Origin of the sequence: Bradyrhizobium manausense, from assembly GCF_018130615.1 — a bacterium.
In the GTDB taxonomy this organism is placed as follows: Bacteria; Pseudomonadota; Alphaproteobacteria; order Rhizobiales; family Xanthobacteraceae; genus Bradyrhizobium; species Bradyrhizobium manausense_A.
The window spans coordinates 1-224,443 of record NZ_JAFCKB010000010.1; the positions used below are offsets into that span (position 1 = coordinate 1).

The 224,443-nt window shown below is 64.5% G+C and carries 216 protein-coding genes, 4 tRNA genes and 3 pseudogenes (1 of these 223 cut by a window edge); 104 read left to right on the forward strand and 119 right to left on the reverse strand.

Annotated features, from left to right (window positions below; translation table 11 throughout):
* The 6 genes and pseudogenes from JQ587_RS36705 to JQ587_RS19755 all read left to right on the forward strand — a co-directional run.
* Window positions 1-167 (forward strand): annotated as a pseudogene (locus tag JQ587_RS36705) (branched-chain amino acid ABC transporter permease); the annotation flags it as partial.
* 28 nt (window positions 168-195) lie between these two features.
* Entirely contained in the window at window positions 196-1,425 is a 1,230-nt protein-coding gene (locus JQ587_RS19735) for an ABC transporter substrate-binding protein (protein ID WP_212426332.1), read from the forward strand.
* A 119-nt stretch (window positions 1,426-1,544) separates the two neighbouring features.
* The gene (locus JQ587_RS19740; RefSeq protein ID WP_212426333.1) at window positions 1,545-2,771 is read left to right on the forward strand and encodes an ABC transporter substrate-binding protein; all 1,227 of its coding nucleotides are present in this window, start codon (window positions 1,545-1,547) and stop codon (window positions 2,769-2,771) included.
* Window positions 2,772-3,010: 239 nt separating this feature from the next.
* On the forward strand, window positions 3,011-4,240 hold the full coding sequence (locus tag JQ587_RS19745; RefSeq protein WP_212426334.1) for an ABC transporter substrate-binding protein: 1,230 nt from the start codon (window positions 3,011-3,013) through the stop codon (window positions 4,238-4,240).
* A gap of 202 nt (window positions 4,241-4,442) precedes the next feature.
* Window positions 4,443-5,726 carry a glycerate kinase type-2 family protein gene (locus JQ587_RS19750; RefSeq protein WP_212426335.1) on the forward strand — a complete coding sequence of 428 codons (1,284 nt, stop codon included), beginning with the start codon at window positions 4,443-4,445 and terminating at the stop codon, window positions 5,724-5,726.
* Between the two features lie 213 nt (window positions 5,727-5,939).
* Complete coding sequence (locus tag JQ587_RS19755; RefSeq protein WP_212426336.1) at window positions 5,940-8,036, forward strand: EAL domain-containing protein; 2,097 nt, start codon at window positions 5,940-5,942, stop codon at window positions 8,034-8,036.
* 28 nt (window positions 8,037-8,064) lie between these two features.
* Here the strand turns inward: JQ587_RS19755 and JQ587_RS19760 are convergent, their stop codons facing one another.
* Window positions 8,065-8,586, reverse strand: a complete 522-nt coding sequence (locus tag JQ587_RS19760; protein WP_212298430.1) for a MarR family winged helix-turn-helix transcriptional regulator — start codon at window positions 8,584-8,586, stop codon at window positions 8,065-8,067.
* A gap of 179 nt (window positions 8,587-8,765) precedes the next feature.
* On the opposite strand from JQ587_RS19760, the gene JQ587_RS19765 reads away from it, so the two are divergent.
* From JQ587_RS19765 to JQ587_RS19775, 3 genes are read left to right on the forward strand one after another with little or no spacing between them, the layout of a single operon-like run.
* Complete coding sequence (locus tag JQ587_RS19765; RefSeq protein ID WP_212298431.1) at window positions 8,766-9,806, forward strand: branched-chain amino acid ABC transporter permease; 1,041 nt, start codon at window positions 8,766-8,768, stop codon at window positions 9,804-9,806.
* 7 nt (window positions 9,807-9,813) lie between these two features.
* Window positions 9,814-11,583, forward strand: coding sequence for a branched-chain amino acid ABC transporter ATP-binding protein/permease (locus JQ587_RS19770; RefSeq protein ID WP_212298432.1), 1,770 nt, complete (start codon window positions 9,814-9,816; stop codon window positions 11,581-11,583).
* Window positions 11,580-12,311 carry an ABC transporter ATP-binding protein gene (locus tag JQ587_RS19775; RefSeq protein WP_212426337.1) on the forward strand — a complete coding sequence of 244 codons (732 nt, stop codon included), beginning with the start codon at window positions 11,580-11,582 and terminating at the stop codon, window positions 12,309-12,311. The genes JQ587_RS19770 and JQ587_RS19775 overlap by 4 nt, the downstream gene beginning before the upstream one ends.
* A 72-nt stretch (window positions 12,312-12,383) precedes the next feature.
* Here JQ587_RS19775 and JQ587_RS19780 read toward each other — a convergent pair whose 3' ends face one another.
* Window positions 12,384-12,932 carry a disulfide bond formation protein B gene (locus JQ587_RS19780; protein WP_212426338.1) on the reverse strand — a complete coding sequence of 183 codons (549 nt, stop codon included), beginning with the start codon at window positions 12,930-12,932 and terminating at the stop codon, window positions 12,384-12,386.
* Between the two features lie 218 nt (window positions 12,933-13,150).
* Here JQ587_RS19780 and JQ587_RS19785 point away from each other — a divergent pair.
* A tRNA-Leu gene (locus tag JQ587_RS19785) sits at window positions 13,151-13,235 on the forward strand.
* Window positions 13,236-13,341: 106 nt separating this feature from the next.
* On the opposite strand, the gene JQ587_RS19790 is transcribed toward JQ587_RS19785, so the two are convergent.
* Complete coding sequence (locus JQ587_RS19790; RefSeq protein WP_212298450.1) at window positions 13,342-14,358, reverse strand: Bug family tripartite tricarboxylate transporter substrate binding protein; 1,017 nt, start codon at window positions 14,356-14,358, stop codon at window positions 13,342-13,344.
* 915 nt (window positions 14,359-15,273) lie between these two features.
* Between JQ587_RS19790 and JQ587_RS37195 the strand changes: the two are divergent.
* A pseudogene (locus JQ587_RS37195) lies at window positions 15,274-15,372 on the forward strand (PEP-CTERM sorting domain-containing protein); the annotation flags it as partial.
* Between the two features lie 61 nt (window positions 15,373-15,433).
* On the opposite strand, the gene JQ587_RS19800 reads toward JQ587_RS37195, so the two are convergent.
* A complete protein-coding gene (locus tag JQ587_RS19800; RefSeq protein ID WP_212426340.1) occupies window positions 15,434-15,895 on the reverse strand; it encodes a DUF6314 family protein in 462 nt (153 codons plus the stop codon).
* An 86-nt stretch (window positions 15,896-15,981) separates the two neighbouring features.
* Between JQ587_RS19800 and JQ587_RS19805 the strand changes: the two genes are divergently transcribed.
* On the forward strand, window positions 15,982-16,215 hold the full coding sequence (locus JQ587_RS19805; protein ID WP_212298654.1) for a hypothetical protein: 234 nt from the start codon (window positions 15,982-15,984) through the stop codon (window positions 16,213-16,215).
* A 10-nt stretch (window positions 16,216-16,225) separates the two neighbouring features.
* On the opposite strand, the gene JQ587_RS19810 is transcribed toward JQ587_RS19805, so the two are convergent.
* A complete protein-coding gene (locus JQ587_RS19810; protein WP_212426341.1) occupies window positions 16,226-17,185 on the reverse strand; it encodes an AraC family transcriptional regulator in 960 nt (319 codons plus the stop codon).
* On the opposite strand from JQ587_RS19810, the gene JQ587_RS36710 reads away from it, so the two are divergent.
* The 3 genes from JQ587_RS36710 to JQ587_RS19825 all read left to right on the forward strand — a co-directional run bounded on the left by JQ587_RS36710 (window position 17,175) and on the right by JQ587_RS19825 (window position 20,967).
* Window positions 17,175-17,660 (forward strand): hypothetical protein, encoded by a 486-nt coding sequence (locus JQ587_RS36710; RefSeq protein WP_249154406.1) that lies wholly within the window; start codon window positions 17,175-17,177, stop codon window positions 17,658-17,660. The two genes, JQ587_RS19810 and JQ587_RS36710, sit on opposite strands and share 11 nt — an antisense overlap.
* 26 nt (window positions 17,661-17,686) lie before the next feature.
* The gene (locus JQ587_RS19820) at window positions 17,687-17,938 is read left to right on the forward strand and encodes a GCG_CRPN prefix-to-repeats domain-containing protein (protein WP_212298455.1); all 252 of its coding nucleotides are present in this window, start codon (window positions 17,687-17,689) and stop codon (window positions 17,936-17,938) included.
* A 266-nt stretch (window positions 17,939-18,204) separates the two neighbouring features.
* Window positions 18,205-20,967 carry a T6SS phospholipase effector Tle1-like catalytic domain-containing protein gene (locus tag JQ587_RS19825; RefSeq protein ID WP_212426342.1) on the forward strand — a complete coding sequence of 921 codons (2,763 nt, stop codon included), beginning with the start codon at window positions 18,205-18,207 and terminating at the stop codon, window positions 20,965-20,967.
* A 12-nt stretch (window positions 20,968-20,979) separates the two neighbouring features.
* Here the strand turns inward: JQ587_RS19825 and JQ587_RS19830 are convergent, their stop codons facing one another.
* Window positions 20,980-21,936: an alpha/beta hydrolase gene (locus JQ587_RS19830; RefSeq protein WP_212298457.1), complete on the reverse strand. Its 957-nt coding sequence runs from the start codon at window positions 21,934-21,936 to the stop codon at window positions 20,980-20,982.
* Between the two features lie 268 nt (window positions 21,937-22,204).
* On the opposite strand from JQ587_RS19830, the gene JQ587_RS19835 reads away from it, so the two are divergent.
* The gene (locus JQ587_RS19835; RefSeq protein ID WP_212426487.1) at window positions 22,205-22,876 is read left to right on the forward strand and encodes a response regulator; all 672 of its coding nucleotides are present in this window, start codon (window positions 22,205-22,207) and stop codon (window positions 22,874-22,876) included.
* Window positions 22,873-24,789: a sensor histidine kinase gene (locus tag JQ587_RS19840; RefSeq protein WP_212426343.1), complete on the forward strand. Its 1,917-nt coding sequence runs from the start codon at window positions 22,873-22,875 to the stop codon at window positions 24,787-24,789. Before JQ587_RS19835 ends, JQ587_RS19840 begins: the two co-directional genes overlap by 4 nt.
* Window positions 24,790-24,947: 158 nt before the next feature.
* Here JQ587_RS19840 and JQ587_RS19845 read toward each other — a convergent pair whose 3' ends face one another.
* Window positions 24,948-25,229, reverse strand: coding sequence for a hypothetical protein (locus JQ587_RS19845; protein ID WP_212298459.1), 282 nt, complete (start codon window positions 25,227-25,229; stop codon window positions 24,948-24,950).
* A gap of 234 nt (window positions 25,230-25,463) precedes the next feature.
* Here JQ587_RS19845 and JQ587_RS19850 point away from each other — a divergent pair, with 234 nt between their 5' ends.
* On the forward strand, window positions 25,464-25,688 hold the full coding sequence (locus tag JQ587_RS19850) for a cysteine rich repeat-containing protein (protein WP_212298460.1): 225 nt from the start codon (window positions 25,464-25,466) through the stop codon (window positions 25,686-25,688).
* A 94-nt stretch (window positions 25,689-25,782) separates the two neighbouring features.
* Here the strand turns inward: JQ587_RS19850 and pyrF are convergent, their stop codons facing one another.
* The 8 genes from pyrF to JQ587_RS19895 all read right to left on the reverse strand — a co-directional run bounded on the left by pyrF (window position 25,783) and on the right by JQ587_RS19895 (window position 34,087).
* Complete coding sequence (gene pyrF, locus JQ587_RS19855; protein ID WP_212426488.1) at window positions 25,783-26,688, reverse strand: orotidine-5'-phosphate decarboxylase; 906 nt, start codon at window positions 26,686-26,688, stop codon at window positions 25,783-25,785.
* 198 nt (window positions 26,689-26,886) lie between these two features.
* On the reverse strand, window positions 26,887-28,788 hold the full coding sequence (locus JQ587_RS19865) for a PQQ-binding-like beta-propeller repeat protein (RefSeq protein WP_212426344.1): 1,902 nt from the start codon (window positions 28,786-28,788) through the stop codon (window positions 26,887-26,889).
* Window positions 28,789-28,790: 2 nt separating this feature from the next.
* The gene (locus JQ587_RS19870; protein ID WP_212426345.1) at window positions 28,791-29,258 is read right to left on the reverse strand and encodes a hypothetical protein; all 468 of its coding nucleotides are present in this window, start codon (window positions 29,256-29,258) and stop codon (window positions 28,791-28,793) included.
* Window positions 29,255-31,009: an alpha-amylase family protein gene (locus JQ587_RS19875; RefSeq protein ID WP_212426346.1), complete on the reverse strand. Its 1,755-nt coding sequence runs from the start codon at window positions 31,007-31,009 to the stop codon at window positions 29,255-29,257. The genes JQ587_RS19870 and JQ587_RS19875 overlap by 4 nt, the downstream gene beginning before the upstream one ends.
* A 126-nt stretch (window positions 31,010-31,135) precedes the next feature.
* Window positions 31,136-31,816: a hypothetical protein gene (locus JQ587_RS19880; RefSeq protein ID WP_212426347.1), complete on the reverse strand. Its 681-nt coding sequence runs from the start codon at window positions 31,814-31,816 to the stop codon at window positions 31,136-31,138.
* An 87-nt stretch (window positions 31,817-31,903) separates the two neighbouring features.
* Window positions 31,904-32,614: a hypothetical protein gene (locus tag JQ587_RS19885; RefSeq protein WP_212298465.1), complete on the reverse strand. Its 711-nt coding sequence runs from the start codon at window positions 32,612-32,614 to the stop codon at window positions 31,904-31,906.
* Between the two features lie 134 nt (window positions 32,615-32,748).
* Window positions 32,749-32,997 (reverse strand): hypothetical protein, encoded by a 249-nt coding sequence (locus JQ587_RS19890; protein ID WP_212298466.1) that lies wholly within the window; start codon window positions 32,995-32,997, stop codon window positions 32,749-32,751.
* A 124-nt stretch (window positions 32,998-33,121) separates the two neighbouring features.
* Window positions 33,122-34,087 carry an NAD(P)H-dependent flavin oxidoreductase gene (locus JQ587_RS19895; protein ID WP_212426348.1) on the reverse strand — a complete coding sequence of 322 codons (966 nt, stop codon included), beginning with the start codon at window positions 34,085-34,087 and terminating at the stop codon, window positions 33,122-33,124.
* Window positions 34,088-34,212: 125 nt separating this feature from the next.
* Between JQ587_RS19895 and JQ587_RS19900 the strand changes: the two genes are divergently transcribed.
* Window positions 34,213-35,775: an AMP-binding protein gene (locus tag JQ587_RS19900; RefSeq protein ID WP_212298468.1), complete on the forward strand. Its 1,563-nt coding sequence runs from the start codon at window positions 34,213-34,215 to the stop codon at window positions 35,773-35,775.
* A 634-nt stretch (window positions 35,776-36,409) separates the two neighbouring features.
* On the opposite strand, the gene JQ587_RS19905 is transcribed toward JQ587_RS19900, so the two are convergent.
* The 7 genes from JQ587_RS19905 to JQ587_RS19935 form a co-directional block, all read right to left on the reverse strand.
* A complete protein-coding gene (locus JQ587_RS19905; RefSeq protein ID WP_212426349.1) occupies window positions 36,410-37,183 on the reverse strand; it encodes a thioesterase family protein in 774 nt (257 codons plus the stop codon).
* A gap of 11 nt (window positions 37,184-37,194) precedes the next feature.
* Complete coding sequence (locus tag JQ587_RS19910; protein ID WP_212426350.1) at window positions 37,195-38,163, reverse strand: NAD(P)H-dependent flavin oxidoreductase; 969 nt, start codon at window positions 38,161-38,163, stop codon at window positions 37,195-37,197.
* Between the two features lie 188 nt (window positions 38,164-38,351).
* On the reverse strand, window positions 38,352-39,752 hold the full coding sequence (locus JQ587_RS19915) for an aspartate ammonia-lyase (RefSeq protein ID WP_018321324.1): 1,401 nt from the start codon (window positions 39,750-39,752) through the stop codon (window positions 38,352-38,354).
* Between the two features lie 29 nt (window positions 39,753-39,781).
* A complete protein-coding gene (locus JQ587_RS19920) occupies window positions 39,782-40,306 on the reverse strand; it encodes a hypothetical protein (protein WP_212298471.1) in 525 nt (174 codons plus the stop codon).
* Between the two features lie 46 nt (window positions 40,307-40,352).
* A complete protein-coding gene (locus JQ587_RS19925; protein WP_212298472.1) occupies window positions 40,353-40,934 on the reverse strand; it encodes a YqaA family protein in 582 nt (193 codons plus the stop codon).
* 56 nt (window positions 40,935-40,990) lie between these two features.
* Window positions 40,991-41,395 (reverse strand): phosphoribosyl-ATP diphosphatase, encoded by a 405-nt coding sequence (gene hisE / locus JQ587_RS19930; protein WP_212298473.1) that lies wholly within the window; start codon window positions 41,393-41,395, stop codon window positions 40,991-40,993.
* Between the two features lie 104 nt (window positions 41,396-41,499).
* The gene (locus tag JQ587_RS19935; RefSeq protein ID WP_249149242.1) at window positions 41,500-41,877 is read right to left on the reverse strand and encodes a hypothetical protein; all 378 of its coding nucleotides are present in this window, start codon (window positions 41,875-41,877) and stop codon (window positions 41,500-41,502) included.
* Window positions 41,878-42,105: 228 nt separating this feature from the next.
* On the opposite strand from JQ587_RS19935, the gene JQ587_RS19940 reads away from it, so the two are divergent.
* The 5 genes from JQ587_RS19940 (at window position 42,106) to JQ587_RS19960 (ending at window position 49,298) form a co-directional block, all read left to right on the forward strand.
* On the forward strand, window positions 42,106-43,146 hold the full coding sequence (locus JQ587_RS19940; protein WP_212426351.1) for an ABC transporter substrate-binding protein: 1,041 nt from the start codon (window positions 42,106-42,108) through the stop codon (window positions 43,144-43,146).
* Between the two features lie 85 nt (window positions 43,147-43,231).
* Window positions 43,232-45,040: a glucan ABC transporter ATP-binding protein/ permease gene (locus tag JQ587_RS19945; protein ID WP_212298475.1), complete on the forward strand. Its 1,809-nt coding sequence runs from the start codon at window positions 43,232-43,234 to the stop codon at window positions 45,038-45,040.
* Window positions 45,041-45,229: 189 nt separating this feature from the next.
* A complete protein-coding gene (locus JQ587_RS19950; protein WP_212426352.1) occupies window positions 45,230-46,726 on the forward strand; it encodes a D-alanyl-D-alanine carboxypeptidase family protein in 1,497 nt (498 codons plus the stop codon).
* 195 nt (window positions 46,727-46,921) lie between these two features.
* Entirely contained in the window at window positions 46,922-48,607 is a 1,686-nt protein-coding gene (locus tag JQ587_RS19955; protein ID WP_212426353.1) for a long-chain fatty acid--CoA ligase, read from the forward strand.
* A gap of 205 nt (window positions 48,608-48,812) precedes the next feature.
* Entirely contained in the window at window positions 48,813-49,298 is a 486-nt protein-coding gene (locus JQ587_RS19960; RefSeq protein ID WP_212298478.1) for a peroxiredoxin, read from the forward strand.
* Between the two features lie 108 nt (window positions 49,299-49,406).
* On the opposite strand, the gene rnhA is transcribed toward JQ587_RS19960, so the two are convergent.
* Genes rnhA through ispH form a run of 3 tightly spaced genes read right to left on the reverse strand, consistent with a single transcriptional unit; the run spans window position 49,407 to window position 51,826 of the window.
* On the reverse strand, window positions 49,407-49,871 hold the full coding sequence (gene rnhA / locus JQ587_RS19965; protein WP_212298479.1) for a ribonuclease HI: 465 nt from the start codon (window positions 49,869-49,871) through the stop codon (window positions 49,407-49,409).
* On the reverse strand, window positions 49,868-50,851 hold the full coding sequence (locus JQ587_RS19970; protein ID WP_212426354.1) for a homoserine kinase: 984 nt from the start codon (window positions 50,849-50,851) through the stop codon (window positions 49,868-49,870). Before JQ587_RS19970 ends, rnhA begins: the two co-directional genes overlap by 4 nt.
* 6 nt (window positions 50,852-50,857) lie before the next feature.
* On the reverse strand, window positions 50,858-51,826 hold the full coding sequence (ispH, locus tag JQ587_RS19975) for a 4-hydroxy-3-methylbut-2-enyl diphosphate reductase (protein ID WP_212298481.1): 969 nt from the start codon (window positions 51,824-51,826) through the stop codon (window positions 50,858-50,860).
* Between the two features lie 266 nt (window positions 51,827-52,092).
* On the opposite strand from ispH, the gene JQ587_RS19980 reads away from it, so the two are divergent.
* Window positions 52,093-52,788 carry a DUF1013 domain-containing protein gene (locus JQ587_RS19980; RefSeq protein ID WP_212298482.1) on the forward strand — a complete coding sequence of 232 codons (696 nt, stop codon included), beginning with the start codon at window positions 52,093-52,095 and terminating at the stop codon, window positions 52,786-52,788.
* A 139-nt stretch (window positions 52,789-52,927) separates the two neighbouring features.
* A complete protein-coding gene (locus JQ587_RS19985; RefSeq protein ID WP_212298656.1) occupies window positions 52,928-53,113 on the forward strand; it encodes a hypothetical protein in 186 nt (61 codons plus the stop codon).
* Between the two features lie 119 nt (window positions 53,114-53,232).
* Here the strand turns inward: JQ587_RS19985 and JQ587_RS19990 are convergent, their stop codons facing one another.
* The 5 genes from JQ587_RS19990 to JQ587_RS20010 all read right to left on the reverse strand — a co-directional run bounded on the left by JQ587_RS19990 (window position 53,233) and on the right by JQ587_RS20010 (window position 59,069).
* Entirely contained in the window at window positions 53,233-53,979 is a 747-nt protein-coding gene (locus JQ587_RS19990; protein WP_212426355.1) for an OmpW/AlkL family protein, read from the reverse strand.
* A 180-nt stretch (window positions 53,980-54,159) separates the two neighbouring features.
* Window positions 54,160-54,429, reverse strand: coding sequence for a hypothetical protein (locus JQ587_RS19995; RefSeq protein WP_212426356.1), 270 nt, complete (start codon window positions 54,427-54,429; stop codon window positions 54,160-54,162).
* A gap of 179 nt (window positions 54,430-54,608) precedes the next feature.
* Entirely contained in the window at window positions 54,609-56,519 is a 1,911-nt protein-coding gene (locus tag JQ587_RS20000) for a propionyl-CoA synthetase (protein WP_212426357.1), read from the reverse strand.
* 303 nt (window positions 56,520-56,822) lie between these two features.
* Complete coding sequence (locus JQ587_RS20005) at window positions 56,823-58,193, reverse strand: tetratricopeptide repeat protein (RefSeq protein WP_212426358.1); 1,371 nt, start codon at window positions 58,191-58,193, stop codon at window positions 56,823-56,825.
* Window positions 58,194-58,304: 111 nt separating this feature from the next.
* The gene (locus JQ587_RS20010; protein WP_212426359.1) at window positions 58,305-59,069 is read right to left on the reverse strand and encodes a tetratricopeptide repeat protein; all 765 of its coding nucleotides are present in this window, start codon (window positions 59,067-59,069) and stop codon (window positions 58,305-58,307) included.
* 103 nt (window positions 59,070-59,172) lie between these two features.
* Between JQ587_RS20010 and JQ587_RS20015 the strand changes: the two genes are divergently transcribed.
* Together JQ587_RS20015 and JQ587_RS20020 are read left to right on the forward strand one after the other, a co-directional pair.
* On the forward strand, window positions 59,173-60,717 hold the full coding sequence (locus tag JQ587_RS20015) for a cation:proton antiporter (protein WP_212426360.1): 1,545 nt from the start codon (window positions 59,173-59,175) through the stop codon (window positions 60,715-60,717).
* Between the two features lie 117 nt (window positions 60,718-60,834).
* On the forward strand, window positions 60,835-61,605 hold the full coding sequence (locus JQ587_RS20020) for a hypothetical protein (protein WP_212426361.1): 771 nt from the start codon (window positions 60,835-60,837) through the stop codon (window positions 61,603-61,605).
* Between the two features lie 69 nt (window positions 61,606-61,674).
* On the opposite strand, the gene JQ587_RS20025 is transcribed toward JQ587_RS20020, so the two are convergent.
* The 5 genes from JQ587_RS20025 to JQ587_RS20045 all read right to left on the reverse strand — a co-directional run bounded on the left by JQ587_RS20025 (window position 61,675) and on the right by JQ587_RS20045 (window position 66,805).
* Complete coding sequence (locus JQ587_RS20025) at window positions 61,675-62,481, reverse strand: SDR family NAD(P)-dependent oxidoreductase (RefSeq protein WP_212426362.1); 807 nt, start codon at window positions 62,479-62,481, stop codon at window positions 61,675-61,677.
* A gap of 12 nt (window positions 62,482-62,493) precedes the next feature.
* Window positions 62,494-62,913: a DUF1850 domain-containing protein gene (locus JQ587_RS20030; protein ID WP_212426363.1), complete on the reverse strand. Its 420-nt coding sequence runs from the start codon at window positions 62,911-62,913 to the stop codon at window positions 62,494-62,496.
* Window positions 62,874-64,988, reverse strand: a complete 2,115-nt coding sequence (locus JQ587_RS20035) for a TRAP transporter permease (RefSeq protein ID WP_212426364.1) — start codon at window positions 64,986-64,988, stop codon at window positions 62,874-62,876. Before JQ587_RS20035 ends, JQ587_RS20030 begins: the two co-directional genes overlap by 40 nt.
* A gap of 163 nt (window positions 64,989-65,151) precedes the next feature.
* A complete protein-coding gene (locus JQ587_RS20040) occupies window positions 65,152-66,099 on the reverse strand; it encodes a TAXI family TRAP transporter solute-binding subunit (RefSeq protein ID WP_212426365.1) in 948 nt (315 codons plus the stop codon).
* Between the two features lie 226 nt (window positions 66,100-66,325).
* Window positions 66,326-66,805: a hypothetical protein gene (locus JQ587_RS20045; RefSeq protein ID WP_212298494.1), complete on the reverse strand. Its 480-nt coding sequence runs from the start codon at window positions 66,803-66,805 to the stop codon at window positions 66,326-66,328.
* A gap of 194 nt (window positions 66,806-66,999) precedes the next feature.
* On the opposite strand from JQ587_RS20045, the gene JQ587_RS20050 reads away from it, so the two are divergent.
* Entirely contained in the window at window positions 67,000-67,302 is a 303-nt protein-coding gene (locus JQ587_RS20050; RefSeq protein WP_212426489.1) for a hypothetical protein, read from the forward strand.
* 180 nt (window positions 67,303-67,482) lie between these two features.
* On the opposite strand, the gene JQ587_RS20055 is transcribed toward JQ587_RS20050, so the two are convergent.
* Together JQ587_RS20055 and JQ587_RS20060 are read right to left on the reverse strand one after the other, a co-directional pair.
* Entirely contained in the window at window positions 67,483-68,700 is a 1,218-nt protein-coding gene (locus JQ587_RS20055) for a hypothetical protein (protein ID WP_212426366.1), read from the reverse strand.
* Window positions 68,701-68,753: 53 nt separating this feature from the next.
* Window positions 68,754-69,383, reverse strand: coding sequence for an NUDIX hydrolase (locus JQ587_RS20060; RefSeq protein ID WP_433995302.1), 630 nt, complete (start codon window positions 69,381-69,383; stop codon window positions 68,754-68,756).
* A gap of 69 nt (window positions 69,384-69,452) precedes the next feature.
* Here JQ587_RS20060 and JQ587_RS20065 point away from each other — a divergent pair, with 69 nt between their 5' ends.
* The 6 genes from JQ587_RS20065 (at window position 69,453) to JQ587_RS20090 (ending at window position 74,903) form a co-directional block, all read left to right on the forward strand.
* Window positions 69,453-69,878, forward strand: a complete 426-nt coding sequence (locus JQ587_RS20065; RefSeq protein ID WP_212298497.1) for a PaaI family thioesterase — start codon at window positions 69,453-69,455, stop codon at window positions 69,876-69,878.
* 295 nt (window positions 69,879-70,173) lie between these two features.
* Window positions 70,174-71,196, forward strand: coding sequence for an aldo/keto reductase (locus JQ587_RS20070; protein ID WP_212426368.1), 1,023 nt, complete (start codon window positions 70,174-70,176; stop codon window positions 71,194-71,196).
* 12 nt (window positions 71,197-71,208) lie between these two features.
* Entirely contained in the window at window positions 71,209-72,522 is a 1,314-nt protein-coding gene (locus JQ587_RS20075) for a tetratricopeptide repeat protein (protein ID WP_212426369.1), read from the forward strand.
* Between the two features lie 34 nt (window positions 72,523-72,556).
* A complete protein-coding gene (locus tag JQ587_RS20080; RefSeq protein WP_212426370.1) occupies window positions 72,557-73,375 on the forward strand; it encodes a CoA transferase subunit A in 819 nt (272 codons plus the stop codon).
* Window positions 73,375-74,118, forward strand: coding sequence for a CoA transferase (locus JQ587_RS20085; RefSeq protein WP_212426371.1), 744 nt, complete (start codon window positions 73,375-73,377; stop codon window positions 74,116-74,118). The genes JQ587_RS20080 and JQ587_RS20085 overlap by 1 nt, the downstream gene beginning before the upstream one ends.
* A gap of 206 nt (window positions 74,119-74,324) precedes the next feature.
* Window positions 74,325-74,903: a hypothetical protein gene (locus tag JQ587_RS20090; protein WP_212298502.1), complete on the forward strand. Its 579-nt coding sequence runs from the start codon at window positions 74,325-74,327 to the stop codon at window positions 74,901-74,903.
* Window positions 74,904-74,909: 6 nt separating this feature from the next.
* On the opposite strand, the gene JQ587_RS20095 is transcribed toward JQ587_RS20090, so the two are convergent.
* The gene (locus tag JQ587_RS20095) at window positions 74,910-76,469 is read right to left on the reverse strand and encodes an oleate hydratase (protein WP_212426372.1); all 1,560 of its coding nucleotides are present in this window, start codon (window positions 76,467-76,469) and stop codon (window positions 74,910-74,912) included.
* Between the two features lie 136 nt (window positions 76,470-76,605).
* On the reverse strand, window positions 76,606-78,438 hold the full coding sequence (locus tag JQ587_RS20100; protein WP_212426373.1) for an AMP-dependent synthetase/ligase: 1,833 nt from the start codon (window positions 78,436-78,438) through the stop codon (window positions 76,606-76,608).
* Between the two features lie 111 nt (window positions 78,439-78,549).
* On the opposite strand from JQ587_RS20100, the gene JQ587_RS20105 reads away from it, so the two are divergent.
* The 3 genes from JQ587_RS20105 to JQ587_RS20115 all read left to right on the forward strand — a co-directional run bounded on the left by JQ587_RS20105 (window position 78,550) and on the right by JQ587_RS20115 (window position 79,990).
* A complete protein-coding gene (locus JQ587_RS20105; RefSeq protein ID WP_212298505.1) occupies window positions 78,550-78,897 on the forward strand; it encodes a DUF3088 domain-containing protein in 348 nt (115 codons plus the stop codon).
* Between the two features lie 88 nt (window positions 78,898-78,985).
* The gene (locus tag JQ587_RS20110; RefSeq protein ID WP_212426374.1) at window positions 78,986-79,561 is read left to right on the forward strand and encodes a cysteine hydrolase family protein; all 576 of its coding nucleotides are present in this window, start codon (window positions 78,986-78,988) and stop codon (window positions 79,559-79,561) included.
* Window positions 79,562-79,672: 111 nt separating this feature from the next.
* Window positions 79,673-79,990 carry a hypothetical protein gene (locus tag JQ587_RS20115; protein ID WP_212298507.1) on the forward strand — a complete coding sequence of 106 codons (318 nt, stop codon included), beginning with the start codon at window positions 79,673-79,675 and terminating at the stop codon, window positions 79,988-79,990.
* A gap of 34 nt (window positions 79,991-80,024) precedes the next feature.
* Here JQ587_RS20115 and JQ587_RS20120 read toward each other — a convergent pair whose 3' ends face one another.
* The 3 genes from JQ587_RS20120 to JQ587_RS20130 are packed head-to-tail and all read right to left on the reverse strand — an operon-like array spanning window position 80,025 to window position 82,714.
* Window positions 80,025-81,296, reverse strand: a complete 1,272-nt coding sequence (locus JQ587_RS20120) for a flavin monoamine oxidase family protein (protein WP_212426375.1) — start codon at window positions 81,294-81,296, stop codon at window positions 80,025-80,027.
* A gap of 4 nt (window positions 81,297-81,300) precedes the next feature.
* Window positions 81,301-82,017 carry a RibD family protein gene (locus JQ587_RS20125; RefSeq protein WP_212426376.1) on the reverse strand — a complete coding sequence of 239 codons (717 nt, stop codon included), beginning with the start codon at window positions 82,015-82,017 and terminating at the stop codon, window positions 81,301-81,303.
* Between the two features lie 22 nt (window positions 82,018-82,039).
* Entirely contained in the window at window positions 82,040-82,714 is a 675-nt protein-coding gene (locus tag JQ587_RS20130) for an FABP family protein (RefSeq protein WP_212426377.1), read from the reverse strand.
* A 203-nt stretch (window positions 82,715-82,917) separates the two neighbouring features.
* Between JQ587_RS20130 and JQ587_RS20135 the strand changes: the two genes are divergently transcribed.
* From JQ587_RS20135 to JQ587_RS20150, 4 genes are all read left to right on the forward strand, one after another.
* The gene (locus JQ587_RS20135; RefSeq protein ID WP_212426378.1) at window positions 82,918-84,978 is read left to right on the forward strand and encodes a hybrid sensor histidine kinase/response regulator; all 2,061 of its coding nucleotides are present in this window, start codon (window positions 82,918-82,920) and stop codon (window positions 84,976-84,978) included.
* A 341-nt stretch (window positions 84,979-85,319) separates the two neighbouring features.
* The gene (locus tag JQ587_RS20140; RefSeq protein ID WP_212426379.1) at window positions 85,320-86,549 is read left to right on the forward strand and encodes a pepsin-like aspartic protease; all 1,230 of its coding nucleotides are present in this window, start codon (window positions 85,320-85,322) and stop codon (window positions 86,547-86,549) included.
* A 368-nt stretch (window positions 86,550-86,917) separates the two neighbouring features.
* Window positions 86,918-88,063, forward strand: coding sequence for a helix-turn-helix transcriptional regulator (locus tag JQ587_RS20145; RefSeq protein ID WP_212426380.1), 1,146 nt, complete (start codon window positions 86,918-86,920; stop codon window positions 88,061-88,063).
* Between the two features lie 21 nt (window positions 88,064-88,084).
* Entirely contained in the window at window positions 88,085-89,227 is a 1,143-nt protein-coding gene (locus JQ587_RS20150) for a helix-turn-helix transcriptional regulator (protein WP_212426381.1), read from the forward strand.
* A gap of 23 nt (window positions 89,228-89,250) precedes the next feature.
* Here JQ587_RS20150 and JQ587_RS20155 read toward each other — a convergent pair whose 3' ends face one another.
* Genes JQ587_RS20155 through madL form a run of 3 tightly spaced genes read right to left on the reverse strand, consistent with a single transcriptional unit; the run spans window position 89,251 to window position 91,163 of the window.
* Window positions 89,251-89,967 (reverse strand): GntR family transcriptional regulator, encoded by a 717-nt coding sequence (locus tag JQ587_RS20155; protein WP_212426382.1) that lies wholly within the window; start codon window positions 89,965-89,967, stop codon window positions 89,251-89,253.
* Window positions 89,968-90,732, reverse strand: a complete 765-nt coding sequence (madM, locus tag JQ587_RS20160; RefSeq protein WP_212298516.1) for a malonate transporter subunit MadM — start codon at window positions 90,730-90,732, stop codon at window positions 89,968-89,970.
* Window positions 90,729-91,163: a malonate transporter subunit MadL gene (madL, locus tag JQ587_RS20165; protein WP_212298517.1), complete on the reverse strand. Its 435-nt coding sequence runs from the start codon at window positions 91,161-91,163 to the stop codon at window positions 90,729-90,731. The genes madM and madL overlap by 4 nt, the downstream gene beginning before the upstream one ends.
* A gap of 194 nt (window positions 91,164-91,357) precedes the next feature.
* On the opposite strand from madL, the gene mdcA reads away from it, so the two are divergent.
* From mdcA to JQ587_RS20205, 8 genes are read left to right on the forward strand one after another with little or no spacing between them, the layout of a single operon-like run.
* A complete protein-coding gene (mdcA, locus tag JQ587_RS20170; protein WP_212426383.1) occupies window positions 91,358-93,004 on the forward strand; it encodes a malonate decarboxylase subunit alpha in 1,647 nt (548 codons plus the stop codon).
* A gap of 7 nt (window positions 93,005-93,011) precedes the next feature.
* Window positions 93,012-93,329, forward strand: a complete 318-nt coding sequence (mdcC, locus tag JQ587_RS20175) for a malonate decarboxylase acyl carrier protein (protein WP_212426384.1) — start codon at window positions 93,012-93,014, stop codon at window positions 93,327-93,329.
* Entirely contained in the window at window positions 93,326-94,240 is a 915-nt protein-coding gene (locus JQ587_RS20180; protein WP_212426385.1) for a biotin-independent malonate decarboxylase subunit beta, read from the forward strand. Before mdcC ends, JQ587_RS20180 begins: the two co-directional genes overlap by 4 nt.
* Entirely contained in the window at window positions 94,227-94,967 is a 741-nt protein-coding gene (gene mdcE, locus JQ587_RS20185) for a biotin-independent malonate decarboxylase subunit gamma (protein ID WP_212426386.1), read from the forward strand. Before JQ587_RS20180 ends, mdcE begins: the two co-directional genes overlap by 14 nt.
* Window positions 94,960-95,607, forward strand: a complete 648-nt coding sequence (gene mdcG / locus JQ587_RS20190) for a malonate decarboxylase holo-[acyl-carrier-protein] synthase (protein WP_212426387.1) — start codon at window positions 94,960-94,962, stop codon at window positions 95,605-95,607. The genes mdcE and mdcG overlap by 8 nt, the downstream gene beginning before the upstream one ends.
* Window positions 95,604-96,458 (forward strand): triphosphoribosyl-dephospho-CoA synthase MdcB, encoded by an 855-nt coding sequence (mdcB, locus tag JQ587_RS20195; RefSeq protein WP_212426388.1) that lies wholly within the window; start codon window positions 95,604-95,606, stop codon window positions 96,456-96,458. Before mdcG ends, mdcB begins: the two co-directional genes overlap by 4 nt.
* A complete protein-coding gene (locus tag JQ587_RS20200) occupies window positions 96,452-97,372 on the forward strand; it encodes an acyltransferase domain-containing protein (RefSeq protein WP_212426389.1) in 921 nt (306 codons plus the stop codon). The genes mdcB and JQ587_RS20200 overlap by 7 nt, the downstream gene beginning before the upstream one ends.
* Before the next feature lie 59 nt (window positions 97,373-97,431).
* Window positions 97,432-97,905, forward strand: coding sequence for a hypothetical protein (locus JQ587_RS20205; RefSeq protein WP_212426390.1), 474 nt, complete (start codon window positions 97,432-97,434; stop codon window positions 97,903-97,905).
* Here the strand turns inward: JQ587_RS20205 and JQ587_RS20210 are convergent.
* Genes JQ587_RS20210 through JQ587_RS20220 form a run of 3 tightly spaced genes read right to left on the reverse strand, consistent with a single transcriptional unit; the run spans window position 97,902 to window position 100,661 of the window.
* Window positions 97,902-98,741 carry a bifunctional allantoicase/(S)-ureidoglycine aminohydrolase gene (locus JQ587_RS20210; RefSeq protein ID WP_212426391.1) on the reverse strand — a complete coding sequence of 280 codons (840 nt, stop codon included), beginning with the start codon at window positions 98,739-98,741 and terminating at the stop codon, window positions 97,902-97,904. The genes JQ587_RS20205 and JQ587_RS20210 overlap by 4 nt on opposite strands.
* Before the next feature lie 51 nt (window positions 98,742-98,792).
* Entirely contained in the window at window positions 98,793-99,302 is a 510-nt protein-coding gene (locus JQ587_RS20215; protein WP_212426392.1) for an ureidoglycolate lyase, read from the reverse strand.
* A 24-nt stretch (window positions 99,303-99,326) separates the two neighbouring features.
* Window positions 99,327-100,661, reverse strand: coding sequence for a C4-dicarboxylate transporter DctA (locus JQ587_RS20220; protein WP_212426393.1), 1,335 nt, complete (start codon window positions 100,659-100,661; stop codon window positions 99,327-99,329).
* Between the two features lie 209 nt (window positions 100,662-100,870).
* Between JQ587_RS20220 and JQ587_RS20225 the strand changes: the two genes are divergently transcribed.
* A complete protein-coding gene (locus tag JQ587_RS20225; RefSeq protein WP_212426394.1) occupies window positions 100,871-101,767 on the forward strand; it encodes a LysR substrate-binding domain-containing protein in 897 nt (298 codons plus the stop codon).
* Window positions 101,768-101,789: 22 nt separating this feature from the next.
* On the opposite strand, the gene JQ587_RS20230 is transcribed toward JQ587_RS20225, so the two are convergent.
* From JQ587_RS20230 to JQ587_RS20255, 6 genes are all read right to left on the reverse strand, one after another.
* On the reverse strand, window positions 101,790-103,376 hold the full coding sequence (locus tag JQ587_RS20230; RefSeq protein ID WP_212426395.1) for a hypothetical protein: 1,587 nt from the start codon (window positions 103,374-103,376) through the stop codon (window positions 101,790-101,792).
* Window positions 103,377-103,889: 513 nt separating this feature from the next.
* Window positions 103,890-105,077 carry an ABC transporter permease gene (locus tag JQ587_RS20235; RefSeq protein WP_212426396.1) on the reverse strand — a complete coding sequence of 396 codons (1,188 nt, stop codon included), beginning with the start codon at window positions 105,075-105,077 and terminating at the stop codon, window positions 103,890-103,892.
* 4 nt (window positions 105,078-105,081) lie between these two features.
* A complete protein-coding gene (locus JQ587_RS20240; RefSeq protein ID WP_212426397.1) occupies window positions 105,082-106,242 on the reverse strand; it encodes an ABC transporter permease in 1,161 nt (386 codons plus the stop codon).
* On the reverse strand, window positions 106,239-106,940 hold the full coding sequence (locus JQ587_RS20245) for an ABC transporter ATP-binding protein (RefSeq protein ID WP_212298533.1): 702 nt from the start codon (window positions 106,938-106,940) through the stop codon (window positions 106,239-106,241). Before JQ587_RS20245 ends, JQ587_RS20240 begins: the two co-directional genes overlap by 4 nt.
* Before the next feature lie 19 nt (window positions 106,941-106,959).
* A complete protein-coding gene (locus tag JQ587_RS20250) occupies window positions 106,960-108,027 on the reverse strand; it encodes an efflux RND transporter periplasmic adaptor subunit (RefSeq protein WP_212426398.1) in 1,068 nt (355 codons plus the stop codon).
* A 64-nt stretch (window positions 108,028-108,091) separates the two neighbouring features.
* Entirely contained in the window at window positions 108,092-109,228 is a 1,137-nt protein-coding gene (locus tag JQ587_RS20255) for a helix-turn-helix domain-containing protein (protein ID WP_212426399.1), read from the reverse strand.
* A gap of 420 nt (window positions 109,229-109,648) precedes the next feature.
* Here JQ587_RS20255 and JQ587_RS20260 point away from each other — a divergent pair, with 420 nt between their 5' ends.
* The 3 genes from JQ587_RS20260 to JQ587_RS20270 all read left to right on the forward strand — a co-directional run bounded on the left by JQ587_RS20260 (window position 109,649) and on the right by JQ587_RS20270 (window position 114,740).
* Window positions 109,649-110,095, forward strand: coding sequence for a hypothetical protein (locus JQ587_RS20260; RefSeq protein WP_212426400.1), 447 nt, complete (start codon window positions 109,649-109,651; stop codon window positions 110,093-110,095).
* 5 nt (window positions 110,096-110,100) lie between these two features.
* Complete coding sequence (locus JQ587_RS20265; protein ID WP_212426401.1) at window positions 110,101-111,192, forward strand: hypothetical protein; 1,092 nt, start codon at window positions 110,101-110,103, stop codon at window positions 111,190-111,192.
* Window positions 111,193-111,266: 74 nt separating this feature from the next.
* Window positions 111,267-114,740 carry a DUF4132 domain-containing protein gene (locus JQ587_RS20270; protein WP_212426402.1) on the forward strand — a complete coding sequence of 1,158 codons (3,474 nt, stop codon included), beginning with the start codon at window positions 111,267-111,269 and terminating at the stop codon, window positions 114,738-114,740.
* Window positions 114,741-115,392: 652 nt separating this feature from the next.
* Here JQ587_RS20270 and JQ587_RS20275 read toward each other — a convergent pair.
* The 3 genes from JQ587_RS20275 to JQ587_RS20290 form a co-directional block, all read right to left on the reverse strand.
* The gene (locus JQ587_RS20275; RefSeq protein ID WP_212426403.1) at window positions 115,393-116,307 is read right to left on the reverse strand and encodes an alpha/beta fold hydrolase; all 915 of its coding nucleotides are present in this window, start codon (window positions 116,305-116,307) and stop codon (window positions 115,393-115,395) included.
* Between the two features lie 341 nt (window positions 116,308-116,648).
* Window positions 116,649-117,485, reverse strand: a complete 837-nt coding sequence (locus JQ587_RS20285) for an alpha/beta fold hydrolase (protein ID WP_212426405.1) — start codon at window positions 117,483-117,485, stop codon at window positions 116,649-116,651.
* Between the two features lie 64 nt (window positions 117,486-117,549).
* Window positions 117,550-118,038: a methylated-DNA--[protein]-cysteine S-methyltransferase gene (locus JQ587_RS20290; RefSeq protein ID WP_249154416.1), complete on the reverse strand. Its 489-nt coding sequence runs from the start codon at window positions 118,036-118,038 to the stop codon at window positions 117,550-117,552.
* Between the two features lie 307 nt (window positions 118,039-118,345).
* On the opposite strand from JQ587_RS20290, the gene JQ587_RS37040 reads away from it, so the two are divergent.
* On the forward strand, window positions 118,346-119,893 hold the full coding sequence (locus JQ587_RS37040) for an AlkA N-terminal domain-containing protein (RefSeq protein ID WP_349629516.1): 1,548 nt from the start codon (window positions 118,346-118,348) through the stop codon (window positions 119,891-119,893).
* A gap of 180 nt (window positions 119,894-120,073) precedes the next feature.
* Here JQ587_RS37040 and JQ587_RS20300 read toward each other — a convergent pair.
* From JQ587_RS20300 to JQ587_RS20340, 9 genes are all read right to left on the reverse strand, one after another.
* Window positions 120,074-120,149, reverse strand: a tRNA-Phe gene (locus tag JQ587_RS20300).
* A 186-nt stretch (window positions 120,150-120,335) separates the two neighbouring features.
* On the reverse strand, window positions 120,336-120,518 hold the full coding sequence (gene yacG, locus JQ587_RS20305; RefSeq protein ID WP_212298550.1) for a DNA gyrase inhibitor YacG: 183 nt from the start codon (window positions 120,516-120,518) through the stop codon (window positions 120,336-120,338).
* Between the two features lie 136 nt (window positions 120,519-120,654).
* Entirely contained in the window at window positions 120,655-121,284 is a 630-nt protein-coding gene (locus JQ587_RS20310; protein ID WP_188098821.1) for a Maf-like protein, read from the reverse strand.
* Window positions 121,285-121,442: 158 nt separating this feature from the next.
* Window positions 121,443-121,910 (reverse strand): arsenate-mycothiol transferase ArsC, encoded by a 468-nt coding sequence (locus JQ587_RS20315; RefSeq protein WP_212298551.1) that lies wholly within the window; start codon window positions 121,908-121,910, stop codon window positions 121,443-121,445.
* Window positions 121,911-121,916: 6 nt separating this feature from the next.
* Window positions 121,917-122,414: a UPF0262 family protein gene (locus tag JQ587_RS20320; protein ID WP_212298552.1), complete on the reverse strand. Its 498-nt coding sequence runs from the start codon at window positions 122,412-122,414 to the stop codon at window positions 121,917-121,919.
* Window positions 122,411-123,706 carry a histidinol dehydrogenase gene (hisD, locus tag JQ587_RS20325; RefSeq protein WP_212426407.1) on the reverse strand — a complete coding sequence of 432 codons (1,296 nt, stop codon included), beginning with the start codon at window positions 123,704-123,706 and terminating at the stop codon, window positions 122,411-122,413. The genes JQ587_RS20320 and hisD overlap by 4 nt, the downstream gene beginning before the upstream one ends.
* Window positions 123,707-123,851: 145 nt before the next feature.
* Entirely contained in the window at window positions 123,852-124,301 is a 450-nt protein-coding gene (locus JQ587_RS20330) for a DUF2948 family protein (RefSeq protein WP_212298554.1), read from the reverse strand.
* Between the two features lie 89 nt (window positions 124,302-124,390).
* Window positions 124,391-125,050 (reverse strand): NAD-dependent epimerase/dehydratase family protein, encoded by a 660-nt coding sequence (locus tag JQ587_RS20335; RefSeq protein WP_212426408.1) that lies wholly within the window; start codon window positions 125,048-125,050, stop codon window positions 124,391-124,393.
* 26 nt (window positions 125,051-125,076) lie between these two features.
* Entirely contained in the window at window positions 125,077-126,015 is a 939-nt protein-coding gene (locus JQ587_RS20340; RefSeq protein WP_212298556.1) for an SDR family oxidoreductase, read from the reverse strand.
* 83 nt (window positions 126,016-126,098) lie between these two features.
* Between JQ587_RS20340 and JQ587_RS20345 the strand changes: the two genes are divergently transcribed.
* Entirely contained in the window at window positions 126,099-126,752 is a 654-nt protein-coding gene (locus JQ587_RS20345) for a TetR/AcrR family transcriptional regulator (RefSeq protein ID WP_212426409.1), read from the forward strand.
* A gap of 9 nt (window positions 126,753-126,761) precedes the next feature.
* Here JQ587_RS20345 and JQ587_RS20350 read toward each other — a convergent pair whose 3' ends face one another.
* From JQ587_RS20350 to JQ587_RS20370, 5 genes are all read right to left on the reverse strand, one after another.
* Entirely contained in the window at window positions 126,762-127,586 is an 825-nt protein-coding gene (locus tag JQ587_RS20350; RefSeq protein ID WP_212426410.1) for an alpha/beta fold hydrolase, read from the reverse strand.
* A 147-nt stretch (window positions 127,587-127,733) separates the two neighbouring features.
* Complete coding sequence (locus JQ587_RS20355; RefSeq protein WP_212426411.1) at window positions 127,734-128,243, reverse strand: hypothetical protein; 510 nt, start codon at window positions 128,241-128,243, stop codon at window positions 127,734-127,736.
* Between the two features lie 196 nt (window positions 128,244-128,439).
* Complete coding sequence (locus JQ587_RS20360) at window positions 128,440-128,748, reverse strand: EthD family reductase (RefSeq protein WP_063200138.1); 309 nt, start codon at window positions 128,746-128,748, stop codon at window positions 128,440-128,442.
* A 212-nt stretch (window positions 128,749-128,960) separates the two neighbouring features.
* A complete protein-coding gene (locus JQ587_RS20365; RefSeq protein WP_212426491.1) occupies window positions 128,961-130,667 on the reverse strand; it encodes an FAD-dependent oxidoreductase in 1,707 nt (568 codons plus the stop codon).
* A gap of 28 nt (window positions 130,668-130,695) precedes the next feature.
* The gene (locus JQ587_RS20370; protein ID WP_212298560.1) at window positions 130,696-130,881 is read right to left on the reverse strand and encodes a hypothetical protein; all 186 of its coding nucleotides are present in this window, start codon (window positions 130,879-130,881) and stop codon (window positions 130,696-130,698) included.
* A gap of 314 nt (window positions 130,882-131,195) precedes the next feature.
* On the opposite strand from JQ587_RS20370, the gene JQ587_RS20375 reads away from it, so the two are divergent.
* Window positions 131,196-131,270 (forward strand) — tRNA-Thr (locus tag JQ587_RS20375).
* Between the two features lie 975 nt (window positions 131,271-132,245).
* On the opposite strand, the gene JQ587_RS20380 is transcribed toward JQ587_RS20375, so the two are convergent.
* The gene (locus JQ587_RS20380; RefSeq protein WP_249154408.1) at window positions 132,246-132,950 is read right to left on the reverse strand and encodes a hypothetical protein; all 705 of its coding nucleotides are present in this window, start codon (window positions 132,948-132,950) and stop codon (window positions 132,246-132,248) included.
* Between the two features lie 868 nt (window positions 132,951-133,818).
* On the opposite strand from JQ587_RS20380, the gene JQ587_RS20385 reads away from it, so the two are divergent.
* Window positions 133,819-134,076, forward strand: a complete 258-nt coding sequence (locus JQ587_RS20385) for a DUF3551 domain-containing protein (RefSeq protein ID WP_212426412.1) — start codon at window positions 133,819-133,821, stop codon at window positions 134,074-134,076.
* Between the two features lie 83 nt (window positions 134,077-134,159).
* On the opposite strand, the gene JQ587_RS20390 is transcribed toward JQ587_RS20385, so the two are convergent.
* The 4 genes from JQ587_RS20390 to JQ587_RS20405 all read right to left on the reverse strand — a co-directional run bounded on the left by JQ587_RS20390 (window position 134,160) and on the right by JQ587_RS20405 (window position 136,534).
* On the reverse strand, window positions 134,160-134,810 hold the full coding sequence (locus JQ587_RS20390) for an HAD family hydrolase (RefSeq protein WP_212426413.1): 651 nt from the start codon (window positions 134,808-134,810) through the stop codon (window positions 134,160-134,162).
* The gene (locus JQ587_RS20395; RefSeq protein WP_212426414.1) at window positions 134,807-135,295 is read right to left on the reverse strand and encodes a Crp/Fnr family transcriptional regulator; all 489 of its coding nucleotides are present in this window, start codon (window positions 135,293-135,295) and stop codon (window positions 134,807-134,809) included. The genes JQ587_RS20390 and JQ587_RS20395 overlap by 4 nt, the downstream gene beginning before the upstream one ends.
* A gap of 94 nt (window positions 135,296-135,389) precedes the next feature.
* Window positions 135,390-135,995, reverse strand: coding sequence for a ferric reductase-like transmembrane domain-containing protein (locus JQ587_RS20400; protein WP_212426415.1), 606 nt, complete (start codon window positions 135,993-135,995; stop codon window positions 135,390-135,392).
* Window positions 135,996-136,030: 35 nt separating this feature from the next.
* Window positions 136,031-136,534, reverse strand: a complete 504-nt coding sequence (locus JQ587_RS20405; RefSeq protein WP_212426416.1) for a peptidase associated/transthyretin-like domain-containing protein — start codon at window positions 136,532-136,534, stop codon at window positions 136,031-136,033.
* 183 nt (window positions 136,535-136,717) lie between these two features.
* On the opposite strand from JQ587_RS20405, the gene JQ587_RS20410 reads away from it, so the two are divergent.
* A complete protein-coding gene (locus JQ587_RS20410) occupies window positions 136,718-137,725 on the forward strand; it encodes an LLM class flavin-dependent oxidoreductase (RefSeq protein ID WP_212426417.1) in 1,008 nt (335 codons plus the stop codon).
* Between the two features lie 52 nt (window positions 137,726-137,777).
* On the opposite strand, the gene JQ587_RS20415 is transcribed toward JQ587_RS20410, so the two are convergent.
* The 6 genes from JQ587_RS20415 to JQ587_RS20440 are packed head-to-tail and all read right to left on the reverse strand — an operon-like array spanning window position 137,778 to window position 142,391.
* On the reverse strand, window positions 137,778-138,653 hold the full coding sequence (locus tag JQ587_RS20415) for an amidohydrolase family protein (RefSeq protein WP_212426418.1): 876 nt from the start codon (window positions 138,651-138,653) through the stop codon (window positions 137,778-137,780).
* A gap of 12 nt (window positions 138,654-138,665) precedes the next feature.
* On the reverse strand, window positions 138,666-139,058 hold the full coding sequence (locus tag JQ587_RS20420) for a RidA family protein (protein WP_212426419.1): 393 nt from the start codon (window positions 139,056-139,058) through the stop codon (window positions 138,666-138,668).
* Window positions 139,059-139,082: 24 nt separating this feature from the next.
* Window positions 139,083-139,886, reverse strand: a complete 804-nt coding sequence (gene hpaH / locus JQ587_RS20425) for a 2-oxo-hept-4-ene-1,7-dioate hydratase (RefSeq protein WP_212426420.1) — start codon at window positions 139,884-139,886, stop codon at window positions 139,083-139,085.
* A 2-nt stretch (window positions 139,887-139,888) separates the two neighbouring features.
* Window positions 139,889-140,749, reverse strand: coding sequence for a fumarylacetoacetate hydrolase family protein (locus tag JQ587_RS20430; RefSeq protein WP_212426421.1), 861 nt, complete (start codon window positions 140,747-140,749; stop codon window positions 139,889-139,891).
* A gap of 55 nt (window positions 140,750-140,804) precedes the next feature.
* Window positions 140,805-141,422 carry a flavin reductase family protein gene (locus tag JQ587_RS20435; RefSeq protein ID WP_212298571.1) on the reverse strand — a complete coding sequence of 206 codons (618 nt, stop codon included), beginning with the start codon at window positions 141,420-141,422 and terminating at the stop codon, window positions 140,805-140,807.
* Window positions 141,423-141,425: 3 nt separating this feature from the next.
* Window positions 141,426-142,391 carry a Bug family tripartite tricarboxylate transporter substrate binding protein gene (locus JQ587_RS20440; protein WP_212426422.1) on the reverse strand — a complete coding sequence of 322 codons (966 nt, stop codon included), beginning with the start codon at window positions 142,389-142,391 and terminating at the stop codon, window positions 141,426-141,428.
* A 129-nt stretch (window positions 142,392-142,520) separates the two neighbouring features.
* Here JQ587_RS20440 and JQ587_RS20445 point away from each other — a divergent pair, with 129 nt between their 5' ends.
* From JQ587_RS20445 to JQ587_RS20455, 3 genes are all read left to right on the forward strand, one after another.
* The gene (locus tag JQ587_RS20445; RefSeq protein WP_212426423.1) at window positions 142,521-143,321 is read left to right on the forward strand and encodes an IclR family transcriptional regulator; all 801 of its coding nucleotides are present in this window, start codon (window positions 142,521-142,523) and stop codon (window positions 143,319-143,321) included.
* Window positions 143,322-143,559: 238 nt separating this feature from the next.
* Window positions 143,560-144,855: an O-acetylhomoserine aminocarboxypropyltransferase gene (locus JQ587_RS20450; RefSeq protein WP_212298574.1), complete on the forward strand. Its 1,296-nt coding sequence runs from the start codon at window positions 143,560-143,562 to the stop codon at window positions 144,853-144,855.
* A 4-nt stretch (window positions 144,856-144,859) separates the two neighbouring features.
* On the forward strand, window positions 144,860-145,642 hold the full coding sequence (locus JQ587_RS20455; RefSeq protein WP_212298575.1) for an alpha/beta fold hydrolase: 783 nt from the start codon (window positions 144,860-144,862) through the stop codon (window positions 145,640-145,642).
* A gap of 6 nt (window positions 145,643-145,648) precedes the next feature.
* Here the strand turns inward: JQ587_RS20455 and JQ587_RS20460 are convergent, their stop codons facing one another.
* The 11 genes from JQ587_RS20460 to phnG all read right to left on the reverse strand — a co-directional run bounded on the left by JQ587_RS20460 (window position 145,649) and on the right by phnG (window position 154,198).
* The gene (locus tag JQ587_RS20460; protein ID WP_212426424.1) at window positions 145,649-146,602 is read right to left on the reverse strand and encodes a sulfonate ABC transporter substrate-binding protein; all 954 of its coding nucleotides are present in this window, start codon (window positions 146,600-146,602) and stop codon (window positions 145,649-145,651) included.
* Window positions 146,603-146,614: 12 nt separating this feature from the next.
* On the reverse strand, window positions 146,615-146,836 hold the full coding sequence (locus JQ587_RS20465) for a hypothetical protein (protein WP_212426425.1): 222 nt from the start codon (window positions 146,834-146,836) through the stop codon (window positions 146,615-146,617).
* 373 nt (window positions 146,837-147,209) lie between these two features.
* On the reverse strand, window positions 147,210-147,821 hold the full coding sequence (locus tag JQ587_RS20470) for a pyridoxamine 5'-phosphate oxidase family protein (protein ID WP_212298578.1): 612 nt from the start codon (window positions 147,819-147,821) through the stop codon (window positions 147,210-147,212).
* A gap of 26 nt (window positions 147,822-147,847) precedes the next feature.
* Window positions 147,848-148,444 (reverse strand): phosphonate metabolism protein/1,5-bisphosphokinase (PRPP-forming) PhnN, encoded by a 597-nt coding sequence (phnN, locus tag JQ587_RS20475; RefSeq protein ID WP_212426426.1) that lies wholly within the window; start codon window positions 148,442-148,444, stop codon window positions 147,848-147,850.
* The gene (locus tag JQ587_RS20480) at window positions 148,441-149,598 is read right to left on the reverse strand and encodes an alpha-D-ribose 1-methylphosphonate 5-triphosphate diphosphatase (RefSeq protein WP_212426427.1); all 1,158 of its coding nucleotides are present in this window, start codon (window positions 149,596-149,598) and stop codon (window positions 148,441-148,443) included. The genes phnN and JQ587_RS20480 overlap by 4 nt, the downstream gene beginning before the upstream one ends.
* 12 nt (window positions 149,599-149,610) lie before the next feature.
* Window positions 149,611-150,309, reverse strand: a complete 699-nt coding sequence (phnL, locus tag JQ587_RS20485; RefSeq protein WP_212426493.1) for a phosphonate C-P lyase system protein PhnL — start codon at window positions 150,307-150,309, stop codon at window positions 149,611-149,613.
* Between the two features lie 8 nt (window positions 150,310-150,317).
* Window positions 150,318-151,115 (reverse strand): phosphonate C-P lyase system protein PhnK, encoded by a 798-nt coding sequence (gene phnK / locus JQ587_RS20490; protein WP_212298581.1) that lies wholly within the window; start codon window positions 151,113-151,115, stop codon window positions 150,318-150,320.
* On the reverse strand, window positions 151,108-152,004 hold the full coding sequence (locus JQ587_RS20495) for an alpha-D-ribose 1-methylphosphonate 5-phosphate C-P-lyase PhnJ (RefSeq protein WP_212426428.1): 897 nt from the start codon (window positions 152,002-152,004) through the stop codon (window positions 151,108-151,110). The genes phnK and JQ587_RS20495 overlap by 8 nt, the downstream gene beginning before the upstream one ends.
* Window positions 152,001-153,116: a carbon-phosphorus lyase complex subunit gene (locus tag JQ587_RS20500; protein ID WP_212426429.1), complete on the reverse strand. Its 1,116-nt coding sequence runs from the start codon at window positions 153,114-153,116 to the stop codon at window positions 152,001-152,003. Before JQ587_RS20500 ends, JQ587_RS20495 begins: the two co-directional genes overlap by 4 nt.
* Before the next feature lie 4 nt (window positions 153,117-153,120).
* Window positions 153,121-153,729 carry a phosphonate C-P lyase system protein PhnH gene (gene phnH, locus JQ587_RS20505; RefSeq protein WP_212426430.1) on the reverse strand — a complete coding sequence of 203 codons (609 nt, stop codon included), beginning with the start codon at window positions 153,727-153,729 and terminating at the stop codon, window positions 153,121-153,123.
* Between the two features lie 4 nt (window positions 153,730-153,733).
* The gene (phnG, locus tag JQ587_RS20510; RefSeq protein WP_212298585.1) at window positions 153,734-154,198 is read right to left on the reverse strand and encodes a phosphonate C-P lyase system protein PhnG; all 465 of its coding nucleotides are present in this window, start codon (window positions 154,196-154,198) and stop codon (window positions 153,734-153,736) included.
* Window positions 154,199-154,317: 119 nt separating this feature from the next.
* Here phnG and phnF point away from each other — a divergent pair, with 119 nt between their 5' ends.
* Window positions 154,318-155,046 carry a phosphonate metabolism transcriptional regulator PhnF gene (phnF, locus tag JQ587_RS20515; protein ID WP_212426431.1) on the forward strand — a complete coding sequence of 243 codons (729 nt, stop codon included), beginning with the start codon at window positions 154,318-154,320 and terminating at the stop codon, window positions 155,044-155,046.
* 39 nt (window positions 155,047-155,085) lie between these two features.
* On the opposite strand, the gene phnE (JQ587_RS20520) is transcribed toward phnF, so the two are convergent.
* The 4 genes from phnE (JQ587_RS20520) to phnC form a co-directional block, all read right to left on the reverse strand.
* Window positions 155,086-155,931, reverse strand: a complete 846-nt coding sequence (gene phnE / locus JQ587_RS20520; RefSeq protein WP_212426432.1) for a phosphonate ABC transporter, permease protein PhnE — start codon at window positions 155,929-155,931, stop codon at window positions 155,086-155,088.
* Window positions 155,928-156,812: a phosphonate ABC transporter, permease protein PhnE gene (gene phnE / locus JQ587_RS20525; RefSeq protein WP_212426433.1), complete on the reverse strand. Its 885-nt coding sequence runs from the start codon at window positions 156,810-156,812 to the stop codon at window positions 155,928-155,930. Before phnE (JQ587_RS20525) ends, phnE (JQ587_RS20520) begins: the two co-directional genes overlap by 4 nt.
* Before the next feature lie 104 nt (window positions 156,813-156,916).
* The gene (phnD, locus tag JQ587_RS20530) at window positions 156,917-157,846 is read right to left on the reverse strand and encodes a phosphonate ABC transporter substrate-binding protein (protein WP_212426434.1); all 930 of its coding nucleotides are present in this window, start codon (window positions 157,844-157,846) and stop codon (window positions 156,917-156,919) included.
* A 59-nt stretch (window positions 157,847-157,905) separates the two neighbouring features.
* On the reverse strand, window positions 157,906-158,715 hold the full coding sequence (gene phnC / locus JQ587_RS20535; RefSeq protein ID WP_212426435.1) for a phosphonate ABC transporter ATP-binding protein: 810 nt from the start codon (window positions 158,713-158,715) through the stop codon (window positions 157,906-157,908).
* Window positions 158,716-158,889: 174 nt separating this feature from the next.
* Here phnC and JQ587_RS20540 point away from each other — a divergent pair, with 174 nt between their 5' ends.
* From JQ587_RS20540 to JQ587_RS20550, 3 genes are read left to right on the forward strand one after another with little or no spacing between them, the layout of a single operon-like run.
* Window positions 158,890-159,546 (forward strand): LbetaH domain-containing protein, encoded by a 657-nt coding sequence (locus tag JQ587_RS20540; RefSeq protein ID WP_212298591.1) that lies wholly within the window; start codon window positions 158,890-158,892, stop codon window positions 159,544-159,546.
* Complete coding sequence (locus tag JQ587_RS20545; protein WP_212426436.1) at window positions 159,543-160,736, forward strand: alpha-D-ribose 1-methylphosphonate 5-triphosphate diphosphatase; 1,194 nt, start codon at window positions 159,543-159,545, stop codon at window positions 160,734-160,736. Before JQ587_RS20540 ends, JQ587_RS20545 begins: the two co-directional genes overlap by 4 nt.
* An 18-nt stretch (window positions 160,737-160,754) precedes the next feature.
* Window positions 160,755-161,453, forward strand: coding sequence for a DUF1045 domain-containing protein (locus JQ587_RS20550; protein ID WP_212426437.1), 699 nt, complete (start codon window positions 160,755-160,757; stop codon window positions 161,451-161,453).
* 78 nt (window positions 161,454-161,531) lie between these two features.
* Here the strand turns inward: JQ587_RS20550 and JQ587_RS20555 are convergent, their stop codons facing one another.
* The 5 genes from JQ587_RS20555 to JQ587_RS20575 form a co-directional block, all read right to left on the reverse strand.
* Window positions 161,532-162,470 (reverse strand): dihydrodipicolinate synthase family protein, encoded by a 939-nt coding sequence (locus JQ587_RS20555; RefSeq protein WP_212298594.1) that lies wholly within the window; start codon window positions 162,468-162,470, stop codon window positions 161,532-161,534.
* A 127-nt stretch (window positions 162,471-162,597) separates the two neighbouring features.
* A complete protein-coding gene (locus JQ587_RS20560) occupies window positions 162,598-164,679 on the reverse strand; it encodes a methyl-accepting chemotaxis protein (protein WP_212426438.1) in 2,082 nt (693 codons plus the stop codon).
* A 120-nt stretch (window positions 164,680-164,799) separates the two neighbouring features.
* Entirely contained in the window at window positions 164,800-165,570 is a 771-nt protein-coding gene (locus tag JQ587_RS20565) for an enoyl-CoA hydratase (protein WP_212426439.1), read from the reverse strand.
* Window positions 165,571-165,582: 12 nt separating this feature from the next.
* Complete coding sequence (locus tag JQ587_RS20570; RefSeq protein WP_212426440.1) at window positions 165,583-166,044, reverse strand: MarR family winged helix-turn-helix transcriptional regulator; 462 nt, start codon at window positions 166,042-166,044, stop codon at window positions 165,583-165,585.
* A gap of 44 nt (window positions 166,045-166,088) precedes the next feature.
* A complete protein-coding gene (locus tag JQ587_RS20575; RefSeq protein WP_349629517.1) occupies window positions 166,089-166,676 on the reverse strand; it encodes a TetR/AcrR family transcriptional regulator in 588 nt (195 codons plus the stop codon).
* A gap of 163 nt (window positions 166,677-166,839) precedes the next feature.
* Here JQ587_RS20575 and JQ587_RS20580 point away from each other — a divergent pair, with 163 nt between their 5' ends.
* From JQ587_RS20580 to JQ587_RS20590, 3 genes are read left to right on the forward strand one after another with little or no spacing between them, the layout of a single operon-like run.
* Entirely contained in the window at window positions 166,840-168,087 is a 1,248-nt protein-coding gene (locus JQ587_RS20580) for an HlyD family secretion protein (protein WP_212298599.1), read from the forward strand.
* Window positions 168,035-169,645 (forward strand): MDR family MFS transporter, encoded by a 1,611-nt coding sequence (locus tag JQ587_RS20585; RefSeq protein ID WP_212426442.1) that lies wholly within the window; start codon window positions 168,035-168,037, stop codon window positions 169,643-169,645. The genes JQ587_RS20580 and JQ587_RS20585 overlap by 53 nt, the downstream gene beginning before the upstream one ends.
* A 39-nt stretch (window positions 169,646-169,684) precedes the next feature.
* A complete protein-coding gene (locus JQ587_RS20590; RefSeq protein ID WP_249154409.1) occupies window positions 169,685-171,481 on the forward strand; it encodes an ATP-dependent Clp protease adaptor ClpS in 1,797 nt (598 codons plus the stop codon).
* A gap of 36 nt (window positions 171,482-171,517) precedes the next feature.
* Here the strand turns inward: JQ587_RS20590 and JQ587_RS20595 are convergent, their stop codons facing one another.
* Both JQ587_RS20595 and serA read right to left on the reverse strand, forming a co-directional pair.
* The gene (locus JQ587_RS20595) at window positions 171,518-173,188 is read right to left on the reverse strand and encodes a tannase/feruloyl esterase family alpha/beta hydrolase (protein ID WP_212426443.1); all 1,671 of its coding nucleotides are present in this window, start codon (window positions 173,186-173,188) and stop codon (window positions 171,518-171,520) included.
* A gap of 77 nt (window positions 173,189-173,265) precedes the next feature.
* On the reverse strand, window positions 173,266-174,510 hold the full coding sequence (gene serA / locus JQ587_RS20600; protein ID WP_212298603.1) for a phosphoglycerate dehydrogenase: 1,245 nt from the start codon (window positions 174,508-174,510) through the stop codon (window positions 173,266-173,268).
* A gap of 138 nt (window positions 174,511-174,648) precedes the next feature.
* Here serA and JQ587_RS20605 point away from each other — a divergent pair, with 138 nt between their 5' ends.
* The 3 genes from JQ587_RS20605 to JQ587_RS20615 all read left to right on the forward strand — a co-directional run bounded on the left by JQ587_RS20605 (window position 174,649) and on the right by JQ587_RS20615 (window position 177,692).
* On the forward strand, window positions 174,649-175,236 hold the full coding sequence (locus JQ587_RS20605; RefSeq protein WP_212426444.1) for a D-glycero-alpha-D-manno-heptose-1,7-bisphosphate 7-phosphatase: 588 nt from the start codon (window positions 174,649-174,651) through the stop codon (window positions 175,234-175,236).
* A gap of 95 nt (window positions 175,237-175,331) precedes the next feature.
* On the forward strand, window positions 175,332-176,483 hold the full coding sequence (locus JQ587_RS20610; protein ID WP_212426445.1) for an FAD-dependent oxidoreductase: 1,152 nt from the start codon (window positions 175,332-175,334) through the stop codon (window positions 176,481-176,483).
* Window positions 176,484-177,692 carry a class I SAM-dependent methyltransferase gene (locus JQ587_RS20615; protein WP_212426446.1) on the forward strand — a complete coding sequence of 403 codons (1,209 nt, stop codon included), beginning with the start codon at window positions 176,484-176,486 and terminating at the stop codon, window positions 177,690-177,692. It abuts the gene before it with no gap.
* A 6-nt stretch (window positions 177,693-177,698) separates the two neighbouring features.
* On the opposite strand, the gene JQ587_RS20620 is transcribed toward JQ587_RS20615, so the two are convergent.
* Entirely contained in the window at window positions 177,699-178,481 is a 783-nt protein-coding gene (locus JQ587_RS20620) for a TylF/MycF/NovP-related O-methyltransferase (protein ID WP_212426447.1), read from the reverse strand.
* Window positions 178,482-178,759: 278 nt separating this feature from the next.
* Here JQ587_RS20620 and JQ587_RS36720 point away from each other — a divergent pair, with 278 nt between their 5' ends.
* The 11 genes from JQ587_RS36720 to JQ587_RS20675 all read left to right on the forward strand — a co-directional run bounded on the left by JQ587_RS36720 (window position 178,760) and on the right by JQ587_RS20675 (window position 189,455).
* Window positions 178,760-179,443 (forward strand): SIS domain-containing protein, encoded by a 684-nt coding sequence (locus JQ587_RS36720; RefSeq protein ID WP_349629518.1) that lies wholly within the window; start codon window positions 178,760-178,762, stop codon window positions 179,441-179,443.
* 162 nt (window positions 179,444-179,605) lie between these two features.
* Window positions 179,606-180,376 (forward strand): transaldolase, encoded by a 771-nt coding sequence (locus tag JQ587_RS20630; protein WP_212426449.1) that lies wholly within the window; start codon window positions 179,606-179,608, stop codon window positions 180,374-180,376.
* Window positions 180,377-180,391: 15 nt separating this feature from the next.
* Window positions 180,392-181,384, forward strand: a complete 993-nt coding sequence (locus tag JQ587_RS20635; RefSeq protein ID WP_212426450.1) for an NAD-dependent epimerase/dehydratase family protein — start codon at window positions 180,392-180,394, stop codon at window positions 181,382-181,384.
* Complete coding sequence (locus JQ587_RS20640; RefSeq protein WP_212426451.1) at window positions 181,381-182,391, forward strand: NAD-dependent epimerase/dehydratase family protein; 1,011 nt, start codon at window positions 181,381-181,383, stop codon at window positions 182,389-182,391. The genes JQ587_RS20635 and JQ587_RS20640 overlap by 4 nt, the downstream gene beginning before the upstream one ends.
* Window positions 182,388-183,947 (forward strand): PfkB family carbohydrate kinase, encoded by a 1,560-nt coding sequence (locus tag JQ587_RS20645; RefSeq protein ID WP_212426452.1) that lies wholly within the window; start codon window positions 182,388-182,390, stop codon window positions 183,945-183,947. The genes JQ587_RS20640 and JQ587_RS20645 overlap by 4 nt, the downstream gene beginning before the upstream one ends.
* Window positions 183,948-183,954: 7 nt before the next feature.
* Entirely contained in the window at window positions 183,955-184,884 is a 930-nt protein-coding gene (locus JQ587_RS20650; protein WP_212426453.1) for a Gfo/Idh/MocA family protein, read from the forward strand.
* Entirely contained in the window at window positions 184,881-186,155 is a 1,275-nt protein-coding gene (locus JQ587_RS20655) for a nucleotide sugar dehydrogenase (RefSeq protein WP_212426454.1), read from the forward strand. Before JQ587_RS20650 ends, JQ587_RS20655 begins: the two co-directional genes overlap by 4 nt.
* Before the next feature lie 20 nt (window positions 186,156-186,175).
* Window positions 186,176-186,832 carry a class I SAM-dependent methyltransferase gene (locus JQ587_RS20660; protein WP_212426455.1) on the forward strand — a complete coding sequence of 219 codons (657 nt, stop codon included), beginning with the start codon at window positions 186,176-186,178 and terminating at the stop codon, window positions 186,830-186,832.
* Window positions 186,833-186,847: 15 nt separating this feature from the next.
* Window positions 186,848-187,663: a transketolase gene (locus JQ587_RS20665; protein WP_212426456.1), complete on the forward strand. Its 816-nt coding sequence runs from the start codon at window positions 186,848-186,850 to the stop codon at window positions 187,661-187,663.
* Window positions 187,660-188,571 (forward strand): transketolase family protein, encoded by a 912-nt coding sequence (locus JQ587_RS20670; protein ID WP_212426457.1) that lies wholly within the window; start codon window positions 187,660-187,662, stop codon window positions 188,569-188,571. Before JQ587_RS20665 ends, JQ587_RS20670 begins: the two co-directional genes overlap by 4 nt.
* Before the next feature lie 8 nt (window positions 188,572-188,579).
* On the forward strand, window positions 188,580-189,455 hold the full coding sequence (locus JQ587_RS20675) for an NAD-dependent epimerase/dehydratase family protein (RefSeq protein ID WP_212426458.1): 876 nt from the start codon (window positions 188,580-188,582) through the stop codon (window positions 189,453-189,455).
* Here JQ587_RS20675 and JQ587_RS20680 read toward each other — a convergent pair.
* The 5 genes from JQ587_RS20680 to JQ587_RS20700 all read right to left on the reverse strand — a co-directional run bounded on the left by JQ587_RS20680 (window position 189,452) and on the right by JQ587_RS20700 (window position 196,734).
* Entirely contained in the window at window positions 189,452-190,609 is a 1,158-nt protein-coding gene (locus tag JQ587_RS20680; RefSeq protein WP_212426459.1) for a radical SAM protein, read from the reverse strand. The two genes, JQ587_RS20675 and JQ587_RS20680, sit on opposite strands and share 4 nt — an antisense overlap.
* Window positions 190,610-190,757: 148 nt before the next feature.
* Window positions 190,758-191,993, reverse strand: a complete 1,236-nt coding sequence (locus tag JQ587_RS20685) for a rhodanese-like domain-containing protein (protein WP_212298605.1) — start codon at window positions 191,991-191,993, stop codon at window positions 190,758-190,760.
* A 74-nt stretch (window positions 191,994-192,067) separates the two neighbouring features.
* Window positions 192,068-193,243 (reverse strand): PepSY-associated TM helix domain-containing protein, encoded by a 1,176-nt coding sequence (locus JQ587_RS20690; protein WP_212426460.1) that lies wholly within the window; start codon window positions 193,241-193,243, stop codon window positions 192,068-192,070.
* A gap of 63 nt (window positions 193,244-193,306) precedes the next feature.
* Entirely contained in the window at window positions 193,307-195,640 is a 2,334-nt protein-coding gene (locus tag JQ587_RS20695; protein ID WP_212426461.1) for a TonB-dependent siderophore receptor, read from the reverse strand.
* Between the two features lie 209 nt (window positions 195,641-195,849).
* Window positions 195,850-196,734 (reverse strand): dihydrodipicolinate synthase family protein, encoded by an 885-nt coding sequence (locus JQ587_RS20700; RefSeq protein WP_212426462.1) that lies wholly within the window; start codon window positions 196,732-196,734, stop codon window positions 195,850-195,852.
* Between the two features lie 177 nt (window positions 196,735-196,911).
* On the opposite strand from JQ587_RS20700, the gene JQ587_RS20705 reads away from it, so the two are divergent.
* Together JQ587_RS20705 and JQ587_RS20710 are read left to right on the forward strand one after the other, a co-directional pair.
* On the forward strand, window positions 196,912-198,324 hold the full coding sequence (locus tag JQ587_RS20705; RefSeq protein ID WP_212426463.1) for an FAD-binding oxidoreductase: 1,413 nt from the start codon (window positions 196,912-196,914) through the stop codon (window positions 198,322-198,324).
* An 8-nt stretch (window positions 198,325-198,332) separates the two neighbouring features.
* Window positions 198,333-198,998 (forward strand): GntR family transcriptional regulator, encoded by a 666-nt coding sequence (locus JQ587_RS20710; RefSeq protein ID WP_212426464.1) that lies wholly within the window; start codon window positions 198,333-198,335, stop codon window positions 198,996-198,998.
* Window positions 198,999-199,004: 6 nt separating this feature from the next.
* Here JQ587_RS20710 and JQ587_RS20715 read toward each other — a convergent pair whose 3' ends face one another.
* Entirely contained in the window at window positions 199,005-199,169 is a 165-nt protein-coding gene (locus JQ587_RS20715) for a hypothetical protein (RefSeq protein ID WP_212298611.1), read from the reverse strand.
* A gap of 176 nt (window positions 199,170-199,345) precedes the next feature.
* Window positions 199,346-199,612 (reverse strand): hypothetical protein, encoded by a 267-nt coding sequence (locus JQ587_RS20720; protein WP_212426465.1) that lies wholly within the window; start codon window positions 199,610-199,612, stop codon window positions 199,346-199,348.
* Between the two features lie 183 nt (window positions 199,613-199,795).
* Here JQ587_RS20720 and JQ587_RS20725 point away from each other — a divergent pair, with 183 nt between their 5' ends.
* The 4 genes and pseudogenes from JQ587_RS20725 (at window position 199,796) to JQ587_RS20740 (ending at window position 204,034) form a co-directional block, all read left to right on the forward strand.
* On the forward strand, window positions 199,796-201,817 hold the full coding sequence (locus JQ587_RS20725) for a YgiQ family radical SAM protein (RefSeq protein ID WP_212426466.1): 2,022 nt from the start codon (window positions 199,796-199,798) through the stop codon (window positions 201,815-201,817).
* Between the two features lie 306 nt (window positions 201,818-202,123).
* A pseudogene (locus JQ587_RS20730) lies at window positions 202,124-203,147 on the forward strand (LLM class flavin-dependent oxidoreductase).
* A 24-nt stretch (window positions 203,148-203,171) separates the two neighbouring features.
* Window positions 203,172-203,618 carry a carboxymuconolactone decarboxylase family protein gene (locus JQ587_RS20735; protein ID WP_212426467.1) on the forward strand — a complete coding sequence of 149 codons (447 nt, stop codon included), beginning with the start codon at window positions 203,172-203,174 and terminating at the stop codon, window positions 203,616-203,618.
* A gap of 17 nt (window positions 203,619-203,635) precedes the next feature.
* Entirely contained in the window at window positions 203,636-204,034 is a 399-nt protein-coding gene (locus JQ587_RS20740; protein WP_212426468.1) for a VOC family protein, read from the forward strand.
* Between the two features lie 24 nt (window positions 204,035-204,058).
* Here JQ587_RS20740 and JQ587_RS20745 read toward each other — a convergent pair whose 3' ends face one another.
* Window positions 204,059-205,378 carry an aminotransferase class V-fold PLP-dependent enzyme gene (locus tag JQ587_RS20745; protein ID WP_212426469.1) on the reverse strand — a complete coding sequence of 440 codons (1,320 nt, stop codon included), beginning with the start codon at window positions 205,376-205,378 and terminating at the stop codon, window positions 204,059-204,061.
* 363 nt (window positions 205,379-205,741) lie between these two features.
* On the opposite strand from JQ587_RS20745, the gene JQ587_RS20750 reads away from it, so the two are divergent.
* A complete protein-coding gene (locus JQ587_RS20750; RefSeq protein WP_212426470.1) occupies window positions 205,742-206,839 on the forward strand; it encodes a glycoside hydrolase family 3 protein in 1,098 nt (365 codons plus the stop codon).
* Between the two features lie 20 nt (window positions 206,840-206,859).
* Here the strand turns inward: JQ587_RS20750 and JQ587_RS20755 are convergent, their stop codons facing one another.
* Both JQ587_RS20755 and JQ587_RS20760 read right to left on the reverse strand, forming a co-directional pair.
* On the reverse strand, window positions 206,860-207,453 hold the full coding sequence (locus JQ587_RS20755; protein ID WP_249154410.1) for a DUF2478 domain-containing protein: 594 nt from the start codon (window positions 207,451-207,453) through the stop codon (window positions 206,860-206,862).
* Between the two features lie 20 nt (window positions 207,454-207,473).
* Window positions 207,474-208,337, reverse strand: coding sequence for a copper chaperone PCu(A)C (locus JQ587_RS20760; RefSeq protein ID WP_212426471.1), 864 nt, complete (start codon window positions 208,335-208,337; stop codon window positions 207,474-207,476).
* 333 nt (window positions 208,338-208,670) lie between these two features.
* Here JQ587_RS20760 and JQ587_RS20765 point away from each other — a divergent pair, with 333 nt between their 5' ends.
* Window positions 208,671-208,910, forward strand: a complete 240-nt coding sequence (locus tag JQ587_RS20765) for a hypothetical protein (protein ID WP_212426472.1) — start codon at window positions 208,671-208,673, stop codon at window positions 208,908-208,910.
* Between the two features lie 133 nt (window positions 208,911-209,043).
* On the opposite strand, the gene JQ587_RS20770 is transcribed toward JQ587_RS20765, so the two are convergent.
* Window positions 209,044-209,508: a hypothetical protein gene (locus tag JQ587_RS20770; protein ID WP_212426473.1), complete on the reverse strand. Its 465-nt coding sequence runs from the start codon at window positions 209,506-209,508 to the stop codon at window positions 209,044-209,046.
* Window positions 209,509-209,794: 286 nt separating this feature from the next.
* Window positions 209,795-210,697, reverse strand: a complete 903-nt coding sequence (locus tag JQ587_RS20775; RefSeq protein WP_212426474.1) for a hypothetical protein — start codon at window positions 210,695-210,697, stop codon at window positions 209,795-209,797.
* A 173-nt stretch (window positions 210,698-210,870) separates the two neighbouring features.
* On the opposite strand from JQ587_RS20775, the gene JQ587_RS20780 reads away from it, so the two are divergent.
* Both JQ587_RS20780 and JQ587_RS20785 read left to right on the forward strand, forming a co-directional pair.
* Window positions 210,871-211,380 (forward strand): DUF2867 domain-containing protein, encoded by a 510-nt coding sequence (locus tag JQ587_RS20780; RefSeq protein ID WP_212426475.1) that lies wholly within the window; start codon window positions 210,871-210,873, stop codon window positions 211,378-211,380.
* A gap of 280 nt (window positions 211,381-211,660) precedes the next feature.
* Window positions 211,661-212,602 carry a sensor domain-containing diguanylate cyclase gene (locus JQ587_RS20785; RefSeq protein WP_212298627.1) on the forward strand — a complete coding sequence of 314 codons (942 nt, stop codon included), beginning with the start codon at window positions 211,661-211,663 and terminating at the stop codon, window positions 212,600-212,602.
* 93 nt (window positions 212,603-212,695) lie between these two features.
* Here JQ587_RS20785 and JQ587_RS20790 read toward each other — a convergent pair.
* A tRNA-Arg gene (locus tag JQ587_RS20790) sits at window positions 212,696-212,772 on the reverse strand.
* 263 nt (window positions 212,773-213,035) lie between these two features.
* Window positions 213,036-214,577, reverse strand: coding sequence for a sensor histidine kinase (locus JQ587_RS20795; protein ID WP_212298628.1), 1,542 nt, complete (start codon window positions 214,575-214,577; stop codon window positions 213,036-213,038).
* 361 nt (window positions 214,578-214,938) lie between these two features.
* On the opposite strand from JQ587_RS20795, the gene rpmH reads away from it, so the two are divergent.
* From rpmH to dapE, 11 genes are all read left to right on the forward strand, one after another.
* Window positions 214,939-215,073, forward strand: coding sequence for a 50S ribosomal protein L34 (gene rpmH, locus JQ587_RS20800; RefSeq protein ID WP_008542748.1), 135 nt, complete (start codon window positions 214,939-214,941; stop codon window positions 215,071-215,073).
* Between the two features lie 28 nt (window positions 215,074-215,101).
* Window positions 215,102-215,506, forward strand: coding sequence for a ribonuclease P protein component (gene rnpA / locus JQ587_RS20805; RefSeq protein WP_212426476.1), 405 nt, complete (start codon window positions 215,102-215,104; stop codon window positions 215,504-215,506).
* Window positions 215,507-215,522: 16 nt separating this feature from the next.
* On the forward strand, window positions 215,523-217,379 hold the full coding sequence (gene yidC, locus JQ587_RS20810; RefSeq protein WP_212426477.1) for a membrane protein insertase YidC: 1,857 nt from the start codon (window positions 215,523-215,525) through the stop codon (window positions 217,377-217,379).
* Between the two features lie 137 nt (window positions 217,380-217,516).
* Entirely contained in the window at window positions 217,517-218,170 is a 654-nt protein-coding gene (yihA, locus tag JQ587_RS20815) for a ribosome biogenesis GTP-binding protein YihA/YsxC (RefSeq protein WP_212426478.1), read from the forward strand.
* On the forward strand, window positions 218,170-218,529 hold the full coding sequence (locus JQ587_RS20820; protein ID WP_212298662.1) for a DUF423 domain-containing protein: 360 nt from the start codon (window positions 218,170-218,172) through the stop codon (window positions 218,527-218,529). Before yihA ends, JQ587_RS20820 begins: the two co-directional genes overlap by 1 nt.
* Before the next feature lie 93 nt (window positions 218,530-218,622).
* Complete coding sequence (argB, locus tag JQ587_RS20825; protein WP_212298632.1) at window positions 218,623-219,510, forward strand: acetylglutamate kinase; 888 nt, start codon at window positions 218,623-218,625, stop codon at window positions 219,508-219,510.
* 80 nt (window positions 219,511-219,590) lie between these two features.
* Window positions 219,591-220,577 carry a DUF1036 domain-containing protein gene (locus JQ587_RS20830; protein WP_212426496.1) on the forward strand — a complete coding sequence of 329 codons (987 nt, stop codon included), beginning with the start codon at window positions 219,591-219,593 and terminating at the stop codon, window positions 220,575-220,577.
* 168 nt (window positions 220,578-220,745) lie between these two features.
* Window positions 220,746-221,438 (forward strand): pyrimidine 5'-nucleotidase, encoded by a 693-nt coding sequence (locus JQ587_RS20835; RefSeq protein WP_212298633.1) that lies wholly within the window; start codon window positions 220,746-220,748, stop codon window positions 221,436-221,438.
* A 126-nt stretch (window positions 221,439-221,564) separates the two neighbouring features.
* Complete coding sequence (gene dapD / locus JQ587_RS20840) at window positions 221,565-222,410, forward strand: 2,3,4,5-tetrahydropyridine-2,6-dicarboxylate N-succinyltransferase (protein ID WP_212298634.1); 846 nt, start codon at window positions 221,565-221,567, stop codon at window positions 222,408-222,410.
* Window positions 222,411-222,667: 257 nt separating this feature from the next.
* The gene (locus JQ587_RS20845; RefSeq protein ID WP_212426479.1) at window positions 222,668-223,318 is read left to right on the forward strand and encodes a DUF805 domain-containing protein; all 651 of its coding nucleotides are present in this window, start codon (window positions 222,668-222,670) and stop codon (window positions 223,316-223,318) included.
* Window positions 223,315-224,443: the 5' portion of a succinyl-diaminopimelate desuccinylase gene (gene dapE / locus JQ587_RS20850; RefSeq protein WP_212303937.1), read on the forward strand. It continues 50 nt past the right edge of the window; 1,129 of the gene's 1,179 nt are visible here — the first part of the coding sequence; the start codon lies at window positions 223,315-223,317; its stop codon lies beyond the right edge, outside the window. The genes JQ587_RS20845 and dapE overlap by 4 nt, the downstream gene beginning before the upstream one ends.

Sequence of the window (224,443 nt, forward strand, 5' to 3'; positions counted from 1 at the left end):
CCGCCTTCATCATCTTCGTGCCGAACATCGCAGAAGGGATCTCCAAGGGCCTCTCCGGCGCCGTGTTCGGCGTGCTGCTGTTCCTCGTCATCTACCTCGTGCCCCACGGCGCAAGGCAAGCCGCAATCCTGGGCCAGCAACTCGCCGGACGGCTCAGAAGAAACTGAACCTGTTGAATTAAGGAAGGAGACCAAATTGCTTTTCGGAAGAACACTAAGAACCGCTGTCCTGATAACGGCGGTCGCAACTCTCACCTCCGGCGCAGCACTCGCCCAAAAGAAATACGACACCGGCGCGTCCGATACCGAGATCAAGATCGGCAACATCATGCCGTACAGCGGTCCGGCCTCGGCCTATGGCATCATCGGCAAGACCGAAGAAGCCTATATCAAGATGATCAACGACAAGGGCGGCGTCAACGGCCGCAAGATCGTCTACGTCACCTATGACGACGGCTATTCGCCGCCGAAAGCGGTCGAGCAGGTCCGCAAGCTGGTCGAGAGCGACGAGGTGCTCGCCGTATTCAACCCGCTCGGCACGCCCTCGAACAGCGCGATCCAGAAATATCTCAACGCCAAGAAGATCCCGCAGCTGTTCGTCGCCACCGGCGCCACCAAGTGGAACGATCCGAAGAACTTCCCCTGGACCATCGGCTGGCAGCCCTCCTACCAGAGCGAAGCGCAGATCTACGCGAAATGGCTGATGAAGGAAAAGCCGAACGCCAAGGTCGCGATCCTCTACCAGAACGACGATTTCGGCAAAGACTACCTCAAGGGCACCAAGGAGGGTCTCGGCGCCAAGGCCGCGTCCATGATCGTCATGGAAGAGAGCTATGAGGTCTCCGAGCCGTCGATCGACGGCCACATCGTCAAGATCAAAGCCGCCAATCCCGACGTGCTGCTGATCTACGCGACGCCGAAGTTCGCGGCCCAGACCATCAAGAAGACCGCCGAGCTGAGCTGGAAGCCACTCCAGATCCTCACCAATGTGTCGATCTCGGTCGGCAGCGTGATGAAGCCGGCCGGCTTCGAGGCCTCGCAGGAGGTGCTGTCGGCAGCCTATGCCAAGGACTCCACCGACCCGCAGTGGAACAACGACCCCGGCATGAAGAAATGGAACGAGTTCGTCGACAAGTACATGCCTGGCGCCGACAAGACCGACACCGGCATGGTCTACGGCTATGGTGCCGCCTCGACCCTCGTCAAGACGCTGGAAATGTGCGGTGACGACCTCACCCGCGCCAACCTGATGAAGCAGGCCGCGAGCCTGAAGGACTTTGCACCGGACACGCTGCTGCCCGGCGTCAAGATCAACACCAGCGCCACCGACTTCGCCCCGATCTCGCAGCTCCAGATGCAGCGCTTCAAGGGCGAGAAGTGGGAACTCTTCGGCGAGATCATCAGCGGCGACGTGGCTCCGGAATAGGGCGCTGTCGCAAGAGTCCAGACTGCAAAGGCCCCCGCGGGCGATCGCGGGGGCTTTTTGTTGACGCCGTGCATCAATCTTGTTCAATGCGACGCCGATCCAGGTGGGGCAGGAGAGCAATGACTGTCGTTCGATTTCAGGCTGCGATGCTTTCAGCCGCATTTGCGTTGTGCACTGCGATGAGCAATCCCGCCTTGGCGCAGCAGAGCTACGACAGCGGCGCCTCCGATACCGAGATCAAGATCGGCAACATCATGCCCTATAGCGGCCCGGCCTCCGCCTACGCCGTGATCGGCAAGGCCGAGGAAGCCTATTTCAACAAGGTCAATGCCGAGGGCGGCGTCAACGGCCGCAAGATCAAGTTCATCTCGTATGATGACGGCTATTCGCCGCCGAAGACGGTGGAGCAGGCGCGCAAGCTCGTCGAGAGCGACAACGTGCTCTTGATCTTCGGCTCGCTCGGCACCTCCACCAACGGCGCCATCCGCAAATACATGAACGAGAAGAAGGTGCCGCAATTGTTCGTGGCGAGCGGCGCCTCGAAGTGGAACGATCCCAAGCAATATCCCTGGACCATGGGCTGGCAGCCGAGCTACGCGAGCGAAGCCAAGATCTACGCCAAATACATCATGAAGGAGAAGCCCGACGCGAAGATCGGCGTGCTCTACCAGAACGATGATTTCGGCAAGGACTATCTAAGAGGGCTGAAGGACGGGCTCGGCGCCAAGGCCGGGATGGTCGCGCTGGAGGAGCCCTACGACACCTCGGAGCCGGCGATCGACGAACACATCGTGAAGCTGAAGGCCTCCGGCGCCGATGTCTTCGTCAGCATCACCACGCCGAAATTCGCGGCGCAAGCGATCAAGAAGGCGGCCGAGATCAACTGGCATCCGGTCTACATCATCTCGAACGTCTCGGCGTCGGTCGGCGGCGTGATCGAGCCGGCGGGCTTCGAGATTTCGCAAGGCATCCTGTCGGCCAGCTATACCAAGGACGGCTCCGACCCGCAGTGGAATGCCGACGACGGCATGAAGAAGTTCTACGATTTCGTCGCGCAGTATGATCCGAAGGCCAACAAGCTCGATGCCGGCGTGGTGTTCGGCTATGCGGCCGCTCAGACCATGGTGAAGGTGCTGCAGATGTGCGGTGACGACCTCACCCGCGACAACGTCATGAAGCAGGCCGCTTCCCTGAAGGATTTCGAGCCGGACACGCTGTTGCCCGGCATCAAGATCAACACCGCGCCCGACAATTTCGCGCCGATCGAGCAGCTCCAGATGATGCGTTTCAAGGGCAAGTCGTGGGAATTGTTCGGCGACATCATCTCGAGTGACCCCGGCCATTGACGGCAACTCAGAATAGCTCGACGTCCATCGGGCAACCCAAGACAGTTTCGCCTTCGCAGTTGCACAGGACGAATCCCGGCCGTGCCTGACTACTAAAGACGAAGCTCCTGTGACAACGTCACGGGGGCTTTCTGTTGAAGGCATCAGGCAAATCGTATTGAATTGCGGCTGCGCGGCCCAAGAACAATCACGACAAGAAAAGGAGCGCACACACACCAAGAAAATATAGGGAGATTGGAATGCCCGCTGTCACCGGCAAGCTTGCGGCCGCGTCACTGGCGCTCGCGCTCATTGCGGCCACGACCTCCATCGCGTCGGCCCAGAAGAAATACGATACCGGCGCGACCGATACCGAGATCAAGATCGGCAACATCATGCCCTACAGCGGACCGGCCTCCGCCTACGGCATCATCGGACGGACCGAAGCCGCCTATTTCAAGAAGATCAACGACGAAGGCGGCATCAACGGCCGCAAGATCAACTTCGTCTCCTACGATGACGCCTATTCGCCGCCGAAGGCCGTGGAGCAGGCGCGCAAGCTGGTCGAGAGCGACGAAGTGCTGTTCATCTTCAACTCGCTCGGCACGCCCTCGAATTCGGCGATCCACAAATACATGAACTCCAAGAAGGTGCCGCAGCTGTTCGTCGCGACCGGCGCCACCAAGTGGAACGATCCGCAGAACTTCCCGTGGACGATGGGATGGCAGCCGAATTACCAGAGCGAGACGCAGATCTATGCGAAGTGGCTGCTCAAGAACAAGCCTGACGCCAAGATCGCGGTGCTCTACCAGAACGACGATTACGGCAAGGACTATCTCAAGGGCCTGAAGGACGGCCTCGGTGCCAAGGCTGCCTCGATGATCGTCATGGAGGAGAGCTATGAGACCTCCGAGCCGACCATCGACAGCCACATCGTCAAGCTGCGGTCGACGAACGCCGATGTCTTCATGAACATCACCACGCCGAAATTCGCCGCGCAGGCGATCAAGAAGAACGCCGAGATCGGCTGGAAGCCGCTGCACTTCCTCAACAACGTGTCGGCCTCCGTCGGCAGCGTAATGAAGCCCGCCGGTTACGAGAACGGCCAGGACATCATCTCCGCCGACTATCTCAAGGACGTGTCCGATCCGGAGTGGAAAAACGATCCCGGCATGAAGGAATTTCAGGCTTTCATGGACAAATACTTTCCGGAAGGTGACAAGCTCGACAAGGGCACCATCGTCGGCTTCGCTGTGGCGCAGACGCTGGTCCAGGTGCTGAAGCAATGCGGCGATGATCTCACGCGCGAGAACATCATGAAGCAGGCCGCCAGCCTGAAGAACTTCCGAACCGAGGCGCTCCTGCCGGGTATCCAGATCAACACGGGGCCGAACGACTTTGCGCCGATCAGCCAGCTCCAACTCGAGAAGTTCAAGGGCGAGCGCTGGGAACTGTTCGGTGACGTGATCAGCGCCGACGCCGGCGGCTAACCCTCCACGCGTCCGACGAAAACAGCCCCCTGCGAGATGATCGCAGGGGGTTTTGCTTGCGCGCCGATTATGATCACGCGATTGCACAATCGAATGATGGTAAAGCCTGCTTACCCTTTGGCGCCCGATGCGCTAGGCAGGGGAATGGCGACGTGCTCGCCACAGCTCTAGTCTGCTCACGAGTTTGCCGAAGGCCACCGTCATGACCGACCGACGCCCCCTGCTCCGCGCGCTCTACGACGCCGCCGTTGCCGCGGCCCATCCCAATACGATCCTGGCGCCGCACTTGCGGCCCGCGCCCAAGGGCCGCGTGATCTGCCTCGCTGCCGGCAAGGGCGCCGCCGCGATGGCCGCAGCCGCGGAGAGGCACTATCTCGACACGCTCGAGCTCGCGCCGGAGCGCCTCCTCGGCATCGCCACCACGCGCCACGGCTATGGCGTTCCGACGCGCCGCATCCGCGTCGTTGAGGCCGGACATCCCGTTCCGGATGAGGCCGGCCTCAAGGGCGCGGCCGACACGCTCGCACTCGCCGGCGAGGCCGGCCCGGACGATCTGCTGCTGGTGCTGCTCACCGGGGGCGGCTCGGCGAACTGGATCGCGCCGGTGGACGGCATCAGCTTCGCGCAGAAGCAGGCGGTCAACAAGGCGCTGCTGCGCTCGGGCGCACCGATCGGCGAGATGAATATCGTCAGGAAGCATCTGTCACGCATCAAGGGCGGGCGGCTGGCGCGCGCCGGCAAGAATGCCGCCGAGATCGTGACGCTCGCGATCTCGGATGTGCCGCATGACGACCCTTCCGCGATCGCCTCGGGGCCGACCGTGCCGGATCCAACCACGCTGGCCGATGCGCGCGCGATCGTCGCAAAGTACAAGCTCGCCGTCGACGATACCGTGCGCCGCGCGCTCGACGATCCCGCCAATGAAAGCTGCAAGCCCGGCGACGCCGCGTTTACCCACGCCCATTTCGAATTGATCGCGCGTCCCAAGCAGTCGCTCGACGCCGCGGTGAAGCTCGCGAAGGAAGCCGGCTACGAGACCGTCGATCTCGGCGCCGATCTCGAAGGCGAGGCGCGCGAAGTCGCCGCCGGTCACGCGCAGCTCGCGCTCCAGGCCCGCGCGCAAGGCAAGCGCGTCGCGATCCTCTCCGGCGGCGAGCTCACGGTCACCGTCCGCGGCAATGGCCGCGGCGGCCCCAACCAGGAATACGCGCTGGCGCTCGCCTCCCTGTTGAAGGACACGCCTGACATCTCGGCGCTTGCCGGCGACACCGACGGCGCCGACGGCGGCGCCGGCCATCCCACCGATCCCGCCGGCGCGCTGATCGACGCAGCGACGTTTGCCAAGATGACGGCGCAGGGGCTGGCACCCCAGGCATATCTGGACAACAACGACGCGACGACGTTCTTCGAGGCGACGGGCGATCTGCTACAGCCTGGCCCGACGCTGACCAATGTGAACGACATCAGGGTGATCCTCGTCGACTGACGCCGCCTCCGCCCCAGGCCGGTCCGCCGGTGATTCCGGGATCGCCATGGTTAACGATCTCTGAGTTCTCGCCGGACACAGCCAATGGCGTCACCGGCGCTGCCGCCCTTAACCTCCCGTTCGCCGCAGTTTCAGGAACAAGCCCCCGATCCGGGCAAATCGTTGGGCTCGTTCACCATCGCCTGCTCTAATGCGCGCTTGGGGACAACGCGCATGGCTGAGAGTGACCAGGAGACGGCAGGCGTCGATGCGCTCGCGCTTGGCGAGCTGCTCACGTGCGCCACCAATAATCTGTGGCTCGGCATCATCCTGTTCAGCAGCGACCGCAAGGTCATCTTCTGCAATCCGCGTTACCGCGAAATGTACGCGCTCTCACCCGAACAGGTTCGCCCGGGCACGCCGATCAAGGATCTGATCGCACATCGGCTAAAGCTGGGCCTGAACATTCGTGGCGAAGCCGGCGCCTATATCCGCGCCCGCACCGAAGGTTCCATCGCCAGCGAAAAGACCGTCCAGCAATTCGCCGACGGAAAGATCATCGCCTACACCATCCACCCCCTGCCCGGCGGCGGCGGCATGGCGACCCACGAGGACATCACCGAGCGCGAAGAGCTCAGTGCGCGGCTCCAGGAGCGCAATCTCCAGTTCGACACCGCGGTCAACAACATGTCACACGGGCTTTGCTTCTTCGACGCGGGCCATCGGCTGCTGGTCTGCAACACGCACTACATCGACATGTACGGCCTGCCGCCCGAGCGCGTTCGTCCGGGCACGCCGCTCTCGGAGATCCTGGACCTGCGCTTCGAAGCCGGCAGCGTGCCGGCGATGACGCGAGAGGAATATGCCAGTTGGCGGACCGGTGTCGCCACGTCGGCCGAGGCCACCGACAGCATCGTCGAGATGCGGAACGGACGCACTTTCAAGATCAGGCACCGGCCGATGCCCGATCTCGGCTGGGTCGCAACTCACGAAGACATCACCGAGCAACGAAAGGCGGAGTTGCGGATCGCGCATATGGCGCATCACGATGCGCTGACGGATCTCGCCAATCGTGTCCTGCTCGGCCAGCGGCTCGAGCAGGCGCTCGAACAGGGCGGAATGTTCGCGGTCCATCACATCGATCTCGACAAGTTCAAGGCCGTCAATGACACCCTCGGCCATCAGGCCGGCGACAGCCTACTCCAGGACGTCAGTCGCCGCCTCAGGCGGCTCGCGCGCGATAGCGATACGATCGCACGCATGGGCGGCGATGAGTTCGTGATCCTCCAGATGCCGATCTCCGACCAGGGCGAAGCGGAGGCGCTGGCGCACGACGTCGTTGGCGCGTTGAGCGCGCCGTTCGGGCTCGACGGACACCAGGCCCTCGCAAGCGCGAGCATCGGCATCGCCATTGCCCCGCGCGACGGCGCGACGTCCGAGCAACTCCTGCATAATGCCGATCTCGCTTTGTATCGCGCAAAAAGCGATGGTCGCGGCATGCACCGCTTTTTCGAACCGGCCATGGACGAAGAGGCGCAAAACCGTCGTGCGCTGGAGTTCGACCTGCGCAACGGCCTTGCGGCCGGCGAGTTCGAGTTGCACTACCAGCCGATCGTGAAAACCGACGGGCGTGAGATCAGCGGGTTCGAGGCCTTGATCCGCTGGCGGCATCCGCGGCGCGGACTGGTGCCGCCGGGCAGCTTCATCCCGTTCGCGGAGGAGATCGGCTTGATCGTTCCGATCGGGGAGTGGGTGATCCGGCAGGCCTGCGCCACTGCGAGCCGGTGGCCAAACCATCTGCACATCGCCATCAACATCTCGGCCGTGCAATTCCGCCAGCCGGGTCTGACCGAGGTGATCGTGGGCGCGCTGGCAGCCACCGGCCTTGATCCGGGGCGGCTGGAGATCGAGATCACGGAAAGCGTGCTGATACAGGACCGGAATGGCGCGCTCGCGACGCTGCACCAGCTCCGCGCGCTGGGCATCAGGATCGCCATGGACGATTTCGGCACCGGCTATTCGTCACTGACCTATTTGCAGTGCTTCCCGTTCGACAAGATCAAGATCGATCGGTCTTTCGTCGGCGGCGTCGGTAACGATACCGGATCCCTCAGCATCGTGCGCGCGGTGGCGGCGCTGGCGCACGGGATGGGCATGACAACCACGGCCGAGGGCGTGGAGACTGACGAGCAGCGCGACCGGATCACGGCGGAAGGCTGCACGGAAATGCAGGGCTACTTGTTCAGCCCTCCCCTGCCCGCCGCGGAGATCGAGCGCCGCTTCCTCACTGCGGAAGTGCCCGCCATGCCCGACCGGTTCGCCGCGGCATAGCCGCGTCGTCGCCGGGACAGTGGCGACCTCAAAACTCGTTGGCGATCTTCGAGAGCATCTCGAGCAGGGCTTCGCGGTTGGCCTGACCCAGAAGCTCGTTCAGTCGCGACTCGTGCTTGGTGGCGACCAGCTTCTTGGCCCGCGTCAGCACGGCCTTGCCCTTGTCGGTCAGCACCAGGATGTGCGAGCGGCGGTCGTTGGTGGAGCGGATCCGGGCGCAGAGGTCGCGGCTCTCGAGATTGTCGAGCATGGCGACGAAGTTCGGCCTGAGGATGCCGAGGGTCGAGGCGATCTCGGTCTGATTCCGGCCCGGATTCTTCTCGACCAGCAGCAGCACCGAGAACTGCGCCGGCGTCAGCTGGAGCGAGGCCATGCAGCGCAGGAAGTTCTCGAACACCTTGAGCTGTGCCCGCTTCAGCACGTAGCCGAGCTGTTCGGAGAGCTCGCCGAGCTGGAGGGCTTCGGGCAGGCCTTCGGGAGCATCCTTGCGGCCCTTGGCCGCGTTGGACGCCTTTTCAGAAGACTTTTCAGCGGCTTTGGAAACGGTCATCGCCTCGTGCTCGTAATCCCGCTAAATTCGGGGCAGGCCGTCCTGCCTCCCCTTGATGTTATATTTGATAATTGTTATGAACCATATCAAATATCGTCAGCGTATTTCAATGGCTGTGAGGGACCATCCACCGCAATTGCGGAGACCGGTCCCTAATCTTTAAGGGGGAGCGTCGGGTCTTGAACACCACCATCATGCTGTTCCTGCTGCAGGACGGCATCACCAATGGCGCGATCTATGCGCTGCTCGGCCTGGCGCTGGTGCTGGTGTTCGCCGTCACCCGCGTCATCCTCATCCCCCAGGGCGAGTTCGTCACCTATGGCGCGCTGACCTACGCCTCGCTGGCCTCCGGCCAGATGCCGGGCACGGCCAAGCTCGCGCTGGCCATGGGCATCGTCGCCTGCGCCTTCGACCTGTTCGTGGCGCGCAAGGCGCTGCATGCGCGGCTGGTCCTGCGCTCATTCTTCGCCAATATCGTGCTGCCCGCGATCGTGCTGGCGGTGACCCTCTATTTCGCTGCCCAGAAGCCCCCGGTCGCGGTCTGCATCGCGCTGTCGCTGGTGATCGTGGCGATGATCGGCCTCTATCTTTACCGCATCGCGTTCCAGCCGCTGGCGCATACCTCGGTGCTGGTGCTGCTGATCGCCTCGGTCGGCGTGCATCTGGCGCTTCAGGGGCTGGGCCTCTTGTTCTTCGGCGCCGAGGGCCAGCGCGGACCGGCTGTGCTCTCCGGCGCGTTTACCGCGGGCTCGCTACGCTTCACCGGCCAGAGCCTCACGGTCTACGGCATCACCATCGCCTTCATCGTCGGGCTCTGGCTGTTCTTCGGCCTCACCCTTTACGGCAAGGCGCTGCGCGCCACCGCCGTCAACCGGCTGGGTGCGCGTCTCGCCGGCATCCGCACCACGCTGTCGGGCCAGATCGCCTTCCTGCTGGCCTCCGTCATCGGCGCGCTGTCGGGCATCATGATCGTGCCGATCACGACGCTCTACTATGACTCGGGCTTCCTGATCGGCCTGAAAGGCTTTGTCGCCGCGATCATCGGCGGCCTCGTCAGCTATCCCCTCACGGCCGGCGCCGCGCTGGTCGTCGGCATCGTCGAGGCGTTCTCGTCCTTCTATGCCTCCAACTACAAGGAGGTGATCGTTTTCATGCTCCTGATCCCCGTGCTGCTGCTGCGCTCGCTCGCCGCGCCCGCCGTCGAAGAAGAGAAGGACTGAGGCTAAGATGCAGAGCCGGCTTCCCATCCTCGTCTTCGCGCTCGTCATGGCGGCGATCCCGTTCGTACCTAGCATGCCGCCGTTCTGGATCGTGCTGCTCGACAATATCGGCCTCGCCGCACTGGTCGCGATGGGCCTCGTGCTGCTGACCGGTGTCGGCGGCCTCACCTCGTTTGGTCAAGCCGCCTTCGTCGGCTTCGGCGCCTACACCACGGCGGTGCTGACGACGAGCTACGGCCTGTCGCCGTGGCTGACCCTGCCGCTGTCGCTGGTGGTCAGCGGGCTGTTCGCGGTGCTGCTCGGCCTGATCACGGTCCGCCTCTCCGGCCATTACCTGCCACTCGGCACGCTCGCCTGGGGACTCGGCCTGTTCTACCTCTTCAGCAAGCTGGAATTCCTCGGGCGTAACGACGGCGTCTCGGCGATTCCGCCGCTGTCGATCGGCACGTTCAAGATGCTCTCGCCCGGCTCGATCTATTACGCGATCTGGGTCGCCGTCCTCGTCTCGGCCCTGCTCACCATGAACCTGCTGGACTCCCGCACCGGCCGCGCCATCCGCGCGCTCAGGCGCGGCCATGTCGCAGCCGAAGCCTTCGGCGTTCACACCCCGCGCGCAAAACTCCTGGTGTTCATCCATGCCGCCGTGCTCGCCGGACTCTCCGGCTGGCTCTACGCCCATCTCCAGCGCGCGGTGACGCCGACGCCGTTCGGCGCGCATGCCGGCATCGAATATCTCTTCATCGCGGTGGTCGGCGGCGCCGGCTATGTCTGGGGCGGCGTGCTCGGCGCGGCGATCGTCGTGATCCTGAAAGAGGTGCTGCAAAGCTATCTGCCGCTGATCCTTCCCGGCTCCGGCCAGGTCGAGACCATCGTGTTCGGCATCATGCTGGTGGCCCTGCTCCAGCTTGCCCCCGGCGGCGTCTGGCCCTGGCTGATGGCGTTCTTCCCCGAGCGCACCGGCGGCAGGAAGCCGGATACCTCCCTGAAGCTCGAGACCCGCCCCCGCTTGCCCGGGCAGGGGAGCGTCCTGCTCCAGGTCGAGAAGGCGCGCAAGCAATTCGGCGGCGTGGTCGCGGTCAACAACGTTTCTTTCGACGTCCAGGCCCGCGAGATCGTCGCGCTGATCGGACCGAACGGCGCCGGCAAGAGCACCACCTTCAACCTGATCACCGGCGTGTTGTCGGCAACCTCGGGCTCGATCTCGGTGCTCGGCAGGAAGGTCGACCGCGCGCCGCCGCAGGAGATCGTCAAGCTCGGCATTTCCCGCACCTTCCAGCACGTCAAGCTGGTGCCCGACATGACCGTGCTGGAGAATGTCGCCATCGGCGCGCATCTGCGCGGCCAATCCGGGCCGCTCGCCTCGATGTTGCGGCTCGATCGCGCCGATGAGGCGAAGCTGCTCGCGGAAGCCGCGCGCCAGATCGAGCGCGTCGGCCTCGCCGAGCAGATGCATCAGCTCGCGGGCAGCCTGTCGCTGGGCCAGCAGCGCATCGTCGAGATCGCGCGGGCGCTCTGCGTCGATCCGCTGCTGCTGCTGCTCGACGAGCCGGCCGCCGGCCTGCGCCACATGGAGAAGCAGCAGCTCGCGAAATTGCTGCGCGATTTGCGCGACGGCGGCATGAGCGTGCTGCTGGTCGAGCACGACATGGGCTTCGTGATGAACCTGGCCGACCGCATCGTGGTGCTCGATTTCGGCACCAAGATCGCGGAAGGCACGCCCGCGACGATCAAGACCAATCCCGAAGTGATCAAAGCCTATCTCGGAGTGGCGGCATGAGCGCGCTGTTGTCCGTCACCGACGCGCATGTCGCCTATGGCAAGGTCGAGGCCGTGCGCTCGGTTACGCTCGAAGTCGGCAAGAACCAGATCGTCACCATCGTCGGCGCCAACGGCGCCGGCAAGACCACGCTGCTGTCGGCCATCATGGGCATCCTGCCGCTGAAGGGCCGCGTCGCCTTTGCGGGCCAGGATCTCGCCCGGCTGGACATCGAGGACCGCGTCGCGATGGGGCTCGGCCTCGTGCCGGAGCACCGGGAATTGTTCGTGACCATGAATGTCGAGGACAATCTCGAGCTGGGCGCCTTCCGCATCGAGAAGAGCAGGGCGAAGGCCTCGATCGAGCGGATCTACACGCTGTTTCCGCGCCTCAAGGAGCGCCGCAAGCAGCTTGCCGGCACCTTGTCCGGCGGCGAGCAGCAGATGCTGGCGATGGGGCGCGCGCTGATGGGCGAGCCAAAACTGCTGATGCTGGACGAGCCGAGCCTCGGCCTTGCGCCGATCATCGTCGCCGACATCTTCCGCATCGTCACCGAGCTGCGCGCCAGCGGCGTCTCCGTGCTGCTGGTCGAGCAGAACGCGCAGGCCGCGCTGAAGATCGCCGACCAGGCCTATGTGATGGAGCTCGGCGAATTCGTGCTGAGCGGCAAGGCCAGCGACATTGCGGCAAATGAGCGGGTGGCGGCGAGCTATCTCGGCTTCCAGCACGAAGGCGCAAGCGCGCTGTAGCCTCTCAATTGAGCATGATCTTTTCGGAAAACCGGTTCACGCCTTGCGCTAACGCGGCCCTCCGGGACCGGATCATGCTCCTGCGCGCTTCGCCGTCCCGGCAAAGCCCCAGGCGGCGATCGCGGCCATCAGCAGCGAGATCAGCACGTTGTAGCCGGCGAGCGAGAGGCCGAGGAAGCGCCACTGCACCTCGTCGCAGCGCACCACCTTGACGGTATCGAGCCGCGACAGCAGATCGCCGGCGCTGCCGAGGTTGACGACCGGACCGGAGCAATCGGTCGGCCCCTTCCAAAATCCCCATTCGACGCCGGAATGGTAGGTGCCGAGGCCGGCATTGGCGAGCGTCGCCAGCGCGAGGATCGCCAGTCCCGCCAGCAGCAGCGGCCGCGGCGCGCCGCTCCGCGCCGCAAGCACCGTGACCACCCCGACCGGAATCGCGAGATAATAGGCGTAGCGCTGCTCGAGACAGAGCGGACAGGGCAGGATCTCCAGGACGAGCTGGAAGAACCAGGCGCCCGCGATCGTCGCCGCCGCGATCAGGGTGACGGCCAGCGCGGGGGTGAGCGCAGGGCTGCGCGCAGCCGGTCGAAACGCAGGTATTGCAGCACTTTGGGTCGTCACGGCGGCCTCTTTCGGATGGGGCGTCGCTTTATATTTTGGCGCGTTTTCTTCACGCGAACCGGTATCCATTTCGCTCGAAAACGCTATTAGCCTCTAACCCCGGCCCAAGCCCCTGTCGAGAACGGCGAGGATCACTTTGGCGCGGGTTGACCCCGTCTTTCCCATGGCTATAGTCCGCCGGCTTCGCGACGCCCTCCACCGGAGGTGGCCGACCGAGGGCCCCTGTGGCGGAACTGGTAGACGCGCTCGACTCAAAATCGAGTTCCGCAAGGAGTGCTGGTTCGATTCCGGCCAGGGGCACCAAATTTTGCTGTTAGATCCAAAATAGCGAACAATCCGGCATCGACACAAAGCGGACACGCCGACGGCCATCCTTCGCGTGCGCGATGTACACAACCATGCGCCGGCGCTAATGCGCGGCGATGCCCGCGCTCTCGATCACCCGCTTGTAGCGCGCGGTCTCCTCGACGATGAACGGGCCCATCTCGGCCGGCCCCTTGTCGGCGATCGACACTTGGCCGTTGGTGGCGAGGTCCGCGACGATGCCGGGGTCAGCGAGCACGGCGGCCAGCGCCTCAGAGAGCCTACCCACGATTCTCGGGTCCGTCCCGGCCGGGACCGAGACCCAGGTCGAGCCGACACTGACGGCGTCCGGGTAACCGGCCTCCAGCACCGTCGGCGCGTCGGGCAGCGCAGCCAGCCGCGCCGTGCCGGTGGTGCCGAGCACCTTGACCTTGCCGGTGTCGATCAGCGGCCTGAGCACGGCGAGGTAATCGAAGGAGACGTCCAGGATGCCCGACATCATGTCGGTCATCTGGCTCGAGCCCGACTTGTAGGGCACGTGGGTCAGCTTGATGCCGGCGGCCGCCTGGAACATCTCGCCGGCAAGGTGCTGGGCGGTGCCGGGGCCGGGGGAGCCGAAATTGACCTTGCCCGGGTTCGCCTTCGCGTAGGCGACGAACTCAGCCAGCGTGTTGTAGGGCGCTGTAGCGGTCGCGACGAGGATCTGGTTCGCCGAGCTCACGCCGCGGATATGGACGTAGCTCGTGAGCGGGTCGTAGTTGAGCTTCGTCAGCCCCAGGTTCGGCTGGATCGTCATCGGTCCGCCGGAGGCGTAGAGCACGGTGTAGCCGTCGGGCTGAGCCCGGGCAACGAACTCCGTCCCGATGGTCCCGCCGGCGCCGGGTCGGTTCTCCACCACCACGGGCTGCCCAAGCCGCGTCCGCAGCAGCTCCGCGATCTTGCGCGAGACGAGGTCGGTGACGCCGCCGGCTCCAAACGGCACCACCCAGGTGATCGCGCGGTTCGGCCAGGATTCCGCGGCCGTCTGGGCCCCCGCGGCGCCCGCCTGGAGCACCAGCGTCGTCGCGGCGACGAGACATAGGAACTGACGATAGCCGCGCTGGACGAAGAGTCCGAAGTCCATGGATGCAGTCCCTCCCTCGTTGCGGCATGGCGTTTATGGCCATGTTGACCGAAGGCTACAGACTTGAGTCTCTTCCAACCATTGGCGCAATCCGAGCATCTCTTTTGCAAAATATGAAAAGATCGATGCATCGCCTTCAGGCCATGGAGCTGCTTGTCAGCACCATCCGCGAGAGCTTCTCTGCCGCCGACCACAGCGCCGGGCTCGCTGCGGCGCACAACCTCTCCGTTTGTCTGAGGCCCTCTGGAAGAGGGCGATCTCCGCGCAGGCCCCACCAAATTACCTATTGCCGGGAAAGAGCCCGCACGCGTAAGTTGTCGCCGCGGGGAGCGTCCCTCGTCTTAAAACATAGAAAAATTTGGGGCATTGGAAATGAGCTACAAGGCATTGATGGCAGCGGCTGTCCTGGCGTTTGCCGGGCTGAACAGTGCTTCGGCGACTGTTATAAACGACACGAACCTCACGGCGGGATGGCATAACGGCACTGGTACGGTTGATGGCCATTTCACGGTCGATCAGGAAAATGGTGTCGAGCTGGGATTGCGTGCAGCAATTCGTTTCATCGGACCGATCACGCCCTCCGGCAACGTGTATGTTGCTCCCCAGAGCACAATCGGATCGACGCTCGCTCTCTGGAATTTCGAGTATTCGTACGATCCTGGAGCGAATGCCGGCACGACGACCACTATCAGCGTTACCGACCATCTCGGTCACACGCTGGCTTTTCCTCTCGATCTCATTCTCGACAATACACACGTTGGGACGGCGTCGCAGAACAGCGAAAACATCGGCTTCTTCACGACTCCCGGCGGTCCGTTTGATCCTACCATTCCAGCGATCTACTCGATCGATTTGCTGACGACGGACAGCAACGGCGCCAGGCTCGCCTCGGTGGATATCCAGGTGAACGTGGGCGCCGTTCCCGAACCGTCGACATGGGCGATGATGATCCTTGGTTTCTGCGGCCTCGGCTTCATGGGCTACCGCCGGCGCGCCGGCTATTCGGCCGCTTAGAACCTCAGGCTGCGAGAGTAGAGAAAGGCCGCCTTCGGGCGGCCTTTTTCCGATCGGGCCTTCACGACACCCGCGTGTAGGCCGTGACCATCGTGTAGTCCTTGCGCGGGCCTGACACGACGTGACGAATGACGAAGCCACCATCGCCGCAGAAGGTGTAAGTCGATTGATAATGATCGAGATTGCAGAGATGGCCGGCGCTTCCGCTCAAGGCGCCGCTATCGGATGCGGACAGTGAGATCGCGTGGAATAGCCGCGGTGGATCTTCCTTGAAGAAGACGTCGAATCCTCGCTCGCCTTTGCGGAAGATGTACTCGCGCACGGCCTCGAACTCGGCGCCGTTCAAGAGCTTCAAGCGTCCCTGCTCCTGATAAACCAGGCGCTCCGCGTCCAATGGCGTGAAGGTCGCAAGGCCCTGCATGGTTCCTTGACCCCGGATGACCCGGTCGAACGACCAGGCGCCGGTCAGTCGCATCGTCACCTGCGATACATCACGCCAACCATCGATCAAGGTTTCGTTCATGTCCTCTGGACCCAGGGCTCCGTTCGACTCCGCCACGCCAGTATCTATATCCTGGAGGCAACGCATTTGGATGTAGTGAGCAAATGATGGCCAGGAGACCCAGGACGGACACCGAGGCCGACGACTTCCCCCGCTATTTCGTCTGGGTCCGCGGCCTTGACGGGCCGGAGCCGCAGAAATGGGTCGACATGGAGTTTGGCGTCGGCGACTGGAAGCGGCCGCTGGTGCTGGCCTGGCGGGAGCTGCCGGCCGACGAGCGGCGTCTGTCGCTGTCGATGCTGGCGCGGCGATATCCGCCGCCGAAGGTGGAGACTTTATAGGCGCGCCCCCTCACTTGCCCCGTGCGGCGGTCGGGGTCAGGCCGAACCTGCGGCGAAAGCAGCGGTTGAAATAAGAGAGATCGTTGAAGCCGCAGGCGAAGGCGACATCGCTGATACGGCCTTCGCGATGGGCGAGCAGGTCGGCCGCCTTGCGCAGGCGCAACTCGGTCAGGCGGGTGGTGAAGCTGGCGCCGGCCTCGAACAAGAGCTCGTTGACGTAGCGCTCGGAGAGACCGGCGGCAACGGCGAGCTTCTGCGCGGAGAAATCCGGCTCGTGGAAACGCGCCTCGAGGACCGACAGCACGGCTTTGAGCCTTACCGCACGCAGGCCCCGGCGCCGCGCCGCTGCAGCGATGTCGCTGCGCGCCCCCAAACCGATCGCGGCGAGATCGAGCAGATGGGATGCGATCGCCATGCCGGCCTCGTCGGCCGCCACGGGATGGCGGAGCAGGAGATCGCTATAGTCCATCACCAGCGACAGCGCGCCCCCGGCCTCGAGCTCACAGCCGACGAGGTCGTCGACATCGGTGACCATGGCGCGCAGGGAATCGACCGGCAGATGCACGTTGGTGAAGCGCTTCTGGCTGGCGCCGTCGGCGGCGAAGAACGGCTCGTCGAGCTTGAGCAGCACCATCGATCCCGGCCGCATGGTGAATTCGCGACCGCGATGGCTCACCTGCGAGGCGCGATCGCCGGTGTTGCGCACGAGGCAAAAGCGATCGTCCCCGGTCTCGATCACCTGGCGCTTTTCCCGCCGCACCGTAACGAAGCTGCCGTCGCAACGGCCGAGCATGGTGGTGCCGATATGGATCGAGTTCATCGTGGCGCGAAACGGCACGTCGGAGGCCGGATCGAGCTCGCCGGTGTTGGAAAAATGCTCGAACAGCTCGGCAAAACGGATGAAGCGCTGCCGGTCCGACAGCTCCCTCGGCAGCATCTCGGTCGAGAGCGACTTCCTGATGACGGACATCGAGAACGACTTTTTCGAGAAATGGCTTTTCGAAGTTGAAAAGGCGGGGCACGACGAGATCAATCGGGCTACGCTGGTCAGTCCAAGCCGCGAGGCCGCGGGCGCCGGACAGTCCAAGACGGCCCGCAGCGCCTATCCTATTCAAGCAGAGGATGCGACATCCCGCCGCACACGATTCGCGTCCGGGCAACCGGGCGGCCCCAGCCTGACGCCCGCTCGAGGAGACAACGACATGCGAACCTCTCTACCCCGCAGCCTCGTGCTCGGCGGCGCCATCGCAACCAGCCTCTGCATCGGCTACGCGCTCGGCGCGCAACCGCACATGGACGAGGCGATCGCGATCCTGCAATCGGCCCGCGGCGAACTCGCGAAGGCCGAGCCCAACAAGGGCGGCCATCGTGAACGGGCGATGGGGCTGATCGACCAGGCGATCACCGAAGTGCGCGCCGGCATCGCTTTCGCAGCCACCCACTGAGACGACAGCACCAGGGAGCAAGACGCATGATACGAATGGCTTTTGCCGTGGCGCTCACGCTCGGCGCAGTCATCAGCTCTGCCCAGGCCATGCCGCTGGCGCCGTTCGGCGCGGCGGCCAACGGCGATGTGATCGCCGTCGCCGGCGGTTGCGGCGCGGGCTGGCACCGCGGTCCCTATGGCGGCTGCCTGAGAAACTACGCCAACCCTGCCGCCCATGCCTGCCCGCGCGGCTACCATATCGGCCCGGGCGGCGCCTGCCGCGGCAACGGCAGGTGAGAGCCGGGGGCACGACCGTTTCGCAATAGCGGCCGCTGCGCAAAGCAAACAGAAATGCCCGGGCTTGCCCCGGGCATTTTCTTTTGCCGACTGTGGCGCAGTTCATAGACGGCGGGAGCGAGACGTCGCAATCCTCATTGCTACCTCGGCGCGTTTGTCGGCAGAATACATCCATCACGTATTTCATGACGCACTCGTTGATTGAATTCGGAAGGTGCCGCCCCAACGGGGCTTGAAGCATCTCCACTGACATTTCGGAGGAGTCCATGACGCACCGGGACGGAGCGCTGCATGGCGGTCCTGCAAGGCCGGACCCTGCGCACGATGATCCAAATGCTGCGGCGACTGCACCCGACCCATGTCCACCGCGCAAGCTTGTGCTGTTCGCTGACGGCACCGGCAACGCCTTCACCACCCAGGAGTCCAGCGTCTGGCGTCTCTACGAGGCGCTCGACCATACCCAGCCCGATCAGATCGCCTATTACATCAAGGGCGTCGGCACCGCCGGCTGGGCGCCGCTCGCCGCACTCGACGGCGCCACCGGCATCGGCGTGCCGGCCAACGTCCGCAAGCTCTATCGTTTCCTGTGCTGGAACTGGCGCGAAGGCGACGAGATCTACATCTTCGGCTTCAGCCGCGGCGCCTTCACCGCGCGCACGCTGGCAGCCCTGATCGCAAGCCAGGGCCTCGTGCCCGCGATGATCGGAGACGAGCCGGTGTCGCATGAGGAGATGGTGCGCAACACCATGTCCGCGTGGCGAGAGTACCGCCGTGACACCGTGCCGTGGAAGAAAAGCCTGCCGACGATCTGGATCGCGCGCGTGATCCGGGACATCGTGCTCTACTTCTACCATTTGATCTGCGGACACCGCTCCTACGCCGATGTCCGCGCGGCGATGAACGGCCGCAAGGACGTCAACATCGAGTTCCTCGGACTGTTCGACACGGTCGAAGCCTTCGGCGTCCCGATCGAGGAGCTGCGTGTTGCGATCGACTGGGCGATCTGGCCGATCTCGTTCCGCAATCACCGGCCCTCGCACAAGGTGAAGCACATCTGTCACGCGCTCGCACTCGACGACGAGCGCACCACATTCCATCCGCTGCGGATCGACCAGAGCCATCTGGCGGCCGACCAAACGGTCAAGGAAGTCTGGTTCGCCGGCGTCCACTCCGACATTGGCGGCGGCTATCCGGAATGCACGTTGTCCTTCGTGCCGCTGGTCTGGATGACCGATCAGCTCGGCGGCCAGCTCCGTTTCCAGAACGGCGAGATCGAGCATTTCAGGGAGTATCAATCGGCGATCGGCCCGATGCACGATTCGCGCAGCGGCGCGGCGATCCTCTACCGCTACGGGCCGCGCCCGGTCCTCGCGGGTGAGGTCAATGGCGGCCTACCGGTCGTGCACTTCGCCGTCATCGAACGCATGCTGTTCGGCTGCGATGCCTACGCGCCGATCATGCTGCCGGCGGAAGCGCTGGTGCTGATGCCGGACGGCACCCACCTGAACCTGTCCGCAAATACCACGCACGAAGCGATGAAGGAAGCCTATCTGGCGATAGCCGATGACGCGCGACGCACGGCGGAGGCCGAGGCATTTGCGCTCATGGGCACGCCGAGCGCCGAGATGGCGAAGCTCACGCGCGATACGGTGTGGTTGCGGCGCGTCGCCTATTTCTCGCTGCTGTTCATGGTCGGCGTGATCGTAGCCTGGCCGTGGATCGCGTACAGCCTGGTCGGCGTCTCGAAGGACCACGGCCTGCGAGGCACGCCATTGCTCCACATCATCGCCACCATCGATTGGATCGTTGGCGGCGTCCTGGGTCCGCTCGCCAAGCTGGTTGGAAACATCCTGCCGTCCTATGCGGCCCCGTGGATCAACATCACGCTGTATTACCCGTTCATCACCTCGATCGTGCTGATCATCACCTATCTGGTGTGGCGCAGGAACACTGTGCTGCGTGACGCCATTCAGGAGCGCGCGCGACTCGCCTGGAGCCGGCCACGCCGAATGGCAAGCCGGAAACATGCCGACGAGCCAGGTCTGCTGCTCCGCTCCGCCCGGTGGATGCGGTTGAATGCGGAGCCGGCCCGCTGGCTCTTTTCCAGGCTCGTGCTGCCCTTCGTCTTCCTGTTCGTCATCTTCTACTCTGCGCTGCTGATTGGATCGACCAGCGTCTTCACGGCCCGCATTGCGACGGGCAGCATTTGCGCCGCGCCGACCGTCAAGAACCCGGCTTCCCCAGAGCTTGAAGTCGGAACACCGGTGCTCGACGAACCGATCGATGCCCGCGGCCTGTTCGAGACAAAGGCATTTTGCTGGTGGAGCGGCCTTGCGGTCGAGAAAGGCCGGAAATACCGGGTCTGGATCCAGATCGAGGATCCCTGGTTCGACAGCACCATCATGAGCGGGACAAACGGCTTCACGACCTATTCGCTGCCGCATTATCTCGCCTTGCCGACGCTCCGTCAGTTCGGTGCCGATTGGTTCCAGCCCGTCGTACGCATCGGCTCGAAGGGGATGAGCGACATCCCGCTGAAGGCCATCAACGTCATGCCGGCGGAGGAGCTGCCGCGCCGGTTACATCCAACGATTCCGGCGGAGGACGATCCACCGACGGACGAGGCGGGGAAGAGCCGCAGATATCCGGTTCGGCTCGAACAGACGCAGGAATTTGCCGCGCTTCCCAGCGACAATCCGTTCAAGGTCGAGATCGACAAGCTCGGGCATTTCAAGCCTATGCCGAAGGACCCGACGGCGCGCGCAATCTGGCAGAGCCAGAACCTGGAAGGACGGCTGGTCGCGGAATTCGTCGCGCCCGACGCCGGCGACCTGTTCTTCTATGTCAACGACGCCGTCCAGATTTATCCAACCCTGCTGCCGTCATGGCTGCGCCCGGCGTCGCTGGACCCGCTCCAGGGCCCGTACGAGCAGTTCTACAAGAACAATGGCGGCACTGCGCGCATCACCGTACAGCGGCTGCCTGGTTCGCGCATGCCGCCGGAAAGGCTGGCCGCGACGAAGCCATAACCGTCGCCATCGCTACACCAGAGTCTGCGCGCCAGTCAGCGGTGCCGTGCTGCGTGTCGGAATCAAGGTCCGATCGACGGCCCCTTTGAGCGTGATCGTCAGATCGCGGAGAAACTTGGCGTCGGAGAAATACCATGAATGCGACATGGGCACATCGATGCTGACGTCACCCGTAGGTGGGTAGGTTGCGTGAAAATGTTCGGAGCAATCGACATTGACCGCTTTCGGCGGCGCATCAGCAGGCAGGCCCACACGACCGACGCGCGGCGAAAGCCCGATCCGCTTGACGTTGGAAATTTGCAAGACCTCGTCATAGCCGCTGCAGAAATTGGTCAAACGGTAGCAGTGCCGGTAAGTGCTTTCGGTCTCCGGATTGCCGGCGGAGAATGACGCCGCGGACACATCACCTGCGATGAGCACGAGCTGACCGGCAGTCCAGGCGGTTGCCGTCGCCTGGCCGTCGTCGGCATGATCGAACGCCTCCCGAATGAGGAACGCACCGGTCGAATGACCGAGGACGTGGACGTTGATGTCGCACTTTTCCGCCTGCGCTCGTACGAACAATTTGATCCCGTGGCTGACCAGGCGAACCGACGCCAGCCGTGCCTCGTCGCGATCCCTGAGGTAACCAAGCGCGAGGTCGCCCGACGGCCAATCAAAGCTGATCACTTGGCAGGAAAATCCGTTTGCCGTGAGACCGGCCTGGATCAGCTTGTGACGGTCGTCGACATTCTCAACGGTGTTGGCATAGCCGTGAACAAAGAAAAGAATATCGCCACTCGGTCCGTCATCCGGATAATGCGGATCCGGCGGAAAGATGGCCATGATCTGCCGGAGCCATTGCATCTGCGGAATCTGATGCCGAGGCGCAGGGATCTCGTTATCGGGAATGGCGAGGTAGCGAACGGGACCCAGCTCATCCGTAAACGCGTCGCCGGATACTTTCCGCAAGCTGATCCAGTATTTCATCGTGATGCCTCAAATGGTTAAGGCTGAAATCGTCACGGCTCAAATAGCGGACGCTCAAATCGCGCGATCGAAAGGATCGCCGCATCCGATTTCGAAGCCTAGGCGCAACGCGGCAAGCCGTCAATCAAGAGGTGTATCGCAACCGCTTTACGCTCCTCGCGCGCCACTGCCGTTTCCCCCGCCCCCATGATTATGGGTGTCGCGCCCGCAGCACCGCGGCTAATCTTGCCTTGCGCGCCGCGGGGGACACGCGGCCGGGGCCATGATCATGACGGACCAGGGCAAGACCGGTGAAGCCATCACCATCCTCCTCGTCGAAGACGACGCACCGACCTGCTGGCGTCTCCAGGATGCGCTGGTGAAGGCTGCTTACGAGGTACGTACCGCCGGCACGCTCGGCGAAGCCCGCAGCGCGCTGGCGGCCAGCGCACCACGCGTGCTGCTGACCGACCTGCGGCTGCCCGACGGCCATGGCGTCGAGCTGATCCGCGAGACCAGACGGCGCTTTCCGGATACCGAGATCATGGTGATCTCGGCGCTGGGCGACGAGGAAAGCGTGATCTCCGCGATCACCGTCGGCGCCACCGGCTATCTGCTCAAGGACGCCTTCCCGACCGACATCGCCACCACGGTCCGCGATCTCGTCGCCGGGCACTCGCCGATCTCGGCCTCGATCGCACGCTTCATCGTGCGGCGAACACAGAACTCCACGGAGCCGCCGCCCGGGCCCGCGCTCAACACAGCAAGGCTCACGCCGCGCGAGATCGACATCCTCTGGGGTATCGCCAAGGGTTTCAGCTACGCCGAGATCGCGAGCCATCTTGGACTGTCCCGGCAAACCGTGCCCGGCCACATCAAGAACATCTATCGCAAGCTCGAAGTGCACACCCGGAGCGAAGCGGTGTTCGAGGCGGTGCAGCAGGGCCTGATCAAGCTGTGAGCGAGATCGCAGCGAAGGCACCTGCGCGACCGAAACGCCGGCTGATCGTGTCGCGCCTTGTGCCTTATCTGCTGCTTCAGGCGCTGATCGTGATCGCGACCATCCTCGGGCTACGGCTGCTCCAACCCAGCGATCCCGAAGATTTCGCGCTGAGCGGATTTTCGCTCAAGGAGGGCGGCACGACACGTCCGGTGACGTTGCCGCATTTCGCGTCGTCGCGCTATTCGCTTCCAGATCCTCCGCTCTACACCGGCGCTTTCACCTTCAGGAGCGGCGATGGCGGATGGTCCGTGTTCCTGCCGCGCTTCAGCAACGCGGTGGAGGTCGCCGTCAACGGCGTTGTCGTGCTCGACTCCCGCCGCGATGCCAATGCCAACCGGCCGGACCGCAACACGCCGCAGATCGCTGCCATTCCATCCTCGCTGCTGCATGACGGCAGCAACGAGATCACGGTGCGGCTGTTCGTGTGGGGGCCGCTGAAGGGATTTCTCGACACCGTCTATGTCGGGCCCGACGCTGCCTTGCGTCCCGCCTTTGAGACGCGCACGCTGCTGTTCGTCACCCTGCCCGTGGCATTCTCCGCCTGGCAGTCGATCCTCGCCGTCATCCTCGCGATCATGTGGCTGATGCGGCGGCGCGAGCCGGTCTACGGCGTGCTGGCCGCCGCGATGGTGCTGGGCGTGATCCAGGCTTTCGTGCCGCCGCCGGTGCCGCCCGCCACCGTGTCGCGCCTCGCCGGGGTGCTGCTCGCAACCGCGCCGATCGAGAGCGCGCTGATTGTCGTCTTCAGTGTGCTGTTCTTCGGCTGGCGCTGGCCGCGTTACGGCATACTGCTGTTCGCGCCGGGGCTGATCGTGTTCGCAGTCGGTCTGGTCGCAGGCCCGCCGCTGCCACGCATCCTGTTTCTGGTGCTCGGCATCCCCACGGTCGGCCTCAGCCTCGTCCTGATGGCCTGCATCACCGCGGCCACGGTGGTGCGGCGGCAGGATGCGGCGAGCTTCACGATCGGCTGCGCCGTGACGATCGTGCTGACCTGCTGGGTTCACGACATGCTGTCGGTGTTCGAGGTCATCACCAACGAACGCACCTTCGTGTCCCGCCTGTCCTATTCGGCGATGCTGGTCGCGATCGGCGCCGGGCTGACCTGGCGCTTCGCCCGCGCACTGAACCAGGTCGACAGCTTTGCCGGTCAGCTCGTCGCGCGGGTGCGCGAGGCCGAGGAGCGGCTGAAGGCGAACTTTGCCGGCGAGGAGGCCCGCGCGCGGGCGGCAGCGCTGGCCAACGAGCGAACGCGGCTGATGCGCGACCTCCATGACGGCCTCGGCGGCCAGCTAATCAGCATCGTCGCGCTCTCCGAGCGCGGGCAGGAGGGCGCGACCATCACCGAGGCGGCGCGCACGGCGCTGAAGGATCTTCGACTGGTCATCGATTCCATGGACGACATCGGCGGCGATCTCATGCTCGCGCTCGGCTCCTGGCGCGAGCGCGCGGCGATGCAATTGCGGCCCCATGACATCGCGCTCGACTGGCGCGTGGCGACGCCACAAGGCCTGCCGCTGCATCCTGAACTCAGGCCCTGGCACGTCATCCAGATCGTACGGATTCTCGACGAGGCCGTGACCAATGCGGTCAAGCATGCGGCCGCGCGCCATATCACCGTAACCATCGAGACGCACGATGACGGCCGTGGGCCATATGGCGTGATCAGCGTCGCGGATGACGGGCGCGGTTTTACGCTTTGTGATGACGGCGGCGCTGGGGGCGCAGGCCAGACCGCGCGCGGCCTGCGCAACATGAGAAGTCGCGCCACGCGCTGCGGCGCAACTCTCGATCTGAGCTCGGATGAATCGGGCACGCGGGTGCGACTGCAATTGCCGCAGGTCTTCCCCGACAGCGATGCGGCCGCGAGCTGAAAAGCCTCTCCCCGAACGCGGGGGCATTCGGAGAGAGGATCAGGCCGGAATGTCGGCTTGCGAAGGACGGGGATTCGTTCGCAGGCTCCTTTGCCCAATTGCCTCGACCCGCAAGTCTTTCCTCTCCCCGCAAGCGGGGCGAGGTGAGGACGCGAAGCTTAGCGCACGCCGACGCGATTGACCGGGCCGCCGCGATTCATCGGCGTGCCGGCGCGAACGCCGACGCCGGGCGCGCCGACGCCGGGCGTTGCCACGGCTGCAGCCGCGACCGGCGCTCCCACCACAGCCGCCGTCGGCCGTACCACGCAGCCCTTGGGCACGCCGACCGTCTTGCAATAGACCACCGCCTGCGCCGGGCTCGTGCCCAGCGACACCGTCGCCGCACCCGCCAGCATCATCACCGTCAGCCCGGCGCTCAGCGCTCCCGCTTTTTTCGACATCTTGCTCTCCTGCTTCCCGTTCGGCGCCCGATGCGATCACCGGGTCTCGCAGCCGACGTGCAGCCTCAATGGCAAAAGACAATGCGCCAAGACATGCCATGAAGATGGGGGTGCGGCAGGCGGGCAAGCGACCCGATGCCATGAACATGGCATGGACCGGCCAAGGATCTCCGCGAGATGGTCCGGCTCGCCCGAACCCGAGCGGAACCGACCGCCATTCCAACGAGGTGCTTTATGAAGATTTCAGTTCTTGCCGCGCTACTGCTCACCGCCGCTGCCCTGCCCGCCGCGGCACAATCCGGCCCGACGCCGCAGGAGCAGATGGCCTGCCGTAGCGACGCCGGCAAATTCTGCGCCGAACACATCGGCAAGCCGCCGCAGATGAATGCCTGCCTGCGCGAGAACAAGGCCAGGCTGTCCGACAGCTGCCGCAAGGTGGTGGAGTCGCACGGCGGGTAATCCCGCCATCACTCCCGCGCGCCAAGCGATCCCGGAAAACACGCCGGCCGCTTTCCTCGGCCGGCGGGCTCTCATGCACCCGACCGGATGACGGTCACGCGCTCGTTCGAGCAAGGTCGCTTCGTCGTGTGGACAGGAGCTTGAATATGGCGGTTCTTTCCAGCACCAGATTGCGATACGCGTCTATATCAAGATCGCGATCTACGATGGCCGAAAGACCGCGCGAAACCGGGAGGAGGAGATCGCCATCGAAGCGGCCGCGCATGGCGCCGATCGTCGCAGCATCCGCCCCCTGCGCGCCCAACCCCGGTGCAAGTATGATTGATCGTGGCATGAGTTGCCGCAACCGCCTGCCCTCATGAACCGCCGTTGCGCCAATAACCGCGCCAATCGCACTCAGGCGTTGCGCGCCCTGCTGCGGAGGCTCAATATTGGCAATCAAATCTGCAACATGCTCGGAGACCAGCCTGTTGCCTGCCACCTTGTCTTGAAGCCAACCAGCGCCCGGATTTGACGTTCTGCAGAGAACAAACAGACCCTTACCGTAGCTCCGCGCGCAATCGACAAAAGGCTCCAGCGTGTCCGGGCCCATGAATGGAGCGACTGTCAGGCAATCGACTTCAAAGTCGCCGCTGCCACCGGCTGAGGTCGGGGTGAGATAGGCCCGGGCGTAGGCCGTCGCAGTTGATCCGATGTCACCTCGCTTGGCATCGAGAATGACTGCCATCCCATTGGCCTTTGCCTGCCCAATACCGGCCGATAGTGCCGTCAGCCCCTTCAGTCCGCAGGCCTCAAAATATGCGGACTGAAATTTGACAAAGCCGACCTGGCCCTTGAGGAGCTCAAGCATGAAAGTGACGTAATCTCCAATCCACGAGCCGTCGCGCCTGTGATCGAAAAAGGCAGGAAGCTCAGGCAGGTGTGGATCGATGCCCGCGACCAGCTCGCCGAACTCGGCGGCATTCTTCTCGACGAGGTCGATCCAAGAGATCGTGGTCATCGCTAGCTCTCCGAGCGTCAGGGAGTTGCGGTCTAACCCGCGAAAGACCTTGCTTGCAACCGGGGCGAGCGGTTCTTCAACAAAATCAAACAATGCCGTCGGGTCGCGGCGCGCTTCGATAGGCTCGCCGCCAACGACCTCACTTTCCGTTCAATCTGAATCAATCAGAATGTGGCTGCACCTGAATGAGCCCGCGTCCTAGTTCGTCAGCCCATAAACGTCGAGCTGCCCGTCATAGGTCGGGCGATAGATGCGGCCCTTCCAGACGATCGGACGGTTGAACTTGGGATGTGTGAAGGCGTGCTCCGGACCCCAGTTCTCGCTGTCCCAGATCACCTGGAGCCGCTTCGAGCCGTCCGGATTGGTCGCAAAGTTCTGGGCATCATAGACCAGGAAGCGGCCGGGGCTCAGCATCATGTTGCTGTCCTTGTAAGGGACCATCGCAACGACGATGGCGTCAGAGCCGTTGTTGGCCGCGAGCGTGATGCTCCAGCCGGGCATGCCGCCCGATGGTCGCGGCGATTGCGGCGAGGCGATCTCGTTGGATCCGGCGAGATAGGTCGAGGTCCCGTCGGCAGCGATCGACCATGCCCGCAGGGCGCTATTCTCGCCGCCGACGATGTGCATCACGCCATGCGTGGTTGAGGAGAATAGCAGCGGCGTACCGTGCAGATGCCGCGTCGCGCCGCCAGGATACAGATTCAGTTGCGTTGGCGAAGCCGGCGCCGGCGGCACGGTGGGATCAAAGTACGTATAGAGGATCGGCGGCATCTTGAGCTTGGCATAATTGGCGGCGAAGTGTCCGGCCTGGAGATCGCCCGGCTGCGTGTCGCCGAGCGCTGCGGCGTTGCCCGTGTAGAGAATGCCGTCCTTGCCCGCCGCCAGCACGGCGTGGGCCGATGCGACGTAGACCGGACCACCCGATCCAAAATCCTGGTCGCTCCACGCCGATTCCTTCATCGCGGCCAAATGATGCGCCACGACCGGCGCGATCTGCGCATCCATGGCGTCGGGCCCGGACGTCACTGCCACATGCGCCATCTCGCGCGCATGAAGCGGCGTGAGCGCCATTCCCATTCGCTTGGCGTGGCCGATCACCGCCGTCAGCGAGACATTCGACGGCAGCGCGTGCGCGTCGTCATCATCGTCGTCGATCGCGGCGGCAAGTCCGGCGGCAGGTGCGGCGCCGACCCGATTGGCGTCGGTCCATGGCGTCCACCACGACAGCACCTCGAAATGCGCGTGGGGTCCGGTGTGCAGGGCGAGCCGCACGATGCTCTCGCCGAAATCGCCCTGCTGCGGCGAGAACGCGCCGTTGCCGGTGATGACGTAGATCGAGCCGTCGGGAGCAATGGCCGGGCCTGCGCCGCTCTGCCATAGCCCGCCGCCGGAGCGCGTGACGGTGGAGCACCATGCGGCCGCAAGATGCCAGGCATGGACATCGACCGCAATCAGCCAGCCCCGCGCCGCCGCCGAGGTCTCCCTGACCGTGCCGAAGGGAATCAGCACGTGGTTTCGTGTCAGCGTCAGCGCGCTGCGCTGCTTGCGTTGGATCGAGATGAATCTCTGCACGGGCAAGCCACCCGGCGGGGTGTAGACCGCGCCCTCGAGATTGAGCAGGTCGTGCACTTTCGAGCCGTCGCTGATCCGCAACGCTCCGAGAAAATGCTGCGCCTTGGCAACGCTGCCATCGTCGCTGATCCAGGCGCAGGCGTAGAGAATGCCGGCGGCCTCGTCGATCACAGGGGTCGAGAGGATCCCCCAATTGACGTTGGTCATGTGGCCGTCGATGGCCGGTGTCCCGACGATGGGACGACCGAGATTCGTCGCCCAAATCTTTTCGCCGGTCATCGCATCAAAGGCGTAGACCCAATTGCCCATCGTGGCCTGGAAGATCAGGTCGCGGGTCCTGCCGTCGGGCGTGTGCACGCCGGCAACCGCCAGCGGCTGCGCCTCGAGCCGGGGATCGTCGGGAATGGGAATGCTGAAGAGCTTGATGATGCCCTTGGTGCGGACGGCGGTCGCCGTCAGCACCGTCTCGGCATTGTTCGTGCCAGTCCTCGCGAGATCATAGCCGCGGGTGGTGACGGAGGCGACCATGGTTAGCCTCCCCAGGCAAGCAGGCTTCCGGCCGCGATCAGGCAGGCCGCCGCCGGCGGCCGCGCATCGCGCAAGCCTGCGCGCCACCAATTCAGCACGATAGCCCCGCTGGCAAAACCGAGCCCGGCCATGATCGCGCTCGCTAGCGCCGCAAGGGCGGGCGCATCGCTCGTGCGTGACACGACATTGTCGATCGCCAGCAGCGGCGGCAAGACGTAGAGCCAGCCCGGCGCCGTCAGGAGGCGTTGCGCGATGGGCAAGCCGACGAGAAGCGCCGCGCCGCTCGCCATCAGCAGCATCGCGCCAAGCCCGCCCGCGAACGGCAGACTGACGCCGAGTGCGGAGCCGAGCCCGTCGCAGAGCCCGAACATCAGCGCAAGCGGCAGCGCGTGTCGCCAGGGCACAAGGACCGACAGCGCGAAGGCGGCAACGAGACTGTCCGCGGACGTCCACAACAGGTGCAGCGTCATGGAAACCTCTCAAATGATTTGTGGGCGAGGTAGGTGATGTCGATCGAAAACGCCGCGCCGTGCTCGGGCAACTGCCGTCCCGCGACGCGGATATGATGTTCGCCGCTGGCGCCGGCCGTTCCGTCCGCGCTGACATGGCCGCCGTTGCACACGGCTTCGACCACGCTGTGCCCGTGCGCATCGGTAACGGTGACCTTGAGCGAACCATCCGCCGGCACGCCGTGGCGATCGAGGCCGACTTGAAGGGCGATCTTGCTCCCTTGCTCAATCCAGATCCGTGCCGTCTCGGTCTCGACATTGGTGGCAGGCCCCGTGTCGAGATCGACCGCGCCGAAGATCGTCTGCGTGGTATGGCGCGGATGCCGGATGGATGCGAGCTTCAGGCCTGCACGCGAGAAGCACAGATAGCTCTGGCCCTTGCTGAAGGCGTTGCTTGGAATCGTGAAGCGCGCGACACCGTTTCCGTCGGTCCAGATGTCGTCATGATGGCCGGTGTAGTCGTGCAGATGCACGTTGGCGCCGAAAGCAGTCTGGCAGCTGATCGTGCGCGCGTTGATGGTGTCGAAGTTCAACGCGGTCAGCAGGCCGGGCGCGCCGGTCCGGTTGAGCACCACGACCTTGTCGTCGAGGAAGCGCGTGCTGGTCGGCCCGTTGGCGAGATGCTCGTGGATCCAGACCAGATTGTCGATCCATGGTTTCAGCCCGTAGGCGCCGGGCCAGACGCTGGGCGGGAAGTAGTCCTTGCCGTAAACGAACGGGTAGCCTTCGATCGACAGCAGGAAGGCATAGGCGAGCAGCTTGTTGCTGATGACCTGCTGGCCCGGCGAGGTGTCGGTATCGGGATTGTCGACGAAGGTGCAGGTGAGATCGGGACGCCAGCTGGTATAGCCGGCGCCATCCAGCGCGCGCGCGTTGCCGCCGTCGCAGGCCGCCTGCAGCGCCCAATGCAGGGGGAAGTCGGCGACCAGTGAACGACCGTTGAGTGGCGGCTGCGTCGCCCAGCCGTTGAGGATCGCGCGATTGCCGTCGAAATACTCCGAATAAAAGAACTTCGACGCCATCACGCCGTGAGTCATGAACTCGCGCACGAACGGCGCCCAGGTGCCCTTGACGTCGTCGAAGCGGGCGCCGTCCGCACCCGTGGTGCGGAACACCCACTGGCCGAAGTCGAGTGCATCCTCGATCGTGACGCGCGGCGGCCGGCAGCGCTGGTAGGACAGCTCGCGGCCGAACGGAAGATCGTTGGGCGGGCTCGGCACGTCATCGTCGGGCAGATCGTCCGGCGGCACGCCGCGAAACCAGCCGGGCGACGTCGTGTGCCTGCCGTTCAGCGACTGCCCGTCCGCGCCGAGATAGCGAAACACGCCGGGCCCGCCATTCTCGCCGCTGCGCTGATGCAGCACGAGGTCGAGATAGACGTCGATATCGCAGGCGTGCGCGATGGCGACGAGGCGTGTCAGCGACGTCTTCGTGCCATAGCGCGTGGCGACCGAGCCTTGCTGGTTCTTGCTGCCGATGTCGCGGGGATCGAACACGCCATAGCCGTCACAGCCTGGTCCGGCACCGCCTTGCGCTTTCGACGTCGGCGGCAGCTGGATCGCGGTGAAGCCGACATTGCGCAATGCGCGGGCATGGATGGCGAGGAAATCGAGCAGCCAGGGGGCGCCGCGCCCGTCGACCGGCGCCGGCACGGTCACGCGTTCGCCGTGCGGGCCGAAGAAGCGTCCCCAAGCTAGCAGCGCAACTCCCATGACGCGGCCTCTGGCTGGCTGCGTCGATCATGCCTCGCACAGGGATCATCCGGAAGTTGAAAATTGAGGCAAGCGCTTCCACAGGACGAATCGCCACTCACGATCGCGTGCGCGGGACGTCAGGCGCTAATCGTCGTCGTCGGAGCCAAACAATCGGATTTGCGGGAAGCCGCCACGCGAACGGCCGGCATAGTCGCGCGCGTCGGAATCCTCGCGGACGCTGCGCGCGACATCATCCCAATCGGCCGGATCGCGCGCGCCGCGTGCATCGCGCTGATCATAGCGGCGGCGCTCGGCCCAGCGCTCGCGCCGCTCCGCCCGCCGCCGTTCGGATGCGGCGCGCTTCACGTCAGAGTTGCTGGCCTTGGCATAAGCATTGTCAGGAGAGGATGCCGGCTCCGTCGCGGCCTGCTGCTCGGCCGGTCTTGCGGCTTGCGCTGGCGATGGTTTTGGCGGCTCGACCGCGGCAGCTTGCGAAAGCGGCGGCGCCGGCGATTCAGCGTTGGCCTGGGAGCTTCCCGCGTCAGGCTTCGTATCGGGTTTGGCGTCGTTCTGCGCCTGAGCCGGCGCAGCGGCCATCGCGCCGAACGCCTGCGATCCCGTGAGATATTGCACGCGTTCCGATGGTGCGTTGGTGGCAGCCGGCGCCGCGGCTTCCGCGCGTTGCGCCATCTTGCTGGTATCGGGCCCTTGCTTGGGCGCGATTGGATTCATGATGTTGCCGGCAACGATTCCACCGCCGAGACCAATGGCGATAGCGGCGACAATCGTTCCGGCACCGACGAAATAAGCTGTCGAGGCGCGCATTTGGCCCACTCCCTGTTTGGAGCGAGCAACGCAGTGGGATTGCCGGATGTTCCTGATTCAGAACGGTTCCTGAGAAGGAACGTCGTATCAGATCTGCTGCGCGACCTTCTCGAGGCCGATGACGCGGGCGAGCTTGCGCACTTCTTCCTTCTGGTCGTCACGCAGCTGGAACAGCAGCGGCATCGCAGCCGACTTCAGCTGCTGGACCTCGTCGCAGTTCGGATCGATCTGCACGTTCGGCCCGTTGGGATTTGAGAGCTTGTTCGCCGAGATCTTGCGGACGACGTTGCGCAACGCAGTCTCGACCGAGGGCCAGTAATATTCCTGCGACGACGACAGCTTCAGACGATCCCTGATGCCGGCGATCTGCACGTCGGAGAGCAGCGAGTAGGTTTTCTGCGGCTGCGGCTTGGCGACGGGCCTCGGCTTCGGCGGCGGCTCAATGGCGGCGGTGGTCTCCGCAGGCGCGGGCGCCTCGTTGACGCTCGCTTTGGGCATCGGGAAATCGGTCGGCGTCGCTGCGGCAAAAGCCTGGCGCAGCGGTTCGGTCAGCACGGGAGCCTGGGACAGCTTGTCGGCGGGAACCTGCACCGGGTCGATCGCGGCGGATGCCAGCGCCAAGGTCGGAACCAGCCGGTCCGCCTTGGCGGCCCGGTTGGTCGAAAGCGGCTTCGGCGGGGCCGGCGTGACCATCTCCGCACTGACGCTCGGCACGCTGTCGCGGCCGAGAATGGCAGTGGTGGCGGCACCGAGGACGAGGAAGCAGGTCAGCACGGTGATGGTGATGGCTCTGGACAAACGTCTCTCCGGAAGGGCCGCTTCACGATGTTGTTAGAGATGCCCGGGAAAAGGGCGCGAATTAAGGCTTGAGTGTGCCTTTGCGGCGACAATCATCGGGTCCACGGCGACAAGGTCGAAAAAGCCAAGGAAAATCAAGCGGCTGCCGACAGATCGTAAGCGTCCTGGATGTCGGCGACGATCTCGGAAGCCTCCCAGACGGCGCGTGGCTCGACCGATTGCAGCGTCACGGTCCAATTGCCGCCCCGGCGGGTGCGGGGGACGCTGACGATGTCGAAGCGGACATTGCGGCAGAGCGGGTGACGGGCCAGCGCGTGCGCGACGCGGACGCGGATTTCGTCCAGCGTTGCGCCGGTCTTGCTGTTGAGAAAATCGAAATCCATCGCCTGTCCCCCTCGTTCTGATTGGCGGCCGTGAGGGGGATTCTTGGCGGGCGATGGTTAATCTGCCGTTAAATGGGCGCGTCCGGAGCCATGCGGGATTAACCGTGCCGGGCGGCGCGGAGCATTACCGGCCACCCGCTTCGCGGTACTCCGCAACCGTGCGGGCAACGAGGTCGTCGACCGCCATTACGTCGGTAACACCCGACGTCGAATGCCCGCCGCTCCAGATATCGCGCCAGCGCTTCGGCCGGCTCTCGCGCGCATTGACGTCGATGTCCGTGCCGATATCGATCGTACCGCGCGCCGGAAGGTCATCAGGGTCAAGCCCGGCCGCGACGATCGACGGCTTCAGCATGCTGGTCTGCAGGCCCGTGAATGCGGTGGTGAGCAGAATGTCATCGGCGCTGCTTTCGACCAGCATCTGCTTGTGACGCGCGTCCGCCATGCTCTCGCGCGTGGCGATGAACTTCGTGCCCATGTAGCCGAGATCGCAGCCGAGCACTTCGGCCGCATGCAGCGCGCGGCCGTCGCTGATGCCGCCGGCGAGCACGATGATGCCGTCGTAGAATGCACGCACCGCGCGGACGAAGGCGAACGGATTGAGCCAGCCGGTCTGCCCACCCGCGCCGGCGGTGAGCAATACCAGTCCGTCAGCCCCTGCTTCCGCCGCGCGCTCGGCGTGGCGGATCGAGGCGACATCCGCCAGCACCAGCGCGCCGGCATCGTGCAGCGGCTTCAACACCGGTGCAGGCGAGCCGACCGAGGTGATGACGATCTCCGGCTTGTGCTCGAGCAGCACGGCGAGATCCTGCGCCAGCCGCGCGTTGGAGCGATGCACGATCAGGTTTGGACAGAGCGGCGCGGCCTTGCGGCCAGCTTGATCCTCATGCCGCCGCAGCCGCATTGCGATCTCGGTAAACCATTGATCGAGCTGTTCCGTGTTGCGGCAGTTCACGGTCGGGAAGCTGCCGATCACGCCGCTCTGGCAAGCCGCAACCATGAGCTCGACACCGGACACCAGAAACATCGGCGCTGCAATCAGCGGCAGGCTGAGACGATCGCGAAAACGTTGCAGTCGATCGGATGTCACCAGAGCCTCCCTTATCACGCTCGCCTCCCTGCGCGGGCTTTGTCGTTCCATCCCGCATTCTCTGTGCTAGCGTCATCGGCAACATTGGCACGTGAGAAGCCGATGACAAAGCAACGAGGAAACATATGTCCGATCCGCTCCACGCATCGTCACCGACTTGTGCGCAGACGCTACGGGCGCTGGCGCGCTATCCCGACCGCATTGCGTTCGCATGGCCCGGCGGATCGCTGAGCTATCAGGGCACACTCGATCTGATCGGACGCATCCAGGACGTGTTCATGCGGCTCGGCCTGCAGCCCGGCGCGCGCGTCGCCTTCCTCACCGCCAACCGCGCCGACACCTGGTGCGCCGGCGTCGCCGCGCAATTGTCGCGATGCTGCATCACCTGGCTGCATCCGCTGGGATCGGAGACGGACCAGCTGTTCCAGCTCGAGGACTCCGAAGCTGAAGTGCTGGTGGTCGATGTGGCCGCCTTCCGCGACCGCGGTGGCGAGCTCGCCGCAAAGGCAACCCCGCTCAAGGCGGTCTTCACGACGGGACCGGCCGACTATGGCGTCGATCTGCTGGCGACGATCGATCGCGCGGGACATGCCAGCGCGCGATGCCTCGCGAGCCTCGATGATCTCTCCACGCTGAACTACACCGGCGGCACCACGGGCAAATCCAAGGGCGCGCTGCGCTATCATCGCGAAAACGCCGGAGCCGCCGGCGCGATCCTCGCCGACTTCGAGATCCCCGACGCCGCGCGCTATCTCACCGTTGCTCCGATCAGCCATGTCGCCGGCACAAAAGTGCTGCCGACGCTGATGCGCGGCGGCACCGTGCACATGTTGAAGGGCTTCGATCCCGAGGCCGTGCTGGCGACGATCGCGCGCGAGCGCATCAATTTCACGCTGTTCGTGCCGACCATGATCTATGTGCTGCTCGATCATCCCGCGCTTGATCAGACCGATCTCTCCTCGCTCGAGCTCGTGCTCTACGGCGCCTCCGCGATGTCGCCGAGCCGGTTGCTCGAGGGCATCGAACGCATTGGCCCGGTGTTCTCGCAGCTTTACGGCCAGACCGAATGCTATCCGGTCTCGGTGCTGCGCAAGAAGGACCACGATCCGAAGACGCCCGAGCTGTTCTTGTCCTGCGGATTTCCGATCGCGGCCTGCGAGGTCAGGATTCTCGACGACGACGACCGGGAGGTGAAGACGGGCGAGGCCGGCGAGATCTGCGTGCGCGCCCCGCACGTGATGGCGGAATACTGGAAGCGGCCCGACATCACCGCCGAGACGCTGAAGAACGGCTGGGTCCACACCGGCGACATCGCGCGCCAGGACGAACGCGGCTACATGTTCATCCTCGACCGCAAGAAGGACATGATCGTCACCGGCGGCTTCAACATCTTTCCACGCGAGGTCGAGGATGTGTTGTCGCAGCATGCGGACGTCGCGATGGTCGCGGTCGTCGGCATCCCCGACGAGAAATGGGGCGAGGCCGTCACGGCCATCGTCGTGCCGCGCGAAGGCACGAAGCCCGATCCGGACGAGCTGATCAATCTGGTGAGGTCGCGAAAGGGCTCCGCGCATGCGCCGAAGCAGGTCCAGTTCGTCAAGCAGCTGCCGATGACCGGTGTCGGCAAGGTCGACAAGAAGGTGCTGCGCGCAGGCTTCTGGAGCGGCCGGGACCGCATGGTCGGGTAATCTTCCTGATTGCAGCGACGGGTTCGGAATACACGCATCGCGCGAAATCCCGGGAACGAATGGCGTTTTTACCCGGGATTTTACGGTGTCATTGTGGCCCCGGCACCACAACGCGCGGCGGAGTGCGTGTCCGCGCGGCCTGCGCGATTGCGGGCGAATCAGGGAATCAACTAGACCGCTGGTGGGGCTGGGAAGCGGAGTGGGACATGAGAGTCGCTTCCCTGGAAAGTGCGGTCGCCGCGGTCACGTTGATCACGGCTATCATCGTGGTGCTGTGGGAGATCAAGATCTTCTACGGATTATGAACTGGCAGGATGGCAAGCATCCCTTCCGCGGCGGCGGAAGTCTGCCGTTCAATCGGCTCCAAAAACAATCGCGGCGCTTGCCGTGACGCTCACCGCTTCTCGATCACCTGACTTTACCACGCAACAGGTATCATCGCCCGGCTTGCCGCCTTCGCTAAAGCTTCGGCGTGCCGAGCAGCCCTGTGGGCCTCGGCGTAGCCTTGGCGGGGCCGGGACCTGGCGATCCGGTACTCCGAGACAGCTGTCATTGAATCGATAGGCCGCGGCGTACTGGATGCCCCGCTTTCGCGGAGCATCACAGCGAAAATGACGCACAGACTTCGCAATCCTCACCGTTTCTCGATCACAAGGCTCTGCACTGCGCGGCCGAAATAGCCCCGCCTGTCCGCGAGCCGCGACATCGCAAGCCCGGCACCGTCAGGGCCGATCCAGGATTCACCGTCGAGCAAAATCCAGTCACCGACCGGCTGACGCGCGAGGCTCACCGAGAGGTCGGCGTTGATGTAGGTCCAGGTGCGGAAGTCGAGCGTCGAGGCTGTGCCATTGGAGAAATCGGCGGCCACCACGGCACGCATCGCCTGGGAGACCGCTTCGCCTTCGACCAGCGGATGGTCGAGCCGAAACCAGATCGCACCGGCGCCGGCCTGGCCGAAGCGCCCCCGCGCAGCGCGCATCGAGACCATGCCGGCGAACGGACTGGTCGCACCGTGGCCATCCTCGACCAGCGAGTCCTCGGGCGAGGGCAGCGTGACCGGCAGATCCCCGACGTCATCGGGCAAGGGCTGCGCCTGCTGCTTGATCTTGAGCACAGTGGCGCCGACGACCTGAACGCCGTCGGCGAGCAGCTTGACCTCGCAGAGCTGGATCTTGCGGCCCTCGCGCAAAACCTCGCTTTCAATCGTGAGCGGCGCCACCGGCACCGGGCGCATCAGGTCGATGGTGACGCGCGCGATGTTCATCGGCACCGGCGTCGGAATGCGCTCCGACGCCCACGTCACCAGCGCAGATGGCGCCGAACCGTGCTGCATGCGCCGGTCCCAGGGACCGGCGGCATTGGGGCTGGTAACGACGCTGTTGCCGTCGACGCGATAGATGGCGCTCATCGCGAGCGCCATCACAACGGCGGATCGATCGCCTCGTCGTATTCCTTCTTGAAGCGCGCAATCAGTTCGGCAGCGGGCACGATGCCGTCGACGCTGCCGATACCCTGGCCGGAGCCCCAGATCTCCTTCCAGGCCTTCGGCTTGGCCCGCTCGCCGGAGGCATCGGTACCGAAGTTCATCTTCGACGGATCTGACGTCGGCAGGTTTTCCGGATCCATGCCGGCGGCGAGGATCGAGGGCTTCAGGTAGTTGCCGTGCACACCGGTGAAGAGATTGGAGTAGACGATGTCATCGGCCGTCGAGCCTGCGATCATCTCCTTGTACTTCTCGACCGCGTTGGCTTCCTTGGTCGCGATGAAGGCCGAACCGATATAGGCGAAGTCAGCGCCGAGGATGCGCGCGGCGCGGATCGCCCTGCCGTTGCCGATGGCGCCCGACAGCGCGATCGGACCGTCGAACCACTTTCGCGTTTCGGCAACGAAGGCGAGCGGCGAGATCGTGCCGGCATGGCCACCAGCGCCTGCCGCAACCAGGATCAGGCCGTCGGCGCCCTTCTCGATCGCCTTGTGCGCGAATTTCTGGTTGATCACGTCATGGAAGACGATGCCGCCCCAGCCGTGCACGGCCTGATTCAGCTCCTCGCGCGCGCCGAGCGAGGAGATGATCATCGGCACCTTGTACTTGGCGCAGAGCTGCATGTCGTGGTCGAGCCGGTTGTTCGACTTGTGCACGATCTGGTTGACCGCGAACGGCGCCGACGGCCTGTCGGGATGCGCGCGGTCGTAGGCCGCGAGCTCCTCGGTGATCCGTGCCAGCCATTCGTCGAGCAGCTCCGGCGGCCGCGCATTCAGCGCCGGGAACGAGCCGACCACACCCGCCTTGCACTGCGCGATCACGAGGTCGGGCACCGAGATGATGAAGAGCGGCGAGCCGATCACGGGGATCGACAGGCGTCCCTTGAACAGAGCAGGCATGGACATTGCGGGGCGGTCCTTTGTTGGCAGGCGCATTGAAGGTTGGGGGCCATACCAACAAGGCAATCTTTCCACTGTCAAGTATTGCGTTTTGACGTCGTGGCGGACGCAGCTACCGCAATTCCAACGCGCGGAATTCCTTGCTTGTCATTCCGGGGCGCGCGAAGCGTCGAGCCCGGAATGACAGCAACCGCCTACCCGATCAAATCCGGATTGATCAGCCGCTCGAACGAGAACATCTCGTCCCATTTTTCCTGTGTCAGCAGCTTACGCTCGACCACGACGATCTGGTGCAGCGACTTGCCGCTCTTGTAGCCCTCGCGCGCGATCTCGGCGCATTGCTTGTAGCCGAGCAGCGGCTTCAGCACGGTCACGATGCCGAGCGAGTTGAGCACCATGTTGCGGGTGTGCTCCTCATTGGCGGTGATGCCGACGACGCAATTCTCGCGCAGGCTGTTGACGGCGCGCTCCATGGTGCGGATCGAGAAGAACAGCGCGAACGAGATCACCGGCTCCATCACGTTGAGCTGGAGCTGGCCGGCGGACGCCGCGAGCGTCACCGTGGTGTCGAGGCCGATGACGAGGAAGCTGGTCTGGTTGACGACCTCGGGGATCACAGGATTGACCTTGCCCGGCATGATCGAGGAGCCCGGCTGCAATTGCGGCAGGTTGATCTCGTTGAAGCCGGCGCGCGGGCCCGAGGCGAGCAGGCGGATGTCGTTACAGATTTTGGTCAGTTTGCTCGCTGTGCGCTTGAGCACGCCGGAGAGCTGCACATAGGCGCCGGTGTCCGAGGTCGCCTCGACGAGGTCGCCGGCGAGAATGAAGTCGACGCCGGTCAGTGCGCTCAGGTGCCTGACGGCCAGCTTGGGATAGCCGACCGCCGCCGTGACGGAGGTGCCGATTGCGGTGGCGCCGAGATTGATCTCGCGCAGCAGCGCGCGCGCCTCCGAGATGCGGTCGACCTCCTCGCCGATCGTGGTGCCCCATCCGCGGAATTCGGCGCCGAGCGACATCGGCACCGCGTCCTGCAGATGCGTACGGCCCATCTTCAGCACGCGATCGAACTCGCGCCCCTTGGCGAAGAAGGCCTCCTGAAGCTGGCGGAGCGCCGTCATATAACTCTCGAGCCGCAGGATCAGGGCGAGACGAAATGCGGTCGGATAGGTGTCGTTGGTCGATTGGCCGTAATTGACGTGGTCGTTCGGGCTGACGTGCTGGTAGTCGCCCTTGCCAAAGCCGAGCGATTCCAGCGCGAGGTTGGCGATCACCTCGTTGGCGTTCATATTGGTCGAGGTACCGGCGCCGCCCTGGATGAAGTCGGTGACAAACTGGTCCATCATGTCGCCGGCGATGACGCGATCGCAGCCGAGGATGATCGCGTCGGCTACCTTGGCGTCGATCGCGCCGAGATCGCGATTGGCCATCGCCGCGGCCTTCTTCACGTAACCGAGCGCCTTCACGAAGTAAGGCTCCTGGTTCATCGGAATGCCGGTGATGTGGAAGTTCTCCTTACCCCGGATGGTCTGGACGCCGTAATAGATGTCGTCGGCGATCTCACGCTGTCCGAGGAAGTCCTGCTCCGTGCGGCTCATGGGCGCTCCTTGCTGCTCGCGCGACGTCCTTAGTTCTGGCACAACGCGCTGGTGACGACGGTATCGGTACGGCAATCATCCGGTTTGCGTTGCCGGCCCGGAATGAGAACCTTGGCCGAGCACTTCTCGGCGGAATCAGTGTTGAGACTCTTGCCTTCCTTGTAGCCCTTGCTCTGACACAGCTGGTCGGCGGCGAGTTTGCAGTCGGGTGCGCCGTTCGAGGAGAGCGGACAGGCCGAGCGTCCAGAGACCATGGTCGACGGCTTTGCCAGCCGCGACAGGTCGTTCATGGTCTCACCAGGGCTTTTGATCGGCGGCAGGATCGAGGGCAGCTTGTCGAACAGCTTGCCCATTTCGTTGATCAGCCCGGGATTCTCCTCGCGGGCGGGCGGTGGCGTCGAGGGCGGCGGCACAGCCTGCGGCCCCTGCTCTTGCAAGCCGAGCGTGGGAGCGGATTGCGGCCAGCCGGTCCCGCTGGCCGCGAGCAGGAGCGAAAGCGCCGCAACTATCAGCGTCCCCAGCCGCAGGACCGGATTGCCGGATCGAACCATCATGACCACAAGCGTAGCCGAACCGGACGCGGCGGCAAAGCTTTGTGGGTCAGATCAGCTTGATCGCCACCACGAAGCCGAGCACCAGCACCAGGGCGCCGAGCGCGACCCACAGACCGAGGTGCCTCTCGATCCGCTCGCGGATCCAGTCGCCATAGCGGTTGAGCAGAATCGCCACGATGAAGAATCGTCCGCCGCGCGCGACGATCGAGCACAGGATGAACAGAACGAGATTGTAGCCTGCGAAGCCCGAGGTGATGGTGACGAGCTTGTAGGGAATCGGCGTCAGGCCCTTGAGCAGAATGATCACCGCGCCCCACTCCGCATAGGAGGCGCGGAAGGCATCGACCTTGTCGCCGAGGCCATAGACCTGGATCAGCCAGTGGCCGACCGAGTCGAACAGTAGCGCGCCGATGGCGTAGCCGAGCAGGCCGCCCAGCACCGAGGTGACGGTGCAAATCGCCGCATAGACCCAGGCGCGCTGCGGACGCGCCAGTGACATCGGGATCAGCATCACGTCGGGGGGAACTGGAAAGAAGGAGCTTTCGGCGAAAGCCACCGCCCCCATGATCCAGAGCGCATAGGGCTTGTGGGCGGCGTCGATGCACCAGTCGTAGATACGTTTCAGCATGGCGCCGCGATGAAGCACCACGGGACGGATTTGTCCATCGGCAGTTTTGTGACGTTCTAGTGGCGCTTGCGCGCCACGCGGCCCTCGAGCGCGGCAATCGGCCGCCTGGCGGCAACGCGCGGTGACGCCACTTTGGGCAGCTTCATCGGCGACTTCGGCAGCTTTTCGGCAATGCCCAGCATGTCCTCACGCCGCGACATCTCGCGCCAGACGTCCTCGGGACGCACGCCGGCCGAGGCCCAGAGCACGGTGAGATTGTAAAGCAGATCGGCGCTTTCCCGGACCACGGCCTCGGTGTCGCCGTTGACCGCGTCGATCACGACCTCGATCGCTTCTTCCGCCAGCTTCTTGGCCATTTTGGAGGGCCCACGCTGAAACAGCCGGGCGGTACGTGAGGTTGCCGGATCAAGGTCCCTGGCCGCGAGCACAGCCAGATATAGCCGCTCAAGCGAATCACTCATGGGCGCAAAACTACTCTAAACAAATGGTCGACGCGTTAATGCTTGACAATAAAAGGCAAAAAAGGCCGGCGCGGCAAGCGCGCCAGCCTTTCGTGGTCAATGACTTACCAACAACCCGCGCCGCCCCGGCTGCACGTGGCAAAGGGGTCGCGACCGACGCTGCCGTTGCCCGGGTATTCGCGACTGTTGCTGTAGTGATAGCTCGGGCCACCGTAATAGACCGGCCCCTCATCGTAATAGACCGGACCGCCGCCGTAATAGGCCGGGGCATCATAGGCGTAGGCGTCACGGGTCGCGGCGATCGCAAGCCCGGTGCCGATGGCGCCGGCAATGGCTGCGCCGGCAAAGGCCGCACCGCCGCCGCCATGCCAGTGACGGCCGCCTGCGAAGGATGCGGTGGGAGCGACGGTGGTCAGCGCCAGCACTGCGGCGGTGGCGAGAACGGCCTTACGGCCGGCAAATTTAGAAAACTGGCCAAGCATGATTTGGACCCTCCTTGGGACCTTCATTGGTGCCTCGAGACAGGCTCATGCCTCTCAAACACCCGCATCCCATGTTGGGTTCCCCAACCCCAATGGAAGATGAACGGGGTTGCGTGATCGTGACGCAACCACCGCTCATCTGCCGTTCAGGTTGACGTGATCAGACTTTGCCGGCAGCCGGCGCTGCAAGCGTCACGAAACCATAACAAGGCGGAACCGGCGCGACCGATGGTTGGATTCAAGACGATCGCTTCTCACTGCCTGCTGGCCCTCTCGATCGCGCTTGCCGCATGCAACGTCCATGCGTCTGAGACGGCCGCGCCGTCCGTCGCGATCCATTTCAGCTTCGATCGTCCGGTCGATGCGAGCATGGCGCCATTCTTCCTGGCGGCGAAGGACGGCAGGTTCGCTGCCGAGCATCTGAACGTTTCCTTCACCAGCGCGGCCGGATCGCCGGAAGCGCTTGCCCGCGTTGCCGCAGGCGACAGCGACCTCGCGCTCGTCGACATCAACGCGCTCATTCGTTTTCGCGACAAGGCCGATACGCCGCCGCTCAAGGCGGTGTTCGTGCTGTTCAACAGCGCGCCTTACGCGATCGTCGCCCGCAAGAGCCGCGGCATTCACCTGCTCTCCGATCTCGACGGCAAGACCGTCGGCGTCGCCGACAGCGATCTGTCGATCCGGTTATGGCCGGCGCTGGCGCGCCAGAACGGCATCAACGTCTCGCACGTGAAATTCTTTGGGATGAGCGCGGCGGTACGTGAGCCGGTGCTCTCGGCAGGACAGGTCGATGCCGTCGCCGGGTTCTCCTATCTCTCCGCCGTGAACCTGCGCGACCGCGGCGTGCCGGCCGACGATCTCGCCGTGCTGCGCTATGCCGACTATGGCTGCGAGGCCTATGGCTTCGTGGTCGTCGCAAATCCCGCCTTCGCCGCGGCGAGGCCGGACGCACTGAAGGGCTTTGTCCGCGCCCTGATTGCAGGCATCAATGCAACTGCGAAGGAGCCCGCCCGTGCGGCGGACGAGGCCGCAAGCCACATCGACGACGGCGACCGTGACCTCGAGCTTGCGCGCCTGCGCACCGTGCTCGCCGACAACATCCTGACCGACGTGGTCCGGCGCAACGGCCTCGGCGGCATCGACCCGGCACGCCTGGAGCGTTCGATCGACCAGATCGCGGAAGATTTCAAATTTCGCAAGAAGCCTGTTGCAGGCGACATCTTCGACGGCAGGTTCCTACCGCCGGTCGAAAGCCGGCTTATCAATTGAGCAAAACCGACAGCTTCCGCTGTATCTCACGGGCAATCCCTGCTTAGAATAACGGCTCCGTGACCCGCCCGAGCTCTTCGCCCGCATGCCCATCCTTCGCCTTTATACGCGCGTTCTCGAGTTGCTCGGCAAGGAGGCGCGGCTCGGCTGGCTGCTTGCGGTCGCCAATCTCCTGCTGGCTGCGTCGCAATTCGCGGAACCCGTGCTGTTCGGACGGATCGTCGACGTGCTCTCCGGCAAGACGGTGGCCGGCTCCAATTCGGCCTGGCCATTCCTGGCCGCCTGGGTCGCATTCGGACTGTTCACGATCGGCTGCAGCGCGCTCGTGGCACTGCAGGCCGACCGGCTCTCGCACCGCCAGCGTCAGGCAGTGCTGACGAGCTATTTCGAGCACATCCTGCAACTGCCGCTGACCTTCCATTCCGGCACCCATTCGGGCCGGCTGATGAAGGTGATGCTCAACGGCACGGACGCGCTGTGGCGGCTCTGGCTCGGGTTCTTCCGCGAGCACTTTGCAGCGATCCTCTCGGTCGTGGTGCTGCTGCCGCTGTCACTCTATCTGAACTGGCGCCTAGCGATCCTGCTGTTCGTGCTGTGCGTGGTCTTTACCGCGCTGACGACCTTTGTGGTGCGCAAGACCTTCGGCATGCAGATGGCGGTCGAGGAGCACTACAGCGAGCTGTCCGCGCGCGCCTCGGACGCGCTCGGCAACGTCGCGCTGGTGCAGAGCTTCGTCCGCGTCGAATCCGAGGTGAAGGGACTGCGCTCCGTCGCCGACGAGCTGCTGGCCGCGCAGATGCCGGTGCTGTCCTGGTGGGCACTTGTCACCGTGATCACGCGCGCCTCCACCACCATCACGGTGCTCGCGATCTTCACGCTCGGCATCGCCCTGCACGACCAGGGGCAGACCTCCGTCGGCGAGATCGTGATGTTCGTGAGCTTCGCGACCATGCTGATCCAGAAGCTCGAGCAGGTCGTGAGCTTCATCAACAACGTGTTCATGGAAGCGCCGCGCCTGCGCGAGTTCTTCAACGTGCTCGATGCCGTGCCTGCGGTGCATGACCGGCCCGATGCGATCGATGCAGGGCGGCTCTCCGGCCTCGTCGAGTTCAACGACGTCACCTTCTCCTATGACGGCAAGCGGCCGGCGATCGAGGACCTCTCCTTCACCGCACTGCCGGGCCAGACCATCGCGCTGGTCGGCCCGACCGGCGCGGGCAAGTCCACCGCGATTGCGCTGCTGCACCGCGCCTTCGATCCGCAATCCGGCTTCATCAAGATCGACGGCATGGACGTGCGCGGCGTCACGCTGACATCGCTGCGGCGAAACATCGGCGTCGTGTTCCAGGAAGCGCTGCTGTTCAACCGCTCGATCGCGGAGAATTTGCGCGTCGGCAGGCCGGATGCGACCGAAGCCGAGATGCGCAAGGCGGCCGAGCGCGCGCAGGCGATCGACTTCATTGATCGCAGCGGCGGCTTCGAGACCAATGCCGGCGAGCGCGGCCGCATGCTCTCCGGCGGCGAGCGCCAGCGGCTATCGATCGCCCGCGCGCTGCTGAAGGACCCGCCGATTCTGATCCTGGACGAGGCGACCAGCGCGCTCGATGCCGTCACCGAAGCCAAGGTGAATGCCGCTCTCGATGAAGTGATGAAGGGCCGCACCACCTTCGTGATCGCCCACCGCCTCTCCACCATCCGTAATGCCACGCGGATCCTGGTGTTCGAGAACGGGCGCGTGACCGAAAGCGGAACTTTCGATGAACTCGTGGCCAAAGGCGGCCATTTCGCCGATCTCGCCAAGGCCCAGTTCATGGTGCAGGAACAAAAACAGACGAGCGCGCAGGCTGGTGTGAGTCCCGCCGAGGCCGCTTCCTCTGCCGCCAGATCCCCTTAGCAGGTCCCCGTAGCACCGTCGAAATTCGGCCTACTTCGTTGCGGAATACGCGGCAGAAGCCCCTATTCTCGACGCACGAGCCGGTATAGGTTTGCGCTGCCGCGAGCGGCGGCGCTGGATTTCAGAACCGAACATCAGATCACGAGGGCCGCCCGTATCAGGCGGTTCTCCAAGGACCGGAATCGGATAGTGCACGCCTTTCGCCCGCTGCTTCGCAAATCCCTGTTCAATCTGTTCGCTGCGACGCTCGCCGTCGGTGCGCTCATGGCACCGCGCCTCGCCAAGGCCGAAGCGCTGCTGCTGATCGAGGCCGACAGCGGCAAGGTGCTGCAGGCGGAGAATGCGACCATTCCCTGGTATCCGGCCTCGGTCACCAAGATCATGACCGCCTATGTGACGCTCAAGGCGGTGAAGGACGGCAAGATCTCACTCGACACGCTGGTCACGGTGTCGCCGATGGCAGCCTCGCAATCGCCGTCGAAGATGGGGTTCCGTCCGGGAACGCAACTCACCATCGACAACGCACTGAAGATGATGATGGTCAAGTCGGCGAACGACATGGCCGTGGTGCTGGCAGAAGGCGTCGGCGGCTCGATCGACGGCTTCTCCGCGATGATGAACGACACCGCGAAGCGGCTCGGCATGACGCAGACGAGCTACGTCAATCCGAACGGCCTGCCGGCCGACGGCCAGATCACCTCGGCGCGCGACCTCGGCATTCTCGCCCGCTCGTTCCTGCGCGACCTGCCGGAATACGAGTATTTCGTGCATATCCCGGCGATCCGCTTCGGCAAGCGCGTCACCGGTAATTTCAACAAGTTGATCGGCCGCTATCCCGGCGCCGACGGATTCAAGACAGGCTTCATCTGCGCCTCCGGCTACAACCTCGTGGCATCGGCCACGCGCAACGGCCGCCGGCTGATCGCCGTGGTGCTCGGCGCCAACTCCGGTACCGCGCGCGCGGTGAAGGCGGCGCAGCTGCTCGAGCGCGGCTTCGGCCAGGACAATCTGTCGTGGCTGCGCCCCTCGCTCGGCACCGTCGAGAACCTCGTGCCGGTGGACGCCTCGCCGCCGAACCTGCGTGAAGAAATGTGCGGCGGTCACCGCAAGCGTCCGGCCAGCGACGACGACGACGCGCTGATCGCGACCAATGGCGGTACCAGCGGATCGGGCTCCGCGACCGGCGGCGAAGCCCAGGTGACCTTCTTCACCGCAGGACTCCAGCCGCCGCTGATGAAGGCGTCGGAGCTGATGGCCTCGGCGCCTGCGGCCGCAGAGCCCGTGCTGGTCTACACCGGCCCGACCCGCACCGGCGCCGCCCTGGTCGCGGCGGTCGCAGCCGATGCCGACCAGCAGAACCCTCCGAAGGCGCGCGGCAAGAAGACGCGTATCGCCAAGAAGCCCGACACCGGCAGCGATGCCAAGCCTGACGCCAAGACTGACGCCAAGACTGACGCCAAGACTGACGCCAAGACTGGCACCAAGACGGCTGCGGCGAAACCGGCAGCCGCCAAGCCCGATGCTTCGGCCAAGGGCGATGCAAAGGGCGAAGCCAAAACCGCAGCAAAGCCGGCGGCAAGCAAGCATGCCGCCGCCAAGCCCGCAGAGAAGCCGGCGAGCGGCGATGCCAAGCCGGCCAAGCCCAAGGCCGCCACCAAGCCGAAGCCCGCGCCCAACAACAGCTAGGTTAACGGGCCGAGCCCGCCAGGCGGCGTCTGCACTTCGCACCTGCGGCAGCGATTTGCGACGATTCCAGTAGCCACTCTCCAGCCTTTGCCCTAAGCCTCGACCGCTTGCCAGCCGTTCAGGCAGGCTCGATACTGCCGGCAATGAGGCAAGCCCGAGACACAACGGGCTCTGGTGCAAGAGAGGGGAGTTTCCATGGAGCGCATCTGGCTCAAGCAATATCCACCCGGCGTGCCCGCCGATATCGAGCCGACGCAATACGCATCGCTGGTCGACCTTCTTGAGGAGAGCTTTGCGAAGTTCGCAGACCGCAAGGCGTTCATCTGCATGGACAAGGCGATCACCTATCGCGACCTCGACCAGATGTCGCTGGCGCTCGCCACCTATTTGCAGGGACGCGGCCTGCAGCGCGGCGCCCGCGTCGCGATCATGATGCCGAACGTGCTGCAATATCCGATCGCCACCGCCGCGGTGCTGCGCGCCGGGTTTGCGGTCGTCAACGTCAATCCGCTCTACACCCCGCGCGAGCTCGAGCATCAGCTCAAGGATTCCGGCGCCGAAGCCGTCATCGTGCTGGAGAACTTTGCCCACACCGTCGAGCAGGTGATTGCGAAGACGCCGATGAAGCACGTCATCGTCGCCAGCATGGGCGATCTGCTCGGCTTCAAGGGCGTGATCGTCAATCTCGTCGTCCGCCGCGTCAAGAAGATGGTACCGGCCTGGTCGCTGCCGGGCGCGGTCTCGTTCAACGACGCACTGTCGGCCGGCCGTGGCCAGACCTTCAACAAGCCGAAACTGTCGCCCGGCGACGTAGCCTTCCTGCAATATACCGGCGGCACAACCGGCGTCTCCAAGGGCGCCACGCTGCTCCACCGCAACATCGTCGCCAACGTGCTGCAGAACGATGCCTGGCTGCAGCCGGCGCTCAATGCGCCGCCGCATGTCGAGCAGCTCATGATCGTCTGCGCGCTGCCGCTCTACCATATCTTCGCGCTGACAGCCTGCTACCTACTCGCAGTGCGGGCCGGCGGCTGCAATCTCTTGATCCCGAATCCGCGCGACATCGCCGGCTTCGTCAAGGAGCTCGCCAAGTACCAGGTCAACAGCTTCCCGGCCGTCAACACGCTCTACAACGGCTTGATGCATCATCCTGACTTCAAGAAGCTGGACTTCTCCAAGCTCAAGATCTCGAACGGCGGCGGCATGGCCGTGCAGCGCCCGGTCGCCGAGCAGTGGAAGGCCGTGACCGGCTGCTTCATCGCTGAGGGCTACGGCCTGTCGGAGACTTCGCCGACGCTGACCTGCAATCCCGCGACCACGACCGAATTCTCCGGATCGATCGGCATTCCCGTGCCCTCAACCTGGATCTCGATCCGCGACGACGACGGCAACGAGGTCCCGCTCGGCCAGCCCGGCGAGATCTGCGCCAAGGGCCCGCAGGTGATGTCAGGCTATTGGAACAGGCCGGAGGAAACCGCGAAAGTGATGACCGCGGACGGCTATTTCCGCACCGGCGACATCGGCGTGATGGACGAGAAGGGCTACACCAAGATCGTGGATCGCAAGAAGGACATGATCCTGGTCTCCGGCTTCAACGTCTATCCGAACGAGATCGAGGAAGTGATCGCGAGCCATCCGGGCGTGCTGGAATGCGCGGTGATCGGCATTCCCGATTCCAAATCGGGCGAGGCGGTAAAGGCCTTTGTGGTGAAGAAGGATCCGAACCTCACTGCCGAAGCCGTGATCAAATTCTGTCATGAGCAGCTGACGGGCTACAAGGTGCCGAAGCACATCGAATTCCGCACCGACCTGCCCAAGACCAATGTCGGCAAGATCCTGCGCCGACAGCTCCGCGACGAGAAGAAGGCCGAGGCCGCGTAAGTCTTCACCGTCGTTCCAGGGCGCACGCGTCGGTGTGAGCCCGGGTGCGCAATTGCGCACCCGAGAATCTCGAGATTCCGGGGCCGGTGCTTCGCACCGCCCCGGAATGACGCGCCCGTCCCCTCATCACACCTCTTTGAAGCCGTTTCCCTCGGCCGGTAAAATGTTCTAGAACGGCCCCGCCCCTTTTTCAGGAGAAACGACGATGGCAATCCAAGTTGGCGACAAGCTGCCCGAGGCGAAATTCCGCGTGATGACGGCGGAAGGCCCGCAGGTGAAGACCACCGACGATATCTTCAAGGGCAAGAAGGTGGCGCTGTTCGCGGTGCCCGGCGCCTATACCGGCACCTGTCACAAGATGCATCTGCCGAGCATCTTCCTCAACGCCTACGCCATGAAGGACAAGGGCGTCGACACCATTGCGATCGTCTCCGTCAACGACGCCTTCGTCATGAACGCCTGGAAGCGCGACACCGACCAGCGCGACGAGGCGATCTTCCTCGCCGACGGCAATGCCGACTTCGCCAAGGCGATCGGCATGGAGCTCGATGCTTCCGGCAACGGCCTCGGCATCCGTTCCAAGCGCTACTCGATGCTGGTCGAGGACGGCGTGGTCAAGAAGCTGAACCTGGAGGCGATGCCCGGCAAGGTCGAGGTGTCCGGCGGCGATACGCTGCTGGGACAGCTGTAAGCTTTAGCCGCAGGCTGATGTCATTCCGGGGCGCGCCAAGCGCGACCCGGAATCTCGAGATTCCGGGTTCGGTGCTACGCACCGCCCCGGAATGACGGAGCAGAGGTCCTACTCCGCCACCCGCTGCTGCAACCTTGCCTTCACAATCCCGTCGCGCGCCAGCTGATCGGCCCGCTCATTCTCGGGGTGCCCAGCGTGGCCTTTGACCCAATGCCAGCGCACCTCATGCGCCTTCAACGCAGCGTCGAGGCGCTGCCATAGCTCGACATTCTTCACCGGCTTCTTGTCGGCGGTGCGCCAGCCATTGCGCTTCCAGCCGTGGATCCAGCCGGTGATGCCCTGCCGGACATATTGGCTGTCGGTATAGAGATCGACGGTGCACGGCTTCTTCAGCGCTTCAAGCGCGGAGATCGCCGCCATCAATTCCATCTGGTTGTTGGTGGTGTGGCGCTCGCCGCCGTTCAGCTCTTTTTCCTTGTCGCCGAACTTCAGGATTGCGCCCCAGCCGCCGGGCCCGGGATTTCCCGAGCACGCGCCATCGGTGAAGATCGTGACATTGGGGAGCTCGCTCACGCGACCAGTCCTGACGGCATCAGCCCGTAGTCGCGCGCACTCGTCACGCTCTGGTGAAAGCGCAGCTTGCGGACATATTCCAGCGGATCCTTCGGCTTGACCAGCGCGCCGGGCGGCACATTGAGCCAATCCACCAGCCGCGTCAGCAGGAAGCGGATCGCGGCGCCACGCGCGAGCAGCGGCAGCGCGGCCTCTTCCGCCTCCGAGAGCTTCCGCACCCGGCCGTAAGCATTGAGGAAGGCGCGCGCCTTGGTGACGTTGAAGGAATGATCCGGCTCGAAGCACCAGGCGTTGAGGCAGATCGCGACGTCATAGGCCAGCATGTCATTGCAGGCGAAAGTGAAGTCGATGATCCCCGAGAGCTTGTCGCCGAGAAAGAAGACGTTGTCGTTGAAGAGATCGGCGTGGATCACACCTTCGGGCAGGCTGCTCGGCCAGACGCCGCTCGAGAGATGGTCGAGCTCGGCTGCGAGGAAGGCGCGCAGTCCCGGCTGGACCTCGTCGGCGCGGTCCGCCGCCGCATCGAACAGCGGCCGCCAGCCCGCGACCGACAGCGCGTTGGCACGCTTGATCGCGAAATTGGCGCCGGCCAGATGCAACCTGGCGAGCCCGTCGCCGACACCGGCGCAATGGGCTACGTTGGGCTTGCGCGGCCACATGCCTTCGAGAAAGGTGATGATCGCGGCAGGCCGCCCCGACAGCTCGCGCAGCGCCTCGCCATCCCTCGCCTTCACCGGCAGAGGGCAATTGACGCCGTGCTCGGCCAGATGCGTCATCAATGCGAGGAAGAACGGCAAATCGTTCTTCGCAACGCGCTTTTCATAGAGCGTGAGAATGAACGAGCCTTTGCTCGTATGCAGCAGGAAGTTGGTGTTTTCGACGCCCTCGGCGATGCCCTTATAGGAGAGCAGCTCGCCGAGATCGTATTGCCTCAGGAAATCCGCAAGCTCGTCGGCGGCAACGTCGGTGTAGACCGCCATAAAGGTCTACTCGGCGGCGGCTTCGGGGCGCACCTGGCGCGGCAACGGGAAGAACTCGTTCTCTTCCGCGGCCGAGACCGTCTCCACATGCAGCGTGTAGCGCTCGGCGAACGCGTCCATGATCTCCTCGACGATCACTTCCGGCGCCGAGGCACCCGCGGTGATGCCGAGGCTCGAAATATTGCCGAACTTGTCCCAGTCGATGTCGGCGGCGCGCTGCGCCAGCACTGCGATCTTGCAGCCCTCGCGCTCGGCGACCTCGCGCAGACGCTGCGAGTTCGACGAATTGGGGGCACCGACAACGATGAGCGCGTCGACCACCGGCGCCACCTTCTTCACCGCGAGCTGGCGGTTGGTGGTGGCGTAGCAGATGTCTTCCTTGTGCGGGCCGTTGATGTTCGGAAAGCGCTCCTTGAGCAGCGCCACGATCTCCGCAGTGTCGTCGATCGACAGCGTGGTCTGGGTCACGAAGGCGAGGTTATTCGGGTCCTTCGGATTGATGGTCTTGGCGTCCTCGGCGGTCTCGATCAGGGTGACGGCGCCGACCGGAAGCTGGCCGAGCGTGCCGACCACTTCAGGATGATGCGAATGACCAATCAGGAAGATCTCGCGGCCGCGCTTGAAATGAATCGCCGCCTCGCGGTGCACCTTGGTCACCAGCGGGCAGGTCGCATCCAGCGAGAACAAATTGCGGGAGGTGGCGTCGGCCGGAACCGACTTCGGCACGCCATGGGCAGAGAAAACCACCGGCGCGGTGGCGTTTTCCGGGATTTCGGCGAGCTCCTCGACGAAGATCGCACCTTTCTTCTTCAACCCATCGACGACGTACTTGTTGTGCACAATCTCGTGGCGAACATAGACGGGAGCGCCATACTTATCGAGCGCCCGTTCCACGGTGTCGATCGCCCGGACCACCCCGGCGCAGAAGCCACGGGGAGAACAAAGCACGATCTTGAGGTCTGGTTTGGCTGACATTGAGCGATCTCGGGACCGAATCACCCGTTTCGCCTTCCGGCGGGGGCGGTCGATGGGTGGAAAGGGGCTAAAAACGGTCTGCTTGGACTTTACAGCGACTTCAGAGGGAATTGGCCCCCCTTTCGGGCGCTGTCAAGGCACTATCTATAGCAGAACCATTGCGTGGCTACCCCCTCCGGGCTTATATAGCGCGAATTCCCTGTCATCGCTGATGACCACCGGTTTCGCCTCCTGAGGGGGTGGGCGAAGCACAAAGGAGATTTGCCATGAGCAACGCACCTCTGATGCCCAAGGCGACCGCCGTCTGGCTGCTCGACAACACCGCGCTGACCTTCGACCAGGTCGCCGATTTCACCAAGATGCATCCCCTTGAGGTGCGCGCGATCGCCGACGGCGACGCCGCCCAGGGCATCAAGGGCATGGATCCCCTCTCCAACGGCCAGCTGACCCGCGAGGAGATCGAGAAGGGCGAGAAGAACCCGGACTACCGCCTCCGCCTCCAGGAGAGCAAGGTGGTGTTGCCGCCGCAGCCCAAGCGCAAGGGCCCACGCTACACCCCGGTGTCGCGCCGCCACGAGCGCCCCAGCGCCATCCTCTGGCTGCTGCGCAGCCATCCGGAGCTGAAGGACGCCCAGGTGATGCGCCTGGTCGGCACCACCAAGAGCACGATTGCCAGCGTTCGCGACCGCACCCACTGGAATACGTCCCAACTGACGCCGATCGACCCCGTCACCCTCGGCCTCTGCTCGCAGATCGAGCTCGATTTCGAAGTGGCGCGCGCGGCCAAGGAAAAGCCGATCGACGCAGCCTATGGCGGCGCCACTCTGCTCCCGGCCTCCGAGACCACCAAGAAGGACGAGTACGAGCCGTCGGAGAAGTCGAGCGACGACCTCAACGTCGACGCCGTGTTCGCCAAGCTGAAGACCCTCGGCGGCAAGAAGCACGAGGAAGAGGAGGAGTAGTCCTCCTTCTTCCTTCGTCATTGCGGGCAAACGCGGCGGAGCGATCCGCCGCGTTTTGTTTTCGAATGGAGATTTGGTGGCGCGGCTGCGGGGAACCATGCAGCTGCCGTCGCATTATTTCCAATCCGGAGGATCTGCGATGCGGGCTGACGAAGACCATTTTGCGGTGATGCTGGGACGCGCTGTCCTCGCAGCCTGGGGGGATATGCCCCGGGATATCCAGGAAGCACTGTTCGAAATTGCCCTCAAAGACCGCCCCGGCGATCGCGACGCACTGGCGAAGTTATTGCATGAGCGGCATCCGCGAACGGTGCACGCGGGATAGCGGTATCTCCGCTCGTGAAGCGAATACGACGATGCCGTCTCTCAGGGATGATCTCGGACGAATCGAACGGGAAAGTATTGCCGCGGCGCCGGGTGCCCCCACCCGGCGCCGCAGGAGCGTTAGAACTTGTAAGTGACACCGCCGCCGACGAGCCACGGATCAATATGCGCGCTGCCGGTGACGGGCAGCCCGCTCACGGTCGCGCTGTAGTCCGGCCGCAGCCAGAGCTTCTTCACGTCGACGTTGAGGCCCCAGTGCCGGTCGAGCATGTAGTCGAAGCCGAACTGAACGGCGCCGCCCCAGGCGTTGCTGACATGCAGGGACGTGGTTGTTGCAACGATTGCGGGCGGCCCGGCGATGGCAGCGGGCGTGTTGGCGGCCGAGTTGTTGAAGAACACCGTGTAGTTCACGCCGGCGCCGACATAAGGCTTGAACGCGCCGAAATTGTCGAAGTGATATTGCAGCGTCAGCGTCGGCGGCAGCAGCGTGGTCTTGCCGACAGGCAGATTCGCAAGCGAGCCGGTGCCGCTGATCGAATGCCTGGTCACGCCGAGGATCAGCTCGGCCGCGATGTTCTTCGTGAAGAAGTAACTGATATCGAGCTCAGGCACCGCCTGGTTGCTGATCGAGAGGCCCGAGGTCGGCGACGACAGCGACGGCACGCCGGCGACATTGACGGTCGAGCCGCCCGCATCCGGCAACACGCCGAGCACGCGCAGACGGACCATCCAAGGATTGAAGCTCTCAACGGGTGGCGGCGCTTTCGTGTAAACCGGCAGATCGGCCGCCTGCGCAGCGCCAGCCGTCACCGCGACCATCGCACCAAGCGTCGCGAGCCGCGCCAGGTTTCTCATCGTTCTCTGCATTGCATTCCCCTTCAGCCATGTCGCGCTTCGTTGCGCGACGCCCGCGTCAGAGCAGAAAGGGAACGAGGAAGGATTTGATGCCGATCAAATCAGCGCAGACACGTCGCGATTTGGCCACGACGTTGCAGATGTGCCACGAGATGCGCGATTGCCGTGCGCAGGATAGTTCCGCAGCCGGCGTCAGGGCCGGTCGGGATGGTTCAGCATGTATTCACCGAGATCGCGCTGACGGCGGTCGGCACGGGCGGTGGCGGCGCTGCGCTGCACGTCGCGGTCCTTGCGGCAGGCCACGTATTCCGGCGAGCCCTGCGCATAGCCGCGGCTCTGGCACACCGCATCATCGTCGTCGCCCCCCATCGCGGTCGGCGTCTGGTAACGCGCCGAGCAGGCGGAGAGAGCGATGGCGAGAGCCACTGCAATGAGCAGGCGCGACGTGGTAGCGAGTGGCATGCAAGGTCCCCTGTTGGCGGCCCCTGTTTAGCGCGGAATGCGGAGAATGTAAGTCGGCAAGCCCATCATTCCGGGATGGTGCGTAGGCACCAGACCCGGAATCTCAAGATCCTCAGGTGCGCAATTGCTCACCTGAGTCTAGTTCGGTCCTGCGAACCGCCCCAAGGTGACGCCTCGCGTCACACCCTCCCCTTCAGCGCATCGCCGATCTCGTCCAGCACCTTGGGGTCCTCGATCGTGGCCGGCATGGACCAGGCCTCGCCGTCGGCGATCTTCTTGATGGTGCCGCGCAAGATCTTGCCCGAGCGCGTCTTGGGCAGGCGGCCGACGGTGATGGCGAGCTTGAAGGCGGCGACGGGCCCAAGCTTGTCGCGCACCAGCGCGATGATCTCCTTCTCGATCTCGGCGGGCGATCGTTTCACGCCGGCCTTCAGCACCAGGAAGCCGCAGGGAACCTCGCCCTTGATCGCATCCTTGACGCCGAGCACGGCGCATTCGGCGACATCGGGATGCGATGCCAGGATCTCCTCCATGCCGCCCGTGGACAGACGGTGGCCGGCGACGTTGATGATGTCGTCGGTGCGACCCATGACGAAGACATAGCCGTCCTCGTCCTTGTAGCCGGCGTCCGAGGTTTTGTAGTAGCCGGGAAATTCGCTCAGGTAAGCTTCCTTGAAGCGCGCGTCCTGATTCCACAGCGTCGGCAGGCAACCCGGCGGCATCGGCAGCTTGATGACGATCGATCCCATGGTGTTGGGACCGACTGGCTTCGCGGCCTCGTCGACGACGTCGACTTGGTAGCCCGGCATCGGCACCGTCGGCGAGCCATGCTTGACCGGCAGCACCCCCAAGCCCACAGGATTACCGGCGATGCACCAGCCCGTCTCGGTCTGCCACCAGTGATCGATCACCGGCACCTTCAGCTGCTGCTCCGCCCACTCCACCGTCGGCGGATCGGCGCGCTCACCGGCGAGGAACAGGGTCCGGAATTTCGACAGATCATATTGCCGGATGTACTTGCCTTCCGGATCCTCCTTCCGGATCGCGCGGAATGCGGTCGGCGCGGTGAACAAGGCCACAGCCTTGTGCTCTGAGATCACACGCCAGAACGCACCGGCATCGGGCGTGCCGATCGGCTTGCCCTCATACATGATCGAGGTCGCGCCATGCAGCAGCGGGCCGTAGACGATGTAGCTGTGGCCGACCACCCAGCCGATGTCGGAGCCGCACCACCAAACCTCTCCCGGCTTGACGCCATAGAGGTTGAACATCGACCATTTCACGGCAACCAGATGCCCGCCATTGTCGCGCACGACGCCCTTGGGGATACCGGTCGTGCCCGACGTATAGAGAATGTAGAGCGGATCGGTCGCAGCAACCGGCACGCAAGGCGCTTTCTTGCCATCGTTCATGGCCTTACGTCGCAGGCTGGCCCAATCATAGTCGCGCTTCGGCGTGAGGTCGCAGACGAACTGCGGCCGCTGCAATATGATGCAGGCCGCGGGCTTCGCAGAAGCGAGCTTGATCGCCTCGTCCAGCAGCGGCTTGTATTGCACGATACGACCAGGCTCGATGCCGCAGCTTGCGGAGAGAATGAGTTTCGGCTGCGCATCGTCGATGCGGGTCGCGAGCTCCTTTGCGGCAAAGCCGCCGAATACCACGGAATGCACCGCGCCGATGCGCGCGCAGGCGAGCATCGCAACCACGGCCTCCGGCACCATTGGCATATAGAGAATGACGCGGTCGCCCTTGACGACGCCAAAATCCTGCATGATAGCGGCGAGCGCCTGCACCTCGGCCAGCAATTCGGCATAGGTGAACTTGGTGACCGAGCCCGCCAGCGGCGAGTCGTGTATCAGGGCCACCTGGTCGGCGCGGCCGCGTTCGACATGGCGATCGAGCGCATTGTAGCAGGTGTTGACGACGCCGCCGGCGAACCAGCGGCCGTAGACGCCTTGCGCGGGGTCAAAGATCGTCTTCGGCGGCTCGATCCAGTCAATCTCTTTGGCAGCCTCGGCCCAAAAACCCTGAGGATCGGCCAGCGAGCGCGCATGGACCTCGTGATATTTGCTCTGCACTTGGCTGTTCATTCCCGCGCTCCCGTTCCCCTTATCGGCCTCACCTGAACCTTGCGGCAGGACCGGCGTCCCGCCATGACAGGGATCAAGTATGGGCCTTGTTTGGGAGCTATTTTCCCGGGAACGGGCCGCGGTTCAAGCCGAAAAGACCCCATCCTCTCCCTCTCCCCGTTCTTACGGGGAGAGGGTCGGGGGGTGAGGGGGCTGTTTCGGCGGGCAAAGTGAGAATTGGATTCGCGGAGGGCCCCCTCACCCGGAATTTGCTACGCAAACTCCGGCCTCTCCCCGCACGCGGGGGAGAGGCGAAGAAAGCGCCTACCCCTCCATCGCGTTCAGCCGCTGCAACCGGTCCTGCATGACCTTCTTCAGGTCGTAGCCGGGGCGGCGGAAGCTGGCGTCGCGGGTGGCGAGGAACTCATGCTGGGATTTGCGCAGATCGGCCGCCGAGCGCCGGTTCATCGATTTCAGCACGCGCTCAAAGGCCTCGGCGAGTTGGCGGTCGAGCGCACCCAATTGCGGATCGGCGCAGATCACCTTCTCCACCTCACGCTTGGCATTGGCGCAATCGAATGACGGGCCGTTGCCGGAATTCGCGGCCAGCGGCTGCGGCGCCTCGGCGCCGAACTTCGCGATCTCCGCCATCATGGTGCGGCGGCCGTCTGCCGCGTTCGTATTGCCGGGGTCGAGCCGCAGCGCCGTCTCGTAATCGGCCAGCGCCTTCTTGCGCTCGCCCATCTTGGTATAGAGCACCGCATTGTTGTAGGTCTTCGCAAAATTCGGATCGAGCTTCAGCGCGGCCTCGTAATCGCCAAGCGCGGCGCCAAACTCACCCTTGAACTGATAGGAATCGCCGCGGTTGGTGAAGAAGTTCGGCCGCGGCGCCAGCCTTAAGGCCTGCTCGTAATCGGCAATCGCCTTGTCGTAGTCTTTCATAGCGGCATAAGAGAGACCGCGATTGTCGTAATATTCCGGCACCTTCGGATCGAGCCTGATCGCCTCACTGTCATCGGCAATCGACTTGTCGAGCTGGCCGAGCTTCTTGTAGGCGGCGCCGCGATTGGTGTAGCTCCGCGCCCGGTTCGGGTCGAGCCTCAGCGCCTCGCTGAGATCGGCGACCGCCTTGTCGTTGTCTCCGTTGAGATAAAAGGTTGCGCCGCGGTCGGACCAGGCCTGCGCATAATCCGGCTTCAGCTTGATCGCTTGGTCGTAGTCGGCGATCGCGCGGTCGAGCCGGCGCTGGTTGGTGTAGGCGACGCCGCGCAGCTCATAGGCTTCGGCATCTGCGGGATCGAGCTCGATTGCCTTGCTGAGATCGGACGTGGCGCGATTGAGATCCCCGCCCGCCTCCCGCAACAGGTCGCCGCGCAGGCGCCAGGCCCGCGCGTTCTTGCCGTCCAGCGCAATGGCGCGGTCTATGTCCCGCAGCGCCTGCGTGAGACCGCCTGATGTCCGCGCATTGGCATCCGCCCGGACCAGCAGCGCCGCGACGCGCTCGGAATTCGGGTTCGAAGTCTGGTCGATGATGGCGCTGCACGCCGGGATGATCTCCGCCGGTGCCGCCTTGCTGCCCGTCACGCAATCGGCTGCGGCCGCCGCCGGGGCGGCGAGGACAAGGCTGATTGCTGCACCGAGGAGGAAGGTGCGCAGCGGATTTCTGGATATCTGCGCGGAACAACGCGTGCGCATGCCGAAGCACTCCATGGCATCAGGTTTTCACCATTGTCGCGGCGGGCGAGGGATGGGTTCAAGTCGGGCCCGTCTACCCGGGCATGACGCCCCTTCGAGCGGCGAAGGACCTCAATACCCGTCCACCCCGTTCAGCCGTTGCAGCCGCTCCTGCATCGCCTTCTTCAAGTCATATCCCGGACGGCCAAAGCCGGCATTGCGGCGGGCGATGAAATCATCCTGCTCGCGCTGGAGAGTCTTTGCTTCACCCGCATTGCGCGCCTCGCGCAGCACGCGTGCATTGGCGGCATAAACCTCACGGTCGAGATCGGCTAGCTCGCGATTTGCGCAGATCGCCTTCTCGACGGGGCGGCGCACGCCTGCGCAATTGAAGCTGGGCTTGCCGGCGACCGCCATCTGCGCCCCGATCCGCTCGAGCTCGCGCGCCATCGCCCTGTGATTGGCCTTGGCCTTTTCGTGGTTCGGATCAATCCGGAGCGCCGCGCCGAAATCCTGCACCGCCTTCGGCTTGTCACCCTTCTTCAACCAAAGCTCGCCGCGCGCGTTGAAGACGTCGGCCAGCGTGGGATCGAGCAGCAGGGCGCGGCTGTCGTCGGCGATGGCCCGGTCGATCTGATCATGCCGTGCAAAGAGCCCGCCACGCGCGACCAGCGCCTTGATCAGGTCGGGCTTTGCGGTCTTCTCGTTGTCGATGACGGCTGCGCAGGCCGGGCCTGCTCTGTCCATGTCATCGGCCGTGACGGCGGCCAGGCATGCCGCGACGTCAACCTGCACGACGGCGGCCGGCTCGCCGCCAGTCGCAGCCTTGGCCGGGCCGGGCCAGAGTGCCGAGAGCATCAGAGCGGCCGACAATTGAATGAGTTTTTGAAAACGCATGCTCATTGCAGTCGGAAAATCTTGCCTCGAGGCCATACTATCCATCATACGGCCGGATTGGTGCTAGCTTGTAGCGCCGCTCAATTCGGTATCGGGGACCAATTTGTCGACATTCGAATGGATCATAGTGCTTCTGCTTGGCGCCGTTGCATTATCGGCGCTGGCGCGGCGGATCAAGGTCCCCTACCCGACCTTTCTCGCGATCGGCGGCGCGCTGATCGCCTTCGTGCCGAACAGCCCGTCCTGGACGTTGGAGCCGGATCTGGCGTTGGCCCTTTTTGTCGCACCGGTCCTGCTCGATGCCGCGTTCGACACGTCGCTGCGCGATCTGCGCAACAACTGGGTTCCGGTCTCGACCCTGGTCGTGGCCGCCGTCGGCCTGACCACGGCCGGCGTCGCCTATGTTGCACATCGGCTGATGCCTGACATGCCCTGGGCCGCGGCGGTGGCGCTCGGCGCCATCGTCGCGCCGCCGGATGCCGCGGCTGCAGTCGCGATCCTGAGTCAGGTGCAGCTGCCCTATCGCATGGTGAAGGTGTTGGAAGGCGAGAGCCTGCTCAACGATGCGACCGCACTCCTGATCTATCGCATCGCCGTCGGCGCGGTCGTCACCCAGCATCTAACGTGGAGCCAGGTCGCGCCGACCATGGCGCTGGCGCTGGTCGGCAGCGCCATCGCAGGTCTCGTCGCAGCCCGCCTCATCCCGCCCATCATGGAACGCGTGACGGAAGCACCGAGCGCCATCATCGTTCAGTTCGCCACCACCTTCATGATCTGGATCGGCGCCGAGCATCTCGGTCTCTCCGGCATCCTCACTATCGTCGTTTACGCCATCAGCATCGCGCGCACGGCGGGAGAGCGCATGCCGGCTCGGCTGCGGGTGCCCTCGTATGCAGTGTGGGAAACGACGGTGTTCGTGCTCAACGTGCTCGCCTTCATGCTGATCGGCATGCAGATGCGGCCGATCTGGACGCGGCTGGACGCCGACGTGCGCTGGGAATATTGCGTGGCCGCGGCCTCGGTCCTGCTCACGGTGGTGCTGGTGCGGCTGCTCTGGGTGACGTTCTACCGCACGACCCTGCGTGTGCTGGTTGCGCAAGGGATCTATCATCCGAAAGACCCGAGAGCCGTCGCCTCGCCCAAGGGCGGTCTCATCATCTCATGGTGCGGCATGCGCGGCCTCGTCACGCTCGCCACCGCATTCGCGCTGCCGGAGAACTTTCCCTATCGCGACTTCATCGTCTTCGTCGCCTTCGCGGTGGTGCTGGGATCGCTGGTGATCCAGGGCCTGACGCTGCGGCCGCTGATCCTGGCCTTCGGCCTCAAGGACGACGATCCCGTCGGCATCGAGGTCGCACGCGCCCGCACGATTGCCTATCGCGCCGCGCTCGATGCGATCGAGGACGATCCGTCGGAGGAAGCCGAAATCCTCAGGCTCGAATACCGCGCCGTCCTGATGCAGGCCGACGACGATCCGCACGGCGGCATCGCCAATGGCGAACTGCCCGCCGATCCCCTGCGCCGCCGCGCCATCTCGGCTGCGCGGAAATCGATCTTCGACCTCCGCGCCACCGAAGTGATCGGTGATGACGCGTTCCATCGGATCGAGGAAGAGCTGGATCGGGCGGAGTTGAGCGCCGGGGGATAGATCGACAACCTCCGCTGTCGTCCCGGACAAGCGAAGCGCATATTGCGCGCGCCCCGGGACGACGTTGGAGGGGCGTCTGGCGTTGAACCAAACCCTGCCTCCCTAGACTCATTCCAGATGACGACCCTGATCGACGACCGTCGTGTACGCGCGCGTGATGCGCCGCCCGCACGATATTTTTACCTTCACATGGCGCTGGCCTGCGCGGCCACCGCCTTCCTTGGCTTCGCACCGACCTATTGGATGCCGCTCGCCCACCGGACGTTTTCCGCAAGTCCGGTGATCCATTTTCACGGATTCTTGTTCTTCACCTGGACGCTCTATTTCGTGCTGCAGACCTGGCTCGCAGCCTCGGGACGCGTCGTCAATCATCGTTCGCTCGGGATTGCCGGCGTCTCGCTCGCGACCGCGATGACGATCTTCGGCTTCCTCGCCTCGGTACATGTGATGCAGCATTCCGCCGCGCTTGGACAGAAGGATGCGGGCATAGCCTTCTCGATTGTGCCGATGAGCGGAATCGCGTTCTTCGCGTTGGTGTTCGTGCTCGCCATCATGAACACGCGCCGGCCGGAGATCCACAAGCGCTTGATGCTGCTCGGCGCGGTCTCGATCCTCGATGCCGCGATCGCGCGCTGGTTCCTGACTTTCCTCGCTCCTCCGGGACCGCCCGGCCCGCCGCCGGTGCCGGTGACGATCGCCCCGGCCGTGGTCGCTTCGCTTCTGCTCGTCGTCGCCATGGTGCGCGACTGGCGCACCGAAGGCCGCGTGCATCCCGTCTACATCTACGGTACGCTCGCGATGCTGGCGGTGAAGGTGTTGAACTGGCCAATCAGCGAAAGCGCGGCGTGGCACGCATTCGCCGGCGGAATTCTGGCGCTGGCGCAATAGCGGCCGCTGTCGACCCGGACAAGCGCAGCGAAGCGGAGCGCCGATCCGGGACGACGACGGAGGCCGGAGCTACGCCCCCGCCTTGCACGTGATCCCGCCATCGACCACGAGCTCGATACCCGTCACATATTTCGACTCGTCCGACGCCAGGAACAGCGCCGCGTTGGCGACGTCGAAGGCGTCGCCCATATGGCCCATCGGCACCTGGGCGTCGCGGGCGCGCCACATCGCCTCGACATCGCCCTTGGCGTAGCTGTTGGCGAGGCCTGCGGAATGCTCGACCATCGGCGTCTTCATCAGGCCGGGCAGGATCGCGTTCACCCGCACATGATGCCGCGCAAACTCGATCGCGGTGGTGCGCGTCATCTGGTTCATCGCCGCCTTCGAGGTGCCGTAGGTGACGTAGGAGATGCCCATGTGACGGATCGAGGCGATCGAGGAGATGTTGATGATCGAGCCGCCGCCCTGTTTCACCATGACGGGAATGACGTGCTTCATGGCGAAATAAGCGCTCTTGAGGTTGACGGCGAAGACGCGGTCCCAGCTCTCCTCGGAGACCTCGACCACGCTGCCCATCTCGGCGATGCCGACATTGTTGTCGAGCACGTCGATCCGGCCATAAGTCTTCAGGCACGCCGCGACCATCGCCTCGATCTCGGCGGACCGTGACACGTCGGCGGTGAACGCCGTCGCCTTACCGCCTTCGCCGGTGATGATCTTTGCGGTCTCCTCAGCGGCGGCGCCGTTGCGGTCGACGCAAAAAACCTGCGCGCCCTCGCGCGCAAAGGTCACTGCGGTTGCCTTGCCGTTGCCCCAGCCGGGGCCGATCGAGCCGGCACCCACGACCATCGCAACCTTGCCCTTGAGCCGGTCCATCGCATGTCTCCCTTATTTCTGCTGTTCGTCGCAGATGCTCATCTTGGTGACGTTAGCACCGATGGGATGGCCGACAATCTGCGAAAGCGTCCGGCAGCTTCCGTCATGGCATAGCCGCCATTCCCCGGCCGCGCCGGAATTGCCGAGCACCACTTCCTGCATCGGGGCACGCGCGGGCTTCCATTGAAACCAGCCGTCGATCAGCCGCGCCTCGGGCGGCGGCTCCATGCCGGGGCCGGTGCCCTTGACGCGGGCCTGCACCAGCTCGAGGCCCGCAGGCGTGACGCGCCAGTCTTCCTGCCAGTCGACTTTCGCGATCGAATGTGTCCACACCAGCGTGAACGCCGACAGCGCCAGCGCCTTCACGCCCCCGGCTGTTGCGAAGCAGAGGCTCACACCGCCTCGACCGCTGCCGGCGGACGCTGCCGCCATTGCCACAGCACGAGCGCCGCCGAGAGCACAAAGCCGGCGGTGTCGCTGAACGGGAAGTCGCCGAGCAGGCACAGCGCGGCGCCGAGCGCCACCAGGCGCTCGATCAGCGTGAGCCGCGTAAACAGGAAGCCGATCGCGACCATGCCGAACAGCGCAATCGCCACCAGCGCCTTGAAGCTCGCAAGCGCCACCGCACCGTAGAAGCCGAGCTTCGCCGCCATGGGGTCACCGGCCTGCAGCATCAAGGCCGGCGAGTAGACGAAGATGAACGGGATAACGTAGCCGGCGAGCGCGATGCGCATCGCCTCCCAGCCGATCTTGTCCGGATTTTCCTTCGCGATGGGCGCCGCGGCAAGGGCCGCGAGCGCGACCGGCGGCGAGAGGTCGGCCATGATGCCGTAATAGAACGCGAACATGTGGCTCGCGATCAGGGGCACGCCGAGCTTCGCCAGCGCCGGCGCGGCAAGTGCGGCGGTGATGATGTAGGTCGGGATGGTCGGGATGCCGGTGCCGAGCAGGATCGACAGCAGCATGGTCATGATCAGCGCCAGGAACAGGCTCTTCTCGCCCAGACCGATCACCCAGCTGCCAAAGATTGTGCCGACGCCGGTCTGCGACATCATGCCGATGATGACGCCGACGATGGCGCAAGCCATGCCGACGGTGATCGCGGATTTAGCACTTTCGGCCAAGGCATCGCGGCATTCGCGCAGGGCTTTGAGGCCGCCACGAATGAAGCCCGTGATCACGATCAGGCCGACCACGACGCTCGCGACCGGCACGATCTGGAAACCGTCGCGCGACAGCGCGGCGACGACGAGCGCGAGCCCGATCCAGAAGATATAGCGGATCACCATCGAGGAGGCGCCCGTCGTGATGGCGGTGCCGAGGATCAACGTCACCGTCAGCGCAAGGCCCATGCTGCCGGCATAGAGCGGCGTGAAGCCCTCGAACAGCATGTAAACGAGCGCTGCGAGCGGCAGCACGAGGTACCAGCGCGTCACCAGCGCCTTCCAGGCGCTCGGGATCTCCGAGCGCTTCATGCCGACGAGGCCATGCTTTCCGGCTTCGAGATGCACCATCCAGAAGGCCGAGGCGAAATAGAGCACCGCCGGAATAGCGGCGGCCTTCACGATCTCGGAGTACTGGACGCCGAGCGTCTCCGCCATGATGAAGGCGACCGCGCCCATCACCGGCGGCATGATCTGCCCGCCCATCGAGGCCGTCGCCTCGACGCCGGCGGCAAACGCGCGGCGGTAGCCGAACCTGATCATCAGGGGAATGGTGAACTGGCCGACCGTGACGACGTTGGCGACGCCGGAGCCGGAGATGGTGCCCATCATGCCCGAGGCGAACACGGCGACCTTGGCGGGGCCACCGCGGGTGCGGCCGAACAGGCCGAGCGAGACGTCGGTGAAGAGCTGGATCATACCGGCACGTTCCAGGAACGAGCCGAACAGGATGAACAGGAAAATGTAGGTCGCCGAGACGTAGACCGGCACGCCGTAAAAGCCTTCGGTGCCGTAGGACAGGTGCGTGACGATCTGGTCGAAATCATATCCGCGATGGTTGAGCGGCGACGGCAGGTACTGCCCGAAGAACCAGTAGACAAGACACGCGCCGCACATCAGCGGCAGCGCCCCGCCCATCAGGCGCCGCGTGCCCTCGAAGATCAGCACCGCGAGCAGCGTCCCGACGGCGAGGTCGAGTTTGGTCGGATCGCCGTCACGCGCGATCAAATCGGCATAGAAGATCCATTGATAGAGCCCGCAGAAGAAGCCGGCGGCACCGATCACCCAGCCGAGCGTGCGGCCAAAATTGCTCTTCGCGGTGAAGTTGGCGATCAGGCCGAAGGTAAGCAGGATGAGAAAGCCGACATGGACGCCGCGCACCACCTGGCTCGGCAGATAGTTGAAGGCGGCGACATAGAGCTGGAAGGTCGCAAAGGCGATGCCGATCCAATAGGCGAGCGCGCCCCACCAGCCGGGGCCAAACCCTTCCGGAAAACCGTGCTCGAAATTGTCGAACTCGACCTTGATCGGCGCCGCGCCGGTGCCCTCTGCCTTTTCCAGCATTTTTAGATCGCCCCAGTCCAGCCTATTCAAATCATAGCAGCAGCAGGATCCTATCGGATCATCATGGCCGGGCTTGTCCCGGCCATCCACCGCCTGCGGTGCCTTCCAAGAACGTGGATGCCCGGGACGAGCCCGGCATGACGTCCGTTGCCAAAAGCAGACCTTACTTGATCAGCCCTTTTTCCTTGTAATAGCGGATCGCGCCGGGATGCAGCGGGATCGGACTGCCGGTGGCCGCCGTCTCGAGCTTGATCTCCTTGCCGGCCGCGTGCGCGTTGGCGAGCTCGGGCAGCGATTCGTAGACCAGCTTTGTCATTTGATAGGCAAGGTCGTCGGACACGGCTGAACTGGTGACCAGGTAGTTGACCACGGCTGCGGTCGGCACGTCCTTGTCCTGGCCGGTATAGGTGTTGGCCGGGATGACCGCCGAGATGAAGGGCGGCCCGATCTTGTCGACGGCCTCCTTCGGCACCGCCACCACCGTGATCGGGCTTGAGGTCGACAGATCCTTCAACGAGGCGACGCCAAGGCCGGCCGACTGCAAGGTCGCGGCGAGCTGGCGGTTCTTCATGAGATCGACGGATTCGGCGAACGGCAGATATTCGACCTTGCCGAGATCCTTGTAGGTCATGCCGGCCGCGGACAGGATCGCGCGCGAGTTCAGCTCCGTGCCCGATTTCGGCGCGCCGACCGACAGGCCCTTGCCCTTGAGATCCGCGAGCGTCTTGATGCCGCTCTCGGCGGTGGCGACGATCTGGATGTAGTTCGGGTAGATCGCACCGATGGTCCTGAGCTTGTCGAGCTTGGTCTTGAAGCCCGCTTCCTCGTCGCCGTCCCAGGCGGCCTTCAGGGAGTCGCCAAGCGTGAACGCCAGTTCGCCGCGACCCTGCTGCAGCAGAATGAGATTTTCGACCGACGCCTTGGTGGCCTGCACCTGCGTCTTCACGTTCGGAATCTTGTCGCCGTAGATTTTTCCGATCGCGACCCCGAGCGGATAATAGACGCCTGAGGTGCCGCCGGTCAGCACGTTGATGAAGGATTGCGCATGCGCGCAAGGTGCCGACGCCGCCAGAGCAAGAGCCGCGGCCGCGCCGAAAATCGTCCGTTTCATGGTTGTTGTACTCCCCAAACCGGCGGCGAAATTGGCCGGATGAGGAGGACTGGTCAACCCATCCAAAAGACAAAACAGGGCTGCGGAAGCGCCTGTTTTACCTGGGCTTTGATGGAACCCGGCGGGTGCGGCGACGTGGCGCAGCTGGACCGGACGTGGATGCGAGACTCAATCGGGCGCCGCTGGCTCGATCACCTCTCCCGCTTGCGGGAGAGGGAGCGCACCGTCATTGGAAGGTCATGTCCAGGCACTTGGAGATGTCAGATCCAAGGCCGGAGGAGATGGTGATGCAGCCGCGGATCTTCTGCGCGGCCATGTCGGCCGCCCAGATCGAGTAGCCGCCGGGGCCGAAGAACGAGTTGGTGTTCGGCGGCTCGGTCTCGGTCGCGTCGAAATCATAGTGCCCGTCGGTCTCGAAGATGCGCGGCTTCTTGGTGCAGCCACCGTCAGTCTGGACGTTGATGACTTCCTTGTTGTCGCGGGTCAGCGCCAGCGAGACCTGGCAACGAAAATATTCCGAGGTCTTGGTGTTGAAGAGATAGGTGTAGGATTTGCAAGTCGCAGTGTTGAGCTTGCCCGGAGCTAGGCCACGGCTGCATGAAATCCGCTGGTTATGGCTGAGCTGGTAATCATCGGCCCGGGCGGCCGGCACCAGCGCCGTCAGCGACAATACAGCGGCCCAGCAAAATTTAGTGACGTGGCGCATTCGAATCATCCCCACCAATATCTTTGTCGTGTTGCGTTCTAGACTGAAAGCGGAACATAGTCGCGAGGGGACGAAGGGAAAATCACAAACTGCTGGGTGAGACGTGATGCGCTGCGGCGTCATCGCGGATTGACCCGCAAACGCCGTTCGTGATTTGTTCAAGCGGGCACCCCAACGGACGGGGAGAATGGATGATGGCATTTTCAATCAAGACATTTGCAATTGTAGCCGTGCTGGGCGCGTTCGCCGCTCCCGCATGCGCTCAGACCGAGGCGGCGCCGTGGGAGCTCAAGCCGGACATGGGCTATGCCTATGACAAGGAAGGCAAGACCTTCTCCTACAAGATGGGCACCAGCAATGCCGGCGAACTCCTGAAGGGCGCCAAGAAGGTGCCCAAGGGAACGCTGTTCTTCATCGGCCACAATGGCCAGCTCTACATGCGCAGCGGCCAGTATCTCGAGGGCGACGGCAAGTTCAAGTTTGGGCCGGACCAGTAGAGGCTGCGATGACGGTGCGCTCCCTCGCCCCGTTCTTACGGGGAGAGGGTTGGGGTGAGGGGCATCTCTCCGCGCATGAGATTGTCGAGGGACCTGTACCCCCTCACCCGGATTGCATCTTCGATGCAATCCGGCCTCTCCCCGCAAGCGGGGCGGGGTTAAGAGGCAGCTCGCCAGCCATCAAAACGCCCCCGCCAATTCTCTTGCGCCGGCGTTGTTGCTGTTCGAATCCATCCGCGCATCCGTCACTGCGAGCAGCTTCGCCACCGTGTTGTGGCGGATCGCGACCGGGTTGCGCTCGTAGCCGCCGCGCTGGAAGAAGTTCGAGGTCGGTACCTGCTCGCGCATGGCCTGCGGCATCGTCACCATGTCGAGGCCGGTGCCATCGCCGGTGAGGTTCATCATCTCGAGCTCGGCGGCGGTGAGCGGGCGGGTGTAGCCCTTGGCGCGGGCGAACAGCACCGAGGTCAGGAGCTTGTGGGTTTGCAGCATCGGCCCGATGTCGACGTCGAGCACCATCGCATGCATGGCCCAGCCCTGCGCGGTGTCGCCGATCTTCTCATGCTCCGACCAGGTGTCCGGCACCGACTTCGCATGGGTTACCATCTTCTTCAGGACAACAAGCTTGCGCTCCAGCGACTGGCGCGACGGTCCTGAGGTGCGGGCCACCTTGTCGGAAAGCGCGCGGATGAATTCATGGCCCTGCTCGGCCAGCAGCTCGACGCTGTTGGTGGTGAGCAGCTGGTTGTAGCCCATCGCGGTCGAGATCGCGCGCTTGCCGCCATGCTCGATGCCGGCCTGCACGTCGTAGTTTCCGGTTCCGCCGGTCTCGAACGAATAGACCCGCACCGCCTGCTCGCGTGTCAGTCCCGCGGCGAGCGCGTAGCGCGCATAGGCGCGCTTGAACTCGACCTCGTTCGTCGGCCGCTGCGGCGTGAATTGGTAGAGATCCAGCGCCGCGCGCAGGAGATCGGAAGCCACCGGAAGCGGCTTGCGGGCGGGGCGTTCCGGAGTTTCCTCCGGCTCCGGGTTCACCGGCCGCTTCGGCCCGGTATAAACCGGCGGCTGCTCCAGCACATAATCATCGAGCGTGATCTGCTGCCCGCTGCGTCGCTTGGCATTGCGGCCTTTCCGCTTTTCCGTGACCTGGCTCCAATAGGCGCCGGCCTCGGCATCGAAGGCGCCGCGAATTTGCTGATACTCGGCCAGCTTGCGGCGATATTCGAGCACGGCCGGCGACGCACCGCCGCCTTGCGCAAAAAACTGCGACAAGAGCTGGGCATTGGCGTTGCTGACGGCGGGTGGCAGCGTCTCGGACTCACCGCCGCGCGCGGCGGAGACGAGCAGGACGAGCGCGAGTGGAACCAGCGCGAGATGATTTCGAATCGAATGATGCATGCTGCCCTCTTAGCAGGCATCCGGTAACCGTCACGTTAACGCGCCGTTTACCATCACTTCCAGGCGAAAACAGGCTGTTCCAGGTCGGTGACGCGCGTCTGCCGCCCCGCCAGCACCTCGCGGAACTGGTAGATCAGCGCCGCCGTCGGCGCGTGGATCAGGCTCATCTGGTGATGGAAGCGGATCACCCTGCGGGTGCTTTCCGGAATCGCGGTGAAATCGAAGGCATCGTCGCGCTCGATCGTGTCGAGCGCGATGCGATGAACGGAGGCGACCTCGTCGGGGTTCGGTCGGATCGTCGCGCTGTCGGTGGCCCACACCACGACCGGCGTGATCAGATAGCCGGAGCGCGTCGGATAGTCGTCGAGCGTGCCGAGCACCGCATCGACTGAGAGCTTGAGCGCCAGCTCCTCGTCGAGCTCGCGCAGCGCGGCCCCGACCGGCGTCTCTCCGGCATCACATCGCCCACCGGGCAGCGCCCACTGACCGCGATGCGCGCGCAGATGTGATGCGCGCCGGGTGAGCAGAAACGCAGTGCCCTCGCCGTCATCGGATGCGGTCAGTGCCAGCACCACCGCGGCGCGCTTCAGCTTCGGCGGCTCGGCCGCATCGGGTAGCCGCGCGAAGGACGCGCAGGCCTCTGCGATATTCCGTCTGGTGGCATTGCCGAAAGCTCTCATGATGCTTGACTACACCAGGACCTCGCTCGATGAAACGAGGAGAGATCAAGCGTTGCACGGATGGACGGGGCGATGACCAGCAAGACCGCCGCAAAGCTCAAATCGGACGGCTGGACCATCCTGGAGACCACAGGCTTCATGCACCTCGTCGGTCCATTGTGGGAGCGCAAGGTCGGCGGCCAGCACGAATTCGCGCTCGCCACCGAAGACAAGCACCACAATCGCCGCGGCATGGTCCAGGGCGGCGTGATGATGACCTTCGCGGACCGCACCTGCGGCATGACCGCCCGCTACGTCTCCGGCAAGGAGTACATGGCGACGGTGCAGCTCGACACCCATTTCGTCGAGGCCGGCCAGATCGGCGACATCCTGATCTCCCGCCCCCGCGTCGTGCGCTCGACCCGCAGCCTGATCTTCATGAGCACCGAAGTGACCGTCGATGATCGCTGCATCGTGATGGCGAATGGTGTGTTCAAGATCTTGAAGGGGCCGGGATAGGTTTGCTCTGCGAGACTGCCACCGCCGCGCATCACACCCTCCGCCGTCGTCGCCCGGCCTAGCGCGCAATTGCGCGCGGGGAGCCGGGACCCATAATCCCAGGGAGTAGTTTGAGGCAAAGCTGGTAACTCCGAGCCTTCGCAAAACTATTGCTGCGGCGTATGGGTCCCGGATCTTCGCTGCGCTCGTCCGGGACGACGAGAGGAGACGGCATTGCTGGATTGCTTCGCTGCGCTCGCAATGACGGGCGTAGCTGGCTATGGTGGCCACAACAGGAGCCTCGAGGAAACAGCCCATGCAGTACCGCCAACTCGGCCGCAGCGGCCTGAAAGTGTCGCCGATTTGTTTGGGCACCATGATGTTCGGTGGGCCGACCGACGAAGCCGCATCAACGCGGATCATTGCCAAGGCGCATGATGCCGGCATCAATTTCATCGACACAGCAGACGCCTATTCGAAGGGCGGCTCCGAGGAAGTCGTCGGCCGTGCGATCGGCAACAACCGTCACGCCTGGGTGCTCGCGACGAAACTCGCCAATCCCATGAACAACGATACGCGCGACGACCCCAACCGCGTCGGGCTGTCGCGGCGCTGGGTGCTGCAAGCCGCCGACGAGAGCCTGAAGCGGCTCGGTACCGACCACATCGACATCTACTATCTGCACAAGGAAGACCATACGACGCCGCTGGAGGAAACGGTGCGCGCGATGGGCGATCTGATCCGCGCCGGCAAGATCCGCTATTTCGGCGCCTCCAACTACCGCGCCTGGCGCGTCGCCGAGATTTGCAACATCTGCGATCGGCTCGGCATCGACCGTCCCGTGGCAAGCCAGCCCTATTACAACGCGATGAACCGCATGCCCGAGGTCGAGCACTTTCCGGCCTGTTCTTATTATGGCCTTGGCATCGTGCCCTATAGCCCGCTGGCGCGCGGCGTGCTCACCGGCAAGTACAAGCCCGATGCGGTGCCGGACAAGAACACGCGCGCCGGCCGCAACGACACCCGCATGATGCAAACGGAATGGCGGCCGGAATCGCTCCAGCTCGCGCAGGAGATCAAGAGCCACGCCGAGAAGAACCGCATCACCGCCGGCCAGTTCGCGGTCGCCTGGGTGCTGAACTCCGCCTTCGTCTCCTCGATCGTTGCAGGTCCGCGCACCGAGGAGCAGTGGGACGGCTACATCCGCGCGCTCGACTACCGCTTCACCGCGGAAGACGAGGCGCTGATCGACCGGCTGGTCGTGCCGGGCCATCCGTCGACGCCGGGCTATAACGATCCTGCTTATCCGATCGAGGGACGTCGCGCGCGGACGGCTTAACCGGAGACCACGATGGCGCTTGAAGACCGCTACGGATTGCCGCTCTCGACCTCTTCGCATGAAGCCGCCTCCGCCTATCGCGAAGGCGTCGACCTCATGCTCGCCGGCTGGACCGGCATGGCGGCGACGCTCGAGCGCGCGATTGCCGCCGATCCGGATTTCGCGCTGGCCCACATCGCCCGCGCTCGCGTGCATGCGTTCTATCAGCAAGGCGATCTCGCGCGGAGCAAGGCGGCCTTGGCGCGCGAGCACGTCGCCAGGCGCGGCACGGAGCGCGAGCGCTCCCACGTCGAAATTCTGGCGCTCGCGATCGAGGGTCGGGGACCCGAGGCGATCGCGGCGATGTCTCGGCATGTCGACGCGTGGCCGCGCGATGCTATGGTGTTGTCATTGCCGCTCGGCGCGTTCGGCCTGTTCGCCTTCTCCGGCATGGCCGATCACGACCGTGCGCGACACGAGCTGTGCGAGCGCGTCGCGCATCATTACGGCGAGGACTGGTGGTTTCTCACCATGTCCGGCTGGGCGATGACGGAGAATGGCGACGTCGCCCGCGGCCGCACCGTTACCGAGCGCGGATTCAGTCTACGCCGGGCCAATGCCCACGCCGCGCACGCCGTGCTGCATGCGATGTTCGAGGACGGTTCGATCGAGGACGCCGACCGGCTCGTCGATGAATGGATTCCGACCTATGACCGCGCCGGCATCCTGCACGGCCATATCCTCTGGCACCAGGCGCTCGGCGCGCTCGAGCACGGCGATGCGGCCCGCGCGCTCAAGATCTATGCCGACGTGCTGCAGCCCACCGCCACGCAGGCGCCACCGCTCAACGTCATCACCGACAGCGCCTCGCTGCTGTGGCGCCTCTCGGCCTATGGCCACAAGGTGCCGAATGCGCTCTGGGTCGATGCCGACGCTGCCGCAAAAAAGCTCTTCCCGAAATCGGGCTTGGCCTTCGCGGACATCCACATGGCGCTGCTCGCGGCCGCGACGCAAAATCGGGAGGCGCTCACCGCACGCCTCACCGTGATCGAGCAGCGGCTCACTGAAGGCAAGCTCCCGGCAGGCCCGGTAGTGCCGGCGATCTGCCGCGCGCTGGCGGCCTTCGCGGATGAGAATTACGCGGCTTGCGTGCGCGAGCTCATGCCTGTCCTTGCCGACGTCGTGCGCATCGGCGGCAGCCATGCCCAGCGTGAGCTGATCGAGGACACCTTCCTCGTCGCCCTGATGCGGAGCGGTGAGCTGCCCCGCGCCCGCAGCCTTCTCGACGCCCGCCTGCACCGCCGCCCCTCCCCGCGCGATAGGCGCTGGCAGGCGGCGATGGCATGAGGCAGGATGGAGACAACAGACCGGGAGGACGCCCATGACCGAGATCGTTGCGCTGGAGGCGCTGGCCGCGCGCGTTACACCGGGGCAGTCGCTGGCAATCCCCGTCGACGGTTCGGGCGTGGCGATGGCGGCGACCGCCGCGTTACTTGAAACGGGCATCCGTGACCTCAAGCTGATTTGCGTACCGATCTCCGGCATGCAGGCCGATCTCCTGATCGGCGCTGGTCGCATCGCCTCGATCGAGACGAGCGCGGTGTCGCTGGGCGAGGCTGGCGCCGCGCCGCGCTTCACGGCCGGCGTCAAGAACGGTGCGTTCACGATGCGCGACTCCACCTGCCCTGCGATCTATGCCGGTCTGCTCGCCGCGCAGAAAGGCGTGCCGTTCATGCCGATCGCCGGCATCATCGGCAGCGATCTCCTCAACGTGCGGCCCGACTGGCAGGTGATCGACAGTCCGGTCGGCGAGGCGCGCAAGGTGGTCGTGGTGCCCGCGATCTCCCCCGATGTCGCACTGTTTCACACGCCCGAGGCCGACCGCGCCGGCAATGTCCGCATCGGCCGGCATCGCGAGCTCGCCGACCTCGCTTATGCCTCCAAGCGCACGCTGGTCACCGTCGAGCGCATCGTCGATCGCAATCTGCTAGACAGCGAGGATTCCGCCGCCGGCGTATTGCCCTCGCTCTATGTCGACAGCATCGCGGTCGCCACAGGCGGCGCCTGGCCGCTGGCATTGTGGGACGAATATCCGGCCGACGAGGCCGAGATCGCGCGCTATGCGGCGATGGCGCGCAGCGAGGACGGCTTCCGCGCCTATCTCTCGGCGTTCCTGACGCATCGCAAGCAGGTGGCCTGATGTCGACCGAGCGCGAGCGGCGCGAGATTCTGATCGCCACCATTGCCGATCTGCTCGACGGGATCCGTCACGTCGCGGTCGGCGCATCCTCGCCGATCCCCGCGGCCGGCGCCATGCTGCTGCGCGCCCGCAACGAACTCTGTGGCAAGCCGCCGGTGCGTATCTCGATCCTGGGATCGCAGGCGCACAATTTCTTCACCAATGGCGGCGTCGAGCTGTTCGACTGCGCCGCACAGGGCCGGGTCGACGCGTTCTTTCTCGGCGGCGGCCAGATCGACGGCCATGGCAACATCAACCTGGTCGGCACCGGCGATTATCCCACCACCAGCGTGCGCTGGCCGGGCTCGTTCGGCTCTGCCTATCTTTATCATCTCATTCCGCGCGTGATCCTGTTTCGCGAGGAGCATTCACCGCGGGTGTTCGTACCCCAGGTCGATTTCGTCAGCGCACGCGCCATCACGCCGGAGATCCCGCGGCGCGGCGGGCCGCACGCGCTTCTGACCAACATGGCGCTGTTCGACTTCGACCGCGAGGCAGGCGGCTTCTCACTGCGCTCGGTGCACCCGCCCTTCACCCCGGCCGACATAAGGGAGAACACCGGCTTCGCCTATCAGGAGCCGGATGTCGTGCGCGAAACGCCGCGGCCGGACGCTGCAACGCTGGCGCTGCTGCGCGGGCGGATTTTCGACGAGCTCGCCGAGACTTACCCGGCCTTTGCGCGGACCATGAAGCAGGCGGCATGAGGCCGTCTGCCACGAAAAAAACATCGGCTTGGCGGCATGTGCCTGCTAGACGGATCGGGGCGATCAGGGACGAATCGCCGATGGGGCGCGCGGTGGTATTCCAATCGGGGTTGGCCGGACAAACGGGATCGCAACCAATTTGCGCTTCGATGGTTATCGGGCGGGACGTCTGCCCGTCCATGGCCTCCCGGCACATGAGCCTGACGATGCGCCTCCGCCGACCGGTCCTGGCTGCAATCCTCGTTTCCCTCGCAAGCCCTTGTTTTGCCGAGTCTTCCACCGCGATCCCGGTGAACAATCCGCCGGCCCGGCAGCATTCCTTCATCGACCTCCTGGCGCTGATGTCAGGCCACTGCAAGACGCTGAAGGTCGCGGGCCGCACCTTTGCGTGCAAGACGGTGGCCTATGCGCACGGCGACAAGGGCCGGGTCAATTTTGCGGTCGCCGTCGACGACCCCACCGACGCCAACCACGTGGTGTCGTTCTCCGGCGAGAACGGCAAGCGGGCCGATGACAATTCCTACGAGTTGCCGATCGACCGCATGCTGCTGAACTCCAAGGACCGGCCCAAGATCGACGGCCTTCCGGTACCGGCGGAGCAGACTTCCACGGGCGTCTGCCGCCAAACCGGCAATTTCGCCGCCAAGAAGGTCAAGGACGTCACCTGCTCGGCGACCGACAATGAAGGCCGGACGTACGAACTCCTGTTCGTCTCCGATGGCACGCCGGTGAGCGTGCGCCGTATCAGGCAATCGTCGCCGTCGATCCAGGATCCGTTCAAGTAGCAGGTATCACGCGAACGCCTTCTCCAGCGTCGCAAAGATCACGGCAAGCGACTTGTCGTGGCGGGTCACGGCCGGCACCGGGCGGTCGATCTTCATCAGCTGATAGACCGCGGTCTGCGCCGCGCGCACCGAATATTCGACGGTGAAGACGACGTCGTCGGGAATCTCGACGAACTGGCTGACGAAAGCGAGGTTCACCGAATTCGCGGGCACCGGCAACGGCCGGTCGGCGGCGTTGCGCGGCATGAACATGCTGGTGATGTAGGGCATGCGGCATGGGATGCAGATCGCGTCGTCGAACACGGCGCGGTCGAAGTTCAGATGGCCGCAGAGCTCCTTCAGGATATCGGCACCGCCGCAATCGGACATCGGCTTGGCGACGAAATTGCCGATGCGATCGGGATGCAGCGCATAGCCCCAGAACACCTGGACGTTCTTCGGCTGGCCGACGAAATGCGGCTGGTGATAGAGCACCACCGACATCAGCCAGTTGGAATCCCTGAATGTCACGAGACCGCCGGTGCCCGCCTTGTTGCCGGAGAGCGCTTCCATCTGGTCGAAGAAGCGCGGATCGCGGCAGGTCACCGTGAAGGACTGCCAGTAGGATTCGGGAATCGAGGCATTGAACGCCGACGGATTGCCGAATTCGGGACGCCCCCTGGCGATCGTCTCCCAGAGCGTCCAGCCCTGGCTGTCTTCCTTGGTCAGGCACGGCGCGGGCTCGGTCATGGAGCCGAGGCTCGAAGCATCCGTCATCGAGCCGTTCTGGAAGAACGCGAGGTCGCCGTCCTCGAGGCGGACATTGGCAGTGCGGCCATCGCGGTCGAGCACGAGCTGGCGCACCCGAAGCTTCTCGCCCTCTTGCTCGAACGCCATGTCGGTGACGCGCGTCCCGCGCACGAATTGCACGCCCTGCCGCTTCAGCCAGTCCTCGAGCGGCCGCACGATCGCGTCATACTGATTGTAGACCGTGCGCTTGACGCCGCCGAGCGTCTCGATGCGGGGGAATTCGTTCATGAAGCGGTGCAGATAGCGCTTCAGCTCGACCGCGCTGTGCCAGGGCTGGAAGGCAAAGGTGGTCTGCCACATGTACCAGAAATTGGATTCGAAGAATCCCGGCGACAACCAGTCGGTGATGCGGCTGGCGCCGAGCGTCTCTTCGGAGGCCTCCGTGAGCCGCAATAACTCGAGCCGGTCGCGCGCGGTAAAGCCCATATGCGAGACGTCGATCTTGAAGCGGTTGCGGTCGACCAGCCGCGCCCGGGAATGCGCCGGGTTCTCCAGATTGAACGCGACGGTCTCCTCGCGCACGCTGAGGCCGGGGCGTTCGAGCGAGGGAATCCCCGAGAGCAGGTCCCAGGTGCATTCGTAGTGGTCGGTGGTGAGCATGCGTCCACCGCGAAGCGAATAGGCTCCGTTCGCAAGCTGCGCTCCGTCGAGGCTGCCGCCGACCAGCGGCTGCGCCTCGTAGATCATGATGTCGCGCCCCGAAAGCCTCGCGTCACGAATCAGGAACGCCGCGCCTGCGAGCGATCCGATGCCGCCGCCGATGAAATATGCCTTCATAACCTGCCTCGATTGCAGTCCAACTTCCGGCGCGACATTGCATCGACGGGCGGCGGCTGAAGTTGCGCTGGATCAAGCGGCCCCGGCGTGGGCATCACGTTGATTTGAGGCCAAATTTTCGAGAGGTCGCTGCCCCCTATCGGCGAGGCAGGTCGGACGTCACCGGAGGCTTCTTCGCGTAGATCTGCTCGATCTCGGCGGCGAAGCGGCGTTCGAGCACGGGGCGCTTGTTCTTCAGCGTCGGCGTGAGCAGCCCCGCACCAATGGTCCAGGGATCCAGCGTCCACCATACCGCGCGCGGCGTCGCGTAGGACGGATAGGCCTTCACCGCCGCTGCGATCCGCGCGAGCAATGCGGCGCGCTCAGCCGCCCCGCCTTGCTGGCCGCCGGCCGCGAGCCTCTCCTTCTCCTGGACCCAGGCTTTTGTGTCGAGCACGACCAGCGCGGCGAGGAAGGGACGCTGCTCGCCGATCACCAGCGCCTGCTCGAACAAGGGATCGGCGAGGATCGCCGTCTCAAGGTCGACCGGCGCGATCTTTTCGCCCGTCGAAGTGACCAGGATGTCCTTGAGGCGGCCGGTGATGGTGATGCGTCCGTTCTCGATGCGCGCCTGGTCGCCGGTGTGCAACCAGCCGTCGGCCTCCTTCATGCGCCGCGTCTCTTCAGGCTTGTGCCAATAGCCCAGCATGACGCTTGGTCCGCGTACGAGCAGCTCGTCGTTCTCGCCCAGCCTGACCTCGACGCCGTCAAGGACATGACCGACCGAACGCGGATCGTTGTCGTCGATGGTGTTGACGGAGACCACGGGCGAGGTCTCCGTCATGCCGTAGCCCTGGAGGATGTCGAGCCCAAGCGCGAGAAACAGGCGGATGACCGGCTCTGCGATCGGCGCACCGCCGGAGACGGCGACGCGCAATCGGCCGCCGAGCTGCGCCAGCACCTTGTCGGCGACGAGCCGCTTCAGCAGCGGCCAGGCCAGGCGATCGAGCACAGACCATGTTCCGCGTCCCTGTCGCGCCTCGAAGCGCCGGCCGCCGACCGCAAGCGTAAGATCGAGCAGCGTTCGCTCCATGGTCCCGGCTGCGGCGCGGTGCTGCATGATCAGCGCGGAGATGCGCTCATAAATCCGCGGCACCGAAACCAGCACCGTCGGTCGGACATGCTTCAAATCCTCCGACAACAGGGGCACCGAGCGCGCATAGGCAACGCAGGCGCCTGCCGCGATCGGATAGTAGTAGCCGCCGGTGCGCTCGAACGTGTGCGAGAGCGGCAGGAAGGACAGAAAGACATCATCCGGCGCGGCCGCGATGCGCTGCGCGACCGCTTTCACATTGGCGAGGACGTTGCCATGCGACAGCATCACGCCCTTCGGCCGCCCCGTCGTCCCGGAGGTGTAGACGATCGCGGCGAGATCGTCCGGTTTCACCGCGACGTCCACCATCGGCGCATTCGCGCCGGGTGCGGCGGCGAGCCAGCGGTCGAGCGCGACGACGCGCGCATCCGCCGCCGGTCCGCTCGCATCCGCACAGATGATGCGCCTGAGATGGTCGAGCGGCTGGCCGGTCGCAACGATGGCCTGCCAGCGCTCCAGCGTATCGACCAGCAGGAATTGGGCGCCGGAGTCGGCGAGGATGTAGGCGATGCTGTCGGGATTGTCGACCGCATGCATCGGCACCGGCACGAGGCCGCGCGACAACGCCGCCTGGTCCATCGCGATATGCGCCGTGCCGTTCGGCATCAGGATCGCGACGCGCTCGCCGGGCGCGAAACCTTCCGCCGCGAGCGCCCGTCGCCAGATCTCGAATTCGGCGTTGATCTCCTGCCAGGACTGGCTGATCCAGCGCCCGACCGACGCTTGGAAATGCCGATAGGCTTCCGCTGCCGGGGTCGCGCCGACGCGCCAGCGCAGGAGCTCCGGCAACGTTCTTACCGCGGCGAGCGTCTGCGGTTGACTGATCGGCTCCGGCATGGCGTCCTTTCGCAACGTCCCGATTCCCAATCGATCTAGGGATCGGACATTAGGCTGGCCAGTCCTTGCCGCTTTGATCCGCAGCAAAGCGGCCATGCTTCGGAGCGACCCATGACGCGCGACCGCCTTTTTCTCCTGCGCCCCGGCTTCGAGGACCCAGCCTACCCCGGCCAACGCTTCTATTGCTGGCATTGCGCGCTGATCGAAGGCGTGCTCGCCTCGTTTCCGGCGCTGGCCGAACAGCTCGACGTCGAACGCATCGCCTGGCCGAAGCCGCGGGAGGCCGTGATCGCGCTTGTCGGCGAAGAGAACCAATGGCTCCCGCTGCTGGTTCTGGCGGATGGGACGACATCGCCGCACCAGACCGGCAGTCATCAGGGGCGCGCCTTCATTGCCGACAAGGACGCCATCCTCGCCGCGCTGTCGGACCGCCACGGCTTTCCCGGTCCACATCCGTGAGGCGCGCCGTCCCGAAACGAGGGAAAATCGCCATTGCCTGGCTCCGCAATCGCCTCGCATACTCGACCAAATTGCGGAAACCCTCGTCATGCCTCATCGCCTCCCCGCCCTCATCGTCGTCGACGTCCAGCGCGCGTTCGATGAATGGGAGGCGGCGGGCAAGCGGCGCAACAACCCGGATGCGTTGGCGCGCATCGTCGATCTGCTCACAGCGTTCCGAGCGAGCGCCGCACCGATCTTCCATATCCGCCACGAAGGCACCAAGCCGAACTCGACGTTCCTGCCGACGCGCACCGGCTACGCGGTCAAGGACGAGGCGCGCGAGCAGGCCGGTGAGGCGGTGATCGTCAAGCGCGTCAACAGCGCCTTCATCGGCACCGATCTCGAGATGCGCTTGCGCGCGAGTGACATCGCCACGCTCGTGATCTGCGGCGCGACCACGAATCATTGCGTGGAGACGACGACGCGGATGGCCGGCAATCTCGGCTTCGACGCAAGACTCGTGCGCGACGCGACATGGACATTCGACCGCACCGGTCCCGACGGCGACACACATTCGGCCGAGGAGATTCACGCGATGACGCTGTCGAATCTAAACGGCGAATTTGCCCGCATCGTGACCACGAGCGAAGTGATCACCTCGCTGACGGCGATGCGACAATAGACCTCAGTGCGCTTTCCGCGCTGATGGTCTGCGTCGTTTCGACGCCCGCTCTCGCCGGAACGCGGGGAACGCCCATCTGTTGTCACTCGACATCTCAACTGGAGTGATGACATGAAGTATCTCTTTGTCGCGATGGCTATCGGCGCTGCAGCGCTGGCCGGCGGATCCGCAGCCAACGCGGCCGGTGACGGAAAGGCCAAGCCGAACGCACAGACGCGCCAATCGACCGATATCAGCGCGCAGCATCGGCATCATCATGGCCATCGCCATCACGGCTGGCGTCCGCACCACCACGGCTATTATCGGCCGCACTATCGCAGCTATGGCTATTACCCGCGGCACCAGGGCTATTACGGCGGCGGACCCTACGGCTATTATGGCGGTGGCGGCCCCGGCGTGAGCTTCAGCTTCGGCGGCAATCGCTGGTGAGACCAAAGGCCCGCAGAGATGCGGGCCTTCTTTCCTATCCGCGCAGGATCAGCCCCGCCGTCTCCGCTCCGCTCGCGAGCGCTGCCTCGACCGTCCCCATGTCGCGACCGCGATAGAGCGCTTCACCCGAGAACAGCACCGGGCCATCGGCGCGCGCGAGACGCTCTTGCGCTGCGCGCGTCCGCAGCGTTGCCCAGGAATAGGCCCCGCGGGCGAAGGGATCATGCGCCCAATTGGGGGCTGCGGCCACCATGAGCTCCCGCGCAATCTCCTGGCGCGGAATGCGGAAGATTGCGGCGAGCGAGGAGATCCCGGCGTCGATCAATCCTTGCGGATCGAGATGCGACAGCTCCGCCGTTCGCGGACCGCCAAGCCATCCCGTGAGCACGGGATGCCGATCCGGCTGCCGCGTCCACCACACGGGGATGGTTTCATCCGACAGCAGGAACAGCATGTCCGAAAACTCTGCGCGCCGCTCGCGCCACCATGGCCGCGCAAACCGCAGCAGGATTTTGATGACGCTGCCGAAGCCGATGTCGTCGGCGGCTGCGGCCTTTGCGCGCGCGGTCGCGGGCAGCGTAATCTCGCGCAGCAACGGCAGCGGCACCGTGAGGACCACGCGATCGCAGCTTTGTGCCGCGCCGCCGGCAGAGCGGATGGCGAGCTTGCCATCGCTCTCCTCGATCGCCGTGACCACGGCACCGAAGTGAATGGCAACGCCAGACTTGCGGCACCCGGTTTCCAGGAAATCGATCAGGCCGCCATAGCCGCCGTCAATGCGCGCCTGCATGGCGTGTCCGTCGTTCATCCATTCGTCGCGTAGCGCCAGTGTCGAGGCGCGCTCGGGGTCGGCCGCATCGTAGCCCTCGACCATGCGTTCGACGGCATGGCGCAGGCGCGCGTCGTCCGGTCCGCCAAAATGCTGGCGCAGGAAATCGGCGACGGTGAGATCGTCGGCCAGATCCTTCACCGCGGCATGAAGCCTTGCGTCATGGAGATCGCGCGGGTTCTCCCGCGAGAAGTCCGTGCCGTCAAAGCTCCATTGCGCGCCGCCGATGGTCCGCACCGTCAGTCCGGCCTCGCGTGCGAGGCCGCGCGTGACCGGCGCCTCGCCGTGGACGAACTCGGCACCGGCATCAGCGGGATAACCGAACTCCGAGGCCGGCAGCGGATGGATACGCCCGCCGCAGCGGTCGCGCGCCTCCAGGATCGTGACTTGTTTGCCGCCGCGCGCAAGCTCGCGGGCAGCCATCAGGCCGGCGGCGCCCGCGCCGACGATGACGATATGCTCTGACGTGTCCGACATGCTGTTATTGGCGCGCGGCCTCGTTCTGGATCAGATAGCGCAGCAGCAGGACGCCGCCGCCGAGATCCCGCGTGCTCTCCAACGTCATCGCGGTGAGCGGCGCGCGCTTGTCGCTGTCCGCCTCGACCGAATCGAACACGAAAGGTGCGCCCCGGGCACCGTCGATCGCGGGGCTGAGGATCAGGTTGAATTCGTCGATCAGGCCGGCGCGCAGGAACGCGCCGTTTGCGACGCCACCACCCTCCACCAGCAGGCGCTTCACACCAAGCTCGCGATTGAGGATCTCGACCGTCAAGGCGAGGTCGATCTCGGATTTTCCGGCAAAGATGTAGGACACGCCCTCGCCGCGCAGACCGGCGAGATGAGAGTCCGGCACGCCCTCGGTCAGCACCACGACGATCGGATCGCCGCCAATGTCGGAGCGGCCCCAACCGATCTTGCCGTGCGCGTCCAGCACCACGCCGTAGGTCTTCACATTGTTCTTGGCATCGCGCCGCGCGAACCAGTTCTGGCGGGGAAATGTCGCGCTGGACGTCTCGGGATAAGGCTTGCCCTTGGCGAATTCGGAGCCGGTGACACGACCGATCACCCAGGCATCGCCGCCGAGCTCGTCATGGATCTTCTCGAACCAGTCGGTGCCGGCTCCCTTCGGACGCCAACGGCTGGGATGCGTACGGCCGTCGAGGCTCGCATGCATCAGGCAGACGACATAAGGCTTCATATGCATTCTCCGTAGCAGCGCGTCACGCCGGGTTGCTGCCTTTCTCGCCATCGTTCTTGGCGCGGGCGCTCACGATCACCGCCAGCGGGTTGAGCTTGGGCGGCGCGACCAGCTTCAGCGTGTTGCTGTCGTGATGATTGAACGGCGCCCCGCGGACGAACAACTCGGTCTGGATCAGATAGCTCCAGCTGCCATCGTCGTTGAACGTGATGTCGCAGCGATAAGCGTCGGTGCGAAAAGCTTGTTCCAGGAAGTCGGTCGAGCAGATCCCGTAAGCGGTATCGCCGCGCTTCGCCGTAACGGAGATCTTCTTATCATCCGGCTTGGCTTGACCCGAGGCGAGCAGCACCTGCCCGCGCGGGATCGCCAGCGTCTGCATGATCAGCCCGGTCGCGGGCTCCCAGAGCCAGTAGCCGACCTGGTCGTGAAAGGTGATGTCTTCCTCGGGCGTGTTGATGTGAATGTGATAGCGCAAGCCATAGAACAGTTGCGGCCCGTTGGCCTGCGGATCGATTGGGTCCATCCGGACGTGCTCGATGAAGGTCCGCCGCTCCGGCCCCTCCGCTTTCGGATTGATGTCGATGCCCTTGTCCGCCTGCCAGGTGCCGGCGAGCCGGCGGAGTGGCCCGAGATTGGCAAGGCTGTCGGGCGAGACGTCTTCGGGCTCGGTGAAGATGTCGGCGGGAAGGGGGAGCATGGCGTCCTCGCATCGTTGCGCGCAGCAGCAATAGCACAAGGGCGCCGCGAAACTAGCGCGACGGAACCGCAGGGCTGCCCATGCGTTATGACAGCTTGTGCACGAGTCCTCGAAAATCCGGGCTCGAGTGGGCAGGACGCCCATGTCATGCGTTGCGAGGGGGTCCCGTGCTGTCTGAGAACACTGCTCGGCAGTCAAGTGACATGGACTTCCTCGCCGGCGGAGGCGAGCTGGGTGCGATGATGCACGCCCTCGACTGGTCGGATTCGCCGCTCGGCCCTCCCCTGCAATGGTCCCAAGCGCTCAAGACCACGGTCCGCATGCTGCTGCCCGCACAGGCCCAGATCGTTCTGTTCTGGGGTCGTGATTTCGTCGCACTTTACAATGACGCCTACGCGCCCGGCATCGGCGCCAATCATCCCCGCGCCCTCGGCCGGCCCGCGATCGAAAACTGGGGAGAGTTGTGGGACGATCTCGAACCGTTGCTGGCTGGCGTCCGCAACACGAGAAAGACATTCGCGGCGAAGGATCGTCCCTTCTACGTCGAGCGTCACGGTTACGGCGAGACGAGTTACTGGGACGTCTCCTACTCGGCCGTACCGGATGACGATGGCTCGGTCGGCGGCGTCCTCTGCATCGTCTCCGAGACGACCGAACGCGTTCTCGGTGAGACGCAGCTGCGGGCGAGCGAAGCGCGCTACAGGGAGCTCAATGCCACGCTCGAGCAGCGCGTCGCCGAACGCACCGCCGAGCGTCATTTGCTCGCCACCATCGTCGAAACCACCGACGGGCAGATTGAGGCGCTCGATCTCGGCTATCGCTGGCTTGCCATCAACGCGTCCAGCGCCGACGCCTATGAGCGCATCTACGGCAAGCGCCCGAATGTCGGCGATTCCCTGCAAGAATTCCTGGCCGACCGGCCCGAACATCTCGCTGCGGCAACCGCGATCTGGGGGCGCGCACTTGAAGGCGAAGCTTTCACCAGCATCGAGGAGCTCGGCGATCCCCGTTTTGACCGTCGCGTCTACGAAATGAAGTTCGAGGCACTGCGCGCGGCCGACGGCACGCGGATCGGCGCGTTCCTGACGGGGGTGGACGCGACGGATCGCCTCGAGGAGCAGGCGCGGCTTGCGCGGGCCGAGGAGGCGCTGCGTCAGGCGCAGAAGATGGAGGCGATGGGCCAGCTCACCGGCGGCGTCGCGCACGACTTCAACAATCTGCTGACGCCGATCGTCGGCCTGCTCGACCTGTTTCAGCGCAAGGGTATCGGCGGCGAGCGCGAGCGTCGCCTGATCGCCGGCGCCGCGCAGGCAGCCGAGCGCGCCAAGACGCTGGTGCAGCGCCTGCTCGCTTTCGCGCGCAGGCAACCGCTTCAGGCCATTCCAGTCAATATCGGCCGGCTCGTCGCCGACATGGGCGAGCTGATCTCCAGCACCACCGGCCCGCAGATCCAGGTGAACGTGGACACGCCGGAAGGCTTGCCGGAAGCCATGGCCGATCCCAACCAGATCGAGATGGCAATCCTGAATCTCAGCGTGAACGCGCGTGACGCCATGCCCGACGGCGGCAAGCTGCGTATCTCGGCCAAGGCCCGGACGATCGAGCACGCGCACGGCTCCGAGCTCGTGCCGGGCACTTATGTCTGCATCTCGGTTGCGGATACCGGCATCGGCATGGACGAAGAGACGCTGGCTCACGCGGTTGAGCCGTTTTTCTCGACCAAGGGCATCGGACAAGGGACCGGCCTTGGTCTGTCAATGGTCCACGGCCTGGCATCGCAGCTCGGTGGGGCGCTGACGATCAAGAGCACTGTGGGAGCGGGCACTACAGTCGAATTGTGGCTGCCGGTCAGTCACGCGGCCGCGGGCGCGACCGATACGGCGCCCCAGGCAAGACCGCGACCGCTGCCCGCCGGCACGGCACTGCTGGTGGACGACGAACCGCTGGTGCGCATGAGCACCGCCGAGATGCTGAGCGAGCTCGGCTACAGGGTCGTCGAAACAGGATCGGCGGAGGATGCGCTTCAGCGCGTCAAGGACGGCCTGCGGCCGAACCTGCTGGTCACGGACCATCTGATGCCCGGCATGAACGGAACAGACCTCGGCCTCGCCCTGCGCAATCAATATCCCGAGCTCCAGGTTCTCATCGTATCAGGCTACGCCAACAACGAAGGCATCACGCCGGACCTGTCGCGGCTGACAAAACCCTTCCGAAGCGACGAGCTCGCGGCGAGCCTGGCGAACCTGACGAAGGCCGCCCGGTAGCGGTGAGATGCCCGCATGGTCATTTCCGAACCATGCCATCCCGCACTGCAATCTGAACAATAGGCTGGCGATCAAATCGCGCTGACGTTGCGCCACGAAAGTTCTCGCCCTATGCTGAATTTTGCGTCGGGATGGGGCATGTGCGGCATGCCCGTCTTCCAGCGGGGCGCAATCCCCATCCTGACGGCACGACCGATTTTGATCCGGCAATTCATACGAACCAGCTGACGCTCTGCAGCGCCCTTTTCTCGACTGCGGAGCGATCATCGGCAACCACTCTGGAATTTCGCCACAACCTGATCGCGCGGCAACGCCGCAACATGCCAACGGAGAGGTGCGTGATGGCCAAAGCCACGACGAACGCGTATCTGCCAAAGGCCCTGGTCGCTCCGCAATTGACGCACGCCATCCACAGCGCCGCAGCGGCTCTTGGCGGAAAAATTTCGACGACCACCGTGCGGATGCCCATCACCAACGTCCTCAACGACGGCGACTACAGCGGCAGGATCTATGTCGGCAACAAGAAAGTTGAGGTCGACGTGCTTCTCGATACCGGCAGCAGCACGTTGGCGGTGGACGGCCATATCTACGACCCGACCAAGGACAGCACAGCCGAGCTCACCAATATCGGTCAGGAGATCGGCTATGAGGATGGCAGCCGCTGGGTCGGCGGCATTGTGCTGACCGACATCAGCGTCAACTCCGCCCACCCCCTCACCCTGCCCAAGGTCCATACTGCCGTCGCCTATCACGCGACCAAGGAGATGTTCGGGCGGGCGCACGGCATCCTCGGCCTCGCCTACGCCAGGCTCAACGAGGCCTACAGAATGCCGGGCCCGACCACTCCACCTCACTACACCTACAACCAGATTCAACACGGCCACCGCACCTATATCGAACCGTACTTCTCGCAACTCGAGGGCGCCGGCCTGGTGGCCAACAAGTTCGCCTTCTACACGCTGCGATCTTCGGTCAGCATGGCGACGGCGAAACCAGCGACCGATCCGCAGAACAGCGGATTTCTCATCCTCGGAGGCGGCGAGGAGCAAATCGATCTCTACGACGGCGCCTTCCAGGTCGCGCGCGTGGTTCACGACACCTACTACAATGTCAATCTGAGGTCCGTCACGGTCGGCAATACCGCGCCCGTGCAGGCCTTTCCGCCGACCAAGGCCAGCGGCGACGCGTCCAATGCCGTCGTGGACAGCGGCACCACCGGGATCTATCTCGACAGGCCGGTGTTCAAGGAGGTCCTCGCGCGGTTCAAGTCTCTCGGCTTCGAGGATGAAATCCACGCCGGGTACCTGCCGATGAGCAAGCTCAAGCTGGCCGACTGGCCGGTGCTGACCTTCGTCCTGGAAGGCGCGCTCGGCAGCGACGTCAGCCTGGAGGTCACGCCGCAAACCTATTGGCAGACCGACGCACCGAAAGCCGGCCATGCCTCGCTGGCTTTCGGCAGCGAAAACGGCCCGTCGATTCTCGGGCTGCCGCTGATGAACAACTACTTCACCGTGTTCGACCGCTCGATCAACAAGGGGCTCGGGGTTGTCAGCTTTGCCCGGATCAAATAGGCCGGCATCCCGGAACCGCAGTTCGGTCGGGAACTCCCCGCCGCAGCGCACGTCAAGCGGCGTTGCATCGGGATAATCCTGCAACTTGATACAGGCTGCATACAAGGCGGCGCGCCTGCCAGAAACTTAGTCAGGCCAAGCACCGGACGCACGGCCACACAGGCGCAAGGCGCGTCATCAGCAAAAATTCATCGGGCGACCCATGCGCTTGTGTGAAGTGCTCCCATTGCGTCGCGGACTCACAATGCTAAGACCTTGAGGTGAGACTTGCCTCACGAACCGGGACACCCGCCAGCGGCGGATGGTGCGGTTCCCCAAGTGACTTTGAAGTGACTTTCAAGCGACATTTTTCGAGTGAGTGGTTCGGAATGCAGCAGGCCTTGGTCGAGAAATTCTCTGACCTCATCGGCGCGATCTACGATTGTGTGATTGCGCCCGAACAGTGGACGAGGGTTCTGAACGAGATTCGCACGGAGTTCGGGTTCGCGACCGCGATACTCTCGGCATGCAGCCTGACAAACCGGACGATCGGAGTAAATGCGGCCGCTGGTACCGCCCCTGTCCAGACGTTAGCCCAGTACAGCATCGAGTATGCGGCTGATATCGTCGAACTCTGGGGCGGCGCCGAGCGCATTCGGCGATATCCGCTTGGAGAACCGATCATTCGATCCCAGGCCGTTCCGGAGGAGGTCATTCTCGGCAATCGGTATTATCGGGAATGGGCCCGGCCCAGGGGCTTGTCTGACGCCGTCGGCGTCGCCCTTGTTCGCGAGAAAACAATAATCGGAAATGCCATGTTCGCTCAGCATGAGTCTGACGGGGCCATTGAAGAGATACAGATCAGCGGTTTGCGCGTCCTCGCACCTCACATCCGCCGCGCCGTGACGATCAGCAATCTCTTCGACATGAAGACCGTGGAGGCCGCGACATTCGCCGCGACCGTCGAGGCCCTGACGGTCGGCGTCGTCCTCGTCGACGAGGATGCGAAGATCGTTCACGCCAATGCCGCAGCCGATGCCATGCTCACGGCAAACGATCCTATCCTGGTGCGACAGGGCCGGATCGCGGTTCAGTCGACGGCGACGACCACCTCGTTGCATCAGGCCATCGCACAGGCCGCGAAGGACGAGGCGGCACTCGGCCAGAAGGGCATCGGCATCCCGATCCTTCGCCCGAGCGGTGATCCGCTCGTCATCCACGTCATGCCGCTGCGACGCGGCTCCGTGCGGGCCCGCCTCGCCCAGCGCGCCACCGCCGCCCTCTTCGTGGCATCAGCCTCCGGCCCGCCGCAAATGTCTCATGTCGCGCTCAACCAGCTCTATGACCTGACGCCGGCCGAGATCCGCATCTTCGAGCTCATCTGCGAAGGACACACACGCGACGCGATCTCGGACTTGCTCGGCGTGTCCGTCGCCACCGTGAAAACGCACCTGCTTCATGTGTTCGAGAAGACGGGATGCCGCCGCCAGGTCGATCTGGTCAGGCTCGCGAAGTCGCTGACGTTTCCGGTATAATTTTGAAGTGAGTGGTTTGGAATGCAGCAGGCTTCGGTCGAAAGGTTTTCGTACCTCATCGGCGGCATCTATGATTGCGTGCTCGCACCTGAACGCTGGGCCGACATCCTGAACGAGATATGCGCGGAGTTCGGCTTTGCCACCGGCGCGCTTTCGGTGGCCAGCCTCACCAACATGAAAGCCGTCGTCAATGCGGTCTCCGGCTCCGACCTGACCGAGATGACCCGGAATGCGATCGGCTATGGGGCCGACATCATCGAGCTCTGGGGCGGTGCCGAGCGTATCCGGCAATACCCGCTCGGCGAACCCATCGTTCAATCCCAGGCGGTCCGGCAGGAGATCATTTCCGGCAATCGCTATTATCGCGAATGGGCCCTGCCCAAGGGCCTGTTCGACGCCGTTGCCGTCGGTCTCGTGCGCGACAGAATGATGGTCGGAAATGCGATCTTCAGCCAGCACGAATCCGCCGGCGCCATCGACGATGCGCAGGTCAACGGATTGCGCCTTCTCGCGCCCCACATCCGCCGCGCCGTGACCATCAGCAACCTGTTCGACATGAAGACGGTGGAAGCCACGACATTCGCCGCGACCATGGAGGCTCTGACCGTCGGCGTCGTCCTCGCGGACGAGGAGTCGAGGATCGTTCACAGCAACGCCGCCGCCACCGCGATGCTCGCAGCCGGCGATCCGATCACGACCCGACATGGCCGGATCGCGGTTGAGTCCGCGACGACGAGCGCCACATTGCAGTCGGCCGTCGCACAAGCCGCAAGGGACGAGGCCGCACTCGGCCAGAAAGGCATTGGCATCGCGGTCCCTCGCCCGAACGGCGCCCCTCTCGTCATCCACGTCCTGCCGCTGCGACGCGGCCACATGCGAGCCCGCCTGGCCCAGCGCGCCGCCGCGGCGCTGTTCGTGGCGTCGGCCTCGGGACCGCCGCAGATGTCTCACGTCGCCCTCAACCAGCTCTACGATTTGACGCCGGCCGAGATCCGCATCTTCGAGCTCATCTGCGAGGGACATACACGCGACGCGATCTCAGGGCTGCTCGGCGTGTCCGTCGCCACCGTGAAAACCCATCTGCTTCATGTGTTCGAGAAGACGGGATGCCGCCGCCAGGTCGATCTGGTCAGGCTGGCGAAATCGCTGACGTTCCCGCTATGACGCACGGGTCGGACGGCGCGGCATCAAACGTCGTCGGGCTCAGGCGACTGAACCGACCTGACGCGGTCTTCGATGTAACGCCGCAGCGCCGCCGCGGCGTTCAGCATATGCGCACGCATCCGGCGTGAGGCGGTCTCGCCGTCGCCCTCGGCGATCGCCTGCATGATGGCATCATGCTCGTCGCGGGACTTGCGAATGCGATCGCCCTGCCGCAATTGCGTGCGGCGGAAGGCACTCAACCGCGCACGCACGTCCTGGGCCTGCTCGGCCATGAACGAGTTGTGCGTCGCGCTGTAGATGCATTCGTGGAACACCCGGTTGAAGGCATCGTAGGCATCGACGTCACTGGCCTCGACCATCGCCCGCGAACCTTCGTGCAGCTCGATCAGGCGGCTGCGCTCGAGCGGCGTCATGCGATAGGTCGCGAGGCGGACGCACATGGCTTCCACCTCTGCGCTGGTCTCGAACATGTCCATGATCCGCTCGGGCGTCATCCGCGCCACCACGACCCCGCGACGCCCACGCACCTCGACCAGTCCGCTGACGACGAGCTGCCGCAGCGCCTCCCGCACCGGCGTGCGGGAAGCCCCGAAGCGATCGGCAAGCTGCTGCTCTTCCAGAGCCGAACCGGCGACGAGCGCACCGGACGCGATCTCGTCCGTGAGCGCATTGCGGATGCGATCGGAGAGGAGGCCGCCATCTTCTTCTGCTTCGGCTGCGACTTTGAACAGACCTGCCATTCAGCTTCCTATGATTGCGCGCACCGTGAAGTAGAGAATGGACGGTGCGGCCAGGCATCCCAACCCGGTATGAAACGTCGCGGTCAATGCGCCGTAAGGCACCAGACGCCGATCGGTTGCCGCAAGACCTCCGGAAACGCCACTGACCGTCCCCATCAAGCCGCCGAACACCATTGCGCTGCGCGGATTGTCGAGGCCTATCATCTTCGCGACGAAGGGCGTACCGATCATCACGATCACCGCCTTGAATACACCGGTCGCGATCGAGAGCGCAATGACCGGCGACGACGCGCCGATCGCGGCCCCCGTGACCGGACCGACGATGTAGGTGACCGCACCCGCGCCGATCGTCGTGAGCGATTCGGCATCAGTGTAGCCAAAGGCTGCGGCAACGAGAACGCCCAGAATGAACGGAACGACCGTTCCCAGTCCGAGCGCGACCGCACCGATCAATCCGGCCTTGCGCGCATGGATGACATCGACCTCGAAGGCGGTGGCGACGATGGCGAAATCCCGCAGCATCGCGCCGCCCATCAGGCCGATCCCGGTCAGCGCCGGCAGGTCGGCGACGCCCTTTTCGCCGCCGGTGGCAAGCCCGCCGAAAAAGGCCAGCACGAGACCCAGCATGATCGCGATCGCCGAGCCGTGGATGCGCCCGAAGGTGAGGTATTTCGAGATCGCACCCGAGATCCACATCAGGATCCCGACGGCGGCGAACGCCGTGATCAGCGCATTGGCGGCGAGAACGTGAGAGATCATAGTCATCCAACCCTCCCGGATTTGAAGTGGGGCACATTCGCCTCGATCGCCTCTCGGGCCTCGATCTCGTCCATGGTCTCGACGCGGCCACTGAGCCGGCCGATCAAGGCCACCATCGTGAAACACACCGCGACCGCGCCTAGCCCCGCAATGACGACAATCGGACCGCCTTTCGCCGCGGCGACGACGTTCTGCTGCGCGGCCATGGCGACCACGATCGGAATGTAGAAGCTGCCCCAGAACTCGACGCCGGTGTTGAGCCCGCGGCTGAGCAGGCCGTGCCGCACCAGCCAGAGCCGGGCGGCGATCAAGAACATCATCGCAATGCCGACGCCGCCGACATTGGCCTTCACACCGAGGGCAACGCCGAGCAGGTCCCCAAGCAGGCCCCCCAGCAGCGTGCAGATCGCAAGCAGAGCTACGCCTGAAATGGTCACGGGCGCCTCCCCTCTGTGAGCGGGGCGCGAGTCCCCGGATACGGGCCTTCTGCATGCATTCGCATCATAAATTCCCTCCTGTGTATGCGAATATCCATCGCTTATGGGTTTACGTATACACTAATTGACATTCGAAGGCAATACGCATACATTCGACGCCATCGAAGACCAACCTCGCATGCCAGGGAGCCGAAATGAGCGATTGGGGTATGCAAAAGGCCGCCCTAGGCGAACGCCTCGCGGCCGGCCGACAGCACGCCAGGGGGAAGGTCGTCCCGATTCCCGACCTCCCCGCATTTCTGAAGGGGGTGATCCGGTCAGGCGACCGGGTGTGCCTGGAGGGCGATAATCAAAAGCAGGCCGACATGCTCGCCTCGGCGCTCGCGAACCTCGACCCCCGGGATGTCCATGACCTGCACATGGTGCAATCAGGCGTGGTCCTGCCCTCCCACCTCGACATCTTCGAGAAGGGCATCGCGCGGCGGCTCGACTTCTCCTATTCCGGCCCGCAATCGGCGCGCATCGCGCGCATGCTGTTCGGCGGCAAGATCGAGCTCGGCGCCGTCCATACCTATCTCGAGCTATTCGCCCGCTACTTCATCGACCTCACGCCGAACGTCGCGCTGATCGCGGCGGTGAGCGCCGACAAGGACGGCAATCTCTATACGGGGCCGAACACCGAGGACACGCCGACGGTGGTCGAGGCGACGAGCTACAAGAACGGTCTCGTCGTGGCGCAGGTCACCGAGATCGTCGACAAGGTGCCACGCGTGGATATCCCTGGCGACCTCGTGCATTTCGTGGTCGAGGCTGGCCGTCCCTTCTATGTCGAGCCGCTGTTTACCCGCGACCCCGCCGCCATCACCGAGACCCAGATCCTGACGGCGATGCTCGCCATCAAGGGCATCTACGCACCCTACGGTGTGCGCCGGCTCAATCACGGCATCGGCTTCAACACCGCCGCGATCGAGCTGCTGCTGCCGACCTATGGCGAGAAGCTCGGCCTCAAGGACAAGGTCTGCACGCACTTTGCGCTCAACCCGCATCCCACGATGATTCCGGCGATCGAGGCCGGCTGGGTCGAGCAGATCCATTGTTTTGGATCGGAAGTCGGCATGGAGGATTACGTCGCGGCGCGCTCCGATGTGTTCTTCACCGGCCCCGACGGCTCGCTGCGATCCAACCGCGCCTTCTGCCAGACCGCAGGCCTCTATGCCTGCGACATGTTCATCGGATCGACGCTCCAGATCGATCTCGAAGGCCACAGCTCGACAGTGACGACCAGCCGCATCGCCGGCTTTGGTGGCGCCCCCAACATGGGCTCCGATCCGCGCGGCCGCCGCCATCCGAGCGAACCCTGGCTCAAGGCCGGCGCCGAGGCCGACCCTGATACCAACGCAGCGCTGCGCCGCGGCCGCAAGCTGGTGGTGCAGATCGGCGAGACCTTTGGCGATCGCAACACGCCTCTGTTCGTCGAGCGGCTCGATGCGCTCGATCTGGCCGAGGAGCTCAAGCTCGATCTCGCGCCTGTCATGGTCTACTCGGACGACGTGACCCACATCGTCACCGAAGAAGGCATCGCCAACCTGCTGATGTGCCGCAGCAAGGACGAGCGCGAGCAGGCCATCCGCGGCGTTGCCGGCTACACCGACATCGGCCGCGCGCGTGATGCAAAACTGATCGAGCAGCTCCGGCAGCGTGGCGTGATCCAGCGCCCTGAAGATCTCGGCATCGATCCGCTCGACGCCGACCGCAACCTGCTCGCGGCCCGCTCGATCAAGGATCTCATGCTGGCGTCCGGCGGTCTTTATCGTCCGCCCAGCCGCTTCCGCAATTGGTGAGGTTTGCATGGAAAAGCTCAGCTTCAGACTGACTGCCCCACGAAGTGCCGGCGGCACCCGCGCGCAGGCGATCGTCGGCGTGGTTGCCTCCGGCAATCTCGAAGTGCTGCTGGAACGGTCCCCGCCGGCCGACACCTGCACAATCGACATCGCCACCGCCGCGCACGGGTTCGGCGCGGTGTGGGACGCCGTGGTCCGCGACTTCGTCACACGTCGCCCTGCCGGCGGCTTGCGCATCTCCATCAATGACGGCGGCGCGCGGCCTGACACGGTCGCGCTGCGGCTTGCCCAGGGCGTTCGCAAGATCGAGGAGCCGGAACGATGACAGCTGCGACCTGCAATGACGTCTCGCTGAGCTGGTACGAGGCCAGCGCCCGGCAGCGCATCGACGCGCTGGTCGATGCCGGCAGCTTCTGCGAATTCATCGGACCGGAGTTGCGCGAGATCAGCCCGCATCTGGCGATCTTCGACCTACCCGAGCAGTTCGACGACGGCATCGTCGTCGGCCGCGGCCGGCTGGACGGCAAAGCCGTTCTCCTCGCCGCGCAGGAGGGGCGCTTCATGGGCGGCGCCTTCGGTGAAGTCCACGGCGCCAAGCTCACCGGGCTCTTGCGAGCGGCGCGCGCGCTCAGCCAAGACGTGCTGATCTTGTTCGACACCGGCGGTGTGCGGCTGCAGGAGGCCAATGCCGGCGAGCTCGCGATCGCGGAGATCATGCGCGCGGTGATCGAGGCGCGCCGCGCCGGCGTCAACGTCGTCGGCCTGATTGGGGGCCGCGCCGGCTGCTATGGCGGCGGCAGCCTGATCGCCGGCACCTGCTCGAAGGTGATTATCTCCGAACAGGGCCGGCTCAGCGTCAGCGGCCCCGAAGTGATCGAGACCAACAGGGGCATCGAGGAATTCGACTCGCGCGACCGCGCGCTAGTCTGGCGCACGATGGGCGGCAAGCACCGCTTCCTGATCGGCGGCGCCGATGCGTTCGTCGACGACGAGGCGCTGGCGTTTCGACAATCCGCGATCGTCGCGCTCAAGATCAGCCCAGGATGTGACGTCGCGGTTCTCGCAGCCGAACAGGCGCGTCTGGAGCGACGGTTGCAGCGCTTTGGCGAAGTCGAGGATGCCGTCGAGATCTGGCAGACGCTTGGCATCGACCAGCCGACCGAGATCCCCGCACGTCCGACCGGCGCGTTCCTTCGCGCGGCCAATAACAGGGAGAGCGCCGATGACGCTCGATGACATCCTGGCCGGCCTTTTCCCGAACGGCAGTAGCATCGAAACCTCGGGCGCGATGATCTCCGGGCAGGCGGTGCTGTCCGGCGGCGGACCAATCCACGTGCTCGGCATCACGCAAGGCCAGCCGCTCGGCGTGGACGAAGCCATCGTGCTCGCGGGACGCCTCATCGAGATCGTCAAATCGGGCAATCGCGCGCCGATCCTGATCCTGGTGGATTCTGCCAGCCAGCGCATGAGCAAGCGCGACGAGCTGCTCGGCCTCAGCGAGTATTTGTCGCATCTCGCCAAGACGCTGCTGCTGGCCGAAGCCGAGGGGCATCACACCATCGGCCTGCTCTATGGCGGCAGCGCCGCCGGCGCATTCATCGCTACTGCGCTCGCCACCGGCACGCTGGTCGCGCTGCCCGGCGCCCATCCTGCGGTGATGGATCTGCCATCGATGGCGCGGGTCACCAAGCTGCCGATCGATGTGCTGAAGGCGAAGGCCGAAGCAACGCCGGTGTTCGCGCCCGGGCTCGACAACATGGTGCGGACAGGCGGCATTGATGTCGTCTGGGACGCAGGCGCGCCCCTCGCGCCGCAGCTTGCCGCCGTGCTGCAACGACCGCAAGGACAGGACGATCGCAGCCGGCTCGGCGCCGCGCGCGGCGGCCGGCGCAAGGCGCTCGAGATCGCCGATCGTGTTGTCGCACTCGCAACGGCATCCCATCAGGACGCGCGACATGGCTGACACTCTCGCGCGCCACAGCATGGTGAAGGCGTCGGCGTCCGGATGGAGCGCCGTGATGAACCGCTATCCCGAGCTCGCCAGCGAGCCGATCGTCGCAGGCTGGGTCGGTGCCGGCCATCCGCTCATCGTTCGCCGGCCAGCTTGCAGCGACGTCGCCGGAATGATTCCGCTCGGCCTGCCGCTGCCGGCCAGCCACGGCAAACGGCGCATTGCGATCTCGCTCGCCGCCGCCGATATCGTCGCATCCGCCCCGCCCCCCTTGCTGGCCGACGCCGCAGCAGCAGCGCCTGCGCATTGGCGCACGACGATAGACCTGCTGCTTCAACTTCTGCCGGAGACCCGCACGTTCGGCAGCTTGGCCTGGCAGCATCTCACCGGCCTTCCCTACCTTACCGAGGGTTCGGACCTCGATCTGCTCTGGCCGCTGTCGGCAGCAACGCAAACGGAGACCCTGCCGTCCGCCATCGCCGCGATTGCCAGGCAAGCGCCAATGCGGTTGGACGGCGAGATCACGGGTCCCGCCGGCGGCGCGCAATGGCGTGAGCTGATCGGCAATGACGAGGACGAAGTTCTCGTGAAAGGTCCGACCGGTGTCGCGAGCACGACGCGCGCGGCCTTTCTGTCCGGAGCCGCGTCATGAACCTTGCCCTGAGATGGCAAGCGGCGCCGCAACGCGCATTCGATGCTGAGCAGCTCGGCCGTCTCGCCTCGCTCTGCCTGACGCTCGAGGTCGAGACCTATCCGAAGCCGGGGCTGGTCAGCCATGTCGACAACGGTGCGCATCGCGACATGGATGCCGCGCTGCTGCGCCGGAGCGCCGACACGCTGGCACCATTCTTCAGCGAACTCGCCGCCGCAGGCGCCGAGGGCGCCGGCATGGGCCGGTTGCGCGCGATCGGAGTTGCGGCGGAACGTGCGATGCTGGCGGCGACCTCAGGCGTGAACACGCATCGCGGCGCGATCTTCGGACTGGGCCTGCTCTGCGCCGCGGCCGGCTATCGCGGCGCACTCGGCATCCGCAAGCCGCTCGGCGAACTGGTGTCGCAACGTTGGGGCAACGCCATCCTCGACGGCCCGATATCCCTGCGCAGCCATGGCGCCGTGGCATCACGGCGCTACGGCGCCGGCGGCGCCCGGGCGGAAGCCGCTTGCGGCTTTCCCTCCGTCTATAATGTCGCCGTTCCCGCGCTGCATGCGGCGCGGCAGCTCGCGGCTCATGATGAGGAGGCGGTCCGGGTCCAGACCTGCATGGCGCTGATCGCCGAGGTCGCCGACACCAATCTGCTGCACCGGGGTGGAGCCGATGGATTGCACTTCGCACAAGCCAGCGCATCCGCATTTCTTGCCGCGGGCGGAATCGGCCGCCCAGGCTGGCATGATCGCGCAACCGGCATTCACCGGGCTTTCGTCGCGCGCAATCTCAGTCCGGGCGGCTCGGCAGATCTGCTTGCCATGGCCCTGTTCGTCGATCGGTTTGAATCCGGATGCTAGCACTGCTCTGCGGCGGTCAGGGGACCCTCTCGGACAAGATCCTTGATCTGGTCTCGGAGAACCCTGTCGCGGAGCCGATCTTCATGGCGGCAACAGCTTGTCTCGGTGAAGACCCGCGCGAGCTCGTTAGGACGCGCGGCACGGACGAGCTGGCCGCCAACCGTGTCAGCCAGATCCTGACCGTCACATCGGCCCTCGCGATCCACGCCTGCATTGCCGATCTGCTGACCGGACCAACCGTCGTCACTGGCTACAGCGTCGGCGAAATGGCAGCCTGGAGCGTTGCGGGAATATGGACTGCCGACGAAGCCTTGCGGCTAACAGCTATTCGCGCGCGATTGATGGATAGCGTGCCCGGTCCGGACGGACGGCTCGGCTATGTCCGCGGGCTCGAACGGCCAACACTCGAAACGCTGCTTGCAAAGCATAGCTGCGAGATCGCGATCAGGAACCCCGATCTCCTTTACGTGGTTGGCGGCACGGAGCGGGACGTGATCAATCTCTGCCACGAGGCATCAACGCAGCGCGCCGCGCGCGCCGGCCTTCTCGCCGTCAAGATCGCCTCTCACACGTCGCGGCTCGCGCCCGCCTGTGAGCCCCTGCAGCAGGCGCTCGCGGCAAGCACATTCGCCCCTGTCGCAGACCGGAAAATCCTCCTCGCCGGAGATGGCGGCGAACGCATCTTCTCCGTGCCGGATGCAATGGCAAGGCTCGCAAGCCAGGTCGCACGCGAGATCGGCTGGGCGGCGACACTGGAGGCTCTTGCGGAGCAAGGCGTCGATCGTGTCCTGGACCTCGGTCCAGGACACGCGCTGGCCGAGATGATGCAAGGCGCCGCTCCGTCGATCCACTGCTACGCCGCCGACGGATTCCGCAGCGTCGAGGGCTTGCGCAACTGGATTGCGTCCGGATAAGGCGCCAGGTGAACCTCGCGGTCACCGACCGACACCAACGCAGCATGATTTCTCACCTGATGATCATCGCCCTCGGCTTCCGGCTAACCGGAGCCTTGCTTGGCGTCGCAGCCGTCGCCGCGCTGATCGATTTTGCCGACACCGCAATGACGCTGCGCCGATTGCCGGCGGATACCAGCGCGCCGGTGGATGTCGGCACCTATGGCCTTGCCGGACTGCTGCACAACGGCGCGCGCGGCGCCGGCAAGGTCCTGTCCGCGCTGCTCACCGGCCCCGGTTTCTGGGTCGTCGTCATCCTGGCGATTGCGGCGGTCGCGGCGCTGTTGTTCGCCATCCTGCTCTACCTCGTCGGGCGCGGAATCGGTCACCACGCCAATTGGGCCCGCATCATCGCCATCATGATGAGCATCGGCCTCGCGACCGCGTCCTGTGCGATCCTCGCCGCACTGCGCGGCGATCAGGCGCCGGTGGCGATCGCGCCGATCGCGCTGTCGCTCTACACGTTATGGGCCCTGATCTGGCGCTTTGACTAGACCAGCGGCGCGCCCTGCCGCAGATTCATGTGCCGGTTGACGTCCTTGTAGAGAAGATAGCGGAACCGGCCGGGGCCGCCTGCGTAGCAGGCCTGCGGGCAGAACGCGCGCAGCCACATATAATCTCCGGCCTCGACCTCCACCCAATCGCGATTGAGACGGTAGACCGCCTTGCCCTCGAGCACATACAGCCCGTGCTCCATGACGTGCGTCTCCATAAAGGGGATCGTTCCCCCCGGTTCGAGCGTCACGATGTTGACGTGCATGTCATGGCGCATGTCGGCGGGATCGACAAAGCGCGTGGTGGCCCACCGCCCCTCGGTATCAGGCATCGGCACCGGCGCAATCGAACCTTCGTGGGCCACGATCGGCTCGGGATCGGCCAAACCCGGCACACGCTGGTACAGCTTGCGGATCCAGTGAAGCTGGGTCGGCGCCGCCCCGCGATTGCGAAGGCTCCACTCGCAACCCGACGGCACATAGGCAAAGCTGCCGGCCTTCAGCTCCGTTTCCTTGCCCACCAGCTTGAGAGTGACCTGCCCGCCCACGACGAACAGCACACCCTCGGCGTTCTCATCGGGCTCGGGCTTTTCACTTCCCCCGGCCGGCGCGATGTCCATCAGATAGTGGGAGAACGTCTCGGCAAAGCCGGAGAGCGGGCGTGCCAGCACCCAGACGCGCGTATTGTCCCAATGCGGCAGGTAACTCGTGACGATATCGCGCTGCACGTTGCCCGGAATGACGGCGTATGCGGTCGTGAAGACCGCCCGGCCGCTCAGAAGATCCGTCTGCGGCGGAAGGCCGCCCTGCGGCACGTGATAAGTTCGCGATGACATCTTTGCGCCTCGTGAGGTTACCGGTGCGATGGGTCAGCAGTAGCCCACGGATTACGCTCCGGAACGGTGATCCGGCATCAGATCGAGCTGCATCGTCTCGTCCAGCCAATATTCTTCGAGATTATTCCCCTCGCCCTTGCGGTCGACCACAAGAAACGGGCTTGCCTCCTTGCGAACCAGAAGCGGGTGGTGCCAGCAGTTGCGGGCATAGTTGACCCCCTGATGCCCCGTCGCCGCGAACGCCCGATAGCTAGCAGCATTGCGCGGGTCCATGCAAACCACGACCAGCCAGTCCACGCCATTGAGCGGCATGAACAGCTGGCTTCCGAGCGGATGGCGCTCCATCAGGCGGATTGCGATCGGCGCGGGGCGCACCGAGGCGACAAACCAGCTGATGTTGACCTGTCCGCCCTCCGCGGCGACGTCGATATTGGCAAGCTCGTTAAAGCGGCTGGCATAGCCCTGGTTGATCGACAGGGGTATTGCCCCTTCCGTTTCGACGACGTCCCCGAACGGTGCGAACGCCTGCTTCGTCAGGAGTTCGATCGAAAGTGTCGCCATCGCCAACCTCACATGCGTCCACGTTCAAAGCGTCTGCAAACCCGCGACGGGAGCATCCGCACCCGCGGCATCGGCCTGCAGAGATTCGCCTGAAGGAACCATCTCGCCATCCAGGATACGACGGGCCTTCGCGCGATCAAGGTCGCCTTCCCATGAGGCGACGACGACCGTCGCAACGCAGTTTCCGACATAATTGCCGAGCGCGCGAGCGATACCAATGAACCAGTCCACCGACAAGATCAGCACCAGCCCGATCGCTGGGATGGCCGGTATAGCCGACAGCGTCGCGGCGAGGACGACAATGGCCGAGCCCGGGACGCCGTGAGCCCCCTTGGAGGTGAGCAGCGCGACGCCGAGGATCGCCAGCAGGTCTCCCATGGCAAGCGGGGTATTGGTCGCCTGTGCAATGAAGACCGCCGCCAGGGTCAGGTAGATCGAGAACGCATCCAGGTTGAACGAATACCCGGTCGGGATGACGAGGCCGACCGTCGATCGCTTGATCCCGAGCAGTTCGAGCTTGCGCATGGTCTGCGGCAGCACGCTGTCGCCCGCGGCGGTGCCGAGCACGATCATTAGTTCCTCGCGCAGATAGGCCAGCAGCTTGAACAGGCTGAAGCCGGACAGGCGCATGATCGCGCCGAGAACGACCACCACGAAGAGGATGACGGCCAGGTAGAACAGGCCGACGAGGCCGCCGAGCTGCTTGAGCGAACCGATGCCGTACTTCCCGACGGTGAACGCGATCGCACCGAAGACGCCGATCGGGGCGAGCCGGACCACGAAATTCATCATCTTGAAGATGATCTCGTTGACGCGCTCGATGAAATCGACGACCGGCTTTGCGCGCTCGCCGCACAATGACACGGCGCAGCCGAACATGATCGAGACGATCAGCACCTGCAGGACGTCGCCGGAGCTGAAGGCGCCCACGATCGTGCCGGGAATCAGCTTCATCAGGAACTCGGAGACGCCGCCGCCGGCGACCTGGGCCGCGGTCTGGCTGAATCCGCTGAGCGCCTTGGCATCCAGCGTGCTGGGATCGATGTTCATGCCGGCGCCGGGCTGGAAATAATAGGCCAGCGCAATGCCGAACATCAGGGCGACGGTGGTGACGATCTCGAAATAGAGCAGCGCGCGGATGCCGACCCTTCCGACCTTCGACAGGTCCCCGGCCGCTGAAATTCCCTGCACCACGACGCAGAACACGATTACGGGCACCAGCATCTTGATGAGCTTGATGAAGCCGTCACCGAGCGGCTTCATCTGCAATGCTGTGCCCGGATAGGCCATGCCGAGGGCAATGCCGAGCGCGAGTGCGACGACGACCTGGAAGAAGAGTGACTTGAAGATCCTGGGCATGGTTTTCCTCGCTCGCTGGGGCTTGTGTCTGTCTGGCTTGGTCGGCTTTGAGCCTTTCGCCATTTCTTGTCGTTGGCGGCGACATGGCGCCGCTGCGTCCGGAGCCATCCGCCGCTTGCACGACGGAAGAAGGGCTCCATCGGTCATTCGTTGACCAGGTGCGACATCAAGTCCAATATATAGAACGACACGATTGATAGGTTTTCCCTATGGACCTTCGCCAGGTCAGATACTTCATTGCGGTGGCCGAGGAGCGCAGCTTCACCCTCGCCGCCCGGCGGCTGCACCTTTCGCAGCCGCCGCTCAGCCAGCATATCCAGGCCCTCGAGGCGGAGCTGGGCACCCAGCTGCTCTACAGAACGAGCCGCAAGGTCGAGCTGACGCAGGCCGGTGAAGCGATGCTGCTGCGGGGGCGCGCGATCCTGCAACAGGTCAAGTCCGCTGAAGACGAGGTACGGTCGATCGGCGCCGGCCTGATCGGAACGTTGGACCTTGGCGCGACCGGCTCCATTCTGCGCGGTCGTCTGGCGGAGTTGCTTGCGGCCTACCGGCAGGTCGCGCCCCTGGTCAGGATGACGGTACATGAGCAGGCGCCAGCGCTGCAGATCGCGGCCCTGCTCAACCGCACGACCAACATCTCGCTCATTCGCGGCATTCCCGGTGAACGCGACCTGACCAGCAAGCTGGCATGGCGGGAAGAGGTCGTCCTCGCGGTGTCCCGCTCGCACCGGCTGGCGCAACGCAAGCGCATCGCCCTCGGTGAGTTGGCGTCGGAGGATCACGTCATCCTGGACCCCAACAGCTCCGATTTCGCGCGCTATGTGCAGACCTGCTGCGTCGATGCCGGCTTCCTGCCGAAGGTGTCCCAGCAAGTCGTGGACGCGCAGTCGATCCCGAGCTTGATCGCGGCCGGCTTCGGCGTCGCGCTCGTGCCGCAGTCGATCGCGCGTTTTACGACGGCCGATATCGTGTTTCGTCCGATCCGGCCCTCACCGCCCGCGGCCGACGTGTTCCTGGTGTTCAGGGAGGACGAGACGTCGATGGTGGTCCACAATTTCATCAAGCTCGCGCTGCGGTATCTGAGCCAGCGGAAGAGGCTGGGGTAGGACTTCGCGGCCACGGGACTGCTCACCTCACGCACTTGTCGCTGTCCCGGTCCCATTCGGGACGATTGTGAGCGCGCTCCGCGGCCTGCACGATGAAGGACCGGCCTTGGGCGATGTCCTGAGGGGTAGACTTCGGCGGAAACGGTACCTCGTCGATCGCGCGACCCATGCGAACCATGGCGACGCCCCACCAGGACATGTGACTCACATCGCCGCCGAGCGGCCGACGCGGTTGATCGAACAATGCGATGACATCAGGCAGCGCACCGGCGGCATCAGGCCCCAGCCGAATGAACGCACGGCACACGGCCTCGACGACGTGTCGCCGCCTCTGCCACGGCTCGACCTGCACATCCGCCTGAAGGATACGCACCAGTTCCGGTACGGCTGCCTGGCCCTGATCGGACAGGCGCTCGATCAGATGGGGCAGATTCAGTCGCATCGACTGGTCGCGCAACAGCGCAATCTCGTCGGCTGTGGGCACCGCAAACGTGCCAGGGGCCATCTTGCGCACCAGACCATCGAGACTGCTGCGCAGCTCAGGAGGCGTCGCGGGATTGATCAATCGCGCGATGATGGCGCCGCGAAGCTCCGGCCGCACGGGAGCGCGGACGTTGTCGAACAGCGGCCGCAGATCGGTCACCCTGGTGTCGGCAATCACCTTGCCAAGCAGTTCGTAATCGCCGTCTTTCATGGAAAACCAGTCGAGCGTCGCAAGCCAGCGGGGCGCGAGCGCGAGGTCCACCTGAGGATCGGGTTGCCGCAGGGCCGCGGCGACCCGGTCGCGCATGTCGGTCACGCCATCGCGGCGGTCGACGGCCGTGGCATCTTGCGGTTCGGGCGGCCGCGCCAGCGTCGTTTGATCGAACAGCACCTTGATCGGCTGGACGCCGGCGAAGCCGTTACCGGCTTGCAGCGTGGTCCGCGCCAGTTCCCAGCCAGAGCGGGTGAGCATGTCGGAAGGCGTTAGAAGCAGCGGCGCCACGACGACGTCGGCCGTCGCGTATTCACGGCGCAGCAGCACGCGTCCACCGCGGTCGCGCAAATCCAGTTGCTTGAGGCCGACCCCATGGGCGTCCCGGCCGATCGCGGACGTCATCTTGATCGTCAGATCGTGATGCGGAGGCGACGGAACGATGGACAGCGTGACGTCGCTTGCAAGCCGCAGAGCCCAGTGGGAGATGACTGCATTCTCCCGCGCCTTGCGCGCCGCGATGATGACCTCGGGAGCACCAATGACCCGCTTCTCCGGCAGGTATTGCAGGATCAGCTCGGGCTTTTTCGGAGCCACATCATTGGAGCCGGCTTCGCTCTTGGGCACCAGGCGATAGCTGATCGGCTTCACCGCATCGCCGCGCTCATTCGTGCCGGTGAGCGTGACCGAGGTCACGCCGGGCGTATCCAGCAATGAGGCGCACAGCGCATAGCACGGCACGCGCCAATTGAGCTCGCTGCCTTCGGTCGGTGTCCTGTCGCTGTCGAGGAGAACGTCCCCGGCAATGACGACGCGATCGGACGGGACCACGTCCCCCTGTGTCGCCTGATGGAAGGCGTGCCGCCCGGACAGTGCCATCGGCAACGTTACGACGACGCCGAGGCCGAGCGTCATGACGCCCGCAATGAGATTGGCAGCGCGCGGGAAAGGGACGGGCAGATAGCGGCGCACGATCGCAAACGTCGCCGTATAGAGGAACACGGTGGGCGCGGCCCAGAGAACGAGGCCGGGAATGATCAGAAGCGCCAGGCCGAAAACTATCAACTGCGGTATCGCGACAGCGATCAGCGCCAGAAGCCCGCTAACCCCTAAGACGATCCAGACCATGACGTCCTCCGCGCCATGAGCCGGCGACAACAGCTGCACGATCCGGCTGCGTCGAACCCTGCGCCGCCAAACCTAGGCTCGGACGCTTAAGGCTCGGCTATTGAAGATCGTTAACTGTTCCTCTCGCGGGGCGGGCGAGATTGAATGAAGGAAATTCGGTGGGGGCTGGAGGGAGGCTGGGATCGCTTCACACGCGGCGCCCGCTGCGCTCAACTTATGCCAGATGCGAACAAGCCAGCGCAGTTCAGCGAGGGGCAAACGATGCAAGTCACCTGCGCCCGCAGCAAACGCCGCGGGCGATCAGCCATAGAGCCCGGCGACAATCGGCATGCGGGCGGCGCGGAGGGCGGGAAACAGTCCGCCGAACAGGCCGACCGCAAGCGCGAGCAACAGGCCCTGGCCGATGAGGCGTGGGCTGAGCTGGAAGTTGAACACGACCTGGCTGAAGCTTCCGCCCATGGTCGAGGCGGTGAAGCCGTCAAAAATCAAGAAAGTGGCCGCGGCCCCGATCACGCCCCCGATCGCAGCGAGGATCAGCGACTCGACCAGCGTGCCGACGAACGCCGAAAAGCCGCCGAACCCGATGGCGCGCAAGGTCGCGATCTCGGTCGCGCGCGCCGCGACCGAAGAGTACATCGTGTTGAGCGCGCCGGCGAGCGAGCCGAACGCCATCGCGATCGCCAGTGGCCAGCCGAGCTTCTGAATCAGGTCCGAGGTATTCGACGCCTGCTGGGCGAAGTAGGCGGCCTCCGACATCACGTCGAGCTTGAGTCGCGGATCGTTGTCGCTGTACGCACGCAGCGTCTCGATCGCCGCGGGGCTCGATAGCCGCGCGCGGACGGTCTGGACGGCGCCGGCGCGCTTGAACAGGCTCTGCAGCACCGGCAGATCGGCCCAGATCTCCGATTCGAACACGCTGCCGTCAGCGGCGAAGATTCCGACCACCGTCCACCGCGTATTGTTGAAGGTCACCGTCTGGTCGAGCTCGAAACCCTCGAATTCCTTGCCCAGCGCCCGGCCGACGATGATCTCGTTGCTGCCCGGATTGAACATCCGGCCAGCGGTCATGACGACGCCACGACGCAGCGCCGGGCCCTGCGGGCCAAGACCCCGCAGCGGCAGGCTCGCCTTGGTCATCGTGCTGCGCTTGATTCCATTGACCGTCAGATAGAGCTCGCCCGAGGTCTGCGGCTTGCCGTCGGCGGCTTTGGCGATGCCCGGACCGTCCTCGATCAACCGGACCTGATCGCGCAGGACGACGCTGTTGATCTCCGAAACCGCGCCGCTGCGCAACACAACGGCGATATCCTCCGCGCCGGAATCCGCGATGGTGCGCCGGAATCCATTGGCCATGGAGAGAAACGCCAAGAGCACGGTGACGACGAGACCGACCGCGATCACCGTCGCCAGCGACAGCCACAGGCGCTGCGGCAGGCTCTTGAGATTGATGGTGGTGACCGCCAGGATCTGCAGGATAATCGAGCGCATCGGGTCAGCTCCGTCCGAGCGCAGTGACGATATTGAGGCGCATCGCATTGAGCGCCGGTACCAGACCGGTGATGATACCGAACACGACCATCAGTCCCACCGCCGCCGCTGCGATATCCGGATATAGCGACAACGTGGGAACGAAGCTCATCAGGCTATCTCGCACCCTGGTGATCAGAAGCAGCGCGACGCAGAGGCCGGGCAGCCCGCCGAGCAACGCCAGCAGGATCGATTCGCCGAGCACCAGGCGCAGGATACGGCCACCGGGAAAGCCCAGCGTCTTCAGCACCCCGATCTCGCGTGTGCGCTCGCGCACCGTCATCACCATGGTGTTGCCGACGATCATCAGGATCGTCACGAAGGCCGCCCCGACCACCAGCTCGACGATCAGCGCGACGTTCCCGAGCTGGGCGGCGAACGCCTTGTTGAAGGCCTTCTCGCTGTCGGTCGTCGTCTCATAGGGAGAATTGGCAAACATCCCGTCGATGGCGTCGGTCACGCGCTCGTTCGCGGCCACCGACGTGGTGCGCAGCGCCAGCCAGTTGATCAGGTCCTTGCCAAACGAGCGGGTCTCGTTGAAATAATCGTAGCCCATCAGCATGACGTTGGTGTCGGCCTGCGGAATGCGGGCGGTGAAGCTGCCGACGATGATGAAGTCCCAGGCGTGCGAGCCGTTCTTTTGGGACCAGATGCTGCTCGAGATCGGAATGTGATCACCGATCTTCCAGCCCCATTTCTCCATCATACGCGCCCCGACCAGCACGCCGGTGCGCTCGCGGATGAAGGCCGCGCGGACCTCGGGTGGAAACACGAAGTCGCTGTCGCGAAGCTTCATCCAGTTCTCCGGATCGACAGCAAAGGCAGCGATGAAGTTCCTGGGCTCCTGATAATAGCCTCCGAACCAGCTGAAGTGGGTGATCTGGGCGACGCCATCGATAGCCGCGACGCGATTGTAGTAGGAGATCGGCAGGGGCTGGGTGAAGTTGATCTTGTTGAGGACCACCAGGCGGTCGGGCGTGGCGCGGTCCTGGCCGGCGTTGAAGGCGCGCTCGAAGCTCGCCAGCACGGCGAAGATCGCAAACGCGATCAGGATCGAGACCATCATCAGGACGGCTCGCAATTTCCGGCGGAACAGATTCTTGCGGATCAGGACCAAATCGTTCACGCCGCGAGCTCCTTCTCGATGAAGTGGCCCTTGTCGAGATGCAGCGATCGCTTGGCGTATTGCGCCGCCGCCGGGTCATGGGTCACCATCACGATGGTTTTGCCGAGATCGCGGTTGAGCACTTGCAGGATCGACAGGACCTCGTCGGCGGTTGTGCGGTCGAGATCTCCGGTCGGCTCGTCGCACAACAGCAGCGCCGGATCGGAGACGATGGCGCGCGCGATGGCGACGCGCTGCTGCTGCCCGCCCGACATCTCCTTGGGATAGTGCTTGACCCGATCGGCGAGCCCGACCACGCCGAGCGCCGTCTCGACCCGCTCGCGCCGCTCCTTGCGGCCGAGCCGGGTCAGCAGCAGCGGCAATTCGACATTCTGCGCCGCGGTCAGCATCGGCATCAGATTGTAGAACTGGAAGATGAAGCCGATATGGGACGCCCGCCAGCGCGAAAGCTCGCTCTCGGACAGGCGGTCAAGGCGCTCACCGGCGACCTCGATCCCGCCTGTGTCGGAGCGGTCGATGCCGCCAAGCAGGTTGAGCAGGGTGGTCTTGCCGGATCCCGACGGTCCCATCACGGCGACGAAATCGCCGCGTGGAATGGCAAGGTTGAGACCATCGAAGATGGTGATCGTCTCCTTCCCCTTGGTGAACCGCTTGCACAGATCGACGATATCGATCATCGGGTCGGTTGGCGATAACATGGGTCTTGCTCCCGCGTGCTTAGGGGGGATCGGACCGCGCCGCCGCGGGCGCGCCGTCTTCCTGGAATGTCACCTTGATCGCCATGTCCGGCAGAATGCGCGCATCTTTCACATCCATGCCGACGCGGACCTTGACGGTCGCCTTCTCGCGATTGGCGGTTGGCACGATTGCGATGACGGCGCCCGGGATGCGCCAGTCCGGATAAGCATCGAGCACGGCTTCGACGCGGGTGCCGGCATGCAGGCGGCCGATCGAGGCCTCGTTGACGTCAACCTCGATCTCGATCGAATCCATGTCGACAATGGTGCAGATGCCGGTGCGGGTGAAGCCGCCACCGGCCGACAGTGGCGAGATCATCTCGCCGGGTTGCGCGCTGCGGTCGACCACGACGCCGGCGAACGGTGCGCGGATCCGGTGCTTGCCGAGCACCTCGCCGGAGCGCTGGGCTTCGAGTCGCGCCGCCGCGAGTTGGGCCTCCGCCTGGTGGAGCTGGGCCCGCAGCACGCCGGCTCTCGCCTGCGACTTGGTCAGATCGGCTTCGGTGGCATAATTCTTCCCCGACAGCGTCTGGGTTCGATTGAGGATTCGCTCGGCATCGGCCAGGTCGGCGGCAATCGCGGCCATGGCCGCTTCGGAAGCCTCGGCGCGCGCCTGCGCCAGCGCGTAGTCCTTGTCGGCCAAGACATCGTCGAGCCTGGCGAGAACCTGGCCTGCCTGCACCACCATGCCCTCGTCGACCAGGAGATCGACCACCTTGCCGGTAACCTCGGCCGCGATGGTGGCCTTGCGGCGCGCGACGACATAGCCGGACGCGATCAGGCTGCTCGTGCTGCTCGGCGCAAGCGCCACGCTCTTCTGAAGCGCATTATCGGATCGCACGACCTGAGGAGACGGCCCCTCGACGGACGGTGTCTGCGCCGACTGGATCGGGCCGCCGAGCCAAAGCACCGCACCGCCTCCCAGGGCGACCAGGACGATCAGCCCGCCGATGGCCGGAAGCAGCCATCGTTGCGGCCGTGACGAAGGCCCGGTCGACGGGGACCGTTCGATCGTGAGCGAGCGTAGCGATCGCGTCCTGTCATCCATCGTTAGAGCTTGCCCGGTCCGGCACGCTCTCTCTCGCCCGATACAGAATTCGGCTAGCCGATTTTCAACGGGATTGGCCGATTCTGAAGTTTCCGTCGTTTTCCAATGCGATGGCTGCCGACCGGGCAAGTGCGTCGCGACGGAATTCGGTCGGTGTCAGGCCGCTTTCGGCCTTGAACGCACGATTGAACGGTCCGATCGACTGGAAACCGGCATCCATGGCGATCGTCAGCACGGCGACATCCCGTTGGCTCGGATCGGACAATGCCGCCTTGGCCTCATCGAGGCGATAACGATTGAGAAAGGCATTGAAGTTGCGATAGCCGAGGCCCTCGTTGATGGCCTGGCGGAGACGGTATTCCGGCAAGTCGAGCTTGGCCGCGAGCGCGCCGATGGTGAGGCCTTCCTGCCGATAGACCCGTTCGACCGTCATCAAATTGTCGAGCCGGCGCAACAGCAGCGACGCCGCGGCATCCCGGCCGCCATCGGCCGTTTTGACCGGAGCCGCGCGATTTGCGTTTTCGGACGCGGTGGCCGCTGCCAGCGCGACCACGGCGGGAATAGCCGGCGGCGGATGGAACAGTCCCCATCCGGCCAGTGCCGCGATCGCCAGCAGGCCGGCGGCGGTGGCCAAGCTGCCGGACATGCCGAAGCTCTTGGCCGAGATCGACGTCAGCTCCGGGACCGAGAGCAAGACCACAATGAGAAGCGACAGAATCAGAACCGCGAGCCGCAGCCGGCGCCGGCCGGCGACAAGGTCGGTTTTCCACGTCCTCACCGTCTGCACGGCCGCGGAGAGTGCCAAAATAATCGCCAGGATCGACATCGATCGAACGCCTGCCTTGGCGAACATCGGCCATGTCGTCCATGTGTAGATCACCGAGAACCAGACGCCGACGACGGCCAGCCACAGGGCGCCATGCCAGCGCCGCACCACGAAATCGTCGTCGAAACTCGCACGCGCCCATAACCAGACAAGCACCGGATTGGCGCCGAGGACCGGCATGATCCACAAGACCGCCAGCTTCGGCACGAACGGTGCGGTCACGATTGCATAGAGCGCGCCCGAGGCGGCCATGGCCACACTGAGCCATTTGATCGTATCCAGCGGGCGAACACGCCCCAGGGTAACGACCACGATCATCAGGAAAAGGCCCGCAACTGCGCCGCGCAGGCCGAGGTCAAGTGCGGTGGCTTCCATCCTGTCCGCGATTCATGTGCTGGCGAACCATTGCCGTCGAAGAGCCGCTCGGCAACTCAAGTGCAGACGCTACAACCTAAGGATAATCGGGTGAGTGTCAGGTGGCAAACCAGCGCTGCGGGAGGCGATCCAGGGCAGCCCGTCCCCGCCAAAGTGACTTCGCCGGGCAAGCTTCTCTGCTTCGCTATGAGGAGAACTTGCCTCACCAAGCGCAGCTGAGAGGGTCATGATCCCATTCAGCATAAGATTGCGGACCTGTATCTCATTGAAATTACGATCGGAATCCACGCGCTGACACGCCAATGGAGAGCCGCCCCTGCAAATAGTTGCAATGCTACCGCAATTGCTACGAGCCGTATTTTCAGAATCGTAATCCCCGCGGGGCATCCTCCCGGCGTAGGCTCGCAGGGAGTGTGACGCATGACTGCGGTGTTGGAAGTTTATGACGAGCGGCGGCCGGGCGCCGAGCCCGAGTTGCGCCACCGGCTTGAGTTGCCGACCGAACGGATGACCGCGCGCGAGCTGATCCGCTGCCGCATCGAGGCGGACGTGGCCTTGCACAATGCGGTCGAACGCGCGCGCCTTGACGGGAAAATCGCCGAGCGTGATGCTCCCAACGGATGGCTGGTCACGCCGGGTCCGGTCGAGCGAGCCCTGAACGGGCCTCGCGACGTCTATGGTCCGGGCACCCATCTCGACCTGATCGAGAGCGAGCCCTTGATCGCGGTCGCACTCGCGGCGTTTGCGCGCAATGGTTTCTTCATGATCCTCGACGGCCACCAGATCGTCGACCTCGATGAAGTCTTGACGGTCGGGCACGATAGCACCGTGACTTTCCTCCGCCTCGTGCCGCTGGTCGGCGGCTGATACGGATGTCGCAATATCCCTACGACCGCTTCGTCTATTTCGCGCCGGCGCGGGGGGTCGTTGCGCGCGTGCAAAGCGCATGGTTTTCGACGCAACATTCTGTTTCAAACAGGATTTCGCAGCTCAGAACGCGCCTGAGTGCGTGGTGGCATCGCGGAAAGCACCAACCCCTAGCAGCTTTCGATCCACGCACCGGACAGCCCGTTCTCGCTGGCATTCCCGACGGCACCAATTTTTGCCGGACACGACATGGCCGCGCGACGATCCTCTGGTCGACTTACGGGTCGGGCGGGACTTGCCATCTCTGCCTGGCCCAGAACGTTCTGACCGCCACGGGCAAGCGTATCGAGACTTCCCAGCCGAGACGCCCCCACGATTCCGGAGACGGCTGGATCTGGGGACGCTTCGAGATCAAGGCTGACGATGTCGCGCTCATCGACGATCCCCGGGCAAAACCGAAATACGATCCCGACGCGGACCCAGAAGCGACCCGGCAGGAGAAGCTCCTGGCGACGTCGCCGCGATTCCGTGCGGCGGTCGCAGACCCGGATTGCGCGCGCGTCGCATTCCTCCTGCTGAGCCAACTCGAATGGTTCAATGTCGGGGATCGCGACGAGCTCCCGGCGTTGAGCGGCAGCATCGCGGCGATGATCGCGGGCGTCCGCGATCGCGGTGAAATATATACGGATTACAAATTCGGCGCGACCACGGTTGGCATTCCGGAGGCCGACATCCGCCGTCACACGCGCGAAATTCACGACATCATGGGCGAGTTGGGTTGGCGAACCCACACGGCGGAAGAGCTTCGATTGAAGGCACGAGCCGACTTCAATAGCCGGGTCGACGAGAGGATCGCGAATTGGAACAGCCTGGCTGAGCTCGAGGCACGCGCCGCCGACTCTTGCAAGCCGACCGGCGGCCGATATGCCGAAATCCCGATGCTGATCTACGAAGGTGAGGAGGCTTGGGCCGAGCAACTGCCAGAGGACACCAAGCTCATGATGTCCGAGGAATATGCCCGGCGCGTGCGCCATCTGATCGCGACCAACCGCATTTCAAACGACGAATATCGCATTCTGACGGGTTCGATTTGGTAGCCGCGACGATGCGCACGCCTCAATCGTTCAAGGGCGTGACAGTCTCCCGACATGTATTTGAAGGATGATCATTCATGGCCCTGCTGGATTTGCTGAAGCCGATCGTGCGGACGCTCGAGGATTGGTCTCCGGACACACCTCGCTCGCGCATCGACATGGACGCGCTCCTCGCAGATTTGCGCAAGTCGGGCGTGGCAGCGCTCGACAGCTTCCTGGACGAGTGCCTCGACGGGGAGCGACCGCCCTTTATGATCGACTTCCCCCGGGCGTCGCGGATCGCCCGCGAGCTCTCCGAGGCCGACAGGTTGCAGTTGCTCGGGCGTGCGGCGCAGATCTCGGCGACCGTCACCCATCTCGACCTGACATGGCCCGAAACGCTTCAAACGAACAAAGCCCAGTTGTGGGACAATTTGCTTGGTTATGCCGTGGCTGCGATCGAGGACATGAAACCGCAACTCGACGATCGGACGGCCGCCGTTCTGGCGCGCGCCGCCCGCATCAGCGCGCCGGTGCCAGCGACCAGATCCGCCCGAATGGACCCCCTGTACGTTGCCAGGATGCTCGCCCGCTTGACGCCGGAGCCGATGAGCGAGGCCCAGCGACGGGCGCTCGCCGACGTCGCCGACTTGATCGATGGCTTTGCATGGGAGCCCCATCGCTATGCAAACGCGATCCGCGACCTTGAGCCCTTGTGTCTGCGGCTCGGTCGCACTTTCTCTGAGAGCGCTTTGGCGACGCGCCGGGAGCGGGCCAAAGATACTGCGCGTTTGGCCGTCGTCTATATTTGCGAGGGGACAAATCCACCGCTCAAGGCCCTGATCGAGGCGCTCTGTCAGAGGAGCCCCGAAGAGGTGCGGAATTCTCTCGTGGCGGAGATATCGGCTCTCTCCCCACTCGCAAAGGGAGAAGTCCTCGGCATGATGGCCGAGGCGCACCGCCGGAGGGTGATGCTGGAGGCAGGTCAAGTTGACCAATTCCCTGCTTATGGCGAGTATCAGGACTTCGCGAGCATTGGCTTCGTTAGCTGCGACGGTTTTGGTCCATTTTCCGACTTGGCGCGTCAGCTTCTGAAAACCAAGATCGCGGCGAGCGATGCGGCAGCGGCCACACTGCTCAAGGTCATGCCAAGTGCGAAGGTCCTGGCGGACCTGCGCGTCATCAACATTGCGATTGCGACGATGAATGCCGAAGCCTCGCCGCGAACCAGAGAGGCCGCCCGCGCATGTCTTGCCTGGGCCGCGACCGATTTCTGGGCTTTTGGCGGTAAGGCATCTATTTCCGCCCAGGCCGCACGCCGCCTCACGGCCGCACTGGACAACACTGACGCCGAACAGGCTGGGGAAGAACCGTCGCCTCCGCGCCCGACCTTCGCGCCCGACACGCGCAAGTCCGGCGTGTTGAGGGGCCTCTGGAGCCATTACGGCGATCTGTCCGACTTCCGAAAATTCTCGCTTGAAGACATCGCCTATGCGGAGCGTTGCCTTCAGGGACCGCAACCTCAGCCCGCGGCCGAAGGAAAATCATCGGCGGCTCAAGCCATGGCGGCCGTGATCAATGCTCTCAACCCGTTCGATGACCTCGCCCGGTGGTTTGTCGGCGACGCCGAGATCGGAGCATTGCTCGAACGCATGCGCAGGATGATGGAAATTCCGCAGGAGCTGCGCGCGCCGTGGAAGGCGCTGCATGTCCGCGCATTCGAGCTGGAGGGAAAGAGCAGCCCGTCGGGCAAATGGCTGCAGACGGCTCACCCGACGCTTGCAGGCCTTTCGTCGCAACAGAAGCTCGATCTTCTCAACGCGGTGCTGGAGATGCCGGGGTCGTCGAGCGTGCTGGCGCGCGCCGCGGTCTACCTGTCGGCCAGCTGGCCGGCCGAGGCCGTCGGACCGATCCTGACGCGGCACGCCCAAAATGTGTGCTTCCAAAGCAATCCCGGTGTCGGCATGCGCGATGAGCGCCTCGGCAACGCCTGCCTGTGGGCTCTGATCCATCTGCCGGAGGGCGGCGGCGTGCGCTATCTCGCCCGCCTGCTCTCACGCGTAAAATATCCCAAGGTGAAGAAGCGCATCGAGGCCGCGCTGAACGAGGCGGCGGCCAAGGCGGGCATCACCCGCGGCGAGCTCGACGAGCTGTCGATTCCGACGCATGACCTTGATGCGCACGGCACCACGGAGATCGCCGTCGGCGACGGCGCCGCGCTTGTGTCAATCACTGGGACGGCCTCCGTCGACGTGACGTGGCGCGCGGCCAACGGGAAGATATCCAAATCGGTTCCGGCCGCACTCAAGACGCACAAGGACGCTATCAAGTCGGTCAAGGCGCTGGTCAAGGAGATCGAGGCCGATCTATCGGTGCAGCCGCAACGCCTGCAACGCCTCTGGCTCGATGACCGCCGCTGGCCCGCCGAGATCTGGCGACAACGCTACGCGCAGCATCCGCTGGTCGGCGCGCTGAGCCGCCGGCTGATCTGGAACGTGCATCATGGCGCGGAGCGCGTCGCCGCCCTTTGGTCGGACGGCGGCATGAGCGACCTCGGCAACAACCCGGTTTCGCTCGACGGCGCCGAGATCACGCTCTGGCATCCGATCGATTGCACGGTCGACGAGGTGATGTCCTGGCGGGCAAAGCTCAGCGCGCTCGACATCGTGCAGCCGTTCAAGCAGGCGCACCGGGAAGTCTATCTCGTCACCGACGCCGAACGGCGCACCGGCGCCTATTCGAACCGTTTTGCCGGGCACATCGTCAAGCAGCACCAGCTGATGGCGCTGGCGCGCCTCAACGGCTGGATGGTGACGCACCGGATCTGGGCCGACACGCCCAATGACCAGCCAACCCATATCGTGCTGCCGCGGCAGGGCCTTGTCGCCGAATTCTGGACCGAGGGTGCCGGCGGCGATGATCCCGAGGTCACGGATTCGCAGGCCTATCTCTATCTGACGACCGATCAGCTTCGCATCTATCGGATCGCCAACCCCGCCGAAGCCGCGGTCGCCTCCGCTCGCGGACCGCAGCGCGGAGCAGTCGTCGACATCGCCGACGTCCCGCCGCTCGCGCTATCGGAGGTGATGCGCCATTGCGACCTGTTCGTCGGCGTGGCCTCAGTGGCGAACGATCCCAACTGGGCCGATGGCGGCCGAGATGCCGAACATCCCAACCAATGGCGCCGCACGATCGGCGCCGACTATTGGCGGACACAGGCTTTCGGCGATCTCAACACGATGGCGGAGACGCGTCTTGCATTACTGGCGGCGCTTCTGCCGAGCCTGGCGCTCGGCAAGGTCTCACGCATCATCGACGGCAAGTTCCTGCGCGTCGAGGGCAAGCTGCACGCCTACAAGATCCATCTCGGCTCCGGCAATATCCTGATGGAGCCGGCCGACCGCTATCTCTGCATCGTTCCGACGTCCACGGGCGCGGTTGACGTGCGCCTGCCGTTCGAGGGCGACAATATGCTGTCGATCATCCTGTCAAAGGCCGCGATGCTGGCCAACGACGACAAGATCACCGACACCAGCATCCTGAGCCAATTCGAACGGTTAACGCGCGGGTGAATTTCGAGGCTGCGATGCTGAAGACAAAGACGCTGCTGCGTCTCAATCAAGGGCGCATTGAGACAGTGCCATCGGGGGAAATGGCGCCCAGGGAGGGACTCATACGCAACCACCGACACGACGAACCGCTGTTTGTCCTTAGTATGGTGGCGTGAGCACTTGGCATCGTGGCGAAGGTTCACTGCAATGCGAAGCCCACAATCGTGGGAGCTGCCGCCGCTTGTGCGCCCCCCTGGCCAGGCTGGCGAAGAGACGCGGTTGATCCCAACTAATCTCGGGGTTCATCTGCGTGCCGAAATTCGCGAGCTTCCGTTGATTTTTCCGGGCAATCGACCAAGGATGCCAACGGGCTCTGTGTATGCCAAGACCAGATCAGTTGGCTGAACTTTTCGGCTCCGCTTTCGGGCGCCTTACCGTGATCCACAAGCGATCTCCGCGTCTATCGTACCTAACGCCTCAAGAACTTCTACGTCCATGGCTTCGCCCGAAGAGCTCCTCCGCTCGCGAGACCAAGGTCATGGGCGAAACCGTGCGAGCGAAGTGTGTCGAGGAGCTCTGGACCTCCAAAAAGCATCGCGGGGGCTCAACACGCCTCCTTGCCTTTCTCGGACCATTCACCATGAAGGGCGCCGCTATCCTATAGGGCCAACAGTTATTGGGCAGCCTGGTCTTGCGATTGCGTGCGGTCCATGAACTCGCGAATATAGCGATTGGTGAGTGTCGGATGCTCATCGAGGATCCAGTGACTTCCACCTTCGATCCGACGGATCGTTAGATCGGATACATACTTGTCGAGCCCATCATAATTCTGGTTCGCAAGGAACTTGTCCCGGTCGCCGTAGATGACGAGGGTCGGCACGGTTATGGTTTGCGGAGATACTTCGTGAACATAGTTGCCGTGGGCCGGTGACAGTCCTTCGGTGGGCCCCCACCCTTCCGCGTGATACCAGGCAACCATCCCCTCGATGGCGCCCGGCTGACGCCACGCAGCTAGGTAAGTTTCAAGGTCCTCCTTCGTAAAGAAGGGATGCTCGGCAAAGGTGCGCTTCAACGCTTCGAAATCGTTTGCCGCAAGTTTTGTCGCGCTATCCGGCCGGCGCAGCCTTAGCCAGTGCTTGCCACCGGCAATCTGGCTTTCGTTGTAGTGAAGTTCGCGATCGAATGTTGCAGGGTGCGAACCTGACATGACCACGAGGCGGTCGAGCATCTCTCGATGATGCAGGGCGAACGAATACCCGACGGCAGTACCCCAATCATGACCAACTAGAATGCAGGTGGAGAAGCCCAAATGCTGAACAAGGCATTTCATGTCATCCGCCGCAACCCAAACCCCGTTGTCCCTGAGATTCTTGGGTCGCGATGACAGGTTCACGCCTCGCAGATCAACAGCCACAACCGTGTAATCCTTGGCGAACTCGGCGATCTGATGGCGGAAGGCGTACCAATGCTGAGGGAAGCCGTGCACAAACAGCATAAGCGGGCCGGAACCGGCGATGACGTAGTGCAGGCGTGCCCCATCCACTTCCACAAATTGGTGTCGAAGCTCGGCTGCTGCGGTGGTGCTCATATGAAGCTCCCTTTCGGAAATGAAAATCGTTCACTTGCTGGATTCTCGGGCTTTGCGGGCTGCCGAATCAGTCCTCGCCCATTCGGCGCGGTCGTTGCGACACAGCTCGTAGCGTTCTGGCAGGCATCTCGCACAAAGCCGGTAGCCGGCAGCGATGGCGGTCGCTTCATCGGCGAAGAACACGCGATGGCGCGTGTAGAGTCCACGCGCGATCCATCGAAGCGGGCTTCGGCAATCGAGCCTTCCACAGCCTTTGAGCCGCCGATGTCCTCCGAGCAGGCCGGGCGTGGCGCTAAGATAAGTGCGGCCATCAGCGCCAATCAGCTTGTATGGCACGGCCATTATCTCCGCGTTACCGCCCCCGCTGGTGCCCGCGAGACCGTCCCAACTTCGTCGAGAAACGCCAAAACTGCGTCGGCGAAATCATCAGCTTTGTCGATCATCGGGCAATGGCCGCTTCCGAACATGCATGTTTGCCTTGCCCCGGGTATTCCGGCGGTTAGCTGTTCAGCGTGAAGCTTCGGGAAATCGCGGTCTTCATCGCCCCAGATGACGAGCGTGGGAGACCGGATCGCGCCGAGGCGCCCGAGCGTGTCGGCCTTCCTAGCGGCTGCAATTTGGCGCCGAACCGCCTCCCGTGGCGGCCGCGGGCCGGAGGCGATAAAGACTTCGACGATCTTGGCGATCGGCGTCTTACGAAAGAAGGAGGGTCCGAAATTGAAGTAGATGCTCTGGGTGGCAAACGTTTCGTCCGAAAGCTCTCGGCTGAAGGCTTCGCGCACGGTCAGTAGAGCGTCGAGCTCACCATCGCCCTTGGACCATGTGTTCGCAAGGATGAGGCCATTGACGCGGTCCGGCGCGCTCAGCGCTAGCTCTTGTGCGATCTGTCCTCCCAGCGAGTGTCCGATCACATGGGCCTTCTTGAGGCCGAGATGATCAAACAATGCCAGGACGTCGCCGGCCATGTCGGCGGGTCCGTAGCCGGACGCCTCACAAACGCTGCTCTTGCCGGCATCCCGATTGTCGAACGAGATGACCCTGCGTGTGGCGGAGAGCTTTGGCAGAACGCGCCTCCAGAGCCGCTCGTCGCCTGTCACGCCGGGGATCAGAACCAGCGGTTCGCCGGCGCCCTCCTCCGTGTACCAGAAGGTCAAGTCGTTGTGCTTGAATGTTGCCATCGTAGTTTCTTTCGAAAAGAAGGCCTATCGGCCAGCGGAAAAATCGGAGTAATAAGCACCAGGATCAAAGCGCGGCCGGTTGGGTTGGCAACAGCACGCCTTCATGCTCAAGCAGCCAGCGCTTGCGCTCGAGCCCGCCGCCGTATCCGGTCAGCGACGAGTCCTTACCGATCACCCGATGGCAGGGAACGACGATGCCAACAGGGTTTGAACCATTTGCCATGCCGACGGCGCGAATGGCCTTCGGGCGATCGATCGTCGTGGCAAGCAATCCATAGCTTGTCGTTCTCCCGGCAGGAATCTTGCGAAGAGCCGACCACACTTCTCGCTGAAACGGCGTTCCACCGGTCTCAACGGGGATCTCGTCGATAGCTCCGACATCGCCGGCGAAATACCGATCCAAGGTCTGGCGGGCGGTGGATTGGTCACTGGTTTTGACAAGACGAAAACCACCGGCGCCGTAATGCAAGCGCAGAAGGCGGTGCATGCGGTCCTCGAAATTGAGCCAATCAAGGGCGCGCAACGCGCCATGCTCGTCGGTCACAACGAGCATGTCACCCAGGACGGTCGGCACCCCCTCAACGCGAAGGATGAGGACGGTCGAACCGTTTTTTGTCTTCCTGGCCAACGGACTCCCCTCGCGCCTTTCCAGTGGTGCCGGCATTTCCTGTCTCGAGTTTGGACGGCTCCGCCTATTGGGCGACAACGCCGCCGTCGGTGACAAACGGATGGCCAGAAACATAGGACGCAGCCTCGCTGCATTTCTCGCAGGAATCGGACCTGGTCGTCGAAAGATCCGGGAGAGGCGATAGAGTCCGGAAACTGCCAGACTTTGCTGGCGCGATATGAGATAGAGTCTCATGGATCTTAACCATGACGCCTGCTACCGGGCGATCTCGACCAGGGACGTTCGGTTTGATGGCCGGCTCTTCATCGGCGTTAAGACGACCGGCATCTATTGCCGGCCGATCTGTCCGGCACGTGTTCCCAGGAAAGAAAACGTAACATTCTATTCAACGGCCGCTTCCGCGCACGAGGCAGGTTTTCGCCCATGCCTTCGATGTCGGCCCGAGGCAGCTCCGGATCTCGCCGCGTGGCAGGGAACATCCAGCACGGTGTCGCGCGCCCTTTCGCTTATCGAGGGAGGGGCTATGGATGACGGGGACGTCGTCGGCCTTGCCGATCGTCTCGGGGTCGGTGAACGTCAGCTCCGGCGCCTGTTTCGCCGGCACCTGGGAGCCTCTCCGATAACTGTAGCTCAAACGCGCCGTGTGTTGCTGGCGAAGCAATTGATCCACGAAACCAGCCTGCCGATGACGGAAGTGGCGCTTGCGTCGGGGTTCGCCAGCGTGCGCCGGTTTAATCAAACGTTCCAGCAATTGTATGGCCGCGCGCCGAGCGCGTTGCGTCGAAGCAAGGCGGCCGATGTATCTTCGGATGCCGCCGGCAGCGTGACGATTCGTCTGCGCTATCGTCCGCCGTACGATTGGCCAGCAATGATGGGGTTCCTGCGGCTCCGGAGCATTCCTGGGATTGAGACGGTCAAGGGAGACGCATATGCCCGCGCGATTGAGCTTGATGGAGTGCAGGGCATAATCGTGGTCCGGCCCATCGGTCAGGATGCGCTTGAGGCGACGGTCAGGTTCCCGAAACTGTCGGCGCTTCCCGCTATCATCGCGCGTTTGCGGCGCGTGTTTGATTTGGCCGCCGATCCCGCGGCTATCGAGTCGCATCTCGCGAGAGACCCTGCGCTTGCGGCGCTGGTCAAGGCGCGGCCGGGGTTACGTGTGCCAGGCGCTTGGGATGGCTTTGAACTCGCCGTGCGGGCCCTGCTTGGCCAACAGGTAACAGTGAGCGCCGGGATTACGCTTGCAGGAAAGCTTGTGGCGGCCCACGGCAGGCCGCTGAAGACGCGGCATGCCGATTTCCCGGAGCTGACGCACGTGTTTCCGCGTCCGAAGCGAGTTGCGGAAGCTGACCTTTCGCATCTTGGAATGCCAAGGAAGCGGATTGCTGCGTTGGCAGCCCTTGCCGCTGCAGTGGTGGCCGACCCAAAGATCTTTGGGGCGCGCCGAAGTCTCGACGAAGCGATCGTGCAGCTCCGATCGCTTGCTGGCGTCGGCGAATGGACGGCTCAGTACATTGCGATGCGCGAGCTCCGCGAGCCAGATGCGTTCCCTGCCGCAGATATCGGCTTGATGCGCGCGATGGAGGATTCGACCGGGCGTCGCCCTACTCCAACAGACTTGTTAGCCCGCTCAGAAGCGTGGCGTCCGTGGCGCGCCTATGCCGCCCAGCATCTGTGGTCGTCGTCGGCCGATCGAGCCGCCCAGGAACGCAATCCCAAGGAAGGCTCAAGGAAGATGCATTCAAAGGAAGCTGTAGGCGAGTTCAAGCCAAGTATTTGAAACGCCGGCCGGGCCTCGTCGCGTCAACGGCCGCGCGGACGCCAGGCAGCTCATGCAAGTAGCGCCCGGCTAGGCCGGCACTCACTCCGCCGCGAGAAGCAGCCGGGAGCGCCTGCGTTCCGCGCCCGTCTCGCGAACGCAATCGCAAAAGATCGTGCTTCAGCGTGGAAAAGCGTAGTTTGGTGCCCAGGGGCGGAATCGAACCACCGACACTGCGATTTTCAGTCGCATGCTCTACCAACTGAGCTACCTGGGCGTGCTCCACGAGAGGGGCCAAAGCCCATCGAGCGGGCGGTTTATAGTGGGCTCACAGCGGCCTGTCTACCCACGCTTCGCCATCGGCTTCGCCGGGCGCGGCCCGGCTGTGCACAAGGTGGAGCAGGGGTGCCGCGGCGGACGCGGGGGGCGCCGGCCGCGCAAGCAAGCATTTGATATTACTTTATTATTCGACGTCATCCACGTCGTCGTCCCGGCCGGGAATGACGTAGGAGCCTTTCAGCCAGCGGTTCAGATCGACATCGCGGCAGCGCGACGAGCAGAACGGACGGGTGGCCTGCGCCTGCGGCTTGCCGCAGATCGGGCAGGTTTTCAGGGGCGCGGCGGGCTTTTTGACTTGGTCGTCCATGATGGCGGCAGTCTACACCAGGTGACGAGGCTCAAGCGCCTCTCGGCAAACGGGTTCCTGCGACAGACGCGCATGCGTCGCACCGGCCGATTCTACTGTGCATGGGGTTGTTTTCGAGATTTTTGTCGGGCCGCGCTTATACGGCCGTGGCATTGAGCCAGCCGAAGCGGATCGGAAAGCCTTCGCCGCCGAGCAGCGTCGTGGTCTCGTAGAGCGGCAGGCCGACCACGTTGGTGTAGGAGCCCACCATCTTCACCACGAACGAGCCGGCTATGCCCTGCACGGCGTAGCCGCCGGCTTTGCCGCGCCATTCGCCGGAGCCGATATAGGCCTGGATGTCGTCCTCCGAGAGGCGCTTGAAACGGACACGCGTCTCGACCAGGCGCTGCCGGAACGCCTCGCGCGGCGTCACCAGGCAGATCGCAGTGTAGACGCGGTGGTTGCGGCCCGACAGCAGCCGCAGGCACTGCGCGGCCTCGTCCACGAGATTGGCCTTGGGCAGGATACGGCGGCCGACCGCCACCACGGTATCGGCCGACAGGATGAAGGCGCCGCGCAGCTCGTCGTCGAGCTGCACCGATTTCAACGCAGCGTCTGCCTTGGCCCTTGCGAGGCGATTGGCACAGGCCCGCGGCAGCTCACCCCGTCTCGGCGTCTCGTCGACGTCAGCCGGCCGGAGCGCGTCCGGGTCGATGCCGGCCTGGTTGAGCAGCGACAGGCGCCGCGGCGAACCGGAGGCAAGAACGAATTTGGGGCGGCCGAGCATCAGGTGATTTTTGGGAGACGAGGCAGGGGGTGAATTGCGCGCGGAACCTATCGGAAGGGGGCTGATTTCACAACCCGGGAACCCGGACTTTGCTGATTCGAGGTGTCCGACATGCGTGTGCCCTCAGTCTGTGACGCGGGTGTTACGCCCACCCGATGCTACCCGCTCGCAGCCCCGACCTTGGCGAAACGCCGGCGGATCCGCATCAGGAGCTGGTCGCAGACTTCGCGATAGGCTGCGAGCTTCTGGTCGCGGCTGCCTTCGATGGTGGTGGGATCCTGCGTCGGCCAGTATTCGACGTCGGCCGCAAGCGTGCGGGTCAGCTCCAGCGCCTTGTGGTGCGCCTCCGGCGAGAGCGTGATGATGAGGTCGAAATTCAGCCCCTCCCAATCCTCGAGTTCCTCGAAGGTCTGAGGCTTGTGGGCGGAGATGTCCTGGCCGAGCTCGGCCATCACGGCGACTGCGAACGGATCGACCTCGCCTTTCCTGGCGCCGGCCGATTTCACGTAGAGGCCTTGCGGAAACATGTGCTGCAGCAGGCTCTCGGCCATCGGCGAGCGCACGCTGTTCATCGCGCAGGCGAACAGCACCGATTGCGGATCGCGTGCGCGTGGGGGCGCAGCCATCCGGGATCAGCCCTTCCAATGAAGGACGGTAATGAGCGTGAACAGGCGGCGCGACGTCTCGAAATCGACCCGCACCTTGCCCTTCAGCCGCTCCTGCAGCGTGCGCGATCCCTCGTCATGGATGCCGCGGCGCCCCATGTCGATGGCTTCGATCTTGTCCGGGGTCGCGGTGCGGATCGCCTGGTAGTAGCTGTCGCAGATCATGAAATAGTCCTTCACGATTCTGCGGAACGGCGTCAGCGACAACAGATGCGCGACCACCGGCGTGCCGTCCTCGCGGCGGATGTCGAACATCAGCCGGTTGCCGCTGATGCCGATATGCAGCGTGAACGGCCCCTTCCCGTCGGCGCCATCGGGCGCGAACAGATTCTGCTCGATCAGATCGTAGATCGCGATCGCGCGCTCATGCTCGATGTCGGGTCCGGAACGGCCGATGGAGTCCTCGTCGAGGGTGACCGCGACGATGCGATTGGTCGAGTCGTCCTGTTCGGGCGGCTGGGTCATGACAGATTGAGGCGCAATCCAATCGAGCGCGAATGGGCATCCAGCCCCTCCGCTTGTCCGAGCGTCATCGCGGCCGGGCCCAGCGCACGCAACTGGTCCGGGCCGCATTTCAGGATCGAGGTACGCTTCATGAAGTCGGCGACCCCGAGGCCCGAGGAGAATCGCGCCGAGCGTGCGGTCGGCAGCACATGGTTGGAGCCGCCGACATAATCGCCGATTGCTTCGGGCGTATGAGCGCCGAGGAAGACAGCGCCGGCGTTGCGGATTTTTGCGGCGAGCGCATCGGGATCGCTGGTCATGATCTCGAGATGCTCGGCGGCGATCGCATCGGCGAGCGGAATGGCATCAGTGAGGTTCTTCACCATGATGACGGCACCGAAATCGGCCCAGGAGCGGCCCGCGATGTCGGCACGCGGCAGGGTCTTCAGTTGCGCCTCGACGGACTTCTCGACATCGGCGGCAAGCCGCGCGGAGTCCGTGATCAGGATCGACTGCGCGCTGGCATCGTGCTCGGCCTGCGCGAGCAGATCTGCGGCGATCCAGTCCGCATTGCCGGTGTCGTCGGCGATCACCAGCACCTCGGAGGGACCGGCGATCATGTCGATGCCGACCTTGCCGAACACCAGCCGTTTTGCGGCGGCGACATAGGCATTGCCGGGGCCGACGATCTTTGCGACCGGCGAGATCGTCGCGGTGCCATAGGCGAGCGCAGCGACAGCCTGCGCGCCGCCGACGCGGTAGATCTCGGTGACACCACCGAGCGAGGCGGCCGCCAGCACCAGCGGATTGAGCTTACCGTCGGGCGAAGGCACCACCATCACGAGGCGCGACACGCCCGCGACCTTGGCCGGCACCGCATTCATCAGCACCGAGGATGGATAGGCCGCGGTGCCGCCGGGGACGTAGAGGCCGGCGGATTCGATCGCGGTATGGCGCCAGCCGAGCTCGACGCCGAGCGGGTCAGTAAAGCGCTCATCCTTCGGCAGCTGACGGCGATGATAGGTCTCGATGCGATCGCCCGCGAGTTTCAACGCATCCAGTGTCGCGGCATCGCAGGCCTTTTTTGCGGCTTCGATCTCGGCGGCCGAGACGCGAAGGCCGGATGCATCCAGCGTCAGCCGGTCGAACTTCGCCGTAGCCTCGAGCAGGGCGGCATCGCCGCGCTTGGCCACGTCGTCGACGATGGCGCGCGCGGCCGCCTCGACATCGGCCGAGACCTCGCGCTTGGCGGCGAGGAAGGCCGCGAATCGCTGGTCAAAATCGGCGCTGCTGCGGTCGAGGCGAACGGGCATTTTTGGTTTGGCTTCTGCTAATTTGGGTGGCGCGGTCTGGCTTACAGCCCCCTGCTCAATGGCGCGGCGGGGAAGCTGCGTCAACCCTTGGAAGCTACCGTTCGAGCGAGGGTCTGAGACGGTGAAGCTGGTATACAGGCCCGCCTCACCCCTCCCCCTCGATCCCAGGCCCCGTTCCCAGCTCGTCCGTCCCGAGATCGGTCAGCTGGCATTCCAGGCATTCAACATCGAGGCGGATGGCGCCGCCCTGGGCAAACAGCAATAGCGCGCTGCCGCCGGGCTCCTCGTCACGGCCGTCCTGGGGGTGAAACTCAATGCCGACGAGGTCCAGAATCTTGTCCGGCGCCCCCAAGTCGATGTTGCGCGATTTGCAGGCGAGCACGCGGTCGAAGCGGAGCGCCGCGACCAGCCGACGCGGCTCGGCCTCACCATCCAGCGTCTGCTCCCAGTCCAGCCGGCTCATGCCAACCACCAGGCGCTTCTCGCCCTGCCGCCAGATGATGTCGGAAGGCTGGACGCGCGCATCCTGCACATGAGTCGAGATCACGGCGAGATCGTCGGCATCGAGCGCGATCAGTTTGAGCTGCGGAGACATCACCGACACTTCTCCTCGGGGGCCGATCCGGCTCAACGCGCGGGGCGGCCAAAATTTCCTCGCAAACTAGCGGCCCGGCAGACCAAGGACTAGAGGCTATTGATATCCCTCATCTCCAGTACCTTCTTGGGATAACCGACCCGCGCGACGTGAATCATGGCGCGGCCCATCTGCTCGGTCGAGGTGACGAGCGCGGGCGAGATCCGGCGCAGCACTGACCACAGCGGCCAGGTCACATCGTAGACCGCCTGCACCCAGGCCGTCTTTGAGCGGGTGCCATGCAAAGGCTGGATCGCGCCGGGCCGAAACATATAGGCGGCCTTGAACGGCAGCTTGAGCAGATCGTTCTCGGTCTTGCCCTTGACCCGCGCCCACATCCGCGAGCCCTGCTCGGTGGAGTCAGTGCCCGCGCCGGTAACATAGGTGAAAGTCATCTGCGGATTGAGCCGCGCCAGCGTCGTCGCAGCAGCGAGCGTGATGTCGTAAGTGAGATGGCGGTAACGCTCTTCGCTCATACCGATGGAGGAGACGCCGAGACAGAAGAAGCAGGCATCGAATCCGGTGAGCTGCCCCTCGATCGCCGAATAGTCTGTGAAATCGTTGTGGATGATCTCGGTCAGCTTCGCGTTTTGCACGCCGGTCGGGCTGCGTCCGACCACCAGCACGCGCTCGACACCGGCATCGACCAGGCACTCGCGCAGAACGCCCTGCCCGACCATGCCAGTCGCGCCGAAAATGATGACACGCATCGGAACGTCCCCACGGAAGTCGCGGCTCATGCGGCGGCCGCGATCTCGTCGAAGGATACACCTGTCAGTGTCGCCGAGACATCCCACAGCATGGCGGAGGAAGTGAAATCCTTTGCCTGCGGCATGATCCGCGCAGGCCGAGGTGCCCCCTTCAACTCGTAAAACCCGTTCGGACCATAATAGCCGCCGGGCTCCGCGGTCGGCGAGGTCGCCGCGAACAGGGTCGGCAGCGCGCCTTCCCCGGCGGACTGGCTCATCAACGGCTGGAGCAACCGGCCCACTCGCCATTGCAAGGTGTTGGCGCCCGGACCGTTCGAAATGAGATCGGTGCGCGCGTAGCCGGGATGGGCGGCAACGCTCCTCAAACCCCAACCGGCCGCGTCGCTGCGCCGCTGCAATTCGAGCGAGAACATCAGCATCGCGAGCTTGGACTGGCAGTAAGCGCGCCAGGGACGATAGGACCGCTTGCTCTGCAGGTCGTCGAAATTGATCGCGCCGGAGCGGTGCGCGAGGCTCGACAGATTGACGATCCGAGGCGCCTTGGCGCGGCGAAGCTGCGGCAACAGGCGCGCCGTCAGCGCGTAATGGCCGAGATAATTGGTGCCGAGCTGCATCTCGAAACCATCCTCGGTCTGCTGTCGCTTCGGCAGCGCCATCACGCCGGCATTGTTGATCAGGAGGTCGAGCTGGTCGTTGCTTGCGGCAAAGCGCCTGGCGAAATCGGCGACCGAGGACAGGCTGGCGAGGTCGAGATGCTCATAGGCGATCAGAGCATTGGGAAACTTCGCGCAAATGCCCTCGATCGCCCGCAGGCCCTTTGCGTCGTTGCGCCCGGTGAGTATGACGATGGCTCCGGCGCCCGCCAACGCCAGTGCCGTCTCGTAACCAAGGCCGCCGGTGGCGCCGGTCACCACGGCGGTCTTGCCGCTGAGCGATGGGATGTCTGCCGTGGTCCAGTCGGTCATGCCACATCTCCGTTCGGGGCTGGAACGAGGTCCGCGACGGGTCTAAATGTGCACTGAGTGCAAGTTTGCAAGAGGTGGAATCATTGAAGGCTTCGAAGCCCGTCAGGGCATCGGTCAGGATAGGCGCCAAGCCATTGCCGGCAGGAGAAAAATCCCCTGATGGCCCTGGCCTGCGCCAGCGCAAGCAGCAGGAAACCCGCGAGCGGCTGAAGCGTGCCGCGATGGCGCTATTCCTGGCGCGCGGCTTCGAGGCCACCACCATCGAGGACATCGCCGATGCGGCCGACATGTCACGGCGGAGCTTCTTCCACTACTTCGCATCCAAGGAGGACGTGGTCGCCGCCTGGCAGGAGGATGCCGCGGCCGCGCTGGTCACCGAGATCCTGGCGCGGCCGGCGGATGAATCCATGCTGACGGCGGCGGAGAACGCGATCGCCACGGCGATCAAGCGGATCGATCCGGCCGAGGCGGCGGCGATGTCGCAGCTCAAGCGGGACAACCCGGCGCTTCAGGCTCGCGACCAGCTCAAATACGAAAAGCTCGAGCGCGCGCTGGCGGACGGGCTTGCGCAACGCTCGCCCCGCAAATCGGACCAGCTGAAGGCCCGGCTCGTCGCCATGATCGCCACCGGCGCGATGCGCGTCGGCGGCGAGAGCTGGCTCAGCGAAGGCACGCGCGACAAGCCGGAGGCTTTCGTCAAGCGAACCTTTGATACGATCCGGGCGATCCTCGAATGAGCGTTCGGCTCAGCCCTTGAAGAACGCGAGCAGGTCCGCGTTGATGGTTTCGGCTTCCGTGGTCGGCATGCCGTGCGGAAAGCCCTTGTAGGTTTTCAACGTACCGTTCTTGAGCAGCTTGGCCGACAGCGGCGCGGAATCGGCGTAGGGCACGACCTGATCGTCGTCGCCGTGCATCACCAGCACCGGCACGTTGATCTTCTTGAGGTCCTCGGTGAAGTCCGTCTGCGAGAACGCGACGATGCCGTCGTAATGCGCCTTCGCGCCGCCCATCATGCCCTGGCGCCACCAGTTCTGGATCACCGCTTCCGACGGTTTGGCGCCGGGACGGTTGTAGCCATAGAACGGCCCGGCGGCGATGTCGCGATAGAAGGCCGAGCGGCCGGCCGCGAGCGCGGCCTGGAAGCCGTCGAACACACTCTTCGGCAGGCCACCGGGATTGGCCTCGGTCTTCACCATCAGCGGCGGCACCGCGGAGAGGATAGCGGCCTTTGCGACCCGGCTCTCGCCATGGCGCGCGATGTAGTGCACGACCTCGCCGCCGCCGGTGGAATGGCCGACATGGAGGGCGCTCTTGAGATCGAGATGCGCAGTCAGCGCCGCGAGATCGTCGGCATAGTGATCCATGTCGTGGCCGCCGGCGACCTGCGCCGAGCGGCCATGGCCGCGGCGGTCATGGGCGATGACGCGATAGCCGCGGGTGACGAAGAACATCATCTGCGCGTCCCAATCATCTGATGACAGCGGCCAGCCATGACTGAACACGACCGGCTGGCCCGAGCCCCAATCCTTGTAGAAGATCTCGACGCCGTCTTTGGTGGTGATGGTAGGCATTGGGGACTCCTTGTTGCCTCGAGTCATTCCGGGGCGCGCACAGCGCGAACCCGGAATCCAGAGATTGTGGCGCGAGATTCTCAGGTGCGTAATTGCGCACCATAGTTCATCGCTGCGCGATGCCTTGGAATGACGACCGGCCGACGATCAGGCGAACGTCATCGGCTTGTAGCGGCGCCAGGCGCCGATGGTCACGAGCACGAAGAACACCAGCACGATGCCCTGCACCACGGCGAAGACAGGGCCGGACGGCGGCGCGGGTGGCACGGCCGGCGCGAGCGCGGCCAGCGCGGGCACTTTCAGGAACGACTGGATGATCAGCACGAAGACGTTGAAGTAGAGCGAGATCATCGCGGTCACGACATAGACAGGACGCCAGACGCCTTTGAGCTTCATGCCGTACAGCGCGATGCAGGCGATCGCGAGCAGCACCAGCGAGATCGCGGCGATGATCTGGGAGGGCAGCAGCTCCTTGAACGGAAACAGGAAGCCGGTGGCGCTGGTGAGGATCGTGAACAGCAGGAAGATCGCAGTGAGACCCGGCATCGGCTTCGAGCCGAGCAGGCCGAACATCACGATCACGCCCGCGACGATGCCGATCAGGCTGATGATGACATGGACCAGTGTGAAGGCTTGCAGGCTCATCCCGAGAACCATGGCATCTCTCCTACTCTCTGAAATTGAGATCGGGAGATTGATATTACGGTCCTCATCGGATTGCCACATGCGGCACGATCACACATGTGCGTGCAGCCATGCATCATCGTGCGAATCGAAAAACGCATGGCTGAAGTTTTTGCAGCGCTGTCACAAACAGCAGCAGCTTCGACGAAAGTTTAATCGATCATCTCGATCAGACTTCCTTGGTGTCGAAGATCAGCAGATCAGCGCCGCCGCTGGCGAATTTCGGCACGTCGCCTGCGGCTGCCTTGCCGGCTTCGCTGCCGAACGCCTTCTGGATGTCACCCACGCTGTCGAAGGTGAGAATGGCGACGAGGTGCACGCCTGACGGTCCGGCGGGCGAGCCGACTGCGCCGGTGCTGACGGCATATTTCTTCAGGCCGGGAAGCTTCTTGGCGAGCGGGATGTGGGTCTCGGCATAATGCTTGTCGAAGGCAGCAGCGTCTTTGGGCGTTTTGTAGAGCACGACGAGTTCGGCCATTTAGTCCTCCCGTTAGGCGGTTTGTTTGTAGCTCCTCATGGTGAGGAGGCGCGCAAGCGCCGCCTCGAACCATCAAAGGCCCGGCTTTGGCAGTCGGGCCTCGATCCTTCGAGACGCCGCTATCGCGGCTCCTCAGGATGGGGAGATAGTCTGTAGTTGTCGGCAAAACTGCAAGTCACATTCGACTTGCCGTTCCCTTGTCTTATCCTTGACTAAAGCGCCGGTTTTGCGGCGTCGCCGAGATAGCTGTGCAGGGAGGCCACGACCTGCGCGCCTTCGCCGATGGCGCCGCCGACGCGCTTGACCGAGCCGGAGCGGACGTCGCCGACGGCGTAGACGCCGGGCACTGAGGTCTCGAGCGGCGCCACCAGCTTGCCCTGGTTCAGCTCGGACTGCGCGCCCGTCACGACGAAGCCGCCCCGATCGAGCGTCACACCGCAGCCGTCGAGCCAGGTGGTTGCGGGATCGGCGCCGACGAACAAAAAGAGATTCTTGATGTCGACAGACTCTTCGTCATTCGACAAGCGGCTCTTTAGGCGGATGCGCCGCAGCAGCGAAGCCTCATCGCCCTCGAGCGCCGAGATCTCGGTGTTGAACAGCAGCTCGATGTTCGGCGTCGCTTCGATGCGCTCGATGAGATAGCGCGACATGCTGGCCCCCAAGCCGCCGCCGCGGATGATCATCAGAACTTTCTTGGCGTGTCCCGACAGGAACACGGCCGCCTGCCCCGCCGAATTGCCGGCGCCGACCAGTGCCACCTCCTCGCCGGCACAGAGCTTCGCCTCGACCGGCGAGGCCCAGTACCAGACGCCACGGCCCTCGAACTTGTCGAGGTTCTCGATGTCAGGCCGGCGATAGCGCGCGCCGCTCGCGACCACCACGGCACGCGAACGCAAGGGATCGCTGCCGTCGAGCGCAACCGCAAACGCGCCGTCCTTGCGCGTGCAGTCGAGCGACTTCACCGTGACGGGAATCATGATGTCGGCGCCGAACTTTTGTGCCTGGTTGAAGGCGCGCGCCGTCAGCGCCTGTCCGGAAATGCCGGTCGGAAAGCCCAGATAGTTTTCGATGCGTGCGCTGGCGCCGGCCTGGCCGCCGAAGGCGCGGGTGTCGAGCACGGCGACCGACAGCCCTTCGGAGGCCGCGTACACCGCGGTGGCGAGCCCCGCCGGCCCGCAGCCGACGATCGCGACGTCGTAGATGCGGTCATTGCGCGGGCCGCCGATCATGCCGATGGCGCGCGCAAGCTCGGTCTCGCCGGGGTTGCGCAGCACCGCGCCATCCGACGTGACGACCAGCGGCCAGTCCTCCGGCTTCGGCGAATAGCGCGCGATCACCTCGGCGGCGTCGCGATCACGGTCGGGATCGAGCAGGTGATGCGGCTGGCCGTTGCGGGTCAGAAACCCCTGCAAGCGCACCACGCCGACCGAATGCGAGGGACCGATCAGCACGATGCCGCCGACGCCGGCCTGGAGCAGATTGACCCGGCGCAGGATCAGCGCGCGCATGATGCGTTCACCGAGCTCGGCCTCAGCCACCAGCAGCGCGCGCAGGCGCTCGGGCGGCAACAGCAGCGTCTCGACATCGCCTTCGGCGCGGCCGTCGACCAGCGCCGGGCGGCCGGATAGCTGGCTGAGCTCGGCCAGGAACTGCCCCGGCCCCTGCTCGATCAGCGGGGTGACATGACCGAGACCGTCGCGCTGGGTGATCGCGACGTGGCCTTTCAGCACGACGAACATGCCTGGCCCCGGCTTGCCGGTCTCGAACAGCAGCTCGCCGTCCTTGTACGTCCGGAGCTCGCCGAAATTCCTGATCCGCTCGATCTCGGCAGATGTGAGCACCGGGAACGTCTGCTCGGGGCGGGTGAAACGCGACATCATCGCGTCTCGGTCGGCTCTGTCCTGCTCGTTCTGCCCCATGGCCACGTCCACGCACTCCAATTGCGAATTACCCGGCTTTGCCGGCGGCCCCCTCATCTAGGGAAGCATCATCGTTCTGCGAGGGGTCGGCGCTTGCGGCGCGTTCGCGCGCCTGCGCCTTGCGCCGCTTCAGATTCTCCCGCAGCGCCGATTTCAGGCGGTCGTCCCGCGATCCCCTCGCCTGTTTCGTGGTCCTGTCGTTCTCGTCAGCCATCTCGGATCCATGCATCCCCTGGCGTTAACATGCCCAGAGAATGCGGCAGCTCAAGAGGCCAGCGCGATCCCGATCGTGCGAAACTCAAAATGGGCCGAATCTGCCACACCGGCCAACTGGCCACTTGGCCGGGGAACAGGAACCAAAATCGACGGAAAGTCGGCCGTTTCGGACCAAAACAGCCGTATTATCCCCGATATCGGCCCGATTTTCTCATTTTGGCCGTCCCTGCAAGCTTGCACAGCGGGGAGGCCTGTGGCAGATATCGGCCCGCTTGGTAGGCCCCTGTGGCGGCCGATTCTTATCCCAGCATTGCTGCCGTAGCTCAGTGGTAGAGCACTCCATTGGTAATGGAGAGGTCGACAGTTCAATCCTGTCTGGCAGCACCATTTCATCTTCTTCAAATGAGCATGAACAGGCAGTCTCGCGGCACTGAACGCCCGAGTTTTGCTCGTTTCCGTTGCCCTCCTCTTCCGAAGAGGGCGCAGGGAAGACCGGGTGCCGACGGGCACCCGCGGTCCGCTGCGCGAAAGTGTAGCGCAAGGAAACCGCACAGCAGCATACAGGTGACGCCGAACACTCGGCCTTCCCTGCGCGATGGTTGGACGGCTTATGCCGTGCTCTCCCCGGAGACGAATTTCTTTTGCCTCCGTCGCCTCACGGAATTCACCGACACCGCGCCGGTTGACGCCAGTGCCGCCTCCGCAAGTGCTTGACCGTAGCGACGACGGCCAGGACCACACGGTTTTGCCGTACGCATAGGCGCCGTTCGTACGACACGGCTTGTGCCGGGCTCACGGGGTTCGGCTCAATCCTCTGCCCGCCCTGCCCTCACATCCGCGCCGGCGCTGCCGCGTCCACCGCTTCCCCAACCCACGCTCGTGACGACGTACGATCGCCCCTCTCCATCGGGCCGGGATGCGAGAAGAATGCCGTAATTCCGAATTTCGGTAAAGTGGAATATTTTTGTGAGAAGGGATTGACGCGTTTCGCGGCAGCCGGGGTGTTTTGCCCGAGGGGGCTCCTCTGCCCCGCAGGTAAGGTTAATTCTTCCTTTCGATTGTCGGTAAAATTTTATCCATTATCGTCCTTCTCATTCAAGACCAACAAGAGGCTCCGATAGTGATTGCGTTTGGCCTGATCGTGACTGGGACTGCACTGCTTCTGTCCGGCATCGTTGCCTTCGGCTTTCACAGAAACTCGCTGCACTCGATGGCGTTGCTATAGCGTACCGGCCTTCCCTGAACGTCAGGGTATCCCTCGCCAGGACCTGAACGCGCGTGGCAGTGTGACGAGGTCAGGCTCGCTTTAACGGAAGTGAACCTTTGTCGTCCCGAGGCCAATGTGCGGAAACTGCGCGGTTCTTACCGTGGCCCTCTCAGCTGCCATTCGCCCTTCCGGCGTTCAATAAAGCCTGAAACGCCTCGTTGGGGCCCTGTCATCGACGACGCAAGAAGCTTGATGCGAGCGTTTCCCTCGAAGCCGGCGAATTCATAGAGCCATTGGCCATCGTCCGGGACCCGATAATGCCACTCCTTGAGAGAGGGATCGGGCGTCGCCGGAACGACGTCCATTCCGTTGGGAAGGCCAGCGGGACCTACAGACGAGGCGACAGATGCGAGCCAGCGCCTGTCCGGCGAGTAGTGCGGAGGCGCAACGATTTCCACAACGTCACCCGTAGCGATCCTCACGAGGAGCCAACTCGCACCTTCCCAATAATCAACCTCGATCAAGACAAGGTCGTGCTCGGGAAAATACCCCGTCAGTTGATACTTGAGGCAGCCGTCAGCGTCGCCGGACCGACACTTCGCTTCCTCGTTGAGATAAATCCTCGTCTTCCCGTTCCTGAACTTCAGTTGCAAACCAGGGCCAACGCGCTTGGCGAATTCGCCGACCTGTTCCAGACAGGCCCGCTCCGACCGATCAATGTCGCCGACGCCATGGTCGTCGATGCAGCGGCCATCCTGCGACGGATGATCAGAAAAAGAATAGGGAGTGACCGCAAAGGCGTTCGCATCAAACCATGCAGCCGCGATGACCATTGCAAGCCGTATCAGGGAGACCTTCATCGGGGAACCTGCGTTAGTCAAAGTACCGCCAACGTAGTGGCAGAAAGACCTTGCTGGCCGAGTTAACTGCTCAGGTCAAAATGACCAGGTCTTCGATCTCGGCTATGGGAGACGAGCGCTGGCTCATTCAGCGCAACAGTCCGTTTACCAGCACCTAGATGTCGCCTGCAGAGCAAACCAACGAAAGTCGCAAGTTGCTCTCGACCCTGGTACTCTCGGTGGATGGCGACGTCGAGAATGCTCCGTATTCTCCGAGTTGTGAGCCTGCTTTGCCTATGCATCGTGGGAGCGGCCGTCGTTGTAATCCCCTTGGAGCTTGCGGCTTATCCTATGCTGAAATCCATCGGATGCAGTTGGACTGACGGGGAACAAAGCTTTACCTGCGCAGAGGGCTGGGTCGGTCGCTTCATCTCGACCGCGCTCAATCTGCCAATACGGTTCTCTGACGCGAGAGAGTTTACGTTCTGGGTCAGTGCACCGGCTGGTCGAGGATTCGCGGTTTACCTGTTTGACGCGATCTTCACTCTCGCACTGATCTATCCCCTGCTGATACTCTTTGCGCGGAAAGGCGGTCGGCAGGGCAGTTGACGTCTGCAACGGGTCACTTCCGAGCATCGCGCGATGCGAGCTCCTGCGTCCGAAGGACTACAACGCCGATTCCCCGACCGTAATGTTGTTTAACTGCCGTTCGATACAAGACTGCGGTCTGCTCTTGCTGATGCGGAAGTGTCTGAGAGGCAGTTGCCGGAAGGACCGCAGCGACCTTTGCTCCGCGCGGGCGGCTTGGTATTGTTGCTGTGCTGGAGGACCGGACTCTCTGTGTCCGCAGTCCCCTGAAGCAGGATCCGCAAATCCTGGGAGTCACATCATGCGCGCGCTTCCCTTTCTCCTCATCCTTTGGATCACAATGTCGGCGTCCGCTCCGGCCGCAGCTCAACGGTTCAACGGCAACTATCCGGTCTGCCTTCAGAAGTGGGAGTGGGGCGGCGCCAGCTATATTTCGTGCCACTATAGCTCGTGGGAAGAGTGCAAGGCGACGGCAGCAGGCCTTTCCGCCATGTGCTTGCTGAACCCTTACGTGCAGCGGCCAGTTCCCCCAGAGCGCGGTCCGCGCCCCTATAGGTGAGATTGCGGCGGCAGCCGCGTTCGATGACGCGCGCGATGGGATTCACAAGTACGCTACCCATCCCGCACGTGCCGCATGGTGAGTTACAGCAGCGTCGGCAGGTCGCCCATCCGATGGAAGACGGCGTCGCAAATCGGCGTCAGCTCCAGTTCGGCGTGCGCATCGCCTCCGGCAAAACCCAGGACTTTCATTCCTGCAGCCTTTGCGGCGCGGACTCCCGACAACGAATCCTCGACAACGACGCAATTTGAGGGGTGCGCACCCATCGTTTGCGCGGCATGCAGAAACAGGCCGGGATCCGGCTTCCACGAACCAACCTCGTACGCGCTGAAGATGCGGCCCTGGAAATGCTCAAGAAGTTTCGTCAATCCGAGCGCATGCGTGAGCTTCGACATCGGTCCGTTCGACGCCACGCAAACGGGAATGGTGATTTCGGCGAGCGCGGCATGAATTCCTTCGATGGGCTGCAGCTCGGCGTCAAACGCCAGCGCCGTTGCCTGTCGAACGTCCGCGACAAAACTGTCCCGGACGCTACGGCCCAGCCGGCGTTCGATGTCGCGGACGCAATCCGCCATCTTGACCCCTCTGAAGGAACGCACGGCATCGTCCACGCCGATCGCCACGCCTTCCTCGGCGGCTTTCCGGGCAAGGACGGTCAGCGCGATGATCTCACTATCAACCAGAACGCCGTCAGAATCGAAGATGACGAGCTCGGGAACGAGGCGCGTATTCATCTCTCGGGGGTTTCCTCGTCGCCCGGCCGATGCGCCGTGACGCGATCGTCGGCACGCCGCAGCCGCCGGCACAGTTCGCGATTGATGTTCTGCAGCACGATCACATAGGCGCGGATATCGGCCTTGTAACAGGCGTAGAGCTTTTGGGCGGTCAGCTCATACAGCACGGTCTCGCTCTCCGCGACCACCGTAGCCGAGCGGTTTTGCATTTCGATCAGCGTCATCTCGCCGAAGAAATCGCCCGCCTCCAGAACGGAAATCGGGACGAGCGTTCCCGCATGCGCCCGTTTGCTCACGGCCAGCCGGCCGGATTTGACGATGAACATCGAGCGGCCCGGCTCGCCTTCCGCCACGATTGTCGCGCCAACATCGAAGCGGCACTCGACCAGCATCGAGATCAGGAGGTCGAGACTGGAGTCGGAAAGGCCGCCGAAGAACGGCGTCGCGAGCAGGAAGGCTTTCAGGTCGGGAGCGCTGACGGTCATTGCGCGAGGATACGTCCCATCATCATTTGCGGCAAGCTGCGCACGCATTGGCACTGACGGCGCCCAAGATGTTTGAAGAGCGGCGTCGCCCGGTTTACTGCCGCGCGACGGTCTCGCTCCGCACCATCCGCTTTCGCCAGAGGTCAGCCATGACCTTGACGGTGGCCGCCAGCACAGCTGCGCAGAGCACTGCCTTCGAGATGCTCTCCATCGTCCCCTCGATCAGCAGGCAGTGGACCACGCTGCATGCGACGATGACGAGCGCGAGGGGAATATGGACGAAGCGCCAGGTTCGCAGCCGCAATCCCAACCGCCGGCGCAGCGCAGCCAGAACCGCGACCGCGAAGATCGCCCACATGGCGACCACGCCAAAGGGGGAAAATGGCGTCGGCGATGAGAAGGTCAGCGCGTCGATCATATCCGGCGGACTGGTGAACCAGAGGCCAGCGACATGGATCACCACCGCCAGGGCAAGCGCATCGCCGATCCAGTGATGGGCGCGCCGTGCGCGATAGGCCGACAGGCCCGGCAAAACTCCGCCAATCAGCAGCGGTTGAACCAGCACCAGGCCGAGTGCAACAATCCCGGCGAATCCGGCGAGGATGTAGACCGGACCGCGCCATGCGAGCTGCTCGCTTGCGGCTGCGAGCGCGATCGGCACGCCGATGGCCACGGCAAGGGCGGCCCAGATCAGGGGCATCCGGGCCGATCTCCACCCCTGCACCTGCAACGCAGTCAGGCCGGCTGAAGCACGAAGTGCGCCTCGAGGCTGGTGTCCTTGGCGCTGCGCATGATCGGCCGCAGGAAGACGGTTTTGAACTCACCGCTGTCATAGGCGAGGTGACCATGCGGCTGGCCGAAGATCGGAATGATCTGGGGCATCTCGAGCCGAAACGCGCCGTCCTTGCCGGTGAGCGTGGCGCCGTGACTCTGCGGCTCGTGCTCCTGGCCTTCGACCGTGTGCGCCCAGATCTGGATGCGTTGACCCGCCAGCGGCGCCCCGTCGCCGGCGCGGCGCACGGTGCCGCTCATCCAGAAGCCGCCCTTTCCGATCCGGTCCACGACCGGCGCGCCCTTGCGGTAGTTGTTCGCGCCGCCCGTCATCGTTTCAGTCGGCGCAAGGCCGTCCGCGCTCGCCGGCAGCAGCAGCCCGGAAGCGCCGGCTGCCAAAACCCCTGTTGCGAGGACGGAGCCGCCGGCGGCGAGGAGGCTGCGGCGGCTGAGTACGACGATGGTCATGTCAGGTCCTCCCGGCGACGGTGGCGCTGATTGGAGGATACAACAACACGCGTCAGACGCCCAGTTGAGACGACGGGCGAGACGCGGCGGAATAACAGGGTTGTGAACGGTGCTCTACCCATCGTGCGCGCTGACACTACATGTGACTGCCTCGGACGCAGATCCCCCACTCCGGTAGTCGCTATGATCCCTTTCTCCGTGCTCGACCTCGCTCCCATCCGGCAGGGTTCCGACGCCGCGCAGGCATTTCGCAATTCACTCGATCTCGCACAGCACGCGGAACGGTGGGGCTTCAAACGGTTCTGGCTCGCCGAGCACCACAACATGACGGGCATTGCGAGTGCGGCGACATCGGTGGTGATCGGGCATATCGCGGGCGGCACCAGGACGATCCGCGTCGGCTCGGGCGGCGTGATGCTGCCGAACCATTCGCCGCTGGTGATCGCCGAGCAGTTCGGCACGCTGGAATCGCTTTATCCCGGGCGGATCGATCTCGGGCTCGGGCGCGCGCCGGGCACCGACCAACTGACCGCACGGGCGATGCGGCGCGACCTTGCGACCGCTGCCGAAAACTTTCCGCACGACGTGCTGGAACTGCAGGCGCTGCTCGGTGATGTGCAGCCGAACCAGGCCATCCGCGCCGTGCCCGGCATGGGGACCAAGGTGCCGCTGTGGATCCTCGGCTCCAGCATGTTCGGCGCGCAGCTCGCGGCCATGCTCGGGTTGCCTTTCGCCTTCGCCTCGCACTTCGCGCCGCAAATGATGATGCCGGCGCTGCGCGAGTATCGCGCGCGGTTCGAGCCCTCGGCACAGCTCGACAAGCCCTATGCGATGATCGGCGTCAATGTGTTCGCCGCCGACAGCGATATCGAAGCGCAGCGCATGTTCTCCTCGCTGCAGCAGCAGTTCATCAATATGCGCCGAGGCACGCCGGGCCAGCTGCCGCCGCCGGTCGAGGACATGGACGCGCTGTGGTCGCCGGCTGAGAAGGCCGGCGTCGCGCAGTCGCTGGCCTGCTCCGCCGTCGGCTCGCCGGCGGTCGTCGAAGAGAAGCTGAAGGCGCTAATCGCCGACACCGCCGCGGACGAGCTAATGACCACGGGGCAGATCTACGATCACGCGGCACGCCTGCGCTCATTCAAGATCGCGGCCGAGGTGCGGGACAGGTTGGCGAAACAGCCGGCAGTGTGAAGGGCGATGTGCGCGCCCCGATGACGGCGCGCTCTTGGCGACCTCCGAGCCTCTAATCCGGAAACCCGAACAGCTTTGCCGGATTGTGCACCAGGATCTTCTCCAACTCCGCCTGGTCCGGCGCATAGCGGTACATCAGTTCGAGCAGATCGGCGTCGTTCGGCGGCTGCTTGACGGAGACCGGATGCGGCCAGTCGCTGGCCCAGACGCAGCGGTCGATGGCGGCCTCGATATAGGCGCGCGCGATCGGGATGACGTCGTCGTAGGGAGGGCCGGCCTGCGAGGTCTTCTCGCCAAGCGAGAGCATGACCCAGAAATTGCCCTTCTTGAGCAACTCCAGCATCTTGCGCAGGTTCGGATCGTCCTTGCCGCGCGACGGCTCCGGCCGCGCCATGTGGTCGATCAGCACGGGGACGTCGAGGTTTTCGTATTTGGCGACGCTGGAGACGATGCCATCCTTCTCCGGCTGGATCTTGACGTACCAGCCGATCTCGCGGATGCGCGCGACGGCGCGAGCGAAATCGGCATCCGACAGCACCGCGCCGAGCTCCTGGCGGAAGCTGAAGCGCGCGCCGCGCACGCCGGCATCATGCAGCTTGGCAAGATAGGAGTCGTTGGCTTCCGCAAAGACCAGCGCGTTGGCGCAGCCGCGATAGTTCGGCCCCATTGCGGCGAGGCCGTCGAGCACGACGGAATGGTCGGCGCCGTAGGTCGTGGTCTGCACGATGATGCCGCGCTCGATGCCGAGCGTCTTGTGCACGCGCAGCGCCGCTTCCCAGGTCGCGGTCGGCATCCGATAGGCCGCACCGGGACGCTCCGGATATTTGTCGATCGGACCCAGCACGTGGAACTGGCTGTCGACGGTCTTCGGCGGCGGCGCCTTGATCGGGCGGCGCGGATTGGGATCGAACGGCAGATAGGCCGGCATGCAAGTGCTCCCTTAGTCGATCACGGCGGTGAAGTCGCACTGCACCAGCGCGCCGCCGTCCATATTGTCCATCGGCAGCGCGTGGCGCGCCGGGCGCGAATGCTCGTCCGGAAACATCTTGAGCCATTCGACATTGACGGGGCCGCGCTGCGTGCGGTCCTTCAGCCACACCGTCATCTTGATGATGTCGGAGGTCGAGCCGCCCGCGGCCTCCACCGTCGCCTTCATGTGAGCAAACATGTTGGCGCATTGCGCGTCGAGACTCTCTGGCATCACGCCGGCCGCATCGCGGCCGAGAATGACGCCGGACATCACGAGATTACCAATGCGGCAGGCGTTCGGAATCGGATTGGCGTGCTTGAAGCCGCCGATATGGATGCTCTTGCGCCGCGATTGACCGGTCATGGTGCGCTTCCTCTTGTTGTTGGTTCAGACGAACTGGCAGGACACCGAGCCGAACGGGCCATAGTCGGCATGGAAAGTGTCGCCGCGGCGGATATCGACCGGGCGCGTGAACGATCCCGCCAGCACAACTTCGCCGGCGGCGAGATGCTCGTCATGCGGCGCGAGGCGGTTGGCGAGCCAGGCGATACCGTTGGCGGGATGGTTGAGCACGCCGGCGGCAAGCCCGGTCTCCTCGACCTCGCCGTTGCGGAACAGCAGTGCACCGATCCAGCGCAGATCCGCATCCAGCGGACGGAACGGCCGGCCACCCAGCACCAGCGCGGCGTTGGCCGCGTTGTCCGAGATCGTGTCCACGACTTTTCGGGTCTTGCCGGTCTCGGGATCGACGCGATGCATGCGCGTCTCCAAAATCTCGAGCGCGGACGTGACGTAGTCGGTGGCGTTGAGCACGTCGAAGATGGTGCAGTCCGGTCCGCGCAGCGGCGCCTTCAGCACGAAGGCGAGCTCGACCTCGATCCGCGGTGCGTGGAAACGATCGAACGGGATCGGCGTGGCGTCGGCATAAAACATGTCGGCGAACAGCACACCGTAATCGGGCTCGGAGATGCCGACCGCATTCTGCATCGCCTTCGAGGTCAGGCCGATCTTGTGGCCCTTGACGACGCGGCCGCGGCCGAGCTGGAGTTTCGTCCATGTACGCTGGACGGCGTAGGCGTCCTCGATGCTGAACTCGGGAAACTCTTTCGAGAACATCGGGATCAGCGCCTTGGTGCGCTCGGCCTCATCCAGGCGCGCGGCAAGGCGTTCGATCGTGGCGGCGTCCAGCATATCTATTGCTCCGCAGCCACCGTGTTGCGCAGAGTGCCGATGCGGCTCGACTCGATTTCGACGACGTCGCCGGCCTTGAGCCAGCGCGGCGGATCGAAGCGCGCGCCTGCCCCGGTTGGAGTGCCCGTCACGATCATGTCGCCGGGCTTGAGGGTGGCGAAGGTGGAGAGATAGGAGATCAGGAAGTCGAACGGGAACATCAGCCGCTCGGTCGTGTCCTGCTGCCGGACCTCGCCATTCACGCGCGTGACGATGTCATGGGGCCCGCGCGGATCGAGCTCGTCCGCGGTGACGATCCAGGGGCCGATGCTGCCGGAGCGATCAAAATTCTTGCCTTGCGTGACGTTGAACTTGCCATGGCGCAGCCAGTCGCGGATGGTGCCCTCGTTGCACAGTGTCATGCCGAAGATGTGCGACCAGGCTTTCTCGCGGCGGATATGACGGCCGCCCTGGCCGATCACGATGACGAGCTCGCCTTCATAGTCGAGCTGCTCCGACACCTTGGGCTTCTCGAGCGGCTGGCCGGAGCCGGTCATCGACGACATGCTGCGCACGAACAGGCTCGGATATTTGGGCAGGTCCGAATTGTCTTTGTATTCTGCATTGCGCTCGGCGTAGTTGACGCCGATGCACCAGAGCTTTTCGGGCGCCAGCACCGGTGGCAATAGCGTGAGGGCCTCCAGCGCGAAGTCCGGTTTTTGTCCGGCCACTGCCTCCTGCGCGTCGGCGAGCGCGTTGGCCACGATCAGCGCCTTCACGTCGGAGAAGTCGCGGCCGATCCGCCTGGTCAGATCGACCACACCGCCTTCGACCACCGCGCCGTAGCGCGGCTCTCCGTCCACCAGATAGCTTACGAGTCGCATAGTCGTTCTCTCCAATGGTGTTCGGACGGTCCGCCGGTGGACGCGGCGCGTACGTTCACTCGGCCGATTTCGGGGTCTGGAAGACGGTGTTCAACGTCACGATCTCGCCGAGCCGGGCGTAACGCGGTCCGCCGATACGCGCGATCGGGTCGAGCGCCTTGGTCTCGACCTTGCCGTCGTTCACGAGACCGTCGCGGATGTGGAACATCACGACTTCGCCGACGATCAACCGGCTGCGGGCATCGCCGAATTCGAGGCACTGCCGGAACACGCATTCCATCGCGACCGGAGCGGCTGCGAGCCTGCGCACCTTGATGCGTTCGCACGGCAGCGTCTCCAGCCCGAGATGCTCGACCTCGCTGATCTCAGGCGGATGCTCGACCGAGCTGTCGTGCACCGCAGACATCAGCGGCGTATCGGCGATATGGATGACATATTCCTCGGTGTCGAGAATGTTGTGCGCGGTGTCCTTGTACTCGGCGCCCTTGCGGCCGACGCTGATGGCGAGCATCGGCGGCTTCTGCGAGACGAAGGTGAAGGCGCTGAACGGCGCGAGGTTGAGCACGCCTGAGCGCGACAGGCTGGTCACCCAGGCGATCGGACGCGGCACGACGATGCCGGTCATCAGCCGATAGATGCGTTCCGCGCCGAGCTCGGTGGGGTCGATCCGCATCGCTCAGTCAGCCTTGATGTTGGCCTTGCGCACGATCGGGATCCATTTGGCGTCCTCGCGCTCTAGATAGGCACTGAACTCGTCCGGCGTCATCGCGACGGCTTCGCCGCCGAGCTTGTCGAACTTGTCGACCACGCCGGGGTCTTTCAGGATCGCGACTAGGGTCTCCTGCAGCTTGTCCACGATCGGCGCCGGCGTGCCCGCGGGCGCGAACAGGCCGGTAAAGGTCTGGCCGTCGAAATCCTTGTAGCCGAGTTCGGCGAAGGTCGGGACATCTGGCAGCGACTTCAGCCGATGTGGGCTGGTCACCGCGAGCGCCCGGAACAGGCCGGCCTTGATGTGCTGGAGGCTGACCGTGAGCTGGTCGAAGGCGAACTGCACCTGCCCGCCCAGAAGGTCGTTGATGGCAGGCGCATTGCCGCGGTAGTGCGCCGTGACCCATTGCAGGTCGAGGTTCGACTGCATCAACTCGCTGAGCAGATGGTTGGTCGTTCCCGGGCCGGGTGAGGCCATGGTCAGCTTGCCGGGTTCGTGCTTGGCGAGATCGATGAATTCCTTGAAATTGTTCGCCTGCACGGAGGGGTGAACCTCGAGCACCAGCGGCGTCATCGAGATGGTCGAGATCGGCAGGAAGTCTTTCTTCCAATTATAAGCGTCGCGCCTGTTGATCTCGGTCGCGAACAGAACCGGACCGTTGGCGCCGACGAACAGCGTGTAGCCGTCGGGCGCCGATTTCGCGAAGGCCTCGCCCGCGATCATGCCGCCTGCACCGGCCTTGTTCTCGATGATGAAGGGCTGGCCGAGCTTTTCCTGGAGCTTGTCGGCGATGATGCGCGCGGCGCTATCGACATTGCCGCCGGCGGGATAGGGCACGATCAGCTTGACGCTGCGGGCCGGCCATTGCTGAGCCGACACCGGCCCCGCCAGCATCGCGGTCACGGCGGCGATGGCAATCGCGATTAGTCTCATGTTGACCTCCCGGCGGCGCTTCCAATTCCACGGCGAATGCCCCGACGTCGTACGTGGCACCCGATTGCCGCGCAATCTCCAGACGAGCACTTTACCTGTCGAGTGAATTATGGCGTTCTTGTCCATATTATGGACAGAGCCCATTCCAGGATATCGGCCCGGACCGCACTGGAGCCGCGACAAGGCGCCCAGGCGATCCGCCGCGCGTTGTCGGTGTTGCGTATTCTTGCCGCAGGCCGCGAGGACGGTGTGCCTTTGGCCGAGGTCGTGCAGGCAACGGGCCTGACGCGCCCGACCGTGCATCGCATCGTTCACGTGCTGATCGAGGAAGGTATCGTCGAGCGGCACGGCAAAACCGGCCGCTACGCGATCGGCAACCAGGTGCCGGAGCTGGCGCTCGCGCGTCCCCAACCCTCGCCGCTCCTGGTCGCCGCGAGTCCGTCGCTGCGGCGCGCCTCCATGGAGATCGGCGACACGCTGTTCCTGACGGTGCGCACCGGCAACGACACACTGTGCGTCGACCGCAGGATCGGCGCCTATCCAATCCAGGTGTTGTCGATCGAGGTCGGCGCGCGCCGCCCGCTCGGCGTTTCCAGCGCCGGCGTCGCCATCCTCGCTGCACTGCCGGCGCCGGACGCGCGAAAAATCGTCGCAGCGAACGAGAAGAGGTTCGAGGCCTATCGAACCGACGTCGCAACCGTGATGGGCGAGATCACCGCAGCGAGGCGTCTGGGATACGGCATGAGGGAGATTGGCCTTGTGCAAGGAACGAAATCGATCTCGACCTGGATCAAGACCCCGGACGGACGCCCCGCGGCTGCAATGACCGTCTCCGCCGTTCGAACGAGGCTCGGCCCGCGGCGCGAGCAGGAAGTCGCGGAAATTCTACTGCGCGAAACCCGCGTGATCGAGCAGGCCATTCGCGTGTAGCTTCGCTCTCCCCGCGTGCGGGGAAAGGCCGGAACTTGCGCGGCAAACTCCGGGGGAGAGGGAGTCTCCGCAAACTCCACTGTCAGCATCCTCGCGGAGAGTCCCCTCACCCCAACCCTCTCCCCGTAAGAACGGGGCGAGGGCGCGCACCACCGATGTGACGCTGTCAATGGGCTGACTTCGTGCGCCGTTTTGTGGCACAAGGGCCGCCATCGCTGACCGACCAACGAGGCCACGCATGCCCGCGCCGAAACCGCCTGCCTTCGAGACCCTGAGCCTGCATGCGGGCCAGCATCCGGATCCCGCGACCGGGGCCCGCGCGGTGCCGATCTACCAGACCACCTCCTACGTATTCCAGGATTCCGACCACGCGGCGGCGCTGTTCAACCTGGAGCGCGCCGGCCACATCTATACGCGCATCTCCAACCCCACCACCGGCGTGCTGGAGGAACGACTCGCGGCACTCGAAGGCGGCGTCGGCGCGATCTGCACGGCGAGCGGCATGGCCGCGCTGCATCTCGCCATCGCGACGCTCTTGAATGGCGGCGATCACATCGTGGCGTCGAACTCGCTCTATGGCGGCACCATCAATCTGCTGGCGCATACGCTGCCGCGCTTCGGCATCACCACGACCTTCGTGAAACCGCGCGATCTCGACGCGTTCCGCGCGGCGATCAAGCCGAACACGAAGCTCGTGATCGGCGAGACCATCGGCAATCCCGGGCTCGAGGTGCTCGACATTCCCAAGGTCGCGGCGATCGCGCATGAGGCGAAGATCCCGCTGCTGATCGACAACACTTTTGCGACGCCCTATCTCAGCCGCCCGATCGAGCTCGGCGCCGACATCGTCATGCATTCGGCGACCAAATGGATCGGCGGCCACGGCATCGCGATCGGCGGCGCCATCGTCGACGGCGGCCGCTTCGACTGGCGCGACTCCGGAAAATTCGGCGTGCTGACCGAGCCCTATGGCGGCTATCACGGCATCGTCTTCGACGAGCAGTTCGGCACGGCGGCCTTCATCATGCGCGCCCGCACCGAGGGTTTGCGCGATTTCGGCGCCTGCCTGTCGCCGACCAATGCGTTCCAGCTGTTGCAGGGCGTCGAGACGCTGGGCGTACGCATGGACCGGCATATGCAGAATACGCTTCTCGTGCTGGAGGCGCTGAAGTCCAACAAAGCGGTCGACTGGGTGCTGCACCCCTCGCTGGAACATCACCCCGACTACCAGCTCGCCAAGACGCTGCTGCCGCGCGGCGCGGGCTCGATCGTCTCCTTCGGCATCAAGGGCGGCCGGCCTGCAGGACGCAAGTTCATCGAATCGCTGCGCATGATCAGCCATCTCGCCAATGTCGGTGACGCCAAGACGCTGGTGATCCACCCCGCCTCGACCACGCATCAGCAGATGGATGCCGAGCAGCTCAAGGCCGCCGGCATCGGCGAGGAGCTGGTACGGCTGTCGGTCGGCATCGAGACCGCCTCTGACATCATCGACGATCTCGCGCAGGCGCTGCGCCTCTCGCAAAAGGTCTGAAGTCATGAAGCTCACCGTCAACGGCACTGATGTGTTCCTCGCAACCGGCGGTCGCGACTTCGACAAGTCCCTGCCCACGGTCGTCTTCATTCACGGCGCCGGCTTTGATCATTCGACCTGGGCGCTGCATACGCGCTGGTTCGCCCATCACGGCTTTGGCGTGCTGGCGCCCGATCTGCCCGGCCACGGCCGCTCAGCCGGACCGTCACTGTCGAGCATTGCCGAGATGGCAGACTGGACCGCGGCGCTGCTCGGTGCGGCCGGAGTTGCCAAGGCGCAACTGATTGGCCACTCCATGGGTTCTCTGATCTCGCTGGAGACCGCCGCGCGTCACCCAGACAAGGTCTCGGCGCTGAGCCTGATCGGAACGGCTGCAACGATGACCGTCGGTCCGGATCTGCTGAAGGCTGCCGAAGCCAACGAGCAGGACGCGCTCGACATGGTCTCGATCTGGGGCCTCGGCTTCAAGGCCGAGCTCGGCGGCAGCCTCGCGCCGGGCCTGTGGATGCATGGCGGTGCGCAGGCTGTGCTGAAGCATTGCGAGCCGGGCGTGTTGTTCAGGGATCTGTCGGCCTGCAATGCTTATGCGAATGCGCTTCAAGCGGCCGCGAGTGTGACGGTGCCGACGACCCTCATCCTCGGCGAGCGGGACATGATGACGCCGGCGAAGGCCGGCAAGACGCTTGCGGCAGCGATCCCGCATGCAAAGACTGTCGTGGTACCGGGCGCGGGTCACATGATCATGGCCGAGCGCCCGGATGAACTGCTGGCGGCGCTGAAGGGCTAGCGCCGCTCAGGAGCCCGGCGTCCACTTCCAGACGATGTCGGACACGTTGACCGGCTTCGGGATCAGGCCGAGCTTTGCAAAGCGATCGGCCACCGCCTGCTGGCTCCTGATCACCTCGGTATCCAGCGGCACGACGCTGTAGGTCGAGCGATTCACGAAGCGACGGACAGCCTCGATGTCCACACCGGTCGCTTCAGCCTGCGCTTTGGCAACCTCATCGTGATGGGAGTTCGCCCACGCGCCTTCGGAGGCAAAGATCGTGTTGAGACGTGCGACCAACGAGGGATACTTCTCCACGAAATCCGTATTGGCGATGTAAAAGGCATTCGGCTTGTGCACATCCTTGTCGAAGACGAGGACGCGAGCATTCTCCTTCAACTCGGCGAGCGCGAAATAAGGATCCCAGATCGACCAGGCGTCGACCGAGCCCTTGACGAAGGCCGCGGTCGCATCGGCCGGCGCGAGCGGCGCCGGCGTGATGTCGGACCAGGACAGGCCGGCCTTTTCGAGTGACGCGACGAGAAGATTGTGCGCGCTCGAACCCTTGCCGAAGGCGACGCGCTTGCCCTTGAGATCAGCCAGCGTCTTAATCGGCGAGTCCTTCGGCACGACGATGGCCTGGTTGTCGCCGTCGGACTTCACGGCCGCGACATAGCGGATCTTGGCGCCGCCGGCTTGCGCGAAGATCGGCGGCGTGTCGCCGACGAAGCCGAAATCGACGCTGCCGACATTGATGGCTTCCAGCAGCGGCGGACCGAACTGGAAGTCAATCCACTTGATCTCGATACCGAGTGGTTTGAAGGCATTTTCGATCGTCTGGCGCTGCCGCACCGCCGGAAAGAAGCCGCCCTTCTGCGTGCCGATGCGGATCTCCTTCGGCTTGTCCTCCGCGTGCGCGGGCGCGGCCATGCATGTTGCCAGCAGCAGCGCAGCCGTCAGGAGTTGTCGTCGTGCAATCATGGTGCGGTCCTTTCAGTTGGCGAACAGTGAAGAGTTCAAACGGTGGCTTCGCTCGGAGAACACGGCGAGGGCCGCGCGCTCGGCTTCGCGCACCGAGCGAAACTGGCGGCCTTCGAGGCTGTCGAACAGGCGCTCGGAGGAGAAGAAGCGGAAGCCGCGCTCGTTGCGGGTGATGATGCCGGCGGCGCGGTCCTGGATCTCGATGATGTAGGCGTTGGGTTGGGCTTGAGACATGACTGCTCGTTCGCCGAAGTCTCGGCGTTCCTGTCTTGGGGATTTGCGGTGTGGATGCTGCTAGAAGGTGGTCAGCAACAACAACAGGCGCCCGTTGCCGCCGAGAGGCAGCGCCGCGTCATGCACGCAAGCATGTCGCCTTGGTTACGCTGGTGATCGGTTCTCATATCGCGGCATCAAGCTCGATGAGCAGTTTCGATGCTGTGAATATCCAGCGATTGCCGCGATTGGTCAATGAAATGGCTATCCATATTTGCGGGGCGCGTGATCGCCCGCTTCTCCCGCCGCAAGCAGCGGCAGGTGGAATCGTCTTGTTCAAGGAAACATGGATCGCCTCGTCCCCCCTCCCTTTGCGGGAAAAAGGCAGGAAAGCTCACCACATCGTCGCGGCAGCCCGCTCGGGCCAGATCCGGTCGTACTCGGTACCGCCGACCTTGTTCTCGCTCATCTCGGCGAGGATCTGGCCTGGCGTCGGCAGCGTCTTGGGGTCGACGCGCTTGTCGGGATTCCAGAGGTCGGAGCGGACGATGGCGCGGGCGCATTGGAAGTAGATCTCTTCCAGGTTCATCACCATGACGCTGCGCGGGGCCTTGCCCTGGACTTTGAACGAGGCCAGCAGTTCGGGATCGACCGAGAGATGCGCTCGGCCGTTGGCGCGGACCGCGTTGCCGGAGCCCGGGATCAGGAACATCAGCGACACCCTGGGGTCACGCACGATGTTGCGCAGCGAATCGATCCGGTTGTTGCCGCGGCGATCCGGCAGCATCAGCGTCTTGGGATCGTGGATGCGGACAAAACCAGGGAGATCGCCGCGCGGCGAGCAGTCGATGCCCTCAGGCCCGATGGTGGCGAGAGCGGCGAATGGCGCCTTTTCGATGAAGACACGGTAGAGCGGCGTGACGTAGTCGGCGACTTTCACGGTCGAGGCGTCATTGGTGGCGCCGTAGATGGCTTCGAGCTCCTCGACCGTCCTGATCACCGTCATTCCGTTCTCTCCTGCTCTGCCGGCTGTTACTCGCGCCAGTCTTCATTCCTGATTACGCGCACCAGCTGGCGGCCATGATAGTCCGCGCTGCCGGCGTTGAGAATGGTGACATCGGCGTTGGCCGAGGCGTCGTCGACGCTACGCGCCAGCCGATCCGCGATATTGCCGTCGCTATGCCGTGCCCGTGCGGCGAGACGCTGCGCCAGCACATCCGGCGGCGCGGTGATCGCAACCACGACCACGTCGGCATAGGCCTGGCGCAGCGCGGCGATCACTGTGCGCGAGACGTTGGCAACGACGGCGCGCCCGGCGCGAATGTCGTCGTTGATCTCCAGCGGCAGGGCATAAGAATGCCCATGCGCCTCCCAATGCACGGCGAAATCGCCGTGATCGCGTGCGCGGACGAAGTCATCGGCGCTCACCGCGACGTTGTCCTCGTCAGCGGACGAGGCACGCGTCACGACACGGCGCGGAAAGACGACGTCGGGGTCATCGGCGCAGGCTGACTGCGCGAGCCGCAACAGCGTATCCTTGCCGGCACCGCTCGGGCCGACCACGAGCACGAGCCGGCCGGGGCCGATCGCACCCGCTTTGTCCTGTGCCATGGTCTCAGTCTCGCTCATGCGACGCGGTGCCCTTCGCGCCAGACGCTGCGAACCACGGGAACGCTGCCGGCGACATGCACGCGGATCAGATCGGCGCGCTTGCCGATCGCGACTTCGCCGCGGTCGGTGAGGCCGACCGCATCGGCAGGTGCCTTCGTCACGGTACGAACGGCCGCCGGCAAGCTGATCGACGGCGCATGCTCGGGCAATTGCAGCGCGCCCATCAGCAGGCTGGACGGGATATAGTCCGACGACAGGATGTCGAGCAGACCTTCACGGGCGAGGTCGACCGCGGCAATATTGCCGGAATGCGAGCCACCGCGCACGACGTTGGGCGCGCCCATCAGAATATCGATGCCGGCCTGATGCAGGGCCCGCGCGGCCTCCAGCGTGGTCGGAAATTCCGCCACTGCGACGCCATCCCGCACGGCGTCCGCAACGTTCTCCTCGGTAGTGTCGTCATGGCTCGCCAGCGGAATCCTGTGCTCATGCGCCAGCGACACGATTTCGCGCATGTTGGTCGCAGCGTATTTCTTCTGGTACTCGAAGCGCTTTGCAAAGAGCTCGTCGAGCTCGGCGTCGGTCTTTCCGCCGCCCTTGCCGCGATAATAGTCACGCAGCTTGACCTCGTCACGGAACTGACGCTGACCGGGCGTGTGATCCATCAGCGACATCAGCTTGACGTCGGGGCGGTCGATCAGCTCCTTGGCCTCCTCGACCACGCTCGGCATCGGGATTTCGCAGCGCAGGTGCAGGAAGTGGTCAGCGCGCAGCAGATTGGAATCGCGCGCAGTCGTGATCGCGGCAGCGAGCACGCCGGCACGGCCATCGACCTCCTCGGCGCCGTCCTCGCGCCAGACCCGAAGCGAGTCGAACACGGTGGTAATTCCCGAGGTCGCGAGCTGGCCGTCATAGGAGATCACAGCCGCTACCGGATTCCAGAACACCTTTGGGCGCGGCACGTAATGGGCTTCGAGGTGATCGGTGTGCAGCTCGATCAGGCCGGGCATGATAAGATCGCCGCCGGCATCCTCCGCCCCCGTTGGCGGCCTGCCATCGCCGATCTCGGCAATGCGTCCATCGGCAAAGGCAAGCCAGCCCTGCTCGATCAGCCGGTCAGCCAGCACGATCCTGGCGTTGGCGATCACGATGTCCTTCGGCTTGGCGTTCATGTCCCTCTTCCTTCAGGCCGCGGCGGCAAAGCTGGTGACGTCGACGATGCGGTCGGCAATCAAATGGCGGATTTCGTCGTCATGGACAATCGCAACCATGGCAACGCCCTGGCGTTTCTTCTCGGCGACCAGCTCGACCACGATGGCGCGGTTGGCGGCATCGAGCGAGGCGGTCGGCTCGTCCAGCAACAGGATCGGCAGATCCGAGATGAAGCCACGCGCGATGTTGACGCGCTGCTGCTCGCCGCCAGAGAAGGTCGCGGGCGGAAGCTGCCAGAGCCTCTGGGGAATGTTGAGGCGATGCAGCAGCTCGCCGGCGCGCGCCTGCGCATCGGCGCGGCCAATGCCGCCAGCGATCAACGGCTCGGCGACGACGTCGATAGTCGCAACGCGCGGCACCGCCCGCAGGAACTGGCTGACATATCCGATGGTGGCGCGGCGAACGTTAAGGACCTGCCGCGGCTCAGCGGTGGCGAGGTCGATCAGCGCACCGCGATGGCGGATGCCGATCCGGCCGGAATCGCAACGATAATTGCCGAAGATCATCTTCAGGATCGACGATTTTCCGGCACCTGATGGCCCGGACAGCACGACGCACTCGCTCAGCTGGACCTGAAAGGTCACGCCGCGCACGACAGGCAATTCGATGCCGCCTTGCAGGTGCATCGTAAACGTCTTGTTGGCGTCGGCGATGTCGATCATGGCGGGCATAGGAATGCTCATGGCGGGAGAATCGAGGAGACGAGAAGCTGGGTGTATGGCTCGCGAGGATCGTCGAGCACCTGGTCAGTGAGACCGGTCTCGATGACACGGCCGCCCTTCATCACCATCACGCGATGCGACAGCAGGCGTGCGACCGCGAGATCGTGTGTGACGATGACGACCGCAAGATGCAGTTCGGCGACGAGATTACGCAGGAGATCGAGCAGGCGGGCCTGGACTGACACATCAAGTCCGCCGGTCGGCTCGTCCATAAAGACCAGCCGCGGCCCAGTGACGAGGTTGCGCGCAATCTGGAGGCGCTGGCGCATGCCGCCGGAATAGGTGCGCGGCGCGTCGTCGATTCGCGCAACGTCGATCTCGACGCGCGTCAGCCAGTCGGAGGCGGACTCGCGAATGCGGCCGTAGTGATTCCAGCCCACGGCCATCAGCCGCTCACCGACATTGGCGCCGGCCGAAACGGCCATGCGCAGGCCCTGCGCCGGATCCTGGTGCACAAAACCCCAGTCGGTGCGGAACAGGAGCCGCCGCTCCGCTTCGCCAAGCGCGGCGAGATCGCGGGTGATGCCGTCGCGCATGCGATAGGACACCTGCCCGCCGCTCGCGGCGAGCTGGCCCGACAAGAGTTGCAGCAGCGTCGACTTACCCGAGCCGGATTCGCCGACGATCGCCAGCACCTCGCCGGGATAGAGCGAGAACGACACGTCACGGCAGGCGGCAATGCGACCGTAGGACTTGCTGAGGGAATCAGCGATCAGCAACGGCTGACCGGTTTCGAGCAGATCCTGCTCAGCCATTGGAGACCTCCTGCGCCTTGTCCTTATACGGCGCAGCACTCAGGGCACCGTGATGGCCGGCGGCTTGACGTCCCTCGCAATAGTCGGTGTCCGAGCAGACGAACATGCGGCTGCCCTTGTCGTCGGTGACGATCTCGTCGAGGTAGGAGTTTTCGGCGCCGCACAGCGCACAAGGCACGTTGAAGCGGTACGGTTCGAACGGGTGATCCTCGAAATCGAGGGATACCACCTGGGTATAGGGCGGGATCGCATAGATGCGCTTCTCGCGGCCGGCACCGAACAATTGCAACGCCGGGCAATTGTCCATCTTGGGATTGTCGAATTTCGGCGTCGGCGACGGATCCATCACGTAGCGCGCATTCACCTTGACCGGATAGGCGTAGGCGGTTGCGATATGGCCGAAGCGGGCGATGTCCTCGTAGAGCTTCACATGCATCAGGCCGTATTCGGCAAGCGCATGCATGCGCCGCGTCTCGGTCTCGCGCGGCTCGAGGAAGCGCAGCGGCTCCGGAATCGGCACCTGATAGACCAGCACCTGCCTTTCGTGCAGCGCGGCCTCCGGAATGCGGTGACGGGTCTGGATTACGGTCGCCTCGCCGGTCGACGTCGTCGTGGCGACGCCGGCGGTCTTGGCGAAGAACTTGCGGATCGAGATCGCATTGGTGGTGTCGTCGGAACCCTGGTCGATCACCTTCAGCACGTCCTGCGGCCCCAGGATCGCGGCGGTCACCTGCACGCCGCCGGTGCCCCAGCCATAGGGCATCGGCATTTCGCGGCTGGCGAACGGCACCTGATAGCCCGGGATCGCGATCGCCTTCAGGATCGCGCGGCGGATCATCCGCTTGGTCTGCTCGTCCAGATAAGCAAAGTTGTAGGCGGGCGCGTTCATTCCGCGGCCTCCTTCATGGCATCGGACGCATCGGCCTCAGTGGAGGCTTCGGCGAATTCCTTACGCAGCTTGCGCAGCAGGCCGAGCTCGGACTGGAAGTCGACATAGTGCGGCAGCTTCAGATGCTCGACGAAGCCGGTCGCCTGGACGTTGTCCGAATGCGACAATACGAACTCTTCGTCCTGCGCGGGGGCCCCGACCTCTTCGCCGAGCTCGCGGGCACGCAGCGCGCGGTCGACCAGCGCCATCGACATGGTCTTGCGCTCGCTCTGGCCGAAGGCGAGACCATATCCGCGGGTGAAGCACGGCGCTTCCGTCGCCGAGCCCTTGAACTGGTTGACCATCTGGCATTCGGTCAGCTCGATCGAGCCGAGCGGCACCGCGAAGCCGACGTCTTCGGCGGCGAACTCAACCTCGACCTCGCCGAAGCGGATCTCGCCGGCGAAGGGATGGTTGCGGCCGTAACCGCGCTGGGTGGAGTAGCCCATCGCCAAGAGAAAGCCTTCGTCGCCGCGCGCGAGATTTTGCAGGCGCAAATCGCGGTCCGCCGGAAAGTTCAGCGGCTCGCGGGTGAGATCGCCGACGCTGGCGCCGTCTTCGGCCTGCGGCGAGGTCTCGATCAACCCGTCGCGGCCGAGAATGTCGGTCACGCGCGGCGTCGGCGCGGTCGAGGCTTCGGCGACGGCGGGCACTTCCGGCACAAACCCCTGGCTGAGTGAGGGATCGAGCAGGCGGTGCGTATAGTCGAAGGTGGGGCCGAGGATCTGACCACCGGGAATATCCTTGAAGGTCGAGGACACCCGCCGCTGCACCCGCATGGCGCCGGTATCGACCGGCTCGCTGGCGCCGAAGCGCGGCAAGGTGGCGCGGAAGGCGCGGACCAGAAAGATCGCCTCGATCAGATCGCCGCGCGCCTGCTTGATCGCAAGCGCCGCGAGCTCGCGATCATAGAGCGAGCCCTCGCTCATGACACGGTCGACCGCCAGCCCAAGCTGTTCCGAGATCTGGTCGAGCGAGACTTCCGCGACGCTTTGATCGCCGCGCCGCGCATTGGCGAGCAGGCGATGAGCGTTCTCGATGGCGCGCTCGCCGCCTTTGACTGCAACGTACATGCCTCTAGCCTCCCTTGCTCACGATGCGCGTGGTGCGCGGGATCGCAACCACGGCATCGTCGGCGACCAGAACCACATCGATGCCACGCGGAAACAGGGTCTCGTTGCAACGCAGGCGCTCGAACAGGTCGAACGGCTTGATCGATGCCTGCAGCACCGCGACGCCGTCAATGCCGGGGCCTAGCAACTCGAAGCCGCGCCCTGAGCCCAGGCTGTCGACCTGAATGATGACAGTGGTCGAACGATCCGGATATTCGTTGGTGCCGAGCGCGAAACGCTCGAGCGAGGGCAGCGCACCGCCATCGCTGATCAGCGCGAAAGCCGCGATGGAGGAATCCTCGATCACCGGCGCGCCGGTGTGAAACTTCAGCCACTTCAGGACATCGGAGCTTTCCGACATCCGCGCGTCGAGCCAGAGCGGCGTGTCGTGATCGAACAGCGTCAGCGCGATCGCAGCGGTGCCGCGCATCATGGGTCCAGCCGTCCCGGCCATCGGCACGATGCGCTGGACCGAGCCCGGCCGCGCCATCGCGTCCATGACCGAGCGGAAGGTCGATTGCGCCGACAACACCTTGTCGGCGAATCCCGGCGGCAATTCCGCAATCGTGGTCATGGCCTCACCCCTCACCGCGCACCATGGTGTAGAAATCAACCTTCGTCGCGGCAGTCTCTTCGGCCTCGCGGCTGCGTTTGACCATAAGCTGCTCACGCAACGGGGCGACAATTTCGCGCTCGACCGCCGCGGCGAAATCGCGCGACTGCACCAGCGCATCACACAGCGCGATCAGCCGCGCCTTCTCGCCATCGCGCCCGAGCGTGTAGCCGAAGCCGACCTCGCCGCTCGCAAGACGCACCGCTGCGCGCGACACCGTGGCTTCGCCGAGATTGAACGGCGCGCCGTCGCCGCCGACCCGGCCGCGCAGCATCACCAGTCCACTCTCCGGTTCGCGCAGATCCTGATGGCCGGGCAAGGGAACGTTGCGGAGGCGAGCGGCGATCTCGCCCGCCTCCGCGTGCGCCAGCACGGCCATGGCGGCCTGGCGCTGGGCTTGCTGGGTGTTGTGCTGGGTCACCGAATCCATCGACCTTTTGACAGAACTTGCCGAACTCAAGTTGTCTATGATAATAGACAACTTGATACGGAAGCGCCATGACTGTTTCGTGACAAAGGTGTGATTTTCGAGCTAGGCTGACCTCCGACATGAGCATGCAGGACACCGCCTCCTCGGGCGTCGCGCTGTGGCGCCTCGTTGCCGACGGCATCGAGCGCGGCATCGCCGACGGCCGCTTCGCCGCCGGCGACAAATTGCCGGGCGAGATGGAAATCGCCGAAACCTATCGGGTCAATCGCCACACCGTGCGGCGTGCGCTGGCCGCACTGGCCGAGCGCGGCATCGTGCGCGCCGAGCGCGGCAGCGGAACTTATGTCGAGGCGCAGAAGCTTGCTTATCCCTTGCGCTCGCGCACGCGCTTCTCGGAGATCGTCGGCGCCGACGGCCGCGAGCCGCAGGGACGGATGATCGAGGCGAATGAGGATGTCGCAACCCGCGAACTCGCGCGGGAGCTGGGATTAAAGACCGGCGCCCCGCTGGTGCGGATCGAGGCCATCCGCCTCGCCGACCGCACCCCGATCTGTGTTTCCACCACCTGGTTGTCGGCGGAGCGGTTTCCCGGCGCGGGCGGCGTGTTTGCCGCGACGCGCTCGATGACGAAGATGCTCGAGCATTACGGGATCCGCGACTACCGCCGCGGCGCCACAAGGATCACCGCCGGCATCGTCGACGCCACCGACGCCGCGCGGTTGGATTTGCCGCTCGGGCGGCCGATCCTGGTGGTCGACGCAACGGACCTCGATCTCGGCGGCAAGCCCCTGGTGACGAAGCACTCGCGTTTTGCCGCGGAGCGGGTCGAGTTTTTGGTGGAGCCGTAAGGGAGGGATCACCCTCGCTCCACCCTACGGCAGCTGTGCTTAGGCGACAGCGCGCCTTCCAATGATCGCAAAGCGCAGCTTGCCCGAGATGAAGTCGATCGCGGCGACCGCGACCAGAATCATCAGGATTAGGAACGACACCTTCTGCCATTCCAGCACGCGGATCTGCTCGGCGAGTTGCAGACCGATACCGCCGGCACCGACGATACCGATGATGGTGGCGGAGCGCGTGTTGGACTCGATGAAATAGAGCACTTGGCCCGCGATCACGGGCAGCACCTGCGGCATCAAGCCGAAACGGATCTCATGCAGCGCGCTGCCGCCGGAGGCGCGGATACCCTCGACCTGCTTCTGGTCAGCGCCTTCGATCGCCTCCGAAAACAACTTTCCGAACGCGCCGAAATCCGACACGGCAATCGCCAGCACACCGGCGAACGGGCCGAGGCCGACGACGTTGATCCAGACCAGCGCCCAGATCAGCGTATCGACGCCGCGGATCGAATCCAGGAAGCGCCGCACCGGGAAGCGGACGATTTCAGGCACGATGTTGCGCGCGGCAAACAGACTGACCGGCAACGCCAGCACCGCGGCGAGCGTGGTGCCGAGCAGCGCGATCGACAGCGTCTCACCCAGCGCCTTCAGATAAAGCGGCAGCGACGAGCCGGGATCGGGCGGCATCATCATCATGCTGATCCAGCCGAGCTGGCTCAGCCCCGAGATGAAGCGCGACGGGGAGAAATCGAGATCGACCAGGCCGAACACGAAGATCGCAAGCGCCGCGACCAGCATCGCCGGCGTCGCCAGGCGCGACGACGCTGGGCGGTCGAAGACCTCAGGATAGCGTGCGCGGAGCTCCGCGGTGTTGACGTCCTGCGGTTTGCTCAATTCCGCGCCTCCTTGCCGAACAGGCGGCCACGCACCCAGCCGGTCGTGATGTCGATCAGGAAGACCGTGACGATGATGGTCACGAGGATCGCGCTGACGTCGGAGTAGTAAAACTTCCGGATCGCGACGATCAGCTCCTGGCCGATGCCGCCGGCGCCGACGAAGCCCATGACGGACGCTTCACGCACATTGATCTCGAAGCGCAGCAGCGCGTAGCTGGCGTAGCCCGCCGAGACCTGCGGCAGGATCGCAAAACGCATGCAGGAGAGCCAGCTTGCTCCGGTGGAGCGGATGCCCTCGACCGGCTTCATATCGGCGTTCTCGACGATCTCCGAGAACAGCTTTCCGAGCGCGCCGGTGGAGTGGATCGCGATCGCGAGCACACCCGCCACCGGACCGAGGCCGAAGGCCATGACGAAGATCAGCGCGAAGACGATGCCGGGCACCGTGCGGGCGAATTCGAGCAGCCGCCTCACCGTGAAGCGCAGCCGGGGCGCGGGCGAGGTGTTCTCAGCCGCGAAGAAATTCAGCGCGAAGGCGAGGACGGCGCCGATCAGGGTACCGACATAGGAGATCAGCAGCGTCTCGCCGAGCAGCTCCAGCCATTTGTGCAGACCCCAGAACCACTCGCCAAAATCGGTCCAGACCCGCTGCCCATTGTCGAGGGTGAGGATGCGGTCGAAATAGCTGATGAAATTGCCAAAGTAAGCAAAGAATGTGCGCAGGTTCACCTCGGCCCCGATCGAGGCCACGATCAGCGCGGCGACGAAGACAGCGAAGCCCGCCAGCAGGCGCAGGCGCTTGCGCGCCACCGCCTTACGATAGGCCGCGTTGAGGACAGCAAGTTGTTGCTCGGGGAGAAGCGAAACCGCAATCGTCATGGGTTCAGCGGCATGGGTTCAGCGGGAAGGATTCAGCTGGAAGGGTCCGTCAAGAAAAAGAGCCGGGTCCATCGACCCGGCTCCAGTACATCGTCCCGACGAGCTCAGGACGCCTTCTTACGCAGATTGTCGACAAATTTGATCAGCTCGATGGTCTTGTTGTAATCGTCGTTGGCGATCGGCTCCCACGGCTTGTTCTTGCCGTCGGAGAGCTTCTTGAACGCCTCGGGATCCTTCTGCGCCGCATCGATGAAGGCTTTCTTGACGGCGGCCTTCATGTCCTCGGGCAGATCGCTCAGATAGGCGTAGGGCGAGTTGATGATGAGGTCGGACTTCACGATGATGCGGAAGTCCTCCTTCTTCATCGGCGTGCCATCGGCCGACTTCACCATGCCCTTGTTGAGCATGCGGGTCAGGTTGGAATCGTCGTCCGCGTTCCACCAGTTGGCGGCAACGTCGACGGTACCCTGGGCGAGTGCGAGAACGGCGTTCTCGTGGCTGCCGGTGAAGACCACCTTAGAGAAATACGCATCGGGATCGATGCCCAGCGCGTTCAGCTTGAAGCGGGGCATATTGTTGCCGGAGGTGGAGTTCGGATCGACCAGCCCGAGGTTCTTGCCCTTGAGGTCCTCGATTTTCTGGTACGGCGATTTCGCCAGCACATAGAAGACGGAGTAGTAACCCTTCGAGCCATCGGAGTTGACGTCGATGACGAAGGCATCGGTCTTGACGCCGGTGAGACGGGCACGTGCAAAAGAAGCCGGACCGTAATAGCCGATGTGGATGTTGCCGGCACGCTGGCCTTCGATGAGGGCGGCGTAGTCATTGGCGACACGCAGGGTCACCTTGATGCCGAGCTCCTTCGACAAATAGTTGATGAAGGGACCGTACCGCTCGGTGACGCCCGAACCATTCTCGGCCGGAATCGCGGCGAAGGTGATCTCCGGATATTTCGTCTTCCAGTCTTCGGCAGACGCGGATCCGGCAAAGGTCAGCGCGGCAGCGCCGGCGAGAATTAGTCTGCGAGTGATCATGATGCCCTCTTCATCTGATGGATCGGTTGACGCAAGAAACTGGCGATGACGGCTGCGGCTTAGGCTGCCGCGGCCGTTCCGAGTGCCGGAACGCCCTCGGGCACCGGCGCAGGCGTGCCGCCCATGACGTCGGCGGCTTCGAGATCGTAGAGCTCACGCGCGACAAGGTCGGTCAGCGCGGACGGCGCGCCGTCGAACACCACGCGGCCTGCCGCCATGCCGATCAGGCGATCGCAATAGCTGCGCGCCAGATCGAGCGAGTGCAGATTGCAGAGCACGGTGATGCCGAAATGCTTGTTGATGCGCAGCAGCGCATCCATCACGATCTTGGTATTGCGTGGATCGAGCGAGGCGATCGGCTCGTCGGCGAGGATGATGTCGGGCTGCTGCACCAGGGCCCGCGCAATTGCGACGCGCTGCTGCTGGCCGCCGGAGAGCTGGTCGGCGCGCTGGGCGGCGAGCGCGGCGATATCGAACTGTTCGAGCGCGGACATCGCCAGCGCCCTGTCTTGCTCGGGCCAGATCTGCGAAAGCGAGCGCCAGGCCGGCATGGTGGCGAGGCGTCCCATCAGCACATTGGTCAGTACATCCAGCCGGCCGACCAAGTTGAATTGCTGGAAGATCATCGCGGATCGCGCCCGCCACTGTCGCAGCTCCTTGCCGCGCAGCGCGGTGACGTCGAGGCCGCCGAACAGGATGCGCCCCTGCGTCGGCGTCGCCAGACGATTGATGGTTCGCAGCAAGGTCGACTTGCCGGCGCCGGAGCGCCCGATCACCCCGACGAAGCCGCCGGGGGAGATTTGAAACGAGGCGTCGTCCACCGCGGCTTTTGCGCCAAAGCGGCACGTCAGACCTTCGACCACCAGCATGCAGGGCTCCTGAGTAGCTGGAGCCCACCGCTATCGCCGGCGGTTGACACTTGTGTGACATCCGCGACACGCTGCGGCGATCCAACACACCTCATCCCCTGTCATTGCACCGTCATGACATCGTCATCGAGCCGCTCGAAGACGAGCACCTGCCCTCAAGCTCTCGGATGCAACATGGCCAAGGTGCTTTCGGTACAGCCGACCATCGATGCTTCGGCAATGCTGCACGAGGTCAAGCTCGGCGCCTATACCGAAGTCGGCGCGCGCACGATCCTGCACGAAGTGGCGATGGGCGATTACTCCTACGTCGTCAACGACGCCCAGATCACCTACACTACTATCGGAAAATTCTGCTCGATCGCGGCGATGACGCGCATCAATCCGGGCAATCATCCGATGCATCGCGCGACGCAGGCGCATTTCACTTACCGTTCGAGTGCCTACTTTCCGGGCGAGAGCGACGACGCTGACTTCTTCGACTGGCGGCGCCGGCATCACGTCCATATCGGCCACGACGTCTGGATCGGCCATGGCGCGATCGTGCTGCCGGGCCGCAACATCGGCACCGGCGCGGTGATCGCGGCCGGTGCCATCGTCACCAAGGACGTGCCCGCCTATACCATCGTCGCCGGCAATCCCGCCCGCGTCGTGCGGCGCCGCTTCTCGGAAGAGGTTGCCGAGCGGCTCGCGAAGCTGGCATGGTGGGACTGGGATCACGACAAATTGCGTGAAGCGCTGCCCAATTTCCGCAAGCTCGCAATTGAAGATTTCCTGACGGCATACGAAGCAGAGGCAAGCTCTTCTTCCAGCAAACAAAGCGCGGTCGCGTGACAGACATTTTCATCGAGGGTGGCCGGACCCTGATCGGTTCCGAGTTCGCCGAAACCTCGCTCTCCGTTTCCGGAGCGGACATCGCGCAGATCGATGCGCCTCGCGACCGCGCGCGGCTGGCGATCGATGCGTGCAACCTGCTGGTGCTGCCCGGCATCGTCGATCTTCACGGTGATGCCTTCGAGCGACAGATGATGCCGCGCGCCGGCGTCGATTTCCCGATCGACGTTGCGCTCGCCGATACTGACCGCCAGGTCATCAGCAACGGCATCACCACGGTGTTTCACGCCACGACCTGGTCGTGGGAGCCCGGCTTGCGCAGCGGCGACAATGCGCGGCGCCTGCTCGAGGCGATCGAGCGGCAGCGTCCGCACTTTGCCGCCGACACCCGCTTCCATTTGCGGCACGAGACCTACAATCTCGATGCCGAGGCCGAGATCTGCCAGTGGCTCGCCGAGGGCCGCGTCGACCTGTTCGCCTTCAACGACCACATGGATGGCACCATCGGTGACATGGCGACCCCCCGCAAGCGCAACCGCATGGTTGAGCGCACCGGCCTATCTAGCGAGGATTTCGACAAGCTCGTTGCGCATGTCGTCTCGCGCACCGCCGGCGTTCCGGCATCGATCACCCGGCTCGCCGCCGCCGCACGCGCGGCCGAGGTGCGGATGCTCTCGCATGACGACGCAACGCCGGCGATGCGCCGGGCGTTTCGCGATATGGGCGTGACGCTTGCCGAGTTTCCGATCAACGAGGAGACGGCGCGCGAGGCCGCAGCTGCCGGCGACGCGATCGTCTACGGCGCACCGAACGTCGTCCGCGGCGGCAGCCATACCGGCTGGACCAGGGCCTCCGACATGATCGCCAAGGGGCTGTGCTCGGTGCTGGCCTCCGACTATTACTACCCCGCGCCGCTGCTCGCCGCCTTCCGCCTCGCCGCCGACGGCATGCTGCCGCTCAACGAGGCCTGGAAGCTGATCTCGTCGGCGCCGGCGCAAGCCACCGGCCTGACCGATCGCGGCACGCTCGCCGCAGGCCATCGCGCCGACATTCTGCTTGTCGACGACAGCGCGCCGCTGCGGCCGCGGCTGGTCGCGGTGATCGCTGCCGGCAAGCTCGTGCATTTCACCGATGCGACGCGGCTGCAAACGGCGGTGGCGCTTCCGCGCGAGACTGTCGTTGCGGCGTAAATTGATTATGCTCCGGCCATGACAGGTTTTCCCCGCTACGCGATCTATTTTGCCGCCGGCGCCGACAATGCGCTGTCGCGCTTCGGCGCCGAGTTGCTCGGCTATGATGCCTATAGCGGCGACGAGATTTCGTTTCCGCAGGATGCGCTGCGTATCGCTTCGGACTGGCGCGACATCACCGCCGATCCCCGCAAATACGGTTATCACGGCACGCTGAAAGCGCCGATGGCGCTCGCGCCCGGGAAGACCGAGGCCGAACTCGTGGCAGCCTGCGCGACATTCGCCGGGAAGCCGCGCCCGGTGCCAGTGATCCGTCCGGTCGTCGATTCCATCAGCGGTTTTATCGCCGTCATTCCGGCTGAGCCCGTCGACGCACTCCAACAACTCGCCGCCGATTGCGTCCGCGACTTCGATTCCTTCCGTTCGCCGCTGACGGCGGAAGACCGCGCGAGGCGAAAGCCGGAAAGACTCAGCGAGCCCCAGCGCGAGTATCTCGATCGCTGGGGCTATCCGTATGTGATGGAGGAATTTCGTTTCCACATGACGCTGACGGGACGGCTGGATGCGAACCGCCGCGGGCCGATTCTGGAGATGCTGCGTGAAAGGTTCGCGACGCTGAAGCTCGATGCGCTGGCGGTTGATCGTATCGCGCTGTTCAAGCAGGATGATGCCAAAGCGCGATTTCGCATCATCGGCGAGTGGACGCTGGGGCGATAAGCCGGGATTTCGCAACATCCAAGGTGTCGCCCCGGCGAAGGCCGGGACGACGGCGGAGATTTTGGTTGGCAGCAGGCTTTACTTCCCCCACCGCAATGCCAGCGCGTCGCGCTCCTTGGCCAGTTCCAGCAATCCCGCGCGCGTCGCCGGATGCAGCGGTTGCAACGGATGGCGGACCGCATCCGACTTGATGATCCCGCCGGCCTGCATCATCGCCTTGCAGGCGATCAGACCGCATTGACGGTTCTCGTAATTGATCAGCGGCAGCCAGCGTTCATAGGCGGCCTTCGCCTTCTCCCGATCGCCCGCGAAATAGGGATCGATGATCTGCCTGATACCGTCGGGATAGCCGCCGCCGGTCATCGCGCCGGTGGCGCCGGCATCGAGATCGGCCATCAGCGTGATCGCCTCCTCGCCGTCCCAGGGGCCCTCGATATCCTTGCCGCCCGCTTCGATCAGGCTGCGGAGCTTCGAGGCCGCGCCTGCTACCTCGATCTTGAAATAGCGGATGTTGGCGAAGTCGTGCGCCAGCCGTACCAGCAACTCGACCGACAGCGGCGTGCCCGCGACCGGCGCATCCTGGATCATGATGGGAATGTTGATCGCGCCCGAGAGCACCTTGAAGAATTCGACGATGCCTTTTTCAGGCACCCGGAAGGTCGCGCCGTGATAGGGCGGCATGACCATCACCATGGCCGCACCGGCGGCCTCGGCCTGCTGGCTCCGCGCCGCGCACACCGCCGAACTGAAATGTGTGGTGGTGACGATCACGGGCACGCGGCCCGCGACCTGCTCCAGCACCGCATGCATCACGGCCTCGCGCTCGGCATCGGTCAGCACGAATTGCTCGGAGAAATTGGCGAGGATGCAGATGCCGTTTGAGCCGGCATCGATCATGAAATCGATGCAGCGGCGCTGGCCCTCGAGGTCGAGTTCGCCACGCTCGTCGAAGATGGTAGGCGCGACCGGGAACACGCCGCGATAGGGGCGCTGGGCCTTGTGGGGGATGACCGGCATCGAAATTTCTCCCTGTGTTCCTGGCGCTAGCTTGATGCGCCTGCGGGGCATGGTACCGCTACCATTTACAGGGCGCACGCACGCGCGGCAATGCCCATCCGCGCGCGATTGAACAGGGAATGGAGGCTTAAGCGGTTTTCACCGCCCCGAGGAACCCTTCGACCGCGACGCGGAGGCGATCGGCGTCGGCCGACATCTTGGTCACGGACTGGGACAGCACCGTGCCGGCATTACCGGTCTCCTGATTGAGTTTGGCGACGCTGCCGATGGTGTCGGTGACCTCGCGGGTGCCTTGCGCAGCCTGCTGGAAATTGCGCGAGATCTCGGTGGTTGCCGCGCGCTGCTGCTCGACCGCGGCTGCAATCGCGGTCATCTTCTCGTCGATGCCGCTGATGGCGCCACCGATCGAGCGGATGGCAGCGACCGCCCGGCCTGTCGCACCCTGGATCTCCTCGACCTGGCGCGAGATCTCTTCAGTCGCGGTTGCGGTCTGCGAGGCGAGGCTCTTGACCTCACCCGCGACCACGGCAAAGCCGCGGCCGGCCTCGCCGGCGCGGGCTGCCTCGATGGTGGCGTTTAGCGCGAGCAGATTGGTCTGGCCGGCGATGGCGTGGATCATTTTCACGACTTCGCTGATGCGGCTTGCGGTCTGGTCGAGGATCTCGACGGTGGAGTTGGTCTGCGCCGCCTGCGACACCGCTTCGCGGGCCTCGCGCGCGCTGGCCTGCACCTGCGCGGAGATTTCGCCGACCGAGGCCGAGAGCTCTTCCGTCGCGGCCGCGATGGTCTCGAGATTGTTGGTGGCCTGCTCGGCAGCGGAAGAGACCGCAGCCGTCTGGCTGCTCGATTCCGACACCAGCGTACGCACATCGGTCGCGGTGGCATCGAGCTCCTTGGCCGACGCAGCCACGCTGTGGATCACAGCCTGCACGGTGTCGTCGAAACTGCGGCACGCATCGTCGACGGTGCCGGAACGGGCGAGTTGCAGCGCCTGCTGCGATTCCCGTTCCCGGCCCAGCCGTTCCGCGGTGGCTGCACTCTCGCGCAGGCTTTCCAGCGCGGCGGCCATGGTGCCGAACTCGTCGGGATATCTGGATTGCGGAACCGGCGTCGCATAGTCGCGGGCGCTGATGCGGGCGATCGCGTCCAGGATCGCGCGCACCGGACGCATGAGGCGATTGCGCACGACATAGACGCCAGCAAGCGTCACAGCGAGGGCCAGCAGGAAAGCGAGAGACTGCACCATGAGGTTGGTCAGCGCCTTCGCCTGAACTGCTTCCGCCCGTGCGATCGACTGGTCCAGCGCCTTGGTCGCGACCGCGACGATCAGCGGGAACGGCGACTGGCACAGCGTGTTCCATTCCGAAGCGGCCATCGCCGGCTTGCCGCTGGCGTCAAAATTCTTGGTGAGATCGCCGATCTGCTTGAGAACACCGTCGGTCTTGGCGCGCGCCTCCTTGGCCGCGGTGATGAGCTCCGCGGGCACGTCAGACGCGGCCAAAAGCTCGTTCATGCCGGACCAGCCCGAAGCGATGGTGCCATCCCATTGCGCCAGTGTCCGCTTCTGGGTGTCATCGAGCGGCTTGTTGCTGTTGACGTTCGAGCGCAGCGCCGAACAATGAATCCCATAGCGGTCGCGCACCTGCCAGGCGAGACGGCGGACCTGAATCATGCGGGCGATGAAGGGATCGTCCATCCAGGCGCGGTTCGACACTGCTGTGGAGGCGAGGTTCGCCGTGTCGATGACCTTGGTGACGGCATCGTACCAGGAGTTGGTCCGCTCGATCTTGCGCTCGGCGCGCGGACGCTTGGCTTCGTCGTAGAACAGCTGGAACTGCGGCGCGGCCTCATCCCAGCGTTGCTTCAGCGTGCTCGCGAGTTCGTCGCGGCGGCCGAAGTTGACGCTGGCCATCGCGGCGCTGACGCCATCATAGCCGCCCTGCTCCGCCTTCTCGGCCTCGGCAAGCTTTGGGCGGGCGTCGTCGTCGCCGAGCAGCGCACTCTGGGCGTCGCCGCGATTGTTGCGCAGGGACAGCACGCCATGGAAGATCGCCTTGTCGGCTGCGGCGAGCCGCGCGGTCTCGAGACTGTCGCTGTAGCGGCCGAAGGCCCCGACCATCTGGATCGCCGTGCTGGCGAGCGCACCTGCCGCCAGCAGGGCCATCAACACCAGGAGAAGCGAGCTTACCGATTTCTTAAACATTGCCATGAGGGTCAGGGGCCTACTCTTCCAAGAGAGGCCACCTTGCACCTCGACATGCCAATGTTCCGTTAAGGTTTTAATCAAATGCCGGGAACTACCTGCCAAACCGTTAGGCAGGCCCCCGCATCACGAAACCTTCGTAAAATCCGGCGGACGCCGCTCGGCGAACGCCGTGAACGCCTCGCGCGCCTCGGCTGTCCGCAGGCGCTGCGCGAACTGCTCCCCCTCCACCTGCATCTGTGCGACCAGCGCCTCGCCATTGCGCATCAGCTTCTTGGTTGCGGTGAGCGCGCCGGCCGGCTGGCGGGCCAGGCGCTGGGCGAGCGCAAGCGCCTCGGCATCGAGCTTGTCGAGCGGCACCACGCGGTTGGCCAGGCCCCATTCCAGCGCGGCCTTCGCCGGCACGGTCTCGCCGAGCGCAAACATTTCATAGGCGCGGGCATAGCCGATGCGTGCCGGCATCAGCAGGCTCGAGGCTGCTTCAGGCACCAGCGCGAGACTGACGAAGGGCGTCGACAATTGGGTGTTTTCGGCGAGCACGACGAGATCGCAATGCAAGAGCATCGTGGTCCCGACGCCGACCGCGCGGCCCTGCACCGCCGCGACCAGCGGACGGGTGCAACGCGCCAGCGACTGGATGAAGCGACCGACATTGCGGCTGCCTTCGGACTTGCCGCTCGCCACGGCTGCGAACTCGCCGACGTCGTTGCCGGCGGTGAACATGTCGCCCTCGCCGCGGATCAGCAGCACGCGCACTGACGGATCAGACTCGGCGGACTCGATGGTGTCAGCGAGCATGCGATACATCGCGTCCGTCAGCGCGTTCTTCTTGTCGGGGCGCGCCAGCGTCAGCGTGAGAACGCCGCCGGTGTTCTCGATCCGGACATGCTCGGTCATGGGTCTCTCCTGTTATTTCCCGGGTTCTCTCGTAGGGTCTCTTGGAAATTTGTCTTGAATGCTGGTCAGCCAGCGCGCGACGATGTCGATTTCCGCACTGGTAAATCCCTCGGTCAGCGTGGCATTGATCGCGGCGGCATCGCTCTTCGCCTGCGCCAGCACGGTGCGGCCCTTCTGCGTCAGCCAGACGCGAAAGGCGCGGCCGTCTTCGCGATCGGCCCGCCGCTCGACCAACCTCGCCGCAGCGCTGCGATCGACCAGGCCGGAAATGCCGGCCGGCCCCATATCGAGCGCCGTCCCCGCTTCGCCCATGAGGACGCCGTCCTGCTTGCCGAGAATGAACAGCAGTCCCGCCTGCGCCGGCGTCACCTCGCTCTCGGGCTGCGCCGCCATCCAACGCTGCAGGCGCCGTTGCGCGACGCTCAGCAGATAGATCAGCCGATGATGACGCGTTGTGGCTCCTTTATTTCGCATACGAAATAGATAGCCGAGCTGGATTGGATTGTCAAAGAGAGCCGCTAGGTCGATCCGGCGCGGCAACCGTCGAGGAACAGGCTCGCGCAAATCTCCACCCGGCGTTCGATCTGCTTACGCGACGGCAGCGGCATGCCGCCATAGATCGCTGCGCGCTGCGGTGCCGATGCGACCATGCCGATCAGCATGCCGGCAACCTCCTCGGCATCATCGATGACGATCCGCTTGCGCTTAACCTGGAGGCGAAGCCAGCCGGCGAGCGCCTTGACGGTGCGGGCAATGCCGTTGTTGTAGAAGTTCGCAGCGAGCTCCGGAAACGTGGCGGATTGCTGCAGCACCATGCGCTGTAGCGCCACGACTTCCGGATCGAGCACGAGATCGGCGCACGCCGTCAGCGCGGCGCGTAAGCCGGTTTCGACATCGACGTCATCGCTGGCCTGAAGGTCGACGGCCGAGAGCAGCCGCTCGAGCCGGTCCGCGCACATCGCCTCGAACAACGCAGCTTTGCCCGGAAACAGACGATAGAGCGTCTTGGTCGAGATGCCGGCACGGCGCGCGAGCTCTTCGGTGCTGGTCGCAGCATAACCCTCGACCGCGAACGTGTGGCGCGCGGCTTCGAGGACGATTCTCATCGTCTCCGCGTCGCTGCGCACCGGCGGCCGTCCGCGCGGACGGGATTCGCTGTCGGATTTTGCCTGAGCCATGCCTTTACATGATGCCTGTCATTCCATTGACAATTCCAAAGCTAGCCTCATTTTGGAAATCGTCAAGTTTCCTAATTCAGGGGAGCCGGCCATGACCGTCCACACCACCCCGTCTGCTGTCGCCCAAACGGCCCTCGCTGCGACCGCGCTGGAGGGCGTCCTGCCCGGCGCACCAGCTGACGCCGTTCGCAAAAAGCTCAATCTTCGCAAACTGTTGCTGATGGGAGCGGCAGCTGTCGCCCTCGCCGGCGCGAGCTGGTACGGCTACGATTACTGGACCGTCGGCCAGTACCTCGTCTCCACCGATGACGCCTATGTGAAGGCCGACAACACCACCATCGCCCCGAAGGTCAGCGGCTATCTCAACGGGGTCTTGGTCGCGGATAACGAGCATGTGAAAGCGGGCCAGGTGCTGGCCAGGATCGATGATCGCGACTTCAAGGTCGCGTTCGACCAGGCTCGCGCCGATGTGCAGGCGACGAATGCCACCATCGCCGGCAAGGAAGCACAGATCGAGGTGCAGCAGGCAGCGATCAAGGCCGCGCGCGCCACGCTCGACGTCGATCAGGCCAACCTCACTTTCGCCGCGCAAGACAACAAGCGCTACACAGATCTCGCCGCAACCGGCTCCGGCAGCGTGCAGAATGCACAGCAGGCACAATCGCGCATTGCCTCCGCACAGGCGGCGCTCGAACGCGACACCGCCAATCTCACCTCGGCTCTCAAGCAGGTCGACCTGCTCAAGGCCGAGATCACACAGGCCAAGGCCGCCGCGGCGCGCGCGGAAGCCGTGCAGCACCAGACCGAGCTGAACCTCAGCTACACCACAATCGTCTCGCCGATCGACGGCGTCGTCGGCAATCGTTCGTTGCGCGTCGGCCAGTTCGTGCAGGCGGGCACGCAGCTGATGTCGATCGTGCCGGCCGAGGGCGCTTATGTCGTCGCCAATTTCAAGGAAACGCAGCTCACCCACGTGAAATCCGGTCAGACCGTCGATATCGAAGTCGATATGTTCCCGGGCCAGGTGGTGCACGGCCACGTCGATTCCATCGCGCCGGCGAGCGGCCAGGAGTTCGCGCTGCTGCCGCCCGACAATGCCACGGGCAATTTCACCAAGGTGGTGCAGCGCATCCCCGTCAAGATCGCGCTCGATGACGAGCACGGGCCCGCCATCGCGCTCAGGCCCGGCATGTCCGTGATCCCGACCATTGCGACGCGTTCGAATGCGCCGGCTGTGAAGGCGGCCGATGCATCAAAGGCAAAACTCGTTTCCGGAGGGTCGTGCCATGTCAAACAGCCTCTCACTTTCGACGCCAGCAACATCGGCCGCGACGTCTAATCACGTCGCTGTCGATCCCAACCGTGCCAGCGCCGCAACCTGGATCGCCGTGCTCGCCGCCATGATCGGCTCGTTCATGGCGATCCTGAACATCCAGATCACCAACGCCTCGCTCGCCAATATCGAGGGCGGCATTGGCACCGGCGCCGACAACGGCTCCTGGATCTCGACGTCGTACCTGATCGGCGAGATCATCGTGATCCCGTTGACCGACTATTTGAGCCGCGTGTTCACGTTCCGCCGCTACATGATCACAAGCGCAGCGCTGTTCGCGGCGTTCTCGGTCGCCTGTGCCTTCACACATGACCTGCCGTCGATGATCGCGATGCGCGGCCTGCAGGGCTTTGCCGGCGGCGTACTGATCCCGATGGCGTTCACGCTGGTACTGACCAAGCTGCCGAAACCGCAACAGCCGGTGGGGCTCGCGATCTTCGCACTGTCCGTCACCTTCGCCCCCGCGATCGGCCCGTCCATCGGCGGCTATCTCACCGAGACCTATGGCTGGCGCACCATCTTCTTCGTCAACGTGATCCCGACCACCGTGATGGTGGCCGCGCTCTATCTGACGCTGGAACGGCAGAAGATGCAGCTCGGCCTGTTGAGGGACGGCGACTGGGCCGGCATCGTCACCATGGCGATCGGGCTGTCAGCCTTGCAGGCCGTGCTAGAAGAGGGCAACAAGGACGACTGGTTCTCCTCGCCCTTCATCGTCAAGCTCGCGATCATCGCAGCCGTCAACCTGACGCTGTTCGTCGCGATCGAGCTCTCGATCGAGAAGCCGCTGATCCGGCTGCGCCTGCTGACGCAGCGCAATTTCGGCTTCGGCACCATCGCGATGACCATGGTCGGCTTCGCATTGTTCGGCTCGGTTTACATCCTGCCGGCCTATCTCGGTCAGGCACAGGGCTACAATGCCGAGCAGATCGGCAACGTGCTGGCCTGGACCGGCCTGCCGCAGCTCGTGCTAATCCCGCTGATCCCGAAGCTGATGCAACGCTTCGACACGCGCTACATCGCCATCACCGGTCTCCTGATCTTCGCTTATAGCTGCTTCATGAACACGGCGATGTCGCCGGACTATGCCGGCGACCAGCTCTGGATCCCGAACATCGTGCGCGCGGTGGGCCAGGCCATGGTGCTGACGCCGCTGACCTCGGTGCTGACGGGCGGCATCGCGCCACAGGACGCGGCGGCAGCCTCCGGCATCAGCAACATGTTCCGCAATCTCGGCGGTGCGATCGGAACAGCGACGCTTGCGACCATCATCACCAAGCGCGAACAATTCCATTCGAACATCATCGGCCAGTCGGTCACGCTCGGCCGCGAGGAAGTCCGCACCCGCCTCGCGCAGATGACGGATTACTTCATGGCCCATGGCGTGCCCGACCCCAACGCCGCACGCGAACAGGCCATCATCGCGCTCGGCAAGACGGTGAAGCGCCAGGCGCTGGTGATGGGCTATTCCGACGCCTTTGCGGTGATCGGCGCGGTGCTGGTGCTCGCGGCGATCGCGGTGCTGCTGACGCGACGAGTGAAGGCGGGTGGACCGGCCCACTAAGGCCTCGCCCATTGATTGCAGTTGGTCGCGTCGGAGAGCTTGACGACTGCTTCTTTTTATGTTCCCTTTTCGTTCTGTTCTAGTGCCGGTTGTAGCGGAGTTCATTTCATGACGGATAAGGCGCGCGGCGAGCGTGAACCGGCTCAGCTCGTAATTTACAACGATGACGATACGCCGGATGAATTTGTCATCCGTCTCTTCCGTCAGGTTTTCGGCAAGACAGACCGCGAAGCCGCCGCGATGATGACGCTGATCGAGCGCGAAGAGAAAGTCGCCTGCGGTCCCTACCCACAATCGGTCGCGGAAGCGCTGTTCAAATCGGCCAAGCAATATGTCTGGCTCGGCCAACATCCGCTGAAGATCACGCTTGAAGAGATCAAGACTCCCTGCGAACTCTGCGGCAAGCCGGAGGGACAGACGGACGTTCGCGTCGGCAACCGCACGGTCTGGCTGTGCAGCGAGTGCATTCGCGCAGCGGATACTGTGAGCACGCCGGCAGAGCCGGAAAGGGAGTTCGAACACGCTTACGAGGTGCTGGACTGGCACTTTACCGGCGTCCCACGCAGCAAGCTCGTGACCACGATCCGCCAGTTTCCTGGACATATGCGGGTAGATGTCCAGGTGGCGATCGACCGGCTGTTCGCCAAGGCTATCCGGTTGTTTGGGCTAAACGAGGAACAGCGCTATGAGACGCTATCGATTTCGCAGCTCCTCCGGGAAGGCCGCCAGGCACTGGCGATTGCACCACGGCAATATTCCGACATCGATGCCGGCGAGACGACTCCCGTCAAATGCCTCGATAACGGCTTGTGGCTGTGCGAGCAGGATGGCCTGCGTTATGCGGTATTGCTCAGTGCACATCGCGAATACAGCCGCGAGCCGGGGATCCGTCTCGAGATCATGGTGCCCGTGGGCACCGCAGGCGCAATCCTTGTCCAGCAATGTTTCGGCGAACTGGAACAGGCCGTGCAAGCCGCACGCAGCTATCGCGGCAAGATCCTCTCGCTTGATGCCGATTCCGACTATCGCGGCTACTCGCGAGGCATCACCGTACATCGATTGCCGCAGGTCGCCCGCAACGACGTGATCCTGCCGGAGCAGACCTTGCGGCTGCTCGATCGCAACGTGCTGACTTTCGTCAACACGCGCGATCAATTGCGCCGGCTTGGTCAGTCGACGCGCAAGGGCATCCTGCTGTACGGCCCGCCCGGCACCGGCAAGACCCATACGATCCGCTATCTCGCAACGCATCTGCCTGAGCATACGACGCTGATCATTACCGCCGAGCAGATCGGCCTGCTCGGCGCCTATATGAACCTGGCACGGCTGCTGCAGCCATCAATGGTCGTGATCGAGGATGTCGATCTGATCGCCCGCGACCGCGACGACATGGGGCCGTGTGAGGAATCCATGCTGAACAAGCTGCTCAACGAGATGGATGGGCTGAAAGAAGATGCGGACATCCTGTTCGTCCTGACCACCAACCGGCCGGAGGATCTCGAAGGCGCCCTCGCCGGACGCCCGGGCCGCATCGATCAGGCGATCGAGGTGCCGCTCCCCGACGAAATCGGCCGCGGCAAGCTGGTCCGGCTCTACGGCAAGGGATTGCCGCTCGACGACGCAGTCATCGCCGAAGCTGCCCGACGCAGCGAAGGCACGAGTTGCGCATTCATCAAGGAATTGATGCGGCGGCTGGCACAGGCGAGCCTGGCGCGCGATGGCGGCAACTCGGTGACGTCAGCCGATATCGACGAGGCGCTCGACGACATGCTGTTCTCCGGCGGGCGGCTCAACGCGCAATTGCTCGGCGGCGCACAGGCCATGGCGGCGGGATGACCCCTGCCGCCACCGCGCTTTACGCGGGCTCACCTGTTACGGCGCGCAGGCAAAGCTCGACGCCTGCGTCACCGGGCCCGACTTGTAATGCGGCCAGGCCGGCCAGCGGCACAGCGGCATCGCACGCAACACCGAAAATGACGGTGCTTCGACCTTCTGCTCGGTGACTTCGAGGTCACCGGGCGCGGTTCCCTTCTCGACCCAGTCGACCAGCACGCTCAGCATATCGACATTGGCAGGCGCGCCGGAGCCGACATGGTCGACGCCGGGGGCGGTGTAGAGCCGCGCGAATTCCGCCGTCTCGGCCTTGCCGAGCTTGCGCTCGACGCTCTCGAAATAGCGGATGCCAGCATACGGATTTTGCGCATAATCGGCCATGTGCTCGAGCATGATCAGCCGGCCGCCGCGAGCGCGGAAGCGGCTGAGATCGGGATCGGTCGAATCCATCAGGCTCGAGACCTCGAGCAGCCGCGCCTTGTGCTCCTCCACCTTGTAGGTGGTGACGTCGAGATTGGGATCGCGCGCGAACACATATCGAATTCCGCCCGCCCCATAGATCCAGGCGATGCCGTTGTTGGGCGCAGGCGGCTGCACCGGCGGCGCCGCACCAAGCCACCATGCCATCCAGCCGCCGGTCGGCCCGGCCGCCGGCGTATCCTCGCCCGAGACGCCCCAGCCCGGATAATCGTCGAGCCCGTTGGCGAGCGCGAACGGGAATTTGTAGGTGGCGTGCAGTGTGTCGACCGCCTTGATCTGAGCGTCGGTGAGGCACTGATCGCCACTCTTGCCGTCGACACAACGCAATGTCTCGACCTTGAACGCAGCCTTGCAGCCCACGGGGTCCTGCACCAGCGCATCGTCGGATCCGTCCGCCTTGTCGCAGGCCGCCCGTACGGCGTCGCCCACGAGCCTGACCTGCGCCGGATTGATCCAGCCCTCGCCCATGGTGACGAGGCCGGAGCGGGTACCGGCATGCTGCAAGCCGACCCAATTGATGACGGGCACGCGGGCAAAGATCCCATCGAAATCGTCGGGATAGCGCTGCGCCATGGTCAGGGCCTCGCGGCCGCCTTCGGACGAGCCCATGAAGTACATCTTGTCCGGCTTCTTGCCGTAGGCGCGCTGCATCAGTGCGACTGCGGTGTCGCGCACCTTCTTGTAGGCGCGGTGGGCGAAATTCTCGAACGCCTCGTCATTCAAGGCGAACAGTTGCGGCGGCTCGCCCGGCTTGGACTCATGGCCGGAATCGGTGCCGTAGGTGACGAAGCCGCGCGCGAGCGGCGACGGCTTGTCGAAGGGATAGGCCGGCGGCAGCGCCAGTCCGGTGATCAGCACGCCATTGAAGCCGCCGCCGCCATATTGCACCGAGCGCCCGTTCCATTCGACCGGCAGATTGACTTGGAACTTGACCGGGGGCGCCTTGGGATCGACCGGCTCGATCTGGCCGAGCACCTTGCAGAAGACGGGGTTGGCCGGCGTGATGCGCCCCGACGGCGTCGGTCCGCGCTCGGCGACCGCGAGCTGAGACGCGGTCTGCAACGTCGCGGCGTCGATCTTGACGGCGTCGGCGCTGCCGACGAGGCCCTTGCAGACGGTGTCCGCATCCTCCGCCAGTGTCGCCGCAAACGCGCCGGTCGCACCCAGCGCAGTCGCCGTCCCCACGAGCCATGCGCAAAGCTTCGCGCTCGATAGCGTCATCGTTTCCATCCCGGGATTTTCTGTTGTAGTTCAATCCGTCAGCAGACCGCATTCAATGCGACCTTCTGCCGGCCGTCAACAGAGCGCTAGTGCTCGAACACCAGCCGCGCGCCGATGGTGCCTTCGAGCCCGCGGATCTGCGCCAGCAGCGCGCCTGAATCCTGGCCGCCGAGATCGGCGTCGAGCACGACGTAGCCGAGGTCACCGGCGGTCTCCAGATATTGCGCGGCAATGTTGATATCGCGCTGGAGGAAGACCTCGTTCAACCGGCGCAGCATGCCCGGCACGTTGCGATGGACGTGGCTGAAGCGCACGCCGGAGGGGCGCAAATGCAGCTGCACCTCCGGGAAATTCACTGCGCCCATGGTCGATCCCGTGATGAAATAGTCGACCAGCTTGCGCGCCACCTCGCCGCCGATGCGCTCCTGCGCCTCTTCGGTCGAGCCGCCGACATGCGGCGTGAGGATGACGTTGCCGAGGCCCTGCACCGGGCTCTTGAAGCGCTCCGAGTTCGAGGAGGGCTCGACGGGAAAGACGTCGATCGCGGCGCCGGCAATGTGGCCGTCGCGCAGTGCGCCTGCGAGCGCATCGAGATCGACGACCGTGCCGCGGCTGTTGTTGATCAGGAACGAGCCCGGCTTCATCGCCCGCAGCTCCTTCTCGCCGATCATGCCTGATGTCTCCGGCGTTTCCGGCACGTGCAGGCTGACCACGTCACTCTGCACCAGCAGCTCTTCCAGCTTCTCGACCGGCTCGGTGTTGCCGTGGCGGAGCTTGTCGGTGCGATCGTAGTAGATCACCCGCATGCCCATGGCTTCGGCCAATGTCGAGAGCTGCGAGCCGATATTGCCGTAGCCGATGATGCCGAGGGTGCGGCCCCGCACCTCGCGGCTGCCGGCCGCGGACTTGTCCCAGCCGCCCCCATGGGCCGATACCGAGCGCGGAAAGATCTGCCGCAGCAGCATCACGATCTCGCCGATCACGAGCTCGGCGACGCTGCGCGTGTTGGAGAACGGCGCGTTGAACACGGGAATGCCGCGCTTGCGCGCCGCGAGCAGATCGACCTGGTTGGTGCCAACGCTGAAACAGCCGACTGCGAGCAGCCCGTCGGTGGCCGCCAACACCTCGTCGGTGATCTGGGTACGGGAGCGGATGCCGAGCAGCGAGACGCCCTTGAGCGCCTGGCGCAGCGCCTCGCCGTCCAACGCCTTGGTCAGGCGCTCGACATTGGTGAAACCCGCGCTCCTGAACAGATCCACAGCGCTGTCGTTGACACCTTCAAGCAGCAGCGCCTTAGCGCTCCGCTCAGGGCTTTGGCCTGGGGCTGGCATAGTATCTCCATGAATGGCGGCTTTGGCGCAGCACATAGACCGCGGACGACGCACAGCACAATAGGCATGAAACCCGGATTTCGCTTTCACTCCATCCGGGCGCCGCACTACAAGCATACCGAACCCACTGGAACACCCATGCGCCCAGCCATCTTCTTCGACTGCGACGGCGTGCTGAACGAGGAGCCCGGCGGCCATGGTGTGCTGGGGCCGGACGACATCCGGCTGATCCCGGGCGCAGGCACGGCCGTGCGGGCCGCGCGAGAGGGCGGTTACCTCGCGATCATCGTCACCAACCGCGCCCAGGTGGCAAAGGGCTTTGTCACACTCGCCGGCCTGGAGACGATTTTTGCGCGGCTTCGCGCTTTGCTGGCCGAAGACGGTGGCATCGTGGATGCCATCTATTTCTGCCCGCATCATCCGGAGCGGGGAACGCCGGGCGGCGCGACGGATTTCCAGATCACCTGCGATTGCCGCAAGCCCGGAACACTGCTCCTGCGGAGGGCCGTTGACGATTTCGGCATCGATGTCAGCCGCTCCATGCTGATCGGCGACAGCCTGCGCGACATCGGTGCCGGGCACGCGATGGGGTTGAAGAGCTATGGCGTGCGGACCGGCTTTGCCTGCCGCGACGTCGAGCGCTATCCGGATCGCACGTTGCCGGCGCCCGACCGGATGTTTTCAGACGTCGGCGAGGCCGTCGCCTTCTGCGTGGCGCATCCTTAGGGAATACCGGACAAGCCGGCCGGCCCGATTGACGCGGTCCGGCCGTTCGCCGATACCGGCATGATCTCGATTCGCGTGGGGACTGGACCGGACCGATGAAGACAGCTCTGGTGATCGGCGGCGGCATTGCCGGCTGCGCGGCGACGCATCAGCTCATGAAGCTGGGTGGATGGGATGTCACGATCGTGGAAGCCGCGCCGTTTCTCGGCGCCGGCGTGCGTACCTTCTGGTATGGCGGCCATCCCTACACCTTCGGCCCGCGCCACTTCCTGACTCAGAACCGCGCCGTGTACGACTACATGGACGCGATCGTTCCCTTGCGCTCCTGTGCCGACCACCAGTTCATCACCTATGTCGAGCGCGACAACGCCTTCTACAATTATCCGATCCACGAGGACGACATCGCGCGGATGCCGGACAGCGCCAAGATCGCCACGGAGCGCCAGTCGGCGCTCGGCGTCGCGGAAGCCAAGAATCTCGAGGAATATTGGGTCGGCTCGGTCGGCCAGACGCTCTATGACAAGCTGATCGACAAGTACAACAAGAAGATGTGGCTGGTCGACGACAACAAGCGCATCGACACGTTCAACTGGTCGCCGAAGGGCGTCACCATCAAGAGCGGCTCGCGTGCGGCGTGGGACACCGCATGGTCGGCCTACCCGCATGCAGAGGACGGTTACAACCGCTATTTCGACGTCGCGACCGAAGGCGCGCGCGTGCTGCTGTCGACCCGCATCGAGCGCTACGATCTGCCGGCCCGCGCGGTCTGGTTCGGCGGCGAGAAGCATAGCTACGACGTCATCATCTCGACCATCTCACCGGACGAGCCGTTCGGCCGTTGCCATGGCGAACTCGCCTTCATCGGCCGCGACTTCCACAAGATCGTGCTGCCGACCGAGCACGTCTTCCCCGAGCACGTCTACTTCCTCTATTACGCCAACGACGAGGCGTTCACACGGCTCGTCGAGTACAAGAAGTTCACGCACCACAACTCGCCGACGAGCCTCGTCGGCATGGAGATCCCCTCGCACAACGGCAAGCACTACCCGCTGCCGTTCAAGTCCGAGCAGGAACTTGCGCGCAAATATTACGCGCTGATGCCCGACCACGTCTATTCGATCGGCCGCGCCGGCAGCTATCGCTACGGCCTCGACATCGACGACTGCCTCGAGCAGGCGATGGTGATGGCGCGCCAGATCGCCGAAGGCGGCCGCGACCATCCGGTGCCGATCGAGGCCTGGCGCTAGATGAGTACGCCCGCCGCCACGCCGCATCGCTGCGTCGTCTGCGGATCGGGCGACGCGGCGACGATATGGTCGGTGGCGCGCGCACCGACGCATGCGGTGCGTCCGGCCGGCATGGATGCCGCAAGCGGCTTCGGCCAACTCGACATCGCCGCCTGCAGCCATTGCGGACATCTCTCCAACCGCGCCTTCGACACTGACGCGGCCGACGAGCTCTATGGCGCGCTGGTATTGACCAACGAGCCCGTGAGCCCCGGCATGATTGCCGCTGTGGACGAGACCGCGGGGCTGATCATGCGGCACCTGAAGCAGGCTCCCGCCGTGCTCGAGGTCGGTGGCGGGGGCGGCGCGCTGTCGCTGGCGCTGGCGCGCCGATCAGCGCGCGTCGATCTGGTCGAACCCAGCCGCGCGCTCGGGCCGGAGCGCTTTGCCGGCACCGGCGTAACGCTGCACCGCGCGATGTTCCCGGTCACCGCGCTGGCCGGACGCCGATTTGATGCTGTCGTGTGCCGACAGGTCATCGAGCATGTGCCGGAGCCTGCGCCATTCCTGGCCGCGCTTCGCGGGAGCCTTGCGGATGACGGCATCGCCTATCTCGAACTGCCGAGCGCCGACGACATCCTGCGCCGGCATTCGATCGTCGATTTCCATTATCCGCACGTGCACTACTATCGCCGCGCCAAGATGGAGCTGCTGCTTGCGCGCGCCGGCTTTGCAATTGCTGAGGTCTTCGACATCAAGCAGGGGCACGACATGGGCTTCTTGCTGCGTGCGGCGAAGCCGCTCGTACACGAGGCCCAGGCATCTTCCGATGTTTCGCCCTCGAAATTTGCAGCGGCCTTGGCCGAACGGCGCGCGCGGGGAGCGCAGCGCCTCGCCGCTATCGACGGTCCGATCGCGCTTTACGGCGCCAATGCCTACGCGCAGGCGCTGCTCGGCCTCTATCAGGAGACCACGCCGTTCGCCGCCATGTTCGACGACACCGCCTCCTATGCAGGACGCTGCGTTTACGGCCCGGCCGGCGAGATCACGATCGAGCCGCCGCGTAGCGAACGCCTTGCCGGCATGGCGGCCGTCGTCATCCCGGCCTATTTGCATGATGCCGAGATCGCGCGCAAAATCGCGGCGATGGGATTTCGCGGACCCGTCTACACGCTCCGCGCACATGGCGTGAACACACCCGGCCCCATCGCCAGCCTGTTCGATCCGTAGAGCAGATCAGATCAGATCCGATTCGGTGTCTGACGCGATATAGGACCGCCCCCACCAGCCGATGTCGAGATGGCGCACGAAGCGCCAGCGTGAGCGCTGACGGTATTCGACGAAGGCTTTTGCCAGGCCGCGGCCGGGATTACCGCGGTTCCCGACGAAGAGATCGTCGATATAGAGCACCGACCCGGCCTGAAGCAGCGGCTCGATGAAATCGAACACGGGGACGGCGGATTCATAGAGATCGCAGTCGATGTTCGCGAGTGCGATTCTGCGCCCGCTGCTTTCGAACTGCTGTTTCAGCGCGGACGTGAGCGAATCGCCATAGAGACCCTTCACCGTGCGCACCTTGTCCGTGTAGATGCCGTGCTCGCCGATCAAGCGCAGAAACTCCTGTTCCGAGGTGGCGAGCGCGCCTTGCGTCCATTTGCCGACGCTGGTCTCGGTCTCCGGCGCAGGCAGGCCGGCAAAGCTGTCGAACGCCCAGAACGCCATGTCGTCGAGGTTCTTGCGCCGCGCCTCCGTCAGCGCCATGCGGAAGGTACGCGCACGGTGGCAGCCAAATTCGTGATAATCGCCGGCGATCTCGTTCTCCTTCACGAAGTCGAAGACCTGGCGGAAGAATCTCAGCTTCTCGCTCTGCCGGTTCTGCTGGTTGTAGCGGATCTCGTCTTCCGCCGACCAACTCGCGAGTGCGGCGCCATCGGCGATTTCGACCCAGGGCTCACGGTTGAGCGGCCTGATCCCGGTCGCGGACTCCGGGGGGACGTCGTCGGCACGATCGCTGCTCATGGCGCTTCACCGGCTGGAGATGTGTTTCGTGTTCCACGCCGCCGGTATCTGGCCGCGGGATGGAATCAGCGCGTGATAGCTTAAGCGAGCCGTCGATCAAGGCCAGCGGCCGTTCGCAGCCCTCTTCGCGCCCTGCGGGAGCCATCCAGGCATACGACCTGTTGATAACTATCTCCGGCCTATCGTCGGCAGCCCCGAATCGACTCAGAACACGACATGGATCAGCAATACGCGGACACAGTAAGACTACGGTGGCGCGGGTTGCAGCGGTTTTGAACGTGCGTCGGGATTCGCAGCGGGATAACCAGATCAGCGGCGATTCGCCGGCTGGCCCGCACGCCAGGCTCGACGAAGCGCAAACGAGCCCGGTTGCGAAGGTGGAACACGTCGCCGAATATTTGCGAGAGGTCTGCGACATCGCGCAGGCCTTGCCGCCAGGCGAGATCGAGGCGCTCTGCGGCGAGCTCGTGGCCTTGCGGGAGCGGGGCGGCCGGCTGTTCATTCTCGGCGTCGGCGGCAGTGCCGCGAATGCGAGCCACGCCGTCAACGACTTCCGCAAGCTGTGCGGCATCGAGGCATACGCTCCGACCGACAACGTCTCGGAACTCTCCGCCCGCATCAATGACGAGGGTTGGCCGAGCGTGTTTGTGGAATGGCTGAAGGTCAGCCGTATCGGATCGCGCGACGCCATCCTGGTTCTCTCGGTCGGTGGCGGCAATCTCGAGCGCAATGTCAGCCCCAACATCGTCGCGGCGGTGAAGGAGGCAAAGGCGAAAGGCGCACGCGTGCTCGGTATCGTCGGCCGCGACGGTGGCTATGCGAAACAGGCCGGCGACGTCGTCGTCGTGATTCCCACTGCGTCAGAGCAGCGTGTCACGCCGCATGCCGAAGCGTTCCAGGCCGTGGTTTGGCATTGCCTAGTCTCGCATCCGAAGTTGCAGCGCAACGCCACCAAATGGTGAAGCGCTGGCTTGGTGACTCCTGGAGAGGTAATGTTGTGTCGTGCGTGAGTCGTCTTGTTTGCGCGGAATGCGTCCGGCGCAAACGCAGATTGGTGTGATTTGGCCACGCTGGGCCTCGGGCGATGGATCCAGCGGGCGACAGGCTGAAGGGGCTTACGCAACATGAATGCACCGAGCATCGAGGCGCTCAACATCAAGATCTTCGGTGACGGCGCGGATCTCGCAACGATCCAGCGCACGTCGCTCGATCCGCGGATCAAGGGTTTCACCACCAACCCGTCGCTGATGCGCGCGGCAGGCGTCGGCGACTATCGCACCTTCGGCTGCGCGGCGCTGCAGATGGTGCGCGACCGGCCGATCTGTTTCGAGGTGCTGGGCGACGACCTCGCCACCATCACCCATGAAGCCCGCGAGATCGCTTCGTGGGGGCAGAATGTTTACGTGAAGCTCCCGGTGACGACCACCCGCGGCGAGTTCTGCGGCCCTGCGATAGCGGAACTGGCGCGCGAGGGCGTGAAGGTCAACGTCACTGCCATTCTTACACTAAGCCAAGTGGAGCGCGTCCGTGACGTCCTCGACGCCAACACGCCGGCCATTGTTTCGGTCTTCGCCGGGCGCATCGCAGACACCGGTCGCGATCCTGTCGCGATGATGTCGGCGGCGCTGGACATCCTGGCTGATCGTCCGGCCGCGCAACTGCTCTGGGCCAGCCCGCGCGAGCTGCTCAACCTGTTCCAGGCCGACGCCATCGGCTGCCACATCATCACGCTCTCCGCCGACCTGCTGAAGAAATTCGATCTGGTCGGCAAGGATCTCGACGTCTACTCGCGCGAGACCGTCGCCATGTTCCGGAATGACGCGCTGGCGGCAGGCTACGAGCTGTCACCGCGCAAGCCGGCCCGCAAGCGCGTGGTCGGCCGTATCGATCGTTAACGACACCGGATTGCAATGCTCAAGAACGTCCTCGTCACCGGCGGCGCCGGATATGTCGGCCATGTCCTGGCCCCCCGCCTGCTCGCCGACGGCTACAACGTCACCGTCTACGATCTCCTGTTCTTCGGTTCGCGGCTGCCGAACCATCCGAACTTGCGCGTCGAGCAGGGTGACGTCCGCGACACCGCCAAGCTCGCCACGCATCTCAAAGGCCAGGATGCGGTGCTGCATCTCGCCTGCATCTCCAACGATGCAAGCTTCGAACTCGACGAGAACCTCTCCAAGACCATCAACTATGACTGTTTCGAGCCGATGGTGGTCGCGGCGCGCAAGGCGGGCGTGAAGCGTTTCGTCTATTGCTCGACGAGCTCCGTTTACGGTGTCAGCGACGCGCCTGACGTCACTGAAGAGCATCCTCTGGTGCCGCTGACGCTCTACAACAAGTTCAAGGGCATGTGCGAGCCGCTGCTGTGGAAGCACAAGACCGACGACTTCACCTGCGTGACGGTGCGTCCCGCGACGATCTGCGGCTACAGCCCGCGCACGCGGCTCGACCTCTCCGTCAACATCCTCACCAACCACGCCGTGAACAACGGCCTCATCACCGTGTTCGGCGGCAAACAGATGCGGCCCAACCTCCATATCGAGGACATGGTCGACGCCTACCGGCTGATGCTGACCGCGCCACACGACAAGATCCACGGCGAGACCTTCAATATCGGCTTCGAGAACCACTCGATCGCCGATCTCGCCACCATGGTGAAATCCGTGGTGGAGGCGAACGGCCGCCGCGACATCGGCATCGTCACCACGCCTTCGGACGACAACCGCTCATATCACGTCAATTCCGACAAGATTCGCCGCGTGCTCGGCTACGCTCCTGCGCGGACGATCGAGGACGCGATGCGCGACCTTACTCGCGCCTTCGTCAACCATCTGCTGCCGAACAGCTTTGACAACGACTGGTATTACAACGTCCGCACCATGAAGAAGCTCGGGGCCAGATGAGTGCGCGTCCGACCGCGCTGGTGACAGGTGGCGCCGGCTTCATCGGCAGCCACATGGTCGAGCTGTTGCTGGCGCGGGGCTACCGGGTGCGCGTGATCGACAATCTCGTCGGCGGCCGCGAGGCCAATCTCGCCGCGCATGCCAACAATAGCGATCTCACCTTCGAACGCGGCGACATTCGCGATGTGCAGCCAGGCGGCACGCTGTTCCGCGACGTCACCCGCGTGTTCCACTTCGCAGGCATCGGCGACATCGTACCCTCGATCGAATCCCCGCTCGACTACATGTCGGTGAACGTGCAGGGCACCGCGCAGGTGCTGGAATGCGCCCGTCAGGCCGACGTGCATAAGCTCGTCTATGCGGCGTCGTCCTCCTGCTACGGATTGGCCGCAACGCCGACCCGCGAGGACCACCCGATCTCGCCGCAATATCCCTACGCGCTGAGCAAGTATCAGGGTGAGCAGGCCGTGCTGCACTGGCATGCCGTGTACAAGCTCCCGGTCAACGTCATCCGCATCTTCAACGCCTATGGCACGCGCTCGCGCACCTCGGGCGCCTATGGCGCGGTGTTCGGCGTGTTCCTGCGGCAGAAGCTCGCCGGCAAACCTTTCACGGTCGTCGGCGACGGGACCCAGAGACGCGATTTCGTCTATGCCAGCGACGTCGCCGATGCGTTCCTCCGTGCCGGCGAGACCGAGCTCACGGGCGAACTCTGGAACCTCGGCGCCGGCAATCCGCAATCGGTCAACCGTTTGGTGGCCCTGCTCGGCGGGCCCGTGATCCACATTCCGAAACGGCCGGGCGAACCGGACTGCACCTTTGCCGACATCGCAAAGATCCGTCGCGAGCTCGGCTGGGAACCGAAAGTCAGCTTCGAGGAAGGCGTCCGCCGCATCCTCGCCGAGATCGACTATTGGCGCGATGCGCCGCTGTGGAACCCCGACTCCATTGCCGCAGCGACCTCGGCATGGTTCAACGCGCTTGCGACCAAGGGAACGCCGGCATGATGGACGATGCGACGCATCGGATGGTGAGCCACAAGCTGAAGAGCGCGGCCGAGATCGCCGCGATGATCGGCCGCCGTCCGCGCGTCCGCAAGGTCATCATGTGCCACGGCACGTTCGACGTCGTGCATCCCGGCCATGTCCGCCATCTGCTCTACGCCAAGAGCAAAGGCGACATTTTGATCGCTAGCCTCACGGCGGATGCACATATCCTGAAGGCGAACTTCCGGCCCTTCGTGCCGCAAGAGCTACGCGCCTTCAACCTCGCCGCACTCGAGGCGGTCGATTACGTGATGCTCGACCCGAAGCCGACGCCGATCGACAACATCCGCCTGATCGAGCCCGACATCTTCGCCAAGGGCTACGAATACACCGCGGCTGGGCTGCATCCGCGCACTGCCGAGGAGAAGGAAGCGGTCGAAGCCTATGGCGGCGAGCTGATCTTCACGCCCGGCGATATCGTGTTCTCGTCCTCGCACATCATCGAGACGTCGCCGCCTTCGATCGCGACCGAGAAGCTCCTCACCCTGCTCTATGCCGAGCACCTCGATTTCGACAGCCTGCGCGGCGTGCTCGACCGGTTTCACGATCTGCGCGTTCACGTCATCGGCGACACCATCGTCGACACCTATACGCGCTGCGCCGTGATCGGCGGCGGCACCAAGACGCCGACCATGAGCGTGCGCTTCGAGGAGAAGCAGGATTTCGTCGGCGGCGCGGGCATCGTCGCGAAACATCTCGCCAGTGCGGGCACACAGGTGACTTTCTCCACTGTGCTCGGTGAAGATGCCACTGCGGAATTCGTCAAGCAGGACCTCGGCGCCACCGACATCGATTTCCACGCGGTGATTGATCCGAACCGACCGACGACCAACAAGGATGTCATCGTCGCCGCGGGCCACCATCTGCTCAAGGTCGACCGCGTCGACAACCGGCCGATCCCCGAGCGCATTCGCCGCACGCTGATCGATCGCATCGCGTCGGTACCGGCCGACATCGTCGTATTCACGGATTTCCGCCACGGCATCTTCAATCGCGAGACCATTCCGCATCTGGTCAAGGCGATCCCGAAGACCGCCTTCCGCGTTGCCGATTCGCAGGTCGCCAGCCGCTGGGGCAACATCCTCGAATTCCAGGGTTTTGATCTGATCACGCCGAACGAGCGCGAGGCGCGCTTCGCGCTCGGGGACCAGGACTCGGTGGTGCGCCCCCTTGGCACCGAGCTGTACCGCCAGGCGCATTGCAAGACGCTGCTGCTCAAGCTCGGTCCGCGCGGCCTGATGGCTTTCCGCGGCGAGCCGAAGAGCGACGAGGACGTCCGTTCGTTCTTCGCCGTCGACAGCTTTGCCGACAACGTCGTCGATGCCGTCGGCTCCGGCGACGCCCTGCTCGCCTATGCTGCACCGGCGATGTATCTTACTGGCAATGCCGTGATCGCCGCCGTGCTCGGCTCGCTCTCCGCTGCGGTCGCCTGCGAGCACCAGGGCAACGTGCCGACCGCCCCGAACGACATCCTCGACAAGATCGACCGTCTCGAGCGGCAGGCGCAGTACCGCTGAGGCCGCGATGAAAGTCATCATCGTCGGGTACGGAGTTCAGGGCCACAAGCGTCTCAAGGTCGCGAGCGAGGACGCGGTCGGCATCGTCGATCCGGTGGCGCCTGAGGCCGACTGGCGCCGTCTCGAAGATGCGCCTCTCGATCGCTTCGATGCGGCCATTGTCTGCACACCTGATACCCCTAAGATCGAGTTGCTGCGTTACTTGCTCGAGCGCGGCAAGCATGTGCTGGTGGAGAAGCCGCTATTTGCCGTAAACGGCGACGACCTTCGCGCGCTCGAAGCGCTCGCACGCCGCACGGGCGCGTTCTGCGTGACCGCCTATAACCATCGCTTCGAGCCCCATTTCGTGCGGATGCGCGACCTGCTGCAATCCGGCAAGCTCGGCGCCATCTACCGCTGCCGCATGTTTTACGGCAACGGCACCGCCCGGCTGGTGCGCAGCTCGGCCTGGCGCGATACCGGCGATGGTGTGCTCGGCGATCTCGGTTCGCATTTGCTCGACACCGCGCGCTTCTGGTTCGGCGACCTCGCCGACAAGTTCCACATCGTGTCGGCCGAGCGGTTCGAGAATCGCGCGCCGGATCACGTGGTGATCGCCACACAGGGGCGCCCGCAGATCGAGCTCGAGATGACGCTGTTGTCCTGGCGCAACCATTTTACCTGCGACGTCTTCGCCGAACACGGTTCGGCGCATATCGAGTCGCTGTGTAAATGGGGGCCGAGCAGCTTCATCCACCGCACCCGCGTGTTGCCGAGCGGCCGTCCGCCGGAAGAGAGCCAGATCCTGGTGCAGGACGATCCGACCTGGGCACTCGAGTATGCTCAATTCAAGCAGCTCTGCGAAGCACGCGCGGAGACCGACCTTTCCAATGACATCTGGCTGCATCGCGCGCTGACGCGGCTCGGTCAGGAAATTCAGGCGGGAAGCGCCGCATGACCCGGCCCCGCATCGCCTATGCCGGCATGACCCATCTCGGCCTCTGCTCGGCGATCGCCGCAGCCGCCCAGGGTTTTGCGACGCTCGGCTTCGATGCCGATGCATCCCTGACTCGCCGCATCTCTGCGGGCGACCTACCGGTGCGCGAGCCTGCGCTCGACGATCTCCTGCGCGCGCACCGCGACCGCATCGACTTCTCTGCGGATGCAACGACGCTGCACGCCTGCGACCTCGTCTATGTCGCCCCCGACGTGCCCACCGATGGCGCCGGCGTCAGCGACCTCGGCGGCATCGACGCCCTGCTCGACATTGTGCTTACGAACACACGCGATGATGCTGTTATCGTCATCCTCAGCCAGGTGCCGCCGGGATTTACCCGCGCGCGGCAGCGTCCCGGCCGCACCATCCTCTATCAGGTCGAGACGCTGGTGTTCGGCCGCGCCGTTGAGCGCGCGACCAAGCCTGAACGCTTTATTCTCGGTTGCGTCGATCCGGATGCACCATTGCCGTCGGCGTGGCGGAGCTTCCTCGAATCCTTCGGCTGCCCGCTGCTGCCGATGCGGCTGGAGAGCGCCGAGCTGGCAAAGATCTCCATCAATTGCGCGCTGGCGGCGTCGGTCACCACCGCCAACACACTTGCCGAGCTCTGCGAGCGTGTCGGCGCCGACTGGTCCGAGATCGCGCCCGCGCTGAAGCTCGACGCGCGCATTGGCCCCCATGCTTATCTCGCGCCGGGGCTGGGGCTTGCCGGTGGCAATATCGAGCGCGACCTCGCCACAGTGATGCGGCTGTCGGAGCAGCACGGCACCGATGCCGGGATGATCCGTGCCATCGTCGCCAACAGCGCCCATCGCAAGGACTGGGCGCTGCGCGAGTTGCACGAGGCGTTGCTGGCAACAGCGCCGCAAGCGCAGATCGGCGTGCTCGGCCTCGCCTACAAGGAAAATACGCATTCGGTGAAGAACTCGGCGGCACTGGCGCTGATCGCGCAGCTCGCGGCATGGCCGGTGCGTGCGTTCGATCCGGCCGTGCCCGCCTCCGCCGCGCGGCATCCGAAGCTGACAGCCGCATCGAATGCGCTCGACGCCGCGCGCAAGGTCGATGCGCTCGCGATCATGACGCCCTGGCCGGAATTCCGCGAGCTCGCCCCCGCCGAACTCGCGCGCCTCATGCGCGGGCGGCTGATTCTCGATCCCTATCGCGTGCTCAACGCTGCCGCCGCGCATGCGGCCGGCCTCGATTATCGCACGCTCGGCGCGCGCGCGTCGTGACCACGAACCGGATGATGCCTATGACTGAGGTAAACCTCCTCTCCAAGCTGCCGCGCGGCAAGCGCAATCTCTCCGCGCGCGCCACCGCTAAGACCGAGGAACACATCCGCATCTCCCGCGAATATGGCGAGACCTATTTCGACGGCCCGCGCGAATACGGCTATGGCGGCTATCGCTATGACGGACGCTGGGTGCCGGTAGCGCGCGATTTCATCGAACACTTCTCCTTGAAGCCTGGCGACGGCGTGCTCGATATCGGCTGCGCCAAGGGCTTTCTGGTCAAGGACTTCATGATCGCCTGTCCGGGGATCGAAGCATTTGGCCTCGATATCTCCCGCTACGCGCTGATGCATTGCGAGGCGGAGACGATCGGCCGCCTGCATCTCGGCAACGCGCTGGAGCTGCCGTTTCCGGACAACAGCTTCAAGTGCGCGATCTCGCTCAACACCATTCACAATCTCGACCGCGCCGGCTGCATCCAGGCGCTGAAGGAAATCCAGCGTGTCTCGGGCGGGCGCGCCTTCGTGCAAGTGGACTCCTATCGCACGCCGGAGCAGAAGGCGGTTTTCGAGGAATGGGTGCTGACTGCCCGTTTCCACGACTATCCGCAAGGCTGGATCGCGCTCTTCCAAGAGGCCGGCTATACCGGCGATTATTTCTGGACGATCATCGAGTAGGATGAGGACGCTTTCATGACCCAAGCCAGCTTCGATGCAAGAGCGGCGCGGACGCGCTGCCAGCGCTATCGCCGGCGCATCCTCGACATCTCGCAGCGCGTCTCGGCCCTGCACATCGGCGGCGCCTTCTCCTGCACCGAGATCGTCGATGGCATCTACAATGAGCTGATGCGCAAGCCGGGCCTGTCCTCGCCCGATACTTTCCTGATGTCAAAGGGCCATGGCTGCATGATTCAGTACGTCGTGCTGGAAGAGCTCGGCGTGCTCACGCGGGCCGACCTCGACGCCTATTGCACGCCGCACGGCCGCCTTGGCGTGCATCCTGACTATGGCAATCCCGGCATCGAGGCCTCGACCGGCTCGCTCGGCCACGGCCTGTCGATGGTGGTGGGCATGGCGCTGGCCGAGCGCGGCAAGCGCCGGGACGGGATGATCTATACCGTGCTCAGCGACGGCGAGACCCAGGAGGGATCGACCTGGGAGGCCGTGCTGATGGCCTCTTCGCTGAAGCTGACCAACATCGTCGCCTTCATCGACAACAACGACTTTCAAAGCCTTGGACGCACCTCCGAAACCCATCCCTCGCTCTATCCGCTGGCTGCGAAGTTCGACGCTTTCGGCTGGGAGACTGCCGAAATCGACGGCCACGATTCCGCGGCGATCCATCGGGCAGTGTCGGCGCGCAAGGGCGACCGGCCGCTGATGGTGGTGGCGCGCACCACCAAGGGCAAGGGCGTCAGCTACATGGAGAACGCGCCGATCTGGCATTACCGCGCGCCGAGCAAGGACGAGTATGCCCAGGCGATCCGCGAGTTGGAGACACAGGCGTGAGAAACACCTTTTCCGAGACGCTGTACCAGGAAGCGACCGCCAATCCGGACGTCTACATCGTCGTCGCCGATATCTCGCCAGCCGGCAGCATGGGAAAATTTTCGAGTGAATATCCCGAGCGCTTCATCAATGTCGGCGTCGCCGAGCAGACCATGATCGGCATCGCAGCCGGCCTCGCGCTGAAGGGCTGCCAGCCCTTCGCCTACACCATCGCGACCTTCAGCCTTTATCGTCCGTTCGAGATGATCCGCGACGATCTCTGCTACCAGAACCTGCCCGTCACCGTGGTCGGCATGGGCGCGGGCGTGATCTATTCGACCCTGGGCGGTACGCATCACACGCAGGAAGACATCGCGGTCGCCTCGGCGCTGCCCAACATGCAGGTGCTCGCACCTTGCGATCCCCTCGAATGCGTTGAAGCCACGCGCTGGTGCGCGCGGCAGAAGAATGGCCCGGTATACCTGCGCATCGGCAAGGCCGGCGAGCCCGTGCTGACGGCGCAGGCCGAGCCCTGGCAGTTCGGCAAGCTGCGTTACTTGCGGCGCGGCAGCGACATCTGCATCCTCACCTATGGCGTGATCACGGCGATGGCGACCGAGATCGCCGACAGGCTCGCGGCCCAGGGGCGCTCGGTCTCGCTGGTCTCGGCGCACACGCTAAAACCGCTCGACCGCGACGGCATCGCGGCCGCCCTGCAACAGCACCGCCACGTCGTCGTGATCGAAGAGCACGCGCCACAGGGCGGGCTCGCCTCGCAGGTGAAGCAGATCGCGTGGGACGTTCGCGCCACCTGCCGGCTCGATACCTTCACGCTGCAGGACGCCTTCATCCACAATTACGGCTCGACCAACGATCTGCTCGCGGCACACGGCCTGTCGCCCGGGCGGATCCTGGCCACGATCGGCTGAGGGCGACGATGCGCGTGCTCGTGACCGGCGTCTCCGGCTTCTCGGGCAGCACGGTGGCGCGCCGGCTCGCGAGCGGCGGCCATGATGTCGTCGGCACTTATCGCCGCGACACGGATTTTCTTGCGCCTCTGCGCGGCGGCGCGCGGCTTGAGCTGCTGCGGATAGACCTAACCGACGCAAGCAAGCTTGCCGGCCCGTTCGATGCCATCGTGCACATTGCAGCGACATCGCCGGCTCCGGGCGTCGATGTCGCGACGCTGGTTCGCGACAACATCGATGCGAGTTTCGCGTTGATCAAGGCGGCCGGTCGCTGGGGTGTCGGCCGCTTCATCTTCTTCTCCTCGCTCTCCTACTACGGCCGGATCGAGCAGGACGTGGTCGACGAGGCAACGCCGGTGCGCGATCCCGACGCGTATGGCGCATCCAAACTCATCGCCGAGCAGCGGCTCGCCGAACTCTCTGCCGAGTTTTCTTCGCTGGCACTGCGCCTGCCGGGAATCGTTGGCCCGGGCGCGCACCGGAATTGGCTCGCAGGCGTCGCGTCTCGGCTGCGGGCGGGCGAACCGATACACGCCTTCCATCTCGACCGGCTCTACAACAACGCAGCTCATATCGACGACATCGCCGCACTGGTCCACGCCGTTCTGACCTGCGAGCCCTGGGGTGGCTTCGACGCAGCGGTGCTCGGCGCCGCGGGATCGCTGACGGTGCGCGAAATCATTGAACGCCTGGCACGGGCGCTTGGCGCATCAGCCAAAATCGAAGAGATCGCTCCGGCCAACACGTCGTTCACGCTATCAAGCGCGCACGCGATCGCGCGCTACGGCTACCAGCCGTCGGAGATCGGGGCGCTGATCGATCGTTACGGCCGCGAAACCAGTTAGGTGCGATCGCCTTCGCGATAGCAGCCGCGGCACACCTCGGGAATGCGTCCCTCGCGGTGATCCCGGCGAAACGTCTCGTAGGCCTCGCCATGCCAGATCGCGACGAGATCCTCGGCATTGCCGAGATCGACAACTTCAGGGTTGGCGATGGTGCAGCAGGGAACGGTGCGCATGTCGGAGGAGACATAGAGCCGCTCGAACGGCCACGGGCAAAGCTTGTCGGTCTTGCGCCAGCTATATTTGTCGGTGACGTTCCAGAACGCCACGCGCACGCCAAGCTCGCGCCCGCGCGCCATCAGCCGGTCGCAGAGCTCCTCGGTGAAGGCATCCTCCGCGACGATGTCGCGCAGCGCCTCCCCCCATTTGTCCTGGCCCCAATTGGTGAGATCGAGCGAGAAGGCCAGGCTGGTGAAGCCGGCTTCCGCGGCAAGCTCGACGAAGGCCGGCAGCTGGTGCCGGTTGGATTGCTGCACCACGACCCACATCTTGGTGCGGTCGACGCCGATCTCGCGGGAATAGGCGTTGATCAGCTTGCAATTGGCGATGACGCGCGAGAACACCGAGCCGCGGCGGATGCTCTCGAACGTCGCCTCGTCGGCGCCATCGATCGAGATCTGCACCTCGTTCGGATCGGCGTCGATCAGCCGGCGATAGTTGTCGCGCAGATGCAGCAGCGAGGCATTCGTGGTGGTGCGCACCCAGATCTCGCGCTCGCGCGCATGGCGCAGCATGGCGAGATATGCGTCGCCCTGCATCAGCGGCTCGCCCATGCCCTGGAGCTTGATCTCGATCAGGCCGTATTGCTGGTCGAGCAGTGCCTTGAAACTGTCGAGCGGCATGTCGCCGGCACGCTGGCCTTTGTGCCAGTCACTGACCTGGCACATGGTGCAGCGGAAATTGCAACGGCTGACATTCTCGATGTCGAGCTTGATCGGCAGATAGTCGACGATTCTGCGATCAGTCCGCGCGCGCAGATATTTGTCGTAGTTGGCGCGGCGACGCGGATCGAAGGCCAGCGCGCGCTCACGTTGGTCGGCATAGGCGGCCGAGCCCATCGACGGTTCCGGCGCCGGCAAGTTGCGCAGGAATGCGGCGCTTGCGGTGGTGTCTTGAGTCGAGGCTGGTCGTTCGATCGTATCGGCGTCGTGGGCCATTTGCGTCCGTCGCGGCGGGATCCCGGAACCCGGGATGTCTGGGCAGAACGCAAAACTGATTCGGGTTAAAATCGACCATCATTCGCACGGCGAGGCAAGGCCTGGTCCGTCCGATCCGTACGACTCCGGTGGATCAAGGCGCCCACGCTCAGATCACATAGAACCCATGCGTGCCGTCGCGGCGGAGCTGGTCGACGAGACCGTATTCCCAGTCGAGATAGGCCTGCATGGCGCGCTCGGCGATGTCCGTTCCCTCGTAGGGGCGGCGGTAGCGATGGGCGGGGTCGGGCTTCGGCAGCACGAGCGGCGGACCGACCTCGAGCGTGCCGGCATCATAGCCGCCTTCGAGCACATAGACCTCCCAGCCCATCTGCGCGAGCCAGGACGCCGTCATGTCGGCGCGCACGCCCTTGTCGTCGGTCAGGACGATGCGCGCACCGCGCACCGGCGCGGCCATGTCGGTCTCCTGGACGAGCTGGCCGCCGGGATAGTGGCGGAAGCCCGGGAGATGACCGGCCGCATAGTCCTCCGCGTCGCGGACGTCGAACCGATAGAGAGTGCGACAGGTCTCGGCGACCAACGCCGACATCTCGTTCGCGCCGATATGGCGGACGCCGGCACGATAGGCGAGGTCGCGGGCGTTGGCCGGGCCGTTCTCGAATGACCCGATCGCACCGCGCCGGTCGGCGCCATGCGCGAGCGTGTGTCGCGCCAGCGTCCAGCCGATCGTGCCGTTGCGCAGCGCCCGCACCTTGTTGGGCACGCCGGCATTGATCAGCGACTGGGTGCCGATGATCGACCGGGTGCGGCCCGCGCAATTGACAATGATGGTGGTGTCGGGATCGGGCGCGGCCTGGCCGGCCCGCAGCACCAGCTCCGCTCCGGGCACGCTGACCGAGCCCGGAATGTTCATGGTCGCGTATTCGTCGAAGCGGCGAACGTCGAGGATGGCGATATTGGCCTTGTCAGCGATCAGTTTTGCCACTTCGTCGGCACTGAACGACGGCGTATGGCGACGTGCCTCAACCAGCTCGCCGAACGCCTTTGAGTAGGAGTTGACGTCCTCGAACACCTCATAGCCCGCCGCCCGCCACGCTTTCAGACCACCATCGAGCGCACGGACTTTGCTGTAGCCAAGCGCAGCCAGCCGTTCGGCGCCGGCTGCGATCAGTCCCTCACCGTCATCAAAGAGGACGACCGGCGCATCCTTACGCGGCAGCCGCACCGTGGCCTCGATCTCGATCCGGTCCACAGCCATGTTGGCCGCGAACAGCGGATGACCAGTGGCGAAGGCGGCCTCGTGCCTGAGATCGAGCAGCGCGATTTCCTCGCGCAACAGCAGCGCACGGCGGATATCGGCGGGGGTAACGGTCGAAAGCTTCATGGAGCGAACCCGGGTAAGGACAGGCCGTGGGCTTTTGGACCATTGCGACGGCCTTGGCTAGCCTTCGCGTCCGATCACTCGCCCGGAACCAGCCGCCCGAGCGGCGGGTGCGCCGGACGCCGCAACTTGCGGCGCGACAGGTACAAGAGCACGCCGGTGATCGCAAACAGAGGCATCATCGCCGCAGCCACCATGAACGCAAGCTTGCCGGGCCAGCCCAGCACAGTGCCGCGGTGGATGTCGAGCACGCTCGCAATGGCCTTCTCGCCGAGTGTCTTGTCGGCATAGCGCTCCACGGAGACGACCTGGCCGGTGACCGCATCGATGCGGAACTCATCCCGCATGGATTCAAGCGTGGAGTCCTTCGGCCACGACCGGACCCGCATCACCGTGCCTGGGCCGGGCGGGAGCATCAGCTGAGCCTTGGCGAAACCACCGCTCTCCTCGCGCAGGAGGGTCGACCAGGCGCGATCGAAGCCGACCGGCTGAGCCGGCACAGCGCGACCGGAGGACTGCTTCGGCTGTACCTTCGCCGCTGCCACATGCGGTCGCGACAGCAGCCAGATCACGCCGTCCTTGTACCAGTCAAAGGAGTACCAGAGCCCGGTGAGCGTCATGACGAGATAGATCGGCAGAACCCAGGTGCCGATAACAGCGTGCAACGAACGATGCAGGCCGCGGCCGCTGAGCCCGAGATTCGGCTTCAGCCACATCTTCACGCTGCTCGCCCGGCGCGGCCAGCGCAGCACGAGACCCGAAATCAGCATCACGATCAGGCCCATCGCGGCAACGCCCGTAATCTGACGGCCCCAACCCTTGGCATCGCCGGGAATGAGCAGCCAGCGATGCAGTCTGCGTACCGTCGCGAAGAAGTCCTCACCGCGCGGGACACCCAGCACGCGGCCATCATAGGGATCGAGATAGAACGATGACGGCCGCGTGCCCTGCCCGTCACGCGCGAAGCGGATATAAGCGGCGGCTGACGGATCGCTCGACAGTGTGATGCCCGCGACCTTGCCGGCATTCGGCACAGCGTTCAGGCGCGTGACCAGTTCATCCGGCAGTAGCGCCGGCGTCGTCCGTGGCGCGACCTGCATGATGCCGGCATTCAGATGGTCAACGATCTCGTCCTCAAAGCTCATGATCACGCCGGTCAGCGCGATCAGAGAAAGCAGCAGCGCGAGCACCAGGCCCGCGATGGAATGGACCTGGAGCAGTACGGCTTTAATTATGGACCCGAACCTATGCATCGGCGCAGGCCCGCGTGATCGACAGGACAGAGCCATCACCGCCTTGGTGCCGCATTCCCGTTATCAAAACTTCACCGTTGCCGACAGTGAGATGCGTCGACCGTCACCCATTGCGACGTTCAAGGCGTTCCCGGTGGTGGAAGTGTAGTAGACCTTGTCGAAGAGGTTCTTGACGTTGAACTGATAGGTCACCGGAACCTTGTCGATCCTGGTGTCGTAGGTCGCGAAGATGTCAGCGACGGTGTAGGCCGGCAGGAAGAACGAGTTGAGGGAGTCGCCCGGCCGGTCGCCAACATAATGTGCGCCGCCGCCGAGCCGCAGACGTCCGGGCAGCCGATCGCCGAAATCATAGACGAGGTAGAGCGACGCCGTGTTCATCGCGGCGTTCAGCAATTTTGCATTGCCGACCTGGGGATCGTTGATCAGCCGGGCATCGGTATATCCATAGCTGCCGATCATGGCCCATTCATCGGTCAGCCTGCCGGTGACATCCAATTCGACACCGCGCGACCGGGCCGCACCAGAGGCGCGCGCCGCCGACTTGCCGCCACCGATGTCATCGATCACCAGCACGTTCTTCTTCTGGATGTCATAGACGGCCAGGGTGCCCGACAGACGCTTGCTGACGTCGAATTTCAGCCCGGTTTCCCACTGCGTTCCCTCTTCGGGCGCAAAGCTGGAGTCGACGACGAAGCCAGTAGGAGCACCGGAGAAAAGCGCGATGGTCGAGGTCGGCTTCAGCGACTGCGTATAGCTCACATAGTAGGAGAGCTCTTCGCTAAGCTTGACGATGACACCGCCGAGCGGCAGCACCTTGTCGCCCGCCAGATTTGTATTGGTGACGAACAGAGGCCGGCCCTTTCCGGCGAGCTGCTCGTATTGCATCCAGCGTACGCCGCCGACCACGGACAGCCAGTTGGTCAGATGGAACGTATCCTGGGCGAACAAACCGCGGGTGCCGAGCTTGTCGGTCTGCTCACTGTCCGTCGCCGAGACGGTCGTGCCCGGTGTGACCAGTCCATAGATCGGGTTGTAGAAATTGAAGCTCGGAGTCGCCTGGCGGATCAGGTCGCGGCGATCAATCGTCCGATACAGCGCCTCGCCGCCAAACAGGATCTCATTGCGGAAGCCGCCCGCCCAAACATCACCCTGCAGATAGGAGGTGCCATAGCTGGCGTTGCTCAGCGAGTTCTGGGTGCCGTCGTTGCTGCGCGTTTCCGCGCCGGTCGCGGCGTTGACGCTGGTGATGCGAAGCTGGTTGGCGCTGTAGGTCTCGGTGTTGTAGCTGTAGGCCGCCGTAACCTTCCAATTGTCGTCGAGCTTCTGCTCGACTGAGCCCTGGACCAGGTCGGACGTGCCCCACATGTTGTTGAAGGGCTCGTCGAGCCGGCGCGTCGCCGGGATCGGCAGCGGGGCGCCGTTGACGAAGGCGGTGCCTCGGTCGAACGGAGTGATGAACTCGCGATGCTCGTAGGTGAGTTGGACCGTCGTGGTCTCACCGTACCAGGCGAGGGACGGGTTCACGAGCATTTCCCGATGGCGGCCGAAATTGCGCCAATAATCCTCGCTGACGCCGTAGCCGATGAAACGGTAGGCGAGACCGCCGTCGCCGATCGGTCCGGTGACGTCGAGGGTGCCGTCAGCGCCGTTATGGTTGTTGGCGTAGGTCGAGCCGAGCAGAGTGACCGAACCGTGCTGATAGAGCTCCGGGCGCTTGCTGATGGTGTTGACGACGCCGCCTGGATCCATGATGCCGTAGAGCAGCGACGCCGGCCCCTTCAGCACTTCGACGCTGTCGACGGCGGCGTTCAGGCTGCGGCCCTGCACCAGCGGCATACCGTTGCGCATGATTGAGCCGTCGCGATTGTCGCCAAAGCCGCGGCGGATGACCGCGTCCTGTGTACCGGCGAGCGTATTGGTCTGGGTGATTCCGCTGATGTTGACCAGTGCATCGTCGATATTGCGCGGGAGTTGATCCTTGAGCACTTGCGCGGGCACGACGTTGACGGATTGTGAGGTGTCGAGCGGCGATGCGCCCGAGCGCAGCGTGGATGCGTTCGGCATTGCGCGATAGCCGAGCTTTGCTGCTTGTTGTGCGACAGCCTCAGTCGCGGCACGTTCGGACGGCGTCGGCGCGGCCAGTGCAGCGGCAGTTTGGTTCCGGCGCGCAACCGCCTGTGTACGCCGTTGCGACTGCTCCGAAGCCCGCGCCGGCTTCGGCCGCTGCGCCGGCGCATCCACATTCACCGGCGGCAGCGCCGTTTGCGCCTGCGCGACGGTGGCGCTGGAGGGATATTCGGCGAGCAGCACAGCCGCTCCGATGAGAAGACCAGCGCGGCTCTTGCCGGCGCGATTTCGATGACCTCTGACGCGAGGACCATCCACCAAGGCACGCACTTTCGATTCACTTCCAAGTCACAGCATTGAAGCTGGCGCATCTACCAGCCGCTGCGAATGAAGAGAACCGTAAGCGGGCTTGAATCTCTCTAGTATGGAATCGTTCTAGGCGCGAATGCGCCTGCAGCGGCAATCAGAGATGTCCTGTCTGATCGACCGCGACATGCTGAACGCGAAATCGCGGCAGCATGTCGCAGTGTCACGCGATCTCAGGCGATCGCAAGACTGGTCAGTTCGTCGAGCTTCGCCTTGAGCGCGGTCCCGTCCGACAGCGCGCGCAGCGGCGGTCGCACACGCAACCAGCCGGCGTCGCCGGTTTGCGCAGCCAGGATCGCTTTCAGCGTCGTGAGGAAGGATGGTGACTTCACCACGATATCGACCGCGGCCTGCATGCGCGCTTCGACGTCCTTGCCGTCGATCATCGCCTTGACCAGTTCCGGCGTAATGTTGGCCATGCCGCAGATGGTGCCGGCGCCGCCGCCGGCGATCGCACGCGCAATATCGGTTTCGTTGCCGACGGTGATGGCCAGTTCAGGAGCAGCAGCGCGGAACGCCTGGAACTGCTTGAAGTCGCCGCTGGAGTCTTTCAGCCCCGCAACCACCTTACCGTAGCGCTTGCGCAAGTTCGCGGCGACCGTCGTCGGGATCGCGACACCCGAGACCTGCGGGATATGATAGAGATAGGCGAGCAGACGATCGTCGGCGACACCGTCGAAGATCGCCGCGAATGCATCCTCGATGCCTTCAGGCGTGGCGCTGCGATCGAAGTAAGGCGGTAGATACAGCACGTGGCGCAGGCCTAGGCCGAGCACCGCGCGCGTCAACGCAATGCCGTCGCTGATGGCGGGAAAGCCGCCGCCGATGCCGATGCGCTCCGCCGGCACACCGGCCTTGAGCACGGCTTCGGTGGTCGCGACGCGTTCGTTGACATTGAAGGATGTGCCCTCGCCGGTGGTGCCGAACAGTACGACGCCATCGACGCCTTTGCTAAAAAGGTGCTTGGCATGAGCGGCAAGCTTGGCGGGGTCCACATTGCCGTCCGCCGTCAGCGGCGTTGCCGACGCCACCCAGAACCCGCGAATTGCCTCCGTCATAGCACCACCCATTGTTGCGGCTCCAAATAAGCCCCTGATCTTCAATGATCTTTGGGGGTCTATCGAGCCTTGTTTTTGCTTTACTTTTTAGCTTGTACCTTACATACAAGATCCACGCAAACCCTTTCCGCCCTCACGGCGCGCATGAGGCGCAGCCAAATTGAGAGGAGGTCTCGCATGAACATGGTGACCCCCGTCGGTCAGCCCGAGCCATTGCTCGCTGCGTTGCGCGACAAGCTTGGCGCCGCAGCCGTTCTGACCGGCAGCGACGTGCCCGCGCGCAATTGCAACGACTGGAGCGCGAGCCTGCCGCAAACGCCGCTGGCGGTGATCCGCCCGCTCGATGCGCAGGGCGTTGCCGATGCGATCCTGACCTGCCGGCAGGCGCGCCTGCCATTCGTGCCGCAAGGCGGCCTGACTGGCCTCTGCCGCGGCGCCGCGCCTGAAGCGGGCTGGGTTGCGATCTCGCTGGAGCGCATGGCCGGCATCGAGGAGATCGACCGCGCTTCGATGACGATGACGGTGAAATCAGGCACGCCGCTGGAGACGATCCAGAAGGCCGCGGACGAAGCCGGCTTCTTCTTTCCGCTCGATCTCGGCTCGCGTGGCTCCTGCGCGATCGGCGGCAATCTCTCCACCAACGCCGGCGGCAACCGCGTCATTCGCTACGGCATGACGCGAGAGCTGGTGCTCGGTCTCGAAGTGGTGCTGCCCGACGGCACCGTCATCACCAGCCTCAACAAGCTGATGAAGAACAACGCCGGCTATGACCTGAAGCATCTCTTCATCGGCTCGGAAGGCACGCTCGGCATCATCACCCGCGTGGTGCTTCGGCTATTTCCAAAGCCGCGCTCGACCATGGCCGCGCTCTGTGCGCTGAAGGACTATGCCGCCGTGATTGCGCTGCTCGATGCCGCACGCAGCGGGCTCGGCCCGCTGCTGTCGGCGTTCGAGGTGATGTGGCCCGATTATTGGGACGTGATCACGACCCGCGCCGGCGTCAAGCCGCCAGTCGCCGCCGGCCTCGGCCTTTACGTGCTGGTCGAGGCGCAAGGCACCGACGAGAGCGTCGATGCGCCGCGCTTCCAGGCCTGGCTCGAAGAGTTGATGGAGCGCGGGCTGCTCACTGATGCCGCCGTGGCGCAATCGCTGGCGCAGACGCAGGCGTTCTGGCGCGTGCGCGACATCTGCGCCGAGTTCGGCCAGGTGCTGGGCCCGCACATCTCCTATGACATCGGCCTTGCGGTGGCGCGGATGGACGAGTTCGCCGCGCGCTGCAAGGCGGCGCTGGCTTCCGGCATCAAGGGCTGCGAGAGCGTCTATTACGGCCATATCGGCGACGGCAATCTGCACCTCGTCTCCTGGGTCACGGGCCTTCCCGTCGAGCAGCAGCCAAAGGAAGCGATGGACACGATCATCTACGGCCTCGTCCGCGACATGGGCGGCAGTGTCTCCGCCGAGCACGGCATCGGCACGCTGAAGAAGAAGTGGCTGGGCCACGCCCGCAGCGAGCCCGAGATCGCCTTGATGCGGACGCTGAAGGCCGCACTCGATCCCGATCATCTGCTCAACCCCGGCAAGGTGATCTGAGAGCGCCGATGCGATCGCTCAAGCTCGATGCGCCGAAATCGCTGTCGCAACGGGTGATGCTGCGATTGCGGCAGGCGATCATCGACGGCGAGTTTGCGCTCGGCGCTACCATCTCCGAGGAGATGGTGGCCAATTCTTTCGGCGTCAGCCGCACGCCGGTGCGCGAGGCGATGGGCCAGTTGCAGGCGCAGGGGCTCGTGGTGATCAGGCCGCAGGTCGGCAGCTTTGTGTTCACGCCGAGCGCCGAGGACATTGCCGCGCTCTGCACCTTCCGCATCGCGCTCGAACCGAAGGCCGCGGAGCTTGCCTTTCGCCACGACCGCTATGGCGCGATCGCGACCATGAGCGATGCGATCGCGGCGATGGAGCCGGCGGTCGAGGCCAGGGACAACGTTGCCTATGGACGTGCCGACGCCGCCTTTCACGAGGGCTTGTTCGCACATTGCGGCAACCGCTATCTCGCCGAATCCTACCAACTCGTCTCGGGCCGGGTCGCCGCGCTCCGCACCAATCTGACCTCGCCGATCGACGTGCGCACCCGCTCGTCATTCGACGAGCACCGCAAGCTGCTCGATCTGTTCGCACGTGGCGAGTTTTCGGCGTTCGAAGCGGCAATGACGACGCATATCACCAATTCGGGTCTGGTCTACGCCAAAGCCCTGAAAGTGAATTGAGCGGTTCTATCGCGCGCCTGCCGATCCCGGTCTGTCCAAGAAATCCAGCGCGGTGTTGATCTGTTCGAGCTGATGCTCGATCTTGTCGCGATCCTCGACCGATTCCGCCTTCTCGAGCTGTTCCACGAGCTTCTGCTTCCGTGACAGCAAATTCTCTATGACTGTACTCACAGCTCCCCCATCGCCCGAGGCGAATATCGAAGCAGTCCGGATCCCGGACACGGGCGCACGCGAGCACGGCTCGCGCCGATCCCTTAAGCCAGAATGTTCGCGATGGTGGATGGTTCCTATGGATGAACCGCGGCGCACGAGGATGGAACTGTTTGGGCAGGCCGTCGCCGGCTCGATCAGTGTCCCCAAAATGCCGGCCGCGGTGAGGAGCCGGAAGACGGATCGCTGACATGCATCTGCGGCAAGCGCACTGCTCCGGGAGGCGAGGCGAGGCTCGCGAGCAGCACCGGCGCGACTGGGGTGCGCGCAACCGAGACCGAGAACACCACCAGCAGCGCGCAGACCATGCAGAGCCGCATCTGCACCGTCCTGCGATCGCAGATCGGCAGAAACAGGAAAAACAACATCGCCAGGATCAGCAGCGCGTCGATCAGAAATAACATGGATACCTCCCTTGAAACGGGTGAGAGGGTGCCGAAGTGCGGCCGGCCGGTATGTGGACGGCATCACACAGCTCCGGGCGCTGGCGAACGGTCAACGCACCCGCCCCGCAACCTCACGGAACCGCGATCTTTCACGCCCCCGTCGGTTGTATTCGCGGGCCCGGAGTCCTATGCCTGTGCGCCATGGACACCCAGATCATCGCCGCCCCACAGCCCCTGATGGCCCAGGCGCGCCCGCGCAAGCCGGCGCCGTTCCTCCCCATGAGCCGCGCCGAGATGGACGCGCTCGGCTGGGATGCCTGCGACATCGTGCTGGTGACTGGGGACGCCTATGTCGACCATCCGAGCTTTGGCATGGCCATCATCGGCCGGCTGCTCGAGGCGCAAGGTTTCCGGGTCGGCATCATCGCGCAGCCGGACTGGCAGTCGGCCGAGCCGTTCAAGGCGTTAGGCAAGCCAAAAGTGTTCTTCGGCGTCACCGGCGGCAACATGGACTCCATGGTGAACCGCTACACCGCGGATCGCCGCCTGCGCAGCGACGACGCCTACACGGCCGGCGGCGAAGGCGGCAAGCGGCCCGACCGCTGCACCATCGTCTATGCCCAGCGCTGCCGCGAGGCTTTTAAGGACACCCCGATCGTACTCGGCGGCATCGAGGCCTCGCTGCGCCGGATCGCGCATTACGATTACTGGTCGGACAAGGTGCGCCGCTCGGTGCTGGCTGACGCCAAGGCCGACCTCCTGCTTTACGGCAATGCCGAGCGCGCCGTCGTCGAAGTCGCGCAGCGGCTCGCCGCCGGTGAAGCGCCGCGCGCGCTCGACGACATCCGCGGCGTCGCGCTGTTCCGCCGCGTGCCCGAAGACTATAGCGAGCTGCACGCCGACGATCTCGATTCCGCCGACGAGGGCGCGACGCGCCAGAAAGGCGCGACCGTGATCCGGCTGCCGGCGCTGGAGCAGGTCGAGCAGGACAAGGATGCCTATGCCCGCGCCTCACGCGTGCTGCATCGGGAGAGCAATCCCGGCAATGCGCGGCCGCTGGTGCAGCGTCACGGCGATCGCGATCTCTGGCTCAACCCGCCGCCGATCCCGCTCACCAGCGAAGAGATGGACGCGGTCTACGACCTTCCCTACGCCCGCGCGCCGCATCCGTCCTATGGCGAGGCGAAGATCCCGGCGTGGGACATGATCAAGTTCTCGGTGACGATCATGCGCGGCTGCTTTGGCGGCTGCACCTTCTGCTCGATCACCGAGCACGAGGGCCGCATCATCCAGAACCGGTCGGAAGGCTCGATCCTGCGCGAGATCGAGAAGATCCGCGACAAGACACCGGGCTTCACCGGCGTCATCTCCGACATCGGCGGCCCGACCGCCAACATGTACCGGATGGCGTGCAAGGACCCGAAGGTCGAGGCCGCGTGCCGGCGGCCGTCCTGCGTCTTCCCCGAGATCTGCCCGAACCTCAACACCTCGCATGACGATCTCATCCGGCTCTATCGCAAGGTACGCGAGACCAAGGGCATCAAGAAGGTGATGGTCGCCTCGGGCGTGCGCTACGACCTCGCGGTCGAGAGCCTCGAATACATCAAGGAGCTCGTCACCCATCACGTCGGCGGTTACCTGAAGATCGCACCCGAGCACACCGAGCGCGGTCCGCTCGACAAGATGATGAAGCCGGGCATCGGCGCCTACAACAAGTTCAAGCGGATGTTCGACGAAGCCGCCGAGCGGGCCGGCAAGAAATATTACCTGATCCCTTATTTCATCGCGGCGCATCCGGGCACGACCGACGAGGACATGATGAACCTCGCGCTCTGGCTCAAGAAGAACCGCTATCGCGCCGATCAGGTGCAGACCTTCCTGCCCTCACCGATGGCGACGGCGACCGCGATGTACCACACCGGCGTCAATCCGCTGCGCGGCGTGCGCCACGGCGGCAGCGACAAGGTCGAGGCGATCAAGGGCCTGCGGCAGCGCCGCCTGCACAAGGCGTTCCTGCGCTATCACGACCCCGACAATTGGCCGGTGCTGCGCGAGGCCTTGATCGAGATGGGCCGCCGCGACCTGATCGGATCGCAGCCGCATCAGTTGGTCCCAGCGCACCAGCCGCCCGGCACCGGCAAGGCCGCCGGCACCAAGCGTCCCGTTCGTCCCGGCGGCAAGACGCAGAAGTTCACGACCAAGGGCGTGCGGTTGATGAAGTAGCGGGCGAGAGCGATCAGGCTCGGCTTGACGCCCCATCCCCGGCAAAATCTCGAAAACAACCCCATGCACAGTAACCGGGATTAGCGAAATCGAAGGCTTGAAGCGCAATGAGATCGGGATGAATCGCCGTCGCGCCCGAGCTTGCTGCTCGATCATAATTTTTCCGAAAATCCGTAAATCACTTGACCCGTCGGGCAAAACAGGCGCATGATGACATCATCGGGGCTCGCGCGCTTTCCCGTCCGCATCGTCCGTCTCACCTGAATGTCAGCAGACGAACCGCTCCACAGCATCCATAGATAACCCATGAAGAAAATCGGATTCCTGTCCTTCGGACACTGGACACCCTCGCCGCAATCGCAGACGCGTTCGGCCGGGGACACGCTGCTGCAATCGATCGAGCTGGCGGTCGCAGCCGAGCAGCTCGGCGCGGATGGCGCCTATTTCCGTGTGCACCATTTCGCGCGGCAGCTGGCCTCGCCCTTCCCGTTGCTTGCCGCCGTCGGCGCGAGGACGAGCACGATCGAGATCGGCACGGCCGTGATCGACATGCGCTACGAGAACCCGCTCTACATGGTGGAGGACGCGGGAAGCGCCGACCTCATCGCCGGCGGGCGGCTGCAGCTCGGCATCAGCCGCGGCTCGCCCGAGCAGGTGATCGATGGCTGGCGCTATTTCGGCTACCGGCCGGCCGAGGGCCAGAGCGATGCCGACATGGGCCGGCGCCATGCCGAGGTGTTTCTCGACCTGCTGCGCGGCGAAGGCTTTGCCGAGCCCAATCCGCAGCCGATGTTTCCGAATCCGCCGGGCATGTTGCGGCTCGAACCCCATTCGGCGGGCTTGCGCGAACGGATCTGGTGGGGCGCCGGTTCGAACCGCCACCGCGGTGTGGGCGGCAAAGCTCGGCATGAATTTGCAGAGTTCGACGCTGAAGAACGACGAGACCGGCGAGGCCTTTCACGTGCAACAGGCCGCGCAGATCCGCGCCTATCGTGCCGCTTGGAAGGAGGCCGGCCATAGCCGCGAACCCCGCGTCTCCGTCAGCCGCAGCATCTTTGCCCTGATGAACGATCGCGACCGCGCCTATTTCGGCGGCGAGCGGGGCGGCGAGGACCAGATCGGCTTCATCGATCCGCGCACCCGCGCGATCTTCGGCCGCTCCTATGCTGCCGAGCCGGATGTACTGATCGAGCAGCTCAGGCAGGACGAGGCGATCGCCGAGGCCGATACGCTGCTGCTGACCATCCCGAACCAGCTCGGCGTGGACTATTGCGCGCATGCGATCGAAGCGATCCTGAAGAACGTCGCGCCGGCGCTGGGATGGCGCTAAGCCGGCGTTCAAGAGGACAGAGATATGCATGCCGACCGACTGTTACCCGCGCAGATCGCCCCCGAGGGCTACGCAGCGCTGCGCGCGGTTGAGGCCTACATCCACAAATGCGGGCTGCCGAGAGGCTTGATCGAGCTCGTGAAGATGCGCGCCTCTCAGATCAATGGCTGTGCTTATTGCCTTGACGTCCACAGCAGGGATGCGCGCAAGCATGGCGAAAGCGAGCAGCGGCTCTACCTTCTCGATGCCTGGCGTGAATCGCCGCTCTATTCGCTGGCCGAACGCGCCGCACTGGCCTGGACCGAGGCGCTCACCAACATCGCCGCGACGCGCGCGCCGGATGCGGACTATGAAGAGCTGAAGAAGCAGTTCACCGACAAGGAGATCGCCGATCTCACCATCCTCATCGGCATGATCAATGTCTGGAATCGGCTCGCGATCGGCATGCGCTACGTGCACGACGTAAGCTGAGTTCGCCGGGTCGCGCGATGAATCAGCATCTGTCCCTCGTCAGTCTCGCGGTCGCGGATTATGATGAAGCGATCGCCTTCTTCACGCGCGCTTTGGATTTCGAGCTTTGCGAGGACACTCCCCTTGGTGGCGGCAAACGCTGGGTGGTGGTGCGACCGCGTGGCAATTTTGGCTCTGGCCTGCTGCTGGCGCGCGCGGACGGCCCACAGCAGACGGCGCGCATCGGCGACCAGACCGGAGGGCGCGTCTTCCTGTTCCTGGAAACGGATGATTTCGAGCGAGATCATGCGCGCATGATCGCTGCCGGTGTGCGCTTCGTCGAGACGCCACGACACGAGGCCTATGGCGTCGTGGCGGTTTTCGAGGATCTCTACGGCAACCGCTGGGACTTGATCCAATCTATCAAGCGCAGCTGACGCGCTCGCCGCCGCTTCCAGAGTTCACCCCGTCTTCGTCCCGGTGACGACGGCCAACGCCTCGACGAGGCGGTCGAGATCGGCCTCGTCGGTGAAGAGGGCCGGCGTTACGCGGATGCATTGGCCCTTGGCGACGCCGGCCCGGCGCACCGTCATGATCTTGTGGCTGTCGCGGAGCTTCGCGACGATCGCCTCGTTGTCGGCCTTGCTGGTCTTGCCGGCGAGGCGGAAGGACGTGATGGCACCATAGGAGCCTGTCTCATCCGGCGTCAGGATCTCGAGGTCCTTGAAGCCGCGGGCGCGGCTCACCCAATAGTCGCGCAAGTATCGCAGGCGGGCCTGCTTGGCCGCGGCGCCGACCTGCTGATGCAGCGCCAGCGCCGTGGGCACCGTCAGCACCGTGGCGAAATTGACCGTGCCGGTGTGAACCCGCGAGCGGATATCGGTCTCGGCAAAGTCCTCGTCGCCCATGTCGCGGTCGATGGCCGCGAGGCGGTCCTTCCTGATGTAGAGGAAGCCCACGCCCAGCGGCGCGCCGATCCATTTGTGCAAATTGAAGCCGACGAAATCGGACTCGAGCTCATTGACGCGGAAGTCGATCTGTCCCCAGGAATGCGCGGCATCGACGATGGTGTCGATGCCCCTGGCCTTCGCCATGCGGGCGATCTCGGCGACCGGCATGACGAAGCCGGTGCGGTGGCTGACATGGGTCAGCAGGAGCAGTCGCGTCGTCGGGTTCGCCTCGATGGTGCGGGCATAGGCGTCCAGCACGGCCTGGCGGCTGGCGGGCTCCGGCACGTCGAACTTGACCACATCGACGCCGCGGCGCGCCTTCAGCGCGTTCATCGCATACTGCATCGAATCATAGTCGAGGTCGGCATAGAGCACGCCGTCGCCGGGCTTCAGCCTGTTGTAGCCGCCGATGAGGAGCTGCAACGCTTCGGTCGCACCGCGAGTGAGCGCGATCTCGTCGGGCGCAGCACCGACCGCCTCCGCCACCTTTACGCGCACAGCCTCGAAGTCGGCGCCCGCGCGCTGTCGCGCGTAAAACGTGTTCTGATAATTGATCATGTCGGACTGGCGGATGAACTCGCGCCGCACAGGCTCGGGCATGATGCCCCAATAGCCGTTCTCGAAATTGACGACGTCAGGCGTCACGGCATAGAGCCTCTTCACGGCGGCCCAATAGGACTTGTCCGTGGCGATGGCGGCGGCCGAACCGGTCGGCGCCGCCGGGAGGCTTTCGGCGGCAAACGCCGGTGCCTCGAACGGGGCTACCGCTCCGGCCAAAAGACCCTTCAGGAGCGACCGGCGGCCGGACGACATTGTCTCAGTCAGATGCATTTCAATCTCCACGATGCGCGGCGAAGGGAGCAGCGATCAGTAGAGCGGGAATGACGGGACGATGACAGTACGATGATCGGCACGCCGCCGGGGCTCATGCGGCAAAGGACGCCCCCAACCGCCTCGATGCGGAATGGCGGAAGGAAGAAGGCGCAGGCCTGGGTGACGGTCGGCAAATGAGCTGTCGCGCCCGCCGCAACGGCCCGCCACAGCGACCGGATTTTGACGATTGATTCCGTTGAGGAAATTTGAAATATTGCGATGACGAAGCGGGCCACGCGACGGCTCGCGCAGGGGCTGATTGTTCGCGTTGCGTCCAGCTCCATCTCACTCAACCGAAACAATCTGTGGCGGCACTGGCGGATGAGCGATTCCCTTCTTGCAACGGTCGGCGACCATTTCTTCCTCGGGCTTCGGCCGACCAGCGTCCTCGACGACCGCGATCGCGCGCTGCTGCGCGATCTCAAGCCGGCGGGCGTCATCCTCTACAAGAGCAATTTTCGTCACGATCTGCCCTATCGGGACTGGCTGGCGATCCACCGGGACCTGATCGCCGCGATCCGCGATGCCTCGCAGCGCGACAAGCAGTTCATCGCCATCGATCATGAAGGCGGCCGCGTGTGCCGCACGCCGCCGCCGATCACGCGCTTTTCCTATGCAGCGCGCTGGGCCGGAACCGCGGAGCAGGTCGGCGACGCCATGGGCGTCGAGCTCGCCTCGCTCGGCTGCAACCTGAATTTTGCGCCGGTGCTCGACATTCACAGCAACCCCGCCAATCCCGTGATCGGCGAGCGTGCCTTTGGCCGCACGGCCGACGACGTCATCAAGTCGATGCTTCCGTTCACCAGGGCGATGGAGCGCCAGGGCGTGCGGGCCTGCGGCAAGCACTTCCCCGGGCATGGCGACACGCAGGTGGATTCGCATCACGAATTGCCGGTGCTCGATCTCGACCTCGACCAGATCAAAGCGCGCGAGCTAAAGCCGTTTGCCGCCGCGATCGAGGGCGGCATCGGGATGATGATGACGTCCCACATTCTCTACAGGAAGCTCGACCCCAACGATCCCGTCACGCTGTCGCGCGCGATCACGCAAGGGCTGTTGCGCGAGGCGATGGATTTCCGCGGCGTGATCGTGTCCGACGACGTCGGCATGCGCGCGATGGCGGGCCGGCTCGACGCGCCGGATTCCGGCGCGCGCTTCATGGCGGCCGGCAACGACATGCTGATGATCTGCTCGCATCTGACCGACACCGAACGCGCCCGCTTCCTCGCCCGATCGATCATCGACGGCGTCGATTCCGGCAGGCTCGATCCGGCCGTGCTGGCGGCGTCGCGCCAGCGCGTTCACGCAATGCTGGACAGCACCGCGCAAAACGAGGTCGTGGAGCTGCCCGCCGAGGTGCTCGCCCGCCATCGTAGCGCCGGCACCCAGTTCGAGGCGACGACCGTCGAAGTCGTGTAGGGCCGGCACGGCCACATCCATCAGCAAGACAGGACGTTCGTCGACGTCGGCGCCGTTGAGCGGCGTATCCCCTGCGCCCATCGTTCGACCTCGGCGAGGTCGGCGCCAAGCTCGGTTGCGAGATCGCCGGCAAAACTGCGCCATGCCGGCAGATTGCCCTGGGGCACACCGATCACGACCACGATGTTCCGCTCGATGGCTGCGGCAATGAGATCGAGCAGTCCTTCTCCCTCGCACTCGGCCTTGCCGAACTTGTTGAGAACCAGGACGTCCGGTGATGCCTCGAGACTCTTTTCGATGCGGACCGCGACGTCCGCGAGGGCTCCCTCGTCGAGCCGGCAGCCGGCGGCGCCCGCGCCGCGATCTTCGAAGATCGGCGTCCGCCGACCGGTGGCAAGGTCCTCGAGCACCACGTCGCAGCGCCGCTCCGGTGTTGCGTCGATGATGTGCTGCAGCACGCCGGCCAGCGAGAGCCCGCGTCCTCGGCAGGCCGCCACGAGCGCCGCGAACGTGGCAGCGGGATACTGGTTCTGGGGATAGACGAGTGCGGTCAGCAGCGACGCTCGCTGGTTGGCCGGCTCGGAACTGGGAACGGAGAGCGAAACAGGCATCATGTGGTTTCCAAAAGTCTGCATTACTCGATGAGGATCGGCGCGGCGATATCGATGCGGTCGTCTTTCTTCATGTCGATGCCGAGCGCCAGCGACCACTTCCCGCTTGCCGCGGTCGTCATGCTGACGCGCCATTTGTCGGCTGCGATCCGCGTCGCGGATGCGGTCACTGGCGCGATGTTCTTGTCGGGATTGGCCAACGTCACCGACAGCGCATCGACGGTCAGCGGCTGTTCATCGCCGTCGTAGAGCTGAACCGACACCTCGACGGGACCGGTCCGACCGGGCGTGACGGTCACATCGGCCATCACGCGCGTGCCGCAGATATGCGTGAAGAAGGGTTCGTCGGTCGATGGAGCAGCGTTCGTCTTCTGCGCCGGAGGCAATGCCGGCGACGCGGCTTCGGTCGAGGCGATCTGGAGCCTGGGGCCCTTGGCGCCGACACTGCCGACATCAAAGGTGGTCTCAATCTTTCCCGAACGCTGAAAGTTCAACGTGACCGGGATCCGCTGCCCCTCCTCGAAGGGCGCGGTCAACCCGATGAACATGATGTGGTTGCCACCCGGCGCGAGCGTGACGATCTCGTCCGGCGGAATCGTCAGACCCTGCTCGAGCGGACGCATCGTCATGATGCCATCCTGCATCGTCATCTGATGGATCTCGACGCTGGTGGCGGCCGGGCTGGCGGCGGACAGAAGACGGTCCGCCGTGGCGCCGCGATTCTCGATGGTGAGGTAGCCGCCCGCAACCTTCGCGCCCTTCGGCGTGGCGCGGCTCCAGGCCTGACTGACGACGATGTCGGCATGATCGGCGAGTGTCGGCGCGGAGCCGATGAACGCCAAAGCGGCCGCAAGGACCACGGCGATGCTTCCAAACTTCTCGAACATGACGATCTCCGTCTCAGAGGAACGAGAGCCGCGACCGGGCGTCCCCGGCGCGATGTGCAGCGCCCTGGACGACGTTGCCGCTCGACACTCCCTACGCCGTGACGATCGACAGCTCTTTGTCTGGACACAAACTACGGCGCCATTCGCCCGTGGGCTTGATCTCCGACAAAGATTCCGCCGCACGCAGCGACCATTGTTGCGATGTGAGGCCACCGGAGAGCCTTACCCATTCGTTAACCGGCATCTCCCGTGTTTTTCCGGCTGGGAACATCACCGAATTGCGTTTCGGTGCCCATGAACGAAGCTTGTGAATGCGACCGGCAGGAGAGACCGATGATCAGGGCGATCGAGTTGTTTCGGATGAAGGCCGACGAGTGCGAGCGGCGCGCGAAGCGCACCCTTGATAAATCAGAGCAAGCCGAATTGGTGGATATGTCCGCCGAGCTTCACTGGCTGTCCGGAGAAGCCGCACGGCTGCAGAGCCGGATCACGCAACTCGAAGCGTGCGAGACATCCATCACCGATCGCCGGATCGCGCCGGCTTCCGCAGCCCCGGAAGCGCCAGTCCTCTGAACCGCGATGGTGCGTGCCGGACCGAACCGCGCCTCGAAGAACCACAAATGTGCGCTCGTCCCCGACCGGCAACGCGCAACGGCAGCCGGGAACTACTGTGACGGTCCGGTGCTGTCACCGTAACTCAGGCGGTTCACTGGATGGGATCAATCAGGTCCCCTCGCAGGGTGCATGACGCATTTATGGTGCTTGCATTCGTGAAGGTGCTGACCACGACGAACGGAAATCTGGATTGTCCGACGAGCCAATCCGCTTGGGACTCGACGCTCGTCGTAAAGGTTCCCCCGGTGACTTGCGCCTGCGGCATTGGCAAGGCCAAAAATCGCTGGATGGGCGCACCGTGAAATTGCGTGGCGATCTCCAAAACAGCCTGCTGCGCGGCGACCGAACCGCCGAAGACACAGTTGATTTTCCTGATCATCAACAGCTTGTCCGCCGGCGTCTGGCTGAAATACACGTTGCAGGTGCTCGCGAAGCACGGACCCGACGACGCAGTCTCATCGTAATAGGTGCCATATGTAAGCGGCGCCGCGGAAGAATTGACCGCCGGCACAAGGGTGAAGCCAGCGAGCGCGATCAACAAAGCACGTCCTTTCATTCCAACCTCCAAATCGATTTTCAATGGCAGGGGTTGGTCGTTCTGCGGTGCAGCCGGTTCAATGCAACGAGTCCAGCGATCCAAAAGAATTCACGAGGCTATTGAACGGCCGTCGGGCGCAACGGGCTGCCGCAGCCGCGACGAAACCATTTTCCTGAGGGTACGAAACCGTCCTGAAACAGCGGAGTCGTTCTCCTGGCCGCAATCAGATCGAGACGCGCACGGGCTTTCATGCCTGCAAGATGTGGCAAGCCGCAGCTCTCGCCGGCAATGTCACGCGGCGTCGTTACAGCTTTCCATAGACTCGCGCGGCAACCGCCTTCAGGTGCACGACCGAACCAGACTCAGGATGCGGCTTGACCGGCGCGAACAGGATCGAAGCCTGCCTGCCGTTCTTCCAGACAAAGACGTTGACGGCGTTGCCGTTGCCCTTGGTGCAGGAGTGCTCGCCGAATGCTTCACTGCCGAGCTCGGGTATCGCCACATGCTGGCACGGGCCCGGGCGCTTCATCATGCTGATGACCGTGGCGCGGGAGATCGCGATCACCGCGACGGCCATGGTGTTGGCCTCGCGGTCGAACATCATGCAGCTGCCGGCGCCGGTCCGCTGGAGCGTCAGCGTGCTCTTGTCGAGAAAACCGTCGGCATCCGCAGCCGTGAGCCATTCGCAATCGCCAAACCGCTCGCTGCTCTTGCCTACATTCCCGATGGCGGCGCGCGCGGCTTCGGTGACCGGTCCGAGCAGTGCGTCGTCGGCACGCCGGCCGATCGGATAGACGCTGATCTGCAGAATGTAGTCGCCGGACAGGGCGACGACCGAGGCCTCCTGGCGCTCTGCGCCGGCGGCGCTCGTTCCGCCCTGGCCTTCGTCACCGATCCCGGACACCGCGTTGAGCGGCATGCGCTCGCCAAGCGTCTTGACGAAGGTCGCGTACAATTCCCTGGCGCGGTCCTTGTCGGGATTGCGGAAGACGGACAGCATCATCGTGTCGCCGCGCCCGGCCTGGTAGATGCAGCCGCGGCCGTCCTGATTTGAGATCAGCGACCATTTGAGCGCCGGCATCGCCCCGGCGAGTTGCTGGGCGCTGATGAACGGGCAGGTTTCGGCCGCGTGCACGGGAGGCACCGGGACGACTGCAATTGCGAGCAACACAGCGAGGCAGGAGAACAGGCGATCGATCATGCGCATTGGAAAACTGACTATCACTATTGGCGCGCCGCGACCGGCGAAGATGACAGTCCTGCTTCGCCGTGGCGCTATGACACCGGAGCCTATCACATGCTAAAGAATATGCGGCCCCGCTCGATCTAGCGCTGCGGCTCGGGCGGTGGCAATCCCGGCGCGCTCAATGGACAACGTGCATGTTCAAAGCCCACGCCGTACCCGTGCCGTCCGACAGCCTGCTGGCGCCGCGTTATGCGGGCGCGGATCTGCTGGATGCGTTCGCGGTTCACCTGCCGGCGGGAGCGAATGACGATCTCGAAGCGCTGGCGCGCGCCGGGTTCGAGCGGCCGGCGTGGTGGATTCGCGCGCTGACGCGACTGCGCGATGCGATGATGGCGACGGTCGGCGTCAAATCGTCTCGCGCGATCGGTACTGCCGCGGCGGCGCGGGGGCCGGTGATCGGCTTCTTTCCCCTGCTGTCGAGGAGTGCGGACGAGTTGGTGGTGGGCGCGGACGACCGGCATCTCGACTTCCGGGCCGCCATCCTGCTGCGCCCGGGCACGGCGGGTGGCCGGGAGCTCGTCGTGGTGACGGTGGTGCATTGCCATAACCGGCTGGGGCGGACCTACCTGGCGGTGATCGCGCCGTTCCACCGCGTGATTGCGCGGGCGAACCTGGAGCAGGCGGCAAGGGCGATGGAGGGCTAGATCGCGTCGCAGGTGACACTCCTGCGCACGCTCTCGTCGCAGCGTCCGGTACAAAAGCGGCAGCACCCTTCAGAACAACGCCGCGAGCGCATATGCCATTGAAGTAACTATATGATTCTGGACAAGGCGCTTGTCGTTCTGGGCGAACTTCAACCTGGCGGCAGTCGCCGCTGCGGTCCGTTCAGCCGCCGGATGCAGGCCGGCATACAGGGTTCGTTAACGCAGCAGCCCTAGCTTTTGGGGGCCTGGGCCAAATCACCCAAATGCTGCCGGATCGTCGATGAGAGAAGACCATGCTGCCTCGACTTTGTCGGACGAGGTTCGCGTACGACTCTATGATCAGGCTCTGAATGCCGCACGCATCGGCGCTTGGGAATGCGAACTCGAGACGGAGCGCCTGAGCTGGACCCAGGGCGTCTACGACATCTTCGGCTATCCAGTGAGCAACCCGCTGCGCCGCACGAGCATCGTTGATCTCTACATCGACGAATCCCGGCGCAGCATGGAGCTCGCTCGTGCCGAGGTCATCCGGAGCGGTCGCCCGGTCACGCTCGATGCCGAGATCAGAACCTGGCGCGGTGAAGCGCGCTGGATGCGCCTTTCGATCAACGCGGTGCGGGAGGGCGGAAGGCCGGTTCGGATCTTCGGCTCCAAACAGGACATCACCTCCGACCGACAGGCGCTCGAGAGCCTGCGACAGCAAGCCGAAACCGATCCGCTGACCGGGCTCGCCAATCGCGCAAAATTTCAGGCCCATTACCGCGAGGTCGTCAACGACAGCCTGAATCATAGCTCCGCGTCGGCACTCGTCCTGCTCGACCTCGATGGCTTCAAGGAGCTCAACGATAGATTCGGCCATCTGGCCGGAGACGCCTGCCTATGCGAGGTCGCGCAGCGCTTGCGGCGCGCCTTCCACGATGCCGGCTTGGTCTGCCGGCTCGGTGGCGACGAATTCGCGATCATCCTGCGCGCTCCGACCAACCCTGCGCGAATCGGGCACGTGTTGCAGCAGACCGTGATGATGTTGAGCCGCCCGCTTTTCTGGAACGGTCTTCGCCTGGGAGTCAGCGCCTCGATCGGCGCTGCTCTGATTGGCCGCCCGCACCGCCGGCGGATCGTCGAATTGTTCGCGGAAGCCGACATCGCGCTCTATGACGCCAAGGCCGCCGGCCGCAACCGGGTCCGTCTCATCGGCGACGAAGGGCAAAACCAGGCCGCTTAGAACGGATTGCGCAGACCGCTGGACCAGCGTCGCTCGCGTGCGCCCCGTCCGTCGAGGTTCAGTCCGCAGTTTTGTTGTGCAACGGGGGAAAACTGGCGCGCCCGGAACGATTCGAACGTCCGACCCTCAGATTCGTAGTCTGATGCTCTATCCAGCTGAGCTACGGGCGCGTTTTTCGCAAACAGCGCGGGCGTGGCCCGCAAGCAGCCCCCGGCAAAACCGGAGGGGGTGCGAAAGAGCGCTCTGACTAACCGCTCTTGGTTCGGTTGGCAAGGTCCGGGATGGGGAGATTTTGCACGGAGATGACGGTCTCTCCCCCGTCATTCCGGGGCTCGCGAAGCGAGAACCCGGAATCTCGCGCCAAAACCTCTGGATTCCGGGTTCGGCGCGCAACGCCGCCCCGGAATGACGGGCAGCTCGGCCTTTGGCCGAGTTACGCCCGCTGCCGCTCGTTGCGGATGGAGAGGAGTTCCACGGGGCGGTCGGGGATGACGATCCGGAAGGTGGCGCCGATGGTGCCTTCGACCAGATGGATGTCGCCGCCATGGGCGCGGACGAGCTCGGCCGCGATGGCGAGGCCCAGCCCGCTGCCGCCGGGGCGGCCGGAGGTCTGGAACGCTTCGAACAGATGCTCCCGGGTCTTCTGGGGCACGCCGGGGCCGGTATCGGAGACCTCGAGGATGGCGACCGCCCCCTCGCGCTTGCCCGTGATCCGGATCTGCTGCGGGCCGCCGTCGCCGGAGGCATGGCTCTCCAGCGCCTGCGCGGCATTCCGCACGAGGTTAAGGAGCACGCGGAACAGCTGATCGGGGTCGGCATCGACCGAAAGCCCGCGCTCGATCGCGGCGACCCAGGCGATCGAGACGTCATTGGCAAGACCCGCGGTCTCGCGCACCTCCAGGACGACCGGCTCGATCAGCATCATGCGGCGGTCCGGCGCAGCCTCCTGGGCACGGCCGTAGGACAGCGTCGACTGGCAAAAGGCGATGGCGCGCTCGAGCGAGCGCACCAGCTTCGGCGCAAAGCGCTGCACCCGCGGATCGGGCACGCTGGCGAGCTGATCCGACAGCAACTGCGCCGAGGCCAGCAGATTGCGCAAATCATGGTTGATCTTGGAGACGGCAAGGCCGAGCGCGGCGAGCCGGCTCTTCTGATTCAGCATCGACATCAGGTCGCGCTGCATGTCGGACAATTCGCGCTCGGCCACGCCGATTTCGTCGCTGCGCTGGCTCGGCACGATGATCCGCGCCGAGCTTTCGGGGTTTTCGTGGAAGCCGACCAGGCTCGCGGTCAGCCGCCGCATCGGCCGGACAAAGAGATAATGGAGCGCGAGATAGACGAGGCCGGCGGTCAAAATGCCGATGATCAGCGCGACCACCACGACGTTGCGGGAGAAGCGGTACATCGATTGCCGCAGCGGTAATTCGTCGGTCACGATCTCGACGAACTGGGCGTTGCCGACGCCGGGGCCGACGATGCGGATCGGCTGGTTGCCGGTCTCCAGCATCATCTGGAACGAGCCGGTGATGGCCTGCCACACCGTCATGTCGCGCAAATCGACATCGTGCTCGATCGTGGCAGGCAGATTGTCGCTGGCGAGAAGACGGCGCTGCTGGCCCATCTTGATCGCGACCGCGCGCGCATTGATGCTCTTCAGGATCTCGCGCGACAGCGAATCGGGCACCATGCCGAGCGGCGCCGCATCGAGCACCAGCGCCGCCGTGTTGGCCGCCGCGACGCGGTCGTTGAGCCGGTTGACCCAGAAGTTGGCGATGGCGGGCACATAGAGCAGGACGGCCGCGATCATCACCAGGGGGACCGTCAGCAGCAGCAGCTTGCCGGACAGGCCGAGCCCTCCCGGCCCGCGCGTCCGGGTCGCCGGCTGGTCCAAATCGCGATCCAGCGCCTGATCCAAGACCTGACCCAGGTCCTGATCCGCGTTCTGGGTCGGCTGCTGGAGGTCCGTCGCTGCCACGAAATTCGCCCCTGCTGCCTTCTGGTAGAGCTTGGCTCTTGGAGGATGCGACCCGCCCCTGGGGGTGGTCAAATTACGGATCGCTAATCTGCCGAGGTGGGATGTAAGCGCTGATTTCGCTATCCGCCACCTCAAGGGTTAAAAACCCCAAGGAAACAGCGATATTCACCGGAACTGGGCGGTCTTGCGGCGTTGACGAAAACAAGGCGCTCGCTTATAAGCCGCGCAAATTGTCCGCGATGACCCGGTGCGACACCGGGAGCGGCTCTTCTGGGGCCGGAAATGGCTCATTTGGGGCCGCATCTTCCGGACTTTACCATCAATTCTACAGGCAAATTGCCCGGTCAGCGGAGAAAAACCCGTGAAGCGGACTTATCAACCCAGCAAACTGGTGCGCAAGCGCCGTCACGGTTTCCGTGCTCGTCTCGCCACTGCCGGCGGCCGCAAGGTCCTCGCCGCCCGCCGCGCCCGCGGCCGCAAGCGTCTGAGCGCCTGAGCCGGACCCCCTTTTCCGGGATTTCATCATGGATCGGCTGAGGCAGCGAGCGGATTTCCTCGCCGTTGCCAATGGCGCGCGGGCGAATAGTCCCGCGTTCGTCCTGCAAAGCCGTCGTCGCGACGACGCTGGCCCGATCCGGATAGGCTTCACCGTTACCAAAAAGAACGGCAACGCCCCCGAGCGCAATCGCATCCGGCGCCGGCTTCGCGAATTGGTGAAGCGGCTCGATCCGGTATCGATGCAACCCCATCATGATTACGTGCTGGTCGGCCGCAGGGACGCGCTTTCGCGCGACTTCGCGACCATGCTCGACGATCTGCGCATAGCGTTCACGAAGCCCGCGCGGCATACGGCGCAAGGACCCAGCAAGGGACAGTCGCGGGGACGCGGGCCGAAGCCCGGCCCAGCCGCCAGCCGCAAACCGGATTGATGACGAGACAAAAGTGATGACCGACAATCGCAATACCATCCTCGCCGTCATTCTGTCCGGCCTGGTGCTGATCGCCTGGCAGTACTTCTACAACGTGCCGGCGATGGAGAAGCAGCGCGCCCAGCAGCAGGCGCAGGCCGAGCTTCAGAAGGCCAATCCGCAGCCGACGGCCTCCGCAACGCCGGGCGCCACGCCGCAGGCCGGCACGACCGCGCCCACCAATGCGCCGGGCGCGAACCAGCAGGCCCAGCCGACCGTCAGCCGCGACACCGCGATTGCCGCGAGCCCCCGCGTGAAGATCGATACGCCGCGGCTGGCCGGCAGCATCTCGCTCAAGGGCGGCCGCATCGACGACCTCGCGCTGCTGCAATTCCGCGAGACCGTCGACCCGAAATCGCCGCCGATCATTCTCTATTCGCCGTCCGGCACGGCCGAGCCCTATTACGCCGAGTTCGGCTGGGTGGCGGCGACCGGCGTGACGTCGAAGATGCCTGATGCCCAGACCGTCTGGCAGCAGGAGGGCAGCGGCAGCCTGACGCCGACCACGCCCGCAGTGCTGAAGTGGGACAATGGCGAAGGCCTCACCTTCCGCCGCACCATCTCGGTCGACGACCACTATCTCTTCACCATCAAGGACGACGTGAGCAATGTCGGCAACGCGCCGGTCACGCTCTATCCGTTCGCGCTGATCTCGCGCCATGGCACGCCGCAGGTCTCCGGCTATTACATCCTGCACGAAGGCCTGATCGGTTATCTCGATGGCTTGCAGGAATACGCCTACAAGAAGATCGACGAAGCCAAGTCGGTGAGCTTCAAGGCCACCAATGGCTGGCTCGGCATGACCGACAAGTACTGGGCCTCGGCACTGCTGCCCGACACCAGTGCGCAGCTTCAGGCGCGGTTCTCCTCGAACCTGACCGGCAACGTCCACACCTACCAGACCGACTATCTGCTCGATCCCGTCACCGTCGCGATCGGCGGCAGCGCAACGGCGAATGCGCGGCTGTTCGCCGGCGCCAAGGAAGCCGGCGTCGTCGGCGTGTTCCCGCTCGCAGGCCTCGGCGGCTACAACAAGGAGCTCGGCCTCAACCATTTCGATCTGTTGATCGACTGGGGCTGGTTCTACTTCATCACCAAGCCGATGTTCCTCGGCCTCGACTTCTTCTACCGCTTCTTCGGCAATTTCGGCATCTCGATCCTGCTCGTGACCGTGATCGTGAAGCTGTTGTTCTTCCCGCTGGCGAACAAGTCCTACGCCTCGATGGCGAAGATGAAATCGATCCAGCCGCAGCTTCAGGCGCTGAAGGAACGCTATCCCGACGACAAGGTGAAGCAGCAGCAGGAGATGATGGAGATCTACCGCAAGGAGAAGATCAATCCGGTCGCCGGCTGTCTTCCCGTGGTGATCCAGATCCCGGTGTTCTTCTCGCTCTACAAGGTGCTGTTCGTCACCATCGAGATGCGGCACGCGCATTTCTTCGGCTGGATCAAGGACCTCTCGGCGCCGGATCCGACCAATTTGTTCACGCTGTTCGGGCTGATCCCGTTCGACCCGACCACGCTGCCGGTGTTCGGCCACTACCTCGCGCTCGGCATCTGGCCGATCATCATGGGCATCACGATGTGGTTCCAGATGAAGCTGAACCCGACGCCGCCGGATCCGACGCAGCAGATCATCTTCAACTGGATGCCGCTGATCTTCACCTTCATGCTGGCGGGCTTCCCGGCGGGCCTCGTGATCTACTGGGCCTGGAACAACACGCTCTCCGTACTCCAGCAGAGCTTCATCATGCGCCGCAACGGCGTGAAGGTGGAATTGCTCGACAACATTCGCAATGTGTTTAAAAAAAAAGTGACGACTGAGGCGGTGTAGCCGTCGTTGCGGAACTGAACTGCCTCCACATCGTCATGCCCGGGCCCGTCCCGGGCATCCACGTTTTGGAGCGTAACGTGCAGATAAACGTGGATGGCCGGGACAAGCCCGGCCATGACGAGAGGTGAGAGCTTCGCATGACCGACGACAAAGATGCGAAGCTGATCGAAGCCGGGCGAAAGCTGTTCGCCCGCGACTGGCAGTTCATCTGGGCATCGCCCTCGATCCAGACGCTGCCGCCGATGGCGGGACTGGAGATTGCCTTTGCCGGGCGCTCCAATGTCGGCAAGTCCAGCCTGATCAACGCGCTCACCGGGCGCAACGCGCTGGCGCGCACCTCTCATACGCCGGGCCGCACCCAGGAGCTGATCTTCTTCGAGGTTCCAGGCAAGACCGACCTCCGCCTCGTCGACATGCCCGGCTATGGCTATGCCAAGGCGCCGAAGAGCCAGGTCGCATCCTGGACGGATCTGATTCACACATTCCTGCTCGGACGCGCCTCGCTCGCGCGCGTCTACGTGCTGATCGACGCGCGGCATGGGCTGAAGGACGTCGATCTCGAAGTCCTCAAGACGCTCGACCGCTCCGCCGTCAGCTACCAGATCGTGCTGACCAAGGCCGACCAGGTGAAGGCCGCCGCGCTGCAATCCTGCATCGCCGAGACGGAAGCTGCGCTCGCGAAACATCCGGCCGCATTCCCGAACGTGATCGCGACCTCGTCGCGCTCATCGACCGGCATGGCCGAGCTGCGCGCCGCCATGGCCAAGCTGCTGGAAGAGCGCAGCTCGTGATGGCGCGCCTGCTGATCGCCCTCGCCGGCTTGATGGGCGCCGCCGGCGTTGCGCTGGCGGCCGCCTCCGCCCACGGCGCTGATGCCAGCCGGCTTGCCTCCGCGAGCGCCATGCTGCTGTTTCACGCGACTGCCATATTGGCCTCCGTCGCCCTGCTCGCGCGCGGGCTTCTGCATGGCGGAATTGGCCTGATCGCCGCACTCGGCTTCGCGATCGGCGCCGCGCTGTTCGCGGGCGACCTCACCTTGCGGCAATATGCCGGGCATTCGCTGTTTCCGTTCGCGGCACCGACGGGCGGAACGGTGATGATTGTGGGCTGGCTGGCGGTGACGTTGGCAGCGGTGGTGGCGAAACGCTGATCCGTAGCGGCGGCATGCCAGCCACACTTTGCGCCTCGCCCGCCAATCAGATAGAACGCTGGCCGCGTTAGTCCCGCCAGCGAGATCCGCCTCATGACCGAAATCTCTCCGCTCGACCAGGCCCGCATCCTGTCCGAAGCGCTGCCGCACATGCAGCAATACGACGAAGAAACCATCGTCATCAAATATGGCGGCCATGCCATGGGCGACGAGGAGACCGCGAAGAATTTTGCCCGCGACATCGTGCTCTTGGAGCAGACCGCGATCAATCCTGTCGTGGTGCATGGCGGTGGGCCGCAGATCGCGACCATGCTCAAGCGCCTCGGCATTCAGTCGGAATTCGCAGCTGGTCTGCGTATCACCGACGCCGCGACCATCGAAGTTGTTGAGATGGTGCTCGCCGGCTCCGTCAACAAGCAGATCGTCGGCTACATCAATGATGCCGGCGGCAAGGCTGTCGGTCTCTGCGGCAAGGACGGCAATATGGTGAAGGCGTCGAAGACGACGCGCACCATGGTCGATCCGGACTCGCATATCGAGAAGGTGGTCGATCTCGGCTTCGTCGGCGACCCCGAAAAGGTCGATCTCACGCTGCTCAACCAGCTGATCGGCTACGAGCTGATCCCGGTGCTGGCGCCGCTTGCCACTTCGCATGACGGCCAGACGCTGAACGTCAACGGCGACACCTTTGCGGGAGCGATCGCGGGCGCGCTGAAAGCCAAGCGCCTGCTTTTGCTCACCGACGTGCCGGGCGTGCTCGACAAGTCGAAGAAGCTCATCCCCGAGATGTCGATCAAGGACGCTCGCAAGCTGATCGCCGACGGCACCATTTCGGGCGGCATGATCCCGAAGGTCGAGACCTGCATCTACGCGCTCGAGCAGGGGGTCGAGGGTGTCGTCATCATCGACGGCAAGATGCAGCACGCGGTGCTGCTCGAGCTCTTCACCAACACGGGCACGGGCACGCTGATCCACAAGTGAGAAGCGAGAAGACGAGAGGCGCCGTCATGGCCGGGCTGAGAGTTCAGAGGCACCGCCGCTCGACCCTGACGCGCTTCCTGATGACGCTGCCCGCCGCAGCCGTCTCGTTCGTCTTCTCCTCGGCGCCCGCCTTCGCGGATCTCAAGATCTGCAATCGCATGTCCTATGTCGTCGAGGCCGCGATCGGCATCGACGACAAGGCCGCGACCGCGACGCGGGGCTGGTTCAGGATCGATCCCGCCACCTGCCGCGTGGTGGTGCAGGGCACGCTCACCGCCGACCGCATCCTGCTCAATGCCCGCGCGCTCGGCGTCTATGGTGCGTCCCCGATCCCGCAGAACGGCAGCGACATGTTGTGCGTGGCGCAGGACAATTTCGTCATCGCAGCGGCGCGGCAGTGCCGCAGCGGTCAGACCCAGGCTCCCTTCACCCAGATCACGCCGACGCAGGGCGATGACGGCAATCTCGTCGCCTATCTCGCCGAAGATTCCGAATACGACGACGAGCAGGCCCGGCTCGCCGGCATCCAGCGGCTCCTGGTGATCGCCGGCTATGACATCGGCGCGATCGACGGTGTCGACGGACCGAAGACGCAAGCCGCACTCGCCGCATTCCTGAAAAGCCGCGGGCTGTCCTCCGACGTGGTCTCATCGCCCAACCTCTTCAAGACCATGGTCGATGCGGCGCAGACGCCGTCCCCGAGCGGCCTGACCTGGTGCAACGACACGCCGCACAAGGTGATGGCGGCGGTCGCGACCGACGACGGCAAATCGGTGACCAGCCGCGGCTGGTACCGCATCGATCCCAAGACCTGTCTGCATCCCGATGTCGCCGGCCAACCCAGGCAGATCTTCAGCTTCGCTGAAGCCGTCGACAGCGACAACCGCGCCATCAAGCTGAAGGACAAGCCGCTGAACTGGGGCGGCGACAAGCAGCTCTGCACCCGCGAGACCAAGTTCGAAACCAATGAGCAGACCGATTGCGGCGCGCGCGGCTTCGCCGCGACGGGTTTTGGTGTGGTGGACATGTCGAGCGGCGGCAAGACGCTGCGCTTTGCCGTGCCGTGATGGGTGTGACGACTGCGGCGCTACACCCTCCGCCGCCGTCCTGGCGAAAGCCAGGACCCATTACCACAGGGTCCGGTTTGGCGAAGAACGATGACCAGTGTGCCTCATTGATGGGCCGCGGAGTATGGGTCCTGGCTTTCGCCAGGACGACGAGTTGAGAGAACTGTGATGAACCCACCCCGCGCCTTCACCCACGTCGACACCTGGGTGTTCGATCTCGACAACACGCTCTATCCGCATCACGTCAATCTGTGGCAGCAGGTCGATGCCAAAATCGGCGAGTTCGTGTGCAACTGGCTGAACGTCGGCCCGGAGGAAGCGCGCAAGATCCAGAAGGACTATTACCAGCGCTTCGGCACCACCATGCGCGGCATGATGACCCTGCATGGCGTGCGCGCCGACGATTACCTCGCCTACGTGCACAGGATCGACCATTCGCCGCTGGAGCCGAACCCGGCGCTGGGCGCAGCCATCGCAAAGCTGCCGGGGCGCAAGCTGATCCTGACCAACGGCTCGGTCGACCATGTCGATGCGGTGCTGGCGCGGCTTGGCCTCGCCACGCATTTCGACGGCGTCTTCGACATCATCGCCGCCGAATTCGAACCCAAGCCGGCGGCGCAGACCTACCGGAAATTCCTCGATCTGCACGCGGTCGACCCGGCCAAATCAGCCATGTTCGAGGACCTCGCCCGTAACCTCACCGTTCCGCACGAGCTCGGCATGACTACCGTGCTGGTGGTGCCTGACGGCACCAGGGAAGTGGTGCGCGAGGATTGGGAACTGGAAGGGCGCGATGCCGCCCATGTCGACCACGTCACGGATGATCTCGCTGGGTTTTTGGCCAGGCTGTCGCCCAAATAATCGCTGTCATGCCGGCGCGCTTCGCGCGCCCCGGGACGACGACCGAGTATGCCTTGACTCCGTCCCCCCAAATCCCGAAAAAGCGCCTCAATCCGTCAAAATTCCCGTTCCAAAGAGGAAATCCCGATGTCCCTGTCCGCCCTGGAATCCACCATCAACAGCGCCTTCGACGCCCGCGACGGCATCTCGACCTCGACCAAGGGCGAGGTCCGCGAGGCCGTGAACCAGTCGCTGGAGATTCTGGACAAGGGCGAGGCGCGCGTTGCCGAACGCGGCACCGATGGCAAGTGGAAGGTCAATCAGTGGCTGAAGAAGGCCGTGCTGCTCTCCTTCCGCCTCAACGACATGGACGTCATTCCCGGCGGCCCGGGCCAGGCGAACTGGTGGGACAAGGTGCCCTCGAAGTTCGAAGGCTGGGGCCCGAACCGTTTTCGCGACGCCGGTTTTCGCGCGGTGCCCGGTGCGGTGGTGCGTCGCTCGGCCTTCATCGCCAAGAACGTCGTGCTGATGCCGTCCTTCGTCAACCTCGGCGCTTACGTCGATGAGAGCACGATGGTCGACACCTGGGCGACCGTCGGCTCCTGCGCGCAGATCGGCAAGCGCGTGCATATCTCCGGCGGCGCCGGCATCGGCGGCGTGCTCGAGCCGCTGCAGGCCGAGCCCGTGATCATCGAGGACGACTGCTTCATCGGCGCGCGCTCCGAGGTCGCCGAGGGCGTGATCGTACGCAAGGGCGCCGTGCTGTCGATGGGCGTGTTCCTGGGCGCCTCGACCAAGATCGTCGATCGCGAGACCGGCGAGATCTTCATGGGCGAGGTGCCCGAATATGCGGTGGTGGTGCCCGGCGCCCTGCCCGGCAAGCCCATGAAGAACGGCCAGATCGGCCCAAGCACCGCCTGTGCCGTGATCGTCAAGCGCGTCGACGAGCGCACGCGCTCCAAGACCAGCATCAACGAGTTGCTGCGGGATTGATGCTCTCTCCTCTCCCCGTTCCTACGGGGCCGCGACGAGCTTCGCTCACGCTGAGAGGGTTGGGGTGAGAGGCCTCTCTCCACGGATGAGGTGGCCATAGGACCTGTACCCCCTCACCCGGATTGCATCTTCGATGCAATCCGACCTCTCCCCGCAAGCGGGGCGAGGTAGCGACCGCGCCAGCCACCCTCATCGAACCCCCTCTCCATCCATCGCGACCAACAACCGGGCGGCTCCTTCCGCCCGGAGCCTCGGCCATGGACTGGAGCTGGTATCTCTTTCGCTTCGACGGCCGCATCAACCGCGCCCTGTTGTGGCAGGCGCTGCTGATCGTCGCGCTGCTGGCGGGCTTGCTGGAGGTCGTCGGTCAGGTCGTGCGGGCCGTCGAAGGCGGCACATCCCTCGCCCTCAGGTTCGGCTTCGACATCGACTTTGATTTCGCCCTCGACGACGTCTTCAGCGCTGTCGATCCCCGGACTTACCGTTCGCTGGCCTCGACCGATCGTGCGACCCTGATCCTCAAGGCGTTCGGCACGGCGCTGTTCTTCTGGATCTTCCTCGCGACCGCGATCAAGCGGCTGCACGATCGGGACAGGAGCGGCTGGTGGATCGTTCCCTTCGTCTTCGTCCCCCGACTGCTGTTTCACTTCTCGGACCTGCTTCCGACCTCCAACTGGTTCGTTCCGTTCAACTGGGCAATTGACGCGCTGTGGCTGTGGGGCCTTGTCGAACTGTTCATTGTGCCCGGCACTTCGGGCCACAACCGGTTCGGTCCCGATCCGCTCGCCAAGGCCGAAGAGAGCCCTGCCGCATCGCTTGCGCAAGACTGGGACCAGAGCCGGGAGATCGAAATTGTCCCGCCCAGCGCTAGCCCACCCGGCGGCATGCATGTTAAGCGGGGCGCATGACCGATGCCCTTTCCATTGCCCGCGACCTCATCCGCTGCCCCTCGGTAACCCCGGCCGATGCCGGTGCGCTCGGGGTGCTTGAAACAGCACTCAATGCCGCCGGCTTCACCTGCCACCGCGTGACCTTCAGCGAGGAAGGCACCGCCGACGTCGACAACCTCTATGCGCGGATCGGCACCGACGGGCCGCACATCACCTTTGCCGGCCACACCGACGTGGTGCCGCCCGGCGACGAGAGCGCCTGGAGCGTCGGCGCGTTTTCCGGCGAGGTGAAGGACGGCTTTCTGCACGGCCGCGGCGCGGTCGACATGAAGGGCGGTATCGCCTGCTCGGTCGCCGCAGTGCTGGAGCATCTCGCCGCGAACGGCGGCAAGCCGCGCGCCGACGGCCAAAAATCGGGCTCGGGCTCGATCTCGTTCCTGATCACCGGCGATGAGGAAGACGTCTCCATCAACGGCACCATCAAGCTGTTGAAGTGGGCCGCGGAGCGCGGCGAAAAATTCGATCATTGCGTGCTGGGCGAGCCTTCCAACGTCGAGACGCTCGGCGACACCATCAAGGTCGGCCGCCGCGGCTCGCAATCGGGCACGCTTTATGTCGACGGCGTGCAGGGCCACGTCGCCTATCCGCACCGCGCCGCCAATCCGGTGCCGGATATTTCGCGCCTGATCGTGGCCATCAGCGACGAGCCGCTCGACCATGGCAGCGCGCAATTCCAGGCCTCCAATCTCGAATTCACCTCGGTCGATGTCGGCAACAAGGCGAGCAACGTCATCCCCGGCGAGGCCCGCGCCAAGTTCAACATCCGCTACAACGACAACCATACGCAAGCGAGCCTGCGCGAACTGGTCGAGACGCGCCTCGCCAAGGCCTGCGGCAACCGCATCAAGGCCCGCATCGTCTGGGAGCCCTCGAACTCCAACGTGTTCGTGACCAAGCCGGGTCCGTTCACCGATCTCGCGGTGTCCGCGATCGAGGAAGTCACGGGACGCAAGCCGGAGCTGTCGACGTCAGGCGGCACCTCGGATGCGCGCTTCATTTCCAGCTATTGCCCGGTGATCGAGTTCGGCCTGGTCGGGCAGACCATGCACCAGGTCAACGAGCGCGTGCCGGTTAAGGACCTGG

Bases quoted from the DNA above. Each gene is read 5' to 3' on its own strand.
- JQ587_RS19740 (WP_212426333.1), top strand. From the start codon at position 1,545: ATGACTGTCGTTCGATTTCAGGCTGCGATGCTTTCAGCCGCATTTGCG.
- JQ587_RS19745 (WP_212426334.1), top strand. From the start codon at position 3,011: ATGCCCGCTGTCACCGGCAAGCTTGCGGCCGCGTCACTGGCGCTCGCG.
- JQ587_RS19750 (WP_212426335.1), top strand. From the start codon at position 4,443: ATGACCGACCGACGCCCCCTGCTCCGCGCGCTCTACGACGCCGCCGTT.
- JQ587_RS19755 (WP_212426336.1), top strand. From the start codon at position 5,940: ATGGCTGAGAGTGACCAGGAGACGGCAGGCGTCGATGCGCTCGCGCTT.
- JQ587_RS19760 (WP_212298430.1), bottom strand. From the start codon at position 8,586: ATGACCGTTTCCAAAGCCGCTGAAAAGTCTTCTGAAAAGGCGTCCAAC.
- JQ587_RS19770 (WP_212298432.1), top strand. From the start codon at position 9,814: ATGCAGAGCCGGCTTCCCATCCTCGTCTTCGCGCTCGTCATGGCGGCG.
- JQ587_RS19775 (WP_212426337.1), top strand. From the start codon at position 11,580: ATGAGCGCGCTGTTGTCCGTCACCGACGCGCATGTCGCCTATGGCAAG.
- JQ587_RS19790 (WP_212298450.1), bottom strand. From the start codon at position 14,358: ATGGACTTCGGACTCTTCGTCCAGCGCGGCTATCGTCAGTTCCTATGT.
- JQ587_RS19800 (WP_212426340.1), bottom strand. From the start codon at position 15,895: ATGAACGAAACCTTGATCGATGGTTGGCGTGATGTATCGCAGGTGACG.
- JQ587_RS19805 (WP_212298654.1), top strand. From the start codon at position 15,982: ATGGCCAGGAGACCCAGGACGGACACCGAGGCCGACGACTTCCCCCGC.
- JQ587_RS36710 (WP_249154406.1), top strand. From the start codon at position 17,175: ATGACGGACATCGAGAACGACTTTTTCGAGAAATGGCTTTTCGAAGTT.
- JQ587_RS19810 (WP_212426341.1), bottom strand. From the start codon at position 17,185: ATGTCCGTCATCAGGAAGTCGCTCTCGACCGAGATGCTGCCGAGGGAG.
- JQ587_RS19820 (WP_212298455.1), top strand. From the start codon at position 17,687: ATGATACGAATGGCTTTTGCCGTGGCGCTCACGCTCGGCGCAGTCATC.
- JQ587_RS19825 (WP_212426342.1), top strand. From the start codon at position 18,205: ATGACGCACCGGGACGGAGCGCTGCATGGCGGTCCTGCAAGGCCGGAC.
- JQ587_RS19830 (WP_212298457.1), bottom strand. From the start codon at position 21,936: ATGAAATACTGGATCAGCTTGCGGAAAGTATCCGGCGACGCGTTTACG.
- JQ587_RS19835 (WP_212426487.1), top strand. From the start codon at position 22,205: ATGACGGACCAGGGCAAGACCGGTGAAGCCATCACCATCCTCCTCGTC.
- JQ587_RS19845 (WP_212298459.1), bottom strand. From the start codon at position 25,229: ATGTCGAAAAAAGCGGGAGCGCTGAGCGCCGGGCTGACGGTGATGATG.
- JQ587_RS19850 (WP_212298460.1), top strand. From the start codon at position 25,464: ATGAAGATTTCAGTTCTTGCCGCGCTACTGCTCACCGCCGCTGCCCTG.
- pyrF (WP_212426488.1), bottom strand. From the start codon at position 26,688: ATGACCACGATCTCTTGGATCGACCTCGTCGAGAAGAATGCCGCCGAG.
- JQ587_RS19865 (WP_212426344.1), bottom strand. From the start codon at position 28,788: ATGGTCGCCTCCGTCACCACCCGCGGCTATGATCTCGCGAGGACTGGC.
- JQ587_RS19870 (WP_212426345.1), bottom strand. From the start codon at position 29,258: ATGACGCTGCACCTGTTGTGGACGTCCGCGGACAGTCTCGTTGCCGCC.
- JQ587_RS19875 (WP_212426346.1), bottom strand. From the start codon at position 31,009: ATGGGAGTTGCGCTGCTAGCTTGGGGACGCTTCTTCGGCCCGCACGGC.
- JQ587_RS19880 (WP_212426347.1), bottom strand. From the start codon at position 31,816: ATGCGCGCCTCGACAGCTTATTTCGTCGGTGCCGGAACGATTGTCGCC.
- JQ587_RS19890 (WP_212298466.1), bottom strand. From the start codon at position 32,997: ATGGATTTCGATTTTCTCAACAGCAAGACCGGCGCAACGCTGGACGAA.
- JQ587_RS19900 (WP_212298468.1), top strand. From the start codon at position 34,213: ATGTCCGATCCGCTCCACGCATCGTCACCGACTTGTGCGCAGACGCTA.
- JQ587_RS19905 (WP_212426349.1), bottom strand. From the start codon at position 37,183: ATGAGCGCCATCTATCGCGTCGACGGCAACAGCGTCGTTACCAGCCCC.
- JQ587_RS19910 (WP_212426350.1), bottom strand. From the start codon at position 38,163: ATGTCCATGCCTGCTCTGTTCAAGGGACGCCTGTCGATCCCCGTGATC.
- JQ587_RS19915 (WP_018321324.1), bottom strand. From the start codon at position 39,752: ATGAGCCGCACGGAGCAGGACTTCCTCGGACAGCGTGAGATCGCCGAC.
- JQ587_RS19920 (WP_212298471.1), bottom strand. From the start codon at position 40,306: ATGATGGTTCGATCCGGCAATCCGGTCCTGCGGCTGGGGACGCTGATA.
- JQ587_RS19925 (WP_212298472.1), bottom strand. From the start codon at position 40,934: ATGCTGAAACGTATCTACGACTGGTGCATCGACGCCGCCCACAAGCCC.
- hisE (WP_212298473.1), bottom strand. From the start codon at position 41,395: ATGAGTGATTCGCTTGAGCGGCTATATCTGGCTGTGCTCGCGGCCAGG.
- JQ587_RS19935 (WP_249149242.1), bottom strand. From the start codon at position 41,877: ATGCTTGGCCAGTTTTCTAAATTTGCCGGCCGTAAGGCCGTTCTCGCC.
- JQ587_RS19940 (WP_212426351.1), top strand. From the start codon at position 42,106: ATGGTTGGATTCAAGACGATCGCTTCTCACTGCCTGCTGGCCCTCTCG.
- JQ587_RS19945 (WP_212298475.1), top strand. From the start codon at position 43,232: ATGCCCATCCTTCGCCTTTATACGCGCGTTCTCGAGTTGCTCGGCAAG.
- JQ587_RS19955 (WP_212426353.1), top strand. From the start codon at position 46,922: ATGGAGCGCATCTGGCTCAAGCAATATCCACCCGGCGTGCCCGCCGAT.
- JQ587_RS19960 (WP_212298478.1), top strand. From the start codon at position 48,813: ATGGCAATCCAAGTTGGCGACAAGCTGCCCGAGGCGAAATTCCGCGTG.
- JQ587_RS19970 (WP_212426354.1), bottom strand. From the start codon at position 50,851: ATGGCGGTCTACACCGACGTTGCCGCCGACGAGCTTGCGGATTTCCTG.
- ispH (WP_212298481.1), bottom strand. From the start codon at position 51,826: ATGTCAGCCAAACCAGACCTCAAGATCGTGCTTTGTTCTCCCCGTGGC.
- JQ587_RS19980 (WP_212298482.1), top strand. From the start codon at position 52,093: ATGAGCAACGCACCTCTGATGCCCAAGGCGACCGCCGTCTGGCTGCTC.
- JQ587_RS19985 (WP_212298656.1), top strand. From the start codon at position 52,928: ATGCGGGCTGACGAAGACCATTTTGCGGTGATGCTGGGACGCGCTGTC.
- JQ587_RS19990 (WP_212426355.1), bottom strand. From the start codon at position 53,979: ATGCAGAGAACGATGAGAAACCTGGCGCGGCTCGCGACGCTTGGTGCG.
- JQ587_RS19995 (WP_212426356.1), bottom strand. From the start codon at position 54,429: ATGCCACTCGCTACCACGTCGCGCCTGCTCATTGCAGTGGCTCTCGCC.
- JQ587_RS20000 (WP_212426357.1), bottom strand. From the start codon at position 56,519: ATGAACAGCCAAGTGCAGAGCAAATATCACGAGGTCCATGCGCGCTCG.
- JQ587_RS20005 (WP_212426358.1), bottom strand. From the start codon at position 58,193: ATGCGCACGCGTTGTTCCGCGCAGATATCCAGAAATCCGCTGCGCACC.
- JQ587_RS20010 (WP_212426359.1), bottom strand. From the start codon at position 59,069: ATGCGTTTTCAAAAACTCATTCAATTGTCGGCCGCTCTGATGCTCTCG.
- JQ587_RS20020 (WP_212426361.1), top strand. From the start codon at position 60,835: ATGACGACCCTGATCGACGACCGTCGTGTACGCGCGCGTGATGCGCCG.
- JQ587_RS20025 (WP_212426362.1), bottom strand. From the start codon at position 62,481: ATGGACCGGCTCAAGGGCAAGGTTGCGATGGTCGTGGGTGCCGGCTCG.
- JQ587_RS20030 (WP_212426363.1), bottom strand. From the start codon at position 62,913: ATGGCGGCAGCGTCCGCCGGCAGCGGTCGAGGCGGTGTGAGCCTCTGC.
- JQ587_RS20035 (WP_212426364.1), bottom strand. From the start codon at position 64,988: ATGCTGGAAAAGGCAGAGGGCACCGGCGCGGCGCCGATCAAGGTCGAG.
- JQ587_RS20040 (WP_212426365.1), bottom strand. From the start codon at position 66,099: ATGAAACGGACGATTTTCGGCGCGGCCGCGGCTCTTGCTCTGGCGGCG.
- JQ587_RS20045 (WP_212298494.1), bottom strand. From the start codon at position 66,805: ATGCGCCACGTCACTAAATTTTGCTGGGCCGCTGTATTGTCGCTGACG.
- JQ587_RS20050 (WP_212426489.1), top strand. From the start codon at position 67,000: ATGGCATTTTCAATCAAGACATTTGCAATTGTAGCCGTGCTGGGCGCG.
- JQ587_RS20055 (WP_212426366.1), bottom strand. From the start codon at position 68,700: ATGCATCATTCGATTCGAAATCATCTCGCGCTGGTTCCACTCGCGCTC.
- JQ587_RS20065 (WP_212298497.1), top strand. From the start codon at position 69,453: ATGACCAGCAAGACCGCCGCAAAGCTCAAATCGGACGGCTGGACCATC.
- JQ587_RS20070 (WP_212426368.1), top strand. From the start codon at position 70,174: ATGCAGTACCGCCAACTCGGCCGCAGCGGCCTGAAAGTGTCGCCGATT.
- JQ587_RS20075 (WP_212426369.1), top strand. From the start codon at position 71,209: ATGGCGCTTGAAGACCGCTACGGATTGCCGCTCTCGACCTCTTCGCAT.
- JQ587_RS20080 (WP_212426370.1), top strand. From the start codon at position 72,557: ATGACCGAGATCGTTGCGCTGGAGGCGCTGGCCGCGCGCGTTACACCG.
- JQ587_RS20085 (WP_212426371.1), top strand. From the start codon at position 73,375: ATGTCGACCGAGCGCGAGCGGCGCGAGATTCTGATCGCCACCATTGCC.
- JQ587_RS20090 (WP_212298502.1), top strand. From the start codon at position 74,325: ATGCGCCTCCGCCGACCGGTCCTGGCTGCAATCCTCGTTTCCCTCGCA.
- JQ587_RS20095 (WP_212426372.1), bottom strand. From the start codon at position 76,469: ATGAAGGCATATTTCATCGGCGGCGGCATCGGATCGCTCGCAGGCGCG.
- JQ587_RS20100 (WP_212426373.1), bottom strand. From the start codon at position 78,438: ATGCCGGAGCCGATCAGTCAACCGCAGACGCTCGCCGCGGTAAGAACG.
- JQ587_RS20105 (WP_212298505.1), top strand. From the start codon at position 78,550: ATGACGCGCGACCGCCTTTTTCTCCTGCGCCCCGGCTTCGAGGACCCA.
- JQ587_RS20110 (WP_212426374.1), top strand. From the start codon at position 78,986: ATGCCTCATCGCCTCCCCGCCCTCATCGTCGTCGACGTCCAGCGCGCG.
- JQ587_RS20115 (WP_212298507.1), top strand. From the start codon at position 79,673: ATGAAGTATCTCTTTGTCGCGATGGCTATCGGCGCTGCAGCGCTGGCC.
- JQ587_RS20120 (WP_212426375.1), bottom strand. From the start codon at position 81,296: ATGTCGGACACGTCAGAGCATATCGTCATCGTCGGCGCGGGCGCCGCC.
- JQ587_RS20125 (WP_212426376.1), bottom strand. From the start codon at position 82,017: ATGAAGCCTTATGTCGTCTGCCTGATGCATGCGAGCCTCGACGGCCGT.
- JQ587_RS20130 (WP_212426377.1), bottom strand. From the start codon at position 82,714: ATGCTCCCCCTTCCCGCCGACATCTTCACCGAGCCCGAAGACGTCTCG.
- JQ587_RS20135 (WP_212426378.1), top strand. From the start codon at position 82,918: ATGGACTTCCTCGCCGGCGGAGGCGAGCTGGGTGCGATGATGCACGCC.
- JQ587_RS20140 (WP_212426379.1), top strand. From the start codon at position 85,320: ATGGCCAAAGCCACGACGAACGCGTATCTGCCAAAGGCCCTGGTCGCT.
- JQ587_RS20145 (WP_212426380.1), top strand. From the start codon at position 86,918: ATGCAGCAGGCCTTGGTCGAGAAATTCTCTGACCTCATCGGCGCGATC.
- JQ587_RS20150 (WP_212426381.1), top strand. From the start codon at position 88,085: ATGCAGCAGGCTTCGGTCGAAAGGTTTTCGTACCTCATCGGCGGCATC.
- JQ587_RS20155 (WP_212426382.1), bottom strand. From the start codon at position 89,967: ATGGCAGGTCTGTTCAAAGTCGCAGCCGAAGCAGAAGAAGATGGCGGC.
- madM (WP_212298516.1), bottom strand. From the start codon at position 90,732: ATGACTATGATCTCTCACGTTCTCGCCGCCAATGCGCTGATCACGGCG.
- mdcA (WP_212426383.1), top strand. From the start codon at position 91,358: ATGAGCGATTGGGGTATGCAAAAGGCCGCCCTAGGCGAACGCCTCGCG.
- mdcC (WP_212426384.1), top strand. From the start codon at position 93,012: ATGGAAAAGCTCAGCTTCAGACTGACTGCCCCACGAAGTGCCGGCGGC.
- JQ587_RS20180 (WP_212426385.1), top strand. From the start codon at position 93,326: ATGACAGCTGCGACCTGCAATGACGTCTCGCTGAGCTGGTACGAGGCC.
- mdcE (WP_212426386.1), top strand. From the start codon at position 94,227: ATGACGCTCGATGACATCCTGGCCGGCCTTTTCCCGAACGGCAGTAGC.
- mdcG (WP_212426387.1), top strand. From the start codon at position 94,960: ATGGCTGACACTCTCGCGCGCCACAGCATGGTGAAGGCGTCGGCGTCC.
- mdcB (WP_212426388.1), top strand. From the start codon at position 95,604: ATGAACCTTGCCCTGAGATGGCAAGCGGCGCCGCAACGCGCATTCGAT.
- JQ587_RS20200 (WP_212426389.1), top strand. From the start codon at position 96,452: ATGCTAGCACTGCTCTGCGGCGGTCAGGGGACCCTCTCGGACAAGATC.
- JQ587_RS20205 (WP_212426390.1), top strand. From the start codon at position 97,432: ATGATCATCGCCCTCGGCTTCCGGCTAACCGGAGCCTTGCTTGGCGTC.
- JQ587_RS20210 (WP_212426391.1), bottom strand. From the start codon at position 98,741: ATGTCATCGCGAACTTATCACGTGCCGCAGGGCGGCCTTCCGCCGCAG.
- JQ587_RS20215 (WP_212426392.1), bottom strand. From the start codon at position 99,302: ATGGCGACACTTTCGATCGAACTCCTGACGAAGCAGGCGTTCGCACCG.
- JQ587_RS20220 (WP_212426393.1), bottom strand. From the start codon at position 100,661: ATGCCCAGGATCTTCAAGTCACTCTTCTTCCAGGTCGTCGTCGCACTC.
- JQ587_RS20225 (WP_212426394.1), top strand. From the start codon at position 100,871: ATGGACCTTCGCCAGGTCAGATACTTCATTGCGGTGGCCGAGGAGCGC.
- JQ587_RS20230 (WP_212426395.1), bottom strand. From the start codon at position 103,376: ATGACGCTCGGCCTCGGCGTCGTCGTAACGTTGCCGATGGCACTGTCC.
- JQ587_RS20235 (WP_212426396.1), bottom strand. From the start codon at position 105,077: ATGCGCTCGATTATCCTGCAGATCCTGGCGGTCACCACCATCAATCTC.
- JQ587_RS20245 (WP_212298533.1), bottom strand. From the start codon at position 106,940: ATGTTATCGCCAACCGACCCGATGATCGATATCGTCGATCTGTGCAAG.
- JQ587_RS20250 (WP_212426398.1), bottom strand. From the start codon at position 108,027: ATGGATGACAGGACGCGATCGCTACGCTCGCTCACGATCGAACGGTCC.
- JQ587_RS20255 (WP_212426399.1), bottom strand. From the start codon at position 109,228: ATGGAAGCCACCGCACTTGACCTCGGCCTGCGCGGCGCAGTTGCGGGC.
- JQ587_RS20260 (WP_212426400.1), top strand. From the start codon at position 109,649: ATGACTGCGGTGTTGGAAGTTTATGACGAGCGGCGGCCGGGCGCCGAG.
- JQ587_RS20265 (WP_212426401.1), top strand. From the start codon at position 110,101: ATGTCGCAATATCCCTACGACCGCTTCGTCTATTTCGCGCCGGCGCGG.
- JQ587_RS20270 (WP_212426402.1), top strand. From the start codon at position 111,267: ATGGCCCTGCTGGATTTGCTGAAGCCGATCGTGCGGACGCTCGAGGAT.
- JQ587_RS20275 (WP_212426403.1), bottom strand. From the start codon at position 116,307: ATGAGCACCACCGCAGCAGCCGAGCTTCGACACCAATTTGTGGAAGTG.
- JQ587_RS20285 (WP_212426405.1), bottom strand. From the start codon at position 117,485: ATGGCAACATTCAAGCACAACGACTTGACCTTCTGGTACACGGAGGAG.
- JQ587_RS20290 (WP_249154416.1), bottom strand. From the start codon at position 118,038: ATGCTCGTTGTGACCGACGAGCATGGCGCGTTGCGCGCCCTTGATTGG.
- JQ587_RS37040 (WP_349629516.1), top strand. From the start codon at position 118,346: ATGGATCTTAACCATGACGCCTGCTACCGGGCGATCTCGACCAGGGAC.
- yacG (WP_212298550.1), bottom strand. From the start codon at position 120,518: ATGGACGACCAAGTCAAAAAGCCCGCCGCGCCCCTGAAAACCTGCCCG.
- JQ587_RS20310 (WP_188098821.1), bottom strand. From the start codon at position 121,284: ATGCTCGGCCGCCCCAAATTCGTTCTTGCCTCCGGTTCGCCGCGGCGC.
- JQ587_RS20315 (WP_212298551.1), bottom strand. From the start codon at position 121,910: ATGGCTGCGCCCCCACGCGCACGCGATCCGCAATCGGTGCTGTTCGCC.
- JQ587_RS20320 (WP_212298552.1), bottom strand. From the start codon at position 122,414: ATGACCCAGCCGCCCGAACAGGACGACTCGACCAATCGCATCGTCGCG.
- hisD (WP_212426407.1), bottom strand. From the start codon at position 123,706: ATGCCCGTTCGCCTCGACCGCAGCAGCGCCGATTTTGACCAGCGATTC.
- JQ587_RS20330 (WP_212298554.1), bottom strand. From the start codon at position 124,301: ATGTCTCCGCAGCTCAAACTGATCGCGCTCGATGCCGACGATCTCGCC.
- JQ587_RS20335 (WP_212426408.1), bottom strand. From the start codon at position 125,050: ATGCGTGTCATCATTTTCGGCGCGACTGGCATGGTCGGGCAGGGCGTT.
- JQ587_RS20340 (WP_212298556.1), bottom strand. From the start codon at position 126,015: ATGACCGACTGGACCACGGCAGACATCCCATCGCTCAGCGGCAAGACC.
- JQ587_RS20350 (WP_212426410.1), bottom strand. From the start codon at position 127,586: ATGCCTACCATCACCACCAAAGACGGCGTCGAGATCTTCTACAAGGAT.
- JQ587_RS20355 (WP_212426411.1), bottom strand. From the start codon at position 128,243: ATGGTTCTCGGGATGAGCCTGCAAGCCTTCACACTGGTCCATGTCATC.
- JQ587_RS20360 (WP_063200138.1), bottom strand. From the start codon at position 128,748: ATGGCCGAACTCGTCGTGCTCTACAAAACGCCCAAAGACGCTGCTGCC.
- JQ587_RS20365 (WP_212426491.1), bottom strand. From the start codon at position 130,667: ATGGGGCAGAACGAGCAGGACAGAGCCGACCGAGACGCGATGATGTCG.
- JQ587_RS20370 (WP_212298560.1), bottom strand. From the start codon at position 130,881: ATGGCTGACGAGAACGACAGGACCACGAAACAGGCGAGGGGATCGCGG.
- JQ587_RS20380 (WP_249154408.1), bottom strand. From the start codon at position 132,950: ATGAAGGTCTCCCTGATACGGCTTGCAATGGTCATCGCGGCTGCATGG.
- JQ587_RS20385 (WP_212426412.1), top strand. From the start codon at position 133,819: ATGCGCGCGCTTCCCTTTCTCCTCATCCTTTGGATCACAATGTCGGCG.
- JQ587_RS20390 (WP_212426413.1), bottom strand. From the start codon at position 134,810: ATGAATACGCGCCTCGTTCCCGAGCTCGTCATCTTCGATTCTGACGGC.
- JQ587_RS20395 (WP_212426414.1), bottom strand. From the start codon at position 135,295: ATGACCGTCAGCGCTCCCGACCTGAAAGCCTTCCTGCTCGCGACGCCG.
- JQ587_RS20400 (WP_212426415.1), bottom strand. From the start codon at position 135,995: ATGCCCCTGATCTGGGCCGCCCTTGCCGTGGCCATCGGCGTGCCGATC.
- JQ587_RS20405 (WP_212426416.1), bottom strand. From the start codon at position 136,534: ATGACCATCGTCGTACTCAGCCGCCGCAGCCTCCTCGCCGCCGGCGGC.
- JQ587_RS20410 (WP_212426417.1), top strand. From the start codon at position 136,718: ATGATCCCTTTCTCCGTGCTCGACCTCGCTCCCATCCGGCAGGGTTCC.
- JQ587_RS20415 (WP_212426418.1), bottom strand. From the start codon at position 138,653: ATGCCGGCCTATCTGCCGTTCGATCCCAATCCGCGCCGCCCGATCAAG.
- JQ587_RS20420 (WP_212426419.1), bottom strand. From the start codon at position 139,058: ATGACCGGTCAATCGCGGCGCAAGAGCATCCATATCGGCGGCTTCAAG.
- hpaH (WP_212426420.1), bottom strand. From the start codon at position 139,886: ATGCTGGACGCCGCCACGATCGAACGCCTTGCCGCGCGCCTGGATGAG.
- JQ587_RS20430 (WP_212426421.1), bottom strand. From the start codon at position 140,749: ATGCGACTCGTAAGCTATCTGGTGGACGGAGAGCCGCGCTACGGCGCG.
- JQ587_RS20435 (WP_212298571.1), bottom strand. From the start codon at position 141,422: ATGCGGATCGACCCCACCGAGCTCGGCGCGGAACGCATCTATCGGCTG.
- JQ587_RS20440 (WP_212426422.1), bottom strand. From the start codon at position 142,391: ATGAGACTAATCGCGATTGCCATCGCCGCCGTGACCGCGATGCTGGCG.
- JQ587_RS20445 (WP_212426423.1), top strand. From the start codon at position 142,521: ATGGACAGAGCCCATTCCAGGATATCGGCCCGGACCGCACTGGAGCCG.
- JQ587_RS20450 (WP_212298574.1), top strand. From the start codon at position 143,560: ATGCCCGCGCCGAAACCGCCTGCCTTCGAGACCCTGAGCCTGCATGCG.
- JQ587_RS20455 (WP_212298575.1), top strand. From the start codon at position 144,860: ATGAAGCTCACCGTCAACGGCACTGATGTGTTCCTCGCAACCGGCGGT.
- JQ587_RS20460 (WP_212426424.1), bottom strand. From the start codon at position 146,602: ATGATTGCACGACGACAACTCCTGACGGCTGCGCTGCTGCTGGCAACA.
- JQ587_RS20465 (WP_212426425.1), bottom strand. From the start codon at position 146,836: ATGTCTCAAGCCCAACCCAACGCCTACATCATCGAGATCCAGGACCGC.
- JQ587_RS20470 (WP_212298578.1), bottom strand. From the start codon at position 147,821: ATGACGGTGATCAGGACGGTCGAGGAGCTCGAAGCCATCTACGGCGCC.
- phnN (WP_212426426.1), bottom strand. From the start codon at position 148,444: ATGAGCGAGACTGAGACCATGGCACAGGACAAAGCGGGTGCGATCGGC.
- JQ587_RS20480 (WP_212426427.1), bottom strand. From the start codon at position 149,598: ATGAACGCCAAGCCGAAGGACATCGTGATCGCCAACGCCAGGATCGTG.
- phnL (WP_212426493.1), bottom strand. From the start codon at position 150,309: ATGCCCGCCATGATCGACATCGCCGACGCCAACAAGACGTTTACGATG.
- phnK (WP_212298581.1), bottom strand. From the start codon at position 151,115: ATGGCTGAGCAGGATCTGCTCGAAACCGGTCAGCCGTTGCTGATCGCT.
- JQ587_RS20495 (WP_212426428.1), bottom strand. From the start codon at position 152,004: ATGAACGCGCCCGCCTACAACTTTGCTTATCTGGACGAGCAGACCAAG.
- JQ587_RS20500 (WP_212426429.1), bottom strand. From the start codon at position 153,116: ATGTACGTTGCAGTCAAAGGCGGCGAGCGCGCCATCGAGAACGCTCAT.
- phnH (WP_212426430.1), bottom strand. From the start codon at position 153,729: ATGACCACGATTGCGGAATTGCCGCCGGGATTCGCCGACAAGGTGTTG.
- phnG (WP_212298585.1), bottom strand. From the start codon at position 154,198: ATGGATTCGGTGACCCAGCACAACACCCAGCAAGCCCAGCGCCAGGCC.
- phnF (WP_212426431.1), top strand. From the start codon at position 154,318: ATGAGCATGCAGGACACCGCCTCCTCGGGCGTCGCGCTGTGGCGCCTC.
- phnE (WP_212426433.1), bottom strand. From the start codon at position 156,812: ATGACGATTGCGGTTTCGCTTCTCCCCGAGCAACAACTTGCTGTCCTC.
- phnD (WP_212426434.1), bottom strand. From the start codon at position 157,846: ATGATCACTCGCAGACTAATTCTCGCCGGCGCTGCCGCGCTGACCTTT.
- phnC (WP_212426435.1), bottom strand. From the start codon at position 158,715: ATGCTGGTGGTCGAAGGTCTGACGTGCCGCTTTGGCGCAAAAGCCGCG.
- JQ587_RS20540 (WP_212298591.1), top strand. From the start codon at position 158,890: ATGGCCAAGGTGCTTTCGGTACAGCCGACCATCGATGCTTCGGCAATG.
- JQ587_RS20550 (WP_212426437.1), top strand. From the start codon at position 160,755: ATGACAGGTTTTCCCCGCTACGCGATCTATTTTGCCGCCGGCGCCGAC.
- JQ587_RS20555 (WP_212298594.1), bottom strand. From the start codon at position 162,470: ATGCCGGTCATCCCCCACAAGGCCCAGCGCCCCTATCGCGGCGTGTTC.
- JQ587_RS20560 (WP_212426438.1), bottom strand. From the start codon at position 164,679: ATGGCAATGTTTAAGAAATCGGTAAGCTCGCTTCTCCTGGTGTTGATG.
- JQ587_RS20565 (WP_212426439.1), bottom strand. From the start codon at position 165,570: ATGACCGAGCATGTCCGGATCGAGAACACCGGCGGCGTTCTCACGCTG.
- JQ587_RS20570 (WP_212426440.1), bottom strand. From the start codon at position 166,044: ATGCGAAATAAAGGAGCCACAACGCGTCATCATCGGCTGATCTATCTG.
- JQ587_RS20575 (WP_349629517.1), bottom strand. From the start codon at position 166,676: ATGAGAATCGTCCTCGAAGCCGCGCGCCACACGTTCGCGGTCGAGGGT.
- JQ587_RS20580 (WP_212298599.1), top strand. From the start codon at position 166,840: ATGACCGTCCACACCACCCCGTCTGCTGTCGCCCAAACGGCCCTCGCT.
- JQ587_RS20585 (WP_212426442.1), top strand. From the start codon at position 168,035: ATGTCAAACAGCCTCTCACTTTCGACGCCAGCAACATCGGCCGCGACG.
- JQ587_RS20595 (WP_212426443.1), bottom strand. From the start codon at position 173,188: ATGGAAACGATGACGCTATCGAGCGCGAAGCTTTGCGCATGGCTCGTG.
- serA (WP_212298603.1), bottom strand. From the start codon at position 174,510: ATGCCAGCCCCAGGCCAAAGCCCTGAGCGGAGCGCTAAGGCGCTGCTG.
- JQ587_RS20605 (WP_212426444.1), top strand. From the start codon at position 174,649: ATGCGCCCAGCCATCTTCTTCGACTGCGACGGCGTGCTGAACGAGGAG.
- JQ587_RS20610 (WP_212426445.1), top strand. From the start codon at position 175,332: ATGAAGACAGCTCTGGTGATCGGCGGCGGCATTGCCGGCTGCGCGGCG.
- JQ587_RS20615 (WP_212426446.1), top strand. From the start codon at position 176,484: ATGAGTACGCCCGCCGCCACGCCGCATCGCTGCGTCGTCTGCGGATCG.
- JQ587_RS20620 (WP_212426447.1), bottom strand. From the start codon at position 178,481: ATGAGCAGCGATCGTGCCGACGACGTCCCCCCGGAGTCCGCGACCGGG.
- JQ587_RS20630 (WP_212426449.1), top strand. From the start codon at position 179,606: ATGAATGCACCGAGCATCGAGGCGCTCAACATCAAGATCTTCGGTGAC.
- JQ587_RS20635 (WP_212426450.1), top strand. From the start codon at position 180,392: ATGCTCAAGAACGTCCTCGTCACCGGCGGCGCCGGATATGTCGGCCAT.
- JQ587_RS20640 (WP_212426451.1), top strand. From the start codon at position 181,381: ATGAGTGCGCGTCCGACCGCGCTGGTGACAGGTGGCGCCGGCTTCATC.
- JQ587_RS20645 (WP_212426452.1), top strand. From the start codon at position 182,388: ATGATGGACGATGCGACGCATCGGATGGTGAGCCACAAGCTGAAGAGC.
- JQ587_RS20650 (WP_212426453.1), top strand. From the start codon at position 183,955: ATGAAAGTCATCATCGTCGGGTACGGAGTTCAGGGCCACAAGCGTCTC.
- JQ587_RS20655 (WP_212426454.1), top strand. From the start codon at position 184,881: ATGACCCGGCCCCGCATCGCCTATGCCGGCATGACCCATCTCGGCCTC.
- JQ587_RS20660 (WP_212426455.1), top strand. From the start codon at position 186,176: ATGACTGAGGTAAACCTCCTCTCCAAGCTGCCGCGCGGCAAGCGCAAT.
- JQ587_RS20665 (WP_212426456.1), top strand. From the start codon at position 186,848: ATGACCCAAGCCAGCTTCGATGCAAGAGCGGCGCGGACGCGCTGCCAG.
- JQ587_RS20675 (WP_212426458.1), top strand. From the start codon at position 188,580: ATGCGCGTGCTCGTGACCGGCGTCTCCGGCTTCTCGGGCAGCACGGTG.
- JQ587_RS20680 (WP_212426459.1), bottom strand. From the start codon at position 190,609: ATGGCCCACGACGCCGATACGATCGAACGACCAGCCTCGACTCAAGAC.
- JQ587_RS20685 (WP_212298605.1), bottom strand. From the start codon at position 191,993: ATGAAGCTTTCGACCGTTACCCCCGCCGATATCCGCCGTGCGCTGCTG.
- JQ587_RS20690 (WP_212426460.1), bottom strand. From the start codon at position 193,243: ATGCATAGGTTCGGGTCCATAATTAAAGCCGTACTGCTCCAGGTCCAT.
- JQ587_RS20700 (WP_212426462.1), bottom strand. From the start codon at position 196,734: ATGACGGAGGCAATTCGCGGGTTCTGGGTGGCGTCGGCAACGCCGCTG.
- JQ587_RS20705 (WP_212426463.1), top strand. From the start codon at position 196,912: ATGAACATGGTGACCCCCGTCGGTCAGCCCGAGCCATTGCTCGCTGCG.
- JQ587_RS20710 (WP_212426464.1), top strand. From the start codon at position 198,333: ATGCGATCGCTCAAGCTCGATGCGCCGAAATCGCTGTCGCAACGGGTG.
- JQ587_RS20720 (WP_212426465.1), bottom strand. From the start codon at position 199,612: ATGTTATTTCTGATCGACGCGCTGCTGATCCTGGCGATGTTGTTTTTC.
- JQ587_RS20725 (WP_212426466.1), top strand. From the start codon at position 199,796: ATGGACACCCAGATCATCGCCGCCCCACAGCCCCTGATGGCCCAGGCG.
- JQ587_RS20735 (WP_212426467.1), top strand. From the start codon at position 203,172: ATGCATGCCGACCGACTGTTACCCGCGCAGATCGCCCCCGAGGGCTAC.
- JQ587_RS20740 (WP_212426468.1), top strand. From the start codon at position 203,636: ATGAATCAGCATCTGTCCCTCGTCAGTCTCGCGGTCGCGGATTATGAT.
- JQ587_RS20745 (WP_212426469.1), bottom strand. From the start codon at position 205,378: ATGCATCTGACTGAGACAATGTCGTCCGGCCGCCGGTCGCTCCTGAAG.
- JQ587_RS20750 (WP_212426470.1), top strand. From the start codon at position 205,742: ATGAGCGATTCCCTTCTTGCAACGGTCGGCGACCATTTCTTCCTCGGG.
- JQ587_RS20755 (WP_249154410.1), bottom strand. From the start codon at position 207,453: ATGATGCCTGTTTCGCTCTCCGTTCCCAGTTCCGAGCCGGCCAACCAG.
- JQ587_RS20760 (WP_212426471.1), bottom strand. From the start codon at position 208,337: ATGTTCGAGAAGTTTGGAAGCATCGCCGTGGTCCTTGCGGCCGCTTTG.
- JQ587_RS20765 (WP_212426472.1), top strand. From the start codon at position 208,671: ATGATCAGGGCGATCGAGTTGTTTCGGATGAAGGCCGACGAGTGCGAG.
- JQ587_RS20770 (WP_212426473.1), bottom strand. From the start codon at position 209,508: ATGAAAGGACGTGCTTTGTTGATCGCGCTCGCTGGCTTCACCCTTGTG.
- JQ587_RS20775 (WP_212426474.1), bottom strand. From the start codon at position 210,697: ATGCGCATGATCGATCGCCTGTTCTCCTGCCTCGCTGTGTTGCTCGCA.
- JQ587_RS20780 (WP_212426475.1), top strand. From the start codon at position 210,871: ATGTTCAAAGCCCACGCCGTACCCGTGCCGTCCGACAGCCTGCTGGCG.
- JQ587_RS20785 (WP_212298627.1), top strand. From the start codon at position 211,661: ATGAGAGAAGACCATGCTGCCTCGACTTTGTCGGACGAGGTTCGCGTA.
- rnpA (WP_212426476.1), top strand. From the start codon at position 215,102: ATGGATCGGCTGAGGCAGCGAGCGGATTTCCTCGCCGTTGCCAATGGC.
- yidC (WP_212426477.1), top strand. From the start codon at position 215,523: ATGACCGACAATCGCAATACCATCCTCGCCGTCATTCTGTCCGGCCTG.
- yihA (WP_212426478.1), top strand. From the start codon at position 217,517: ATGACCGACGACAAAGATGCGAAGCTGATCGAAGCCGGGCGAAAGCTG.
- JQ587_RS20820 (WP_212298662.1), top strand. From the start codon at position 218,170: ATGGCGCGCCTGCTGATCGCCCTCGCCGGCTTGATGGGCGCCGCCGGC.
- argB (WP_212298632.1), top strand. From the start codon at position 218,623: ATGACCGAAATCTCTCCGCTCGACCAGGCCCGCATCCTGTCCGAAGCG.
- JQ587_RS20830 (WP_212426496.1), top strand. From the start codon at position 219,591: ATGACGCTGCCCGCCGCAGCCGTCTCGTTCGTCTTCTCCTCGGCGCCC.
- JQ587_RS20835 (WP_212298633.1), top strand. From the start codon at position 220,746: ATGAACCCACCCCGCGCCTTCACCCACGTCGACACCTGGGTGTTCGAT.
- dapD (WP_212298634.1), top strand. From the start codon at position 221,565: ATGTCCCTGTCCGCCCTGGAATCCACCATCAACAGCGCCTTCGACGCC.
- JQ587_RS20845 (WP_212426479.1), top strand. From the start codon at position 222,668: ATGGACTGGAGCTGGTATCTCTTTCGCTTCGACGGCCGCATCAACCGC.